The 178,526-nt window shown below is 36.2% G+C and carries 166 protein-coding genes, 1 rRNA gene, 1 pseudogene and 1 riboswitch; of the genes and pseudogenes, 57 read left to right on the top strand and 111 right to left on the bottom strand.

Annotated elements, in window-relative coordinates:
* Both BM012_RS19085 and BM012_RS19080 read right to left on the bottom strand, forming a co-directional pair.
* Positions 1-202, bottom strand: a 16S ribosomal RNA gene (locus BM012_RS19085); the annotation flags it as partial.
* 346 nt (positions 203-548) lie between these two features.
* Positions 549-1,415 carry a nucleotidyltransferase-like protein gene (locus tag BM012_RS19080; protein ID WP_061802486.1) on the bottom strand — a complete coding sequence of 289 codons (867 nt, stop codon included), beginning with the start codon at positions 1,413-1,415 and terminating at the stop codon, positions 549-551.
* 161 nt (positions 1,416-1,576) lie between these two features.
* Here BM012_RS19080 and BM012_RS19075 point away from each other — a divergent pair, with 161 nt between their 5' ends.
* Positions 1,577-1,933, top strand: coding sequence for a YgzB family protein (locus BM012_RS19075; RefSeq protein WP_061802485.1), 357 nt, complete (start codon positions 1,577-1,579; stop codon positions 1,931-1,933).
* A 13-nt stretch (positions 1,934-1,946) separates the two neighbouring features.
* On the opposite strand, the gene perR is transcribed toward BM012_RS19075, so the two are convergent.
* The 8 genes from perR to BM012_RS19035 form a co-directional block, all read right to left on the bottom strand.
* A complete protein-coding gene (gene perR, locus BM012_RS19070) occupies positions 1,947-2,402 on the bottom strand; it encodes a peroxide-responsive transcriptional repressor PerR (protein ID WP_019390631.1) in 456 nt (151 codons plus the stop codon).
* Between the two features lie 262 nt (positions 2,403-2,664).
* A complete protein-coding gene (locus BM012_RS19065) occupies positions 2,665-3,774 on the bottom strand; it encodes an aminopeptidase (protein ID WP_061802484.1) in 1,110 nt (369 codons plus the stop codon).
* Positions 3,775-3,866: 92 nt separating this feature from the next.
* Entirely contained in the window at positions 3,867-5,636 is a 1,770-nt protein-coding gene (locus tag BM012_RS19060) for a solute:sodium symporter family transporter (protein ID WP_061802483.1), read from the bottom strand.
* A gap of 28 nt (positions 5,637-5,664) precedes the next feature.
* Complete coding sequence (gene ssuD / locus BM012_RS19055; protein ID WP_061802482.1) at positions 5,665-6,795, bottom strand: FMNH2-dependent alkanesulfonate monooxygenase; 1,131 nt, start codon at positions 6,793-6,795, stop codon at positions 5,665-5,667.
* Positions 6,796-7,008: 213 nt separating this feature from the next.
* Positions 7,009-7,473 (bottom strand): thioredoxin-dependent thiol peroxidase, encoded by a 465-nt coding sequence (gene bcp, locus BM012_RS19050; RefSeq protein ID WP_061802481.1) that lies wholly within the window; start codon positions 7,471-7,473, stop codon positions 7,009-7,011.
* Between the two features lie 47 nt (positions 7,474-7,520).
* Positions 7,521-8,306 carry an ABC transporter permease gene (locus BM012_RS19045; protein ID WP_061802480.1) on the bottom strand — a complete coding sequence of 262 codons (786 nt, stop codon included), beginning with the start codon at positions 8,304-8,306 and terminating at the stop codon, positions 7,521-7,523.
* Positions 8,307-8,311: 5 nt separating this feature from the next.
* The gene (locus BM012_RS19040; protein WP_061802479.1) at positions 8,312-9,103 is read right to left on the bottom strand and encodes an ABC transporter permease; all 792 of its coding nucleotides are present in this window, start codon (positions 9,101-9,103) and stop codon (positions 8,312-8,314) included.
* Positions 9,096-10,109 carry an ABC transporter ATP-binding protein gene (locus tag BM012_RS19035; RefSeq protein ID WP_061802478.1) on the bottom strand — a complete coding sequence of 338 codons (1,014 nt, stop codon included), beginning with the start codon at positions 10,107-10,109 and terminating at the stop codon, positions 9,096-9,098. Before BM012_RS19035 ends, BM012_RS19040 begins: the two co-directional genes overlap by 8 nt.
* Before the next feature lie 154 nt (positions 10,110-10,263).
* Here BM012_RS19035 and BM012_RS19030 point away from each other — a divergent pair, with 154 nt between their 5' ends.
* Complete coding sequence (locus BM012_RS19030) at positions 10,264-11,550, top strand: glutamate-1-semialdehyde 2,1-aminomutase (RefSeq protein WP_061802477.1); 1,287 nt, start codon at positions 10,264-10,266, stop codon at positions 11,548-11,550.
* A 316-nt stretch (positions 11,551-11,866) separates the two neighbouring features.
* Positions 11,867-12,952 carry an FUSC family protein gene (locus BM012_RS19025; RefSeq protein WP_061802476.1) on the top strand — a complete coding sequence of 362 codons (1,086 nt, stop codon included), beginning with the start codon at positions 11,867-11,869 and terminating at the stop codon, positions 12,950-12,952.
* A gap of 29 nt (positions 12,953-12,981) precedes the next feature.
* Here the strand turns inward: BM012_RS19025 and nikC are convergent, their stop codons facing one another.
* From nikC to fabL, 10 genes are all read right to left on the bottom strand, one after another.
* Positions 12,982-13,881, bottom strand: coding sequence for a nickel transporter permease (gene nikC, locus BM012_RS19020; protein WP_061802475.1), 900 nt, complete (start codon positions 13,879-13,881; stop codon positions 12,982-12,984).
* A 14-nt stretch (positions 13,882-13,895) separates the two neighbouring features.
* A complete protein-coding gene (locus BM012_RS19015) occupies positions 13,896-14,903 on the bottom strand; it encodes an ABC transporter permease (RefSeq protein ID WP_061802474.1) in 1,008 nt (335 codons plus the stop codon).
* Between the two features lie 68 nt (positions 14,904-14,971).
* Positions 14,972-16,549 (bottom strand): ABC transporter substrate-binding protein, encoded by a 1,578-nt coding sequence (locus BM012_RS19010; RefSeq protein WP_061802473.1) that lies wholly within the window; start codon positions 16,547-16,549, stop codon positions 14,972-14,974.
* Between the two features lie 40 nt (positions 16,550-16,589).
* On the bottom strand, positions 16,590-17,558 hold the full coding sequence (locus BM012_RS19005) for an ABC transporter ATP-binding protein (RefSeq protein WP_061802472.1): 969 nt from the start codon (positions 17,556-17,558) through the stop codon (positions 16,590-16,592).
* Complete coding sequence (locus BM012_RS19000) at positions 17,533-18,543, bottom strand: ABC transporter ATP-binding protein (protein WP_061802471.1); 1,011 nt, start codon at positions 18,541-18,543, stop codon at positions 17,533-17,535. Before BM012_RS19000 ends, BM012_RS19005 begins: the two co-directional genes overlap by 26 nt.
* 148 nt (positions 18,544-18,691) lie before the next feature.
* Complete coding sequence (locus BM012_RS18995) at positions 18,692-20,434, bottom strand: ABC transporter ATP-binding protein (protein ID WP_061802470.1); 1,743 nt, start codon at positions 20,432-20,434, stop codon at positions 18,692-18,694.
* Positions 20,435-20,482: 48 nt separating this feature from the next.
* The gene (gene ntdP, locus BM012_RS18990; RefSeq protein ID WP_061802469.1) at positions 20,483-21,022 is read right to left on the bottom strand and encodes a nucleoside tri-diphosphate phosphatase; all 540 of its coding nucleotides are present in this window, start codon (positions 21,020-21,022) and stop codon (positions 20,483-20,485) included.
* A 225-nt stretch (positions 21,023-21,247) separates the two neighbouring features.
* A complete protein-coding gene (locus BM012_RS18985) occupies positions 21,248-21,511 on the bottom strand; it encodes a YgaB family protein (protein WP_040060651.1) in 264 nt (87 codons plus the stop codon).
* 183 nt (positions 21,512-21,694) lie between these two features.
* Complete coding sequence (locus BM012_RS18980) at positions 21,695-21,961, bottom strand: gamma-type small acid-soluble spore protein (protein ID WP_061802468.1); 267 nt, start codon at positions 21,959-21,961, stop codon at positions 21,695-21,697.
* Between the two features lie 69 nt (positions 21,962-22,030).
* Complete coding sequence (gene fabL, locus BM012_RS18975; protein ID WP_019390612.1) at positions 22,031-22,780, bottom strand: enoyl-[acyl-carrier-protein] reductase FabL; 750 nt, start codon at positions 22,778-22,780, stop codon at positions 22,031-22,033.
* Positions 22,781-22,932: 152 nt separating this feature from the next.
* Here fabL and BM012_RS18970 point away from each other — a divergent pair, with 152 nt between their 5' ends.
* Entirely contained in the window at positions 22,933-23,157 is a 225-nt protein-coding gene (locus tag BM012_RS18970; RefSeq protein WP_061802467.1) for a hypothetical protein, read from the top strand.
* 32 nt (positions 23,158-23,189) lie between these two features.
* On the opposite strand, the gene mutY is transcribed toward BM012_RS18970, so the two are convergent.
* On the bottom strand, positions 23,190-24,287 hold the full coding sequence (gene mutY / locus BM012_RS18965; RefSeq protein ID WP_061802466.1) for an A/G-specific adenine glycosylase: 1,098 nt from the start codon (positions 24,285-24,287) through the stop codon (positions 23,190-23,192).
* Positions 24,288-24,640: 353 nt separating this feature from the next.
* On the opposite strand from mutY, the gene BM012_RS18960 reads away from it, so the two are divergent.
* Positions 24,641-25,621 carry a metal-dependent hydrolase gene (locus BM012_RS18960; RefSeq protein ID WP_074842871.1) on the top strand — a complete coding sequence of 327 codons (981 nt, stop codon included), beginning with the start codon at positions 24,641-24,643 and terminating at the stop codon, positions 25,619-25,621.
* 24 nt (positions 25,622-25,645) lie between these two features.
* Here the strand turns inward: BM012_RS18960 and BM012_RS18955 are convergent, their stop codons facing one another.
* The gene (locus BM012_RS18955; protein WP_061802465.1) at positions 25,646-25,915 is read right to left on the bottom strand and encodes a YfhJ family protein; all 270 of its coding nucleotides are present in this window, start codon (positions 25,913-25,915) and stop codon (positions 25,646-25,648) included.
* 126 nt (positions 25,916-26,041) lie between these two features.
* Between BM012_RS18955 and BM012_RS18950 the strand changes: the two genes are divergently transcribed.
* Positions 26,042-26,200 carry a small, acid-soluble spore protein K gene (locus tag BM012_RS18950; RefSeq protein WP_061802464.1) on the top strand — a complete coding sequence of 53 codons (159 nt, stop codon included), beginning with the start codon at positions 26,042-26,044 and terminating at the stop codon, positions 26,198-26,200.
* Positions 26,201-26,233: 33 nt separating this feature from the next.
* Entirely contained in the window at positions 26,234-26,398 is a 165-nt protein-coding gene (locus BM012_RS18945; RefSeq protein ID WP_074842869.1) for a YpzG family protein, read from the top strand.
* Positions 26,399-26,444: 46 nt separating this feature from the next.
* Here BM012_RS18945 and BM012_RS18940 read toward each other — a convergent pair whose 3' ends face one another.
* The gene (locus BM012_RS18940; RefSeq protein WP_061802463.1) at positions 26,445-26,768 is read right to left on the bottom strand and encodes a YfhH family protein; all 324 of its coding nucleotides are present in this window, start codon (positions 26,766-26,768) and stop codon (positions 26,445-26,447) included.
* Between the two features lie 150 nt (positions 26,769-26,918).
* Positions 26,919-27,734 carry a recombination regulator RecX gene (gene recX, locus BM012_RS18935; protein WP_061802462.1) on the bottom strand — a complete coding sequence of 272 codons (816 nt, stop codon included), beginning with the start codon at positions 27,732-27,734 and terminating at the stop codon, positions 26,919-26,921.
* A gap of 54 nt (positions 27,735-27,788) precedes the next feature.
* Here recX and BM012_RS18930 point away from each other — a divergent pair, with 54 nt between their 5' ends.
* From BM012_RS18930 to BM012_RS18910, 5 genes are all read left to right on the top strand, one after another.
* Positions 27,789-28,691, top strand: a complete 903-nt coding sequence (locus BM012_RS18930; RefSeq protein WP_061802461.1) for a TIGR01777 family oxidoreductase — start codon at positions 27,789-27,791, stop codon at positions 28,689-28,691.
* 72 nt (positions 28,692-28,763) lie between these two features.
* Positions 28,764-29,891 (top strand): amidohydrolase, encoded by a 1,128-nt coding sequence (locus tag BM012_RS18925; RefSeq protein WP_061802460.1) that lies wholly within the window; start codon positions 28,764-28,766, stop codon positions 29,889-29,891.
* A gap of 308 nt (positions 29,892-30,199) precedes the next feature.
* The gene (locus BM012_RS18920) at positions 30,200-30,751 is read left to right on the top strand and encodes a GNAT family N-acetyltransferase (protein WP_061802459.1); all 552 of its coding nucleotides are present in this window, start codon (positions 30,200-30,202) and stop codon (positions 30,749-30,751) included.
* 168 nt (positions 30,752-30,919) lie between these two features.
* Entirely contained in the window at positions 30,920-31,048 is a 129-nt protein-coding gene (locus tag BM012_RS18915; RefSeq protein ID WP_074842868.1) for a YfhE family protein, read from the top strand.
* Positions 31,049-31,137: 89 nt separating this feature from the next.
* Positions 31,138-31,308: a YfhD family protein gene (locus tag BM012_RS18910; RefSeq protein WP_074842866.1), complete on the top strand. Its 171-nt coding sequence runs from the start codon at positions 31,138-31,140 to the stop codon at positions 31,306-31,308.
* Between the two features lie 229 nt (positions 31,309-31,537).
* On the opposite strand, the gene BM012_RS18905 is transcribed toward BM012_RS18910, so the two are convergent.
* The 6 genes from BM012_RS18905 to BM012_RS18880 form a co-directional block, all read right to left on the bottom strand.
* A complete protein-coding gene (locus BM012_RS18905) occupies positions 31,538-32,677 on the bottom strand; it encodes a DEAD/DEAH box helicase (RefSeq protein ID WP_061802458.1) in 1,140 nt (379 codons plus the stop codon).
* A gap of 286 nt (positions 32,678-32,963) precedes the next feature.
* The gene (locus BM012_RS18900) at positions 32,964-33,668 is read right to left on the bottom strand and encodes a hypothetical protein (RefSeq protein WP_061802457.1); all 705 of its coding nucleotides are present in this window, start codon (positions 33,666-33,668) and stop codon (positions 32,964-32,966) included.
* 95 nt (positions 33,669-33,763) lie between these two features.
* A complete protein-coding gene (gene rlmD / locus BM012_RS18895; protein ID WP_061802494.1) occupies positions 33,764-35,125 on the bottom strand; it encodes a 23S rRNA (uracil(1939)-C(5))-methyltransferase RlmD in 1,362 nt (453 codons plus the stop codon).
* Positions 35,126-35,189: 64 nt separating this feature from the next.
* Positions 35,190-36,053 carry a DNA-3-methyladenine glycosylase family protein gene (locus BM012_RS18890; protein WP_061802456.1) on the bottom strand — a complete coding sequence of 288 codons (864 nt, stop codon included), beginning with the start codon at positions 36,051-36,053 and terminating at the stop codon, positions 35,190-35,192.
* A 76-nt stretch (positions 36,054-36,129) separates the two neighbouring features.
* The gene (gene pdaA / locus BM012_RS18885; RefSeq protein WP_061802455.1) at positions 36,130-36,909 is read right to left on the bottom strand and encodes a delta-lactam-biosynthetic de-N-acetylase; all 780 of its coding nucleotides are present in this window, start codon (positions 36,907-36,909) and stop codon (positions 36,130-36,132) included.
* Between the two features lie 80 nt (positions 36,910-36,989).
* Positions 36,990-37,175 carry an SE1561 family protein gene (locus tag BM012_RS18880; protein WP_019390593.1) on the bottom strand — a complete coding sequence of 62 codons (186 nt, stop codon included), beginning with the start codon at positions 37,173-37,175 and terminating at the stop codon, positions 36,990-36,992.
* A gap of 152 nt (positions 37,176-37,327) precedes the next feature.
* Here BM012_RS18880 and yfkAB point away from each other — a divergent pair, with 152 nt between their 5' ends.
* Positions 37,328-38,446: a radical SAM/CxCxxxxC motif protein YfkAB gene (gene yfkAB, locus BM012_RS18875; protein ID WP_407719604.1), complete on the top strand. Its 1,119-nt coding sequence runs from the start codon at positions 37,328-37,330 to the stop codon at positions 38,444-38,446.
* Between the two features lie 27 nt (positions 38,447-38,473).
* On the opposite strand, the gene BM012_RS18870 is transcribed toward yfkAB, so the two are convergent.
* Both BM012_RS18870 and cax read right to left on the bottom strand, forming a co-directional pair.
* Positions 38,474-39,268, bottom strand: a complete 795-nt coding sequence (locus BM012_RS18870) for a YfkD famly protein (protein ID WP_061802453.1) — start codon at positions 39,266-39,268, stop codon at positions 38,474-38,476.
* Positions 39,269-39,350: 82 nt separating this feature from the next.
* Entirely contained in the window at positions 39,351-40,409 is a 1,059-nt protein-coding gene (gene cax, locus BM012_RS18865; protein ID WP_061802452.1) for a calcium/proton exchanger, read from the bottom strand.
* A 147-nt stretch (positions 40,410-40,556) separates the two neighbouring features.
* On the opposite strand from cax, the gene BM012_RS18860 reads away from it, so the two are divergent.
* Positions 40,557-40,967 (top strand): pyridoxamine 5'-phosphate oxidase family protein, encoded by a 411-nt coding sequence (locus tag BM012_RS18860; RefSeq protein WP_061802451.1) that lies wholly within the window; start codon positions 40,557-40,559, stop codon positions 40,965-40,967.
* A gap of 29 nt (positions 40,968-40,996) precedes the next feature.
* Here BM012_RS18860 and BM012_RS18855 read toward each other — a convergent pair whose 3' ends face one another.
* Positions 40,997-41,380 (bottom strand): OsmC family protein, encoded by a 384-nt coding sequence (locus BM012_RS18855; RefSeq protein WP_061802450.1) that lies wholly within the window; start codon positions 41,378-41,380, stop codon positions 40,997-40,999.
* A gap of 160 nt (positions 41,381-41,540) precedes the next feature.
* Here BM012_RS18855 and BM012_RS18850 point away from each other — a divergent pair, with 160 nt between their 5' ends.
* Positions 41,541-41,687: a BH0509 family protein gene (locus BM012_RS18850; RefSeq protein WP_019390587.1), complete on the top strand. Its 147-nt coding sequence runs from the start codon at positions 41,541-41,543 to the stop codon at positions 41,685-41,687.
* Between the two features lie 242 nt (positions 41,688-41,929).
* On the top strand, positions 41,930-43,804 hold the full coding sequence (locus tag BM012_RS18845; protein ID WP_235606102.1) for a heavy metal translocating P-type ATPase: 1,875 nt from the start codon (positions 41,930-41,932) through the stop codon (positions 43,802-43,804).
* A gap of 214 nt (positions 43,805-44,018) precedes the next feature.
* Here BM012_RS18845 and BM012_RS18840 read toward each other — a convergent pair whose 3' ends face one another.
* From BM012_RS18840 to BM012_RS18830, 3 genes are read right to left on the bottom strand one after another with little or no spacing between them, the layout of a single operon-like run.
* Positions 44,019-44,852 carry a YihY/virulence factor BrkB family protein gene (locus BM012_RS18840; protein WP_061802448.1) on the bottom strand — a complete coding sequence of 278 codons (834 nt, stop codon included), beginning with the start codon at positions 44,850-44,852 and terminating at the stop codon, positions 44,019-44,021.
* Between the two features lie 23 nt (positions 44,853-44,875).
* A complete protein-coding gene (locus BM012_RS18835) occupies positions 44,876-45,217 on the bottom strand; it encodes a hypothetical protein (RefSeq protein WP_061802447.1) in 342 nt (113 codons plus the stop codon).
* Positions 45,214-45,699 (bottom strand): low molecular weight protein-tyrosine-phosphatase, encoded by a 486-nt coding sequence (locus BM012_RS18830; protein ID WP_061802446.1) that lies wholly within the window; start codon positions 45,697-45,699, stop codon positions 45,214-45,216. Before BM012_RS18830 ends, BM012_RS18835 begins: the two co-directional genes overlap by 4 nt.
* A gap of 167 nt (positions 45,700-45,866) precedes the next feature.
* On the opposite strand from BM012_RS18830, the gene BM012_RS18825 reads away from it, so the two are divergent.
* A complete protein-coding gene (locus tag BM012_RS18825) occupies positions 45,867-46,088 on the top strand; it encodes a DUF1128 domain-containing protein (protein ID WP_019390581.1) in 222 nt (73 codons plus the stop codon).
* Between the two features lie 57 nt (positions 46,089-46,145).
* On the opposite strand, the gene BM012_RS18820 is transcribed toward BM012_RS18825, so the two are convergent.
* The 3 genes from BM012_RS18820 to hmpA all read right to left on the bottom strand — a co-directional run bounded on the left by BM012_RS18820 (position 46,146) and on the right by hmpA (position 48,889).
* Positions 46,146-46,793, bottom strand: coding sequence for a CAP domain-containing protein (locus BM012_RS18820; protein ID WP_061802445.1), 648 nt, complete (start codon positions 46,791-46,793; stop codon positions 46,146-46,148).
* A gap of 238 nt (positions 46,794-47,031) precedes the next feature.
* Complete coding sequence (locus BM012_RS18815) at positions 47,032-47,547, bottom strand: type 1 glutamine amidotransferase domain-containing protein (RefSeq protein ID WP_061802444.1); 516 nt, start codon at positions 47,545-47,547, stop codon at positions 47,032-47,034.
* Positions 47,548-47,686: 139 nt separating this feature from the next.
* Positions 47,687-48,889 (bottom strand): NO-inducible flavohemoprotein, encoded by a 1,203-nt coding sequence (gene hmpA / locus BM012_RS18810; protein WP_061802443.1) that lies wholly within the window; start codon positions 48,887-48,889, stop codon positions 47,687-47,689.
* A gap of 166 nt (positions 48,890-49,055) precedes the next feature.
* Here hmpA and BM012_RS18805 point away from each other — a divergent pair, with 166 nt between their 5' ends.
* The 5 genes from BM012_RS18805 (at position 49,056) to BM012_RS18785 (ending at position 53,351) form a co-directional block, all read left to right on the top strand.
* Positions 49,056-49,505: an Rrf2 family transcriptional regulator gene (locus tag BM012_RS18805; RefSeq protein ID WP_061802442.1), complete on the top strand. Its 450-nt coding sequence runs from the start codon at positions 49,056-49,058 to the stop codon at positions 49,503-49,505.
* Between the two features lie 150 nt (positions 49,506-49,655).
* Entirely contained in the window at positions 49,656-49,967 is a 312-nt protein-coding gene (locus tag BM012_RS18800) for a DUF3870 domain-containing protein (RefSeq protein ID WP_061802441.1), read from the top strand.
* 102 nt (positions 49,968-50,069) lie between these two features.
* Positions 50,070-51,236 carry a DUF819 family protein gene (locus BM012_RS18795; protein WP_061802440.1) on the top strand — a complete coding sequence of 389 codons (1,167 nt, stop codon included), beginning with the start codon at positions 50,070-50,072 and terminating at the stop codon, positions 51,234-51,236.
* A 15-nt stretch (positions 51,237-51,251) separates the two neighbouring features.
* On the top strand, positions 51,252-52,334 hold the full coding sequence (locus BM012_RS18790) for a dipeptide epimerase (RefSeq protein WP_061802439.1): 1,083 nt from the start codon (positions 51,252-51,254) through the stop codon (positions 52,332-52,334).
* Positions 52,335-52,352: 18 nt separating this feature from the next.
* Positions 52,353-53,351 (top strand): C40 family peptidase, encoded by a 999-nt coding sequence (locus BM012_RS18785; RefSeq protein WP_061802438.1) that lies wholly within the window; start codon positions 52,353-52,355, stop codon positions 53,349-53,351.
* A gap of 148 nt (positions 53,352-53,499) precedes the next feature.
* Here the strand turns inward: BM012_RS18785 and BM012_RS18780 are convergent, their stop codons facing one another.
* From BM012_RS18780 to BM012_RS18765, 4 genes are all read right to left on the bottom strand, one after another.
* The gene (locus BM012_RS18780) at positions 53,500-54,249 is read right to left on the bottom strand and encodes a PepSY domain-containing protein (RefSeq protein ID WP_061802437.1); all 750 of its coding nucleotides are present in this window, start codon (positions 54,247-54,249) and stop codon (positions 53,500-53,502) included.
* A gap of 143 nt (positions 54,250-54,392) precedes the next feature.
* The gene (locus BM012_RS18775) at positions 54,393-55,109 is read right to left on the bottom strand and encodes a PepSY domain-containing protein (RefSeq protein WP_061802436.1); all 717 of its coding nucleotides are present in this window, start codon (positions 55,107-55,109) and stop codon (positions 54,393-54,395) included.
* Positions 55,110-55,201: 92 nt separating this feature from the next.
* Positions 55,202-56,581: a HAMP domain-containing sensor histidine kinase gene (locus tag BM012_RS18770; RefSeq protein ID WP_061802435.1), complete on the bottom strand. Its 1,380-nt coding sequence runs from the start codon at positions 56,579-56,581 to the stop codon at positions 55,202-55,204.
* Positions 56,581-57,270 carry a response regulator transcription factor gene (locus tag BM012_RS18765; protein ID WP_061802434.1) on the bottom strand — a complete coding sequence of 230 codons (690 nt, stop codon included), beginning with the start codon at positions 57,268-57,270 and terminating at the stop codon, positions 56,581-56,583. The genes BM012_RS18770 and BM012_RS18765 overlap by 1 nt, the downstream gene beginning before the upstream one ends.
* 165 nt (positions 57,271-57,435) lie before the next feature.
* Here BM012_RS18765 and BM012_RS18760 point away from each other — a divergent pair, with 165 nt between their 5' ends.
* A complete protein-coding gene (locus BM012_RS18760; protein ID WP_061802433.1) occupies positions 57,436-57,708 on the top strand; it encodes an acylphosphatase in 273 nt (90 codons plus the stop codon).
* A 6-nt stretch (positions 57,709-57,714) separates the two neighbouring features.
* Here BM012_RS18760 and BM012_RS18755 read toward each other — a convergent pair whose 3' ends face one another.
* Positions 57,715-58,803 (bottom strand): nitric oxide synthase oxygenase, encoded by a 1,089-nt coding sequence (locus tag BM012_RS18755; protein WP_061802432.1) that lies wholly within the window; start codon positions 58,801-58,803, stop codon positions 57,715-57,717.
* Positions 58,804-59,018: 215 nt separating this feature from the next.
* On the opposite strand from BM012_RS18755, the gene BM012_RS26530 reads away from it, so the two are divergent.
* Positions 59,019-59,174 (top strand): hypothetical protein, encoded by a 156-nt coding sequence (locus BM012_RS26530; protein ID WP_161939273.1) that lies wholly within the window; start codon positions 59,019-59,021, stop codon positions 59,172-59,174.
* A 40-nt stretch (positions 59,175-59,214) separates the two neighbouring features.
* Here BM012_RS26530 and BM012_RS18750 read toward each other — a convergent pair whose 3' ends face one another.
* From BM012_RS18750 to BM012_RS18715, 8 genes are all read right to left on the bottom strand, one after another.
* Positions 59,215-60,300 (bottom strand): toxic anion resistance protein, encoded by a 1,086-nt coding sequence (locus BM012_RS18750; RefSeq protein WP_061802431.1) that lies wholly within the window; start codon positions 60,298-60,300, stop codon positions 59,215-59,217.
* 14 nt (positions 60,301-60,314) lie between these two features.
* Positions 60,315-61,919: a YceG family protein gene (locus BM012_RS18745; RefSeq protein WP_061802430.1), complete on the bottom strand. Its 1,605-nt coding sequence runs from the start codon at positions 61,917-61,919 to the stop codon at positions 60,315-60,317.
* A gap of 21 nt (positions 61,920-61,940) precedes the next feature.
* Positions 61,941-62,153, bottom strand: a complete 213-nt coding sequence (locus BM012_RS18740) for a helix-turn-helix domain-containing protein (protein ID WP_061802429.1) — start codon at positions 62,151-62,153, stop codon at positions 61,941-61,943.
* A 185-nt stretch (positions 62,154-62,338) separates the two neighbouring features.
* Positions 62,339-63,109, bottom strand: coding sequence for a TerC family protein (locus BM012_RS18735; protein ID WP_061802428.1), 771 nt, complete (start codon positions 63,107-63,109; stop codon positions 62,339-62,341).
* Between the two features lie 32 nt (positions 63,110-63,141).
* A complete protein-coding gene (locus tag BM012_RS18730) occupies positions 63,142-63,720 on the bottom strand; it encodes a TerD family protein (RefSeq protein WP_061802427.1) in 579 nt (192 codons plus the stop codon).
* 65 nt (positions 63,721-63,785) lie between these two features.
* The gene (locus BM012_RS18725) at positions 63,786-64,364 is read right to left on the bottom strand and encodes a TerD family protein (protein ID WP_061802426.1); all 579 of its coding nucleotides are present in this window, start codon (positions 64,362-64,364) and stop codon (positions 63,786-63,788) included.
* Positions 64,365-64,419: 55 nt separating this feature from the next.
* The gene (locus BM012_RS18720; protein WP_061802425.1) at positions 64,420-65,031 is read right to left on the bottom strand and encodes a TerD family protein; all 612 of its coding nucleotides are present in this window, start codon (positions 65,029-65,031) and stop codon (positions 64,420-64,422) included.
* Between the two features lie 265 nt (positions 65,032-65,296).
* Positions 65,297-66,481, bottom strand: a complete 1,185-nt coding sequence (locus tag BM012_RS18715; protein ID WP_082802474.1) for an aminotransferase class I/II-fold pyridoxal phosphate-dependent enzyme — start codon at positions 66,479-66,481, stop codon at positions 65,297-65,299.
* A gap of 409 nt (positions 66,482-66,890) precedes the next feature.
* Here BM012_RS18715 and BM012_RS18710 point away from each other — a divergent pair, with 409 nt between their 5' ends.
* The 6 genes from BM012_RS18710 (at position 66,891) to BM012_RS18685 (ending at position 73,535) form a co-directional block, all read left to right on the top strand.
* A complete protein-coding gene (locus BM012_RS18710) occupies positions 66,891-68,276 on the top strand; it encodes a 2-hydroxycarboxylate transporter family protein (protein WP_061802424.1) in 1,386 nt (461 codons plus the stop codon).
* Positions 68,277-68,432: 156 nt separating this feature from the next.
* On the top strand, positions 68,433-69,236 hold the full coding sequence (motA, locus tag BM012_RS18705; protein ID WP_061802423.1) for a flagellar motor stator protein MotA: 804 nt from the start codon (positions 68,433-68,435) through the stop codon (positions 69,234-69,236).
* A complete protein-coding gene (motB, locus tag BM012_RS18700) occupies positions 69,229-69,975 on the top strand; it encodes a flagellar motor protein MotB (protein ID WP_061802422.1) in 747 nt (248 codons plus the stop codon). Before motA ends, motB begins: the two co-directional genes overlap by 8 nt.
* 94 nt (positions 69,976-70,069) lie before the next feature.
* Positions 70,070-70,888, top strand: a complete 819-nt coding sequence (locus tag BM012_RS18695; RefSeq protein WP_061802421.1) for an alpha/beta fold hydrolase — start codon at positions 70,070-70,072, stop codon at positions 70,886-70,888.
* Between the two features lie 161 nt (positions 70,889-71,049).
* Positions 71,050-72,606, top strand: a complete 1,557-nt coding sequence (locus BM012_RS18690; protein ID WP_061802420.1) for an ABC-F family ATP-binding cassette domain-containing protein — start codon at positions 71,050-71,052, stop codon at positions 72,604-72,606.
* 140 nt (positions 72,607-72,746) lie between these two features.
* Positions 72,747-73,535, top strand: coding sequence for a zinc-dependent metalloprotease (locus BM012_RS18685; RefSeq protein WP_061802419.1), 789 nt, complete (start codon positions 72,747-72,749; stop codon positions 73,533-73,535).
* 41 nt (positions 73,536-73,576) lie between these two features.
* Here the strand turns inward: BM012_RS18685 and BM012_RS18680 are convergent, their stop codons facing one another.
* The 3 genes from BM012_RS18680 to nirB form a co-directional block, all read right to left on the bottom strand.
* Positions 73,577-74,314, bottom strand: coding sequence for a polysaccharide deacetylase family protein (locus BM012_RS18680; protein WP_061802418.1), 738 nt, complete (start codon positions 74,312-74,314; stop codon positions 73,577-73,579).
* A 185-nt stretch (positions 74,315-74,499) separates the two neighbouring features.
* On the bottom strand, positions 74,500-76,647 hold the full coding sequence (gene nasC / locus BM012_RS18675; protein ID WP_061802417.1) for an assimilatory nitrate reductase catalytic subunit NasC: 2,148 nt from the start codon (positions 76,645-76,647) through the stop codon (positions 74,500-74,502).
* Positions 76,648-76,673: 26 nt separating this feature from the next.
* The gene (nirB, locus tag BM012_RS18670) at positions 76,674-78,992 is read right to left on the bottom strand and encodes a nitrite reductase large subunit NirB (RefSeq protein ID WP_061802416.1); all 2,319 of its coding nucleotides are present in this window, start codon (positions 78,990-78,992) and stop codon (positions 76,674-76,676) included.
* Positions 78,993-79,200: 208 nt separating this feature from the next.
* On the opposite strand from nirB, the gene BM012_RS18665 reads away from it, so the two are divergent.
* Positions 79,201-82,569, top strand: a complete 3,369-nt coding sequence (locus BM012_RS18665) for a hypothetical protein (protein WP_061802415.1) — start codon at positions 79,201-79,203, stop codon at positions 82,567-82,569.
* Between the two features lie 163 nt (positions 82,570-82,732).
* Here BM012_RS18665 and BM012_RS18660 read toward each other — a convergent pair whose 3' ends face one another.
* The 6 genes from BM012_RS18660 to BM012_RS18635 all read right to left on the bottom strand — a co-directional run bounded on the left by BM012_RS18660 (position 82,733) and on the right by BM012_RS18635 (position 87,495).
* Entirely contained in the window at positions 82,733-83,020 is a 288-nt protein-coding gene (locus BM012_RS18660; protein ID WP_019390547.1) for an AbrB/MazE/SpoVT family DNA-binding domain-containing protein, read from the bottom strand.
* A 90-nt stretch (positions 83,021-83,110) separates the two neighbouring features.
* On the bottom strand, positions 83,111-84,559 hold the full coding sequence (locus BM012_RS18655) for a glycosyltransferase family 2 protein (protein ID WP_061802414.1): 1,449 nt from the start codon (positions 84,557-84,559) through the stop codon (positions 83,111-83,113).
* A 52-nt stretch (positions 84,560-84,611) separates the two neighbouring features.
* Positions 84,612-86,135, bottom strand: coding sequence for a glycosyltransferase family 2 protein (locus tag BM012_RS18650; RefSeq protein WP_061802413.1), 1,524 nt, complete (start codon positions 86,133-86,135; stop codon positions 84,612-84,614).
* The gene (locus BM012_RS18645; RefSeq protein ID WP_061802412.1) at positions 86,132-86,350 is read right to left on the bottom strand and encodes a hypothetical protein; all 219 of its coding nucleotides are present in this window, start codon (positions 86,348-86,350) and stop codon (positions 86,132-86,134) included. Before BM012_RS18645 ends, BM012_RS18650 begins: the two co-directional genes overlap by 4 nt.
* A gap of 19 nt (positions 86,351-86,369) precedes the next feature.
* Positions 86,370-86,717 carry a DUF2642 domain-containing protein gene (locus BM012_RS18640; RefSeq protein WP_061802411.1) on the bottom strand — a complete coding sequence of 116 codons (348 nt, stop codon included), beginning with the start codon at positions 86,715-86,717 and terminating at the stop codon, positions 86,370-86,372.
* Between the two features lie 196 nt (positions 86,718-86,913).
* Positions 86,914-87,495 (bottom strand): DNA-3-methyladenine glycosylase, encoded by a 582-nt coding sequence (locus tag BM012_RS18635; RefSeq protein WP_061802410.1) that lies wholly within the window; start codon positions 87,493-87,495, stop codon positions 86,914-86,916.
* Between the two features lie 275 nt (positions 87,496-87,770).
* Here BM012_RS18635 and BM012_RS18630 point away from each other — a divergent pair, with 275 nt between their 5' ends.
* Complete coding sequence (locus tag BM012_RS18630; RefSeq protein WP_372439898.1) at positions 87,771-88,598, top strand: undecaprenyl-diphosphate phosphatase; 828 nt, start codon at positions 87,771-87,773, stop codon at positions 88,596-88,598.
* A gap of 57 nt (positions 88,599-88,655) precedes the next feature.
* Here BM012_RS18630 and BM012_RS18625 read toward each other — a convergent pair whose 3' ends face one another.
* Positions 88,656-89,939 carry a glutamate/proton symporter GltT gene (locus BM012_RS18625; protein ID WP_061802409.1) on the bottom strand — a complete coding sequence of 428 codons (1,284 nt, stop codon included), beginning with the start codon at positions 89,937-89,939 and terminating at the stop codon, positions 88,656-88,658.
* Positions 89,940-90,161: 222 nt separating this feature from the next.
* On the opposite strand from BM012_RS18625, the gene BM012_RS18620 reads away from it, so the two are divergent.
* Genes BM012_RS18620 through BM012_RS18610 form a run of 3 tightly spaced genes read left to right on the top strand, consistent with a single transcriptional unit; the run spans position 90,162 to position 92,524 of the window.
* Positions 90,162-90,737, top strand: a complete 576-nt coding sequence (locus tag BM012_RS18620) for a tyrosine-type recombinase/integrase (RefSeq protein WP_061802408.1) — start codon at positions 90,162-90,164, stop codon at positions 90,735-90,737.
* 59 nt (positions 90,738-90,796) lie between these two features.
* Entirely contained in the window at positions 90,797-91,294 is a 498-nt protein-coding gene (locus BM012_RS18615; RefSeq protein WP_040060705.1) for a cation:proton antiporter regulatory subunit, read from the top strand.
* Between the two features lie 3 nt (positions 91,295-91,297).
* Positions 91,298-92,524 (top strand): cation:proton antiporter, encoded by a 1,227-nt coding sequence (locus tag BM012_RS18610; RefSeq protein ID WP_061802407.1) that lies wholly within the window; start codon positions 91,298-91,300, stop codon positions 92,522-92,524.
* 65 nt (positions 92,525-92,589) lie between these two features.
* Here the strand turns inward: BM012_RS18610 and BM012_RS18605 are convergent, their stop codons facing one another.
* From BM012_RS18605 to BM012_RS18565, 9 genes and pseudogenes are all read right to left on the bottom strand, one after another.
* Complete coding sequence (locus tag BM012_RS18605; RefSeq protein ID WP_061802406.1) at positions 92,590-93,603, bottom strand: zinc-binding alcohol dehydrogenase family protein; 1,014 nt, start codon at positions 93,601-93,603, stop codon at positions 92,590-92,592.
* 54 nt (positions 93,604-93,657) lie between these two features.
* Positions 93,658-94,932: an MFS transporter gene (locus BM012_RS18600; RefSeq protein WP_061802405.1), complete on the bottom strand. Its 1,275-nt coding sequence runs from the start codon at positions 94,930-94,932 to the stop codon at positions 93,658-93,660.
* Positions 94,933-95,049: 117 nt separating this feature from the next.
* Positions 95,050-96,048 carry a LacI family DNA-binding transcriptional regulator gene (locus BM012_RS18595; RefSeq protein WP_061802491.1) on the bottom strand — a complete coding sequence of 333 codons (999 nt, stop codon included), beginning with the start codon at positions 96,046-96,048 and terminating at the stop codon, positions 95,050-95,052.
* A gap of 45 nt (positions 96,049-96,093) precedes the next feature.
* Positions 96,094-96,264, bottom strand: a pseudogene (locus BM012_RS26165) (D-mannonate oxidoreductase); the annotation flags it as partial.
* A 50-nt stretch (positions 96,265-96,314) separates the two neighbouring features.
* Positions 96,315-97,337, bottom strand: a complete 1,023-nt coding sequence (locus BM012_RS18590) for a zinc-binding alcohol dehydrogenase family protein (RefSeq protein WP_061802404.1) — start codon at positions 97,335-97,337, stop codon at positions 96,315-96,317.
* 389 nt (positions 97,338-97,726) lie between these two features.
* Positions 97,727-99,196: an alanine/glycine:cation symporter family protein gene (locus tag BM012_RS18585; protein ID WP_061802403.1), complete on the bottom strand. Its 1,470-nt coding sequence runs from the start codon at positions 99,194-99,196 to the stop codon at positions 97,727-97,729.
* Positions 99,197-99,463: 267 nt separating this feature from the next.
* A complete protein-coding gene (locus BM012_RS18580) occupies positions 99,464-100,714 on the bottom strand; it encodes a 3D domain-containing protein (protein ID WP_061802402.1) in 1,251 nt (416 codons plus the stop codon).
* 518 nt (positions 100,715-101,232) lie between these two features.
* The gene (locus BM012_RS18570; RefSeq protein ID WP_061802400.1) at positions 101,233-102,723 is read right to left on the bottom strand and encodes an aldehyde dehydrogenase family protein; all 1,491 of its coding nucleotides are present in this window, start codon (positions 102,721-102,723) and stop codon (positions 101,233-101,235) included.
* 314 nt (positions 102,724-103,037) lie between these two features.
* Positions 103,038-104,480, bottom strand: coding sequence for a xylulokinase (locus BM012_RS18565; protein WP_061802399.1), 1,443 nt, complete (start codon positions 104,478-104,480; stop codon positions 103,038-103,040).
* A gap of 487 nt (positions 104,481-104,967) precedes the next feature.
* Between BM012_RS18565 and BM012_RS18560 the strand changes: the two genes are divergently transcribed.
* Positions 104,968-106,758, top strand: a complete 1,791-nt coding sequence (locus tag BM012_RS18560) for an ABC transporter ATP-binding protein (RefSeq protein WP_061802398.1) — start codon at positions 104,968-104,970, stop codon at positions 106,756-106,758.
* A 13-nt stretch (positions 106,759-106,771) separates the two neighbouring features.
* Here BM012_RS18560 and BM012_RS18555 read toward each other — a convergent pair whose 3' ends face one another.
* Both BM012_RS18555 and BM012_RS18545 read right to left on the bottom strand, forming a co-directional pair.
* Positions 106,772-107,941, bottom strand: a complete 1,170-nt coding sequence (locus tag BM012_RS18555; RefSeq protein ID WP_061802397.1) for an MFS transporter — start codon at positions 107,939-107,941, stop codon at positions 106,772-106,774.
* A gap of 122 nt (positions 107,942-108,063) precedes the next feature.
* A riboswitch (purine riboswitch) is annotated at positions 108,064-108,162 on the bottom strand.
* A 758-nt stretch (positions 108,163-108,920) separates the two neighbouring features.
* The gene (locus BM012_RS18545) at positions 108,921-109,349 is read right to left on the bottom strand and encodes a hypothetical protein (RefSeq protein WP_139210383.1); all 429 of its coding nucleotides are present in this window, start codon (positions 109,347-109,349) and stop codon (positions 108,921-108,923) included.
* 278 nt (positions 109,350-109,627) lie between these two features.
* Here BM012_RS18545 and BM012_RS18540 point away from each other — a divergent pair, with 278 nt between their 5' ends.
* The 5 genes from BM012_RS18540 (at position 109,628) to BM012_RS18520 (ending at position 113,380) form a co-directional block, all read left to right on the top strand.
* Positions 109,628-109,918, top strand: a complete 291-nt coding sequence (locus BM012_RS18540; protein WP_061802394.1) for a hypothetical protein — start codon at positions 109,628-109,630, stop codon at positions 109,916-109,918.
* Between the two features lie 25 nt (positions 109,919-109,943).
* Positions 109,944-111,041: a DUF456 domain-containing protein gene (locus BM012_RS18535; protein WP_061802393.1), complete on the top strand. Its 1,098-nt coding sequence runs from the start codon at positions 109,944-109,946 to the stop codon at positions 111,039-111,041.
* Between the two features lie 24 nt (positions 111,042-111,065).
* Entirely contained in the window at positions 111,066-111,893 is an 828-nt protein-coding gene (locus tag BM012_RS18530) for a hypothetical protein (protein ID WP_061802392.1), read from the top strand.
* A 114-nt stretch (positions 111,894-112,007) separates the two neighbouring features.
* Entirely contained in the window at positions 112,008-112,205 is a 198-nt protein-coding gene (locus BM012_RS18525) for a YwbE family protein (RefSeq protein WP_061802391.1), read from the top strand.
* Between the two features lie 320 nt (positions 112,206-112,525).
* A complete protein-coding gene (locus tag BM012_RS18520) occupies positions 112,526-113,380 on the top strand; it encodes a GRP family sugar transporter (RefSeq protein WP_061802390.1) in 855 nt (284 codons plus the stop codon).
* A gap of 41 nt (positions 113,381-113,421) precedes the next feature.
* On the opposite strand, the gene BM012_RS18515 is transcribed toward BM012_RS18520, so the two are convergent.
* Together BM012_RS18515 and nagE are read right to left on the bottom strand one after the other, a co-directional pair.
* Positions 113,422-114,399 (bottom strand): ring-cleaving dioxygenase, encoded by a 978-nt coding sequence (locus BM012_RS18515; protein WP_061802389.1) that lies wholly within the window; start codon positions 114,397-114,399, stop codon positions 113,422-113,424.
* Between the two features lie 239 nt (positions 114,400-114,638).
* Complete coding sequence (nagE, locus tag BM012_RS18510) at positions 114,639-116,534, bottom strand: N-acetylglucosamine-specific PTS transporter subunit IIBC (RefSeq protein WP_061802388.1); 1,896 nt, start codon at positions 116,532-116,534, stop codon at positions 114,639-114,641.
* Between the two features lie 266 nt (positions 116,535-116,800).
* On the opposite strand from nagE, the gene nagA reads away from it, so the two are divergent.
* The 4 genes from nagA to BM012_RS18490 all read left to right on the top strand — a co-directional run bounded on the left by nagA (position 116,801) and on the right by BM012_RS18490 (position 120,266).
* On the top strand, positions 116,801-117,994 hold the full coding sequence (gene nagA, locus BM012_RS18505) for an N-acetylglucosamine-6-phosphate deacetylase (protein ID WP_061802387.1): 1,194 nt from the start codon (positions 116,801-116,803) through the stop codon (positions 117,992-117,994).
* Positions 117,991-118,734: a glucosamine-6-phosphate deaminase gene (gene nagB, locus BM012_RS18500; protein WP_061802386.1), complete on the top strand. Its 744-nt coding sequence runs from the start codon at positions 117,991-117,993 to the stop codon at positions 118,732-118,734. The genes nagA and nagB overlap by 4 nt, the downstream gene beginning before the upstream one ends.
* A 64-nt stretch (positions 118,735-118,798) precedes the next feature.
* The gene (locus tag BM012_RS18495) at positions 118,799-119,521 is read left to right on the top strand and encodes a GntR family transcriptional regulator (protein ID WP_061802385.1); all 723 of its coding nucleotides are present in this window, start codon (positions 118,799-118,801) and stop codon (positions 119,519-119,521) included.
* A gap of 19 nt (positions 119,522-119,540) precedes the next feature.
* Positions 119,541-120,266: an SIS domain-containing protein gene (locus tag BM012_RS18490; protein ID WP_061802384.1), complete on the top strand. Its 726-nt coding sequence runs from the start codon at positions 119,541-119,543 to the stop codon at positions 120,264-120,266.
* A 133-nt stretch (positions 120,267-120,399) separates the two neighbouring features.
* Here the strand turns inward: BM012_RS18490 and BM012_RS18485 are convergent, their stop codons facing one another.
* The 8 genes from BM012_RS18485 to BM012_RS18450 all read right to left on the bottom strand — a co-directional run bounded on the left by BM012_RS18485 (position 120,400) and on the right by BM012_RS18450 (position 129,528).
* Complete coding sequence (locus tag BM012_RS18485) at positions 120,400-122,919, bottom strand: tetratricopeptide repeat protein (protein WP_061802383.1); 2,520 nt, start codon at positions 122,917-122,919, stop codon at positions 120,400-120,402.
* Between the two features lie 260 nt (positions 122,920-123,179).
* On the bottom strand, positions 123,180-123,410 hold the full coding sequence (locus BM012_RS18480) for an excisionase family DNA-binding protein (protein WP_061802382.1): 231 nt from the start codon (positions 123,408-123,410) through the stop codon (positions 123,180-123,182).
* Between the two features lie 83 nt (positions 123,411-123,493).
* The gene (locus BM012_RS18475) at positions 123,494-124,597 is read right to left on the bottom strand and encodes a 5-methyltetrahydropteroyltriglutamate--homocysteine S-methyltransferase (protein WP_061802381.1); all 1,104 of its coding nucleotides are present in this window, start codon (positions 124,595-124,597) and stop codon (positions 123,494-123,496) included.
* 163 nt (positions 124,598-124,760) lie between these two features.
* Entirely contained in the window at positions 124,761-125,396 is a 636-nt protein-coding gene (locus BM012_RS18470; RefSeq protein ID WP_040060743.1) for an FMN-dependent NADH-azoreductase, read from the bottom strand.
* Between the two features lie 516 nt (positions 125,397-125,912).
* Complete coding sequence (locus BM012_RS18465; RefSeq protein ID WP_082802472.1) at positions 125,913-127,208, bottom strand: hemolysin family protein; 1,296 nt, start codon at positions 127,206-127,208, stop codon at positions 125,913-125,915.
* A 44-nt stretch (positions 127,209-127,252) separates the two neighbouring features.
* Positions 127,253-127,939: a zinc metallopeptidase gene (locus BM012_RS18460; RefSeq protein WP_061802379.1), complete on the bottom strand. Its 687-nt coding sequence runs from the start codon at positions 127,937-127,939 to the stop codon at positions 127,253-127,255.
* Positions 127,940-127,961: 22 nt separating this feature from the next.
* Positions 127,962-128,372, bottom strand: a complete 411-nt coding sequence (locus tag BM012_RS18455; RefSeq protein ID WP_225985323.1) for a MerR family transcriptional regulator — start codon at positions 128,370-128,372, stop codon at positions 127,962-127,964.
* Between the two features lie 244 nt (positions 128,373-128,616).
* Entirely contained in the window at positions 128,617-129,528 is a 912-nt protein-coding gene (locus tag BM012_RS18450; RefSeq protein ID WP_061802378.1) for a glutamate biosynthesis transcriptional regulator GltC, read from the bottom strand.
* 145 nt (positions 129,529-129,673) lie between these two features.
* Between BM012_RS18450 and gdhA the strand changes: the two genes are divergently transcribed.
* The gene (gene gdhA, locus BM012_RS18445; RefSeq protein WP_061802377.1) at positions 129,674-131,056 is read left to right on the top strand and encodes an NADP-specific glutamate dehydrogenase; all 1,383 of its coding nucleotides are present in this window, start codon (positions 129,674-129,676) and stop codon (positions 131,054-131,056) included.
* Between the two features lie 456 nt (positions 131,057-131,512).
* Complete coding sequence (locus tag BM012_RS18440) at positions 131,513-132,310, top strand: DUF2935 domain-containing protein (RefSeq protein WP_061802376.1); 798 nt, start codon at positions 131,513-131,515, stop codon at positions 132,308-132,310.
* A 389-nt stretch (positions 132,311-132,699) separates the two neighbouring features.
* Here BM012_RS18440 and BM012_RS18435 read toward each other — a convergent pair whose 3' ends face one another.
* From BM012_RS18435 to BM012_RS18420, 4 genes are all read right to left on the bottom strand, one after another.
* The gene (locus BM012_RS18435) at positions 132,700-133,563 is read right to left on the bottom strand and encodes a sugar phosphate isomerase/epimerase family protein (RefSeq protein ID WP_061802375.1); all 864 of its coding nucleotides are present in this window, start codon (positions 133,561-133,563) and stop codon (positions 132,700-132,702) included.
* Positions 133,564-133,700: 137 nt separating this feature from the next.
* Positions 133,701-134,738 carry a bifunctional inositol 2-dehydrogenase/D-chiro-inositol 1-dehydrogenase gene (locus BM012_RS18430; protein WP_061802374.1) on the bottom strand — a complete coding sequence of 346 codons (1,038 nt, stop codon included), beginning with the start codon at positions 134,736-134,738 and terminating at the stop codon, positions 133,701-133,703.
* 137 nt (positions 134,739-134,875) lie between these two features.
* Positions 134,876-135,736 (bottom strand): 2-keto-myo-inositol isomerase, encoded by an 861-nt coding sequence (gene iolI / locus BM012_RS18425; RefSeq protein WP_061802373.1) that lies wholly within the window; start codon positions 135,734-135,736, stop codon positions 134,876-134,878.
* Between the two features lie 18 nt (positions 135,737-135,754).
* Complete coding sequence (locus BM012_RS18420) at positions 135,755-137,176, bottom strand: sugar porter family MFS transporter (protein WP_061802372.1); 1,422 nt, start codon at positions 137,174-137,176, stop codon at positions 135,755-135,757.
* Between the two features lie 434 nt (positions 137,177-137,610).
* Between BM012_RS18420 and BM012_RS18415 the strand changes: the two genes are divergently transcribed.
* Positions 137,611-138,441, top strand: a complete 831-nt coding sequence (locus BM012_RS18415; RefSeq protein WP_061802371.1) for an AraC family transcriptional regulator — start codon at positions 137,611-137,613, stop codon at positions 138,439-138,441.
* 333 nt (positions 138,442-138,774) lie between these two features.
* Here BM012_RS18415 and BM012_RS18410 read toward each other — a convergent pair whose 3' ends face one another.
* Positions 138,775-139,638 (bottom strand): MurR/RpiR family transcriptional regulator, encoded by an 864-nt coding sequence (locus BM012_RS18410; protein WP_061802370.1) that lies wholly within the window; start codon positions 139,636-139,638, stop codon positions 138,775-138,777.
* A gap of 180 nt (positions 139,639-139,818) precedes the next feature.
* Here BM012_RS18410 and BM012_RS18405 point away from each other — a divergent pair, with 180 nt between their 5' ends.
* Together BM012_RS18405 and BM012_RS18400 are read left to right on the top strand one after the other, a co-directional pair.
* Complete coding sequence (locus BM012_RS18405) at positions 139,819-140,838, top strand: Gfo/Idh/MocA family oxidoreductase (RefSeq protein WP_061802369.1); 1,020 nt, start codon at positions 139,819-139,821, stop codon at positions 140,836-140,838.
* A gap of 1 nt (position 140,839) precedes the next feature.
* Positions 140,840-141,829 carry a Gfo/Idh/MocA family protein gene (locus BM012_RS18400; protein WP_061802368.1) on the top strand — a complete coding sequence of 330 codons (990 nt, stop codon included), beginning with the start codon at positions 140,840-140,842 and terminating at the stop codon, positions 141,827-141,829.
* A 239-nt stretch (positions 141,830-142,068) separates the two neighbouring features.
* On the opposite strand, the gene BM012_RS18395 is transcribed toward BM012_RS18400, so the two are convergent.
* From BM012_RS18395 to BM012_RS18370, 5 genes are all read right to left on the bottom strand, one after another.
* The gene (locus BM012_RS18395; protein WP_061802367.1) at positions 142,069-143,073 is read right to left on the bottom strand and encodes a DUF3231 family protein; all 1,005 of its coding nucleotides are present in this window, start codon (positions 143,071-143,073) and stop codon (positions 142,069-142,071) included.
* Between the two features lie 524 nt (positions 143,074-143,597).
* Positions 143,598-144,335: a metallophosphoesterase family protein gene (locus BM012_RS18390; protein ID WP_061802488.1), complete on the bottom strand. Its 738-nt coding sequence runs from the start codon at positions 144,333-144,335 to the stop codon at positions 143,598-143,600.
* A 165-nt stretch (positions 144,336-144,500) separates the two neighbouring features.
* Positions 144,501-145,241 (bottom strand): gamma-glutamyl-gamma-aminobutyrate hydrolase family protein, encoded by a 741-nt coding sequence (locus BM012_RS18385; protein ID WP_061802366.1) that lies wholly within the window; start codon positions 145,239-145,241, stop codon positions 144,501-144,503.
* 707 nt (positions 145,242-145,948) lie between these two features.
* Positions 145,949-147,019 (bottom strand): HAMP domain-containing sensor histidine kinase, encoded by a 1,071-nt coding sequence (locus BM012_RS18375; protein ID WP_061802364.1) that lies wholly within the window; start codon positions 147,017-147,019, stop codon positions 145,949-145,951.
* Entirely contained in the window at positions 147,006-147,692 is a 687-nt protein-coding gene (locus BM012_RS18370) for a response regulator transcription factor (RefSeq protein WP_019390812.1), read from the bottom strand. The genes BM012_RS18375 and BM012_RS18370 overlap by 14 nt, the downstream gene beginning before the upstream one ends.
* Before the next feature lie 352 nt (positions 147,693-148,044).
* Here BM012_RS18370 and BM012_RS18365 point away from each other — a divergent pair, with 352 nt between their 5' ends.
* Positions 148,045-148,893 carry a C40 family peptidase gene (locus BM012_RS18365; protein ID WP_061802363.1) on the top strand — a complete coding sequence of 283 codons (849 nt, stop codon included), beginning with the start codon at positions 148,045-148,047 and terminating at the stop codon, positions 148,891-148,893.
* Between the two features lie 182 nt (positions 148,894-149,075).
* Here the strand turns inward: BM012_RS18365 and BM012_RS18360 are convergent, their stop codons facing one another.
* The 6 genes from BM012_RS18360 to BM012_RS18335 all read right to left on the bottom strand — a co-directional run bounded on the left by BM012_RS18360 (position 149,076) and on the right by BM012_RS18335 (position 154,648).
* Positions 149,076-149,948 (bottom strand): YitT family protein, encoded by an 873-nt coding sequence (locus BM012_RS18360; RefSeq protein ID WP_061802362.1) that lies wholly within the window; start codon positions 149,946-149,948, stop codon positions 149,076-149,078.
* A gap of 647 nt (positions 149,949-150,595) precedes the next feature.
* A complete protein-coding gene (gene galE / locus BM012_RS18355) occupies positions 150,596-151,612 on the bottom strand; it encodes a UDP-glucose 4-epimerase GalE (protein WP_061802361.1) in 1,017 nt (338 codons plus the stop codon).
* A gap of 253 nt (positions 151,613-151,865) precedes the next feature.
* Entirely contained in the window at positions 151,866-152,690 is an 825-nt protein-coding gene (gene nei, locus BM012_RS18350) for an endonuclease VIII (protein WP_061802360.1), read from the bottom strand.
* A 100-nt stretch (positions 152,691-152,790) separates the two neighbouring features.
* A complete protein-coding gene (locus BM012_RS18345; RefSeq protein ID WP_061802359.1) occupies positions 152,791-153,282 on the bottom strand; it encodes a hypothetical protein in 492 nt (163 codons plus the stop codon).
* Entirely contained in the window at positions 153,279-153,758 is a 480-nt protein-coding gene (locus tag BM012_RS18340) for a hypothetical protein (protein WP_061802358.1), read from the bottom strand. Before BM012_RS18340 ends, BM012_RS18345 begins: the two co-directional genes overlap by 4 nt.
* Positions 153,759-153,844: 86 nt before the next feature.
* Complete coding sequence (locus BM012_RS18335) at positions 153,845-154,648, bottom strand: YwqG family protein (RefSeq protein WP_404825462.1); 804 nt, start codon at positions 154,646-154,648, stop codon at positions 153,845-153,847.
* A gap of 348 nt (positions 154,649-154,996) precedes the next feature.
* Between BM012_RS18335 and BM012_RS18330 the strand changes: the two genes are divergently transcribed.
* The gene (locus tag BM012_RS18330; RefSeq protein ID WP_061802356.1) at positions 154,997-157,093 is read left to right on the top strand and encodes a sensor domain-containing protein; all 2,097 of its coding nucleotides are present in this window, start codon (positions 154,997-154,999) and stop codon (positions 157,091-157,093) included.
* Between the two features lie 26 nt (positions 157,094-157,119).
* On the opposite strand, the gene BM012_RS18325 is transcribed toward BM012_RS18330, so the two are convergent.
* The 10 genes from BM012_RS18325 to allC form a co-directional block, all read right to left on the bottom strand.
* Positions 157,120-157,476, bottom strand: coding sequence for a hypothetical protein (locus tag BM012_RS18325; protein ID WP_061802355.1), 357 nt, complete (start codon positions 157,474-157,476; stop codon positions 157,120-157,122).
* A 145-nt stretch (positions 157,477-157,621) separates the two neighbouring features.
* Positions 157,622-158,503, bottom strand: coding sequence for a helix-turn-helix transcriptional regulator (locus BM012_RS18320; protein ID WP_061802354.1), 882 nt, complete (start codon positions 158,501-158,503; stop codon positions 157,622-157,624).
* Between the two features lie 141 nt (positions 158,504-158,644).
* On the bottom strand, positions 158,645-159,931 hold the full coding sequence (locus tag BM012_RS18315; RefSeq protein WP_061802353.1) for an aspartate aminotransferase type Ic: 1,287 nt from the start codon (positions 159,929-159,931) through the stop codon (positions 158,645-158,647).
* Positions 159,932-160,111: 180 nt separating this feature from the next.
* The gene (locus tag BM012_RS18310) at positions 160,112-162,802 is read right to left on the bottom strand and encodes a right-handed parallel beta-helix repeat-containing protein (protein WP_061802352.1); all 2,691 of its coding nucleotides are present in this window, start codon (positions 162,800-162,802) and stop codon (positions 160,112-160,114) included.
* A gap of 420 nt (positions 162,803-163,222) precedes the next feature.
* Entirely contained in the window at positions 163,223-164,593 is a 1,371-nt protein-coding gene (locus BM012_RS18305; protein ID WP_061802351.1) for an allantoinase, read from the bottom strand.
* Positions 164,594-164,621: 28 nt separating this feature from the next.
* Complete coding sequence (locus BM012_RS18300; protein WP_061802350.1) at positions 164,622-165,497, bottom strand: fumarylacetoacetate hydrolase family protein; 876 nt, start codon at positions 165,495-165,497, stop codon at positions 164,622-164,624.
* Entirely contained in the window at positions 165,494-166,708 is a 1,215-nt protein-coding gene (locus BM012_RS18295; protein ID WP_061802349.1) for an amidase, read from the bottom strand. The genes BM012_RS18300 and BM012_RS18295 overlap by 4 nt, the downstream gene beginning before the upstream one ends.
* A 10-nt stretch (positions 166,709-166,718) precedes the next feature.
* Positions 166,719-168,062 carry a uracil/xanthine transporter gene (locus BM012_RS18290; protein ID WP_061802348.1) on the bottom strand — a complete coding sequence of 448 codons (1,344 nt, stop codon included), beginning with the start codon at positions 168,060-168,062 and terminating at the stop codon, positions 166,719-166,721.
* Between the two features lie 132 nt (positions 168,063-168,194).
* Entirely contained in the window at positions 168,195-169,466 is a 1,272-nt protein-coding gene (locus BM012_RS18285; protein ID WP_061802347.1) for a pyridoxal-phosphate-dependent aminotransferase family protein, read from the bottom strand.
* Between the two features lie 12 nt (positions 169,467-169,478).
* Complete coding sequence (gene allC, locus BM012_RS18280; protein WP_061802487.1) at positions 169,479-170,720, bottom strand: allantoate deiminase; 1,242 nt, start codon at positions 170,718-170,720, stop codon at positions 169,479-169,481.
* Between the two features lie 223 nt (positions 170,721-170,943).
* On the opposite strand from allC, the gene BM012_RS18275 reads away from it, so the two are divergent.
* Together BM012_RS18275 and BM012_RS18270 are read left to right on the top strand one after the other, a co-directional pair.
* Positions 170,944-172,572, top strand: coding sequence for a PucR family transcriptional regulator (locus tag BM012_RS18275; RefSeq protein ID WP_061802346.1), 1,629 nt, complete (start codon positions 170,944-170,946; stop codon positions 172,570-172,572).
* Positions 172,573-172,805: 233 nt separating this feature from the next.
* On the top strand, positions 172,806-174,194 hold the full coding sequence (locus BM012_RS18270; protein ID WP_061802345.1) for an NCS1 family transporter: 1,389 nt from the start codon (positions 172,806-172,808) through the stop codon (positions 174,192-174,194).
* 49 nt (positions 174,195-174,243) lie between these two features.
* Here the strand turns inward: BM012_RS18270 and BM012_RS18265 are convergent, their stop codons facing one another.
* Both BM012_RS18265 and BM012_RS18260 read right to left on the bottom strand, forming a co-directional pair.
* Positions 174,244-175,281, bottom strand: coding sequence for a polysaccharide pyruvyl transferase family protein (locus BM012_RS18265; RefSeq protein WP_061802344.1), 1,038 nt, complete (start codon positions 175,279-175,281; stop codon positions 174,244-174,246).
* Positions 175,282-175,425: 144 nt separating this feature from the next.
* Positions 175,426-176,781 (bottom strand): cation:dicarboxylate symporter family transporter, encoded by a 1,356-nt coding sequence (locus BM012_RS18260; protein ID WP_061802343.1) that lies wholly within the window; start codon positions 176,779-176,781, stop codon positions 175,426-175,428.
* Positions 176,782-177,112: 331 nt separating this feature from the next.
* Between BM012_RS18260 and BM012_RS18255 the strand changes: the two genes are divergently transcribed.
* The 3 genes from BM012_RS18255 to BM012_RS18245 all read left to right on the top strand — a co-directional run.
* Positions 177,113-177,430: a winged helix-turn-helix transcriptional regulator gene (locus BM012_RS18255; protein WP_061802342.1), complete on the top strand. Its 318-nt coding sequence runs from the start codon at positions 177,113-177,115 to the stop codon at positions 177,428-177,430.
* A gap of 102 nt (positions 177,431-177,532) precedes the next feature.
* Positions 177,533-178,168, top strand: coding sequence for an FMN-dependent NADH-azoreductase (locus tag BM012_RS18250; protein ID WP_061802341.1), 636 nt, complete (start codon positions 177,533-177,535; stop codon positions 178,166-178,168).
* A 120-nt stretch (positions 178,169-178,288) separates the two neighbouring features.
* A partial coding sequence (locus BM012_RS18245) for a helix-turn-helix domain-containing protein (protein ID WP_074842829.1) occupies positions 178,289-178,526 on the top strand: 238 nt, incomplete at its 3' end.

Below are 178,526 nucleotides of genomic sequence, written 5' to 3'. Positions count from 1 at the left end.
ATCCTCATGCGAAGATATGTGTTATCCGGTATTAGCTCCGGTTTCCCGGAGTTATCCCCGTCTCAAGGGCAGGTTGCCCACGTGTTACTCACCCGTCCGCCGCTAAGTTTTGAAAAGCAAGCTTTTCAAAACTCCGCTCGACTTGCATGTATTAGGCACGCCGCCAGCGTTCGTCCTGAGCCAGGATCAAACTCTCCATAGAAAGTTTGGTTTCATCTTTCGATGTCCATAGCTTTTTGTTTCTAATAAGAAACGTTGTTTTAAAAATAAAATAGAATTAACGTTGACGTATTTTGTTCAGTTTTCAAAGGTCAATCATTTCATTTATCGTTAACAGCGACTTTTACATCTTATCACTTATTTCAAAGTGTGTCAACAACTTTTTTTAAATAAATTTTAACTCGATTTCCGTTTTGTGCTACCGTAGCAGCGACAAGTAATACTATACCAAGATAAAAAAGAATCGTCAACAGTTATTTTCATTTTTTTATATCTTTTTAGAAATAAGGTAGGGTCTTCTTGCTGGATGCTAGAAGACCCTATCTATATTATCTTGTTGTATAGTATCTGTGATATATATTTTTCCCTTTTGTTTCTTCTTCATAAATAAAGACAAGCTCTTTCTCAACAAGGAAATCTAGTACAATTCCTAAGTCAATACTATAAGGCGCTATCTCTTCCTCTGTCATAAGCTGCTGAAATGTCCACGGTTCCTGTTTTTGCTTCATTACAGATAAAAGATGTTTTGAGCCTAAATCAATGCGCTGATTTAATAAAAACTCACTCGCTAAGAAAAGCAGTTCAAGACGTTTTTCAATTCCCTCTTTGCTTTCTACAAGCTCCTCGTACAATTTATAAACCTCAGGCTCAAGTTTCTTCACTTGACTCCATACCGTTACTTCTGGGTGAAATCCATGCTCTAGAACTGACAGACGAGCTAAATGATGCAAAGCGTGAACCATATGATTAAAGGAATCTAAATGATTACCGCTTGTAAAAAAAGCTTTTCCTTCTATAAACCGACGAATAAGCTTCGCGAACTCAATTCCTATTTTCTTATAGCGGTCATGGTAAGGAAATTCATCAAGCTGCTTTTTTAAAGTTTCTAAGTACTCATTTCGATCAAAAAGAATTTGCCCATTAAAAATCCAGTCTACAACTCGACGATTGCTGCCGTTTGTTAACCAATCATAAAGCTGTTCCTCTGTTACAGTATAAAGAGCAGCAGTTGTATCGTGACGATGATAGTGTTTAATAAAAAGCGGAACTTCAGCTTTTTTAACAATTACAACGAGCAATGCATCTTGATTATCTGTTACAGGTAAACTTGACTTACTCTTTTCAATAAGCAAAACCCCTAATGTATCACGATTACTTGCTCTTTCCTGATAAATTGGGCGCAGTATATCTTCCATATCATAATTCCTCCAACATTTAAATTCCGTTTCACTTTGAAGGGAACTTTGGTATTCTTCTTCTTTCGACAGCCATTGTCGAAATCCTCTTCTATTAGGCGATAATTCATGAGAAAAATGTGCCATTTCCTATGGTATGATAAGAAAAAGGGAGGGCTTTCATGGCTACTAAATATTCGAGTAAAATTAATAAAATTCGCACTTTCGCTTTAAGTCTTGTATTTATTGGTTTTATCGTTATGTATGCGGGGATTTTCTTTAGAGAATCAATGCTATTAATGACCCTTTTTATGCTTCTTGGTCTTTTATGTATTGTTGGCAGCACTGTTGTTTATTTTTGGATTGGAATGCTTTCTACTAAAGCCGTCCAAGTTGTATGCCCTGAATGCAAAAAGTATACAAAAGTATTAGGACGTGTAGACATGTGTATGTATTGTAGAGAGCCTCTTACACTTGATCCTGCCCTAGAAGGAAAAGAATTCAATGAGAAATATAATAGAAAGAAAAAAGAAAGCTGATCATTTCGTACGATCAGCTTTCGACTGTTTTTTTATCTTTTGCACATTCTGGACATGTTCCATATATCTCTAAACGATGATGACTAACTTCAAAATTCGTAATATGCGCAGCAAGCGCTTCTACTTCATTCAAAGCTGGGTAATGAAAATCAACAATTTTCCCACAATCATTACAAATAACATGATAATGCTGAGTTGTTACGTAATCAAATCGACTTGAAGAGTCGCCGTATGTTAATTCTTTAACGATTCCTGCTTCACGAAAAACGCGGAGATTGTTATAAACCGTTGCAACACTCATATTAGGAAACTTACCTTCTAATGCTTTGTAAATTTCATCTGCAGTAGGGTGAGACATAGAATTAATTAGGTACTCTAAAATCGCATGACGTTGCGGTGTAATCCGAACCCCAGTACCCTTAAGTACATCCAAAGCCTCTTTTAAATCGTCTGTTGTTGCCACCGCCATGCACCTCTCTTCTAAAAAAGTTCTTACTTTATAATGTTTATAATTAGTGTACATCTGCCAAGCTTGTTTTGTCAACTTCTGGCGTTTTGAAATCCATCGTTTCTCTTTCTATTTTATCCTACTTTTTCTTATTATACGACAAAAAAAGAGGCACAAAGCATTTCATGCTTTGTGCCTTCCACCATTATTTACCTGAGGAGGTATTCTTCATGTTTTTATTATATGAAGAAATCTCTCATTTGTTCATAGACAAATGCCGATTTTATAGAAGGTTTTCTCTATTTAATCCTTTTAATTCTTCTAATACAAATTCGCCATCTTTACGAATTAAAACATCATCAAAGTAAATCTCACCTCCGCCGTACTCAGGTCGCTGGATAAGAACCATATCCCAGTGAATTGCTGAACGGTTTCCATTGTCCGCTTCTTCGTAGGCTTCTCCTGGAGTAAAATGAAGACTTCCACCAATTTTCTCATCGAATAAAATATCTCCCATTGGCTCTTGAATAAGAGGATGAACGCCAATGGCGAATTCTCCAATATAACGAGATCCTTCGTCTGTATCTAAAATGTCATTCAGTTTCTCTGTTTTATCCGCTTCTGCTTTCACAATTTTTCCGTTTTCAAATGTAAGTGAGACATCTGTAAACGTTGTTCCACGGTATGGGCAAGGTGTATTGAATGTAATTGTTCCATTAACAGAGTCTTTGATAGGAGCTGTAAAGACTTCCCCATCTGGCACATTTGCTTCTCCAGCACACATAATTGCTTCTATTCCTTTAATTGAAAAAGATAGATCAGTCCCTTTGCCAACTAATCGTACTCTATCCGTTCTTTCCATTAACTCTTTTAAAGGTTTCATGGCTTCATACATCTTACTGTAGTCAATTGTACAAACATCAAGTAAATAATCTTCAAAGCGTGATGTGCTCATACCTGCTTTTTGAGCGAGCGCTTTTGTTGGATAATTTAAAAGCGTCCATCTTCTATTGTTTATGTAAAATTGTTGAACAGGCCTCATTACCTCTCCACGAATTCGATGTTTCTCAGAAGGTACTTCCGCTAATTCTGCATCGTTCTCTTCTCCAATAACAGCAATGACACAGTCCACATCTTTATATTTTTGCATTTCCCAAGCAGCACTTGTTTCAAGCTGTGTTTTTTCATATCCCATTGCAATATGTTTTGAAATCTCATCATCTAAAATATCCACATAAGGGTAAGCACCAGCTTTATAAATCTCATCAATTAATTCCAGAACAAGTGGGCGTGCAATAAGATGTGCTTTAATTAATACCCTCTCTCCTTCTTTCACCTTAATAGAATGATGTGTTAGCAAACTTGCTAATGTGCTAATGCGTGAATCTCTCATCTTAAACTCCCCCTTTACGTTTCCATATTAATGTAACATACTTAGAATCGCTTGAAAAAGAAAAGCCCTCTTAATGAGCAAGAGGGCGTTACTCATGAAGATATTGTTTTAGTAGAACTCGTCGTCTTCTCTATATAGGAGCCATATTTCTTGTTCCACTTTTTCACTGACAAAATCGCAATACTTATCGTTACAATTGATAACAAACCTAAACTCGGCCAAAAGTAAGGAGAAACATATCCCTGTTTATATGCTAGACCAATTGGTGAGAACACAAGATAAAAAGCGAACACAAATCCGATCAAAACAACAGAAGTAAATAAGGAGTATTTCCATGGTTTCATATCAACTTTAGGTTTTGGTGTGAACTTCCATGCTTCTTTCCTCGGTGATATTCGGCTTATAGCAAGCATTATCACAATCTCTGTAAAGAACAGGATGCCATAAACATGAATGTAATTAATATTAATAGGAATACCAAACAATTGATTCATTCCCCAAATCAACATGTAGTATGTGACAACATGAAAAATAATCACAACTTTCGCAGCTAAAGCAGGAACTTTTCGCGCAAAAATTCCAACAAGAACAACAGCAATGATCGGAATATTAAAGAAACCTGTAAAACGACGGATTAACTCCCAAAGACCGTCTGGAGCATACATTAACAAGGGGGCAATACAAAAGCTTGCAATTGCTAAAATACCGCTAAACCATTTGCTTAAATCTAAAAGCTTTCGATCGGACAAAGTTGGCTTTAATGGCTGAATAACATCTAGCGCAAACATTGTTGCTGCTGAGTTAATTAAGGCATTAAAGGTACTGAATACGGCACCGAGAAGTACAACAAGAAAGAATCCTTGTAAATACCAAGGTAGCGTATTAGCTACAAGTGTTGGAAAAGCAAGGTCAACGGATTGCAATCCACCTCCATACATATGAAAGGCAATAATTCCCGGGACCATCATGAATATAGGAACAAGCAGTTTAAAAAAGCCTGTATATAATACGCCTTTTTGTCCTTCTGCTAAATTGGCTGCACCAAGCGTACGCTGAATTGCATATTGATTTGTTCCCCAATAAAAAAGATTTGCCCAGATCATCCCGGTGAAAATCGTTAGAAACGGAACAGAGTCTGTACTTGATCCAACTGCATTAAGTTTTTCTGTATGATTTGTTGAAACAATACGAGCTCCCTCACCTATACTTCCATCTCCAAGCTGATAGAGACCAATAACCGGTATGAGTGTACATACAATAATAAGACCAACGCCAATAAATGTATCTGATACCGCGATAGCTTTCATTCCGCCAAATATCGCAAAAACAGCGCCAAACAGGCCAATAATCCATACCATAACCCAGATAGACTGCGTATATGAGATATCAAGTAGAGCGGGAACATCAAACATTTTCAATACGGCAAGAGCCCCGGAGTATAGAGTAGATGGAATTGTGACAAGCACATACCCAAGCATAAATAAAAGAACAACAAGGCGTCTTACTCCTTCATCATAGCGATCTCTCAGAAATTGAGGCAGCGTTGTAAAAGCTCCTCCAAGATAACGTGGAAGAAGAAGCAAAGCCATAATAACAATAGGAAAAACAGCTGTGACTTCCCATGCCATGTTCGTCATGTTTGTTCCATATGATTGACCGTTTAATCCAACCATTTGCTCTGCTGACAAGTTCGTTAAAATAAGAGCCCCAGCAATAAACCCTCCTGTCATTCCTCTACCAGCTAGAAAGTAACCTTCTGTAGTTGAATTTGATCCTTTTGTTTTCTTATACGTCCATATTCCTAAAAGGAGGACAAAAAATAGGCAAGACAATAAAGTAAATAACATATTTTGATTCTCCATATCTCCCCTGCTCCCTGTCGCTTAATTTTTATTTTTTAATAGGTTTTACGTCGTCAGCAATCATAACTCCAGGGGAAGCTGTGGCTTTTGTAGCTTGTTCTTCATGTTTTTCTAATTGTAGGTGTGGGAAAAGAAGTTCAGCTACACGGTACGATTCCTCTAAGTGTGGATAGCCTGACAAAATAAATGTATCAATCCCAGCTTCCTCGTATTCCTTCATACGCTCTGCCACTGTTTTAGCATCTCCAACAAGCGCTGTACCAGCACCAGCCCGGACAAGACCTACGCCACTCCAAAGGTTAGGACGAATTTCAAGGTCATTTCGATCTCCACTGTAAAGAGCAAGCATACGACGTTGTCCCTCTGAATCATGACGTCCCATTTCTTGGCGGGCTTTTTCAATAAGCTCCTCATCAACATATTGAATAAGTTCATTTGCTGATTTCCATGCTTCATCTGCTGTCTCACGCACAATCATATGAAGACGAATCCCAAACTTAACGGTTCTTCCTTGCTCCGCTGCTAGAGCTTTCACTTTTTCTACTTTTTCTCTCACATGTTCAACAGGCTCTCCCCAAGTTAAATAAACATCTGCAAACTTTGCAGCGATAGGAAGCGCTTTGCTTGATGATCCTCCAAAGTAAATCGGAGGATAAGGAGATTGAATAGGTGGATAAACAAGTCTACCTCCGTTAATTGTAATATGCTCTCCTGAAAAGTCTGATTTCCCGTCTCTCATTAAAGATGTCCAAATATGCAGAAACTCTCGTGTTAGTTCATATCGCTCTTCATGCTTCACTTGAAGCGCATCTCCAATTTGTTCAGAAGGATTTCCGCCTGACACAATGTTAATTAAAAGACGGCCGTTCGAAAATCGATCAAATGTCGCAGCCATTCGGGCTGCAACAGCTGGCGACATAAGGCCTGGTCTCAAAGCAACTAAAAATTTCATCCTAGATGTTTCACTGAGCAAGGAAGAGGCTGTTACCCATGCATCTTCACAAGATCTCCCTGTTGGCAGCAATGCTCCATGATAGCCAAGTGTATCAATAGCTCGTGCAAGCTGTTTCAAATAATCGAAGCTCGTCTCACGGCCACCTTTTGCTGTTCCTAAATAGCGACCGTCTCCTGATGTTGGAATGAACCAAAACACTTTCATCTCCCTATTTCCCCCCTACCTCTTTGTTTACAGAAAATAAGAAAGCCCATTCTTAATATGCAAAATGGATGCAGATGAAGAAGTGAGCTTTAGCATTGATGAAGATATATCCACTTATATTAACGAAATATTAACACTATTCAAACTATATATCAATTTCAAACTTGTTTAAAGAAAAATAAAAAACCGCTGATTCACAGCGGTTTTCATTTTTTATTGCTCTTTAATAAATTGAAGGGCTTCTTCAACATGGCCTGCAACACGGACTCTGCGCCATTCTTTTAAAAGCTCCCCATCTTTGTTAATAACAAACGTAGAGCGTTCAATTCCCATATATTCTTTACCAAAGTTTTTCTTTAACTTCCATACGTCATAAAGTTCAGCAACTTTATGTTCCTCATCTGCTAGAAGTAAAAATGGAAGATCATGCTTATCAATAAATTTCTGATGACGTGCAACTGGATCAGGACTAATACCTAAAATTACAGCATCAAGCTCTTTAAAACTTTCATGCTGATCACGGAAATCGCAAGCTTCTGTTGTGCATCCTGGAGTCATATCTTTTGGGTAAAAATAAAGAACAACGAATTTCCCTTCGAAATCAGAAAGCTTAACTTCTTCTCCAGTATTTGAAGGTAGTGAAAACTCAGGTGCTTTTTCTCCTAAATTTAATGTCATAAAAAAAGACCTCCTAAACTTATTTTTTATACTATAGCATACTTCGGTTAGTTTCCTGCTCCTCTATACCTTTTTACTCCTGTATTCCATAAAACAATAGACAAAATAAAGAAAGCTAAACCAACAACAGGCGTTAAAAACGAATACCAATACCATTCTTCTCGTTTTAAAAAGTATGCAGCGGGATAAACACCAACAAATGCAAACGGCAAAATCCATGTAAGTATGTAACGAATAACGTTGTTATAAATATCTACAGGATAACGCCCGTAGTTTCCAATATTATACATAGTTGGCATAATGGACGTTCTAGCATCAGACCAGAATCCAATTGTAGCTAATGAAATAAAGATACCTCCATAAACAAGAGCTCCCCCAATGACAAATAGCAGAAATATCAATGGATCATACCAATGAAACGGAAGATCAAGAAGCGATCCTGCATAAATCATAACCGCTAAACCTGTTACAGCTCCAAAGAGAGACTCAAGCTCAATGCGTTCTAATATAACTTGAAAAAGGCTATGAATAGGTCTTGTTAAAATCCGATCCATTTCTCCTTTTACAATGTATCGTTCATTGAAGTCCCAAATGTTGAAAAAGGTAGAGAAAATAGCAAATGGGACAAGGAAAAATCCGTATATAAAAATAATTTCATCTCTTGACCACCCATGTAAAAACTGTGTATGACCAAACACAACAAGAATAAATACTAAGTTAACGGCTTGAAACAGCAAATCAGATAAAATTTCAACGACCAAATCCGAGCGATATTGAAGCCTTGTTTTCATATATTGACCGATATATTGAAAAAATATTGAGAAGTAAAACATTTTCTCTACCCTCCTTGAATGACGAGACGCTTACGAGCGGCCCACCATATTAAAGAAATTGGAATTAATAAAACAACAGACCAAAGCGCTTGAAATAGCAATCCTTGATAAACGTCTGCTCCTTTGAATCCATTCGTGAAAATCATGCTCGGAATATAGCTAATCCCTTGAAAAGGCAAGTACCCCATAATATTTTGTGCCCATATAGGATAAAAGCTGATTGGTAAAAGTAATCCTGAAAATAAGTCGATAACAACTCGTTTCGCTCGAATTAATCCATCGTTGTTAAATAAAAAGAACGTAGTGATTCCAGTAAGCAAGTTAATTTGCATATTGATAAAAAAGCTAAATACGAGTGAAAGCAAGAAAAGGCCCCATGTTACTGGACTCGCTGAAAATTCAATTGGAAAGATAAAATAAACGATAATAAGACCTGGAATAGAAAAGAAGAAAAAACGAAAAAGACCTTCACCAAGCCCTTGCATTGTTTTCATACCAAGATAACTATATGGACGAATAAGTTCTACTGCTACTTTTCCTTCCTTAATCTCTGTTGCCATCTCGCGATCAATATTATTAAAATAGAAAGCTCTTGCCATCCATGAAACAGCTACATATGTTACCATCTGCGTAATCGATAATCCTTCAATATTTCCTTTTCCACCATAAATCGCAGACCAAAGAAAATAATAGGCCCCAATATTGATTCCATAAATTAAAATTCCACTATAGTAGTTTGTTCTGTAAGCAAGCATCATCAAAAAGCGGATGCGAATCATTTCAATATACTTATCCACTCACAACACCTTCTTCATAAATGTTGCGAATAATTTCTTCTGTAGAGATTTTTTCAATGCTCATATCTTGAATCCGGTATGCCCCAACTGTTCTACCAATGAGCTCTGACATAATATCTTGATCTGTACCAACATGGGCAACATATACGTCTGGGTGATCACCACTAAACCAAGATACATCAAGGTCTTTCGTTAGTTTAATTAAATCAGCATGAAGCGGTGGTATTGTAAATTGGAACGAAATTTGCTTTTGCTCGCCCCAATTTGTACGCAGCTTGTCTAGAAGACCATCATAAATGACTTTTCCTTCATCAAGCATAATAACGCGCTCACAAAGTGCCTCAATGTCAGCTAAATCATGAGTGGTAAGCAAAATCGTTGTTTTATGTTTTTCGTTAATTTCTTTAAGAAACTTACGAATCTTTAATTTTACAAGTACGTCCAATCCAATTGTTGGTTCATCTAGAAAGAGCAATGGTGGATTATGAATAAGTGCAGCTGCAAGCTCACAGCGCATACGTTGACCAAGGGAAAGCTTTCGGACTGGCTTGTCTAAAAGTGGTCCAATATCAAGTGTTTCAATAACATGGTTCATATGCTCGTTATAATCTTCGTCAGACACTTTGTATACTTTTTTCAAGAGACGAAAAGATTCCTGAACCGCAATGTCCCACCAAAGCTGCGAACGTTGCCCGAATACAACCCCAATCGTTTGAGCAAATTTCTCTCTTTCTTTATGTGGATTCATTCCATTTACACGCACATGTCCACTTGTTGGGGTTAAGATGCCTGTTAGCATTTTTATTGTTGTTGATTTCCCTGCGCCATTTTCTCCAATATAACCAACCATCTCTCCTTGCTTGATTGACATTGATACATTATCAACAGCAGGAACAATCTTATATTGCCGAGTAAAAAGATCACGAAAAGCTCCTTTTAATCCTGAACGGTTTGCGTATGCTTTAAATTCCTTACGCAATCCTTTTACTTCAATAATTTCCTTCATCTTCACTCCTCCATCTCTTTTTACTATTTACCATACGTTAGTGTAACCAATAAGACGCATCTACACAAATGGTAAGATTGCTTCCTCTAGTACATAAAGGCAAAAGTTTGCTAGAATAGAAAAAGAAACTTTAATGCTCTAGGAGGCATCATTTATGAGATTTACAAATTCTGAAAAATTACATAGCGAAGCGCTTGAACATATTGTAGGGGGCGTAAATAGTCCTTCTCGCTCATATAAAGGAGTTGGCGGCGGTACTCCCGTTGCTATGAAGCGCGGACAAGGAGCTTACTTTTGGGATGTTGATGACAATCAATACATTGACTACCTTGCAGCGTACGGACCGATTATAACAGGTCATGCACATCCTCATATTACAAAAGCTATTACAGAAGCTGCTGAAAATGGCGTTTTATATGGAACACCAACAGCACATGAAGTGAAATTTGCGAAAATGTTAAAAAATGCGATGCCGAATTTAGATAAAGTACGCTTCGTAAACTCTGGCACAGAAGCCGTAATGACGACAATTCGCGTTGCTCGTGCTTATACTGGACGTGACAAAATCATTAAATTTGCTGGCTGCTATCACGGTCACTCTGACCTTGTCCTTGTTGCAGCGGGTTCTGGTCCTTCAACACTTGGAACACCTGATTCTGCTGGAGTTCCAAAAAGTATTGCAAAAGAAGTTATTACCGTTCCATTTAACGATATTGAACCGTTTAAAGAAGCCCTTGCAAAATGGGGAGACGAAATCGCCGGTGTTCTCGTAGAACCAATTGTTGGGAACTTTGGAATTGTAGAACCAAAAGAAGGCTTCCTACAAGCTGTAAATGATCTTGCTCATGAAGCTGGAGCGCTTGTTATTTATGATGAGGTTATCACAGCATTCCGCTTTATGTATGGAGGAGCTCAAGATTTACTTGGAGTCAAACCAGACTTAACTGCTCTAGGGAAAATTATTGGAGGCGGACTTCCAATCGGGGCTTATGGCGGTCGTCAAGATATTATGGAAAAAGTAGCACCGCTTGGACCTGCTTATCAAGCAGGCACAATGGCAGGTAATCCAGCTTCTATCCTATCTGGAATTGCTTGTCTAGAAATACTGCAAGAAGAAGGCGTCTACGAACGTCTTGATCAATTAGGTGAGATGCTTGAAGAAGGAATTGCCGCGCACGCTAAAACATACAATGTTCCTATTACGATCAACCGTTTAAAAGGTGCTCTTACAGTGTACTTTACAAATGAAACTGTAGTGAACTATGAACAAGCCGAGAATACAGACGGAGAGATGTTTGCAAAATTCTTTAAGCTTATGCTAAATGAAGGCATTAATCTTGCTCCTTCTAAATATGAAGCATGGTTTTTAACAATAGCTCACACAGAAGAAGATATTACAAAAACGTTAATAGCAGTTGAAAAAGCTTTCAGTCAACTGTAAGTAAATAACCGAAAACACCTCTAGAAACCTTTCTAGAGGTGTTTTTTTATCATCGTCTAAAAATGGTGTTTTTTGTTGAAGATTTTCTCTTGATATCCTCTTCTAAACCTTGTATAGTAGGTTATTGTTTAGCAATTACTAAAAGAAAAAATTATTTTCTAAAAGCTATAGAGCGCTCCTTCTTCTCTATTTAGCAAGGAAATACTGACTGTTTATTAAAGATAATAAAAGTCAGACTTTCTTTTTTTACCAAATGATTTATAATGTGGTTTCAGAGAAAAACTTTATTACGAAGGGAATGTCATTAACTCTCACCATGAAACTTGGTGCTCGTATTTTCAAAACAGGAATTGCAATTACGCTTGCCTTATTTTTAGCAGAGCTTCTTGGGCTATCAGCGCCTGCATTTGCGGGAATTGCGGCTATTTTTGCAATTCAACCATCTATTTATCGCTCTTATTTAACGGTTTTAGACCAGCTTCAAGGAAACATTATCGGAGCTTTAGTAGCGGTTATCTTTTCTCTTACACTAGGGAATCATCCCGTTGTAATTGGATTGACGGCTATTCTAGTTATTACAATCAACTTGCGTCTAAAATCCCAAAATATTATTCCGCTTTCCCTAGTAACGGTTATTGCGATCATGGAAAGCACAACGATTGAATCAACAGATTATGCTTTGCTTAGATTTAGTACTGTCATGCTCGGAGTATTATCAGCCTTTATCGTAAATTTTATTTTTCTACCACCTAAATATGAGACAAAACTTTATTATAAGTTGACACACATAACAGAAGACATTATTAAATGGATTCGAATGACCTTAAGAGAAGCTTCCGCATATACACTGTTAAAAGAAGATATTGAAAAAATTGAGGATCGCCTTAAACAAACTGAACAAACATTTGATTTTTATAAAGAAGAACGAAAATACTCTAAGAAAAATGCTCATGTAAAATCTCGTAAACTTGTTCTATTTCGTCAAATGTTGCTTACAACAAAAAGGGCATTAACAACGCTACGTTTGCTGCATAGACTTGGCAATGATATTCATCATATGCCAGAGAAATTTCAAACAGTGTTAAAAGAGCAAACAGAGTACATTTTAAGCTACCATGAACAAACTCTTTTAAAATTCATTGGAAAAGTTCGTGCTCAGCAGCCGCATAAAGCGATTGATCCTTCTTGTACAGGGAAACGTGGACTTATTGATACATTTATGAAATATAAACTTCTTGAAGATGAAGATGAAAATAAAATGCTGTATAATCTTTTTCCCCTCATTTCTTCTATCATTGAATATGGAGAAGAAGTTGAACATCTTGATTTGCTTATCGATAGCTTTCAAAGCTATCATACAACAGAAAACTCTTTTGAGATTAGCGGTGAAGAAGAAAATTAAAAAGCACGTGTCAGCTGACACGTGCTTTTTTAGTTTTTCATTCTTGGGTCAAGTGCATCTCGCAATCCATCTCCAAGTAAATTGAACCCTAAAACAACAAGCATGATAGCTACTCCTGGAAAAATCATTGTCCAAGGAGCTTGCATTAAGTATTGCTTAGAATCCGCTAGCATCCTCCCCCATTCCGCATTCGGAGGCTGTGTCCCGAGTCCTAAAAAGCCAAGCGCGGCTGCCTCAATAATAGCTGTTGCAACTGCAAGCGTCCCTTGTACAATAATAGGCGTAATGCTATTTGGTAACACATGATGAAATAAAATGCGGTGATCTGACATACCAATCGCTTTCGCTGCTAAAATATATTCTTCTTCTTTAACACTTAACACTCTTGAACGAATTAACCTACCAAAGTTCGGGATATTAATGACAGCAATGGCAATTAACGCATTTTGTAAAGATGGACCAAGGACTGCTACAATTCCAATAGCTAATAAAATACTTGGAAAAGCAAGTAAAATATCAAATATCCGTGAGATGATAGCGTCTGCAATTCTCCCATAATAACCTGCTACAATCCCAAGAAAGCTCCCGATAATAATAGAACCCATTACAGAGAAAAAGCCAACCCAAAGTGATGTTTTTGCTCCATGCAATACGCGTGAAAATACGTCCCGCCCAAAATCGTCTGTTCCAAACCAATGCTCACTTGAAGGGGGCTGGAGTCGTTCTTGCAATTTTTGCTCATTTACCCCTTCAGGAGCAATAACAGGAGCAAATATCGCTAAGAGAATAAAAAATAGCACAATTGTGCCTCCTGCTAAAGCAAGTTTATTTTTCTTAAAACTGCGCCACCCTTCTCTAAAGACAGAAGATGTTTCTTCTACAATAGGAGGTTCAGGTGGTAAAAGGTTATTTTTCATTAATTCTGCCATTTGTTGCTCCTCCTTTACTTGTTATATTTAATCCTTGGATCAATAACTGTATACAATAAATCAACGATTAAATTTATACATACAAAGAGGAGAGCAATAATAAGAATTCCAGATTGAATCACAGGATAATCACGATATCCAATTGCTTCATAAATATAACGTCCAATTCCAGGCCAGCTAAAAATTGTTTCTGTTAAAATAGCTCCTCCAAGCAATACGCCGAACTGTAAACCAATTACCGTAAGAATCGGAATCACAGCATTTTTTAAAGAATGTCGATAAACCACCCAAAACATGCGGAGTCCTTTTGCTCTTGCAGTTCGAATAAAGTCAGAGCGCATAACTTCAAGCATACTTGAACGTGTAATACGAGCAATAATAGCCATCGGAATTGTTGCAAGCGCAACGCTCGGTAATGCTAAGTGTTTTATAACAACAGCAAATTGATCCCATTTCCCTTGAACAAGAGTATCAATTATGTATAACCCTGTTATGGAGTCAATTGGATTTCGAATATCTTCTCGACCTGCAGTAGGCAATATATCCCACTGAATTGCAAACAACCATTGTTCCATTAAACCAAGCCAAAAGATTGGCATTGATACGCCGATAAGAGCAAGAAGCATTGCACTATAATCAAACCAAGAATTTTGAAACCAAGCACTAATAATTCCTGCATTTACCCCAACGACAATAGCAATAATAATAGCAACAAGAGATAGCTCTAGCGTTGCCGTTAGATATGGCCAAAGCTCTTCACTAATAGGGTTTTTAGTCCGTAATGACTCTCCTAAATCACCTGTTAAAAGATTTCCGATATAGTGAAAATACTGGGTATACCATGGCTCATTTAAACCAAGCTCCTTCGTCAAGGAATCAATAGCTTCTTTGGTAGCAAGCTGTCCTAAAATAACTTGAGCAGGATTTCCTGGAATGGCTCGAATCATAAAAAAGACAATAAGAGATAGTCCAACTAGGACTGGAACAAGCATTAATAAACGTCGAATAATATACGTAATCACTTTACTTCTTCTCCTCCCTCTTAAATTTCAAAAAGGGAGTAAATAAATTTACTCCCTTTTTAAATTGTCTATTGTTTAATTTCAACTGTATCTAAACGATCTGATCCTGTTGGATGTGGAGCAAATCCTTCAATCGTCTTATTTCCTGCAAGAGCTGGTTTAGAATGTACAAGTGGAATCCATGGAGCATCATCTTTAATAATTTCTTGCGCTTTGTTGTATAGTTCATTGCGCTTTTCTTTATCAATTGTTGATTGTGCTTCAAGGAGCAGTTTATGGACCTCTGGATTCTTATAATACGTGTAGTTGTTGCTTCCGATTGCATCTTCATCAAGTAAAACGTAAAGGAAGTTATCTGCATCACCATTGTCTCCTGTCCAGCCTAGTAGAAAACTATCTGCTTCACCTAAGCGGGCTTTTTCTAAATACGTAGCCCATTCATACGTTTTAATATTGGCTTTTACCCCGATATCTGCAAAGTTAGATTGAACAGCTTCTGCAATTTTTTGACCATCTGGCATATATGGACGTGGCACAGGCATTGCCCATAGTTCCATCTCAAATCCATCTTCATATCCTGCTTCTTTTAATATTTCTTTTGCTTTTTTAGGATCATATGGATATGGGTCTAAATCTTTATTGTATCCTTCAACAACTGGAGGCATTGGGTTAGCTGCTACCTGTCCTTCTCCTGCATAAAATGTTTTAAGCAATGCTTCCTTATCAACTGCATAGTTCAAAGCCTGACGAACCTTTTTATCTTTTAACGGACCTCGAGTTGTTGTTAATCCAACATACGCTACGTTTAGAGACGGACGGAAAAATGTTTTTAAGTTAGGATCATTTTCGATAGATTCTACCTCACTGAAGTTTACTCCATCAATTAAATCTGCTTCCCCCGTTTTTAGCGCATTAAGACGAGATGAGTTTTCTGGAATAACCGTAAAAATCACCTCGTTTAATTTCGGACGTCCTTCGTTCCAGTAATCTTCGTTTTTTGTAACTGTAATTCGATCATTACGTTTCCACTCACCAAACTTAAATGCTCCTGTTCCAACAGGATGATCTCCAAACTTATCTCCTTGCTCTTTTAAAGCTTTTGGAGAGGCAATTGCAAATGGAGACATTGCTAAGTTTTTAAAGAATGGGGCAAGAGGACGCTTTAATTTAAATTCTACCGTGTACTCATCAGGGGTATTAATTTGCTCAATTACATCCCCAAATTGAGAATTGTAGTAGTAAAATTTCTCTTCATTTCCACTTTTCCATCTCTCAAAATTCACCTTTACAGCTTCTGAATTAAAGTCTGTACCGTCATGGAACTTAACACCTTCACGTAATTTAAGCGTATATGTTAATCCATCTTCAGATGTGCTCCACTCTGTTGCAAGACCTGGTTCAAGCTCTGTGTTCTGTTTTCCAAATAGAATTAACGTATCAAATATATTTTGAGTAACTTTAAATGACTCACCATCTGTCACAATCGCTGGGTCAAGAGAAACAGAATCACCACCGCGAGCAAATACAAGTGTGCTACCTTTCTCCCCATTTCCATCTGCTTTCTCTGAACTACTACACCCGGCAAGGGTCATCATAATTGCCAACGATAAGATGAATAACCCAAACGACCATTTCTTTCTCTTCATTTCCTTCACCTCGCATAATATTTTAAAAATTCTGTTATCTCTAATCATATAAATGACAGGCTACATAATGTTTTTCTTCTACTTCTCTAAAAATTGGACGCTTTTCTTTACAAATATCCATACATTTAGGACAGCGCGTATGAAAAGCACAGCCAACAGGGGCATTAGATGCGCTTGGTAAATCTCCATTTAAAATAACTTGCTCTTTTTTGGCTTCTGGATCTGGAACAGGAACAGCAGACAGCAATGCTTCTGTGTAAGGGTGAAAAGCTTTCTCATAAAGACGTTCACTTTCTGTAAGCTCTACAAGTTGACCTAAATACATCACTCCAACTCTGTCACTAATATGACGAACAACGCCAAGGTCGTGAGAAATAAAGATGTATGTAAGTCCAAATTCTTTTTGTAAATGCTCCATCAGATTTAACACTTGTGATTGAATAGAAACGTCGAGTGCTGAAACAGGTTCATCTGCAACAATAAGACGAGGGTTCGTCATTAGAGCTCTGGCAATTCCTATTCTTTGTCTTTGGCCACCGCTAAATTGGTGCGGATAGCGCTTGCTATGATATGCGCTAAGACCTACTATTTCAAGCATCTCTTGTACTTTTTTCTTTCGCTCTTTTTTTGAACCAATTCCATGAACAATAAGCGGTTCTTCTAAAATCTTTTCAATATTATGGCGGGGATTTAACGAAGCAAATGGATCTTGAAAAACCATTTGCATATCTCTTCTCAGTGAGCGAACAGCTTTTTTAGAGAGATTTGTTACCTCTTTTCCTTGAAAGGTAACACTGCCTTCTGTTGGCTCAATTAAGCGCAGCAATAATCTGCCCATCGTTGATTTCCCACATCCACTTTCTCCTACAATCCCAAGTGTTTCACCTTCATATACCTCAAATCTTAAATCATCAACTGCTTTTACATTGCCAACCTTTCTTCCTAATATTCCTTCTCTATTTAGAAAGTACTTTTTAAGACCATTAACTTGTAGCAATGCTTTGCTCATTTTCAACCCCCTCCTCTTCATGTAAGAAACAGCGTACTTTATGATAGTTTTTAAGATGATAAATAGGTGGGGTTTCGGTGAGACATCGCTCTGTTACAAATTCACACCGACTAGCAAAATGGCAACCTTGTTTAATAGATCCTGGCTTAGGAACATTACCAGGAATAGAATACAACCGATCTTTCTTTATTCTTTTATCAGGAACAGATTTAATGAGGCCTCTTGTGTATGGATGTTTTGGATTTTTAAAAAGGGTGAGAACGTCTGTTTCTTCAATAATTTTTCCCGCATACATAACCATGACCCGATCACACACTTCAGCAACAACTCCAAGGTCGTGAGTGATAAGCATAATTGCTGTATTTAATTCTTCATTTAATTCTTTCATTAATTGTAGAATTTGAGCTTGAATGGTTACATCAAGAGCTGTTGTCGGTTCATCTGCAATAAGTAATTTCGGATCACATAAAAGAGCCATCGCAATCATTACACGCTGTCTCATTCCTCCAGAAAGCTGATGTGGATAGTTTTTTATAAGCTCTTCAACTCGAGGAAGACCAACAAGCTTCAACATGTCCAAAACCCGCTCTTTCGCTTGCTTCTTACTCCATTTTCTATGTATGCGTATTGCTTCAGTGAGCTGTGAGCCAATTGTAAAAAGAGGGTTAAGGGACGTCATAGGCTCTTGAAAAATCATTGAAATGTCGTCTCCTCGTATTTCTCGCATTTGCTTTTCTGAGAGATTCATAAGGTTGATCTCATTGAACAGCATAGAATCTGCTTCAACAATACCTGGGGGCTCAGGGACAAGTTTCATAAGCGATAGAGATGTAATGCTTTTACCACAGCCTGATTCGCCTACTACTCCTAAAATCTCGCCTTTTTTTATATGAAACGTAATTCCATCAACTGCTGGCACCTGGCCATCTTCTGTTTTAAAAGAGATGCGCAAGTTCTGTACATCAATCACTTTTTCTGATTCCACAGCCTCACTCCTTATATGAAAATTTAGAAACCATCCTCAACTGTAATTTTCTGACTTATCAGAAAATTACAGTTGAGAAAATTATAATACAAAAGTTTTTAAGTAGGTGTAAAAAAATGTCGAAAACTTAAATAAGTTTTCGACATTTTTATCCATCTAGTTGTTGAACGCTAAAGAGACTATAGTAACTTCCTTTTTTATTCATTAGCTCCTCATGTGATCCTCTCTCTTTAATTTCTCCATTTTCTATAAGAACAATTTCATCTACATGTGTAATGGTAGATAATCTGTGAGCAACAATGAATGTCGTGCGATTTTTTGCTAACTTTTCAACAGCTTCTTGAATAATATGTTCACTTTCTAAATCAAGTGCAGAAGTTGCTTCGTCAAAAATAAGAATTGGTGGGTTTTTCAAAAATACGCGAGCAATCGCAATACGTTGTTTCTGACCTCCTGAAAGCTTGACACCTCGTTCTCCCACTTTTGTATCATATCCTTCAGGAAGTTCTAAAATGAAGTCATGAGCATTTGCTGCTTTAGCGGATTCGATAATTTCCTCTTCACTTGCTTCTGGGTTTCCAAAAGCAATGTTGGCACGAATAGAATCACTAAATAAAACATTGTCTTGCATGACAATTCCTATTTGGTCGCGCAAGCTTCGTACTTTGAAAGACCGAATGTCTTCTCCATCAATGCGCAATACCCCTTTACTTACGTCGTAAAAGCGAGGAATTAAACTAATAATTGTGGATTTTCCTCCTCCACTCATTCCAACAAATGCGGTTGATTTTCCACTTGGCACATCCAGAGAAATGTTATGAAGCACTTCTTCATCTTCATAAGAAAAAGAAACATTTTCAAAAGTTACTCTTCCTTTAATATTCTTACATTCTTTTGCATCTGGCTTATCTTCAATATCGTACTTTTCATCCATAAATTCAAAAACACGATCCATTGAAGCAATTGCTTGAGTTAAAGTTGTTGAAGCGTTGACAAGCCGGCGTAGCGGGCTATAGAGACGATCAATATATGTAACAAAGGCAACCATCGTTCCAACACTTAAGCCACCTTTTACAGCATAATAACCTGCATAACCAATTACTAATAAAGGGGCAAGGTCTGTTACTGTATTAATAACTGCAAATGTTTTGGCATTCCAACTTGTATGATCAACAGCTCGTTTTAAGAAATTACTGTTATGTTTATCGAATTCTTTTTCCTCATGTTCTTCAGCTGAAAAACTCCTGATAAGCGAGATTCCTTGCACCCTTTCGTGAAGATGACCTTGCACTTCTGCAAGAGCTTGAGATCTGACGCGTGTTAAATGACGCAGCCGGCCGTAAAAGTATTTAACAGTGAACGCATAAACTGGAAATAAGATAATTGATACAATAGTTAATTTCACATTCATTGTAAACATGATAGCAATCGCAATAAAAATAGTTGCTGTATCAAGCCAAACATTCATAAGTCCTGTAATAACAAAGGTTTTCGTTTGCTCCACATCATTGATTACTCTTGAAATCACTTCTCCAACCCTCGTATTGGCATAAAAACGCATGCTTAGACGTTGAATATGATCAAACAGCTTTCTCCGAATATCGTATAAAATTTTGTTAGCCACCCACTGTGCGTAATATTGACGATAATATTCAACAGGAGGACGAAGAAGTCCAAATATAACAAACATAAATCCCATTAAGTAAAAGAGTCTTGTTAATTTTTCACTGTCTGAAAGAGTATTCCCTCCTAAAATATTATCAACAACGTATTTTAAAATAAGCGGGATGATAAGAGGAAAAGAGAATTTAACAAGACCAATAATAATTGTGGCAATAATTTTCCATTTGTATGGTTTTACAAATACAAAGTATCTTTTTATGCTACTCAAACAAGGCCCCCCTCATATATAGAAAAAACCTGCCAGAAAGGGAACAGGTTAAATGCGTGGTCTTCGATATGTCAAATACCTTTCATACCACGTATCAATAAAGTCTGGTGCAAACGGTCCTTTTCTTTGTCGAATCCAGTTTTGTAAATTTTCTAGATTGTATTTTAAAATTCGATCAATGACAAGTGGATAATTCATCTTCTTCCGATGCTCTTCATATTCATCTTCATCAAGAATCGTATATGTCATATCGGGAAACACCTTAATATCTAAATCATAATCAATGTACTTTAATGCACCTTCTTCTAAAATGAATGGCGAGCTAATGTTGCAATAGTAGTAGATACCGTCTTCTCTAATCATGCCAATCACATTGAACCAATGCTGAGAATGAAAATAGCAAATCGCAGGTTCTCGTGTCACCCATTTCCGACCATCAGATTCTGTTACAACCGTCCTATCATTGCCACCAATCATAAGCGTTTGGGTACCTTTTAAAATCATCGTTTCATCCCAAATGCGATGGATATGGCCATCATGCTTATAGCTTTGGATTTCAATTGGCTCTCCTTCCACTGGTTGAATCATTTTTTCCCCTTCTTTCTATTTTAGAACTCTTCTCGTTTGTTTATGAATCTTTTATGTATTGCTTTGGAGTTCTCCCTTGTCCACTTTTCGTCTATCTTGTCTAATAACTACAATTATTCGTTCGTAACTACATAGGCTCTTTACCATTATAACTTTTTGGAGAACAAATTAAAACAAATGGGGGTGCCTAGAGCAAACAATTCACTCCAGACGCCCCCTTTTTTCCTATTTAAAAAGCGGTTCTTCTACCGCTTCTTTTTCATACGTTTCTATAATTGATGCAGTTTGGTTTTGAAACGTTGTCTGAATATCCTTCAGCTGTTGTTTCATTATTGAAATCTCTTCTTGCAAAGAATTTAATTTCGTTTCTTCTTGAAGTACTAAAAGCTCTCTTTCAATCTCTTGGCAACGTTCTATTTCTGATTGAATAAACAACAGCTCATCCATTGTCTTCATTTGTTTCACAACTAACTGATCAAATTTTTGCACGCGTTTCCCTCCACTTTATCATTAGTATGGGTAGATGCTTCACGTTCTGCGACTTACTTTACTAGTTAAATTCTTGATTAATATGCTTTTCCCTTTGCCGAGATATGTAAAGTTTAGACAAGTTTTGTCACAGAAAAAGACACTTCCTAACCGAATGAAGGAAGTGTCTTTTGAACTTACAAATTAGCTATTTTGGTTTTTGTTTTTGTTAGCTTGAGCATTTTGTTGTTTCACGTGTTGTACATCAGTCTCAGAAGCAAACTCAGTGCCAAATTGGCCTTGGTTAGCTTGAGCGTTTTTTGATTGAGCATTTTGTTGTTTCACATGTTGTACATCAGTCTCAGAAGCAAACTCAGTGCCAAATTGGCCTTGGTTAGCTTGAGCATTTTGTTGTTTTACATGTTGAACGTTAGTACCAGCTGTTGTTTGGTTTTGATTTTTCTTTGCCATTGTCTTTCACCTCCACAAAAATTAATATGTCCAGAAGGTGAAAGAACTATCCAAAATTATTTATTTTTTTTACACAAGCAGTGAACGACCACCATCAACAATAATTGTTTGTCCACAAATCATGCTTGCACCTTCAGATAAAAGGAACATAACTGTGTTTACGATGTCATCCATTTCAACCATACGTCCTGCAGGTGTATTTTCTCTTGCATCATTTAAAAGCTCTTCACGGTTTGGAAAATGCTTTAACGCTTCCGTATCCACAGCACCACCTGAAACTGTGTTAACTTGAATATTCTTCGGTGCAAGCTCAACAGCTAAGTAACGTGTTAAAGCTTCAACAGCTGCTTTTGAAACTCCAACTGTTGTGTAGTTCTCTAAGTAGCGCATAGAACCAAGCGAGCTAATTGTAACAATTTTACCTCCGCCCGTTTTTTCCATTCTTTTTGCCGCTTCTTGAGCACAGAATAAATAACCTTTGCTATTAATATCCATTGTCCAGTTCCAATGCGTTTCCTCAACTTCCATAATTGGACGAAGAACGCCTGATGCTGCATTGCTTACAAAAACGTCAAGACGGCCAAAAGTGTGATCAATTTCGGCAAACATTTCCTTAATTTTCTCCACTTTTCCAACGTTTGCTTTCACAACTAATGCACGCTGTCCAATGCTTTCAATTTCAGCGGCTAGTTCAAGGGCTGCGCTTTTGCTACGCGCATAGTTAACAACAATGTCATACCCTTCCTTTGCTAAACGTAATGCTGTAGCTCTGCCAATTCCACGACTACTTCCTGTTATTAAAGCTACTTTATTTTCCATCATGACACCTCATTTTAAATTCATTAATCGTCTTAATTTGCTATTTTATTGTAATGCTTACCGTGTATAAGACACAAGCATTGTTGTAAAAATAAAACGAGCACGCACAAGGCTCATAAATTTCACAACACGTGTATGGAGGGACGCCCATTATGTATGTTGGACGCGATATGACTGCTCTTTCGATGATAGGGAAAGAGGAGTGGAAAGACAGCGAGCTTGCTTACTTTCATCACTCTCTTCAACAAGTTATGCCCTATCTTAATAGTGAAGGACAAACGATTCATCGTCAAATTATGAATGAAATCCAAAATCGCGGTGGCCTTCATCGCAGAGAAGGCGACTATACGCATGGAACTGAAATAGTGTATGACTAATACTCCCCTATCCGAGAAAGCTCGGGTAGGGTTTAATCTTGTTGGCGTTCCTTAAATGCCTTCTTCATTTTCTGATGTGAAACAGGAAAAGCGTATTGCTCTGCTTCTTCCCATGTAAGAAGTTTGAGGGTTTCGCTCTCTTCTACTTTCCCTCTAATCTTTCCTTCATAGACTGTAATATGCCATGTAAGATGTGAAAAAACGTGACTAATTGTTGTAAAAGGCTGTCCTATTTCAGCTTCCACACCATATTTTTCTGTTAAGAATGATGTTAATTCCTCTTCCTTAGAAAGATCTTTCTGAATTTCAATATTTGGAAATTCCCATAAATTCGCAAGAAGTCCTTTACTTGATCTTTTATGAATAAGAACTTTCCCACTTTCATCTGTTAACACAGTTGCTGCAAGTTCCACAGCTTTTACAGTTTTCTTACTTGTCTTAACTGGCAATTCTTTTTGTGTGCCTTCTTCAAATGCCCTGCAATGTTCCTGAACAGGACACAGTAGACAGGCTGGAGACTTTGGTGTGCAAATAAGAGCGCCAAGTTCCATCAATCCTTGATTAAAAAAAGAGGGATTCTCATGCGAAATTATAGCATAAACAAGTTCATCAAAAAGCTTGCGTGTTTTTGGCTTCGCAATGTCTTCCCATACGAATAAAATACGGGAGAGAACACGCATTACGTTTCCATCAACAGCAGGTTCTGGTACCCCGTAGGCAATGCTTAAAATAGCTCCTGTTGTATATGGTCCAACTCCTCTTAGCTTAGACACTTCATCTTTTGTTTCAGGCACAATGCCACCATACTCGTCACGTACTTCCCTAACCGCATGCTGAAGATTACGCGCTCGCGAGTAATAGCCAAGCCCCTCCCATGCTTTTAATACGTCTTCTTCATCAGCATCAGCCAAATGTTCAATTGTTGGAAATTTACTTATAAAATTATTAAAATAAGGAATAACCGTATCAACCCTTGTTTGTTGAAGCATAATTTCAGACACCCACACTTTGTACGGATCTTTATCTTGGCGCCACGGTAAATCACGCTGCTCTGCTGTAAACCAACCAATCAAATCTTCTTGAAATTTTGCTATATTAAAATCCTTTACAATTTCTTTACTTTGTTTCATGTGCTATCCTCCGAGGTATTATGATAAATATGAATATAGGGATTCTTCATTTCTTCCTATTCCATTCTATTGTCTGTTTAATATAGATAATAAAAGCGTGCAATAATGACAATATTTTCTTCTATATAATGCTTCTTCTTGTTAAACACTATAGGTAACAAGCTTCCATAAGTTGTCACCTATACACCAAAGCTAAAATGAAACTTGATGAACAGAGTTCAAAAGCGTTATAATCCACATAATCCAATTTGCAATAAAGCAAATTGTTTAAATAACAACATGAATCACAAGAATTTAGCCTAACATATATTTGTTATGACCTGTTAGAACCGAACGATTAGGAGGTCTTTTTTTTGGATACTGGAACACATATTGTTATGGGAATTGCTTTAGGAGGATTAGCAACGCTAGATCCGACTGTTTCTTCTCATTTAGATACGAAAGAAGCTGTTATGATAGGAGCTATTGCAGGATCACTTATTCCTGATATTGATACGATATTGAAATTAAGAAACAACGCCAAATACATTCGGAACCATCGTGGAATTACTCACTCGATTCCTGCCGTCCTTCTATGGCCGCTTCTTATTACATTTATTTTGCATCTACTTTTTCGAGATGCCCACCTTTTTGATTTATGGATGTGGACATTTATAGGAGTCATTATTCACGTTTTTGTCGATATTTTCAACGCCTATGGAACGCAGGCATTTCGACCCTTTTCTCAAAAATGGGTAGCGCTTGGAATTATCAATACGTTTGATCCATACTTTTTCACTATCCATATCATTGGCATCATCATTTGGGCTATTGGTGGAAGTCCTGGTCCAACCTTTATTACAGTTTTTGGCGTTATTATCGTCTACTATTTTATCCGAATTGCGATAAATCTTAACTTGCGTCATAAAATAAAAAAACAACTTCCAAATGTAGAAAAGATCATTATTTCACCAACAATGCGTTTCAATCGTTGGCATCTCGCTATCATTGCTAAAAATCACTTTTATGTTGGAAATGCCACAAACGGAGAAATCAAAGTCCATGATGTTTTTGAACGGATGGAAGAACCTTCATCAGCTCTTATGGAAGCCGCAAAACAAGATGAAAACTTATCAGCATTCCTTTCATTCTCACCTGTATACAGGTTCGAGACTGCAGAGTATAGCGATCATATTGAAGTACGCTTTATTGATCTTCGTTATCGAAGCAAAGGATATTACCCGTTCGTAGCCGTTGTTCAGCTTGATTTTGATTTAAATATCATCTGTTCATATACAGGATGGATTTTTAGTGAAAAGAAACTCCGTAAAAAACTAGATTATTTACCAAACTAAAAAGAAGTGGGTTTCCACTTCTTTTTAATGTTTTAAATCATCTTTACTATCCATTAGTGCTTTGAATTTTGGATTGCTTGTTTTGAACTCGTGCAGCCTCGGTCCATAATGATTAATCCAGTTTGTTACAATCTGCTCTGTTAACTCCTGTCCTTTATACTCCCGACCTGCTTTAGCATATGTTGCTTCAAAGTCTTCCCATAAAAGCTCAATCCATGTCCGAGCTTTGGCATATGATAGGCTATCGTTCTTCTCTAACAGCATTGTTGTTAAACGCTCAAAAATATCTTCCATTTTCTCATTTCCTTTCTGTTCTAGGGCAATATCTGGTTACATATCACGCTAAGCTTATAGCATATACTAAACGTGCATAAGGATGTTCTTTATGCACGTTACTTCTAACAAGGGGGCGAACGCACGATGCGAAATAAAGCAAAAGGATTCCCAAATCAAAATAATAACAAATTTGAAGGTGAACCGCGAGCAAAAGCCGAATATGCGTCAAAACGAGCAGATGGAACAATTAATACGCATCCGGCTGAACGCATGCGTGCTTCTAGTGAACGCGCGGATTATTAATTCTAACGAAACCTAATTCTGGAGGTGCTCACAGTGGGAAAAAATAGACAAAATCGATTTTCAAATCAAGGCTATCAAAACCCATTTCAACAAGCATGGTCGAGTCCAAAACATGCGTCTTCACAAGTGAATGGCGAAACTCAACAAACTCAAGGATTAATTGTGTTAGAAAAACAAATGCGCAAACATCATTCATAACTCCCTGCGATAAAATGAACAAGCTAAAAGCATGTAAGACAAGCTCTTACATGCTTTCGCTTTGTTTCAAAAGAGAAATAGGCAGCGCTTCTTCTTTATGGGGTTCATCTATACGAACTCCCCATGCAAAAACGCCATTTAAATAATCAATTTTGAAGTAGCGGCCAGGATCTCCTTCAATTTCATAAACTTCCCCAGGTTTGAAATGATCAGGATTTAACAAATAGGCTTTGGCAAGAACCATCTTTCTCTCTAAAACAGCGTACTCATTCACAATCCCAAGTTGTTCCGCTTTCCGAGCTTTCTCACCAAGCTGACTAATTTCTTGTCTTAACTCATATTCTGTGTACTCACTATATCTTTTCTCCATCTTTTACCCCTTCTTCCCCTCTTGTTTATATGATTGTTTTAATAACATCATTACGTGGTAAAGGTTACAAAACCTTTTTTCCTATAAAATAGCTTTGAAGGCTTCTTTATTGTTTAAATTGTAGCAAAAGATCGCATAAATAACATATAGTTAGTCATTTTGCTCAGCTAAATGAGCAAGAAGCTTGTGTATTTGTTCAAGTGGAAAGCCTTTTTGATAAAGATGAGTTTTCATTTTCTGTCTGTATTGAAAATCATCGTATTTACGATAGCGTCGATGAGCTTTTTCACCTTGTTTTTTTAAGGCTTCCCACTGCTCGTCTTCATCTTTCTCAAGAGAGACTTCATGAAGTGCTTTTGTAATAAGAGCAAGATCGAATCCTTTTGTAAGCAGGGTTGTTTTAGCTTTTTGCTTCATCATCTTTTCAGACTGCTTCTGGCTTTTCTTTCTCGTTTTTTCAATCAGCTCAAGAGCATTTTCAAATTGAAGCTCTTCATCATATTCAAGAAGAGACTCTTCAATATCGGGACCTGTAATTCCTTTTTCAATCAGCTCTTGCTTTAAAAGCCCAGGACCCTTTGAGTTCGTTCGCATGTGCGTGCGAACGTAAGCTTTCGCAAATTCCAAATCGTTAAGATAACGATATTCAAGCAGTTTCTCAATTGCACGACGGATTGCGTCGTCACCCATTTCTTTTGTTTGCAAATACTGCTGAACTTCTTTTATGGAACGCATGCGGTATGATAAATAGTTAAGAGCTAAATTATGTGCCTTTTTAACATGATCTTCATATTGAATTTCAGCAATTTCGTCGTCTGTTAAGTTTTGCCCTTTTCTAATTGTAAAAGTTGTTAGTACATATTCATCAACGCTGAACGCATATTCTTCACCTTTTCCATAATCAAGAAAAACATTATAACGCTCAGCATTCTTCTTTTGCGTTGTGATTTTAGTAACAACAGGCATTTCGGTTCACCGCCTTTATTCATGTATTTTATCCCTTATGAAGGAGAGGATTTTATGAAAATTGCTATCGCTGGAGGAACAGGATTTGTCGGTTCTAAGCTTGCTGATAAGCTCATATCCGAACATCATGCTGTTTACATTTTAACACGAAATAAAGAAAAAGCTTCAACAACGCCTCACTTGCATTATGTTCCATGGCTCACAAAAGGAACAACTCCTGAGATTGAACTAGATGGTGTTGATGCTATTATAAATCTCGCTGGAACGTCCATTCAAAATAGATGGACAGCAAAAAATAAACGCGCCATTTTTGATAGTCGGGTTGCAGCGACGAAGTCTATTGTTCATATGATTCAAAAAATGAAAATGCCACCGAAAGTTCTAATAAATGGAAGTGCTGTTGGATATTATGGAACTTCTGAAACAGCCGTCTTTACAGAAGATTCTCCTTCACAAGGAGATGATTTTCTCGCAAAAACAGTAAAACAGTGGGAACATGAGGCTAAAAAGGCAGAGGAATATGGCGTAAGAACAGTTTTCACCCGTTTTGGCATTGTGCTAGGAAGTGACGGAGGTGCGTTTCCAATGATGAAAATGCCGTACAAAATGGGAGTTGGCGGAACGATTGGCACTGGAGAACAGTGGGTATCATGGGTGCATATTGAAGATGTTGTTAATATTCTTCAGTTTTGCATAAATGAAAACATTAGCGGTCCTGTTAATGTCACCTCCCCACAGCCAGTTCAAATGAAAACATTCGGAATGGAGCTTGGTACATCTCTAAACAGGCCTCACTGGTTAAAAGTACCAAGTCCAGCTATCAAAGGTGTACTAGGTGAAATGAGCATGCTCGTCTTAGAAGGCCAAAAAGCCTTGCCGAAGAAACTTGAAGAACACGGCTATGAGTTTTCGCATAAAGAAATAAGAGAAGTATTTAATACTCTAAAAGAAAGATAATCTTCTATATTTTAAAGGTTATTTTTTCTTCTATCATGGTAAAATAGGTAAAAAACTACAGGGGCTAAAACTATGAAGAAAATTCTGTTCAAAAATGCATCTGTTTTTCCAATTACAAGCGAGATGTTACCAAAAGGCGATGTGCTTGTTGTTGGCAATAAAATTGAAGATGTTAGACCAAGTATTGAGTTAACTGAAGAAATGGAAGTTATCGATTGTGAAGGATTGTTTCTTTTCCCAGGGTTTATTGATGTTCATACACATCTTGGTCTTTATGATGAAGGAACTGGTTGGGCGGGAAATGATGCGAACGAAACCATTGAACCCCTCACTCCTCACATCCGAGCATTTGACAGCGTTCATCCGCTTGATTCAGGGTTCGCTGATGCAATTGAATATGGCATTACAACCGTTCACGTTATGCCTGGAAGCATGAACGTAATAGGTGGTACAACATCTGTTATTAAAACAGGGGCCAAAAACATTACAGATTTACTTATGAAAGAAACAGCAGGTCTAAAAATTGCGCTTGGCGAAAATCCCAAACGTATTCATAGTCAAGGAAACAAAGACTCAATTACACGAATGGGAATCATGGGAATGTTGCGAGAAGCTTTCTATGAAGCAAAATATACAGATAACCCAGATAGCTTGCGCATCCAGCCACTTGTAAAGGCATTGAATCGTGAAATTCCTGTACGTATTCATGCACATAGAGCTGATGATATTTTGTCGGCTCTTCGCTTTGCTGATGAATTTGAACTTGATTTACGCATAGAACACTGTACCGAAGGGCATCTCATTACTTCTGCCTTAGGAGGACGAAATTTAAAAGTTTCCGTAGGCCCAACATTAACACGCCGTTCAAAAGTGGAACTCCGTAATAAGAGCTGGAAAACCTATAGTGCCTTAACAGAGCAAAATGTTGAAGTTTCTATTACAACAGACCATCCTTACACACCTGTTCAATATCTAAATATATGTGCCTCCCTTGCTGTTCGGGAAGGTTTAGATGAACAAAAAGCACTTGAAGGTATTACCATTTTCCCTGCTCGAAACTTAGGCATCGATAATAAAGTTGGCAGCATTGAAAAAGGAAAAGATGCAGATCTTGTTCTGTGGAATTATCACCCTTTCCATTACTTAGCAAAGCCTTTTTTAACAATGATTGGTGGAGAAATTTTCTTTAAAAAAAATTAACATTTTGCCTATTCCTTTTTACAAAAAACTTTAGTATTATATCTAAGAAGTTTTCATTTACGACCTTAAGATTTTGCTGAATATCTTCTTTTACAGCCTTAAAAAAGATGTTCATTTCTAATAAAAGTCGTCACTTTTTTTAGTCAATACTGTTTTCTGGAAATGGGAAGGCAAATGGTGCGCCACCAAGTTTTACTTGGTTCTAGTGGGTTCGATTCCCACCCCGAAATTTTTTTGAACTTATAAAAAAATTTCGAGGGTGGTTTTTTAGCATGCTATCTTTCTGCCCTCGCATGGAGGGGAATCCTATGTTAAAAAAACGTGATTTACATGATTGTCAAAATTTATATGAGCTTATGGTGCATCCAGAAGTCTTCCCTTTTGTGCGTCATAAACCGGCGTCCTATGATGAATTTATTTTCATAACAAAACAGCTTCTTGAAGCAGAAGAACAAGGAGAGCTTGTATCACGAACAATTACAGATGAATGGGGAGCTCCAATTGGCACCATTAATCTATTTGATATTGAAGACGGAGCAGGATTTCTCGGCACGTGGCTTGGTAAACCATATCATGGAAAAGGATATAACCAAGTAGCAAAAGATGCTTTCTTTGATGAACTATTCTATGAGCTTGGAATGGAGCGTATCTTTATGAAAATTCGAAAAAGCAACATCCGTTCCATTAAAGCAGCAGAAAAACTTCCGTACGTTATTAATGCAAATGAACTTTATAAAAGCTTATATGATGAAATTAATGAAAAAGAAGATACGTATCACCTTTTTGCTATTCCAAAAGATCTCTACACTCTTTATCGCTTACGTCAACAAGACGAAGAACAACAAGCAAAAGAGGCGTAAAAAGCAGTCAAATGACTGCTTTTTTGTTTAGAATAAATTCATAATAATACTAATGACAACAATTATCCCGATAATCATTAAAATGGTGCGAATCATCCTATCCTTCCTTTCGTTTAAAGAGATTGAAAATGGATAAACTAAAACTATAACAGTTTGGAGGGATCTTCTATGGCAGAAAAAAAGAAACACGATCGCTTATCAAGAAATACACTTTCAAGTTCACAGCAAGTAACATACTCACATGAATTTAAAATGGCCGATCGAGCAGGCGGTTTTACACCAAAACGCTCAAAATAATCTTATTTCTTCACACATATGTTGTCCTTTCTTAACGCAAACTATTTGTTGAAATGCACTATTTCTACGTTAAGAAAGGAGAATTTTTTATGAAAGATAAAGAACAAGAGAATTATTACAAAGAAAAATTAAAAATGCCAAAGCATGTAAAACCAGATGGTCATGATATTGAGTATTCCGATGAACTAGCTGATACAGAAGATTTAAAAGCAAAGGAACGCTCCATTGCTTCTCATAAGCGCCAGAAAAATCAACAGTAATTCTACTTATACACAATATAATCCACAATTTTCTTAAAATTGTGGATTATATTGTGTATTACTTGTTTTTGGAGCTTTTTATTGTGGACAAGAATGGGGACAAAAGTACCTTTTCCATCCACAAAACTGTGGATAATGTGTATAAAGTTGTTAATATTCAGACTTTATAAACTATTTTTAGTGGAATTTCTTGTGGATAACTAAAAAAGAAGCCCTCAAGGCTTCTTTTTTAGTTTGCATCTTCTACTTTTCCTCTTGAAAGTACTTTCTTAGTCAAGCTTACGTTCATCTCTTTTGCAAACTGCTTTAATGTTCTTTCTTCACGCTGTGTGACAATAGAAACGACTGTCCCTTCTTTTCCACCGCGTCCTGTCCGACCTGAGCGATGTGTATATTGAGTCACATCTTGTGGAAAATCAACATGAATCACGTGTGTTAAACCTTCTACATCTAATCCACGTGCAGCCACATCTGTTGCTAATAAAAGAGGAATGTCTCCCTTACGGAGCATTTTTAGAGCCGTTGCACGTTCTTCTTTTTTCGCTTCACTATGCAAAACACCCAGCGAAATGCCTTTATATTCTAACTTTTCAGCAGCAACAACAAGATTTCCGATATCACGTACAAACCCAAGTGCCTTCACTTTCTCAGCATGAAGAAACTTACGTAGCACATCAAGCTTTTCTCGTCCTTCACAAACAAAATAAATATGGTCTACTTTTGTTGCTGTAAGCTCATCACGCTCAATTTTAAAGACGTGTGGCTCTCCGCTCATCAAGTCATCTGCAAGCTGCTCTGAGTTTCCTGCTAACGTTGCTGAAAACAATAAGACTTGACGCTCACTTAGCGAAGATTTGATAATATCCTGAACAGTACTAATGTGCTCTGGAATAAGAAGTTGGTCACCTTCATCAATGACAATTGTCTTCACTTCATGCATCTTGAACTTCTTCATTTTAATTAGTTCATTAACACGACCAGGCGTTCCGAATGCAATATGTGGACGGTTTTTCTTCAACTTCTCAACTTGACGCTTTACGTTAGCTCCTCCAATAAATGAGCCAACTTTCACATCACTTCCTTTTGTCCACTTTTGCGCTTCTTCAAAAATTTGCATAACTAACTCTTGTGAGGAAGCAAGGACAACAGCTTGAATATGCGGCTTGCTTGGATCAATCTTCTCAATCAAAGGAAGTAGGTAAGCAAGTGTTTTTCCTGTTCCAGTTGGGGACTTTGCAATAACGTCTCCACCCTCTAGAATTGCAGGGATAGCCTTCTTTTGGATGCCTGTTGGTGCTTCAAATCCTGCTTCTTCCCACTTTTCTTGCAAAAACGGTTGAAATGATGATAAAAATTCTTGGTCTTTCATGAAATTCTCCTTTATTTACAATCTAAGTTTGTCATCTATTCGTAAATTTATTTCTTACTCTTTTCGTTCAGTGATAAGTCATGTAGTTTCTTAACCCTTTTCTATAGTAACAGGAGATATACAAAAGGGAAATAATCAACAGTCGTTTTCTTTCCTTTTTAGATGCGAGAATATGTAATAGGTTGTACGAAAAGAATGCTTTTTGCTCACTTCTACATACAGCAGAAAAAAGACGATAAAGGAAATAGGCTTAGGCAAAAATAAGCTTATTCCTCTATCTTTTGCTTTACGACCCGAAAATAGCAACTTGTTGATCTTGCAAGAAGAACGTTTGGTTTCTCCACTTTAGCGTATTTAATACATATCCTAAAGCATCTGCATTATAGCGCCCCGCAATTCGCTGATAAGCTAAAAGCTCATACACGCCATCTCGATCGAAGTCCACAGGATACAATCCACTAATTGGATTAACAAACCCACTAATGGGCTCTTTTAACGTTCCATCACTATTATATATCTCGTCTAAATATTGCTTATCTCTTGTCGAAATATCAATGATGTATTTTTGCTGATTTCGCTCGCTTATGACCTCTACTTTTTTATCATTTTTATACGTGACTTCATACTTATAGTAGTCATTATATACATTTGAATCAAAAATTAGCCGAGGTGTAAGGTTTACGAATGAATAGAGGTTATGATACATCATTCCACCGCTTCCCCCTGAATCAATGCTTACTAAAATATCAGCTATTTTATCTCCTGTAACATCTCCGATAAATAATGATGGACCATATCCCGCATCTTCTGTTAATGGAACGCTTACTACCTTTCCTGTTCTGCCATCTTTCACAACAAGACGAAGATGCTGAATAAATGGACTATCAGCCGTCCTCTCCCCGACTAACGAGATAGAATCTGACACCTTATCTCCTGTGACGTCTCCTGTTGTAAAGGCTACGGTGCTTAGATGTTGTCTGAAATAGTGCATAGTCTTCTCCTTTTCAAACCATTTTGTATCAGTATATGGGCGAAAAAGAGATATTGCGACTAAAAAAGGGAACAAGAAATATCTTATTCCCTTTGCTATTTCAAGCTCAGCGTCGTCACACTTTCGACGTGTGCTGTTTGAGGAAACATGTCCACAGGCTGAATGCGCTCTACTTTATAGAGTTTTGTTAAGATCTTAACATCTTTAGCAAGAGTTGATGGATTACATGAAACGTATACGACTTTTTTCGGCTTGACGTTTAAAATGGTTTTTAGAAGTTTTTCATCACACCCTGTGCGAGGTGGATCGACAACAACGACATCTGGTTTCCATCCTTCTTTTACCCATTTCGGCATCCAATATTCAGCTTTTCCAACTACATAATGAGCATTGTCATAGCCTTTTGCTTTGGCATTTTTATTAGCATCGACGATGGAATCTTCAATAACGTCCATGCCGCGGATTTCACCTGCTTCATCAGCAAGCCAAAGTCCAATCGTTCCGACACCACAGTAAGCATCCACAATTTTTTCTTTTCCTGTTAAACCAGCTTCTTTTTTCACTTCGTCATAAAGTTTAACAGTTTGCGTTGGATTCAACTGGAAGAAAGCACGAGCTGATAAGTCAAAAGACAAGTCGCCAAGTACTTCCTCAATTGTTTCTTTTCCGTCTAATGTAAATGTCTTATCTCCGAAAATAAGTGACGTTTTTTGGCCGTTCACATTTTGCATAATCGATTTCACTTCTGGAAGACGCTTTTTCACTTCTTGAATAAGGAGATCTTTTTTAGGAAGCTCTTCTTTAGATGTAATAAGAACAAGCTGTACTTCTCCTGTTGAAACTCCAATACGAGTCACTATTGTACGAACAAGCCCTTTACGTTTACGTTCATCATAAATCGAAATCTTCAAATCTTGAAGAATTTGTTTTACGTTGTTAATCACTTTCGTTGTTTCAGGACGCTGTACAATACATTCGTTAATATTAATAAGACGATGCGAATTTGCCCCGTAAAGACCTGCAATTACTTTTCCTTTTAAAAGTCCTACTTGGAATTGAGCTTTGTTGCGATACTTCCATGGCTCTTCCATTCCAATTGTTTGTTCAAGCTTTTTCTCTAAATTACGCACATTACCATGACGCTCAAATGCCTGAACAACAATGTCTCGTTTGGCTTTCAACTGCCCTTCATAGCTTAAATGCTGAAGCTGACAGCCGCCACATTTTTCATAAATTGGACATGGAGCTTTGACACGATCGTCGGACATTTTGCGAATGCGTTTCACACGTCCTTCGGCAAATTTATGTTTTACATTGGTAATTTCCGCGATAACTTCCTCGTTTGGAAGCGCCCCTGGAACAAATACAACTTGCTTTTTAAAATACCCAACACCTTCTCCATTAATGCCGAGTCTTTTGATTGTAAGCGGAACATGTTGTCCAACTTTTACTTTCATCTCAACCTTTTCTCTTTTCTGATTTGTCTTCAAAAGGTTGCACCTCCTTTAATGTTATTTATTTTTATTCAATGCTTTTCCATAAATACAAGCTTGCATAACTTAAATATGGAGCCCACCCCTCACTAAGTTCATCCATTTGTAAAAGGGTTGGTCGCTTTTCTAAGTTAAAAAGCTTAGCAACAGCGTTCTGTAAGCCAAGATCTGCTTTCGGAAATAAGTTTTCTCGTCCACATCCCGCCATTAAGAAATTTTGCGCTGTCCATGGACCAATACCGCGAATTTCAACTAAAGTTTTAACAACTTCTTCATCAGGAAGTTCTTGTAAAGATTCCAGAGACAAAGTTCCTGAAACAATCTCTTTAGAGACACCAAGAATATACTCTGCTTTACGCTCGCTTAATCCAATTTCGCGGAGTTCTTCAATGGAGCGAGCAACAATTTCTTCTGGCTCTGGGTAGACAAAAACTTCGTCTACCATTGTCCCGAATGTTCTTACGAAGCGAGCTGTTAAAAGATCAGCAACTTTCATACTCACTTGCTGATGAATAATATTTTTCACTAAACATCCATAAAGGTTAAATTCACAAACAAGCGGAGAGCCGCGAAACTTTTTAAAAAGTGGCGCTAGACTTGTTTCTTTAAAATGATCTTCTACTTCTTGTAAGTCTCGATCAAACTGAAAAATGCGTGAGAGCTCTTCCATAACTGCTTTTTCATCCAGAGAGTCTTCACTATAGATAACACACGAAGGCTCTTTGACAGTTCCAGTACTTTTTATATAAACAACAGTAGGGATATTATGAATCCGTAATGGTACTTTCATCCCTTTGTAGTCCTGATCAATGTTGTGTAAAGAATCAAGAGAAAGACGGGTAAAAACGTGGGTAAAATCATATGGGGGTTTTAATTTCTTTTCTATTATCATTTCCCTTCCCCTCCTTTTCGTTAACCTTATAATAGTAAACGAACTAGGGGCTAAAACGCAAATAGGAAAAGCCTGCTTAGTCAGCAGACTTCTCCTTTTGCTTTTCGTTTACTAAATGATCCAAAGATTTGAATTTATAGCCTTGCTTTTTCAAATCAATGATCGCACGCTCAAGTGCTTCAGCATTGTCTTTTGACACTGTATGAAGCAAAATAACAGCCCCTGGATGGATTTGTTCCATAATATTATCGTATGCATAACGCCATCCTTTTTGCTGATCTGTTTTCCAATCCACAAATGCAACAGACCAAAAAACTGTCGTATATCCTTCGTTACGAGCTACTTCTAAAACACGCTCACTAAAAACCCCTCTTGGTGGTCTTAAATAACGCATCTCTTTTTTTCCGGTCAGTTTTGTATATTCATCTTTTACACATTTAAGCTCTTTTTTTAATCGTTCATCACTTACTTGTGTAAAATCTGGATGATGCCAAGAATGATTTCCAACAATATGGCCTTCTTTCGCCATTCGCTTTACAAGTGAAGGCTCACTCTCTAGAAACTGACCTGTCACAAAAAACGTTGCTGTGACATTCTGTTTTTTCAAAACATCTAAAACGCCTGGTGTATATCCATTTTCATAACCGTTATCAAAAGTTAAATAGACATTTTTGTCTTTACCAACGTAAAAAGACTTTTGCCTTTTCAACATTTCTTCATACTGCTTTCCAACTTCAGGTTTCACATGATCTTTGTTTTTCGCAAATCCCCAGTTGTAAGGTGTGTTGGAAGAACTTGCTGAGATACTCATTGGCAATGCTAACATCATACATAGCACGAGAAGAAAATAACGCATCCCCTAGTCCCCTTTCAGTCATTTACTGTTAGTTTGGACTTTGAGTAAGCAAGTTCATGCACACCATTATTTGACTGCTTTTACTTCCAGTCTTTTTTAAACTGTTCACATTTTAGCTGAAGGTCGTCCATCATGCCAATAAGGCGGTCAATATCTTCAATGTCAGCATTTTCTGCCTCTAAAGAGTCCAGTACGTGCATAAACATATCAAGACGAGTTCTTAAATACTGAAGCTGTGCTTCCTTATCATGAATTGCATTGCCCATTTTCACACTCTCCCTTCACATTCTTAATGGTAGCGAATGATTTCAGCATTGACAACTAAAAGCGGATAATTCCATAATAATCGTTAGTGCCTTTTATTTAGTTTGATGAAATAATGTGAGAGACAGGTTCTCTTTTTAAAGGAGTTTTTATGATGAAACAAACGGTTTTAAAACCGATAACCCCCCAGTACGATCCGTGGGAAGCTTATTTAGATATCGAGGAGTTTGGTAAACCAACATTAACAAACGTCGAGTTTACAACAACTACTCTTTGTAATATGCGCTGTGAACACTGTGCTGTTGGTTACACATTACAACCGAAAGATGATCCAGCTCTTCCATTAGATTTGTTAATTCAGCGACTAGAGGAAATTCCTCATCTTCGTTCCATTAGTATTACAGGTGGAGAGCCAATGCTTTCTCTTTCATCTGTAAAAAATTACGTTGTACCGCTATTAAAGTATGCACGTGAGCGTGGCGTACGCACGCAAATTAATTCGAACTTAACGTTAGATTTATCTCGTTATGAGCTTATTATTCCGCATTTGGACGTTTTACACATTTCTCATAACTGGGGAACAATGGACGAGTTTGTTGAAGGCGGATTTGCAATGATGGAGCGCAAGCCAACGTATAAACAGCGTGCAAAATATTTTGAGAAAATGATTGAGAATAGCCGAGCACTTGCAAAAGCGGGTGTTATGGTTTCTGCGGAAACTATGTTAAACAAACGAACGCTACCATATATGAAAGACATTCACCATCAAATTGTTAACGAAATGCAGTGTGGCCGACACGAAGTTCACCCAATGTATCCTAGTGACTTTGCAAGCGCGCTTGAAACACTTTCTCTAAAAGACATGAGAAAAGCGATTCACGATTTGTTAGACATTCGAGATGAAAACGTATGGATGCTGTTTGGAACGCTTCCTTTTTATCCTTGTAGCTCCAATGAAGAAGATTTAGAACTTTTAAAACGTCTTCATAATGCTAAAAATGTCACTGTCCGAAACGATCCTGATGGCCGTTCACGACTGAACGTCAGCATTTTTTCTGGGGATATTATCGTCACAGATTTCGGCGATACGCCAGCACTTGGAAATATTCAGAACACAAAACTCCTAGATGCTTTCCAAACATGGCAGAATTCTAATATCTCAAAAGAAATAAGCTGTCACTGTCCAGCGGTGAAATGTCTTGGACCAAATATTTTAGTACGTGATTCTTATTACAAAGGTACAGATTTTACAAAGCTGTCTTCCAACCTATAAAAAAAGGTGCTCAACTGAGCACCTTTTTTATGAGACATGATACGTAAAAGATAAGTGATCTTGAACAGGAATCCAAGCTCCAATTCCTTGTGATGTGACATTCTTCACCACAATTGTTCGCTTCGTTCCCTTAATAACAAGATACACTTCCCCATATGTGACTTTCCCCTTCTCACTTACAGCGGGAACATATGAGTGAAGCTGAGCAAATTTCTTTGCTGGTACCATATATTCTCTTTCTTTCTTCGTTCCTGCCCCAACAACCGTCGTAAAAGCAAGCGGAAGCTTTGTTTTTTCTTGCGCTTTTAAAAGCATCATCTTTTTGACTTCATCCCCGTTTGGGATGTCAGCTGTTAATCCACCTTTAACTTGCTTTTGCTGTTCTTGTCTGTAGTACATCTTAGCAGGATTTTCAACTCCGCGGTTATCGTAACGGTTCGTATTAATATTCTGATACTCCCAGTTCGTATTTGTTTCATCTGACTGATAGTTCAGTGCCCATTCCCCTAAATAGACCGTTGCCTTGAAACCAAGTGAAAGAGGATTAGAAGAAATCGAAGACTCGTTTAACATGCGAATAAGGTCTGGACTTTGAATCTTAACATTTGAAGTTTCGATAAGCTCTTTTGTAAGCTCACTAGGCTGTAAAGAAGGAGAATCATGGTTTGAATTAGGATACGTGTTCTCTTTCCCAATGTTTAACGTAGCCTCTGGAATTTCAACGCCATTGCTTCCTTTTTTCTTTCCTTCAGCAGAAATTGAGGAAACTCCTCCAAATACAAGTAGAAAAATAAGAAAGCTTAACACTACTTTCCGAAGCATTCTAACACTCCTTTCAACAATAAGAAATTCCTTTGTTCGTAGTTTTTTCTTATCCCTATTTTTTTATCCGTAACATTCTTTCTTAAAATAAATAGAAACCAATTCCAATAATGACATATGCCCCCAATAACATAGCTCCTTCAAACCAATTCGTATCTCCATCGTTTGATACAATTACAGTTAAAAACACTGCAGAAAACATAGCGATGAGCTCGGGATAAGAAAAAACTAAAGGCATTGACTCTTGAAACAAGAGAGACAATAATACAAGCACTGGAGCTACAAACATGGCAACTTGAAGCGTTGAACCAATCGCAATTTCAACAGCAACGTCCATTCGATTTTTATAAGCCATAATAACAGCAGAAATATGTTCAGCTGCATTCCCTACAATAGCTACAATAATTACTCCAATGAACAGCTCGCTCCATCCAAAACTTTCTCCAACAATTTTAAATGTCTCCACAAGGCTTTCTGAAATATAAGCAACAGCAATTGTTGCTAATGCAAGGATCACAAACGCTCGTTTTGTTGTCCATTCTGCTGTTTCCTCTTCATGAGCAACGTTTTGCTCTTCTTGTGTATAAACGCCTCTATGTGTGACAAGACGAAACAAAAGAGCAGCAAGATAAAGAAAAATGAGGATGATAGAAGTCCCAATGCTAAGACTAATAGCATTTTGCTCTGACATGCCTTTTGAAAATACTTCTGGAATAACAAAAGCAACCATAACAGAGAAAACAAGCAATCCTGAATTGTGGCGCGCATCATAGACATTAAACGTCTGTCTTTTAAATTTCAGCCCCCCAACAAAAAAAGAAAGACCGCCAACGAGTAAAAGATTTCCTAACACAGATCCCGTCAACGACGCTAGTACTATTGTGACAAGTCCAGCTTTTAAAGAGAAAATTGAAATAATTAATTCAACCGCATTTCCAAATGTCGCATTTAAAAGCCCTCCAATTCGCGGGCCTGTTACAATTGCAAGGCTTTCTGTTGCCCTCCCCATATAGCTTGCTAGAGCAATAATTGTTAAACAATATACGCCAAACATAACAAGTGGAGAAAAATGTAGAAGATGACCAATAACAGAGAGTGGAACCCCAATAATTGTAATAATAAGAAAGACTTTATTGATCAAATAAACTGCCTCCCTTCATAGCTTTTTACTTCATATGTCTACGTTATTTTGAGCTAATCTTTCACTTATTATGAAGAAGATTTTAGGAAGTGTGTTTAAAACAGCGGAAACTAGGAAAATTAAAGACGAAAAGGAGGCTTATTTACGATGAGTGAAGCTTTGAAAGAACATGTATTGTCTATCCTAAACAATCACAAAGTAGGAACGCTAGCAACGATTCGGAACGATCAACCATTCTCTCGTTTTATGATGTTTTTTCATGAAGAGCTTGTGCTTTATACAGCAACAAACAAAGAAACTCATAAAGCAGAGGACATTGAGCAAAATCCCCATGTTCATATTCTGCTAAGAAAAGAAGATTCATGGAATAGTCCATATGTTGAAATTGAAGCAGAAGCAACAGTTGAAGAAACAAAAGCATTAAAAGAAAAATTTTGGAACGAACAGCTGAAGGAATGGATTGATAGTCCAGAAGATCCAAACTATCTTCTTCTTCAACTGACACCAAAAAAGATTTATTACTACGAAAAACCTGGAAGTAAAGCTCAAGTTTTATAAATAAAAAGGTGCTCATATTGAGCACCTTTTTATTTATGAATTGAGAAGCTTTCAGTAATGCCTATACTTCCTTGCACAGATTGAATCATCGGACATACTTTTTTAGATAATTGGATCACTTTTTTAACTTCTTCTTCTTTTAAGTCAGTACCTCTTAACAAATAATGAAGATGAACATGTTCAAGCCGTTTGATAAGACCAGTACTTCTCTTTTCCTTTGTTTCTATCTTCATATCTGTTATAACTATCCCTTTTCTTTCTAACGTAGAGAGTAAAACTTCTCCACTGCAAGAAGCAATTGATGCAATCATGAGTTCTGAGGGAGAAAACGTTCTTTTATTACTCCCTGATATATATAATCTGTTATATTCCTTTTCTGTACTAAAACACCCTTCACTTTTTAGTAATTCCATTTCTTCACCTCTTTTCTCCCTTATATCACGGCTGGCAGCTTCATACAATGAGCGGAAAAATATTTTTTTTTAAAAAAAGATACACATTTTTCTTTCACTGTTATATAATACAAGTAAGTAAAATAAACTGTATTAAAACAGAAAAGAGGAGATGGAGAATATGAGCAGACAAGAACGGAAAAATATGATCGAATTTATTTCAAGAGTAAGACCAGTAGATATGGAGCTTTTCATGTACATGACAGATGCTGATCTTGAGCAAGTTTATAACACAACTTATTTTTATCATGAAGAAATTGCAGAATAAAAACCTAAATTAAAATAATTATTAAGTTATAATATTTCCCTTTTAGTAAATAAGTGATATACTATAAAAAACAAAGTTAGAAACAAGAGATTTCCTATAGGTTTTATAGTCGGTGCTGCTATCACATGATAGCAGCACCACTGTGTTTTTTAAGGGAATGATTTTGATTCTAATTCTCAATTAGCTAAGGGGGAATGAAAATGGAAAGAGAAGCAGTTGTACAATCAGCACCACAACAGCCAATGAATGGGCGTCCATCTTTTCTAGTTTTACATGGAGAAATGACGGCTGCTATTGTGAGCGGAATTTTAATCGTGATCGGTTGGGTCTTGATGAATCAAGACTATAGTGAATTTGGAATTGGAAGTTTTATTTTAGCTTATGTAATTGGTGGATTTGCTAAAGCAAAAGAAGGAATTGAAGAAACAATCAAGGAAAAAGAGCTGAACGTAGAAATGCTCATGCTCCTTGCTGCAATTGGATCAGCTATTATCGGTTATTGGCTTGAAGGAGCTCTTCTTATTTTCATTTTTGCCTTAAGCGGAGCTCTTGAAACTTACACAATGAACAGAAGTGAACGAGAGCTAACCTCATTAATGGAACTTCAGCCAGAAGAAGCAACAGTTCTTTATGAAGGAAAAGAAAAAACAGTTTCTCTTCCTAACATAAAGAAAGGTGATATTCTGTTAATTAAACCAGGTGAGCGCGTACCACTTGACGGCACTATTTTAAGTGGTCAAACGTCCATTGACCAAGCTGCAATTACAGGTGAAGCCGTTCCTGTTTTCAAAGAGATTGGCAGTGAAGTATATGCAGGAACTGTTAATGTAAACGGAGCTGTTACAGTAGAGGTCACAAAGCCTGCCAAAGATACACTTTTTCAAAAAATCATTACACTTGTTCAGCAAGCCCAAAATGAAAAGTCTCCTTCACAGCTTTTTATTGAAAAATTTGAGTCTGTCTATGTGAAAGCAGTATTAATTATTGTAGCTCTTATGATGTTTTTACCTCATTTTCTTTTAGACTGGAGCTGGACAGAAACATTTTATCGCGCAATGATTTTGCTTGTTGTTGCATCTCCTTGTGCACTTGTAGCAGCTATTACACCTGCTTCCCTTTCCGCTATTTCCTACGGAGCTCGGCATGGAATTCTATTTAAAAGCGGTTTACATCTCGAACGATTAGCTCATCTTGAAGCAATTGCCTTTGATAAAACAGGCACGCTCACAAAAGGGACTCCAGCTGTCACAGACGTTGTAACAAGAGAAGCCGTATCAGAAGAAGAGTTCCTTTACATAGTTGCTTCTATTGAGCGCTACTCGCATCACCCGCTTGCACAGTCAATTGTGCAACATGTTCAATCGAAAATAACAAAGGAGCTAAAACAGCCAGAGCAACTTGAAGACGTACCTGGATTTGGTGTCATCGGCACTCTTAATAACCAAGAAATCAAAATTGGAAAAAGGGAATTTTTCGAAAAAGAGGCCCATGCATTTCGTCCTAATCTTTCGGAGAGTTTTGCGACAGAAGGAAAAACAGTTGTATATGCAAAAGATGATCAAGGGATTATTGGAATGATTGCTTTAAAAGACATAATTCGCCCAGAAGCAAAAGAGGCCATTTCTGTTTTAAACGAACTTGGTATTAAAACTGTTATGCTTACAGGTGACAGTGAAAAAACAGCCTCTGCTATTAGTAAAGAATGTTCTGTTGAAAACTATATCGCAGGCTGCTTACCAGAAGAAAAAGTAACACATGTAAAAGCTCTAAAACAAGAGCATGAAACTGTTGCAATGGTTGGAGACGGCATTAACGATGCCCCAGCTCTTGCTCATGCAAACATCGGAATTGCAATGGGAGAAGGAACAGATGTAGCGCTTGAAACAGCTGATATTGTTCTTATGAAAAATAATTTATCTAAAATTGCTCAAGCTGTTAAGTTGTCCAAAAAAATGAACGCTATCGTAAAACAAAATATCATCTTTTCCATTAGCATTATTGTACTGTTAATTTGCTCAAACTTTCTTCAATTTTTAGATCTTCCTCTTGGAGTAATCGGTCATGAAGGCAGTACAATTCTTGTTATCTTAAACGGATTACGACTTCTTAAAAACTAAAGAAAAAGCGCTCAGATGAGCGCTTTTTTATTTAATGGTAGCCATTTTGACCATTTTGACTGCCGCTTGTTTTACTTTTTGGAGATTGTTTTGAATTTTGTTTATTATGGCTTCCGCCTTTTTTTGTATGCTTGCTCATCGCTATCTCTCCTTTATAAGAACTTTCTCTTATAGTATAGGAAAGAGAGCACAAAACATTCATGACGAACATTGGTTAATCCTCTAGTTCTATCCTCTCCTGATAAATTCCGTTAACTTCTCCTCCAAGCACGAGAATGATACCTGATAAGTACAGCCAGATCATCAACACAATGACGCCTCCAAGGCTTCCGTACATAGCGCTATAATTACTAAAATTGTTCACATAGTACGAAAAAGCAAGAGAAGAAAAGGACCACCCTACTGTCGTGAAAATGGCCCCTGGTACTACTTGTGACAACCTTAGGCGTTTACTTGGAGCAAATAGGTATAAGAATGTAAAAACAATAAATAAAATGGCAATACTCACAACCCATCTAAGCATATTCCAAACGTCTAAAAATTCTTCTGAAGCTCCAAAAGAAGAGAAAAAGTAAATGCCGATCGCTTTTCCGAATACAGGAAGAAGCAATGCAATAACAATTACAAAAATCATTGCTATAGTAAGTAAGATAGCAATTGCTCTCGCAATAAGGAAAGAACGAGTTTCTTTTACATTATAGGCTCTGTTTAACGCTCTAATAATCGCGTTGATACCGTTAGAGGCAGACCAAACTGTCGCAATCGCCCCAAATGATAAGAGTGATGTATTTTGCTTACTCAATACGTTTTGAACGTTATGCTCAATTAAATAGAGTGATTCCTCAGGAGCAAATTGACGCACAAGAGAAAGCAAATCATCCCCTTGAAAAGGTAAAAAGGCAATAAGGGTGAACATGAAAATTAAAAATGGAAAAAGAGAGAGAAGCAGAAAATAAGCAAGTTCAGCGGATAAATTAAGCACTTCATCTCTATGAAACCGAAGAAACATCTCCTTGATAAATGGCTGATGTTTAACACTTTTTTTCATTTTTTCTCTCCTTCATTTTTGACTCATCGTTTCGGTTCTTCGCCTCTCCATTTCTCAATAACTTCTTTTGTATCATGAATAGCTTCTAACACAGGAGGAGTTGCTTCCTTTAGCTCATCCCACTTATTATTTAAATATGAAACATCATCTGCAAGCTTGTTGAAGAGATCTCTTGTGTCTTCATACACAATCTTCAGCTCTTCTGAGACTTCACGAGGGTTTTTAATTGCCCATGTTGTATAGCTTACGGCTTTTTTTCCTTTTTGAATCATATATTGGCGCGTCTCCCGATCAGCCATAGCTGCTCCTGCGCCAATTAAAGCTCCAAGCGCCATTTTCGTTAACACTCTTCCCCCTATGCTCATTGTATTTCCTCCTTTTTCAAATCTTTCAAAATAATCTCATCAAGTAGACGTGCACAACCTTCTTTTACAAGATCATATACTTCCTCAAAGTTTCCTGTAAAATACGGATCAGGAACATCATCAACTTTTCCTTGTGGTACAAAGTCCAATAAACGTCCAATATATCCTGTTTTATTGTATCGAGCTAGACGATGTAGATTCCCTATGTTCTCTGCATCCATCCCAATAATATAATCAAAATTCCCTAAGTCCTCTTCTTTCACTTGACGAGCTTTCATCCCTTCACTGCTTATGCTGTTTTGTTCTAAGATATGAAGAGTTCCTTTATGCGGAGATTTTCCAATATGATAATTACCTGTCCCAGCTGAGTCTATTTCTATGATATGTTGCAAATTCTTTTTTTTGACTAAATCTCGAAAAACCGCTTCCGCCATTGGGGAACGGCAAATGTTCCCTAAACAAACGAACAATACACGAATCATAAAATTCCTCCTTTATTGTTAACTTTACTCTATAATCCCATAGAACGCCCATGTTCTACAATATTTAATCCTCCTTCTTCTCTACTAGGAATTCAATCCTTTCTTCTTTTCTGTTCTCTTTCCATGTTACAATAAACAAAAGCTTTTAATACGAAAGGATGACAGGTGTGAATTTGCAAGAGAAATCAGCAGAGAATATTAAGTATATGGTTGAAAAGATCAGCCAGAAGTTAAACATTATGAATATGGGTGTTATGAAACCAGAGCAGTTTGACGAAGAATCTTATGAAGAACTTCGTGAAATTTATGAGATGGTTGAAGCCAAGCGTCAATTTAGCCCAAGTGAAATGCAAGCTATCGCTACAGAGCTCGGTACATTACGCAAATAAGTAGAACAAAAAAAACCTCTTACGCCTAGTATGCGTAAGAGGTTTTTTGTTCTATACTTATTTTCCGATAAACATTTGTGTCCAATATGGTGAACTACTATCTTCTACATAGCCAACACCCATATGAGTAAAGCTAGGATTTAGGATGTTTTTGCGGTGCCCATCACTGTTCATCCAAGCATTCATTACTTCTTCTGGTGTTTGTTGGCCTTTAGCAATGTTTTCTCCAGCTGATTTATATTCGATACCAAATTGCTTCATCATATCAAACGGTGAACCATATGTTGGAGAAGTATGATCAAAATAGCCTTTTTCTTTCATATCTTCTGATTTTTTAGTTGCAACATCGCTTAGTTCTTTATCTAATGTTACAGGTTTAAGACCCTGTTTCTCTCTCTCTTTATTTACAAGCTGAACAACCTGTTCTGCATATTGACTAGAATCAGATGAGTCTGCTTGATTTTCTGCAGCTTTTGTTTGTTTCTCTGTTGGTGCTGCTGTTTTTGTTTGTTTCTCTGGTGTTGGCGCTGCTGTTTTTGTCACATCACCGCTATTTACTGTACTGCTATCACAAGGTACTGTATAGCTGTACGTATGTTCTTTCACTTGTGAGTTTTGAACAGATGCTGCATCAGCCTGCCCTGTTGCACCGACAATACCTAATGACATCACACCTGCAACTGTTAATACATGAAGTTTCTTCATAAAAAAATACCTCCTATATTTTTGACCCCCTCACGTTCTTCATTGTGCAAAAAAACTAGTAAACTATCAACCTTTATAAGCTACCAATACTTTCTAAGAAAACATAAAAAAGAGCTAAACCCCTTGATATGAAAAGGGTTTAGCTCTTTTCCAGTTCGTCATGCTAATTTATTCCTTTTATAAGTTTTCTATAGTGAAAAGGACTTTTTTCAGCTTAAGAAAACCTCAATAAATTTTATTAAGATAATACTTTTAATGATTCTCTTGTAAATGCTGGGATATCATCAGGTGTTCTGCTTGTTACAAGTTGTTTTTGACAAACGACAACTTCTTTATCTTGGAATGATGCCCCTGCATTTTCAAGGTCTACTTGGATAGATTTGAATCCTGTTACGCCACGGTCTTTTAACGTTTTTGCTGTAATTAATAGTTGTGGACCGTGACAGATTGCTAGAACAGGTTTTTCATCATCCATAAATGATTTTGCAAAAGCTACGAAACGGTCGTCTGCTCTTAACATATCTGGTGAGAAACCACCAGGGATGAATAAAGCGTCGTATTGAGATGGATCTGCATCCTCAATACCTTGGTCAATTGTCACTGTCGCCTCTCCTTGCTTTCCTTTTACATCTTTGCCTTTTTCAGCGCCGATTACTGTTAACTCATGTCCTTCTTCTTTAAATGATTTAGCTGGATCTGTATACTCTACATCCTCGAAATAATCTGTTAGTACTACTGCAATTTTTTTACCCATAATAACTTCACTCCTAAATAAAATTGTTTTATGTCTATAATTAATCTACCCGCTAAGATTTCAATTAAACATGCCGTTTTATTCAACTCTCTCAATTTAAAAAACCAGCTCACAATGTGAGCTGGTTTTCATTTTTCTCTTATAGGACTGCTTGCTCTTGTTCAACATCGAGCATAAGTTTTGGGCCGAAAAATTCATAATGGATACAATCTGCTGGTACACCGTTTTTATACAAAGCACCTACAACTTGTTCCATAAATCCCTTTGGTCCACAAACATAATAGTGAGCATTTGGTTGTATGAGGTTATGGTTGATCCATTCTTCATTAATTCTTCCATTAAAATAATGTTCCCCACACGCTTCAGTTGGTTTGGAATAGAAATTATAGGCTTTAAACGAATGTTTATCCATAAGCTCTTGTACATGATCATAGAAAGGGTGTAAGTTTCGATTACATGAGCTTTGAACAAACGTCATATTTCCACTATACTTTTGGTCTACCAACGTTTCAAGCATACTCATTAGCGGTGTTACACCTACGCCACCACCAAGGAAAACAAGCGGCTCCCCATGATGCTCTTGTAAAACAAATTCACCCGCTGGTACGCTAATTTGAAGAAGGTCTCCAACCTGCACATCTTCATGAAGGTAGCATGATACTTTTCCTTCTTTCTTTACAGAAATGCGTAAGTACTGCTTGTTCGGAATGGATGAAACACTATATTGTCTTACATGTGTGTATTCTTCATTTGGAATATGTGCTTCAATACTGATGTACTGACCAGGTAAAAAAGCAGGAAGGGACTTCCCATCTTCTTTTTCTAGATAAAAGGATGTAACAAGCTCACTTTCTTGTTCTTTACGAACAACTTTAAATGGAGCAAATCCTTTCCATCCTTCTCCTTTTTCAGCTTCTTCGTACATTGTGTTTTCAACATCAATAAATGCTTTAGCAATTACACCATAAGCTTGTTCCCATGCTTGTAGTATTTCATCTGTTGCAGCGTCTCCAAGTACTTCTTTAATAGCTTTTAACAAGTACTCTCCAACGATTGGATAATGCTCTTTCTGTACACCCACGCTGCGATGTTTATGAGCAATTTGGACAACAGCAGCTGTAATATTTTCTAATTTGTCAATATTAACAGCAGCAGCATATACAGCCGTTGCTAAAGACCGAGGCTGCTCACCTGTCTTTTGATTTGTATGATTAAATACGTTCAACAATTGTGGATAGTCTTCAAAAAGACGTTTGTAAAAACATTTTGTAATCTCTTCTCCTCTTTCAGCAAGAATAGGAGCTGTACTTTTTACAATTTTAATAACAGATTCATTTAACATTATTCATCACACCTTCAGTGGGATTTTTTAACTTCAGATTGATTGTACATCGAAAAAGTATAAAAAGATATATATGAAATACATCTTTAAAATATTTGTCACATTTAGCTTTAAAAATTAAACATGCTATTATAGTAGATAAGAAAAAAAGGAAAGAGGCTGTTCCATGAGATTAACACAGTATACGGATTATTCTTTGCGCGTTCTCATTTATTTAGGGTTGCGTGATCAACATAAATTAAGCAACATTAAGGAAATTGCAGATTCTTATAATATCTCTAAAAATCATCTTATGAAGGTGACTCATCAACTTGGACAAATGGGTTTGATTAAAACGGTTCGAGGACGAAATGGGGGCATCGCTCTTAACAAAGCTCCGCAAGATATTAATATTGGAGACGTTGTAGCTCAAACGGAAGAAGACTTTCAGATTGTCGAATGCTTTCAGCAAAACAGCTGCTGTGCAATCTCCTCTGCCTGCAAATTAAAAGGTGTTTTAAGGGAAGCCTTAAAAGCTTTTTTAGCTGTTCTCAAGCAGTATACACTAGAAGATTTAATCCAAAACGAAGCAGAACTTTACTTTTTACTTCACACAGAAAAGGCAACGAAAAAATAAGTTGTCTTTTTTGTATATAAGTTATTTAAATATTGAGAATTTTCCCTCCTTATAATACAATAAGATTAAAGCTTGTCTCTTATTATGAGGTTTGTTTACTCTAAAAGTAAATTTCGCCCATAATATCCGCAGCGAGCAGGAGGAACTTTCGTGTTCAAAAACGATACTGTTTATATTATTGGAGATGCGAAAACATCTTCAAATAATCCGATTACGCAAAAATATAATGCTTTTTTTATCGCGCTTGTTGTAGAGCGCTCAACAGGGATGATTATAGATGCAGACTGTTCAGCTACCATTCCTCTTACGTCAGCTTTTGTTAAGTCAATTCTTGTTTATAAAAACATTCAAAACTATGAAGAACTATGTGCAGAAATCCAAAATCGTTATTTTGGATCTTCCCAAAAGGCATTAACAGTAGCGCTAAAAAATGCGCTCATTAAATATAATAGTTTAAAATAATTAGTGCTGCTTGATCTGTTTCGCGCAGATGAAATCCAGCCTTTAGAGGACGCTTTCTTCTAAAGGCTGGATTTTTTCATTTTACTTTAAGGAGGAGCTTTTATGATTGAAGATGGGTTTTTATACGTAAGCATTTTAATTGCCTTTACAGCTGTTGTTGCGCTTGCTGAAAGCAAAATCAAGAGTAAGTTTTTTAAATACGTGCCAGGCATTGTGCTGATTTATATCGGCTGTACTCTTATGCAAACATTTGGTCTGTTTGGCACGAGTGACTCAATGGACAGCACTTATAATTCCTTAAGAGGCGCTCTTCTACCTGCTATGCTAATGCTGATGCTTCTACACTGTGATTTACGGAAGCTGTTTAAACTTGGTCCAAAGATGTTGCTCACCTTCTTTGCAGCCTCTTTTAGTATTATCGCGGGATTTGCCATCACCTTTGCTCTTTTGCAAAGCTTTTATGCACCTGGCACCGATAAAGCGTTTGCAGCACTAAGCGGAAGCTGGACAGGTGGTTCTGCCAATATGGTGGTCCTTCAAGATATTCTAAACGTTCCCGAAGGTATTTTCGGCTACGCACTTATTATGGACACGATTAACTATTCCATTTGGGTGATGTTTATGTTTTGGCTTGTGCCTTTTGCAACAGTTTTTAATAAGTGGACAAAAACAGATACGAAGTATTTAGATCAAGTGACGGCAGAGCTTGCTGCTTCATCTGAAGAAAGCGAATCTAAAAATATCGGCTTTGTTGAAATGCTTGGGATGCTTGCGCTTGGACTTTTCGTAGCCGCGATTTCAACAGCAATCGGAAATAGGCTTCCAGAGCTTGGGGAAGCCGTAAATGGGACAACATGGACCATCATTATTGCCTCTTTTATAGGTGTTGTGCTTGCTATGACGAAAGTAGCAAAAATTCCTGGTTCAATGGAGTTATCAAAAGTGATGCTTTATATCGTCATTGCGCTTATTGCTTCACATGCAGACTTCTCACAGATTTTACAAGCACCTATCTACATTTTATCTGGTTTTATGATTCTGTTGTTTCATGCTTTAATCATGATTCTTCTGGCCAAAATTTTTAAACTTGATTTATTCACAATGGGCGTTGCTTCTCTTGCCAACGTAGGAGGAATTGCCTCTGCTCCTATTCTAGCGGGATCTTTTCATCGCTCATTAATTCCAATTGGCATCATTATGGCCATTATGGGCAGCTTTTTTGGTACGTATTTTGGCCTTATTACAAACTTTATACTTTCCAAACTATAAGAAAGGATGAACAAAATGAAAATAGAGACTATCTCTCTCCATACAAAAGTTATTCCCTTGAAAAAACCGTTTAAGACGGCTCTACGCACTGTAACATCAATTGAAAACGTGTTTGTCTTTTTGAAGCTTGAAAACGGCATAGTGGGAATAGGATCAGCAGCTCCTACTGTTGCTATCACAGGAGACAGCACTGAAGGAATCAAAGATATTATCAAAAATGTACTAGCTCCACTTTTAGTTAATAAAGACATTCACAATTTGAATTTTCTGCTAACTGCTATGCAAAATGCATGTATTGGGAATACAAGTGCTAAAGCAGCCGTTGAAATTGCCCTTTATGATAGCTACAGTAAGCTGTTGGGTCTTCCTTTGTATGCGTTACTCGGCGGAAAAAAGACTTTATTAGAAAACGATATGACTGTTAGCGTAGATTCTGCTGAAAGCATGGCAAATGAAGCAAAAAAGCTAGTTTCTAAAGGATTTTCTATCTTAAAGATTAAAGTGGGGAAAAACGGCGAAAAAGATATAGAACGAATTTTAGCAGTGCTTAAGGCTGTGGGTCCCTCTGTTTCTCTAAGAATTGATGCAAATCAAGGATGGACAGCAAAAGAAGCGGTCAAAATTATTCAATCACTTGAAAGACAGCAGGCAAACCTTAAACTTGTAGAGCAACCTGTTAATGCTTCTGACATTGAAGGGCTTAAGTTTGTCAAAGAGCACGTTTTCACTCCTATCATGGCTGATGAAAGTCTTTTTTCACCTCAAGATGCTATTTGCCTCCTTGAAAACAAGGCAGTTGATTTCTTGAATATTAAACTAATGAAAGCTGGAGGCATACGAAATGCTCTTACGATTGCCAGCATTGCCCAGTCTTATAATATTGAATGTATGGTTGGAAGTATGATGGAAGCTTCTATTAGCGTTGTTGCTGCTGCACATGTAGCAGCATCCCATCCTAACATTACGATGATTGACCTTGATGCTCCGCTTTGGTTGGAAGATTTAACTGTTGATCATCATATTCTGAAGGAGAAAATCATTTTATCAGAAGACAGCGGGATTGGGATTTCTCACAATTCTCTTTCCCTTTCTGTCTAATTTAAAGGAGGATTTGTTATGAAAAAAATGTGGTTTTTTATTTTATCTCTGTTATTTTTGTTTTCTTTTTCTTCTGTGACAAAAGCTAAGGAAATAAAAAGAGATGAAGCTTTTGTGAATGTTTCAGTAGCAACACTTTGGACAGAACCAAACATTTCAAGAAAACTTGATGCCCCTTCTACTTCAAATCCAGTTGATATGAAAAAGTGGACTGCAGCTATGAGCTATGACGAGAAGTTATGGCTTGTTGGGAATTTAGAAACACAAGCCCTCTATGGCTCAAAAGTAACCATCCTTGAAGAACAAAATGGTTGGGTCAAAGTAGCAGTACATGATCAGCCAACACCTAGAAATGAAAAAGGTTATCCTGGATGGATGCCTAAAGCTCAACTCTCTAAAAGCCCTTCCTTTTCCGTCTTAAAAGAAAAACGTCCATTTGCTTTAGTAACAGCAAACACTGCACCTCTTTTTAAAGATTTTGCCGAAAAGAAGAAAGGAATAGAAATCAGTTTTAATACAAGACTTCCTGTGCTTAAAGAGAAAAAAAATAAACTACTTGTATATACTCCAAACAGCGGAGCACAGTGGCTACGCAAATCTGACGCTTCTATTTACCAAACAGAGCAAGACATTCCAGAGCCAACTGCTGATGATTTAATTCGCTCTGGGAAACAGTTTTTAGGATTGCCATATCTTTGGGCAGGAATGTCTGGATATGGATTTGATTGTTCAGGCTTTACGTACACTCTTTATAAATCACATGGTATCACTATCCCTCGTGATTCCTCTGTCCAAGCAACACATGGAAATCCTGTGGAAAGAGAAGATCTTCAAAAAGGTGATCTTGTTTTCTTTGCATATGAAGAAGGCAAAGGACGTGTGCATCATGTTGGGATGTATATTGGAAATGGTGAGATGATTCATTCCCCTAATACGAGCACAACGGTGAAAATTGATAAAATTGAGACATCTGGATATGGAGGAGAATATGCAGGGGCAAGACGTTACTTACGTTAAAAAAAGGGAACCGAGTACAAGACTCGGTTCCCTTTTTTTCGATGTATTTCCCGTAAAATAATGCTAATTTATTTTATTATTCCACTTTATTCGACCTCTATTTAACTTATATACAACATTTTAGGCTATCTTGCAGCTCTCTTATAGATTAATCATCCCATTCTACTTCTAGCACATCACCATTTGTGGCAGAAACAGTTACTTCTGCTTCTCCTTTATTTGATTGAACCTCAATCTCATAAAGCGCTATACCATCATCTTCATCAAGTTCGATGCTCACAACTTCTCCATCAACTTCCTTTAAAGCAATACCTTCTGCTTTTTGTTCTGTAACTTTCACTTGAGATGATTTAATATTATCGTCATCGAGGTCGTCATCACGATCATCATCGTCATCTTTTTGAACGTGGAGCACATCACCTGTAACAGCATCAATTTTCACGTCCTGCTCTAATCCGTTGTGAGTTACTTCAACTTCATAAACTACTTTTGCTGTTCGGTCGTCATAATCTAAGTCAAGATCCGTCATTTCTCCAGATACTTTGCCTAAAGCAATTGTCTCAGCTTCTTGTGTCGTAATTTTAGCTTGCTCTTTTAGCAGATCATCATCATCTTTTAACACTTTACCTGTTTGCCCATTAATTTCAATGTCTTTTTCTCCATTTTGAGTTTGAACTTCTACTTCATAAACAACATATGAACCTTCTTGATCTTGATCAACGTCTATAACTTTTCCATCAACTTCTTTTAAAGCAATACTTTTTGCTTCATCTATGCTAATTTTAGCAGATTGCGTATTTTTATTTGCTTCTTCACTATTTGTTCCCATTGCATGTACTCCATAAGCTGCACTGCCAAATGCTATAGCACCTGCTAATACTGTTGCTTTGAATTTCATAACTTTCATCCTCCTATCGTTTTCTTACTTTTATATTACCCACGGAAAATGATAAGAAAAGGAAAAGAAAATGATAAACGTATGAGAAAACTATTTAATTTCCATGATGAAAGAAAAACCTTGCACAGTGTGTACAAGGTTTCTTAGTCATCTTTATCAAGTTCAAAACGAATAATTGTGCCAGTATAAGCATTAATGTAAACTTCAGCTTCTTGCCCGCTGCTGTCTTCAATCTCAATTTCATATTGTAAAAGACCATCTTCTTCTCCTAAATCTGTTTCTTTCACTTTTCCCTTAAACTTTGTAAGAGCAATTTCCTCTGCTTTCTTTTTATTAATAATTGAAGACTTTTCACTATCTTTTCCTTCTTGTTCTGTTTCGTTAGTTTCAAGCTTATACTCTTCCTTAGATAAAAGTTCTCCGTCCATTTTAGCAATTTTCATTTGCACTTTTTTTTCTTTTCCTGTTACTTCAATATCATAATAAGGATTCTTTTTATCCTCGTGAAGTTTAATATTTGAAATATCGCCTGTCGCTTGTTTCAAAGCAATATCTTTAATCTCTGTTTCAGTTAACGATGTTTTCCCGCTACTTTTAATTTGAACAAGATCTGTTACTTCTCCATCTTCACTATTAATAATAGCTTTATAAATTCCTGATTCGTTTTGAAATTGAGCAACATAGCTTTCACCAATATGTTCGACACTTTGGATTTTACCTCTATATTTTTCGGTAATAAGACCTCTTACATCATGCTGACTATAATATTTTTCATCTTTTGATGCAATCGTACGATAAGTACCAAATCCTAAAATGACAATAAGGAGTAAACTAAGAAGAACAATCAGACTTTTTCTCATATCTGTTCCTCCCTTCTTATCAAAAACTATAGCAAAACAAAATGAGAAAACAGTAAGAAAGAACTATAAATGATTGAAATACTGCAAGGATTTTATTTCCTTTTTACTCTTTTTTTGGGCGTATCTTGATTTATATGAAATGGAAGGGCAATTGTAAATGTTGACCCTTCTCCAGGCACACTCGTAAAGGTGAGCGTTCCTTTATGAGCTTCTACAATGTTTTTGGCAATAGCAAGACCTAGACCTGTTCCACCGCTTTTTCGGTTTCTTGCTTTATCTACTCTGTAGAAACGATCAAAAATAGATGCTTGATCTTCCTGCGGAATACCAATTCCATAATCTTGAACAGAAACTGTAACGCCATTTGGCTTCTTGTGAAGAGACACATCCAAGTGTTTCTCACTATACTTTAGGCCATTATCAAGTAAAATAATCAGAAGCTGTTTGAGCTTATTGCAATCGCCTACAATAGGCATATTCTCTTCCTCTTTATGAACCTTAATTGTCCTATTATAGGCATGCTCTAAGCGCTGTGAAAGTTCTGTAACAAGGTGAACAACATCCACTTCTTCTTCCTGAAGATCTCCTTGTTCATTGCTTTGAGCAAGCATAAGCATCTGTTCTGTCATCTCTTTCATTCTAACAGCTTCAGAATGAATAGCTTCAATCGATTCTTCCAGGACTTCAGGCTTTTTTGTCCCCCATCTCTTTAGGAGGCTTGCATAGCTTTCAATAACAGTTAGTGGTGTCTTTAATTCATGCGAAGCATCTGAAACAAACTGCTGCTGTTTCTCAAAGTTCCGCCTTAAAATGTCCATCATATTATTGAATGTTTTCCCCATAATGTATAACTCATCACGCGAAGATTTTGGTAATGAAAGTTTTTTAAATCGTCCATTCTTTTGAATTTCCTCCATCGTTTGCACAAGAGATTGGATAGGTGAAAGTACAATATTTCCTAAGGTCCGGCTCGCAAGAATAATTGGAATTAAAATTAAGAGTGACGTCCCAATCAAAACAAAGCGAAGAGCACTTAAATTTTCACTCATCTGTTTTAAGCTTGTTGTAATCTCTAAACTCACAATTGAACCATCTGTCCAAATCAAGGGATGATATACAACAGCAAACTTTTCTCCATTATATTCCCGTACAAATGCTTTTTCTCCATGCTGATACGTAACAGGTAGCTTCTGAAAATGAATTTCTTTTGTTAGAGTATTTGATACAAGCTTATTGTCTTCGTCAATCACGCGTATCATTCCATTTGGGGGCAAGTATGCTGTTAATAGCTGTTGAAGATTATCTTGAGGTTGAATTGTACCAACCATGTCTTTTGCTTGGGTTTGAAGACGTTCTAGTTCACTGTCTGTTGTCATTTTATTAAACAGCAAATAAACAGCACTATTTGCAAGCAACAGTAACGAGAGCAGCGTTACTGTTGTAAAAATATAAATTTTATACTTAATAGGCATTAAGCTTGCTCCTTTAGCGTATAGCCTACTCCTCTAACCGTATGGATAAGCGGTGTATCAAAAGGGTAGTCTACTTTTCTTCTTAAATAACGCACATATACATCAACAACATTTGTATCACCATAGTAGTCAAATCCCCACACATTTGTGAGAATTTGCTCTCTGTTTAAAACTTGCTGCTTGTTTCGAAGCAGATAGACAAGCAAATCAAATTCTCTTGGTGTTAATTCAATCGCTTCCCCGCGTCTAATCACATCTCTTGTTTTCTCATTAACCGTTAAATCCCCTGCTTGAAGCTGTTCCTCTTCTTCTTTTTGATATATTGCATTTGTTCTGAGACATGCGCGAATTCTTGCTAACAGTTCTTCAATTTGGAAAGGTTTTGTAATATAATCATTGGCTCCTTGATCAAGTCCGTTAACTTTATCTACAACAGAGTCACGAGCTGTAATTAATATAACAGGAGTATACGTATCCGTAGAACGAATCCTCCTCAGCACTTCCATTCCATTTAACTCTGGTAGCATAACATCAAGCAAAATAAGGTCCCAGTTGCCTTTTTGAAAGAGCTCTAACCCCTCTTTTCCGCTCGCAGCAATATCTGATTGATATCCTTCGTATTCTAATTCTAAGGAAATTACACGAGCAATTTTTTCTTCATCTTCAATGATTAAAATATTTTGAGTCATTTGTTCCTCCTTATTTCCCTAAAACTTCTATACCCATTTTAATTTTTGTGACTGTTTCTATAATTTGAAGTATAGCACAGGTCATTCTCTAAAAAACGCCTCTTGCCTTTTCAAATGTTTAATAAATTCGCATTTGTTAATATCAAATAAAAGGAGGTTAATAAAATGAAACATTATCATATTATTGTCCAAGGAAAAGTACAAGGGGTTGGATTCCGCTACTTCACAGCTCTTCAAGCAGGTGAATTTGATTTAGTTGGTTTTGTTAGAAATTCAGACGATGGAAGTGTTGAGATTGAAGTAGAAGGTGCTGAAGATCGGATAAAACACTTTATAGAGAAAGTAAAAGGTGGCTCTCCTTTCTCACGAGTGGACAAACTTTCTTACTCAGAGCAAAACCACCTTGCAAACTTTTCTTCTTTTAAAATTCATTATTAACGTTTTCTATCCTTTATATGGTCTTGTTTGATAGAAGTAGTTGGGCGTTAGCACTTTATTTTGATAAGGTTTATGAAAAATATGGGTTGTAGCAGGCGATAAAGGAGGAATAAGCCATGTCCAGTTCCCTGTTACATCTCGTCCTGCTTTTCGCTCTTTTTCTTCAAAAAGTCGGAACTGCTCTGCTGCCGTATGATGATCAACAATGCTCACTCCCTGCTTTTTAAAAGAAAACAACACAGCCTCATTAAGTTCGATTAAAGCTCTATCTTTCCAAAGTGTTGCATTCCGACTTGTATCTAGCCCTAGTATAGAAGCTACTTTTGGCAAAAGATTATACCGATCCGTATCAGCCAAATTTCTTGCTCCAATTTCTGTTCCCATATACCATCCATTAAAAGGTGCTGCTGTGTAGGAAAGCCCTCCAATTTCTAGTTGCATATCAGATACAATTGGCACCCCATACCATTTTACTTTGAGATCCTTAAACTGTTGAATTCGAGGATGTTCAATCATCACTTCCACAATAGCCGTTTTCGGAATTTCTCTCCAAACTGGTTTTCGTTCCCCAATGCTTACAACAAGAGGAAGAAGATCAAAATTTGTTCTTTCTCCTTTCCAACCTAGTCTCTCACAAACTTTTGTAAACGAAAGAGAAGCGGAGTCACCAATCAGCCCAAATTCTGTTTGATAGCCTGCATAGCGAATAAGCTGATGATTCCAAATCTGAACCTTTTCTTCCCCTTGCTCTTCTCTAAATATACTAATTGTAGGCCGAACTTTCCCTCCGTTTGTCGCATATTCAATATGCTCTATAAGGGAATCTAATACTTCTTCTTCTTTTCTTACGTGCCGCTTGTCACGAACTGTCAGCGAGGCCCAAAACAAACGCCCAATACAGCGATTGCTATTCCGCCAAGCCATCCGTGCACCATGTTCAAGCTCTTCAAACGTATGTTGATAACTGCCGTTTCTCTCTATCTGTTCGACAACTGCCGTTATTCTCTCTTCTTTTTCTTCCTCTGTTTTATGAAGTTCTGTATAACAGATTTCAATAAACTCTTTTGCCTGTTGGATAAGTTCTTCTGATGTCATGTAACCCCTCCTCTTTTCTCCTCCTTACACTCTAACATCTCTTTCTTATTAAATTATTCTCTAAAATTGAAAGAATCATGAACGTAAATAAAGAAATAATACTCGCTTTTCTTATTGACGATTAGTTGTTTTTAAAAGATAAACGTTTTGTGGCTTACTTTTTAAGGAAAAGAAAACATGATACGTGCATACATCTATAAAAAGGAGGAATGCTTATGCTAAATATGCTGCTTGCTACACTTGGGATTCTTGTCCTATTCTTTGCCGTGACAGCTATTTTTATCGTTCTGTTCCGTTCTTTAGTTGACTCTAGTCAATCTAAAAAAGTAGATGCTTTGCCATCCTCACACAACAAAGATGAAAGCATATAAAAAAGCCAGATCTTCCTAGAGGGAAGGTCTGGCTTCTTATTTACTTTCCATAGTTTTTCATCTTATCCTGAAGCTGCATAACGCGTTTTGTACCATCTTCACGAAGACGTTTGTTTTCCTCTTCAATCGCCTGCGTCTCTTCCATCCCTTTCCTAATGATGTTCCAAGATTCTTCAAGCGTCTCAATTTTCACGCTAGGCTGACCAGACATACGAGCAATTTCCGTACTTTGTGTTGAAATATTTTGAGCATTTTTTAAGATCATTTCATTTGTACGACGATCAAGCTCACTTAATGAATCCGCCACAAGCTTTTGGCGTTTTGCCGCCACAGCTTGAATGATACCATTTTTGAAGATTGGAATAGTTGTAATAAAGGCCGAGTTCACTTTACCAATCAGCTTTGTATTCCCCCGCTGAAGCATCCGAATTTGTGGCGCTGTTTGAACAGCAACGATACGTGCCATTTCTAAATCATAGATTCGTTCCTCAAGTGCTTGAATGCTGTTATTTAATGTATCAAGCTGCATTGATGCCATTTGGTTTCCGCCTGCTGCTTTTTTCTCTAACTCCGAGACCTCTGACTTAAGCTCATCCACTTTAAGTCCACCAGCAACAATATATTTTTCTAAATCTAAGTAGTATGCAATATTGTGTTGGTACATATCTTCTAACGTATTTGTTGTTTGCACCATCTTATCTTTGTAGCCTGAAATCTCTCCATGAATTTTATCAATTTCTTTTCCAAGTGTTTGATATTTAGCAAAAATCTTATCAATCATCTTTTCGCCACGTTTAAAAATTTTGCCTAAAAACCCTTTCTTTTCTTCAAAATCATTCTTATCGAATTTGTCCATTAATTTACCAAGCTGTTTTAGCATTGTACTTGAGTCATTCATCTCAGACGCTCGCATCATTGATAAGATTTGATCTGAAAACTGAGAAAGCTGCACAGCAGGCTCTTTCCCGAATTCTAATAAAGCCGTTTGATTTCTGTAATCAATACTTTGTGCAAGTTGCTGCACTTCTGGTTCTTTACGAAGCTCAAGCCTCGTTTCATCTGCTGTGACTTCTGTTAACTGATCAACAGGCTCTGTTGTTACTAATCCTGTATTTGAATTTGTCATGATAATCTTCCTTTCTACTTTTTCATAGATTTTAATACTTTACGAAAGATGGAAGGTTGCTTAAAATCTTGCCCAAACACCATTTCATCTAGCCAGTGTGTATCAAAGCATTCGCTATTAAGATAAAGCTCTAAATCATTATGACCTTGTGGATTATAAAGGAAAAGATCAAAGCCAAATTCATTTAAAAGAAGCAGAAGAGCTGCGTCTGAACGAGAAAGAACGCCATTTTTTTCATTACAATATAAGACAAGCTTTGGTATTTCTTGCGCATAATCAAACTTCTGCATCAATTCTAATACAAACGTTGGAATTGATGTAATTTGAGTAAAAAGATAAAGCTTAGCCTCTTCTTCTGTTTCTCCTTGTTTTGTAAGCCAATTTGTTGTTTTGCATGTATTAGCAATTGCCGTTGCTATCCCTTTTTGTAATCCTTCTGGCAAATGCTCATATTTCCACCAGTTGCTTCTTCTCATCTTCTCTTCGTCAAGCTCACCATCTCGGTTTAGGCAGTGTTGATAGTGATATTGATAGTTTGCTTGAATTTCTGTCGTGAACGGAAACGATTGGACAAGCGATGCTTCTTCATATTCTGTTAGGGTTTGAACACGATCCCAATATTCACGTTCACTATGCGATACTCCCATAATTTTAGCAAATAAATTTGGAATACGAACTTGTTCGTTCTGAACGGAAAAGTTCGGCCGAATAAATGCTCTCTCTTTTGCTAGAATAAATGTCTCATCATACGTTGTTTTAAGTGTGACAGCCGTTGGCACGTAATCACGAAATTGCCAAGGTTTATAAAGGGAAGAACCCTCATGATGAATCGTATGATGCATTTCTTGTGAAGCTTTGTAAGCAACTGTTCCCTTTCGCTCGGGTTCTTCTGTTGGAAAAGGTTTGATTTCCCCGTTAATTGGATGTTTCACAACATCTGTAAATATCTCTTTCTCATCTATTAACGAGAAATCATCTTCTCCGCCCGGATGGAAAATGATAATGTCAAAGCCAAGTAAAGCTAAATAATAGAAAAAATACACCTGACTTTTATTCATATCTCCATACCATACAATACAAGGTGGTTTCTCAAGAATAGAATATGTTTTTAACCATGAATCAAGATGATTCCAAGACCACTTCATTAAATCTAAAAAGACGCGCCTGAAGTCCTCATGTGCGAAACCATAGTGTTGATCAAAGTGTTTTAATACTTCCATAAAGGATAAACGAATATGACGATGAAAGAGCGGATTTTCATGTTTGGGGATAAGTTGTTCACCTTCTAAAAAAGCAACAAAGCGGTTAATGGATAATCCGTTCTCTCTCTGGTTAACCATATGGATTTTCTGGATTGCTTGGAACCTTTCTTGAGAAATAGTTTTATCTAGCTCCTCACTTAATATATGAACATCCTGTTTTTGAGCCAACTCATAAAGCTTAATATAATACTCTGTTTCATCATGAGTGATGCCAATAATGCGAGCGCCAATCGTGGAAAATGCAAGACCTTCTTCTTCACTATAACTAGGTCTCTCTTTTAGCGGCTTCTCTATTTGCCCCCCCCAGCTACCGGTTTGGAATGGATAGTGGGAAATATTCATTTTTTGCCCAACCATGCTTTCTCCTCCTTTCTGCTATCATTTGTTTTTAGGGTTTTTAGGGTGACCAAAAACTGCAACCATGCCAGAGCGAGTCACTGCATAGCAGTTCCCAAATTTCCGAATACTTCCTACCGGAAAATCTTGAACCCTTTTCCTTAATGTTGATGAGTTAATTCCCCATTCTTCACAAGCTTGTGCTGAACTTAAAATATGATTGCTGCTTAAATTAATTTTATTTAGTGTTATCATCTATCACAACATTCTTTCTATTACTAAAATAAAGTTGGCTTTTATTCATATGGATGTCCCTCCCAAATCATAAGAAACCTATCGTATAGTGTAGCTTGATTAAATAGATGCATTGAAAGACACCGCTTTCTTCAGTCATGAGTTACAAAAAGAAGGAGACATAAAGACTCCTTCTTTTTTATTACTTACTCGTCCTCTTTTGAAGCAGCAACTTCTTCCATGTGATGCTTTTTCTGATTTCGCTTATGAATAATAAATGTAATAACAAATGCTAAAATAACAATAATAAAGAATGCAGTATGCGGCAATTCATAATGGAATACGCTTGCGAACATTTTTAAAGCAATAATGGCAATTAATATAAAAGCAGTATGTTCTAATTCTGGAATACGATCCATTAGACGTAAGAAAAATCCGGCAACAGTACGCATCATAATAATCCCAAGAACTCCGCCTAATAAAAGAACCCAAACTTTCTCAGAAATTGCAAGGGCAGCTAAAATACTATCTACTGAAAAGGCAAGATCCATCAATTCAACAGCGATAACTGTTCCCCAGAAAACGCCAAATACACGTACTAAAAATCCTGGTTTCTTTGCTCCACCTTCATCATTTCCATTAAGGAAGAAATGCGAGATAACAAGCCAAGCAAGATAGGCGGCACCTAACACTTTAATCCACCAGAATTTAATAAGGAACATGCCTAGCCCAATGAATAAGAATCTAAAAAATACGGCTCCAAAAAGTCCGTAAGTTAATGCCTTTTTTTGCTTGTCTGCTGGCAACGGCTTTACCATTGTTGCTAATACAAGAGCATTATCTGCAGATAACAAACCTTCTAAAATAACAAGTGTACCAATTAACCCCCAAGAAACGGGATCTGTTAATACTTCAGCCCATGCATGCAAGTCAAAAGCTTGTGCATAGGTATGAAGCATTTTGTGTAAAATTTCCATATCTATTCCTCCTACTAGATGAAAAGCAGCTGTTATACCTCTAAGCCATAGTTACGGCAAAGAGCAGCTAAACCACCAGAAAACCCACTGCCAATGGCATTGAATTTCCAATCTCCATTATGACGATAAAGCTCACATACTACAACGGCTGTTTCGATGGAAAAATCTTCTCCTAAATCATAACGGATCAGTTCTTTCCCTGTTACTTCATCAACGAATCTAACAAAAGCATTTGAAACTTGTCCAAAGTTTTGGTTGCGGCTTTCGGCATCATGAATAGTAACAGTAATACCTACTCTGTGAATGTTTTCAGGAATTTTTGAAAAGTCAACGAAAAGTTGCTCATCATCTCCTGAGCCTTCTCCTGTCCGATTGTCTCCAGTATGCTCGACACCACCACTTGGATGTTTTAAATTGTTATAAAAAATAAAATCATGATCATTTTGACAGTTTCCTTTTTCATCAGCTAAAAAAGCAGATGCATCAAGGTCAAATCCAGCACCGCCATCGTATTGATTCAAATCCCAACCAAGTCCAATGATTCCTTTTACTAACCCAGGATTTGTTTTTGTTAAATCAATGCGCTGACCTTTTGATAATGAAATTGACATTGTTATTCCTCCTTTTTTATTCTGAGAAAAGCCGGTGCTGAATGAGCACCGACCAGTTGTTTTATTTACACATCTAAACCGTAGTCTTTAACAAGTGAAGCAAGCCCACCTTGGTAACCAGAACCAACAGCAGCGAATTTCCACTCTCCACCATGACGGTAAAGTTCACCAACTACAACAGCTGTCTCAATCGAGAAGTCTTCTCCTAAATCGTAGCGAATAAGTTCTTTATTAGACTGCTGATCTAGAATACGAACAAAGCTGTTTGAAACTTGTCCAAAGTTTTGGCTACGCGCTTCACCATCGTGAATCGTAATGACAAAAGCAATCTTTTCAATATTTGAAGGAACAGCCTGTAAATCAACAGCAACTTGTTCGTCGTCTCCGGATCCTTCTCCAGTTCGATTATCTCCTGTATGTTCAACAGCACCGCTTGAATGCTTTGGCTGATTATAGAAGATAAACTCTCCTTCAGATGGGCACTTTCCAGATGCATCTAATAGAAAGCAAGAACTATCTAGATCGAAGTCCTTTCCTCCATCATATTTATTTGTATCCCATCCTAAACCAACTGTAACTTTTGTTAATCCCGGATTTGTTTTTGTTAAGTCAATTTTTTGTCCCTTTGATAATGAAATAGCCATGATTTTTCTCTCCTTTTTATATGAAAGTAAACAAATAGCCTTTCTTCAATACATCTTAAGAATAACTACGAACAAGTTCTTGAAGGTTTGTATCTTTTGTTCCATCACCAATCGCACCAAACTTCCAGTCGCTACCATGACGATAGATTTCTGCTACAACAAGACTTGTCTTTCCGCTGTAATCATCACTTAGATTAAAGCGGAGAAGCTGTTCACCGTTATCTTGGTTTTGAACGCGAATATAAGCATTTTTGAGCATTCCAAAATCTTGTTTACGACGAACACAATCATAAATATTAACAACAAAAACAAGTTTGTTTATGTAAGATGGAATATCTTGCAAACTCACTAAAATTTGCTCGTCATCCCCAGCTCCCTCACCTGTTAAGTTGTCTCCACTGTGTGTTACACTTCCACATGAGCTTTTTAAGTTACCAAAATAGATAAGCTGCTCTTTTTTTGTAATTTTGTCATCTTGTAACATAAGAACTGAAGCATCACAATCAACGTTTGGAGCTTTATTTCCGCCTCCAAACAAAGAGCTTAAAAGCCCTCCGCCACCGCTCGATTGAACAGGATCCCATCCTAATCCAATTAAGATGTTGGAAAGTGTTGGATTTCCTTTTGTCAAATCAATACGCTGACCTTTTTGAAGCGTAATCGCCATTGGATTCCCTCCTTGTCATTTCAAAAATCACGTTAACGTGATTTCCTCACCTATTTATCGTATTATAGTTTACTAGTTTTATCAAATTGCTATACTCCAAACCCCTTAGATAAATAAGTCTTAATATGTAATACGAACAATATAGAAGAAGGTTTCGTTTTTTGTAGAAATTTGTTCTCTAATCATAAAAGTGACCAAGCTATCACAAGGGTGTCGCTTGGTCACTTCTTCTTTTTAAAAAACAGTAGAGCATTTTTAGTTTCTTCTATTGAATACGATCCAGTGCGTTTTTTAAATCCTTCCATATATCTTGCCATTCTTCAATTCCAACTGATAATCGAATCAGTCCATTTGTAATTCCCATTCGTTCGCGCTCTTTTAGTGGAATACCTGCATGGGTCATTGTAGCTGGATGTTGAATTAGTGTTTCAACATCTCCGAGGCTTACCGCGATTTTAATCCATGATAAAGCGTTAAGAAACGCTTGTGCTTCTTCTTTCCCTCCTTTAATCTCAAACGAAATAATCCCTCCGCCAAGACTCATTTGCTTCTTGGCAATTTTATAATGAGCATGATTAGGATCAAAAGGATAGTAAACATTTTCAATTGCTCTATGTTTACTTAGTCGGTTCATAAGTTTTTCAGCATTTAAACATTGCCTATCAAGACGCACACCAAGCGTTTTAATTCCTCGTAACAAGAGCCAAGCATCAAAAGGAGAAAGAATTCCACCCATATCTTTATGAACAGACTTTTTCATCTCTTTCATGCACTCTTCTCCACCTACAACAAGTCCTGCAACTACATCTCCATGTCCTCCTAAATATTTAGTAGCGCTATGAATGACAATATTACACCCCCATTCTAAAGGCCTTTGAATATATGGAGAACTAAATGTATTGTCGACAACAACGGGAATGTGGTGTGCTTTCGCAATACGAGCTATAAGCTCCAAATCAACAATTTCCATTGTAGGATTTATAGGAGTTTCAATAAAAATACAGGCTGTTTCAGGCCGAATAAGTCCTTCTATGCTTCGCTTCGTGTCCATTTGACAGAAGTCATAAGTAATATTGTATTTCTTTTTCATAAATTCCAGAAGCGTATACGTACATCCGTATATGCCACTTGAACATATAACATGATCACCTGCCTTCGTAAGAGAAGATAATACAGCGGAAACCGCTGCCATGCCGGAACCAAAAGAAAGACAAGAAAAACCACCTTCAAGCTCAGCTATCTTTCTCTCAAGAGCTGAAACAGTTGGGTTCCCTAGTCGGGAATACATATATCCTGCTTCTTCTCCAAGAAATCTTTTTTCACCTTGCTGGGCTGTTTCAAAGGAAAATGTAGAGGTTTGAAAAATGGGAAAAGATAAACTTTTCGTCTCTTCTTGCAATTGTTCAACATCGTGCACAAGCTTTGTGTTCATACGTTGTTTTCCTTTCACGAACCACCGCCTCCTCACAATGCTTTCTCTCTATATGTATATGCTCCTATTTTCAAAAATCTGTTTATCCTACTTTTTACACCATTACTATATTTATCATATCGTTTGTTATTTTATTTTCTTTAATTAAAAAATGTAAATTCACTTCCAAAATGTAAACCATTTCATTTTTTTGATAATTTAAACTAAATTTTACCTCTTTTTATGTTCATTCACTTTTATTCTATTTTAGAGAAGTAAAAAACTTATATTATCAAGGATTTTATTCTATTAGAATCAACAAAGTATTCCTCTACAACTTTTCTGAATTTGTAGCTTTTTAAATGATAAAAATCTATTTTTTTAGTTTCAAAACTTTTATAAATAGTTTAATAAAATGTTCAAACTATCGTCACAATATTAAAATGAAATTAACATTAAGCAAGGGGGTATTACGATGCAAAACGCTAGAGAAATGGAAACGGTTACTTTTTCACCAGATAATAATAATAAAAATTTCTTTCAAAAGCTTATGGATATTAAGGTAGGTCCACTTCCTTTACCGCTTTATGTTCTTTTTTCAGCTATCGTTATTGCGGCTGCAATTTACAATCAACTTCCGCCTGATATGATTGGTGGATTCGCAATTATTATGGTTGCTGGATTTCTTTTAGGGGATATTGGTATGAAAGTACCAATTTTGAAAAACATTGGTGGCCCTGCTATCATGTCATTGTTTATTCCATCACTATTCGTTTTCCTAGGTTGGATGAATGATTCTTCCATGGAAGCGGTTACAACATTAATGAAGACATCTAACTTCTTATATTTCTATATTTCCTGCCTTGTTGCTGGTAGTATTTTAGGAATGCACCGTCTTGTTCTTGTACAAGGATTCATGCGAATGGCTGTCCCACTTATTGTTGGAACGATTAGTGCAGTTGTTGTGGGTGTTTTAGTTGGTATGCTTTTTGGATATGATCCAGCACATACATTTTTCTTCATTGTTGTTCCAATTATTTCAGGGGGAATTGGAGAAGGTATCTTACCTCTTTCACTAGGATATTCACAAATTCTTGGAGAATCATCTGCTTCACTTGTATCACAGCTCATTCCAGCTGCCATTATTGGTAACGTGTGTGCTATCATCTGTGCTGGTTTTATGAAAAACCTTGGTGAGAAAAAGCCACATTTAAATGGACAAGGAATGCTTGTTAAAACAGGTAATGATGAAGAATTATTAAAAGCAATGAATGAAAAACGTAAAATTGACTTTTCTCTTATGGGCGCTGGTCTTTTAATTGCCTGTACATTCTTTATTACGGGTAGTCTTGTTCATGGTTTGTTGGATAAAGCATTTGGACTCAACGTACCAGGTCCAATCATCATGATCTTCGCGGCTGCACTCGTTAAAATATTTCAACTACTTCCAAAGAAAATGGAAGATGGAACATATAATCTATACAAATTCATTTCAACAAATCTTACATGGCCACTTATGGTTGGTTTAGGATTGCTTTATATTCCACTAGAAGATGTTGCTGCTGTTTTAACAGTTGGATATGTTGTTGTTTGCGCTTCTGTTGTATTAGCAATGGTTACTGCGGGATTCTTCGTTGGTAAACTGATGAAGATGTATCCTGTTGAATCTGCTATCGTAACAGGCTGTCACAGCGGCCTTGGCGGTACTGGAGATGTTGCTATCCTATCAGCTTCAAATCGTATGGGATTAATGCCTTTTGCGCAAATTTCTACTCGTATTGGCGGAGCAGCAACCGTTATTATTGCAACACTTTTACTTGGCATGTTTATGTAAACTTAAACTTAAAAACCCAGAAAGAGAAGCTCTCTTTCTGGGTTTTTATTTTTTCCTTTTCAAAGTATTAATATCTTCTAAAAATTGTCGATGAAAAGAGTAGAAGAGCACATCAACTGTAATCTTTAATAAATGTAATTAGGTGGCTAGCATACTATGGATAAAACTTCTTTCATTGGTTTAATTGTTGGAATCATTGCTGTTTTTGTTGGGATGATTTTAAAAGGTGTGAATGTAACGGTATTATTCAACATTCCTGCCTTGCTAATCATTGTGCTTGGAACCGTTGGAGCAGTAACAATTGCTTTTCCAACACAGGATATTAAAAAAGTGCCAAAGCTCTTTGGAATCTTATTTAAAGAAAATAATAGCTTAAATGTAGAAACACTTATTCCTCTTTTTGTAGAGCTTTCTTCTCTTGCACGAAGAGAAGGACTATTAGCTCTTGAAAGTAAAGTGGAAGAAATTGATGACCCATTTTTAAAGAACGGTTTAAATCTAGCTGTTGATGGCCAGCCGCATGACTTTATCCGCGACGTAATGACAGAAGAAATTGAAGCAATGGAAGATCGCCATCATACAGGTGCATCCATATTTACACAAGCTGGCACATATGCACCTACACTTGGTGTTTTAGGAGCTGTTGTTGGCCTTATTGCAGCTCTTGCTGATATGAGCGATATTGATAAACTTGGTCATGCTATTAGTGCTGCTTTCGTTGCTACACTATTTGGTATTTTTACAGGCTACGTACTATGGCACCCTTTTGCAAACAAATTAAAACGAAAATCTAAATATGAAGTAAATATCCGATACTTAATGATTGAAGGAGTTATGTCTATTGTAGAAGGACAAGCTCCAGCTGTAATTGAACGCAAGCTTGCTTCATTTTTGTCGATTAGTGAACGTGAGAAAGTATTAGCAAGAAGAGATAGTCAGCAAGGTGAAGCAGATGGCTAGGAAAAGAAAATCTAAAAACCATGATGACCATGTTGATGAATCGTGGCTCATTCCTTATGCAGATTTACTGACTCTTCTTTTAGCTCTTTTTGTTGTTTTATTTGCAAGTAGTAGCATAGATGCGGAGAAAATGAAGCAGTTCGCAAGCTCTTTTAATGAAGCATTTGATGGTGGAACAGGAGTATTAGACGAAACATCTTCTGTCCCCCCTGCTGTTTCTAATGATTCTCTGCCAAAAGGTGCCAATACTGAAGAAGGAAACAGTCCAAATGAAGAATTATCGGGGTTACAGCAGAAAGTAGATGAATATATAAGCAATTCTGGACTTCATGATAAGCTTCAAACAACTCTTTCAGACGATGGATTAAAAATCACAATTTTAAATGATGTATTTTTCACTTCTGGAAGTGCCGAAGTGCAACAAGCAAACTATAAAGTTGCACAAGATATTTCAAAGTTACTTGTCATCAATCCGCCAAAACAGATTGTAATTGCAGGCTATACTGATAATATTCCTATTTCAAATGCTAACTTTTCTTCTAACTGGGAGTTAAGCTCAATGCGCGCACTTAACTTTATGAAAGTGCTTCTTGAGAACAAAAAATTGAATCCCCAATGGTTTAGTGTGAGGGGTTATGGACAATATCATCCAATTGCATCAAATAATACATCTGAAGGTCGAGAAAAAAATCGTCGTGTAGAAATTTTAATTACCCCATCTTCAAAGCCAAGTGAATAATCATTTTTAAAACCTATTGTTAGCCATTGTTTTCCCTTCTGCCTTATAATAAAAGAAAATCCTATTTTTGGATTCTCTTTAAGGAGGAATAACAGTGGCTTTTTTTCATACAAAAGATGGTACTCGCCTTTATTACCGTACAAAAGGAACTGGCAAACCCATTGTATTAATTCATGGATGGTCAAATAGTCACGAAGCTTTCTTAATTCAAGAACAACAGCTCTGTGATGATTATCATGTTGTTACATATGATTTGCGAGGACATGGAAAGTCAGACAAACCTCAGCAAGGCTTATCTCTTCATACTTTTGCCAAAGATTTAAAAGAATTACTGGAGCATCTAGAATTAGAAGATGTCCTTCTTGTTGGATGGTCCATGGGTACTTCTGTTATCTTTGAGTATCTTCGCCATTTTAATCAAGAACATATCTCAAAGGTTTGTTTTGTTGATATGACACCTAAATTGCTAAATGATAAAACGTGGAAACTTGGTCTTTATCATGGCTCATTTACGGAAAAAGACAACTTTAATGCCCTCACAACTATTTTTGAAGATTGGCCTTCATATGCTAAAACATTTATAAAAGCTACAATTCCTTATTTAACAGAAGAACAAATTGAACAACTTTTCCATTTAAAAGAAGATAATCTTCCACATGTTATGGCAGCAATGTGGCTTTCAATGAGTGCAAACGACTATCGTGATGTTCTTCCTTCGATTACTGTTCCCTCCCTTATTATATATGGAACAAAAAGCACCCTTTACTCAGAAGACACTGCCCAATATATGGCGCAGCACATTAAACATTCCACTCTCCTTCCTTTTGAAGGGTGTACACACTTTCTAGTTGGAGAGCAGCCTCATCGTTTCACTGAAGCAATCAGAAACTTCGCAACTGAAAAATCTTCGTAAAAGAAGGTTTTTCTTTTTGCAAGAAGAAAAAAGAAGTTTTTCCTTTAAATATCCCTTTTAATTTCTCTTCTCCTCCAATAAGATGGACTAGAGAGAAAAACATTGTTAAGGTTTTAAAAGGTTAAACTTATTAAGAATAACAAGAAGAAAAGGTGTAAAACATGAGTATTTTAACAGTAAAAGACCTAAGTCACGGGTTTGGTGACAGAGCAATTTTTGATAATGTTTCATTTCGCCTTTTAAAAGGTGAGCACATTGGTTTGGTCGGTGCAAACGGAGAAGGCAAATCAACTTTCATGAATATTATTACAGGTCAGCTTGAACCTGATGCAGGAAAAGTAGAGTGGGCTAAAAAAGTGCGCGTCGGCTATTTAGATCAACATACGGTTTTAAAGCGTGGATTAACAATCCGTGATGTATTAAAAAGCGCTTTTCAATATCTGTTCGACCTAGAATCTGAGATGAACGGAATGTACGAGAAGATGGGTGATGTCACACCTGAAGAGCTAGAGAAAATGCTTGAAGAAGTAGGTGTCATTCAAGATACGTTAACAAACAATGATTTTTATGTAATCGATGCAAAGGTAGAAGAAATTGCCCGTGGATTAGGTTTAGAAGATATTGGGCTCGATCGGGATGTTCAAGATTTGAGCGGTGGACAACGTACAAAAGTTTTATTAGCTAAGCTACTGCTTGAAAAACCCGATATTCTACTACTTGATGAGCCAACAAACTATCTTGATGAACAGCATATCGAATGGCTAAAACGCTATTTATTGGACTATGAAAATGCATTTGTTCTTATCTCACACGACATTCCTTTCCTAAACAGCGTTGTTAACTTAATTTATCATATGGAAAATCAAGAGCTTAATCGCTATGTTGGCGATTATAATCATTTCCTAGAAGTATATGAAGTAAAGAAACAGCAACTTCAAGCAGCTTATAAGAAACAGCAACAAGAAATCTCTGATTTAAAGGACTTTGTTGCTCGTAATAAAGCACGTGTTTCAACGCGTAATATGGCTATGTCTCGTCAGAAAAAACTTGATAAGATGGATGTTATCGAACTGGCTGCTGAGAAACCAAAACCAGAATTTCGCTTTAAAGAGGGACGTACAGCAAACAAGGTTATTTTTGAAACAAAAGACCTTGTTATTGGATACGATGAACCCCTCTCAAAACCACTGAATCTTCGAATGGAACGAGGACAAAAAATCGCTTTATTTGGTGCTAATGGTATTGGGAAAACAACGCTTTTAAAAAGCATCTTAGGAGAAAATAAGCCCGTCTCAGGTGAGGTTGAGCGCGGAGATTACCTTGAAATTGGTTATTTTGAACAAGAAGTTAAAAACCCATCAAACCGTACTTGTATTGAAGAAATTTGGCAAGAGTTCCCTTCATTTACTCAATATGAAGTACGTGCAACGCTTGCCAAATGCGGGTTAACAACTAAACATATTGAAAGTAAAGTTGAAGTACTAAGCGGTGGAGAAAAAGCAAAAGTACGGCTATGTAAACTCATTAATCAAGAGACAAATGTACTTGTTCTAGATGAGCCAACAAACCATTTGGATGTTGAAGCAAAAGCTGAACTTAAACGTGCTATTAAAGACTACAAAGGAAGCGTTCTGCTTATTTGCCACGAACCTGAATTTTATGAAGACATTGTAACAGATAGCTGGAATTGTGAAAGCTGGACAACAAAAGTATTTTAAGATGGTATGCCAAGAAGGCATATCATCTTTTTTTGCAAAAACAATTTTAATATTATTTAATTATATGTATTTTTTCAAAGGAAAATGTCTCCTTTTGTCGAATAGTAGTATAGAAGTTTACTATATTAGGAGGACAACACGTGAAAAAATCTGCTTTCATTCTTTCCCTTATTCTTAGCGCAAGCTTTATTCCTTTTGGATTTGTTGATGCTCATGAGGAAACGAACACAGCCCCTCAATACATAAGAGACAAGCTTCCACAGCATCGTGAATTCACAAACTTAACAGAACACCCTAAAACTGAAAAAACAGTTAAAGCAAATGTTTTAAATAAAAATGGACAAATAATTGATCAAAAAGTATTTGAAAAAACAGCTGATTCGACAAATTCATCTTCAACAACTGATCAAGGTACACAAAAAGTAACAGTTCTTGCTGTCGCTGATGAAGAATATAAAGCAGCATATCCTGATTGGCAGAGCCGGATTCAATCTATCGTGGAAAAAGCGGACGATGCATTTAATCGAGATCATAATATTGATTTTGAAGTAAAAGGGTTAGGAGAATGGGGATCTTCAGGACAAAACAGTGAACAAATTCTTGCAGACCTTTCAAAAGACTGGGATGGTCAAGAATACGACTTTGTTATAGGATTTACTCGTGATGCTAATTTTGATGCAGGTGGAATTGGTTACGTTTATAACTCTGAACCTTTTGGAAGTGCGATAAGTGTGAATTTAGACCAAGGAACAGCTAATACAGCAAAAGCTACCCAACATGAACTTTCCCATAACTTTGGACTTGGTCATGATCCACAAGGAAGTGGGATCAAATGTATTATGAACTATGACTATGCTTATTCTGTAGACTATTGGGACCCTGAACATAACGAAACGATAGAAAAAAATAAAATTTGGTACGGAAACTAAACAAAAAAGCTTCTCTTTTTTAAAGAGAAGCTTTCTTAACGTTAAAAGGACGGAATTTTATCATGTCCTGTTTGTTGTAAAAGCTGAGAAACGGTTACAAACTTATATCCCTGCTTTTGAAGATGAGAAAGAATAATAGGCAACGCCTTTATTGTTTGAGTTCGATTTCCTCCTGCATCATGAAAAAGGACCACATCACCTGGCCTTACACCTGAAAGTACATTTTGAACAATTTTATCGACGCCAGGCTGCTGCCAATCTTTAGAGTCTTGATGCCATGACCACAAAATGACTCGATATCCTTCGTCAACTGCTGCATCAACTACGGTGTCATTATATAATCCACCAACAGGTCTAAAAAAAGTAGGACGTTGGTTTGTGATACTTGTAATTGTTTGATGAGCCTTTTGGATTTCTTCCTGGACTTCTTTGCTGCTCATTCCACTTAAACTATGATGGGTAAAAGTATGATTCTCGACCTCATGACCTGCTCCAACTTCTCTTCGGACAATACTTTTATAATTTTTTACTCTTGAACCGACTACGAAAAAAGTTGCTTTTGCATTATATTCTTCAAGAATAGAAAGGATTTCAGGGGTGTACACAGCATGAGGACCATCATCAAACGTAATAGCTACAATTTTTTTACGTGTTGGGATGTCCCAAATCACGTTACCTGTTTGTTCAAACTCTCTCCTTCCCTTTGCTGCATTGCTTTCGATTGGCTGTAATATTGATAAAAGGAAAATGCAGACTATACCCGTCAGTAATGTTCTCATACGATACACTCCTACATTCGTCATAATGATGTAGTATTTGCTGTTCTCTTCTTTTCTATACGAAGCCCTTTACTATGCATCGACATCTTTTCCAAAAAAACAACAAAAAGATATTTCCCCGAAAATATTGTCTCCTATTGTAGAAAATAAGAAAAGAGCGGGAACCTTTTCCTGCTCTTTTCTTTTTAATTTAATATAGGAGAATGAATTGGTGTAATCGTTACGGTTCCTAATTTAAAACCTGGAATCCGGCATATAGGATCAAGCTCTTCGGGGATGAGCATATTAACATTTTGATCTTCCCCCCAGTGAAAAGGTACAAACACCGTATCTTGGCGGATAGCTGTCGAAAATTTACTTCTTACAACAATTTCCCCACGTTCAGACCTCACTTTAACAAGCGTTTGGTCTTCGATTCCATAGTAGGCTGCTGTTGAAGGGTGAATTTCAATAAAGGACTCGAAATTCCGCGCTTCTAAAGCTGATGTTTTTCTTGTTTGCACACCTGTAAGATAGTGAGACATAATTCGTCCTGTTGTTAAATAAAGAGGATACTGTTCTGTTACTACTTCTTTTCTACTTTCCTTATGTCCGATAACTTTCATAACGGCTTTCTCATCGCTATTCATAAATTTATTCTCAAACAATCGAGCTGTCCCTCCATGCTCCTCTGATGGACAGGGCCAAAGAATCCCTTGTTTACTCTTTATTCGTTCATATGTGATGCCATAGTAATCAGCACTTCCCCCCTTGCTGGCAAGACGGAGTTCATCAAAAATCTCCTCAACATCAGAAAATGCAAAGTACTGTTCTTTTCCAAGCTCCCTCGCTATTCCACGTAGGATGGCCCAGTCATTCTTAGCTTCTCCTGGGGCTGGACGAGCACCTTCGCGAAGCATAACACGCCCTTCGAGATTTGTGAGCGTTCCTTTGTTTTCAAGATATGAGGTACAGGGTAAAATTACATCTGCAAGCTGAGCAGTTTCAGATACAAACATATCAACTGCAACTAAAAATTCTAAACTTTCAATGGCTTTTTTCACATAGTTGGCATTTGGATTCGAAACAATAGGATTTGATCCCATAAGAAGCATTCCTTTTATTTCACCCTCATGAATTTTCCCCATCATCTCGTAAGCAGATACCCCTTTATGAGGAAGCTCGCTTTCCTCTACCCCCCAAATGTTAGCAATGTATTTTCTATGTTCAATATTTTCAATTGAACGATACCCTGGAAGCTGATCTGCCTTTTGACCATGCTCTCTCCCACCTTGACCATTTCCTTGCCCTGTAATTGCTCCGTACCCTGCTCCTTTCTTTCCGAAATTTCCTGTTGCTAATAATAGATTCAAAAATCCTCTTACAGCATCGTGACCATCAATTTGCTGCTCAACACCACGAGCTGTGAAAAGCATGCTTGCATTTGCTTCTCCAAACTTCCTTCCAGCTTTTCTTATAAGGGAAAGATCAATTCCCGTTTCTTCTGCAATATGATCTAAACTTAACCTTTCCACATACTCTTTTACTTCTTGCCACCCTTTTACGCGATTGTTAATGAACGATTCATCAATCAAATCCTCTTCAATAAGAATTTTTAAGAGAGCGTTTGCTAATAGAGCATCTTTTCCTGGTTTTATCTTCAAATGAAGATGAGCTGTCTCTGTTGTAGCTGTACTGCGGGGATCAATTGCAATAATGTATGCTCCATTTTCTTTTGCTTCCTCGAAATATGGCATAATTGTTGGCTGACATTCTGCAATATTTGTGCCAACTAATATAATACATTCTGCTTCTTTAATTTCCGATATTTCATTCGTAAACCCACGGTCAATTCCTAAAGCTTCCTTAGCAGCAGAAGCAGCAGCTGCCATACAAAAGCGACCATTATAATCAATATATTTTGTTTGAAGGGCAACACGAGCAAACTTGCCCAGCAAATAAGAAGTCTCGTTTGTTAGAGAGCCTCCTCCGTACGCAGAAAGTGAGTCTTTTCCATACTTTTCTTTTAAGTTACGAAATTTTTCACCAATATACGTAAATGCTTGATTCCATGAAATCTTAACAAACTCTCCTCCAACTTTTAAAAGAGGTGATGTTATACGCTCGCTATGAAGAGCATGCTGATGAGCATTCATACCTTTAATACATATTCTCCCATGGGAAGTTGGGTTATCTTGAGCGATTGTCATATGCTTTGTTCTTGTTACGATAGATTGCTCAACAAGCTGCATCTTACACTGCATGCTACAATATGGACACTGTGCATCATATACTCTTTCTGACTGTACTTTTTCTTGCTTCTCCCGAAAGTACTTCAGCAACATTTCCGTCATATTCTAACCTCACTTTTTTCCTTAATTTATTGCTGTAAACTACTAGCTTTTCTGCTTTGGTCTTGGTGAAGTCTCTCACATAATAAATCTCTAAAGTTCTGTTCGAACAATACTTCTCGTATATGAACATCTGTTAATCTCTGCACCCATCCTCCGAATTCCTCTAGATAGCTTGCCGTTTCCCGGTAGTATTGAATAAGTGCTTTCATCATTTCAACACTTTCCTCATGATCTTTTGCAATAAAAAGCAAGTGTGACGAAGATTCATTTGGTATTTTAGTATACGTTTCAAAGCCTCTTTCTTCCCCAATAATAAGAATGTCTTGGCCACTTAGCTGATGTTCTTCATGAACACATGAAGAAAGTCCAATAGCTAAACGATTTGGCATTGTTAATCGTTCAAATGCTTGATCTAACTTATATGAAAGAGGAAAAATAGATTTTTGTTCGCACTCACACTCGTTCCGATATGAAGCTCTTTTAATTGTAACCATTGTTTGGTCTTGTGTTAAGATTGGTAGATGAAGAGAAGTTAAAATATCTCGAATATTCTCTCTTTTTATGCCATGCAATTCAATACGCTGTTCATGAGAGAAAGAAATGTTTGAGACGTTATACTTTTTAGCTATATCTAAGACATGCTGAAGGTCTTCAATGTTTGCTACTCCTCCATAAAATTGAGGAGTAAGTGAATATGTGCCGTCCTTTTGCAACTGTGGATAACCCGATTCACTCTTTTGTTGTTGCAACTCTGGATACATAATTTTTAAATAGTACTGCAATGCTTTTTGACATTTTAAACATCCTTTTTTATTACTCCATTTCAATTCTTGAACTATGCTTTCAAATGAAGTAAGTCTATGCTCTTGTATTTGTTGAATCACTTCATCTTCTGTTAGCGTCGTGCATTGACACATTGATTGCTTTACAACAAATTCTTCAAAATCGTCATTTTTAATATAAGAGAAAAGTTCTGTAAGAAGCGGTTTACAGCCTCCGCACGAGCTTGAAGCTTTTGTACAGCCTTTCACTTCCTCTATCGTTTGAAGATCTTTCTCTGTTACAGCTTCAATAATGGCTCCTTTTGTTACATTATTGCAATGACAAATCGTTTCTTCTTGAGCCATTGAACAAACTGCTGAACTTTCTCCACTACTTTGAAGCAAACTTAGTTTATCAATTTCTGAAACATCTTGCTTTTTAATCATCATTTCTAATAATCCTGGTCCCTCTTTTGTACTCCCAAATAACACAGCTCCAACTAAAATATCGTTTTTAAATACTAATTTCTTATAGATAGATTTAGTTTCATCTAGCACGCATACAGCTTGCGTTCCGTTAGCGTCCTCAAAGTCCCCAACAGAAAATAAATCTACTCCAGATATTTTTAATTGGGTAGATAAAATGGTTCCTTGATATCCTTTTCCCCCTTGCTGACAAATATGATCTGCGAGCACCCTGCCTTGTTCATAAAGAGGTTTTACAAGCCCATAAACAATACCATTGTGTTCACAGCACTCTCCTACAGCATAAATATCACAGTCTTCTGTTTGTAGATAATCATTTACAACAATTCCTCGATTTACTGTAAGTCCGCTCTCTCTTGCTACCTCAACATTTGGTTTTACCCCTGCAGCCATAACCACCAAATCTGCTTCAACTTTGCTTCCATCTGTGAAATGTATCTCTTCAACTCGTTGATTACCAACAATTTCGGCTGTGTTTTTCTCTAAAAGAAAGTTCATTCCTTGCCGCTCAAGCTCTTTTTTCAACATCTTAGCAGCAACCATATCAAGTTGTCGGTTCATCAGAGCATCTGCAAGATGAACAACATTAACTTTCATCCCTAAATTCATTAATCCTCTTGCAGCTTCCAATCCAAGTAGCCCACCTCCAATAACAATAGCTTTCTTATACTGCTCAGAGGCTCTTATTATTTCTTCGCAATCTTTAATTGTACGGAAAGATTTTACTCCTTCCATATCAGCCCCCGAAATAGGAAGAATAAAAGGTGATGATCCTGTAGCAATAATTAATTTATCGTAGGCAACAGTCCGACCTTGGTCTGTAAAAATTGTTTTTTCATTTCTATTAATCTTTGTAACGGTCTCTCCTGTAAAAAGCGTAATTCTATTCTCTTCATACCAAGACCGCTGATGAAGCATAATGTCTCCGATTGAGGTATCTCCTTGAAGGACTGTTGAAAGCAAAATACGATTGTAGTTTGTATACGGTTCAGATCCAAAAACAGTAATATCAAATAAATCACTTCGCTTCAGAATTTCTTCAATACATCTAATTCCAGCCATTCCGTTTCCAATCAAAACCAACTTTTCCCTTTGCATCTTTTACCCTCCAGCCTAAACGATTTATTTTTTATTATTTCATATGTGCTTGAAAATTGGATAAATGATGTTAAATATTCTCACATGTTCTTATAAAATCCCTTTATCTTACTTTTATTTTCATTTATCGGATAAAAAGGAAACTAATTAAATAACAGATTCGTCTATATACGGAGAAAACGTATTTTATGTTAAAGGAGGGGAACGTATGGAAAAATTGTCAGCTCAACAAAGAGAGAAAATCTTTGAAGAAGAACTACATACCTTAGAAACTAAAAACTATATCACATCTACACAACATGATGCAGTTCTTGCTTCTTACAAGCGCTATCAGGATGATGAAAAAGCTAAACAGGTTATAAAAATAGAAACAACTTCACAAATAGAAGAAAAAGAACCCGAAAAAGAAGAACTTATTGTGAAGGCCAAAGAACCGAAAACACCTGAGCAAATTCGCGAGCGCAATATTACAGCAATTCTTGTAACAGGTGTTATTCTCTTACTGTTTGGCGGACTTATTCTTGCTACAAGTAGTTGGGGGAGTTTGGGAGATGGCGCAAAGGTCTTCTTTATAAGCTTGATTGCTGTTGTATTTTTCGCCATGAGTGTTTTATCTTATAAACTAAAAATCTCGCAAACTGCTTTCGCTTTTCTAACTCTTGCTAGCTTGTTTATTCCAATAACCATTGTCTCAGCTGCTTATTATGAACTATTTGGTTCTTACTTTTCGCTATACGGGGAAGGTCGGTGGTTTTTAGGGTTACTAATAGGACTAGTACTTTTCTTTTTATACAAGAGAATCGCAGAACGCTTTCAGTCTAAAATATTTACTGTCTTATCTCTTATTATGTTTACAATGGCTATTATTACTGGACTGATTTATGTCACACCAAATGCTGAAAGTTTCTTTGTTGCTCTCGTTTTAGTCAACATTCTACTAACTTTTATGAGTAAAAAAATTAAAGAAAGAAAATCATTTGCTGTTTTTAAAGAAAATGCGAACTCTTTTCTTAAAATAAAAATTACAGCAGAAGCATTCGTTATTCTTTGTCTCTATCATCATTCTGCTTTATATGCAACTGCACTTTTGCTTCTTTCTATTCTCTTTCTGATGATGTTTTTAAAAGGATGGCATTTTCTATATCATATTGGATTTAGTTTATCTTTTGTTTGGGGATATGTTTTGTTCATAAACACGACAATTCTCACTGAAATTAATTCTATCGCTATTTCTATGCTACCGTTATTTTTTATTGTTCTTTACATTTTTTTAAAGAGAAACGCTGTTTTAGCTCGTAACTTTCAATACTCATTCGTTGGATTAACGCTTTCTGCTTTGTTTTACATTCATGTTAGCGAATTTTCTTTACAGCCGAGTGTTGAATATTTATGTTCACTTGCTTTGCTTACGTTACAGCAGTTTTTTGTCACACTTTATATGAAAAACAACCTGTTTTCGATTTCAACTTTAACACTCTTTGTTTTCTTTATTTTTAGAAGTACAGAAGGCTTAGGTTTATCACATCTAATGAAAGATTGGATAACTTTTTGCATCGCTGCTGCTCTTTACATTTGCTGCTTTTTATATAGTAAAAAGCAGTGGGAAGTATTTCAGCTCGGTGGAGTAATTGTTCCAGTATTAACAGGGCTTTTTGTATTATCTGATATGCTTGCAAGACTAGAGTGGGAAAGTCTTGTTGTCGCATTTATGTTGTTAACTCTAATCTTTTTCTTAACCTTCAAGAAAGAAAAGGATCGATCTCTTAGTCTATATGGAGTTCCGATTAGCCTTTTGCTTTCTCTCCTTTGCTTTCTGGGTATTGTGAACACAGACACGTATATGGAAAGTGTAGGAGCAAGTGGACATTTTGCACTTTGTGCACTTGTGATGGTGAGCATGGCTTTTATCATAAAGAAAGGAAATCTTAGTCCTTTTTTCAAACCATTTTTCATTGTTGCTCATAACTCATATGCTGTAGCCCTTTTCACTCTTTTATATGAAGGGTTTATATTACAAGATAGTACACCAACTTTAATTTTCCTTGGTGGCATTCTTCTTTATATGCTCACACTACGAACATTCAAATTACGCTATTTATGGCTTCCATTAACCCTTTCAAGTTTGTTCACTTATCTATCTCTGTTAAATATTTTCCAGTGGCAAACAGCTCAGTCATATGCAAGTTTTCTTCTAACAGGTGGCGTACTATTTTTAGCTCTCTCCTATGCGGTAAAAAAATATAGCACGTACGGTCACTTTGTTGTTTTTTGGATGAGTCATTGTGTAACATCTTTAAGTCTATTTTTCACCATACTTTTTGATGCGCTCACAACAATAGACAGCTATTTATATATACTACCCGTCATATGTTACGCCGTTAGTGCTTTCTACAGTGAAAAACTTTGGCAAAAATATTTATTCACATTTTTTGGCCTTTCAACTGTTTGTATAAGCTTGCTATCTGTTGTTGAGGAAATTAGTAATCCCGATTTCTACTATGCGCATGGATTTTCATTAACAGCCCTTCTAGCAGCTTTGCTATGGTTAAAAACAAAAGGGCCTTGGAAAGCTATTTTTGAGCATTATTGTTTTGGAATTTTGACGTTGTCTATTCTGGTTTATTTAGGAGAAACAGCTGGAGTTGTTGATTTTAAGAACTTTCTTGTTGTTGTTTCGCTTATTTCCTTTATGATTTATCTGTTGAATAAGAGACATCTCTATATACAAATCATTTTTCCTCTATTTTGTGGAACCGTATTTTATATGAGATTTATCTTCTCATCAACAGCAATAGTAGGTATGGCTGTAAGCCTTTTGCTTATCTTGCTTATGCTAATTTTCAATTACCGTTGGAAGGAAGAAGAGAAGATATCGATAAAAGTTCTTCCTTATCAGATGTTTGGATTTCTTTATATTATCGTCTTAAATGTAAGGATATTTTCAAGTCCTGAAAGCTTTTGGGCTCAGTTTCTAACAAGTATCTTTGTTCCTTTGTACATTTTTGCTTTATCAATACAATATAAGTTAACAAAGGTTGAAAAAGGGTACAGAGCGCTCATTATTGCTACGGCTTTCTATCCATATAGCGTTGTTTTGAATCATATTGATATACCAGCGCTTATTGAGCTTGAAGTATATGCTGTCCCAATCATCGTTATTTGGACATTTATATTCAGAATGCTTTTCCCTCCTAGTCACTCAATGGGATTAATTGAAATTGGTTCTGTTTGCATCTTCTTCCTTGTTCTTATTATAGACGCGCTGAACAGCAACACAGTAAATGATGCTATTTTGCTCGGGGCGTTAGCAGTCCTCTCAGCTATAATAGGATTTATTTTGAAATTTAAATCTTATTTCTTAGGCGGAATTGGAACTATCCTGTTAAATATCTATTTGCAAACCGATAGTTTGTGGGGAAATCTACCTTGGTGGCTTTATCTTATTCTAGGTGGAGGCTTCTTAATTACTGTTGCTAGTTTCTTCGAATGGCTTAAGCAAAAAGATCAAACAACATCACAAGAGATTTTAAAACGGAATAAAGATAGAATTAAAACCTGGTTCAAAAAGTGGTCATAAGTTGTATAAAAGAACTGAAAAAGGGCATGATAATAGTGTATTCCCCCTTTGTTAAATGGAAGTACTTCCGTAGTACTTCTATTTTTTTAACCTTCTTAATTACCTAGATAAAAGCCTTCATTTCTACCAATAGAAATGAAGGCTTTTACTGTCTATTTGATTTTTAAATTTGCTTTGTTCCAAACTTCTTTTCAATTTCGTTCATAAGAATATCCGCGCCTTCTTTGCTTAGTACAATTTTACCGTTTAATAGGCTCAAATTTTCACTGCTAACTTCTCCGGTAATCATGCATTCTTGATGTGCTCGGTATTTCTTTAGAATAATCTGTTCGTGATCCAGGTACATCTCTACTGGCTCTTTTGCTTCTAAATTTAGTACTCTTCTTAACTCTTTTGGAAGAACAATCCTTCCTAATTCATCAACTTTGCGCACCATACCCGTCGTTTTCATTTTTCTTCCCCCTTATCAGATTATAACTATCCGATACATCATTTATTTTACGCTATCCAAAAGCTTCTTTCACCTTTTCCACTAAAAAAATTATAGCTTTGCAAGATAATGAATGGCTTCAAAAAAATCACCCACAATAAGCTCTGTTGTAGGTGGATAACCTTGCTGAGCAAAATGTCCTCTTAGTCTTATTGCATTTAGTTTATGAACATCAACAGCATGAACAGCTTCTACTAAAAATCCTTCTTTCATTGCTTTGCATTGAGCAAGTGGTGGAACAGCTAAAGCACTATAGCTGATACTTTCCACTACCTTCTTACTCATCGCATGTGGAACAGCAACAAGAGAGCTTGTTTCCAGCTTTTTATGATCACAAGCTACATTTAGTGCATATTTCCAAAGAGGAACAGGGTGTGTTAGAGGATCAAGCTGCTTATTCAGTGCTACATCAATACCAGACTGAACAGCCTTAGCAAAGGGAAATAAGTCTTGAGCTGGAATTGTGAAATCACTATCTACAAATAATAAAATATCTCCTTGTGCGAGCGAAGCTCCCACTCCTCTTCCAACGTCATGGCCTAACCGGTGTTCAAAAAGAACAACTGTTGCTCCAAGACTTTTTGCATATTCCTCTGTCTCATCTGTTGATCCGTTGATTACAACAATAATTTCAAGGGGTTCGAGCTGTCTTGCCTGAGAGATAACACTTTTAATATACTTTGCTTCATTTTGAGCAGGAACAATAACAGACAACTGCTGGCCGCCATAAAGAGTAGAGCTCACTCCCCACCCCTTTTGAACATTATAGTTTTGTATTGCTAAAATCTCTCGATTTCTTCCAGCGTCCTTGTATCCCCCTCTTTTGTCTCGCAAGAGCTCTTTACTAATACTTTCTACATGTTCCTTTATTACCCTCTTTTCTGAACACGATATTTTATGAAAAAATCCATTATGATGAGAAGGACGAAATCTATTTAACGTCTTTGTATCTATTTCATGTCGGTGTTCAATTCTGCCCGCAACTTTCAACGTTTCTATAAAAGCTTCAACACTATAAGTACTCTTAATAAAATCACTTTTCACAAGAACTTCTTTCGTTAAAGCAAAAGGTGCTTTACAAAACGAACCTTTCCCACATTCTTTATGTCCTTTCCATTCTGCAACTATTTTTTTCCAAACTTCTGTTGAAGGATGTTCTTTAGGATTTTGGTTAACTGTCACATCACAGTTTTCAAAAAGAATAGAAGTGAGAAACTGTTGAAGTTCCGAAAAAGGGAGCGCAAAGTCAGCATCAAGAAAAAGCAATACATCTCCGTTTGCTTTTTTTGCTCCTTCAACTCGAGCTAAATGCTGACCAAGCTTCTCAGTATGTTCAATTACAATACATCCGTTCTCTTTCGCAATTTTACTAGAATGATCTGTACAACCGTTTGCAACGACAATAATTTCTAGTGGTTGAAAAAGTTTAATTCCTGTAATAACAGCTTTAAGTGTCTTCTCTTCATTAAAGACAGGGATAATAACAGAAAGTGATCTCATGTTTATCCTCCTATATTTTTCTATGCTGTTATTACTTTATTCAACTCTTGCCTTATGTGTTATCTAATCTTTCTAAAACATCTTGATTTCTTCCTCCATCTGTGAACCCCCCACGTTTATTCGTTTTCTGAATTAAGTGATGAAGAGCTTCAGCATGGTCTCCTAAAATTCGCTCTGTTGAAGATGGAAGATTATTGTTCACTTTCTTATGATCTTTTCGAATTCTATTTGTTGTAATAACATCTACTTCGTGAACTGCCTTAACGATAAATCCATGTTCAATTGCCAGAACTTGAGCAAGTGGTGGAACAATTAATGTTTCATAGCCAATTTTCTCAAAAACTTCGCGACGAATTGCATGAGGAATAGCTGTCATTGTGTTAATGGAAAGATCCTGTCTTTTGGCTGCAAGCATAAGAGCTTGCTTTGCTGCACTTATGCAATGAATAGGATGAAAGCGATCTAAAAAGCTGTCTAAATCATTTACGGCTACATGAACACCTTGTGCCCCTGCTTCCAAAAACGGGCGCAAGTCTTCTGCTTTAATAACAATATCTCCGTCTACAAATAAGCAAACTTCTCCATTACTATGCATAGCTCCGATAGCTCTTGGAACGTTATGACCTAGAGCGTAAGGGAAATCAAGAACAATCGCTCCCATGCTTCTCGCCTTTTTAATTGTCTCGCGATCAGCTCCATTCCCAATAACGATAATCTCTTCTACTCCAGCTTTTCTCACTTCTTCAATGACGCCCATAATCGTTTCTTTTTCTTCTCCAACTGGAATCACGGCACTATATTTTATCTTTTTTCTCCATCTACGAGCAAACTTTCCGTAATGATCTAAAACAGTACGCTTTCTTGGCCCATCTGTTAATCCGCCCCGCTTTCCTTTCTCATTGAGAAGATAAGAAATGGCCTCAATATGATCGCCAATAATTAGATTTGTAGAAGACGGAAGCCCATCTATAAGCGTTCGGTGCGTTGTCTTAATTTTATTTGTTGTAACAACGTCAACCGCAGCAGGCGCACTAATTTTCATTCCTGATAAAACGGCAATTGTTTGGGCAAGAGGTGGAACAGCTAAGTTCTTATAACCAATTCTCTCTGCTGCTTTCTTACTCATAGCATGAGGAATAGCTACAAGTGAATTCACGTGAAGATCTTCTCTCTTCAGCATGAAATTTAGCGCAAGCTTCCATACTGCTACAAAGTGCGCACGAATTTTACGGTGAAGCGTCCAGGACAAGTTGTTTAATGCAATGTCCTGGCCACTTTGAATTGCTTTAACAAAAGGACGCAGCTTTGTATGATGCATAGGAATGTCCCCATCAAGAAAAAGCAAAATATCACCTTTTGCTTCTTTTGCACCTACTGCTCTTCCAACATCAATACCTAACTTTTCCTCAAGAGAAATCACTCTACAGTTTAAATTTCGTGCAATTTCCTCTGTATTATCTGTTGATCCATTTGCAACAACAATGATTTCAAATGGATTTAACCCTTTTGCTTCCTTGATAACGTTCCCTATTGTATCTCCTTCATCACATGCGGGAATAATGATAGACAGCTTCATGCCATTTCACTCTGACTCTCAAATAATCGCACATATGTGATAACATCCAGACGGACTGTAACGTCTTCCGATGGAATATAAGGTGAATAGTTACTTGAAGTACGAATAACAGCAACGCTTTCACCTACAGACATTAATGTACCTGTTAAAATATCTACAGGTGTGATAATCTGCACAAGCGTTCCCACTGCTTCTCTTAATGCCTCATTAAACATATAGATAGCCTCCTCTCTATTAAGCTTGATAGATTGCAATAATACTATCAAAAGGTAATAAAATCGTAGTCTCTGAGCTTTCTTCGAGAACTAGATAGTCTTCTCCAACTAAAACAATCGTTCCGGTTAACATATTTACTGTTGTTGAAATGACCACTTCTTGATTCAAGTATTGTTCCGCAATCTCTTTAAAAGGAGATTCTTCACTTTCTTCTAAAATACTCAAAAGGTATTCTCTGAACTCGTCAGAAAATAGCACTTCTTCTACAGCTTCTTTTGTATGCTTTTCAATAAATTCACCAAAGGCATTTGAAAATAGGATATCTCTTATTCGTTTTACAACGGATTTGAAGCAAATAAACAACACAACATAACCTCCAATCAGTTCTATCCGTATTCTATGCAACAGGCTTATCCATGCTGCTTTAATAATATATACATTTGGATAAAATTCGTGAGGTAGAGGAGCCTATTTTGCGGCCTATTTCTAAAAAAATGGGGCATTAACTAGAAAAAAGAGAAGACTTCATAGAGCCCTCTCTTTTTATTTATATTATTGATGATTACCTTGATACAAATGGATTTCCCTCAATCCAAAAACGCCAAGGGTAATCTCTTGCTTCTCCGCTATTCTCAATTCCTATTCTTGGTCCCCTGCTAATTTGCTTTGGTAAGATACCCTTTTTAATATAAAGAGGTGATTTGCGAATATCGTGTCCATAATCATCCATTGTGATACCTAATGCTTTTGTAAGCTTTCCGGGTCCATTTGTAAGCTGCACTTCTTTTTTGACAGCTTGTCCTCTTCTTTCATACATCAGCGGGATACCTGAGGCAGGCTCTACAGCCCTTATGAGAACAGCCTCAGGTTTGCCTTCTTCAGCACTCACAATATTCACCAAACAATGTCTATGCATTGTGTATGTATACACATATCCCTGTTTTCCAAACATTACTTCCGTTCGCTTTGTACGTCTATTATTAAAACTGTGCGCAGCTTGATCTTCTGGTCCTTTATATGCCTCAGTTTCTACAATATAGCCGGAAGCAACGCCGTCCTCTGTTTCCTTTACAAGTAGACATCCTAGCAAAGATTGAGCAAGTTCGAGTGTTGGTTGTGTGAAAAATTCCGATTGAAAATCCATAGAGTGCCTTCCTTTCTATTTTTGTTTGCCCTTCATTTCTTTTCTGTGTTATGATACCCAAGATACTGCTAGGAAACACATGAGCTTATCTTTTTAAGAGAAAGGCACATTACATAGTTTACCAATTTAATAGCAGTTCTTTTAGCTAAACAAACGTTTATTTAACTCTTAATCTTTTCCAGTAGAAGAAAATGAGTATTCTTTTTCACCTTTTTGCAGTATATAATAAGAACGTTAAGTTAAGATTTTACTTTGTGTTAAGAGGAGATTTTAAAATGATTGATATGTTTGATTTACTGAAAGCTCTGATTCTTGGAATTGTGGAAGGTCTGACAGAATTTGCTCCTGTTTCTTCGACAGGCCATATGATTATCGTCGATGATTTATTGTTAAAATCAAAAGAGATTTTAACAGAACCTGTTGCAAATACGTTCAAAGTAGTCATTCAGCTCGGCTCTATTTTAGCTGTTGTTATTGTATTTAAGGATCGATTTATTGATTTGCTTGGTTTGAACCGCAAAAAACACTCCGCAAATGAAAATCGTCTAAAGCTAGGGCAAGTTATTGTAGGTCTACTCCCAGCTGCTGTACTCGGTCTTTTATTTGAAGACTTTATCGATGAGCATCTATTTTCTATTAACACCGTAATATATAGTCTTGTAGCAGGAGCTATTCTAATGATTATTGCGGATATTGTGAGCCGTAACAAACCGCAAATCAATACCATTGACAAAATAACGTACAAGCAGGCACTTGGCGTTGGTCTTTTCCAATGTATTGCTCTTTGGCCAGGGTTCTCTAGATCAGGTGCAACAATCTCAGGTGGGGTTTTACTAGGTATGTCTCACCGTGCTGCTGCTGACTTTACATTTATTATGGCTGTTCCTGTAATGGCTGGAGCAAGCTTTTTATCTCTCCTAAAGAACTGGCAGTACTTCTCAATGGACGTTCTTCCATTCTTTATTATCGGATTTATTAGTGCATTTGTTTTCGCACTAGTATCCATCCGCTTTTTCTTAAAATTAATTAACCGAATTAAATTACTTCCTTTTGCGATTTATCGAATCATAATTGCGATTATCATTTATATCGTATTTCTATAACAAAAAAAAGCCCGTACTCTTTTAAAAGAGTACGGGCCTTCTAATTTCAAGGAAATGTTAGTTAACATCTAATGGTGCTGGTTTTCTCTTCATAATTTCATTTGCTTTCTTACCGTCAAATTGACCTTGCCAATGAGACATAACCACAGCTGCAAGAGCATTTCCAACTAAGTTAACAACTGTTCTTGCCATATCCATAATACGGTCAACCCCTGCGATAAATGCTAAACCTTCAGCAGGCACACCAATTGAACCAAGCGTTGCTAGAAGTACAACGAATGATGTTCCAGGTACAGCAGCCATTCCTTTTGATGTTACCATCAATACAAGAACAAGTGTGATTTGATGCCAAATTGTTAAATCAATACCGTACACTTGAGCTAAGAAAAGAGCTGCAATAGATTGATAGAGAACAGAGCCGTCCAAGTTAAACGTATATCCAATTGGAATTACGAAAGAAACGATAGATTTTGGACAACCAATCTCCTCCATCTTTTTCATGATTCTTGGAAGTACTGTTTCTGAACTTGATGTACTGTAAGCAAGCAAAAGCTCGTCCTTTAAGTATGCAAGCATTCTGAAAATATTAACATTCGCAATTTTAGCGATAATTCCTAGTACAACAATTAGGAAGAAGATAAGCGCTGCGTAAACGAGAAGAATAAGTTTACCAAGTGACATTAACGAATCAAAACCAAACTTAGAAACTGTAACTCCAATAAGTGCAAATACCCCAAATGGAGCAAACTTCATAATCATATTTACGACATTAAACATTGCCTGTGCTGTTGCATCAAAAAATGCAATAACAGGCTTCCCTCTTTCACCAAGCTTAGAAATTCCTAGTGCAAAGAAAACAGTGAAGAAAATAATCGCAAGCATATCTCCTTCAGCTAGTGATTTGAACAAGTTTGTTGGCACGATATGCAAAAACGTTTCTGCAACAGACTTTTGACCTTCTTCTTCTGATGTTTCTACATATTGACCAATGTCTGTTTTCTGAGCAGACTCTATATCAACACCTTGTCCTGGCTGAAAGATATTTGCTAAAAATAGCCCAATGATAATTGCAAATGTTGTTACAATTTCAAAGTAAGCAATCGTTTTTACACCCAAAGTTCCAACTTTCTTACTGTCACCAGTTCCTGCAATTCCAACGATAAGACTTGCAACTACGATCGGAATTACAATCATTTTAATTAATCTTAAAAAGATATCTCCAATTGGTTGAAGATATGTTTCAACGTTAGGATTCCCGAACCAAATCGCACCAACTGCAATCCCTAGAATTAAACCAAGGAATATTTGCGAGGCTAGTCCGAACTTAAACTTCTTTTTCATAGGTGTCCTCCTTCATAGTGACAATTCGCTAAATAGTCACAACATTATAATCATACGTTAAGCATTATACATGTTTCTGACCAATTAATCTATGTAAAATTCTAACTAAATCAAAAATCGCACACGCTTACATTGTTAAAATCCCTTTATAAGCCTTATCATTTCATATCATACATAATTTATGTTAAAATAAATTATGTATGATATAACGAGGTGATAAAATTGCAGTTTGTTGAACCAATTCGCAGCAAAGAAAAAATCTTAGAAATAAAAGCTATTCTAAAAAAGAAGAATTTCAGAGATTATGTTTTATTCTCTCTTGGCATTAATTCTGGTTTAAAAATTCATGATTTATTAAATTTACAAATAAAAGATGTTTTAACAGAGGAAGGATTTGTCAAAGAGTATATTGATGTCCCATTTCATGGAGAAGATATACAACGTTTCCACATTAGTAGAATATGTAAAGCAGCCATTTCTGATTATCTACAAAATAGATCATATGACAGTTTAGATGAACCTCTTTTTGTTTCTAAGAAACAACACAAAGGAAAACAGCCCCTTCTAAGACAGCAAGCATACAAAATTATTAATGATGCTGCTCGTCTAGCTGGGTTAACCGAGCGAATTGGAACCCATACGCTAAGGAAAACTTTTGGATATCATGCTTATCAATCAGGTGTTCCTGTTGAACAAATTCAAAAAATGTTTCATCACAGTTCACCAAACGCTACGCTCCACTATATTGGAGTTGTACCACAGCAAAGGGATCATTCTTCAATTGACTTAAACTTATAAACATATAAAGCATAAGGACAGTCAATACTGAAGTTATCTATAAAGTTGGAGGGATTAAAATGGGTATTAAAGAATCAGATTTACCTGGTATTGGTCGAAAGTTTGAAATTCTCACAAAAGAAAATGAGAAGTTAACAATTATTGTTCATGATGATGGACGACGTGAAGTGTATCACTTTGATGAAGACGATCATGATGAAATTCTCTCAAGCATTACGTTAGAAGATAATGAAGCACGACAAATAGCCGCTATCTTAGGTGGAATGGTATACAAACCACAAGCTCTTGAGTCTATTGAAGTCGCTTTTGATGATTTAATTATTGAATGGTTTAAAGTCGAACCAGGTTCAAAAGCTGTTGGGAGAACACTTGGGGAATTAGACGTAAGACAAAATTATGGCGTTACGGTTATTGCCATCATTAAAAAAGATAAACAAAAGCTCACAAACCCTGGTGCGGACGCTGTTGTTGAAAGTCATGATCGCCTTGTTTTATCTGGAGAACGAAAAGAACTAAAAACACTAGAAACAAGCCTACTCTCAAAGGGGGATGGATAATTAATGGATCATCTGGTATTTGAAGTCGGCACCGCTTTACTGCTTGTTGCAATAGCGGCGCTTATTGCTAACAAAATTAAATTTTCAATCATCCCTTTCCTCATCATCTTAGGGATGCTTGTTGGACCTCATGCTCCGAAGATTGGAATTATTGACTTAAGGTTTATCGAAAGCTCTGAGATTATTTCGTTCTTTGGACGGATGGGAGTTCTATTCCTCCTCTTCTACCTTGGTCTAGAATTCTCAGTTGGAAAACTGATTAAATCAGGCCGTTCTATCGCGATTGGCGGCTCCATCTATATTGCGATTAACTTCAGTTTAGGTCTTGCATATGGTTTCATCGCAGACTTTCCACTTCTTGAAGTTCTCATCATTGCAGGAGTTATTACTATTTCTTCAAGTGCTATTGTTGCTAAAGTACTTGTCGATTTGAGACGTACCGCAAACTCCGAAACGGAACTTATCCTAGGCATTATCATGTTTGAAGACATTTTCCTTGCCGTATATTTATCCGTTATTTCTGGTCTTGTTTTAGGAGATTCTACTTCTATTACAGGTGCCTTAACCTCTATTCTTATTGCTCTTGGCTATATGCTATTGTTTTTCATCATTGCACGAAAAGCACCACCTCTATTAAACAAACTATTTAATATCCGTTCCAATGAAGTATTTATTATCGTCATTTTTGCTGTTCTCTTTTTTGTAGCAGGATTTTCTGAAACAATTCATGTGGCAGAAGCAATCGGCGCCCTTTTACTTGGTCTTGTATTTTCTGAGACGGAGCATTCCGAACGTATCGAGAAACTCGTTGTTCCATTTCGTGATTTCTTCGGTGCCCTCTTTTTCTTCAGCTTCGGTTTGAGTATTGATCCACTTTCATTAGGAGATGCCCTCTGGTTGTCACTTGGAGCTGTTCTTCTTACAATCTTAGGTAACTTTATTGCTGGAATGATTGCAGGAAGACGAGCAGGACTTTCTCATAAAGCCTCATCTAATATCGGATTAACCATTGTTTCTCGCGGCGAATTTTCGATTATTGTTGCAAACCTAGGGATCGCAGGCGGCTTATCTGCTACACTAAAACCATTTGCTGCGTTATATGTGCTTATCCTAGCTATTTTAGGACCTTTATTAACAAAAGAGTCCAAACATATTTTCAACTTCTTAAATAAGATCTTCAAATGGCAAAAACCAAAAGAGAAGAAGAAAAAAGAAAGAAGCCTTTCTTAAAAAACAAACAACCTTAGTGATGTTTCGCTAAGGTTGTTTACTTTATCACAATTTCCTTATTTAGATTATATTTCAATAACCGCTTTAATTACTCTTTCCTTTGGATTTAACCACTGTTGGAATGCCTTTGGCATCTCTTCAAAGCTCGTGCGGTGTGTAATATAAAGCTCTAAGTCTATCTTCTTACTTTTGAGCATTTCTATTACTTTATAAAAATCTTCTTTTGTAGCATTACGACTTCCTAGTAATGTTAGCTCTTTTTTATGAAATTCCGGATTAAAGAAAGTTAGATGTGATTTCACTAGTCCTACATAAACTAACTTGCCTCCATGGGCTGGATAATGAAAGGCTTCTTCCATCGAATTTACGTTACCTGTTGCATCAAATACAATGGTTGGCAAATCTTCATTCGTTAATGTTTGTAATGTTTCCAACGGGCTGTTGGCCCCGTTAATAGTATAATCAATATTTGCCCATTTTTTTGCAAAGTCTAACCGTTCATCACTAATATCCATTCCAATAACTGTCGCTCCTGACTCTTTTGCAAAAGCCATTACTCCTAATCCAATCGGTCCTGCCCCAATGACAAGCACTACATCCTCTTTTTGAACATGAGCTCGATTCACAGCGTGTGCACCAATGCTCAAAGGCTCTACCATTGCTGCTTCATCTAGAGACAAACCGCTTGTATCTAGGAGATGATCTAAGGGAACAGCGATAACCTCGCTCATCCCTCCATCAATATGAACTCCCATTACTCGCATATCTGTGCAACAGTTTGTTTTTCCTTTTCTACATGCAATACAGTGTCCACACTCTATATAAGGGATAATTGACACCTGATTTCCTTTGTGCAAATTAGAATGGCTCTCTGGTGCTTCGGCAATATAGCCAGAAAGCTCATGCCCGAGAACACGAGGATATGTGAAAAAAGGTTGATTTCCCTGATATGCATGAAGATCTGTTCCACATATGCCAACTCTCTTCACTTTCACCAATGCTTCTTTCTCTGTTCGGACGGGTATTTCTGTTTCAACAACTTTAAACTGATGTGGCTCTGTACATACAATTCTTTTCATCCCTGATTTCCTCCTTATAGATTTGTCTCGTCGGTCATGATTTGAACATTTATCCTACAATGGTTTGACAATTGGACGTACAAAGCGAATCACAGTAAGGGAAGCAAAAACAGCTAACCCTCCAGCAAGAAGAAAGGCTGACGTGTATGTTCCAGACGTATCAACAAGATATCCTGTTAAAGTTGGCCCAATAATTCCTGCCGTATTAGCAAGAAAATGCATAAACCCTCCAACAGAGCCAACGTTATCTTTATCAACAACATCATTAACAATCGCCCAATAAATAGCTCCTGTTAAATATAAGAAAAAGACTGATAAGGCAACAAGCGTTACGGCTCCAACTGTTGTGGTGACTAGACCTGCTACTCCAATACAAACAGCTGATAAGAACAAACATGTAACAAGAACAGCCTTACGCGAAAATAAAACACCTTTTTTAATAAACTTTTTGAAGAAGAAATCTGAAACAAATCCACCTAATGCTAATCCGATAAATCCCAGAACCCAAGGAATAACAGTAATAATACTCATATTTCCTACACTTAAACCACGCGCATCTACTAGATAAGTTGGAAACCAAGTTAGAAAGAAAAACAAAATATAGTTGTAGGAAAAAAACGCAAAAGCAGTAAATAAGATCGTTTTTTGCTTTAAGTAAAATGTAAGCTTTAGTTTCCTTTTTCCTACATTCTCTTTTTTATCTTCTTCATTTTCAGCAGAAACAGCAACTTGTTTTGAAAAAAGAGAAGCACTTCCTTCTGCTGATTGAGGTCTTTCCTTTACAAACTTCCACCATAAGAAAGCCCAAACAAGCCCGATAATCATAATAACAATGAATGATATTCTCCACCCGTACGATAAAGCGATAAAACCAACGATTGGTCCAGAAATGGCTCCTCCTAAAGGTGTACCGCTGTTTGTAAGTCCAATAACTGTTGCTCTATTGCTAGGGGGAAACCAGTTGTTGACCATCTTACTAATTGTTGCAGATAAAGGTCCCTCTCCCATTCCAAAAAGAATTCGAATAACAATCATACTTACAAAACCAACAGCTAATACGAGGGCTCCGCTAAACAATGACCAAACAATCATTGCCACAAACAGCGTAAGCTTAGCTCCATATTTATCTGAAGCAACTCCTCCAAGGAAGTTAAAAATAGCGTATCCAACAGAAAAGCTACTAAAAATGATTCCCATTTCAGTTGCAGAAAGAGATAAATCTTCTTGAATAAATGGTGCCGCAATAGAAAGTGCTGAACGATCCAAGTAATTAATAACCCCTGCCAAAAACAAAAAAACGATTACAATTCCTTTACCTTGTGAAAACATAAATGCCCCCCTTAAAGTTTGACTTTCAAGACCGGAAGCGGTTTTATTTAAAAAGAACTGAAAAATTTAACTAAATCGTTTTACTATTTTTGAAGAACACTCATTTGCAGACTATCTTTAACAAGAAGCTCTAATTACAAGTTCAGGCATCATACGGTAGATGCTGTTTTTTACTCTTTCTTTTTTTATTTGATAAAGAAGAAGTTCAGATGAAAATCTCCCCATCTCGACAGAAGGTTGTTTAATTGCTGTAATAGTTGGTGTATAAAAGCTTGCAAATGGAACATCATCTATACTAATAAGAGCTATGTCTTCTGGAATACGTAAATTTTGTTTCTTCACAAAACGCAATACTTCATGAAGAACAATATCATTTGCAGCTAATATTGCCTGAGGTGGTGTCTTTAATTGATACATTTGCGATAAAGAAGCTTGAATTTCCGCTTGTTCTGAGGTTCTAATATAGGAAGGATTTAGCGGTATTCCATGAGCTATAAGCGCTTCTTTGTATCCTTGTATTCTTTCTATACGTGGAGTAATGTTGCGGATAATAGAAGTTGTAATAATGGAAATGTTGGTATATCCCTTTTCAACAAAGTGATCAACAGCTAGTTTTGCAGCTAACTTGTTATCCAAAATGACTGTGGTGATATTAAGTTCTTCAATAGTTCGATCCATAAAAACAATTGGAAACTCATCTTCTTTCATTTTTTTATATAAGGCAAGATTATCTCCAGTTGGAAATATGATGATTCCATCTACTTGCTTGGCTCTGAGCATCTCAATGTAATTCTTTTCTTTTTCAGGATTGTCATCTGCATTGCACACAATAATATGAAACCCCTGCTCATAGTAATAATTTTCAATCGCTCGTATCACTTGGGTTGAGAAATTGTGAAGAATATTTGCGACGACAACTCCAATCGTAAAAGTTGCTTTTTGCTTTAGACTACGTGCAACAATATTAGGCTTGTAATCTAGAATACGGATAGATTCTTCAATGCGTTTACGTGTTTTCTCACTCATATATTCATAGCGTTTGTTTAGAAATTGTGAAATGGTACTTTTTGACACTTTTGCATGTCTCGCGACATCAGCAATTGTAATATTCTTCATAATCATCCTTCCCATCTTGTAAGATAGGTGAGTGGCAGGGTAAATTCACACTCCTGAGTATGCCATAAATCCACCATCAATAGGAACGGTTATCCCTGTTACAAATCTTGAATAGCTCTCATCAAGGAGCCAGAGCATTATGCCAAGTAAATCTTCAGGTTTTCCAAAACATTTCATTTTACTGCTGTTTGATTTAAAATCGCTATTTATAGAAAGCAAACATAATATTTAAAGCGCTTTCACTTTTCAAAACATAAACGTGTGGATTAGTCATTCAAGGTGATAACAGCTTTGCGTACTTGTTCTGGATGATTTTCGATAAAATCAAAAGCTTCTTGTACACGAGAGAATGGAAATTTATGAGTAATCAATCCATTATGTGAAAGCTTTCCTTCATTTAAATACTGAACAATAGTTGAAAACTGATTTGTTTGGAGTCTTGATCCTGTAATAGTAACTTCCTTTTTTGTGATGGGCAACTGAGGAATTGAAGATGGTCGTTCGTCAAATCCTAATACAACAATATTTCCTGCTTGAGAGACAACATCAACGGAAAGTTCAAATGTCGATGGCAAACAAACAGCGTCAATTACGATATTGACTCCTTCCCTATTTGTCCATTCCTTAACTCTTGTTCTAACATCCTCTCTACCCGCATGAACAACAGCATCTGCTCCACTTTCTTTTGCAAATTGAAGCCGTTCTTCATTAAGATCTGTCATCATGACAGACGCACCTTTCATTTTAGCTAACTTTAATATACAAATCCCAATAGGTCCAGCTCCTTGAATAAGAACAGAATCTCCCTTTTCAACATTCCCTCGCCATGTTGCCTGAGCTCCAATTGTGTAGGGTTCCGCTAGTACAATATCATCCCAACTTAAACTTTTGCTAACAAGATGAAGCTGTTTCTCGGAAAGAACAATATATTCCCTTAATCCCCCATCTTCATGAACACCAAAAACAGATAAATTGCTGCACACATTTGGCCTTCCTTTTCGACAAGCATAACAACTTCCACAATAGCTTATAGGTTCAATAACAACATGATCGCCTTTTTTAAGTTTATCCACCTCTTTCCCAACAGCTACAACTTCACCTGCTACTTCATGACCAACAACTCTTGGCAATGTCGCGAGTGGGTTTGTACCATGATAAATATGCATATCTGTTCCACAAATTCCTACACGCTTTACTTTTACAAGCACATCTGTTGGAGATTTCAGTTCCGCTTTCTCGACTTCTACCTCAACAAGACTATGGGCACCTTTTACCTGAATAGCTTTCATATCCCACCTCGAAGATTTAAGTTTATTCTCGTAATAAAGCTAAAGTTTCACATCTCTCTTCATGTAAATGAAGATTATAGTATGAAAGATACGATACTCTCTACACTTGGCTATATAAGAAAGTTATAGTTTTTCTAAAACGATTTAGTAAAACAAAAATGTAAGCGGGGACATTTGTTATTAAACCTTTTTCATACTATGCTTTATTAATCTTCATTCTAACTCTATGCTGCTCCTCAAATGACAATGTCTCTTTTTATCTCCTAACTCCTTCTTCTACTTTAAGACTCCTAAATCCTTCAACAAAAAAACTCAAAAGAGGATTCCTGCATTAGAATGTCCCTCTTTTGAGCTTTGATTTATCATTTTTGAATATATATCGTATATCCTTAATTTACTTTTGCTTTCTTTGGACTTTCTTCTATATATTCATATTCATCGACCCAATAATCAGCATTTTTAATATCGAGTGCACGCGGATCAAAAACTGGATCAATCCCTTGCTTCCGCTGTCTTTCATAATCTTTGAAAACTTTTAAGGCCGTCTTTGCTAAGATTAAGAGTGCAATCATATTTAACCAAACCATAACCCCTAAACCAATATCACCTAATGCCCATGCAAGACTCGCCGTCTTGATGGATCCGTAAAATGTAGCAGCAAGAAGAACTAACTTCAAAAGGAAAGAGAGCCATTTGTTATCTTTTCCTTTCAGAAGGTAAACAAGGTTTGTTTCAGCTATATAGTAATAAGCCATAATCGTTGTAAAAGCAAAAAATAAAAGTGAAATAGCTACGAACCCTGCTCCAAAACCTGGGAAATTCGTCTCAATTGCCGCTTGCGTATAAGCAGGACCAACTTCCACTCCAGGCATGTTGTTGACAATATACTCTCCTGATGGAGCTTGAGTGCTATATGTTCCAGTAAAAAGAATTGCAAAAGCTGTTGCTGAACAGACTAGAAGCGTGTCAACATAAATAGAGAAAGCTTGAACAAGTCCCTGTTTTGCTGGATGAGACACCTCGGCTGCCGCGGCCGCATGCGGTCCAGTTCCTTGTCCAGCTTCATTTGAATAAATCCCTCGCTTAATTCCCCATGTAATTGCCATTCCGACAATGGCTCCAAATGCTGAATCAAGTCCAAATGCGCTTTTAAAAATTAAAGCTATCACATTTGGTAACTCTTGAATATTTAGCACCACAATGATAAGAGAAACAAAAATATATCCTAAAGCCATAAAAGGTACTACATACTGCGCCACATTAACAATGCGTTTAACACCACCAAGAATGATAATAGCAAGCACAATAACAATTCCAATTCCTGAGATAACAGGTTTAATTCCAAAAGCATTTTCTAATCCAGCAGATATTGAATTAGATTGAATGCCAGGCATTAATAAACTCATTGCTAATATTGAGGCAATGGCAAAAATAACTCCATACCAACGCCATCCAATTCCCTTTTCAATATAATAAGCAGGGCCTCCTCGGTATTGCCCCCCCTGTTTAACTTTATACACTTGCCCTAATGCTGATTCCACAAAAGCTGTTGCAGCTCCAATAAAGGCAATGAGCCATATCCAAAAGACAGAGCCAGGTCCACCAAGAGCGATAGCCGTAGCAATTCCCGCTATATTTCCTGTGCCGACACGTCCTGATAGAGCTAGAGAAAGGGCTTGGAAAGACGAGACACCCGCTTCTGAACTTTTCCCTTTAAACATAAGAACAATCATTTCTTTAATAAGCCTTAATTGAAGGACTCTTGTAGCTAATGTAAAGAATAAACCAATCCCTAAACAAAGATAAAGCATTGGCATGCTCCATAACCAGCCACTTAAATTCGTTATAAAACCTCCCATTCCCATTCCCCCTTTTTTGATTATAAAAAAGAATTATGTAGTATATCCCTTATCCTATGTTACATAAATATACATTTCACCTAAATTGTAATAAAAGCTTACACTTTAATTCCCCATTGAAAGTCAAAGCTCCTCCTTTTTCCCTATTATATATTTGAATATTCTATCTTATTTATGTTTATTCTTTATATTTACTAGTTATAACGACCGAAAACACAAAAATAAAAGCAGCCTCACTTATATGAGACTGCTTGATATTATAATTTATTAATTTAAGATTTTCACTTTAATATTTTTACGACCCCAAGCTAGAGCTGCCGATTTTGATGGCTGTAAAACGTCAATAATATGACCTTTAATCGCGCCACCTGTATCTCCTGCAACAGCGACCCCGTATCCTTCTACCCAGACTTTAGAACCTAGTGGAATGACGTTTGGATCAACTGCGATAAGCTTCATGTTTGGATTTGTTTTAATATTGTATCCTGATGCAGTAAGTCCACCGTTTGCGTTTGTTTCCTCATAGCTATAAGCTGTTGCTTGTACATAAAGGACTTTCCCTGATTCAGGCTCGCTTCCTTTATCAGCTGTTTGAGCTGGCTTTTTAGCTTCAGGTGCTTTTTCTGCTTTAACAACTGGTTGTTGAGGCTCTTGCTCTTTTGCAACTTCTTGCTGTGCTACTGCTTTTGCCTCTTCTTCTTCAGCAGCTTTTTGTTCAGCCGCTTTCTTAGCTTCTGCCTCTTTCGCAGCAGCTGCTGCTTCTTGCTCTTTCTTTATGCTATCTTCAATTTTCTGCATTTGCGCTTCAAGACTTGATTGCTCTTTTTGTGATAAATCAAGATCTTTCACAATGTCGCCATACTTAGCTTGTAGATCTGTTAAAATTTCCTCACGCTTTGCTGAGTCTTCTTGAAGTGATGCTTGACTCTCTGATAAACTTTCTTGTTTCTCTTTTAATACTTTTTCTTGTTCATCAATTGTCTTTTTATCTTCTTCAATTTGTTTAAGATCATCTTTTTGCGCTTGTAAAATATCTTGATCTGCTTCTGCTAACGTTGTTGCTGCATTGTAGCGACCGAAGAAATCTCCGATGTTCTCAGAATCTAGCACACTCTTAACAACAACGTTCCCTTGATCACTCTGTTGAAGAGCAACAAGGCGTTTCTCCATGATATCTTTTCTAGCTAGCACTTTATCTTCAAGTTTAATAATTTCTTCTTTCTTTTTTTCGATTAAGGCTTCTGTGCTCTTAATCTCACTTGTAATCTCTTTTAACTCTTTTTCATTTTCGGAAATTGAATTATGTAAAGATTCCAATTCAGTCTTTATACTCTCGATGTCTCCATTTACAGATTGCTTTTCCTGCTCTTTTTCAGCTACTTGCTTTTTACTCTCTTCTAGCTTACTTTTTGCATCTTGTAATGAGTCTTCGTTTGTTTGCGCATGAGTAATGGCTGTGCCTGAAAAGCACATCATTCCTGTAAAGACGATAAGCATCGTACGCTTTATAAATGGCATACGTTTCTCCCCTTTCTTTTGCAAATATAGTTATAACACAAAAGTTGTCCCAATCATGTTACAAAAAAATTAAAAGAAAATGTCAATAATCGAAGAAATAGGAGGATTTGAGTAGGAAAAAAGAAAGATTCATTTTCTTCATCCGTTGCTATGAGAGGGGTAAACCATATTCCATTAAAAAAAGATTTTTTGTAACAAAACGTAATATTAAATCCATTTTAACCCATTTACTTCGCTTTTTTTCATTGAAAAATCTTTTGTTTTATATAAAAAAAGAGAAACAAAACGCTGTTTTTGGAATTTATTAATAGTTTCAAAGTATATTTACTAGTAAATAAATGAACCTGTTATCGAGTTATAATATAAAGAAATTTCACTTTCATATTTAAACGGAAATGAGAGGGAAAAGCGCTGCGTTTTTCTGCTATATTTTTAAACAAACGTTTATTTAAATGTCTTATATGCAAAAAAAAAAGACTAATTGAGGGATCCGCTCAATTAGCCTTATCTATTAATTATTAATCCATATTAATCCAAACAGCTTTAACCTCTGTATAGTTTTCAAGAGCATATGAGCCCATTTCTCGACCTATACCAGACTGCTTGTAGCCTCCAAACGGCACTGCTGCATCAAAAGCATTATAGCAGTTCACCCACACTGTTCCTGCTTTTAAGCGATTTGCAATATAGTGGGCGCTTTTTAAATCCTGAGTCCATACGCCTGCTGCAAGTCCGTATTCAGTATCGTTTGCCTTATCAATCAAATCATCAAGGGTATCGTACGGCATGGCAGCTACTACAGGTCCAAATATTTCTTCTTTAGCAATCGTCATACTATCGTCAACATTTGCAAATATTGTTGGTTCCATAAAGTACCCTTTTTCAAATGGCACTTTCCCTCCTGCTACAAGCTCTGCTCCTTGGCTTTTCCCTGATTCAATATACCTTTTTACCGTGTTATGCTGCTCAGATGAAACAAGTGGTCCCATCTCGGTTTCTTGATCAAGGCCTATTCCAACTTTAATATTTTTAGCAGTTGAAGCTAAGTCAGCAACAACATTGTCATACTGCTTCTTTTGAATATATAATCTCGAACCTGCTGAGCAGACCTGTCCTTGGTTAAACATGATGCCGTTGAGAGCACCAGGCAGCGCTTTTGTAAGATCCGCATCAGGGAGGATTATATTCGGTGACTTTCCTCCAAGCTCTAGCGTAACTTTCTTAAGCGTCTCAGAGGCTTGTCTCATAATTGCCTTACCAACAGAGGTAGACCCTGTAAAGGCAATTTTATCTATTTTCTTATGGTTCACAAGCGGAGCCCCTGCTGTTTCTCCGTATCCAGGTACAATATTGACGACTCCTTTTGGAAAACCCGCTTCCTCAATTAATTCCGCTAAATAGAGAGCTGATAGCGGCGTTTGCTCAGCAGGTTTCAGCACAACTGTACAACCTGTAGCAAGTGCTGCTCCAAGTTTCCAAGCTGCCATTAACAGCGGAAAATTCCATGGAATAATCTGACCGACTACCCCCAGTGGTTCGTGCTTTGTATAAGTAAAGAAGTTTCCTTGACTTGGTATGGTCTGCCCCATTATTTTGGTCGACCAACCTGCATAATATCGGAAATGCTCAATGGTAAGTGGCAGGTCGGCTGCAATCAATTCACGCATTGGCTTTCCGTTATCGAGAGATTCTAGCTCTGCTAGTTCTTGTTTATTTTCTTCAATGAGATCTGCCAACTTATAAATAAGACGACTTCTCTCAGCAGTTCCCATCCTTGACCACGGGCCATTATCAAATGCGTCCCGTGCAGCTTCGACTGCTCGATTAATATCTTCTTCTTCAGCTTCCGCAACCCGTGCGAGCATTTCACCTGTAGCGGGGTTTACGGTCTCAAATGTTTTTCCATTTGCTGATTCTATAAAACTACCATTAATATATAGTTTTTTTGTACCTTCTAAAAATTTTTCTACTTTCTCGCTTAGTTTTACTCCTGTACCGTTGATCATCATTATTCCCCACTCCCCTGTTCTAATCTTTATTTATGTCAGCAGCATTGTTCCAATTCTGTTGCCACTACTTGCAACATGCTGAGACTCTTGATAAAACAAATTTTTAGATTTTGAATTTTAGGTGAGTTTGTTTTAATCTTGGTGAATGAAAATGTTGAAATGGTGAGAAGAATTCCTATTAAATGCTTGTTGTAAAAAAATTTCTTGAGGTTGTAAACAGAAAAATAACTTCCTCTATCATTCTACCATCTCGTAAAGAATATTCAAATAATTTAATGCTCTAAATGACAATTTTTCATCGACAAAAATAGCCTCTATTTTCTTTCAACATATTTTATATATCGCTTATATTGTTCTATATGATACTCCCTTTTGGACACATCAGGTTTAAAATGTACGTGTTTCTTCTTATTAATATAGTCTCTTACGAAATGGTTGTAAGATTGCGACCATCCTAAGGCAATGAAAGCCGGAGCCAAAGCGCCGTAAGCTGTCAAAACGTGGCTGTTTTTCGGGACATTAATTTGTCTCCCAAGTACATCTGCTAAACATTGACAAAGCACAGTGCTTCTAGAAGTTCCTCCAATAATCGTAATATCTCCTTCGTTAGGAGACAGAAGTTCATCACAAATTTGTTTAATAGAATAACAAAGTCCCTCAACAATAGCACGAGTAAAGTCTTCCTTTGTTGTTCTCGCTGTAATAGAAATAAATGCTCCCCCTTCTTCTCGATCTCGTTCTCCATAAAGGTAAGGAAGGAACAACACATCCCCCTTTTTACTTAGCGATTCCTTCACCATTCTTTCAAACCCTTCGTAGTCTTCATTATCTGTAAAAGTTTGAACTCCCCATTCATAAATATTCCCACCATTTAAAAGTGGAATAACAGCAATTAAAAGGTGTTTTGGCAAATGTGCTAATTTAAAAGCTGAAGGATGAGAAACAAATCTTTTAGCAGGAATTGCAACCCAACCTGTTGTTCCTAAATGTAAATAGCCTTGTCCTTCTGCTACAGCTCCTGCTCCAATTGTGCTTGCTCCAGCATCACCAGATCCGCATAGTACAGGAATCCCCGCTTGTAGTCCTGTTATTTCAGCAGCATTAGCTGAAAGCCGTCCTGCCTTTTCCTCTGATTGTAAAATCTCCGGCAATTTCTCAATATCAATTCCCATGGGGACAATTATATCCTCTTCCCATATTCTTTTGTTTAGATTCATCATTCCAGTTGTTGCTCCTGTAATAGGATCTGTTACAAAACGACTTGTGAGTTTATAGATAATATAATCTTTTGCACTAAAAACAAATGATTGTGCACTATGATACACATCTATATCCTTGTTTTTAAGCCATAATAGTTTTGCAAAAGGAGTAGAGGACCTTACACGATTTCCTATTGTTTCTCCTATGTACTTATAGAAATGATTAATATATTTCGCTTCTTCTTTTGCTCGCGTATCTGAATATAAGATAGCACGTTCACACTTGTTGTTATATGAAATGGGAATAACATTTTCCATTTGTCCACTTAATGTTATAGCTTTCACATCATATAAATTGATGCTTTCCTCTCTCTTCCAACATGCAACAATTTCTATGATTCCTTCCCACCAGCTCTCAGGATTTTGTTCTTTCTCTCCGTTTTCCCCATATATCATTTTTAGAGGTGTTGAACCTTCTAGAAGGATTTCTCCATATTGGTTCACCATAATTCCTTTAATTTCTGTTGTCCCAATATCAAACGAAATAATATAATCCATACTTTCCTCCATTGACTAAATATAGATTTCTATTCTTTCTCTCTATCATATACTACTTTCCTAAATGTCTATCATTCAATTTGATTTTAAATATAAGGCTTTTGGATTAAATTACCATAAACTTTTTTAAGCAAAACAAGGTCTACAGACTCGTTTTTTCCATAATATACAAATTATTATAGAAAAAGGTGTATAGTGAGTGTATAGTGATAGACGTAACGAATATAACCTTATATTGGTTTATATTCAAAATTTATACATTAGGAGGTGTGATGACATGAACCTTGATATTCTAAACAATCTTTTAAGCCAACTTATCAACATCGGTAATGGTAGCGTTAATAATGGCAATGGTAATGTTTAATCTTTTGATTAATGGAACACTACATAACGTGCTCCATAAAAGGGCGTTTCTCTTCCTGAGAAACGCTTTTTCACTAGCTATTCTTTCATTTATATAATGATTACATATATAGGAGATAAAAGAATGTTGAAAAAACAAACTGATGGAGACTTGTTTTCATTTATTTATCTTATTAAGGAAACGAATCCATCTAAATCAAAGCTAAGCTGTGCTATCTTAATGAGTACAATAATGACAATCGTAGGTTTGTTCATTCCTTTGTTTACAAAAAAACTTGTGGATCATTTCTCTATACATTCATTCAATCAAAATACAATCATGATTTTGGTTAGTGCTTTTCTCGCTCAAGCTATAGCAGGCGGTCTCTCTATTTACTTGCTTAATTATGTGGGCCAAGAAGTAGTAGCAAACATGAGAGAGCAATTATTGGCTAAGTTTCTTCACTTTCCTATCGCTTACTTCGACAATCATCAAACAGGAGAAATGACAAGTCGTATTATCAATGATACAGCAATTGTTAAAAACTTGATTTCTAATCATTTGACAAGCTTTGCTACAGGAGTTATCTCTATCACAGGATCAATTGTTATTTTACTTATAATAGACTGGAAGATGACAATGATCATGCTTTGTGCCGTTCCTCTTTCACTCTGTATTCTTCTTCCACTTGGAAAAAAGATGGTTCGAGTTTCTAGAGGCACACAAGATGAAACAGCTCAGTTTTCTGCAAGAGTTACGCAAGTTCTATCGGAAATTCGTCTTGTTAAATCATCAAATGCTGAACCTCTTGAATACAGAAATGGAATAAAAGGGATTCAAAACCTTTTTCAGCTCGGCGTCAAGGAAGGAAAAATACAAGCCTTTACCTCCCCATTAATTTCATTAATTATGATGGCTCTCCTTGTTGTTATTATTGGATATGGGGGAATGCGTGTTTCTTCTGGAGCTCTATCAGCTGGAGAATTAGTTGCCTTTATTCTATATCTTATCCAAATTATTATGCCAATGGCTCAATTCTCTACCTTTTTCACTCAGCTCCAAAAAGCAAAAGGAGCAACAGAAAGAATCATTAATGCTCTACATTCTAAAGAAGAAGACCATCAATCAGGTACTACTCTAAATAAAGCTACTAAGTCGCTTATTATTAAAGACTTAACATTTGCTTATGAAGAAAATAAACCAGTCTTACAACAGCTAAATTTCACAGCAGATGGGGGGAAAATAACAGCAATTGTAGGCCCAAGTGGCGGCGGAAAAACGACATTCTTTTCTCTTTTAGAACGTTATTACAGGCCATCACACGGAGAAATAAGGCTTGGTGATCTTTCCATTTGTTCATTCTCCTTGTCTTCATGGAGAAGTCAAATCGGCTATGTTTCTCAAGAAAGCCCTCTAATCTCTGGAACGATACGAGAAAATATTTGCTATGGTCTTCAAGGTAACGTTTCAGAAGAAGAGTTGCATCATGCTGCTAAGTTAGCATATGCTCATCAATTTATTCTCCAGTTTCCAAACGGATATGAAACAGAAGTTGGAGAGCGCGGTATTAAACTATCTGGTGGACAAAGGCAGCGAATTGGAATTGCAAGAGCTTTACTCAGAAACCCTCACATTCTTATGCTTGATGAAGCAACATCAAGCCTTGATAGTAAATCAGAAATTTATGTACAAAAAGCACTAAAAAACTTAATGCATGGTCGGACTACGCTCGTCATTGCACATCGCCTCTCTACAGTAATAGACGCTGATAAAATTTTATTTATGGAAAATGGCAGAATTACAGGACAAGGCACACATGATGAATTACTGGCTTCTCATGATTTATACAGAGAATTTGCCGTTGAACAACTCCAATTGTCTAAACATCATCCAACTGAAAGCCTATATATAGAAAAAACCAGCCCCGTATTGTAAGGGCTGGCTTTTCTTATTTTTGCACTTCTGTTCTATTTATTTGAGCAGGTTTTATTAAAGAAAATATGGCACATAACATGGCTATAACTACGATACATCCACCGATCGTTGCTGTATGAGCTACTGAACCCGTTTTCTCCATCACAGCTCCCCCAACAGCAGAGCCTAAGGAAATACCAACTTGCAGTGCCGAGTTATTAAAACTTTGCTGAATATCAGATGTAACAGGGTCAATTTGAATAAGATAACTTTGCTGAGGTGGTGAAAGACTCCAACTTAAGGCTCCCCATACCATCATCACAATTAAAAAGATTGGAATGGAAAACGTTGTATACGGAAGCACAAATAGCATAAGGGCAAAAGCACCAATGACAATTAAAATACTTTTAGGAGCGCCAATTTTATCCGAGAGCGTCCCTCCTAGACCTCCACCAAACACAGCAGCAATGCCAAATAGGAAATAACAAAGGCTGATCCACTGCTGATTTAACTTTAAAACTTCTTCTAGAAAAGGAGTAAAGTATGCATAAATTGTATAGTGACCAGCTAACATAAACAGTGTAGCAAGGTGGGCTCCAATAATCTTTCCACTTTTAAGCGATTTGATTTGTTTGCTAATCGGAACTATTTTATCAACTGGAATGCGTTCTAAGAAAATCGAAATTAAAACAATAGACAAAATCGAAAGAAACGCAATACCTAGAAAAACAGTCCGCCATCCAAAAGCATTTGTCACAAGAATGCCAATTGGCACACCTAAAACAAGAGAAGAACTAATCCCCATATAAATAACCCCTACAGCTTTTGCTCTATGAGTAGGTGCAACAATTTTAGGCGCAATTGTTAAAGATAGCACAACAATTAATGCTGTACTCCCTGCTGTAATAATCCTTGCAATGATAATAAACGAAAAGGCTGAACTAAAAAACGTCATTAAATTTCCGATAAAAAAGACAAAAAGAGCAATAAGATACAAACGTTTTCGCTCAATACTAGCTGTAATTGATAAAAGTACTGGACCAGCTACAGCATATACAAGCGCAAAAATTGTAATAAGCTGACCTGCTGTACCAACTGATATGTTCAAGTCATCTGCCATAATTGGTAAGATCCCACCGACGATAAGTTCTACTAATCCGACTGAAATAGTAGAAGCAGCAAGGATCCAAACTTTTAGATTCATTTGAATTCCTCCTTTTTCTGTCGTCACTTTCACTCTTGTATAAGATCAAGAACTTTATCGGCACTTTAATATGCGCCCTCTTTCATTTCGGTGCCAAGACAAAAAAAATCCTGATTACAAAAATGAAAGTGACATTTGTTGTAATCAGGATTTATCGGTTCCTGGTAGAGACCCTCAAACCATATTATTGAGGTTATACACACAGATTAATTATTCTATTTGATTTAATAATATAGCGTATCTTTTAGGATTTTTCAACTATCTTTGGAGTTATTTGTACTTCCAATCTTTATTGAAAGCTTATTATACTTAATATTTGTTCAAAAAAAGTTTTGTGGTGAAATCATACAAATTATCCATACCCCAATACCTACAAATAATACACAAATTAAACTTCTTAAAAAGACGATATAGCGTTTGTATTTTATGTAATTCAAAGCCGCTTTTCCTTTCTGTTATGGAATGTCCTGAAAGGTTTTACGGCTTATCTATCTTTAAAATATATAGACTAAGTTAATAAGATAATATAAGAGTGATACAAAAGGTTGTATTTTTTGTAACCAGAATGTATCACCTTTCATACATTTTCATTATTATATTTCTCTTAATATGCTTTCCCTATCATATTACCTAACTCTATTGACAAAATACTAATAATAAAAAGAAAAAAAATTAAGCATAGCATTAATAGCTTAGCAAGTATTATAGGTAGAGAGTGTATTTTACTACTTAGATAATAAGTAGGACCGAAATATAAATTCCCTATAAAAGTACCTATTAAAAATATGTCCCCATCTACCATACATTCATATATTCGTTTTGAATGAGTATGATTGATGAGCAGCAACAAACTATAAAAAGTATTAATAATAATACCAAGAATAGTAAATGATACGATGAATTCTAATATCATACCTCTCTCTCCTTTTTACATATGTAAAGCCTCCACTGTAGAACAGAATATTAACTCCTATATATTTTACTGGTCTTGCTTATATTGCTTCATCCGTGCCTTTACTATATCTAAGGCATCTGCCTGCTGATCTAATGTTAAAAGATAATGTGTTGGAATCTCAATGACCTTTCCATCTCTCATCTTAAAGCGAAACCCCGATATTCCTCCTGGGAGCCGTTTTACATGAATCGTCAAGTCTAAAATCTTTTCTATATCTCTAATCGCAAACTTTCTATCTTTATAATAGATAAATTGCTTGTCAATGGAACAAAGAACAGAAGAAGATTTAACTAGAAAATAAAAGAAAATAACAAGATGCTGTCCAAAAAATAAAAAGGCAACGATAATAACAACAATGGATGTAAGTTGTTCAAAGAAGCCAAATCTCGGAATAGAAAATATTAACCAAACAGCAAATGCTACAAATGGAATGCAACCTAATAATTTCATCAATACTATGGAACGCCTATACTGAATATACTCCATTAAAAAAATTCCTTCCTTCTCATCACATGTTTTTTGTTGATTTATTCAAATTTTATATTCATAAAGTATAAACCATAATTTATACCAATTAAAATTCCCATCTTAATATAAGATATAACAGATATAAAATGTAGACATTTTTTCCTATTTTCCTTTGTTTTTACATATTTCTCTATATTAATTTTATAATTAATGCTATTTTTTTGTTATAGATAAAAAGAACGATTTTCGAGGTGATATAACTCATGAATTTACTTTCTTTAAATCCCGAAGAATTAGAGAACGCTGCAAGTATATTAAAAAAAGAGGCTTCCTCATTACAAAACTTAAGACAAGATTTTAAAACTCTTTTTGATCAAGAGCATAGTTGGAAAACATCATCAAGAAAAGAATTTAATGAAACTGCTCTAACCTTTCTTAAGACAATTGACACTAAAGTTGATGAAGTAAATGAGAAAAGTACGTATTTAAAAAATCTAGCAGAACAGGCACGTCTTGCTCAAGCAAAAGAGAAGCTTAAACAAGAACAAACTTAAATTTATAAAGAAAGGACTAAGCAACATGTCTACAATTGAAATTAACCCTGATGTAGTAAAACAGCTCGCCTCAAAAATCTCTTCTATAGGAGCAGAAGTTTCGTCTGTAGACCAAAGAGTAAACAGCTGTTTGAAAGGAATCAAAGGCGTTTCTTTATCCGTTTCTTTTAATTCTATTAATAACGGCATTAACTCTCTACATGGTATTGCAAGTGAAACAGCAAGTACCATGGCTACACAAGATAATATTATTGCCTCCCTTCTTAATCTCCCTTCTGTAGGGAGTCAATATTTTGATATTAAAGGTAATATAGATAAAATCCTAATTACGGGTCATACTTTAACAGCCCTTACATTACTTGGCACAAAATCTATTAATATAAAGATGCATAATCCTCGCACAAAGGTTGCAAGTATTAGCACAGCAAAGTGGGTTCAAGGAAAAGGAAAAGCATCAATTTTTCGTAATTTCGCTCAACGTACTACAGCTTTTATGAAAAAAGAGCATACAAATCCAGCTATTAAATTTTTGAAAAATAAGACTGGATTAAATAAATATAAAACATTTAATGGTTGGATTAAATACAATTTTATGGGTATTGGTGATAATCATACTGTAGTAGGAATGAAAAAATTGACAAAATCTGTTTCTAAAAAGATTTTTCCTATTAATGTTGCTGCCAATGTTTTAGAAGAAGTTGTTAAAACATCTGATAAAATAACAAAAGGAACCTTTAAACCTTCAGATGGGGTTACATCCGTTTCTAATGTTGCTATCAAATCAGGAGCTGCTTATGCAGGTTCTATTGCTGGCGGAACAGTAGGTGCTGCACTTTTAGGCCCGCCAGGAGCGGTAGCAGGTGCTTTTGTTGGTGGTTATCTTGGTACTTTAGCAGGTGATTGGGTCGCTGGTAAGGCTGAAGATTTTATTAAAAACCATTCTAAAACTATTAATAAAGCTGTTAATGATACAATTTCTAAAGCTTCAGATGCTATTCATAAAGGTAAAGAGGAAATCTCCAAAGCAATGGACAAAGGCAAAAAAGAAGTCTCCAAAACCATCGACAAAGGCAAGGAGCTCTTCAGCCAAGGCTCTAAGTGGGCCTCAGGATTACTCCATTAACGGATATAAAGTGAGGTATTAAATATGAATCAACAACCAAAGATTAGTTTAAGTACAGAAGAACTTGCGCTATCCCTTGTCTTATGTGGATGTGATGAAGTTGCAGCAGGCGTTCTAAAATCTGGACTTGGGGAAAAATCTGAAAGTGACTTACAAATTGTGTTCGAAACCGCATCACATAGCCTGCTTTCAAAAGAACTTCTGCTCGGCATTAATGAAGAAAACTTAGCGGAATCTCTTCACCCTGTTTTCAAACAAATGATGGACCTTTTCGTTCAATCAACCAAGATGATTCGTTGTAATAAAGAAGCAAATGGAGCTGAGGAAGTTTTAATGCTCCATCGCCTGCCTGGTGATGAAAGTCTGAAGCATGAAGTAAAACATGATGTCGTTCACGAATTTTCCATTTTAAAAGAAAATGAAATTCAGCCTGCAATTACTTCCTTTTTGAAAGTACTTGCATGGGGTGAGATAGAAACTGCTTACATTCCCCTAACAGAAGAACTTTTTAATAGACTTGTTGAAGAGACCAAGACAGAGGATGAGCTAGCCTCGCTTTGTGAATCTTTCCATATTCATCAACATCAAGAAATGTTGAAAATATTCCTCTCAGATTTTAACGATTATGGTCGTCGTTTTGCTAACATTTCAGAATCGTTAATTTCTCTAAAAGACTATTCACAAATTCAAGAAGCTCATCTCATTCTACCTATTCATAAACGGCTTTGGGTTGTATACAACGAAAATGAAGATGTAAATGAACAACCATCTCTTGTTTTAAAAAGGATGAATCAAGATCAATGGATTGACCATGTTGAACATCTTTTACAAAAAGGAAAACTCTCACTTTAGAGTTTTCCTTTTTATATAAGCTTGCTTTTCCTTTACTTTGAAAGATATACTGTTGAAATGGTTATCTATTAATCAAACGTTTGTTTAAAAGTAAAAAGTGGAGGTTTTTCACATATGAATGGGCAATCTCGAGCAAATATCCAGCCAGGCCTTTTAGTTAAAATTGTACTAAAAAAGGATCAGCGCACTGGAAAGTTAACAGAAGGTATTGTAAAAGATATTTTAACCAATTCTAGCTTTCATCCTCATGGAATTAAGGTAAGACTAGAAGACGGACAAGTTGGGCGAGTACAGGAAATTATCAAAAAGTAATTTCCTGTACTCTTCTTTTACTGATAAAAAGCTTCTTTCATATTATTTTATATAAAGACATCTTAAAAGTTTGGCATAAGAGAAATGACAAAACTTAAGAATATTTTTCTTCTTAAACTTTTATTAAAGAAAGAGATGGTAGCGTTAACATCTAATATCCGCCTTAAAGGTAGGCGTGAAAAGGGAAAAATGCAGGTTTCAGAAATATAGACAAGCTTGTTGACTCGTGTTATTATCATTGTTATGTAAATTTTTTAGGTTACTTTACACAACTATGAAAGCCTAAGCAAAACTAAATAAAGAGAGGAGCTTTCATCAAGATGGACATCCTGTTAGCTCTTATCCCTGCTTTGTGTTGGGGGAGCTTAGTTCTATTTAACGTTAAACTAGGTGGTGGACCTTATAGTCAAACACTTGGTACTACACTAGGGGCGTTAATTTTTTCTGCGGTTATTTTCCTCTTTGTCCAACCAGAAATCGATACAAAGATTTTTGTAATCGGAGTCATTTCAGGTCTATTCTGGACACTTGGTCAAAGAAACCAACTTAAAAGTATTGAACATATGGGCGTATCTAAAACAATGCCAATTTCAACAGGAATGCAGTTAGTTTCAACTGCACTATTTGGTATGATTGTCTTTGGAGAATGGTCAACTGCTGTAAGCATCTTATTTGGTTGCCTTGCTCTTGTATGTATTATTGTCGGAATTGTATTAACTTCATTAAAAGACAATACAGTAGAAGAGAAGCCTGGAGAACTAAAAAAAGGAATTGGGATTTTAATAGTTTCAACGATTGGTTATTTAGTATATGTTGTAATTGCTCAGTTAACTGGAGTTGACGGTTGGTCTGCGCTATTCCCTCAAGCTATCGGGATGGTAATTGGTGGCGTGCTGCTTACATATAAACATAAACCATTTAATAAATATGCCTTAAAGAACATCATTCCTGGTGTTGTTTGGGCAGTTGGGAACTTATTTTTATTCCTCTCACAGCCAAAAGTTGGCGTTGCGACGAGTTTTTCTCTTTCACAAATGGGAATTATCATTTCAACATTCGGTGGAATCTTAATTCTTGGGGAAAAGAAAACAAAGCGTCAAATGATTGGAATTGTGATTGGGAGTGCGTTAATTATTATTGGCGCCGTATTCCTTGGACTTGCAAAAGCAAGCTAATAAAAAGGAGGCGTATATCGCCTCTTTTTTATTTATTGAAATTATCCTTCTTTCCGAAATTCTAACGGGCGAAGGTTTCTCTCAATCTCCTCTCTTTTCGGTTCTAAAAACGGAGGAAGTGAAAGTCGTTCACCTAATGTTTCTACTGATTCATCCTGAGCAAATCCTGGCGTATCTGTAGATAGTTCAAATAATATATTATTTGGTTCTCTAAAATAAAGAGCTCTAAAATAAAATCGATCTACTTTTCCAGAATTCACAAAACCAGCTTGATCAATGCGTTTTGCCCACTCGTTATATTCTTGTTCATTTGGAACCCGAAATGCTACATGATGAACGCCACCTCTTCCTAAACGCTCCCTTGGTAAATCAGGTCTTGTTGCAACATGTACTTCAGCTCCTGCTCCCCCTTCTCCTGTTGCATATACTTCAACATCTGGATGATCTCCATCAAGGGATGGATAAGAACCTACATAATAAAAACCTAATAACCTTTTTAACACTCGCACTGTTGGTTTTGCATCTGCAACAGTTAACGTAACAGCGCCAAGACCGAGAATACCATGCTCTTTTGGAACATCACTTCCATCCCATGCTTCCCCTGGAACTACCCCTTTTTCATTGTTATCTGCAACAAGAATGAGCTTTGTTCCTTCAAAATCTTCAAAAGCTAGTGTATCACGTCTAGCTCTTTTTTTAATTTCCTCATAATGAACACCTAATTTTTCAAAACGCTTAGCCCAATAATAGAGCGAATCAGTACTCGCTACTCTTAGAGACGTTGAGGAAATACTGCTTGCTCCTTTATGTGTTCTACCAAGATGAGGAATGTCAAAGAACGTTAATTCAGTTCCAGGGTTTCCCTTAGCATCTCCATAGAATAAATGATAAGACTCTGTATTATCTTGATTGACCGTCTTTTTAATAAGACGCATTCCAAGAATTCTCGTATAGAAAAGATAATTTTTTTCTGCTTTTCCCGTTAAAATTGAAACATGATGTAACCCTGTTAAGTTCATCTTCTTCCACTCCTCTTTAGTTAAGATGATCTATTTCATTTAATATAAAATTATATCTCAAAATAAAATATCTTTAATTCAAGATAATTGTAAATCATTTTAGGAAGAAAAGTCAATTATTATCATATCAGCATATACTTTATTCAGTTTGATTAACCTTATAAAAATGAAAAAAAGGCATAAACCTTTATTTTCTTTTAAAGGTTTATGCCTCTTGTCCTTAATATTGAGTGGATGGTTTAAAACTTAATAACATCAGGAGTACCTTGTTTCTGATAACCAGACTTATTAAGTTTTACTTCTTTACCCTCTGATAAGTTTGTGAAGATAATTGGCGTTGTAATAGAAGGTGCATGTTTTTTTACATACTCTAAATCAATTTCTAACAGCGGTGTTTCTTTCGTTATATGCTGTCCTTCCTGAACAAGCGCTTTAAATCCTTCCCCATTTAACTTTACTGTATCCAAACCAACATGAATGAGTATTTCTAATCCATTGTTCGCTTTTAAACCAATAGCATGCTTCGTTGGAAAGATGCTCATTACCTCTCCTTCTATCGGAGAAACTAGTGTATTACTAACTGGGTCAATAGCAAACCCATCCCCCATCATTTTAGAAGAAAATACTTCATCTTCTACTTCACCAAGAGGTTTTACAGTTCCTTCAAATGGCAGAACAAACTCAACCTGTGTTGTGTCAGCTGTGTCTACTTCGGAACGTTCTTGTTCATTTTCTTTAGAGACATTGATCGTTGCTGCTCCAGATTCAACTAATTGTTTCATTGCATCAGCAACAAATTCAACATCTGTACCTACGATAACTTGTACATTTGTTTTTCCTAATTTCATTAAACCTCGAGCTCCGTGGCGCTTTAGGTTAGACTCATTAATTTTGGATGTGTCTGCAACTTGCAAACGTAAACGTGTTGCACAGTTATCAATAGTCGTTAAGTTTTCTTTTCCACCTAAATCTTTAATAAAATAAGATGCCATATCTACATATTTATCGCCTGTTGTTGAATCAGAATCTACAGTTTCCTCTATTTCTTCATCTTCTTCACGACCTGGTGTTTGGATATTTAACGCTTTGATTAAGGTATAGAATATAACAAAGTAAATAATAGCATAAATAACGCCGATTCCCGCTAACAATAACGGCTTTTGAGCGATACCAAAGTTCAAGAAGTAATCAATTGCTCCTGCTGAAAAGCCAAAGCCGTGATGAATACCTAACATCACAGCAACTGCCATTGAGATTCCTGTTAGGATAGCATGAAGTACATATAAGAGCGGTGCTATAAACATAAATAAAAATTCTATTGGTTCTGTGATTCCTGTTAAAAAGGAAGTAAGAGCTAATCCAGCTAACATACCTGTAACTGCTTTTCTTTTTTCTTTCTTCGCAGCTGCAATCATTGCAAGAGCTGCTGCTGGTAAACCAAACATCATAACTGGGAAGAAACCTGTCATGAATGGCCCTGCTGTAGGATCCCCTGCGAAGAAGCGATTAATATCCCCAGTTGCTCCATTATACTCTCCAAATACAAACCAAACTAAACTGTTTAATACATGGTGCAGTCCAACTGGAAGTAATAAACGATTTAGAAGTCCATATACTCCAGCCCCTAGTGCTCCAGCTCCTGTAATCCAATTACCAATATTATTGATTAACTCTTGAACTGGAGGCCATACTACTCCAAAAATAGCTGCAAGTACTAACATTACTACTGACGTAATAATAGGAACAAAACGCTTTCCTGCAAAAAAACCAAGCCATTCTGGAAGTTTAATATTTGAAAAACGATTATATAATAAACCAGCTGTAATCCCTGAGATAATTCCACCTAAAACATCCATATCTATCTCTTTATCAATAGCAGCTGTTCCATTTGTTAATACAAAGTAACCAACAACCCCAGCAAGTGCAGCTGCACCACTACCATCTTTAGATAACCCAACGGCAATACCAAGGGTGAACAATAATGCTAAGTTGGCAAAGATAGCATCCCCAGCCTGTGACATAAAGGGAATGTCTAGTAGATCATCCTGACCCAAACGAAGTAACAAAGCTGCAGCTGGTAATACTGCAATTGGTAACATTAAGGCTTTACCAATACGTTGTAGAAAATTCAACATGTTTTTATCTCCTTTTAAAGCGTTTTCTTTGCCTCATACTACCACAATCAATATATAGTTGTCTATACCAAATAAAATGTTAAATCTTATATTAATGGGGTTATTTGGATATTAAATAGTGGGATTTTTTTGTTAAAACTTATAGTGGTATAGACAACTATATACATATGGTATATACTAGATACAAATGGTAAAACATAATGAACGTGTTACTTATCCATCTACTTATTACTTATTACTTTTTACTTCTATAAAGGAGATTATGTATGATACAAAATCAAAATATCGTTCTTTCCAATTTAATTATTTATAGCGATCTTGGGAAAATTCAAAATGGATATATTCGTATTTCGAGTGGAAAAATCAAAGATATCGGATCAATCTCAGACTATAAAACAGAACCAAATGATCAAGTCATTAAATATTCTTCATCTTATAAACTAGTGCCTGGTGCTATTGATATTCATATACATGGAGTAGCAAACGCTGATGCAATGGATGCAACTCAAGAATCATTAAAAACAATGGCTACTACTCTTCCAAAAGAAGGAACAACAAGCTTTTTAGCTACGACAATGACGCAATCAAATGAAGCTATTGAACAAGCTCTAACAAATGCAGGGAATTTTATTAATAATCAAACGGTTGATGAACAGGCTGAAATAGTGGGTATTCATTTAGAAGGTCCTTTTATTTCTCCAAAACGAGCAGGTGCTCAGCCACCTACTTATATTAAAGATCCCGACTTGTCTTTATTCAAACAATGGCAGGAAAATGCAGGGGGGCATATTAAATTAGTTACACTTGCTCCTGAACAACCGGGTGGATTAGAAATGGTCACTTATTTAAAAAGTCAGAATGTCGTTGCTTCTATTGGTCACTCAGATGCAACATATGATCAAATTGATGAAGCTATTCAAACAGGTCTCTCTCATGTAACACATTTATATAACGGAATGCGTGGACTGCATCATCGGGAGCCAGGGGTTCTAGGGGCTGCTTACTTGCGCAAAGAACTGTTTGTTGAATTAATCACAGATGGCATTCATTGTCGACCTGAGATGGTAAAACTTGCTTACGATCAAATTACAAGTGATCGGATGATTTTAATCACCGACTCTCTTCGTGCCAAATGGCTTAAAAACGGAACGTACGACTTAGGTGGGCAACCCGTTAACGTTGATGATACAACTGCGACTCTTGCAGATGGAACGCTTGCTGGAAGTATTTTAAAGATGAATGATGCGATTAAAAATACAATAAACTACACAAATTGTTCACTAGAAGACATCGTGAAAATGACATCCGTCAATCCAGCCAAACAACTTAATATTTTCGATCGAAAAGGAAGCATAGCTGTTGGAAAAGATGCTGATATTGTTATATTAAATGAAAACTTAGACGTAGAAATGACATTTTGCCGAGGAACATTAGCTTATAAAAAGGAGCATACAAAATGAATATTATTCAAGTAAAAAACTATGATGAAATGAGCAGCAAAGCAGCAGATATTTTAATAAAGAAAGTTCATGAAAAAAAGAATGTAAAACTGGGTCTTGCAACTGGAGGAACACCAACGGGTTTATATAAAACATTAATTGAAGATTATAAGAAAAATGGAACTTCTTACAAAGATGTAACTTCTTTTAATTTAGATGAATATATCGGTTTAGAAAAAGAAGATCCAAATAGCTACTACTACTACATGGTCGATTCATTGTTTAAACACATTGATATCGAGCATACTTATTTACCTAATGGCCTAGCTCCTAATATTGAGAGAGAATGCAAACGTTATGATCAGTTAATCGCAGAACATGGTGGCATTGATTTGCAAATTCTTGGCATCGGCGAAAATGGTCACATCGGATTTAATGAGCCTGGTACCTCTTTTAATGCACCTACTCATGTTGTTACGCTAGAGGAATCAACACGCCAAGCAAATGCTCGTTATTTTAATTCAATTGATGATGTACCGACACACGCTATTACAATGGGAATTGAAACAATCATGAAAAGTAAAGAAATCTTATTACTTGTTTCAGGGGAAAAAAAAGCTGAAGCGATGAATAAATTACTTCAAGAGGACATCACTGAAGATTTTCCAGCATCTATTTTGAAAAAGCATAATTGTGTTACAATAATTGCAGATCAACAAGCTTTGTCCGGTGTATTACACCTACAAAACATTTCAAATTAAAATTGAACTTAGGACAAGTAGGTATTTCACTACTTGTTTTAAGAGAATAAAGGAGAGAAATCTAGTGATTGATAAAAACTCACCTCTTCCGATTTATTATCAAATCGAAGAACAAATAAAAAAACAAATAGAAAATGGTGAGTTACAGCAAAATGATGCTCTTCCTTCTGAACGTGAGTTTGCTGAACGTTTCCAAATTAGCCGAATGACTGTACGCCAAGCCATTAATAATTTAGTTAACGAAGGCTACTTATATCGTCAAAAGGGGCGCGGTACCTTTGTGTTAGGAAAGAAATTAGAACAGCAGCTCGTTGGTTTAACTAGCTTTACAGAAGACATGAAAGCACGAGGAATGACTCCTAGTAGTAAATTATTGACATTCACTATTGTTCCATGTACTGATAAGATTGCGGAACAACTTGAGATTTCTAAATATTCACCTGTCTATGAAATTAAACGAATTCGCTTAGCTGACGATATTCCAATGGCTTTAGAAACAGTCTATATGTCAGCAAATTTGGTTAAAGGTTTAACTGAAAGCATTGTTAATGAATCTCTTTATCAATATATCGAACAACATATTCATCTTAAAATTGGATATGCGACCCAAACTTTAGAGTCTTCCATATCTTCTGATCTTGAAATTGAACATTTAGGTGTTTCAAAGTTTTCACCTATTTTATTTATTCAACGAAATACGTATCTAGAAGATAGTACTCCTCTTGAAATTGTAAAGTCATCATATCGAGCTGACCGTTATAAATTCACTTTTACAATGACTAGATAATAAATATAAGGAGTTATCTATGAACAATCAATATATAGAGGAAATAAAAGCTCTACTTTATAAGGTAGAAAAACAAGAAAAAACGATTATAGAGGACGTAGCAACCCAAATCGTAAATAGTATTACTTCACAAGGGATTATTCATTTATTTGGTTGTGGTCATTCACATATGTTAACAGAAGAACTATTTTATCGGTCTGGTGGGTTAGCTCCCATTCATCCTATTTTTATAGAGGAATTAATGCTTCACAAAGGAGCGTCTCGTTCTTCACAGTTAGAAAGACAAAATAAGTATGCTCATACATTTATGAAAGAACAAGATATCCGTCCAGGAGATATATGTATCGTTGTCTCAACCTCTGGCGTTAATCCAGTTCCTATTGATGTAGCTCTTCTAGCAAAAGAAAAAGGGGCATATGTTATTGGTCTAACTTCCCCCACTTATGCAAAAAGCCGTCCTTCTCGTCATGAAAGTGGACATTATCTACATGACGTTGTGGATGTTGTTTTAGATAACTATATTCCCAAAGGTGATGTACTTCTAAATAAAAACGATATTACATTTGGTTCAGGATCTACTGTTATTGGCGCTATTATCCTTAATACTTTATTCTCTGAAGTGATTGAGAAAATGCTTCAAGCCGGACTAAACCCACCTATTTTTCAAAGTGGAAATATGGAAGGAGCAGATAACCATAATAAGCATTTAATTGCTAAATATAAAGAAAGAATTCCGTTTCTCTAATCTACACATATTCGTTTTTATCCCTAATGACTCCTTCTATAATCTTGATTGTTACACTATCTCACTCATTAATGTATCAGTTTGGACTATCTTTAAGAAAAAAAGGCACCGCTCACTCGCGGTGCCTTTTTCCTTAATTATCTTCTACTAAAATCTCGCTATAATCTACTTCCTCTTTCGCTTCAATCATTACTTCATACTGACGAACACGAATTTCGAACAATTGAATTGGATTATAATATTCTCCAGGGTTTTCTTTCATATCTTTTAGCGTTAAACGGTTGTTCTCAAGTGAGACCTCTGTTCCATCTTTAAGCATTGTAAGCTCTTCAAATGGCTGTGAGAAAAATGTTTCTACATCAAGCTTAAGTGAATTCTCAAGAGAATTAAATTGTGCAAAAAGACGATTTGTGACCATTTGAGCTGCTTCTTCATAATCTTGACTATCAACATTTTTCTTATACTGATTGTACATTGTTTTCTGAGAAGCTAAAGCACCAATCAATTTCCCAGCGCGCTGGAACATAAGCTGCGTAAATTTAGATTGAAGAAAAATATTTTGTTCTTCAATTGGCATTCTTACCGTTAATCGTCTAATATCACGACGCCAGTCATCTAAAATCTTAAAGTCTCCTTTAAGCTCTACTTTTTCTCCAACAAAGCGATTATTAAATTCTACTGCAAGATCGTCAAAGCTTTCTTGACTTTGGACAAGCTCTTCACGTGAAAGAGAAAGCCATTGTTGAAGAGCATGCTGAAGATCTGTTAATACTTTTGTCCATTGAACTTCAATTACTTTATTCATTTTATCATTTACTTCTTTATGAATATTGGCAAAGTCACTATCCTCTGTAATGATATCTGTACATTCTCGAAGTAATTTTGGCAGACTATTTTCAAAGTTGTCTTTGATCTCATCTTTTAACTTGGCATATGTCTCTGTAACATATCGAGATTTTTTCTTCTCTAGCTCACGTAAAAATTCGATGTCACTTCCAAGCTTTTCAATCTTTTGTTCTTCTGTATTGATAAGATCTTGTAAATAAAGCTCTTCTTCAAGACGTCTTTTTCCAAGATCATGGAGCGTGATTCGCATGAAAGAGAGCAGCTTATGAATGCGACGCTTCTCAGTTCCATCAATAATTTCAAAGAAATTCGCTTGAATAAATGATGTTAAGTTTTCATCTCCACCTACACTAATTAAAGCATCTTGGAAATCCATACGTAACCGGCTTTCAATATCGCCATGTGCATCCATTCCTTTAATAAGGAAATGAACAGGCATGGACTGCTCAAGCTTTCTTAATTCTTCACGTTCGTCTTCACTAAACGCGTATGTTGGATGAATAATAAAGAGTAATGAATCTCCTAGTGGTGCCCATTTATCAAGAGATTGTCTTAATTTCTTTTCTCGATAAGCACTAGAGCCATCAACAACCATCCATGTTCTTTCATCTTCTTCTCTTGAGAAAGTATGAAGTGTCTTAACAGTTGTTTCTTCATCATTTTCTGGGTCAATCATAAGAAGATGATGAACGTTCTTATTTAAAAGACTCGCAACTGACGGATCTAGTTCAATATTGCGCTGTTCTGCCCACGACATCATCGACTCTACGATGTTGAGGCTATATGATAGCCCATCAATATCGCTGTCTGAGTTAAATAAAGTGCTTTCTGCTTTTTGAACAGATTCCTCCATAATAGTCGATGGAAACTGCTCATTCCATGTCCAAATGGCTGCAGCTGGGAACAATGATTTAGCATCTCTTGTTATTTTCAACCAATTTTCCAATGTTGTTGGAATGAAATCATGAAGAACTTGTAAATCGTATGATCCACTAATTAAATATAAATAAGATTCTTCATATAGAGATGAAATTTCTTGCCAATACTCATAAAGACCAATATCAACATTAAGAAAAATATCATTGATTGTTTTAATCCATTCTAGATAAATCTCTTCGTTTTTATAGCTTTCCCATAATGCAGAAACAAGTTTTTTAAAGTGCATCTGATCTGTCTTATAAAATGTGATAAGCACTTGATAAAAATAATCGGGTGAGAAGATCGTTGTATATTGATTTTTGGCATATTTAATAACCGTTGCAAACCAAAAAAGATCTTCAGTTCGAATAGATTCACTAACCGCAAGCTCTGTTGCGCTTTTCCAATCTTCTTGGCGTTCATAAAACTTACGCGCTAATTCTGTTATTCCTGGATAAGCTGGGTTCACTTCAACAGCTTCTTTAATCACTTCATATGCTCTTTCAATATTATCTTGATCAATATAAAGAGAAAAAAGCTGTAAGGAAACTTCAGCTGTTAAAATAGGATCATCTACTTTCAAAGAAAGATAGATTTCCTCAGCATCTGATAGTCTGCCTGTCTTGTAGTAGGTGTCTCCAATATTCTTTTTCGCCCATGGTTCGAGTTCGCTATTAATGTTCTCCCATTTAAAAATAGCCGTTTCGAAATCTTGACTATGATAATAAACTTCTCCTTGAGCAAAGCGAATATCCGATAAATCGTAGGATTCCTTCTCCTGTTCTGCAACTGCTGCTTCGCCAAGGACTTCTATGGGATGGCGATTTTCATTGTCATTTATAAAATGTTTGTAATATGTCTTTTGGATCAAGCGATCTTCTAGTGTCATATTCGTCTATCCTCCAAAATCTATCAAAAAATAAGATTTATAGCTTTGTAATACCCTGTGTTAAGGTATCTTTTCTTTCATTGTAACAGAATTTTATGAAAAGCAGGTTTCATTTCTTTGTCATTTTAACGATAAGAAAAGATACAAAAGAAGCTATTTTATGTTGAATCCTATTTTAGGGTTAAGGATTCAAATTGTCTACCTTTTATCGTTCGCTAGCAGAAAACCCTTCCGTATTTTATACGAAAGGGTTTTTTTAATTAGTCTTCGTCTTTCACATCAATGTCTTCAGGTAACGGCTCATTCATAAGATCTTCAACAAGCTGCTTATATTTTTCAAGTTGCTCTAAATGTGTGTTAAACTGCTCTTTATTAATGAGAAACTGCTCGCCATCATGAATCGCCCGAATCTGCTTATGGTGGATGAGGTTTTCAACTTGTGCAGCTGGAATTTCTAGAAATTCAGCTGCTTCTTCTACTGTTAAGTACATCCTCTATCTCCCTCCTCTCTCATTTATCTATTTTATGGAAAAACCACCTTCTACAAAGTAAAAGGTGGTGCAAAAGATGTTTCTTATTTGAAAACGTCATTCGCAATATTAATTACGTGACGAATTTTATCCCATTGCTGCTCTTCTGTCAAAATATTTCCCTCTTCTGTTGAAGCAAATCCACATTGAGGACTTAAACAAATTTGATCAAGACCCACGTACTGTGCTGCTTCTTGCAAACGTCCTTTCACTTTTTCAGGATCCTCAAGCTCACCAAATTTAGATGTGATTAGTCCTAAAACAAGTTGTAAATCATCACGTTTTACATGTTTTAATGGTTCAAATCCTCCTGAACGTGCATCATCAAATTCAAGGAAAAGTCCATCAACCTTCAATTCTCCGAAGATGTATTCTGAAGCGTTATCATATCCACCGCTTGCTACATATGTTGATCTAAAGTTTCCACGGCAAATATGCATTGTAATAACCATGTCTTCCGGTTTATTCTCAATTGACTCATTAATAGCTCTTGTAAACAGTTTAGCAAGCTCTTTTGGTTCATAGCCACGCTGTTCAATTTGCTCTTGTCCTTGTTCAGAGAAGAAAACAGCCCATGCTGTATCATCCAGCTGTAAATAGCGGCACCCTGCATCATAAAAAGCTTGAATTGCTTTTTGATATGCTTTGATTACATCATCAAAAAAGGCATTTTGATCACTATATACTTCTTCTGAAATGTTCCCTCTAAAGAAAAGCATATTTGGACTTGGAATTGTAAACTTCGCAACATGATCACCAGCAAGGTTATGTAAGAACTTGTAATCCTCAATCATTGGATGTCCATCAAAATCTACTTTATCAATAACTTTAATTCCATGAGCTTTTGTCTGAATTCCATTGAATTGAATACCTTGCTCTGTCTCATAAAGGTCAACACCTACAAGCTCAGATAGGAAGTCAAAGTGCCACCAAGCACGTCTAAATTCACCATCTGTTACCGCCTGTAACCCAACTTCTTTTTGTTTTTGAACAAGACGCGTAATTTCCTCATCCTCGATAGCTCTCAGTTGTGCTGCTGTAATTTCACCATTTTGTTTCTGTAAACGAGCTTCTTTCAATCGTTTCGGACGTAAGAAACTTCCAACATGATCTGCTTTAAATGGTCCTTTAACTGTTGTTGTTGTCAATTGAGTGCATCCCCTTTTTTAAAATATTGTTTCTATTATAACGAAAAAGAAGCTCAGACTACAGAAATTTTTTTAATGATTTGTTTTTTCTAATTATTTTTAATGTAAAGTAAATATTTTTACATAAAAAAATAGCGGAGAATAATCTCCGCCATTTTTTCTATTAGAAGCTTTTTGCTAGTTCTTTTGCACGAGCAATACCGTCTTCTTTAATTTGTTCTGCTTTATTTGGTTCTGCATTATGCCCTTCAATGAATAAACCATCAAATGATGGAACACCAAAGAAGTTCATCATAATGCCAATATAACGATGACCCATTTCTAAATCCGCTGCTGGGCCTTCAGAATAGTAGCCACCACGCGCTTGGATATGAAGGGCTTTTTTGTCTGTTAGTAAGCCAACAGGACCTTGCTCTGTATATTTGAATGATTTCCCTGCCACAGCTACAGAATCTAAGTATGCTTTCATCACTGGTGGGAATGAGAAGTTCCATAGTGGTGTAACAAATACATATTTATCAGCTGAAATGAACTGTTCGTTTAGCTCTGCAAGACGAGCTACTTTACTTTGCTCTTCTTTAGAAAGTTGATCAAATTCACTTCCTGATTGAAGTTTGCCCCATCCGCTGAAAATGTCAGCATCAATGTGTGGAATGTTTTCTTTATACAAGTCAATATGAACAATTTCATCACTTGGATTTTGCTCTTTATAAGCCGTCACAAATGCTTGACCTGCCGCCATGCTGTAAGACGTTTTTTCATCATGTGGATGTGCTGTAATATACAATACTTTTGCCATAATTTTTCGCTCCTTTTTATTAAATCCCTTTATATAATGACCTTGATAATGGCTACTTATACAGAGTATAAGCTGTTATTATAGATGTCTATTTTAGTGAGCCATATAATTTATTATCATCATTATGTGTTCATTATATGTCCTTAATATCTTTAAGTCAATTATTTTTAATTCAAGATAATTTATTTAAAGATATATCCATAAGAAACTTACCCTTTCTTGCAGGTTATACAAGAAAATATGCTTTTTATCTTTAGAAAAGTAATCCAAGTTACTTTTTTAGAATAAACTTTGCAATTTTCTTCTCTATTGTCTTTCTTTATTCATTAAGCAAGCTGTTCCGCTATACAAGCAAAGTTGATTACTACGTTTTTTGTAATCCATTGGAAAAAGAACGTAGTAATCGCTTTTTTACAGCTCTTGCGAGAAAACTGAATCATTCCATTGAAGAAAATATAAGTGAGAAAGCTTAAAAAAAGAGAACTATCTTGTCATAGTTCTCTTTTTCTTTTCTATTTAGCTTTTAAATACATCTACAAAAGAGATGTGATGACCTTCAACTTCTCGAATTTTAAACGTATATCCTTCAAATTGAATTTCGGCACCTTTTTCAGCTTCAAAGTTTTGTGTAAGGAACCATCCTCCAATTGTATCAACTTCATCGTATTCTAAGTTTAGATTCAGTAAATTGTTTACATCACTAATCAGAACTTTGGAATTCAGAATATAGTGATCATCTGCTATTTTTCGTACTTCAGGTATTTCTTCTTCATCAAATTCATCTCTAATTTCTCCGACGATTTCTTCGACAATATCTTCAATTGTTACTAATCCCGAAGTACCGCCATATTCATCAATAAGAATAGCCATATGCATACGTTCTTTCTGCATCTTAATCATTAATGCATGAATAGGAATTGTCTCAATCACTTGAATGACGGGATTAATAAAGTCGCTAAGATTTGCTTTTTCATTATCTTCACATAGTGTAGACGTTAATACTTCTTTAATGTTAATAACGCCTACGATATTGTCTTTATCTCCATTTACAATCGGATAACGAGTGAATTTTTCTACTTTTAAAGTCTCCATTGTCTCTTTAAGAGAATCATCAATCGATAATGTAACCATCTCTGTTCTAGGAACCATAATTTCTTTAGCAATTCTCTCATCAAATTCAAAAATATTATTTACATATTTCAATTCATTTTTATTGATTTCACCACTTTTATAGCTTTCTGAAAGCAATAAGCGCAGTTCTTCTTCAGAGTGAGCCATTTCATGTTCAGAAGCTGGTTTTAAACCAAACAATCCAACAATTACTCGTGCTGATCCATTTAGTAACCAAATAAATGGGAACATGATGCGGTAGAACAAGATAATTGGTTTGGCAAGAGTTAACGTAATCAACTCTGCTTTTTGAATTGCGACTGTCTTAGGAGCTAGTTCTCCAATAACAACGTGGAGATAGGTCATAAGAGCAAAAGCAATACCAAAAGATAGAATTGTAGTTGTAGCTTCATTAAGATTTAATGCTTCAAATAAAGGATGCAATACACGTTCAATGGTTGGTTCTCCTAACCAACCTAGCCCCATTGCTGTAACAGTAATTCCTAACTGACAGGCTGAAAGGTATTCATCAAGGTGAGTCGTAACTTTCTTAGCCGCAATGGCTCCCCTTTTCCCTTCAGCAACAAGCTGATCAATTTTCGACGTCCTGACTTTAACGATTGCAAATTCTGTTGCTACGAAAAATGCTGTAAGTCCAATTAAAATAGCAACGAGTATAAAATTAACAGTAATGTTATCCAAATTAAAACCTTACGAATGTAAGGTTTACACCTCCTAAATAATTGTTATTCTTCTTCTTGACCTTGGAAAAAAATCATTACAAATTTCGCCAATTCAAAAACCGCCATTAATGTTGCAGCAACATATGTAAGAGCTGCTGCATTCAATACTTTCTTTACTCCACGTTCTTCATCACTATAAAGAATTCCTTGACTTAACATTAAGTTTCTTGCTCTTTTACTCGCATCAAATTCGACGGGCAATGTAATCAATTGAAATGCTACTGCAGCAGAGAAGAATAAAATTCCTACTCCGATTAACGAAAGCTGCTGTAAAAGCATTCCTCCTAAAAACATAAATGGAGCGATACCTGAAGCTAAGTTTGCTAGCGGAAAAATCTTATGTCTTACTACAAGAGCCTTGTATGACTGTTGATGTTGAATAGCGTGCCCTACTTCGTGAGAAGCTACAGAAACAGACGCAATAGAACATCCGTAATATACTTCTTCTGATAATCTGATTACTCGATTCATTGGATCATAATGATCAGATAGCTTTCCAGGTACAACTTCTATTGAAACATCATGTAATCCATTATCATCTAAAATTTTACGTGCCACTTCTGCACCTGACATTCTTGTCTTAGTTGATACTTCAGCCCATTTATTAAAATTACCTTTCACTCTAAATTGAGCCCAAATCGAGATGCCCAATGCAATAAAAATAAAAATATCCATAGGATGGAAAAGCATTTAAATGTATCCCCTCTATCTTTTAATGTAGCAATAACAAGAGTGATTGAATCAAAGAAAAACTTTCTTTAGATAACCCTTTTTTCAACAAGTCTCGAGCATCTTTATCACCTTTTTGATCCAACACTTGGTTTAGTTCTTTTTCTAAACCTTTCATTTTCAATCTCAGTTCTAATATATCGATTTCCTCGGCTTCTTTCTCTTGAAGAGATTTTTTTATCTCTTCTAAAGTCTGATTTCTCTTTTTACATTTTTCAATGTATTCGATTTTCTCAATACATGAGCGATCATAGAAACGATAATTAGAAGGAGAACGTTCTGCTTCTAACAAACCCATATTTGTATAATAATCAATGGTTCTCTTTGTGAGCCCTGTTAGCTTAGCAAGCTCACCGATTTTTAGTTTCTCAGCCCCAATTGAGACACCCCCCAAACTGTCACGTTATGGTTTGATATCAATCATATGATTTAACCTTTTCTTTAACAACTGTTTTCATCATATGTTCACAAATATTTCATAAAGAAGAAGCCTGTCCAAGAAAAAAGGTCCAGATTCTTTGTGAGCCAAGCAATCTGCACCATCTTAATTTTTTTGAACTTTTATATTAGGTACATGAAAAGGACACGTTGTGTATATCTAAAAATAAAAAACTAGATCTAGGAATAATTCTCTTTCTTTACTCTCTAAACTCATTTAACCTTTCGTAAGTTTCAAGCAGAAAATCATAAAACAAAGATTCAGTTGGCAGTAGTTTGCGTTGTGTTGGGTAAATAACGCCGACTGTTCTCGTGAGATTCGCATCTGATATTGGAATCATAACGGTAGACCGAGGTGTATTATCTATCAGTGTCATCTCTGGCATTAATGCTACACCTAGCCCTGCAGAGACTAATCCTTTTAATGCATCAATATCTTTCCCTTCAAATGCAATTTGTGGTGAAAATCCTGCATCATTACATCCTTCAACAACTTGTTTGCGAAATATAAACTCTTCAGGAAGGACACAGAATGGGTCATCTTTTAACTCCCTTAATCTAATTGACTTTCGATCAGATAACGGATGATGAATAGGAATGAGAGCAACTATATTTTCTGTGAATAAAGTAGCCCCTTTAATTTTCTTCTCTTTTTCCTGGTCAGGCATTGGTGCAATCATGGCCAAATTAAATTCACCAGTTATAACACCATCTATTAGATCATAATAAAGGGCATTACTCATTTGAAATTTAGCTTCTGGGTACCGAGTGCGAAAAGAAGAAATGATCGATGGTAATGTATGAGCAGCCATACTAATTGGGAACGCAATTCGAACGATTCCTCTTTCAGGATTTAAATGTTCTTCTACTTCTCTCTTTGCATCCTCCATCATATTCCATACCTGTTTCATCCGTTCAAAAAAAATTTTACCTAAAGGAGTTAACTTCACCCTTCTTCCCTCACGTATAAAAAGTTTGACACCTAATTCATTTTCTAAATTAAAAATTTGTCTGCTAACAGAGGATTGAGCAACATGTAAGATATCTGCTGCTTCTGTTACATGTTCCCTCTTTGCAACCTCTAGGAAATATTGAATTTGCCTTGTCTCCATTGTTAGTCACTCCATCTTAATGCGTTTAACGCATTGATTTCATCGGAAATTAGTATTGAAACTATTAATTATAAAATTATAGAATGAAAACACATTTAAGAAAAGAAATTTTCCCAATTTTAAAATATTTAGGGGTTGAACATTTATGAAAGTAATGGAAACAGGAGAAGAGAATCAAACAAGGATTGTGAAAGACTTTGTGAATCGTTTATTCAACAGTGTACAAATACACAATCCAAATGAATGGGAGTTTCAACAGGCTGTTAAAGAAGTACTTGATTCTTTAATACCTGTTTTGGAGAAAAATCCACTATATATTAACCAAGCCGTACTAGAAAGAATGATTGAACCTGAGCGAATGATTACTTTTAGAGTTCCATGGGTGGATGATAAAGGGAACGTAAAAGTAAATCGTGGATATCGCGTTCAATTTAGTAGTGCTATTGGGCCTTATAAAGGTGGGCTAAGATTTCACCCTTCTGTTAATGCAAGCATTATAAAATTCCTCGGCTTTGAACAAATCTTCAAAAACTCATTAACAGGCCAGCCAATAGGCGGTGGAAAAGGCGGTTCTGACTTTGATCCAAAAGGTAAATCTGATCTAGAGATTATGCGCTTTTGTCAGAGCTTTATGACAGAACTTAGTAGACATATTGGTCCAGATGTTGATGTTCCCGCTGGAGATATAGGAGTAGGAGCTAAAGAGATTGGTTATATGTTCGGGCAGTATAAAAAAATAAAAGGGGCTTATGAAGCAGGTGTCCTAACAGGAAAAGGTATTGGTTATGGAGGAAGCTTAGGCCGAAAAGAAGCAACAGGATATGGGACGGTATATTTTGTAGAGGAAATGCTTAAAGATCAAGGATTAGGTTTTAAAGACAGTACAGTTGTTGTATCTGGCTCAGGAAATGTTTCCATTTATGCAATGGAAAAGGCAATACAGTTTGGCGCAAAAGTAGTAGCATGCAGCGATTCAAGCGGATATATTTACGATCAAAATGGAATTAATTTAGATACTGTTAAACAATTAAAAGAAGTAAAAAATGCAAGAATTTCTGAATATATTAAAGAACATCAGGATGCTATATATCAGGAAGGATGTTCAGGTATTTGGACAATTCCATGTGATATTGCCTTACCATGTGCAACACAAAATGAGTTAAGTCAAGAAGCAGCAACAATGTTAGTTTCAAATGGAGTTAAGGCCGTTGGTGAAGGAGCAAACATGCCTTCTACCCAAGAAGCCGTCAATACTTTTATCGCTCATAATGTTTTATTTGCTCCAGCCAAAGCAGCAAATGCAGGCGGGGTCGCAGTCTCTGCACTAGAAATGGCACAAAACAGTTCAAGACTAGCTTGGACACTAGAAGAAGTAGATATGAAATTACAAGGCATCATGAAAGATATTTACAGTAAGAGTATGAAAGCCTCAAAAGATTATGATGCACCAGGAAACCTTGTTGTTGGTGCTAATATTGCCGGATTCTTAAAAGTTGCTGAGGCAATGATCGACCAAGGAATTATATAAAAGATACGACCTATGTATAATTATAAGCAAAAAACGATACAGTACTATACAATAACGAAAGGTCACTAATTAGTGGCCTTTTGTTATTGTAAGTTAAAAAGATTGTTGAAGTATGTATTTAATACAAAAGAAAGGTTTATTGTTTGAATAAAGTGCTAAATAGATGATCCAATGAAAAGTTAATATGTTTTTTTGTAAGAGAGACTTTCCTTTAGAAATTGATAGATATAAGAGAAGAAGATTATGAAGACATCATATTTTCCTCAAATCAAGATTTCTATATTCATGACCTATCTATCATATACACTAAAAAAATAAACTAGGGAAAAAAGGCCTTTAAATATGAGATAAGAATAATAAAATATCTTTCAACACCTTGAGAAAGGCATGTATATCTTCCCTCAAACCTGAATAGTATGAAAATGAATTTGATTTTCAGTATTAGGGGGAATAAGGATGGTTAATGGATTTGTAGAGAAATCTTTAGATGAAATTCGTTTTTGGTCAAGAATCATGAAGGAGCATTCTTTATTTCTTAGGTTAGGTTTTAGAGCAGAAGATACTCAATTAATTCAAGAAGCAAACCAATTTTATCATCTATTTGAACAAATAGAACAAAGAGCATATTCATTTACGAATCAAATAGATCCTATACAAATGAAAAGGTTCAATTCAGAAGTTCAACAAGCAGCAACAGGAATATTTGCTTTTAAAAGAAAAATCTTAGGTTTAATCTTAAATTGTCAAATGCCAGGCGCAAACAACTTTCCTCTTTTAGTTGATCATATTAGCAGAGAAGCTAACTATTTTAGAAAACGATTAATTGAGCTAAATGAAGGAAAATTAAAGCCTCTTGCTGATGCTATCATTAAAGAAAATGTATTCTTTCTAAGAATTATGGCTGATCATGCCAAATTTATAGGCCATCTCCTTGATCCTTCAGAAAGAAAACTAGTAGATATGGCCAGAAATTTCAGTAATGACTTTGATCAGTTAGTTTTTCAAGCCAAAGATTTAGAATCTATGAAACCACAGTCCCAAACCGTTCCCCTTCTTGATCAATTTCTTGATGAAAACCGAGTTTCCGTAACCTCTCTTCGTGATTTCAAGAAAACTGCGAGAGAGCTCATTGAAGAGTGCAGAATTAAAAGTATTATCCATCCACTTCTAGCAGATCATACTTTTCGTGAAGCTGAAAGATTTCTACATATTATTGATATGTTTGAAGCAAAATTAAAAAAGCAAAATAGTTGAAGTTCTCTATCAGAGTAGTCAAAGTCCAATATAGAACAGCTATTACAAGATGTAGTGCCTCTATATTAAGAAGACTAATTTTTTGATTCTACTATATATACAATTTGTCACCTATATTGGCTAATAGTAATAAATAAAAGATAATTTTATTCACTACTTGAGAATAACGTCCATGTTCTTTGAATACATCAAATAAAGATATAAAGGTTAATCCTACATTTTTAAGTAATTCAAATCTTTTCATAAAACTCCATTCTTCTTTTGGATAACAAAATACGGTTCGTTCTTAATCAAAAAGGCACTTTCTCCTTAGTAAGGAGAAAGTGCCTTTTTACTTTTGCTAATTTACTATTACATATTTAAAACTTAAAAACTACCCATAAAAGAAATTAAATATGTAATCCTTCTCTAATCGATTTCAACGTAAGTTCATTTGACCATTCAGGACGGTCAGGGTAAGCAAATACGGCATTTGTTACAATTCCATCAAATTTCATTTCTCTTAGTTTTCGATATAAGGCCTCAAAATTGATTTCTCCTTCACCAGGATTTAAATGCTGATGAATGGTTACATTTGCATCTGGTGGATTGACGATATAGCGTAATCCAAATGCTGCTTTATGATTCAGAGTATCGGCAATCAGAACATGTGCAAGCAAGTCACCTGCTTCATCAAGATGTTGCTCAACATCACCAATACCATCATCATAGAAGAAAGCATGAGGGACAGAATAAACAAGCTTAATCCAGTCTTTATCTAAAGCTCGAATCATACGAATAGCTTCTGTATTTAACTCAATAAAGTCATTCGGATGAGATTGAAGATTTAAGTTAATTCCTTCTCTTTCAAAAACAGGCATAAGTTCTTCCATTGATTTTACAAAAGCAGCTTCACTTTCAACAGGACGACTTTTGTCTCCACTAAATTCACTGTTCATTAGATCCACACCTAATTCAGATGTGATTTCGATGCATCTCTTCCAGTTCCGAACCGCCGCTTGGCGCTCTTCCTCATTTGGAGAAGACCATTGTTGAACAGGCAGAACAGATGAGATTTTAACACCCGCATCACTGCAATAGCGTTTTAAATCTTTGATTAACGCCTTGTCCACTTTTGGATACTCATAAAACCAAATAAAATCTTTACGTGGAGATAATTCTACATATTCATATCCTAATCTTGCAACCGTATCAATCGTATCTTTTAAATTTGTATTGTCACGATAATGTGATGGATCATAAGCTAAACGCAATGTAAATTTCCCCTTTCCCTTATAAGCTCAAAGCATACTCATGTACACTATGGCTTTATTCATGTTTTTTACTATCAAACTATTTTGCTATAAACGCTTATTTATTCTAAATATAGTAGCAGTTGTACTTCCTACTATTAGATTTTTTCTACAACAATTAAATTTTTATTATAAAATTCAGGGCGTTCCTCTAAAGAAATTGGCACAATATTTCCTGACTCTTTCGCTTCTAAACAAGCATCTGAAGTAACAGCAGCAACGTAACCGTCCCAAGCTGTTGGCCCATTTACTTCTCCTTTAAGCGTTGAATTAATCCAATCTTGAAGTTCTGTATCGTAAGAATCAATGAAACGGTCTTTCCAATCTACTAAGATTTCTGTAGACAACTTTGCTTCACTTCTTAAAACAACGCTTGAAGGTTCAGGTAAATTTGCGATGCCTGTTTCCCCTACAACTTGACATTGAATATCATATCCGTACTGGCAGTTCACAAAAATCTCAGCATTAATTCGGATACCTTGTTTTGTTTCTAATAAAACGATGAGTGGATCTTGCAGGTGTTCTAATGCATTACTTGTTTTTCTAGGGGCAACGATTTGAACAGATACATAATCGTCATTTAGTAACCAACGCAATACATCAATTTCATGAATAAATGTATCAACGATTGCCATATCTCCTGTATATGTGTCAGGAACTGTAGGGTTTCTATGTGCGCAGTGAACAATTAATGGTTCTCCAATTTTTCCACTTTCAATTACATTTTTTAATGCACGATATCCTGTATCGTAACGACGCATATAGCCAACTTGTACTAAAGATTTACCTGTAGCAATCTCTGCTTCCACAATTTTCTTACAACCTTCAGCAGTAATAGCAAGAGGTTTTTCACAAAAGACTGGTTTTCCAACTTCAATAGCTGCTAATACAAACTCTTCATGTGTAGGTCCCCAAGAAGTAACTACAATCGCCTCTACATCATCTGCCTTAATCAATTCATGGCCATCGTCATAAATTTTTGCATCAAGGTTTTGAGTTTCTACAATTGCCTTTGCTTGTTCTTTATTAACATCAGTAACAGCAACGATCTTCCCACCTGATAATTTGTTTGTAATTCTTCGAATGTGATCTTGTCCAATTGCTCCTGTACCAATAACCCCTATTTTTAAAACCATTCTATATGGCCTCCTTTAGTTTCATAGCTATTTAATAAACCCTCTAAAAAATCCTAAAAATATATTTCTTGGTTCTTAAAAGCTCCAGAAACAGGAGCTTTTAAGCCTGAAGTTGTTGGGAAATCGGATTCTCTATCCTATAAAGAAAATGATTCTTTTCCTTCATAACTGTAATGTTTTGAGACAGCCTTAATCGTTGTATCTTTTGCTGTCTTAATTGCTTGTTCAGCATCTAATTTATAATATTCAGGGCGGAATAATTCCACAGATACGGCATCATCATAGCCCTTCTCTTTTAAGATGGAGAAGATGCCATCTAAATCAATAGCCCCTAATCCAGGCCAAACTCTATCTTCATCTGTTAAGAAACCAATAGGAAAATCTTCTGTATCATCAATGTGAACAATAAAGATTTTATTAATGTCTGCTTTTCTGAAGTCTTCTAAGTTTGATCCCATTGCATGGAAGTGAAAGCAATCAAACACTAATCCTACGTTGTCACGATTAACTGTTTGCACAATATCATAAGCTTGATCAAATGTATTTACTGTACATTGCGGATGACCGACAAATTCGACTGCTATTTTAACGCCAAATGGCTCAGCCATTTTTGATAGTTCATTTAATACTTTTACACAACTATCTTTAATTTCATCTTTTAATATTTTTTGTTCTGTTACTAATGGAACAGCTACAATGTACTGAGCACCGATCTTTTGAGCTGTTTCCAACATACCTTTAAATTCCTCAATAATCCTCTTATACTCTTCTTCAGTTCGATTATTGAAAAATACTAACGCATTAAGAGCTAATGGTTTAATATGATTTGTCTTAAAAAAGGTTGCTAAATCATCGATTGAATGGTTCTCCAAGTATTCCGGTAATTTATCCATTGTGCGAATTTCAATATAATCGTATCCATGCTTATTGCAGTACTCTAAGTCTTTCATAAGATTAGAATTTTCTAATGTTGTTGCTTCGTTAAAACATAATTTCATGTTAATCCTCTCCATTTCCTATCCGATTGTTTTATTGTTATTTAAGACTTTGGAACTTCCACCGCTATAGCTACGGAAGCTTTGTTCTAACTGTTCAAGTGTAAGCCCTTTCGTTTCTGGCAAACATTTTGCAACAAACGTTATGGCTCCTATTCCTAAAACTACAAAAACAAAGAATGTTGAAGATAAACCAATACTGTCTAGTAATACTGGGAATGTTAATCCGACAAGGAAGTTAACTCCCCACAAACAAAATACAGTAACGCCCATCCCTAATCCCCTTAACCTTAAAGGAAATATTTCTGAAAGCATAAGCCATGTTACAGGAGAGATGGCTCCTTGCTGGAATGCAAGAAACGTAATTGTTAATGCTAAAACAATATATGGAAGAATTTCTGAACCCTCGAGTGTAATAGAGAATATCGCAATAAGTAACAATGTTACTGTTGTACCGGCTAGACCAGTTATAAGCATCGGCCTGCGTCCTACTTTGCCAAGTAACCAAATTCCTACAAATGTAGCTACAACAGATACAATTCCATTTCCAATGTTCCCAATAAGAGCTGCCTCGGTTTGGAAACCCGCATCTTGCAAAATTTTAGTACCGTAATACATAATCGAGTTCACGCCTGTAATTTGTTGCACAACAGCAATCCCAATTCCAAGAAAAACTACTCGGCGCACCCATGGCACTGTTAAATCTTTAAACGTTGCTTTATCCATTTTTGATTCTTGAACGTAAGCGTTCTCAATTTCTTGCAATTCAGAATTTGCTTGTTTCTTTTCGCGTATTTTCTGAAGAACTTGCAAAGCATCTTCTTTCTTTCCTTTTGATACGAGCCAACGTGGACTCTCAGGTACTTTAAGCATACCGAAGAATAGAAAAAGAGCCGGAATTGCAGCAATAGGTAACATATAGCGCCAAACATGTGGGTGCTCTCCTAGCACATTTCCGATAACTGCATTAAAAGTAAAAGCTAAAAGTTGTCCTGTCACAATCATCAATTCATTTTGAGTAACCATTTTCCCGCGACTTTCAGCAGGAGACATCTCAGCTAAATATGTTGGTACTGTTACAGATGCTCCCCCTACAGCAAGTCCTAGCAAGAAACGAAAAATAACCATAATTATAGCGTTTGGAGATAAAGCACACCCAATTGTAGAGACAAAAAATAATACTGCTAGATATAAAATCGTTTTACGACGTCCATTATAATCTGATAATCTACCACCAAATACAGCTCCAAATGCGGCTCCAAAGAGGAGAGCACTTGTTACAAGACCTTGTGTAAAAGAGTTAAGGTTTAACTGATCAGCTCTCGACATGTATGGTAATGCTCCATTGATAACCCCTGTATCATATCCAAAAAGGAGTCCACCAAATGTAGAGATCAGGATAATTGTGCGCAAAAATGAATGTTGCTTCCCTTGTTTATCCATGATAATTCTCCTTAAGTATTAAGTTACCTTGATCAACTTAGCTTGTAATAAAACTTCTGCGTTTTATTACAACCCAATAAATGAAATCGATTTCAAATTTCAGTCTTTTTATCCTCACTTTCAATCGTTTTTTACGGTGTGTGAGATAAGTGACAGATAACAAGCAGACTAAAAGCGCTTTCAATTTCTATAAAAGTTTAGAATTCTGTGCGCCTGTTTCATCCCTCTTTCATTACCTAAACCGTCTCTCATTTCTATATTTTTATCCCCTTGTGTATAATTATTGCTGTTATAAACTCATTCTATTAAACTGTGAATAAAAGGTCATTAAAGAAAATTGCTCACTTCTTTAGAAAAATTGCTATTCTCTTTAACATTATTGCTTTTTTCTTCTTTATTTAATAATATTGCTAATAATAAGGGGGGGAATTCATATGGGAGAAAAAGGAGTTTTAGCAAATTCGAAAGCGTTCTTTCATACACCAAGCAAGTTTGCTAAGAAAGCGCTTTATCATATTACAAATGCAGGCTCTTATTATTGTTCAGATGCTTATGAAACGAAAAGAAATACATTTGGTGAGCATTTATTCCTGTATGTAAAAAAAGGGAAAATGAAAGTTCACTACAGAAACCAAGAATTCATAGCAACAGAGAATATGTTTATCTTTCTTGACTGTCAGAAACCTCATTTGTATGCAGCACTAGAAGATACCGAATTTGAATTTCTTCATTTTACGGGAAACTCAAGTGAAGACTATTTTGAACTTCTTTTTAATCGAAACGGATGTGTCTATTCACTTGATAACAACTGGAATATAAAAAGTTGTATGAATCACATTCTAACAATGATGGAAAAAAACAAAGTAGATGAACATGCAGCTTCAATTATTGTCCAAAAGATTCTGTGTGAATTAAATGAAATCTCTAACCAGGCAACGCAATCTGTAGAAGAAATTGTGCAAAAAGCTATTCTTTACATTGAAAATCATTATAGTGAAGATATCAATTTAGACGATATAGCAAAACACGTTCAATTAAGCCCTTATCATTTTTCTAGAGTCTTCAAAAAACATATGAATGCTTCACCCTATCAATACTTAATTAACTACCGAATTAATAATGCAAAAAACTTACTATATAATACGAATTTATCCGTCAAGGAAATAGCGTTCACCTGCGGTTTTAATAGTGTCTCTTATTTTGTCACAACATTCAAAAAACACAGCGACTTATCGCCAAGAAGATTTAGAGAGCTTCAGTTTTAAATAGAAAATGAAATGATTCTGTAGAGAAGGTATACGCTCTCTGTTTCTGAATAAATTATTGCCTTCTCTATTTCTGTTTCTTTAAACATTTATATAAAGCCTTTCTACTATATGGACTTCAACATTTGTTCGAGAAGACACTTAAGAACCCTACTCATCTCGATAAGAAACTCCATTAATTATTCTCTTTCTATTAAATGTCGTAGTGAATAATATATATTTTCCTTTACATAAAACATATTCGAGGAAGTAAAAAAGCACAAACCCGTTGATTGACAATGGATTTGTGCTTTTTTACTTCTCATAGCTATATTTTTAAGAATTAAATGTATTCTATATATCATTCAGCACATCATCGGCGTGTAACTGCTCCAAGAATTCTATTGAATTTCTTCTGTTTTTCAGATAGTCGATTTTATAGATACAGGAGTAAATGACGTTTAACACATATTCAAAGGCAATTTGGGAAGAAAATGTGCCAATCTTAGCGAACTTCACTTCATCATTAGGAACCTGTATAAAAATCGTACTAAGTTTTGCTAAATCATTTTGAGTAGTTGAGGAGATCGTTATAAAAGGTATGTTTTTATTTAAGAAATGTTGTGCAGCTTTCATATAACTAGATGACTTTCCATGATAGGTTAAGAAAATAGCGCAATCACGTTTCGTAAGATTAACAGTATGATGAGCCCATTCAGATAGTTCAGTAGCAATTATCGGATATTTATTAATTTTGATTAATTTATTTTGAAAACTTTTCGCTCGGATTTGTGAATCACCTGAGGCATATATAAAAATTCTTTCGGATTGATATAGCAATTGAGCAGTTTGTGATAGCAAGTTATCATCCATAAACGAAAAGTTTTTTTCGATCGTCTCCTTCATTAATTCTGCAATATCTTTTGCCACTTGAAGTGAAGATGCCTCAAGACTAAACGGATAGTTAGAATCCACATTGAGAATATCCGCGGTTTGTTGGAATTCTTGGGCTAGTTTTATAATGAACTCTTTAAAGCCAGTTAAGCCGAGTTTATGTGTTAAGCGATTAACCGCTGAATGCGAGGTATACGTAACTTTAGCAAGCTCTTGAATATTTAAGCGAAGCATACTTTCCCTATGTATCAAAATATAAGAAGCAATGCTTTTCTCATTTGGTGTAAAGTTATGCATTTCTGATAATTGCATCAGTATTTTCAACAGGTTCACCCCAGTTTAGTTAAAATAACGATAAGTAAGACTATAAAATAAACATTTTGTTCAAAAATAAAACTTAATGTACATCATAAAGTGATCCAATGTACCAATGTGGTTGTAAAGCCTTTACGGCAAGCTTTCTTCTTCTATAATAAATGAAAAGAAGCTTAAGGAGGAGTTAGAATGCTAACCATAGGATACATTGGAAATGGTAAAAGTACAAACCGTTATCATCTTCCTTTTTCATTGAATAGAGATTATTTGAAAGTGAAAACGATATATGCTCGTAACCTAGACAAAAAAGAGTGGGAGAGAGTCCCTGATGTTCTGTACACAGACGATATCACTACCTTAATGAATGATGAGGAGATTGGGTTAATTGTAGTGTGTACACATACCGAGTCCCATTATCATTTCGCAAAAATGGCGCTTGATCATGGGAAACATGTGCTTGTTGAGAAACCTTTCATGTTAACGAAAGACGAAGCAGTGTCCATCTTTCAATATGCTAATGAGAAAAATCTCGTGATTCAATGCTATCAGAACAGACGATATGACTCAGATTTTCTTACAACAAAGAAAGTTATCCAGTCTGGAAAACTTGGAGATTTGCTAGAGGTGGAAATGAATTATGATTATTACCGACCACACACACCAAACGCCACTGACCATTTTTCAAAATATAACAGCTTTTTATATGGACATGGCGTTCATACGATTGACCAAGCTCTATCCTATTTTGGGAAGCCAGAAAGCATTCATTACGATGTTCGTCAATTATTGGGGTCAGGAAGAATGAATGATTACTTTGATTTAGACTTTTATTATTCTTCACTCAAAGTATCGATTAAATCAAGCTTTTTCCGTTTAAAAGGACGTCCAAGTTTTGTTGTGTATGGGAAAAAGGCTGTGTTCATGAAGGAAACGGAAGATCGTCAGGAAGAGCATCTTAAATTATTTTATCATCCAAAAGACCATGACAATTTTGGCGTTGATTCTCCTGATCATTATGGCATTCTAACGTACTTGGATGATGACGGCCACTACCATGAGGAGAAAGTAGTCTCTGAAAAAGGTGATTATGCTCGAGTGTACGATGATATTTATCAGGCAATTGTACATGGCAAAGAAAAAGTAGTCAAAGACGAAGAAACAATAGCTGTTATGGAGATACTTGAAAATGGAATAGAGGGGTGCAGCTGAGATGAAATTAGGGATTGTTGGGGCCGGAAAGATTGTTGAGGATTTATTGAGCTTTATTCATGACATCCCTACGATTACATTAAAGGCAATCAGTTCAAAACCTAGTCACAGAGAAAAATTGCTGTCTCTCCAAAAGAAATATGGATTCAGCCATACTTATTCCCATTATGGTAAAATGCTTGAAAATGATGATGTAGATACAATCTACATTGGGCTTCCCAATCATCTTCATTATTCATATGCCAAAGAAGCTTTATTAAGTGGAAAGCACGTGATTTGTGAAAAACCATTCACTTCTACTCTACAAGAACTTCTTGAACTTAAAGAGATTTCTCAGCAAAAAGAATTGGTTTTAGTGGAAGCTATTACGAATCAATACATGAAAAACTATTTATCTATGAAAAAGTACTTGCCTAAACTTGGAGATATCAAAATAGTGGAGTGTAATTATTCTCAATATTCATCGAGATATGAGGCTTTCAAAGCAGGAGAAATTCATCCGGCCTTTAACCCTGAAACGTCCGGTGGAGCCTTAATGGATATTAATTTATATAACATTCATCTTGTTGTTGGTTTCTTTGGAAGTCCTAAAAAGGTGGAGTATTGGGCGAATATCGAAAGGGATATTGATACATCAGGTATATTGCTGATGGATTACGGTGATTTCAAGTGTGTCTGTATAGGATCCAAAGATAGTACAGCTCCCAATGCAATGAATATTCAAGGGAATAAAGGCTACATACACATGGCACATTCAACAAATAACATAAAATGCTTTGATTATGTCCTCAATAAGCAAGCACCTATTCAAGTAGACCTCTCAGACCATTGGCATCGAATGTATGACGAGTTTATTGAATTTGAACGTATTATTAAAGAACGCGATTTGGAGAAGGTTACAAATATGCTAGAACATAGCGAGAAAGTCATGAATGTCCTCGAAAAGGCTAAACAATCGGCAAATCTTGTATTTAGCCCTGATAAATATTAATTTTAACTTAAAACTTAACTATTGATGTGGATTTGAGTCAATAATTCACCTACAAAAAGACAGAGTTTCCTTGGAATAGAAACTCTGTCTTACTTTATAATACCTAATTTTTCAGTTCACATAACACGAATTCTACGTATCAAAACAAAGGGATCTTCAGGTTTAGGGATTATAAAGTATTTACTTCTTAAAGTATAGATGGAATAATTCACCTCATTAATAAGGTGATATGTTGCCAATCATCCTTTTGTCAATTGATTTCGATCTTCAATCTGGGGAGGCTCTTCCATCCAGCCGTGCTGAATCATAATTTTACCGCCCTCTTTTGCAAAGTTGTAAATATCTTTTCCAAGTTGTAACATCTTTACTGGTAAATCACTACGCAAACTAAATGCGCCTCCTATTGCATTGCTACCGAGTCCAAATGTGCTTAACAAACTGGTCGTATACATCATCAATTTATCAGAAAAAGGGGGAACTGTTGAAGTTGTTGCTTTTCCAGCATGTGTTGCAGGCGGTTCAATATAACTATGTCGTAATACATCGCCTAACTCTGTTTCAATTTTCTTTGATAATTCCATCCCTTTAACAAAGTATTTTCGTACCTTTTGCTCATTTGCTACTTGAGCAAATCCAATCATTAATTGCATTCCTACAAGGTTCGTATCAACGGCATGTTGAATAAGAGAAACTTCTATCGTATTAAGAGATCTTTTTTCACTTACCCACTTCAGACCATCCATATAATTTGTATCTTTCACAAAATGAACTTCCTTTGGCATGGAGACGTATGGAGGTCGAGAAATGACGCCTGCGTCCATTAACAAGTGAGTTGACTGATCATACAGCTCTTGAGCTTCTGAAGTTAAACGTTTAAAAAACTGTCGTATATCATTACGATAGGACATATTCGAATAAAGGGCAAAAAGACCAGTCTCTATTTGAGACATCAATCGAAAATACATAAGGTCAAACATAAAGTCATATAGTTTAGGGGCTTCTGTATTCACATCGTTCTCAGTAAACCCAGTAGGAATAGCTGCTCCTTCAGCTTGGAAAACAGTTTTAATAAAATCTAAGCTTTTAACTGCTCGATCATAGTGAAGTTGAAGTAATTGTTGCTCATTTTCATTATATTTAAGAAAGTAATCTAAAAACCTCAGGATCATCGTTTTTTCCTGGTAAGTCATCCATAACGTTGCTAGTTCCGTTGATGTAATGGGTGGATGTTGTGAACTGCTCATTCTGACTCCTCCTGAAAATTAAATTTCTTATTCAATATAAATAATTTACATGCTAAGAGATATACACCGATTTGTATGAGCAAACTAAGGATGTTTACCTATATGTAGATTTCTTTTGTATATATAAGGAGAAGTGTAAAGAACAACCCAAATACGGAATTGCGCATCAAAGGCTTTATATAACATCTCTAAACTTCTTCTATTCTTAATTTGTTATTACTTTCTACTTATGGGTCTTACTTTATACACCCTTATCCTGAACGATTTTTAGCATATTCACGATTATAGGCAGTCCACAACGGTTTCCACATAAAAACAACTTTTTAAAACGAACTAACAACAACATGTAAAATTAATTTTTAGTGTTTAGGCCTTTATTAGCTTTAATGACAACTTTACTTCAAACAATTCTCATTACCATAATGGCGTTTATCGGAATGTAAAGAAAAAAGTCTTTAAATTAGGGCTTTTCCTTTATTCATTTTCAAAGTATAAGCTAGGAATTTCTTGGCTAAATCTAAAGATTACACTCTTCCAAATTTTAAAGCATGGGCCCAATCTGGACGCTCATTAGTTTCTGCTATATGAGCTGCTTTCTCCCAATCATAAAATACATTAATATGTTCAACTATCCACTGATTAGATATCTCCTCTATAATTGTATAATTAGCATATGGAGACCCTGACTCCATTTTATGAGGCACTGGTAAATCATCTTCATAAGCAGGAAGCCCCACACTGCCAGGGTTTATAACCAATTTCCCATTTGGTAAATAAACGGTCCTAGGAATGTGACTATGGCCACAAAATATAATATTTTGTTCAACCTCTTCAAGAGCTCGCATTATTTCTTCTGAATTTTTTAAGACTCCACCTACTTCTGTCATTTCTTCTAGTAAATAGACTTGATCAGAAGAGGGTATACCATGACAGAATAGAATATCATCTATAGAGATGCTATTTGGAAGATGTTCCAGCCAATCAAGAGCTTCTTTTGTTAGAGTTTTTTTCACATAATGTATAGTGGAACCTGCTCCTGCCTTTGATGGCTCTAGTATAATTCGATCGCAATTCCCCATGATATGAGCTATATTATGTTCCATTAATAAGTGAAACGTTTTTAGAGGATTTAATGGACCATATAAACTGTCTCCTAAATTAACTACTGCATCAATATTTCGACGTGAAATATCCAGCAGGACAGCTTCCAATGTGACATTATTTCCATGAATATCTGACAGAACAGCTATCTTCTTTTTCAACGAATACACCAACCTTCCTTATAATTCCATTCTAACAAAGGTTTTTTGTTTAACACACCCTGTATACGAATAATAGAGATTATCATATTTTATACACAATAAAAAAGAGTAGCGCTATCACATCCGCTACTCTTTCTAATTCCATTTCTTATACCCACAGCTTTCTTAGGCTTCTACTTTATCCTTTTTTCTACATTCATTCACAAGCTCTTCAAATAAATTAGCCATAAGCTGATTTTCACTTGCCATCTCTTCCGGATGCCATTGTACCCCTAAGAGAAGTGGGTCTTGTTCTTTCCCTTCGACTCCCTCAATCACACCGTCAGAAGCACGAGCAACAACTTTTAAATTTGAGGCTACCTCACCAATTGCCTGATGATGCATACTATTTACCCGAACTTTAGAGTTGTTCTCCATAATTTTATACAGCCTACTTCCTTCTTCAACTTCTATTTCATGGGTAGCTTGCGGTCTTGCGGCTTCTTGATAATGTTTGATTGCATCTTCATCATTCTTTTCAATATCTTGAATGATATCACCGCCTAACGCAGCATTAAGCACCGCTATCCCTCTGCAAATTGCAAGAATTGGTTTCTTTTCTTTGCGTGCATACTCTATTAAACCCATCTCTGTCTTATCTCGATTTTCATTGACTTTTCCAAGCTCTGGATCAGGTTCATGATTGTATGATTGAGGATCAACGTCTTCTCCTCCACTCAGAAGAATACCATCACATAACGATGCCCATTCTTCCTCCATCTCCTTGTCTCCTATCGGGATGATTATCGGAAGTCCCCCTGCATCAATCACTGCACTCACATATTTCTGATGCAAATGAACACTCGGAAGACCATTATGAATTGTAACCGAACTTGAAATACCAATAACAGGTCTAGATTTCCTCATCTCATTTTATCTCCTTTCATGGTTAGTTAGCTTTGTTTAAATGTACCCTCAGGCTTAAGAAATAAAACAGAGAAACACTTTACAATCTCTTCTGAAGATAAGCCTCTTAAGATCACTCAGCAAAACATTAGATCTAATCTTAACGATTTTCTTTATGCATGCTGCCCTACAAGTGATAAAGCATATAGATTTTCCAGGATTCTGGCTACTTAATGAGATGATCCGTTTTTTAATTCGTTGCATTTTTGTAATGATCATTATTAATATCGTTTTTAAACGAAATTAATAACCCACCATTCTAAAGAATGATGGGTCTTCTCGGATTGCTGTTAGATTCACAAAGCATGGAATTATCTTAACCTTTTTTAGAAGAAGTATAAATTATAAATAAGAAAAAAGTGCTATTCCTAAACAAAAAAGTATTTTCTCGAAACTTAATGTTTCGATATGAAATAAAGCTTCTATTCCTTTAAACAAAGCTACAAAGATGATATAGATTGTAATAACACTAAGTGTAAAAAACCTTACCCATCTTGGAATTCTTAACCACCTTTTTAGAATCTTAGCCTCCAGCTTGTTCAACTTTCTTTATCCACCGTAAGAGATACAAATTCTATACTGTCCGTTTTGATAGCCTCACTAGGAGAAAACACATATAAAAAAGTTCCTTCTTAACTCCATATTCTCTATTAGTTATAAGAAATAGATTAGTGTCCTTCTTTTTCAATTGGAATAGTGAACCAAAAAGTATGAAAACCACTTCTACTATAAAATCCTATCTCTCCACCTAACTGATGTACAATTTCTTTTGCAATAGATAGCCCAAGCCCAAATCCGCCTGTTTCTCGATTTCTTGAATTTTCCACTCTAAAAAAATGATCAAATAATTGCTTTTCGGCTTCTTTTGGAATAGGCATTCCTTGATTTGAAATTGAAATAACATAATTGTCTCGATAAGATTTTCCCTTTACAATTACCTTTTTACCAATATTGTATCTTACAACATTATCAAATATATGTGAGACTACAGTATGTAACGCATTTGAGTCACAGTATAAAGTAGCTGATTCCACTTGTATTACACGTTCAATATCCCTTTTATTCATTTCGGTTTGAAATGGCTCTATACTTGATTGAAGGGCTTTCCCTGATTCAATCCAATAGCGATCTATGTTCTTTCTGCCGCTTTCCCATTGATGCAGTTCTTGTATTTTATTCACAAGATGTGTTAATTGAAAGCATTCCTTCTTTAAAATAGAGTAAACTTGTTCATTTGGTACAAAAACACCTTCTTCAAGGCCTTCGAGATAGCCTGTTAGGGTTGTGAGCGGTGTTCGTAACTCATGACCAAGATCAACCATCATTTGATTTTTCTGTTTATGCAAATGACTCACTTGATTGGTTATTTCGTTTAGTTTATTCGCTATCTGTCCTATTTCATCTTTTAAATGAGTAGGAAAAGGTGAATCTTTCGTTTTATCCAATTCCTTTGTAGTATGTGATAGTTGATTGAGAGGATTAAGAATCTTTTTGGCGAAAAATAAATGAATGAGTATAGCTAGAATTAGAGTTAATAAACCAGCGTCAAAAAGATCCTCTCCTATACTTTTTCGAAATTGTTGAGCATGAAGACTTGAACTAGCATATTCATTAAACTTACGACATGCTAGTTCTTTAACAGAAAAACCAATGATTCCAATGACCAATCCTGTTACTCCTATATTTAAAGCAACCCACTTTCGAATCATCTTTTCTCGAATCTGATTAATAAGCCACAAACCTGTATCCAACTCCTCTCACTGTTTCAATCAAGTTCCCCTTCTCCGCTCCAAGCTTCTCCCGTATTTTGCTAATATGAACATCAACCGTTCGATAGCTCACAAATTTCTCTTGTGTGGAATACAGCTCATTTAAAATTTGTTCACGCGAAAGAATTTGATCCGGATTTCTCATGAGATAATAGAGGAGTTGAAATTCATGATGAGTTAAATCGATAACCTCTGTGTTGACCTTAACTTCAAATTTATTCGGTTTTAAGGTGATCCCTTGATAGGTAATCTTATTACATCGATTCTCCGTACGTCGGAGCACTGTTTCAACTCTTGCGACTAACTCTTTGGCACTAAATGGCTTCACAACGTAATCATCCGCACCCATCTGCAATCCCCGAATTCTCTCATCTTCTGCTGCCTTTGCTGTAACCATAATTAACGGGACGTTACTTTGCATATCTTTACGAATCCACCTACAAATAGACTCTCCACTTTCCCCTGGCAACATTAAATCTAGGATTACAAAACAGGGATCGATTTCTAAAAACATTTTCCTTGCTTCTTCACCACTTTGGGCTCCCCAAACATCATATCCATGAAAAACTAGATAATGTTTAATAATCTCTAAAATGTTAGGGTCATCTTCAACAATTAAAATTGATTGTCCTCGTATACTCATATAACCCCTCTTACCTAATATTTTTTGTTCTAGTGTTCGAATTCTATCAATCTTACTAGCTTATATCTTATAATATCTTATCATTTATACAAAATTTCAAGAACTTTCACAGAGATGGTTGAGGAGCTTTTACTGCTAATTATCGATTTCATTTTCCAAATAATTCTTTTTTCCTACATAATATCTAATCATTTAGTACCCTTTTTCTTTTTAATTCGACAACTTTATCAAATCTTAACAATTCATACTTACAATAGAAAATTGTGAGATAGAATCATATAAAAACCATATAATCTTCCATTTTTTATATGATTAAAAGACAAAATTATAATTTAGGATAGGGGTTTTAATCTTGAAATCAAATCGTACGATGCGCAAATATGTTATTTCATCAGCTTTAGTTACATCACTAGCGCTAACACCAATGTTAAGTGAAAATGCTTTTGCTTTTGCTAAGTCACATCCTGAGGAGCAAACAAACACAACTGTAGCAAAACCACAGACTACTACACCGAGTACTACACCGACTAGTACATCACTTATTCGTAAAGGAGCTTCTGGACAGCAGGTTAGAGATCTTCAAACAAAATTAAATAGTCAAGGCTATTATAAATACAACATTGATGGCATTTTCGGATCTATCACAGAACAAGCTGTAAGACAGTTTCAAGCTGCTCATAATCTTTCAGTTGACGGCATTGTAGGACCTCGTACAGCTAAGGCTCTATCATTGGCACCAACTAGTTCTGTAGCAGGTTCTAATACAAGTACAAATACATCTACAAATACAAATACAACAACTGCTCCTGCACAAAATAACCAATCTGTATCAAGTACACGAGCAGCTGTTGTTGCTGCCGCAAAAAGCGTAGTTGGAACACCTTATGTATGGGGTGGCACAACAACGCAAGGCCTTGATAGCAGTGGTTTCATAAACTATGTATTTGATCAAGTTGGTATCGACTTATCAAGAACGCATCGTGACATGTGGAAAAATAACGGTGTACATGTTAGTTCACCACAAGTAGGAGACGTTGTCTTCTTCGAGGGTACTTACAATGTACAAGGAGCTTCTCATAGTGCCGTTTATCTTGGTAACAACGTGATGATTCACGCAGGAGATGGTGGAGTTGAATATGCTCGTCTTGACAATCCATACTGGCAAAAACACTACATTGGTGCTAAATCATTTATTAACTAATAGATAGCTAGAATAGCACAAGGCTAAAGACTGACATCCTTATAGTTAGTAGAAAAGGGAGATATTTTCATGTCCCCTTTTTACTACCTCTTTAAAATTTTAGTTACCTAAATAAAAAGCTGGATATCTTCTAGATATCCAGCTTTTTAACATTGAAGCAACCAAGCTTATATGTAAGTTTTTTAATGAATATTATTTTTCTTAAAGTTACCGCCTTTTACTTCTGCTACATCATAAACTGTAACAAAAGCATTCTCATCAATTTCATTAATAATTTCTTTCATTTTGCTTTCTTCTAAACGGTTAATAATACAAGTAATCTCTTTGAAATTTTCATTTGAATAGCCGCCTTGAGCTTGCTTATATGTTGCGCCACGCCCTAAGCGATCACGAATTGTTTCAACCATTAATTCAGGGTGAACGGTAATAATTTTGAACGTCTTAGAACCGCTTAATCCTTCTTCAACAATGTGAATCACTTTAGAAGCAATAAAGTAAGCAATTGCAGAAAGAATAGCGCCTTGAAGTCCAAATACAGTAGAGACAATGATAAAAACAAACAAGTTTAGGAATAAAATAAGATCACTTGTTCCAAAAGGTAATTTTCTAGAGAGCAGCACTGCTAACATATCAATGCCATCAAGCGCACCACCGTTTCTTAGGGCTAGTCCCATTCCAAAACCAATGATAATACCACCAACAACCGTTACTAATAACGTATCACCATCTATAATAGTTGGTACATGATGCATAAGGCTTGTTCCTGCTGCTAATGAAGCAATTCCAATAACCGAATAAATTGCAAAACTCTTTCCAATTTGTTTATATCCTAAAAATACAAACGGAATATTCAAGATAGCAATTAACAGTCCAAGCGGCAGTCCGATTAATTCTGAGCCAACGATACTAATCCCTGTAACACCACCGTCTGATACGTTGTTGGGTATTAAAACTGCTTCTAAACCGTATGCTGTGATAAAAGCACCGATAATGATTAATAGTACGCGTGAAGTTGTTCTAAGTTTCCTAGGCCTTCTCTTTATGATTTTGCTCATGTTAATGTCCTCGTTTCAAACTATTTTCTTCTATTTTTGTCTACTTTTTTAGTGTTCATGCTATGATCTTGCTAACCGCTTATCCTCCTTTTTATAATACTTCATTATATTAGTATCTCACCTTTTCAAAAAACTAGAAGCCCGTTTGGAACTATACGGTTTACTTGAAAATGACGAAGAACTATCACTTATATAAACTTTTCAGGATCTTTACATAAGAACCTACACTTTCACAGCTTGACCACACATAAGGAACTCGTTCACTATAAAGTTGGTCGCTATGAGGAACCCTACTTAGCACCCCATATTCCTACTGTACGAGAGAGGATTAGAGATGGATTTTTGCCCAAATCCCATTTCTATTTTATCTTCCATAATCATCCTCCACTTTATTCCATATATAATAACCTTAACACTTTTCCCCTTATGAAATAAAGGATTTAGAATTATGTAGAACTTTACAAATCGGATAAGACCACCTATAGAAGCTAATTATCGTATTTGGAATTTAAAGTAGAAATTGCGTATAATACCTATTTAAGAGAGAGAAAGAGTGCTTTAGCTAAGAATAGGCTCTACACTTCCTTATTTTTTCTAATCAACAAAAATCCCCCTCTTTATAAAGAAGGGGATGTTTTGATTTAAGATTATGAAAGACGATAGCCGTCTTTATTTTGTGACTGCCATTTCCAAGAATCGCGACACATATCTTCCAAACCGCGAGTTGCTTTCCAGTTTAACTCTTTATATGCTTTTGTTGGATCTGCAAAGCATGTTGCAATATCTCCAGGACGGCGTGGTGAAAATTGATAAGGCACTTCTTTACCTGACACCTTCTCAAATGCTTTGACCATTTCAAGGACGCTGTAACCTGTTCCTGTACCAACATTATAAGCATGAACACCTTTGTCTTTATTTGTTTTATGAAGAGCTTTGACGTGGGCATCTGCAAGGTCTACAACATGAATATAATCACGTACACCTGTGCCATCTTTTGTTGGATAGTCATTACCAAAGATACTTAGTTTCTCAAGGCGACCAATCGCAACTTGCGCAACATAAGGCATAAGGTTATTTGGAATTCCTTTTGGATCTTCACCAATTTGTCCGCTTTCATGAGCACCAAATGGGTTAAAATAGCGAAGCAGCACAACACTCCACTCAGGATCTGCATTTGCAATATCTCCTAAAACCTGCTCAAGCATAAGCTTTGTTTGACCATAAGGATTTGTTGCTGAAAGCGGGAAATCTTCTGTAATTGGAGACTTTTCAGGCACTCCATATACTGTTGCAGAAGAACTAAATACAATGTTTTTCACATTATACTTCTGCATTGCTTCACAAAGAATAAAGGTTCCTGTCAAGTTGTTGTGATAATAGTGAAGTGGAATAGCAACTGATTCTCCAACAGCTTTTAATCCAGCAAAATGAATAACAGCTGTAAAGTTATTTTCTTCAAATACCTTTTCTACGCCCTCTTTATCTAACAAATCAACATTATAAAACGGAAAATCTTTACCTGTAATCTCTTTCACTCTTGTTAAAGCTTCTTCTGAACTATTTGATAAGTTATCTAGTACTGCGATATCATGACCACTATTTAATAATTCAACACAAGTGTGGCTACCGATATACCCTGCTCCGCCTGTTACTAAAATTGTCATCGTAATCCCTCCTAATTAATATGTAAAACGATGCCTCTCTGTAATTTGAATTTTACCTTAACATTTTCTTTTTGACAAAGAAAATTCTACCTCTTCTCTCCCTTCCTCTGTATTAATATCTTGTATATTCTAAAAGGAACTTTTTGTTACTTTCAATTCGATTCAAAAGTAATAGTATATTAACAAAATAAATTAAAAATGAAGATGATATTTATGACGAATAAACAAAACAGCCATCACTGATGGCTGTTTTTTAATTTTCTTTTTGACATGTCGGACAATAGTAAAGCCTTCTTGAGCCCGCAATTATTTTCACAATATCTGTTCCATCTATCCTGCATGCCTCTCCTTCTCTATCAAATACCCAATGACGATAAGAAGACCTTTTTCCCCCTTGTTTCTTTAACTTTTCAACAAGCTGCAAATCATTCGTAATCCCTCTTGTTTCATAGGACTGTATCATAAGTTTTTTAACCCCATGTGCTGCTTGCCGAAGTTCCTCGTCCGTACATTCTATCGGCCGCTTATTCGGATGTATACCTGCTACAAAAAGAATTTCACTTCTTAAGTAGTTGCCAACTCCTCCAATAAACCCTTGATCAAGTAGTAGAGATGACCATCTTCTTCCTTTAAATTCTTTTTGGAGAAAACGCTCTTTCAAATATTGTTCTGTTACATTCTCACTTAATATATCTGGACCGACTCGTGAAACAAAAGGATGAAGAGGTACTTCTTCATCTCTTAAAACTTCGATATCTGAAGCACTATATAAAAGAGCTGAATACTTCTCATTATGTAGAGCTAATCGAAGCTGTCGATTTGTTTTAGGATAGCTATAAGCTGCCCTTATATACCATTTTCCATAAAGCTGATTATGAGAATAAATCGTGTAACCATTATCAAATCTAATAAGCATGGCTTTTCCTTTTGTATCTACTCGTTTCACCCTTGCTCCTTGCAGTAGCTCTTCATAGTGTTTAAGCTGTAGGAAAGCAAACCACACTTCTCCTATATTATAAGCTGTGAGTGCATTTTGAACTTTATCTGCTGCAATTCTTATTTCAGGTCCCTCAGGCATCTCTATACTCCTCCGTCTTTTATATGGCTATTCCCTTATTATCTCTCTATCTAAAACTCAACAAAGCAAAAAAGCCCCATTAGGATCAGAATGCGGCTTCTTATACTTCACTTGAATGTTCTTTTTGTTTCACGTACTGATAATATAGTCCTGTTACAGTTTGAATTAATATAAAAACAGCAAATGAATATGAAAGGGTAAAACCGTTTTTAAAATGGATGATGTCTAACTTATTAAACATCCAGTTCGCAAAAACCCCTATAAAACTCCATGCTGTCACATAATAACCAAATGCTTTCTTTGTAATGCCAAACACTTCATAGAAATTCATGAATAAATAGCCAAAAGGCGCGAACATAACATAATAAAAGAAATCAAACAGTTCATATGAGCTAGAATCATTTACAGTATAAAAGTCAAAGATTCCTCCTCCAATTGTGAATTCAACTAGAAAGCCAGCTGCTGTCCCCCACATCAAACTTAAAATTGTCATATGTTTTGATAACCGTTTCGGAAGGAAAAAGAGAAGCGCATAAATAGCAATGAGCATGACGCATATACTAATTTCATTTTTACTCCACTGTCCTATCATCGTAAAAGTTCCCTCTTTTCCTTTCGTATTAGGTTGCGAAAGCCTTTATGAAGAATGAAAGTAATAAGAAGCAACCCAAGAATATATAAAGCTTCATAAAAGAGGTTCCACTGCTTGTACTGATAAATATTCAGCATATTAGAGAATTTCCGAAGTAAAAGAGTAAAGATAAGAAAAATAAAACTTGTAAGCATAATAGCTCGAGGTGTGATGTTTCTATAAAAGTAATTGAATACTATAACAAAGAACATCGGAATAATAAGGCTACGTTCTAAGAGAAAGCCTACATAAGGTGCTGTCTTTTCTGTAACATCAACAAGCTTGAGTTCTTCATTTATAATCCATGTCGCATTAATGTTAATAATAAGAACAAGCAAATAAACAAAGGTATTTTCTACAACGCTAAGACTCTTTCTCATCGTAACGAACAGTGTTATAACGAGGAAAGATAAAAACACAAAAGATGAAAGCCCCATAAGACACCTCCTTCTTGTATTTATTTGTTTCTTTAGGAAAAAATATTCGTAAGACAAAAGAAAAAACCCCCTCTTAAAAAGGTGTTTTAATAGCAGTCCCAGTTATACATGACATTTGAGAAGTCTCTCTTTTCTAAATCCTCTTTTCTAATAAAAAAATTACATACGCCGCTATCTCCCCACATAATATCGAGCTCTGTATCTGTATCAATTTGAAGAAGCAAAATGTTGTGTTCTCTATATTTTTGCTCATATGCTCTTGGATCTTCTTGTGTAAAGAAAGGATAGCCTCCTATTTTACTTCCCGTTACTTCTGTATTTTCTGCATATAGCTCCCAAAGCTCTACCCCATCCTCTATTTCTTCATATAAGTCAAAGGATAGCTCTTCTACCCGATAATCACGTTCTGAGACAGGCTCAATATCTGGCGTAAAAGAAAGGCTCGCTTCATGTAGTAAAGGAAAAGATGTTGTATCAACACCATCAAGATAGCTAAAATCTGTCACCATATTTTCAAGGTTTTCTGACACATGTTCATGATAAAGAATTCGAAACTGAGCTTGATCTGTTTCATCTTCAAAGTTTGCTCCAAACAAATCATCAGTACTATCAATATAAAATTGAAGAATCCCTTTTGTCGGGAATCCTGGCATTTGTGGCACATCTTCAAAATTAATTTGAGCAGCTAATGTAAGATATGTACCATCCTTTCCTTTTGGATGTTCTATCTCTTTTGGCAAGTATGGCTTTCCTCTAAATTTACTTTGCCAAAAAGACGTTATCGCTTTCTTTCCTTCTATTCGAACAACAGGCTTTATTGTATTTTCAATCTCCTTGCGATTAGATTCTAACAATTGGGGAAGTTTTATTTTATTATTCATAGAAAACATCCTTTCTTTAGGTATAATGGAAAATGTTGATAAAAAATTAGAAGTTTCAAAGAAACAGAACTTTCCTCTTTTTTGTTAAAATATTTAGTTATATTAAACAAACCTTCACTTTTTTACTTTTTCAAAAATATTTTATACTATTTAAAAGAGGCGACCTAGATTCTATCATCTTTAACATTTCCTAGCTAATAATGTAAATATAATCTTTTTATTGTTTTATTTACAAGGTTAAATTCTTTTATTCTACACGCTGTCCTCTTCCTTACTCATCAATTTGAAGAATTAATTAATGATATATGATGAGAAAGTATAGAAGCTGAAATATATAAACGTAAGGAGCAATGGAAATTGAAGCAAGCTGGACGTTTCATAGCGAAGACTAGCCGAAATCCTATTAAGATAGAAGATACTAAAACAAATCTCGATTACTGTATTTTATGTAAGATGGATGGGACAGGCCGAATTACGTATGTAAATGAAGAGTTTTGCTCTATTTCTAAGTTCACAAAAGCAGAACTTATTGGCCAAACATACGACATTATCTATTCTGGTTACTATCCTCGTTCATATTATCAAGATATTCTTGAAACTTTAAAGGGAGGAGGCATTTGGAAGGGTCAAATGAAGAACAAAGCGAAAGACAGCTCTTATTACTGGGTTGATACCATTGCCGTCCCTTTCTTTGATGAAAATAATCATTTAACTGAAATTGTTTCACTTGAACATAATATAACGGAGCAAAGAACAATGGAAAAATCATTAGATTATACACTAAACGAACTTTCTGCTAAAAATGCAGAATTAAAAAGTATGAAGTATGCCCTTGATCAATCTTCTATCGTTGGCATTACAGATGCTAAAGGAACTATTACATATGTTAATGATACCTTTTGTAAAATATCTAAATATAGTCGCGAAGAGCTTATTGGAAAAAACCACAACATCTTAAATTCCCATTACCATCCTAGAGAGTTTTTTGTAGACATGTGGAGAACGATTACTCAGAAAAAAGTATGGAAAGGTGAAATAAAGAACAAAGCAAAAGATGGCTCTTATTATTGGGTCGATACGACAATTGTGCCTTTTCTAAATGGACAAGGAAAACCATATGAATATGTTTCTATTCGAACGGATATTACCCCTCAGAAAAAAGCCCAAGAAGAAATCTATCACCTTGCCTACTATGATCTTTTAACAGGGATACTAAATCGAAATGGTCTATATAAATCCCTTGAAAAGCTTTTGAAAAATGCAGATGAAGAAGTAGCTTTTTTATTTTTAGACTTGGATCGTTTTAAGTCTGTAAACGATACGTTCGGTCACAAAACAGGAGATGAACTGCTTCGGGCTGTTGCTGAGCGAATGAGTAAGCTTGTTGAACGTGATCATATTATTTCTCGCTACGCTGGAGATGAATTTATTATTGTGTTGAGAAAGAGCTCACAAGAAGAAGCTGTTGAAATCGCTCAAAAAATTATTAACAGTTTTTCTATACCTTTCATACTAAGTGATGAAGAGATTTATACAACTTTTTCAATTGGTATTAGCTTATATCCAAGCGATGGAGCATCTAAAGAAACGGTCATTAAAAATGCAGACAATGCGCTGTACCTTGCTAAGAAGAAGGGAAAAAACAACTATCAATTGTTCACAAACAAGCTAAAAGAACAAAACAAACGTAAATCAATGCTGGAAAAGGATTTACGAAAGGCAATCAAAGGTGAAGAACTTCACCTTAACTACCAACCACAGTTTGATTTAGAAACTAAAAAGATTGTGGGACTAGAAGCTTTGCTGCGATGGAACCATCCAACATACGGACCTATTTCTCCTGGAGAATTTATTCCATTAGCAGAAGAGACTAATTTAATTCTCCCCCTTGGAAAATGGGTACTTGAGCAAGCGTGCCAACAAAATAAAAAATGGCAAGATGAAGGATATGAACCATTTCGTATTGCCGTAAATGTATCTGTTAAGCAATTGCAGCAGTTTGACTTTGTCTCTTCTGTGAGTCAAATCCTACAAAAAACAGGACTTAACCCAAAGTACTTGGAGCTTGAAATTACAGAAAGTATTCTTCAAGACTTAGCATGTCTAAAACACTCTATTAAAAAGCTCCGAGCTCTAGGTGTTTCAATTGCCATTGATGATTTTGGGACAGGATATTCCTCGTTAAGCGTCTTATATCAACTTCCTATTAACAGCTTAAAGATTGACCAATCTTTTGTCAGGAATTTAAATTCTACAAATCGAACCTCAGCTATTATCAAAACAATCATTGATATGGGTCGCAATCTCGATTTTTATGTTGTTGCAGAAGGAATTGAATATGAAGATCAAGCTTCATTTCTCTGTAAAAACCACTGTCATATTGGTCAAGGCTACTATTTTAGTCATCCTTTATCATCTCATGAAGTTCAAAAGATGCTTGTTAAGAGGCATTAAAAAAGAGCTGTCACTACAGCTCTTTTTTACATTGTAAGTAAGAAAAACTTGGTTTCTCCTAGATGCTTTTTATTATGTAGTTGTATTTTATCTGTGTAATCGATCCACTTGCAATTCTTTATTTTTTGATCAAGCTTATTATTAATTTCGTCTTCAATTTCCTTCATTATGAGTGTAAATTCATCTAAGCTCATTCCAAATAATTTAGCTCCTTGTTCATAAGGCGCTTCTTCAACGAGTGAAAATAGAAATTGTTCTTTTGTCTCACACTTTGCTGCAAGCTGGTCTTCCATGCTTTCAATATATTGATACATCATTCTCTTTTGCTGAGGCAAACACGCAATAATTCCTTTTGCAAGAAGTTGCAAACCTTTTTCGTTCACTATCATCACCTCTTATCTAGAAATAGATATAAATCGTAACCGTTACGTTTTATATTATACACATTTCTATTCTTAAAAGAAATATATATGCGCTTTTCCTCGCTATATACATAGAAAAGCTGCTTAAGATGCAGCTTTTCTATCTTTACAGTTCAAATGTTAAATTTACTGGCTCCTCGGGAATATACTCTCCAATACTTGCAGCCGTCACTGGTACGGTTTTATCAACAACTTCAAAAGCAAGGCTGTCTACCCATGCTTTTCCTTCTCCAGCAAGCATCATTCCAAAGGCAATCCCAATACTGCTCTCTGGAACATCAAGCACAACCTCATACTGATTCCAGTTTGTTGTTCCTTTGACAGAACGATTTTCCATATTATCAAAATTTAATGTTTCCCCATTCTCCCCATCCACTCGCATCCAAAGCATTGCACCATTATTGACATTTTCCGTTTTCAAGAATCCTGAAAAACGTACTCGTTCCCCCCTATATTTGTTTGCTTTAAACGTTTGTCCCATTGTTGCGAACCCAACATTACTTCCTTCTTCTCCTGTAATATAACCTGATGCTTTTCCCTCATGAACTTGCTTATAATCGACTCCCATATCATAATATTGAAGATGTGTCCCTGCTGGCATCCATCCTTTTGGTAAGTTGTAATCCATTCTCTTTTCCTCCCTTTTCATCATTAACTTCCGAGCATACTTTCGATATTTTCCAGGACTCATTCCATACATTTTTTGAAATGCTCGTGTAAAAGCCTCCTGTGAAGAAAAACAATATTTAAGAGCAATATCTAAGATGCGCTCTTCCTCCCTCATCAAGTCACTTGCGGCATACGTCATCTTTCGTTTCTTTATATAGGTGCTAACGCTCATGCCTACAATCCGTTGAAAGATACGATGAAAGTGAAAAGGGGAATATTTTAGCTCTTTTACGATATTATCTGAGAGGTGCTCGTTCATAATATTATCTTCAATATATTGAATAATGTTGTGGACTTCTTTTACATATTCTTCGTGCATATCCCCCCTCCTTTCTATCCATAATTTAACACATCAATTTTCAATATTTTTGATATTTTTTGCGATATCAAACAAAAAAAAGCTCTTTTGTTTTCCTTTTACAACAGGAAGACAAAAGAGCTTCTTATAAAACATCTATTTTTATTTCTGTGCTAAAAGCTTTTCAACGCTCACAATCTGAACGCAAAGGCAGAAGATTTCAATTGCTTTTGATAGTTCCTCAAGGGATGGGAATGTTGGAGCAAGACGAATATTGCGGTCTTTTGGATCTTTGCCGTACGGATATGTTGCACCAGCTCCTGTTAATTTCACACCCGCTTCAGCAGCTAGTTGAACAGTCTTCTTAGCGCATCCTTCTAATGTATTCAAGCTAATAAAATAACCACCATTAGGCTCTTTCCATGAAGCAATGCCTTTATCACCAAGTTCTTCATTTAACAGTTGAAGCACTCTATCAAACTTTGGCTTAATAATGCTTGCATGTTTCTCCATGTGTGCTTTTAGATTGTCTGTATTCTTAAAGAACTTTACATGACGAAGCTGATTAATTTTATCAGGACCAATTGTTTGAACAAACATTTGTTTACGGAAGAAATCCAAGTTATTTTCACTTGCTGCCATCATGGCAACACCAGAACCCGGGAATGTTACCTTTGATGTTGAACTAAACATAATCACACGGTCAGGGTTTCCTGCTTCTTCGCAAGCTGTGAAAATATTTTTAAGTTCATCAGGAGTATCTGTTAGATGATGAATTGCATATGCGTTATCCCAGAAAAGTCTAAAGTCTCTTGCTTTTGTTTTCATGTTTGCAAGTCTTTCAACAACTTCATTTGAATACGTAATACCATCAGGGTTACTATATTTTGGCACGCACCACATGCCTTTAATCGTTTCATCTTCTCCGACAAGCTTTTCAACTTGGTCCATGTCTGGTCCATCTTCTAACATATCGATTACAATCATTTCGATATTGAATAGCTCACAAATAGCAAAATGACGGTCATATCCTGGACTTGGGCATAGGAATTTTACAGTCGGGAATTTAATCCAAGGAACTTCACTTCCATATACACCGTGAAACATAGCTCTTGAAACTGTATCATGCATCATTGTTAGACTTGAGTTTCCACCAATGATCACATTTTTAGGATTTACTTCAAGAATATTTGCAAAAAATTCTTTCGCCTCAGGAATTCCTTCAAGGCCTCCGTAGTTACGTGTATCAACACCATCCGCTGTTTTTAAGCTGCTATTAGATGTTACAGTATCAAGCATTTCTAAAGAAAGATCAAGCTGTTCAGTACAAGGCTTTCCTCTAGACATATCTAGATTTAGATTTTGGCTTTTGTACTCTTCATATTTTTCTTTCAACTCTGTTTGTAATGCTTCTAATTCAGAAACTGTTAAACTATTAAAGTTACTCAAGCTGATTGCCTCCTGTTTTGTGGTCTTCTATTAAGTTCACCTTTGTACACTAATATACTATCAGATAATTTGCATTTTGTTTTATATAATCCTGTTTTTTTCAAGTTGAATACTTATATTTTTTCTCTATTTAGAATAATCGCCCACATTTAAGTTAGTTATTTCCAAGTAATACTTAAATCACTCTTCTTCCCTACATACTGATTGAAGATCAAGAAAGGTCACAACTTTTTCACTTGGTGGTCCGTGTTCTTCACACAACGATTTTGCTAGACGACAATCTACGTTTTTCATAGCTTTTTCTCCAATATACCGAGCAAAAGTTGCATTTTCAAAGTAGGGATTACGATTCTCATATTTTTGAATGTAATAAGAAAGCAGAAAGTTATAAGCAGTTGCATCAATGGTATATCCTTTTTTGTATAGAAATCTCTCGCTAATCTCCATAAGCTCAAAAGGAGTATATTCTTGAAAATGAAGATGCCTAGAAAAGAGACTATTCCAACGGGGATTTAGGAAGAGAAATTTCTTTACTTCTTCTTCAGATCCCGCCATAATCACCATAAATTCCCCTTCCTTATCTTTTATTTCTCTTAAAAGAACTTGGAGAGCTTCAAGACCAAGATTGTTCCGTGTCTTTTTATGTTCAAAGGAAGATACTTCGTCAATGAGAAGAATCCCGCCCATTGCTTCATTTATTTTCTTCTTCGTTTTTTCAACTGTTGTATCAATAGATAAGCCAACAAGCTCTTCTCCGCTCACCTTTACAATGTGTCCTCTTTCTAATACAGCCATTGTTTTATAAAGGTTCCCAAGCAGCCTGGCTATCGTATTTTTGCCTGTCCCAGGATTTCCATATAAAACAGTATGCTCAGCCTTTAATTTAGCGTCTGGTCCGAACCTCTGAATATAATGAATTATTCTTTTAATTTGTTCTTTTACGTTATTCATACCAATTAAATTGTCCAGCTCATTTAAAACCTTTTCGAATTTAAGAGATGTTAACTCACTTTTCTCACCTATAATTTTTGTCTTGCTATCTTCTGAGATAAGAATGTTATCCTTTTCATTTGAATAAAGATGGCAATTCTCAATTGTTCCGCTTCCTTTCTCTGTTGCCCATATCCCCCAGTTTTTAGCATGATGAATATCACAGCTCCGAATAAGAGGATTTCCTTCACTCATAATCTTGACATTCTGATAACCGTTATGATGAATTCGACAGTTTTCAATGAATCCTAAGCCACCTTCTTTTACCCACACACCGTTCTGTTCAGCTTCATAAAGATGACAACCTTCAATAACAGGATTTGCTTTATCTGCAATAGCAACATTTGAGAAGCGATGACGATAAATTTCACAGTCCATGAAAATTCCGAGTCCACTTTCTGTCACCCATACTCCATGCTGCTTGCCTTCATAAATTCTGCAGTTTTTAAAAATAGGATTTCCACCTTGGGCAGCACCTGCATTTGTATACATATGTCCATAAATATGGCAGCCTTCAATAATTCCGAGCCCTTTTTCTTCCACCCATACTCCACTTTCTTTCCCATTATAAATATGGCAGCTCCTTATAACAGGATCTCCTTCTGTCACAATCTTTACGTTTGCAAAGCTATTATTGTAAATATAACTTTTTTCGATTACACCTCTCCCTTTCTCTTTAATCCATATACCATTTTGAGCTCCATCGTAGATGTAAGAAGCTCTTATAATAGGACTTCCTTCATGAGTAATACCAACGTTAGAATATGTATTACTATAAATTTTACAGTTTTCTATCGTTCCGTAACCTTTTAATGAGACCCATATACCACTTTGCATACTTCTATAAATAGTGCATCCTTCAATAGATGGATCTCCTTCATGTGAAATGTCGATGTTAGAAGCCCTATTATTATAAATTTCACTATTTGAAAAAGATCCTTCTCCTTTTTTAGAGACCCACACGCCACAGCTTTCACCATCATAGATTTTGCAGCTCATTATCATTGGATTTCCGCTATTTGTAACGCCTACGTTTGGGTATTTATTGCGATAAATCTCACAGTCCTGCAACGTTCCTTTTCCACCCTCTGTTACCCAAATCCCATTTTGACTGCTTTCGTAAATATGACATTTCCGAACAACTGGATTCCCTTCATGAACTATACAAACGTTTGAATAGGTGTTTCCGTATATTGCACAGTCGTCAATAATTCCTCTTCCTCTTTCTGTAATCCATATGCCACTTTCTCTTCCACTATAGATTTTGCAGCTTTTTATTAAAGGATCTCCCTCACTCCCAATCCACACATTTGCAAAATCATTGTGATAGATCTCACAGTCTTCGATAATGCCCGATGCTTTCTTATCAATTAAAAGTCCGTTTTCTTTATTTGCATAGATTTTCCCTCGAATGATAATGGGAGTTGCCTCCTCTGTAACAAAAATGCCAATTCCTTGGACATCATGTATCAAACAGTTATTAATAATGGGAGCTGTATGCTTATTATAGATTCGTATGCCTCCTCCAACGTCAGAACGTACAATACAATCTTTAATATGAATCGATCCTGTTGGAATTTCAATTGCATAATAGTCATTAAGATTATCGTATTTTCCCCTTTGATGGATTGTTATCCCTTTAATAGTAGCAAGCTCTGTTTGTACAATAATTGGTGACTCCTTCTCACTGTAAATCAACACTTCTTGTGGTAATCCTTTCCCAATAATTTCTACGTTACGATCAATAATTAAACTCTCGCGGTACATTCCAGGCTCTACTAGGATTTTCGCTCCATGTTCAGCATTTTTTAGCGCTTCTCCAATTGTCTTATATTTTGAAAATATCTTCTGTGAAACGGTTAACGTCTTCCTATTAAACATCTCTCACCCATCCGTCCTTTTGTTCTGGATTTACTCATATTCTATCATGGTAAACAAATAACAAACACCTTTTATTTTCAAATAAATTCCAATTTTCTCACCAGGAAACCTAAAGTACCAAAAGGATTCTGCTTCCTATAATGTTACATGTAACTTTTTGAGATAGTAAAAAGGGATTCTTTTTAAGAATCCCTTTTATATGAATATATGCTTTACGCTTTTCTTCTATTACCTTTTAGCAAGATGATAGCCAATATAACCGAGAACAACTTAGATGAATTTATTCAAGATAAACTAGTCTTAATGTTTTTAGGTAACTTACTTTATCTCACTCTGCTCCTTAGTTGAGAACTATAAAAAATTCGAATTAGAGCAAAAAACTCCATATGCTACTAAAAGCATAGGAGTTTTAAAAGACTATTAAACATACAGACGGTTTTGGGGTTTCAGCCACTTTTGGTCTGCTTGTTTGTCTATTTCCCCATCTTTGAACACAAGTTTTCCTCTATTCATAGTTCCTACTACTTTACATGGAAACGTGTGACCTATATATAAGCTTTCTTTATGCTTAGCATAATAGTTTTCTGCCGTCACGGTATATGATTCGTCTAATGTAACAAAAGCAAAATCTGCATCTGCTCCTTTAGTAATATGCCCTTTTCGATCGGAGATTCCAAACCGTTCGGCAGGATTTGAAGCAGTCCACTTTGCTACTTTTTCAAATGGAATATTGTGTGCTAAAGAAAGCTCAATAGAAGCGAGAAGAGAAAACTGCCCACCACTAATTCCGCCCCATGCTTCAAAGAGGTTATGAACATTAGGATCTTTTAAGTCATATGGACATGGTGAATGATCGGATGAAATCATATCAAATCGATCGCTCTTCAAAAGCTCGATAAGCTTTTGTCTTTCGCTATCTTCTCTTAAAGGCGGTGCACATTTTGCAACAGCTCCAAGCTCTCTTAAGTGTCCATGATGAAACAATAAATAGTGGGGACACGTTTCAACAGTAATGTTCATTCCCTTTTCCTTTGCTTCTTGGATCTTTTCCATTGCTTTTGCTGAACTAATATGAACAAAATGAAGAGGACAATTTGTAAGCTCTGCATAATAGATAGCGCGTTCTACTGCCTCAACTTCCGCTGTAATTGGACGAGTTTCTAAGTAGTCATCAGCACTATATTTTCCTTCGTTCTCTTTTTCTTTTTTCAACCAGTTTGTCATACTTGCACTCTCAGAATGAAGAGCAAGTACTTTTCCGAGGCGAGCAATCTGTTTCATTCCATCTAGCAGTGTCATATCATCAACCGCTTCAAACTCTTTGTTACCTGTTGTAGAAAGAAAGGCTTTAAACCCAATTACACCTGATTCTGCAAGAGGCTTTAAATCTCCTTCATTTCCAGGAACAAGTCCTCCCCACAGACCAAAATCTACAACAGACTTCTCGTTTCCTATCCTTGCCTTTTCGTCTAATGCGTCTTTATTTACAGTAGAGGGAATGCCATTTAGAGGCATATCGAAATAAGTTGTGCACCCTCCAGCAGCCATCATCATGGAACCTGTATGAAATCCTTCCCAATGTTCCCTTCCAGGCTCGCTGAAATGTACATGAACATCAATCATTCCTGGAAAAATATATTGATGTTCTGCATTCCATTCTTGTTCTCCTTGATGGTGGAGATTTTTTTCAATCGCAGCAACTTTCCCGTCTTTAACCCCAATATCTGTTTTAACAACACCTGTTGAGAGAACAACGTTTCCATTTCGAATTACAACATCATACAAGCTCATAAACTTCTCTCCTTCTCTAGCTTCTTATTTATTTTGCAAGTAACAAACCCGCTCGTACATCATTTTTCAACGGTGCCAATTCTGTAACTCGACATTCTACAACATCTTTCTCATTAATAAGGACAGAACCTGGTGTTCCTGTCAAAATTATATCGCCAGGATTAAGCGTCATGATACTTGAAAAGAACTCAAGAAGCCAAAGTGGCTCGTACATCATATTTGAGACTGTGTTGCTATATCGAACTTCTCCATTTAACACCGTTTCTACTTTAATTTCACGAAGAGAGGAAAACTCATCCAAAGTCACAAGGGAGTTCCCAATGCTACAAAATGTATCAAAGCTTTTAGAACGTTGCAGATAGCGAGGATTTTTCCCATGAATATCTTTTGCTGTAACATCTAATGCTGTTGTGAAACCCGCAATAAACTCCTTTGCATCTTCTTGTTTTACATTTTTGCATTGTTTTCCGATTACAATGGCAAGCTCTCCTTCTGCTGTCACTTCTTTTGATTGAACAGGAAGTAAAATAGATTGATTTGGACCAACAAGGGTAGAGCTTGGTTTTGTAAACATCACGGGCTCTTCTTCCGGAAGGTTACCAGAAAGCTCAATTGCTTTTTCTACGTAGTTCATTCCAACACCTAAAACAGTACTAGGATTTTTACAAAGGGCGATTTCAATCGCTTCTTCTTTTATAGAAGGAAAAGCGCTTAGCTTTTGTTTTCCTTCTGTTTTATACCATGTGCAAAGCTCGCTGAATTGTCCTTCTCTTAGTAAAAAAACGAAGTCTTCTTCAAAGCACGTACCTTCCATTTCATTAATAGTCTCAATAGAAACAAAACGATTGTCATGAGTGAGGGCTATTGTTTCTTTTCCGTCTATACTTAAAGTAGCTAATTTCATACATTTTCACCTCTTTTGCTCGTTACGAAGCTTTGGTCTATTTTTCTTAGAAAGCGCTGAGACCAGCGTAATAGTTTCAAGTCTTGATTTCTATTTGCAATAAGAGATAACCCAACAGGTATCCCGTTCACTTCAACAACTGGAAGCGTCACTTGTGGGAGACGAGCTAAACCAGCAATACACGATAAGCTCATTGTTTTCGCTCTATACTTTTCAGCTGCTTCTCCTTGAAGATTAAGGAGAGGTGCTCCACCAGGGGCTGTTGGGATTACAAGTATTCCATCTTCTCCAAGTAGATGTGTAAGCTCGTTTGTTATTTTCTCTCTTAGCTTATAAGCATCTTCATTTTGTTCTTTTTTTAATGTACTTGTCCAACTGAATCGTTCAGAGATTCCTGGCCCAAAGGTTGGATTTTCTTTCTTAATCCATTGCTCATGCTCTTTCCAAATTTCGATGCCTTGAATTGTTCTAAAGACACTTGACCACTCTGCTAAACCTTCTTGTGAAATTCTTTGCCATCTGCTGTTTTCACTTTCCTCTTCTAACAACTTTAAAAAGGGAGAAAAAGCAGCTTTTGTTTCTCCCTCAAGGAGTTCCCATGCCTCTTCTGCAAACTCAATGTTTGTAAAATCTCCGTCTTCTTTCAATTGAGGAAGCAGCACACGTCCAATCTTAAGCAATAAGTCAATGCTATTTGCCATCCATCCTACAGTGTCATAGCTTTTAGCAAGTGGAATAACCCCTTCTATCGGCACAGCTCCATGTGTTGGTCTGAACCCATAAATACCACAATAAGAAGACGGAATGCGGACAGACCCTCCAGTATCGGTTCCTAGAGAAAAATCAACTGTTTGAGCCGCAACAGAAACAGCTGATCCACTTGAAGAACCTCCAGGAATGCGATCTGGAGCTTTCGGGTTAATAGGTGTACCATAATGGAAATTCTCACCGTTTAAACTGTACATCAATTCATCTGTATGAGTGGTTCCACTCAGCTTTGCACCTTGATTAAGCAACATGTCAATTGCCACTGCATTTCTTTTAGATTCCTCATGTGTACGAAGCCATGTAGGATTTCCTGCACTGCTTTGATAATGCTGAATGGCAAAGACATCTTTCACAGAAAAAACCAAGCCATCCAAGCTACCTTTCCCTGTTGGGGCAATTGCTACATTCTGATTAAAAAAAGCATTCCATTGATCTTTTATCATAAGCTCCTCCTCATTCTCCTTTATATCTTCTCTCTTCTTCTACTGAAGCTTCTTTTTTTATATTTCGTTTTGAAAGTTTTATATTTTCTAATAAAAGAGATAATAAAATTCCCACGAGTAAACCATTGCTAGCAAGCGGTCTTAAAATACTTGGCACTGTTTCAAAATAAGAAGCAGGAAACGTCATTAAACCTATACCAATAAACAAAGGAATGCTTAATCGATACACATTTTCTGGCGTAAACGTGATTGTAATAAAATAGTTAAAAGAAGAATGGAGCAACCGTAAATACGTCACAAGCAAAACGGCACTACCTACACTAAGAGGAAGCTTAGCCATCATGTTTCCTACGTATGGAACGGCCCCCATCAAAGTAAACAGTGCTCCCCCAATCAGAAAAGGAAGTCGTTCAACAATCTTTGTTTGCTGAAGGAATCCAATAGAAGAGACATATGGTGCGAAAGGAACTAAGCCAAATAATCCAGAACAAATGCCTAACACGCCGCTAATTGTAAATGAGCCCCTATACTCTCCATTTGTCGACTCTTTTTTATAAATTTCATCGGTTCCTTTTAGAGCTCCGAATGTGTTGGATGTATTGATGAGGCCTGCAATAACAGCCGTTAAAATAATGCCAATATCAAAACTAGGAGAACCAAGCGGAAAAAGTTTTATACTTACTCCTTCTGAAACCTCCACAGCCGCTTTCTCCCCAAATAAAAGATTAAATGAAATCCACCCAACAATAATGCCAATAAGTAAGGAATATTTAGCAAAGGAAGGGCGGGCCTTTATACTAAAGATAATTACAAAAGCAACAACAGCTACTGACAATAAAAGAACTGGTACATCGATATGTGCTTCTCCGTCGCCTTTGCCAAATGGAATACCTAGCATTCCTTGAAGGAACATTGTATTGAGACGGCAAGCTAATAAAAAAAGAAAAACAGCCATAACACCATTGTTAAATAAACGGGACAAATACCCTGATAGGCCGCTTAACCCAATAACAATTGTAATAATTCCTGAAATGATGATTCCAACACTTAAACTTCCTCCAATAGTTGCTAGAGACATACCGCTCTCAGCAGCTCCATAACAAAGGCTTAAAATAACTCCCCACCATAACCCTGATTGTCCTTCCATAATCGAACGCTTATGTCCTAGAAAAGCTTGTAAAATACAAGCTAGACCCGTAAACAAAAAGGAACATTGAACTAATGAAACAAGCGTTTCATGGGAAAGCTGAAAAGCTGCTCCAACTGTAATCGGAATAACAACTGTGTTGGTAAAAATAAAAAAGAGCCATTGCAAACCTGCAAGCCACCCTTTTATACTAAGAAACTCTCTCATAAACTCACCTTCTATATGTGTAAGGAATGGGATCTATTTGTCTATTTTTCTCTTTATCTGTATCGGCTATAGTGCGCAAAAAGATTCCGGAGCCTCCGGAATCTTTTTCTAAAAATCACATCAGCATCTTCTTTACTTTATTACTGTGCTCTCTTTTCCATTCTCTTTTTCTTGAAAGCTTCCTGCTTCATACACATCTAGCGCTGCTTGAAGTCCTCTGCCAACTTGAATTTTTGCTCCATTACGAATAAGGGATGCTTCGAGCGCTGATAAAACAAATAAAATATTTTCTTTGCGGCAGCTGTAGCCCATTGCTCCAATTCTCCAAATCTTGCCGTGTAGCGGCCCAAACGAACTAGCAATTTCAATTCCGAATTGTTCAAGAAGCATTGTTCTCACTTTTTCGCCATCAACGCCTTCTGGGATGTTTACACATGTTACCATCGGCAATTTTTGATCTCCTTCATTAAATAAGGTTAAGCCCATTGCTTTAATTCCTTCAATAAGTGCTCTCTCATGGAAACGGTGACGTGAGAACCTTTCTTTTAAACCCTCTTGAAGAACAATGCGCACTCCTTCACGCAAAGCATATAGCATCGATGTTGCTTCTGTATGGTGATTAAGACGACGTGGTCCCCAGTAATCTTGAAGCTGGCTTAAGTCAAAATAATTGCTTCGAATCGGATGCTGAACATTGACGCGATCCTGATCTGTTGCAACACCTTTTTCAACTTTTTTACGACGAGCAAGAATTTCTTCAACTCGCTCATTGTAAGTAATAGGAGCCATTCCTGACGGTACAGAAAGACACTTTTGTGTTCCGCCAATAACAGCATCAAGCTGCCACTCATCAACTTTAACTTCTGTTCCACCAATTGTTGCAACAGCATCTACGATTGTTAACACGCCAAGCTTTCGACAAGCAGGACCAACTTTATCTAACGGCTGCATACATCCTGTTGACGTTTCACCATGAACAACAGCAAGCACTTTAGGTTTCACTCGTTTTACTTCATTAATGATCTCTTCTTGATCAAATACTGTGCCCCACTCACATTCCATCAAATGAATGTCTGCTCCGTTGCGCTCAGCAATTTCTGTTAAAAGGTGACCAAATCTACCGAATATCGGAATTAAAACTTTATCACCAGGTTCTAAAACACTGCATAACACAGCCTCAAGTCCTGATCTAGATGTTCCATCAATTGGAAATGCCCACTTATTTTTCGTTTGGAATACTCCTCGAAGCATTTCCATTGTTTCGTTCATCATCGTTGTAAAAGCAGGATCAAATTGCCCAAGGATTGGGTTGCTCATTGCACGTAGAACTCTTGGATCAACTTCTACAGGACCTGGTGTCATAATTGTTCGTAAAGGTGAATTTATTTCTTGGAAACTTACCATCCTTTTTCCTCCTTAATAGGCTAACTTGTGCAATATTTTGATTAAAAGATTTATTCCCTTTTCTAAATCTTCTGTTTTAGTAAATTCGTGCGGTGAATGACTTATTCCTTTATGACTTGGAACGAACAAAAGCGAGGTTGGGATGAATTGTCCGAAAACCTGCGAATCATGTCCAGCTCCACTAGTCATTTCTTTAAATGAAGTGCCTTCTGTTTGAAGGATTGTTGTTGAAAGTTCGTTAAGCTTTTCACACATTTTAATAGGCTGCTCATCCATCCACTTGTGGATGTCTAATGATGTGCCTCTTTCTCTTGCTAGACCTTCAAAGCTTTCAAATGCCTCCTGACAGAATGATTGAATAATGTCACTATCACTATGACGAATATCAATACTGAATGTTACCTTATTCGGGATAACATTTGGTATATTTGGCTCAACAATCATTTGCCCAACTGTTACAACAAGATCAGCAGGCATTCTTTTCGACTTCTCCATTAGTACTTGAATAAGTGCTGAAGCCGTGTTCATTGCATCCTTGCGCCACTTCATTGGTGTTGTTCCAGCATGGTTGCTTTCACCGTTGACTGTTACATTGTATCGGCGCTGTCCAACAATATGAGACACAACGCCAATAGATTTGTTTTCTCGTTCCAGCACTTCCCCTTGCTCAATATGCAACTCAATAAAACAATCAAAATGAGCAGTTCCTGGGTGCTGATACTTTCCCTTCCCAAACCCTGACTTTTCCATCGCTTCTATAAATGTAGTACCTTCTTGATCTTTTAACAAATAAACGTCATCAAACGATCTTAATCCTGTCATACTTCCTGACCCCCAGTAGGTCATTGGAAATCGACTTCCTTCTTCCTCACATAGTGAAACAACTTCAATTGTTTTTTTCGGACGACCATAGTGTTCATGTAAATATTTGAGCGCGAGAACTCCTGCAATAATTCCGTATGCCCCGTCATATTTTCCTCCATTTACGACCGTATCAATATGAGAGCCTGTAAGAATTGCACGACCTTCTTTTTGGCTACCTTCTAGCCTTCCAAAGAGGTTTCCAGCATCATCATAGTAAGCATGTAAAGAAGCCTCCTCCATTCGTGCTTTGAGCGCTTCCTGAGCAAGTTTCCAACTCTCAGAATAAAGAAGTCGTGTCACTCCGCCGCTTTTACTTCCTCCAAATGAAGCTAGCCATTCCACCATCTCAGCTGTTTGCTGTACTAGTGTGAGCTTTTTCTTTTCTTCCATTACCAAGCATATCCCTCCTTTCTCACAAAAAATCTTGCTTATATTCTATTCGTTACTTTTCCTAACATTGTTTGTAATATATATATTGATTTTAAAATAGATACCTGCTAAAATCATTGACATAATTGTAGAATATTCAGTCATTTCTTTATGCATATTAACTAAAATCTTATCTTTCTTGTACTTAATTTTTAAATATCCTACAAAAGGAGAACTGAGTTTTATGAAATTAAGCGAATTGCTAGAGTTATCAGTATTTGAAGGCACGATTATACGAGCTGGAGAGAAGAACATAGATTATGAGGTAAACACTGTTAATATGATGGATGCCCCTGATATTATCCATTTTCTCAAAAAAGATGAACTTCTTATTACAACGGCTTTTCATTTTAAGGATGACCTTCACTCTCTTATTACACTCATTCAGGAGATGAAAAAGAAAGGTTGCTCAGGCTTAGGAATTAAAACAAAGCGTTTCCTACAAGAAATTCCACTACAAGCCATTGAATTAGCTCAACAGCTTAACTTTCCGCTTTTGGAACTTCCTATGCATACTTCATTAGGGGATATTGTTCATAAGTCTCTAAATTATATACTCGACATTCGCACAACTGAACTCCGAAATGCAATGATGACGCACCAGCAGTTTACAAATCAAATTATGAATGGACAAAACGTACATAAAATTTTGCAAAGTTTATCATCACTCATTCATTTTCAAGTTGTTTTACTAAATCACCATTTACAACCTATTACAAATTCAAACCATGATTCTTCTATCTATGAAAAATTAGAAACTATTTTAGTTGAGAACGATATTTTTCAACAAACGCCTTTCACTTTTTCACTTCTTGATCCAGATAAAATTACGCTAACTCTTTTCCCCGTCCATACACACAAGCAGTACAGCTACTTATGTGTTTTTGGGGAGATCCATCCAACAGATCGTTCTACTGTTCTTACAATTGAGCAAGCTATTAATGTTATAGCTTTTGAGCTAATGAAAGAAAATGCCTTAAAACAAAACGAACGCCGTCTTCACAACGAGTTTTTTAACAATTTTATTAATGGAAGCTTTACAACATCACAAGAAATCCTTAGTCGAGGAAAAGAATTCGGATTAGAAAATGAGCAACGCTACGTTTGCGCAGTAGGGAAAACAATTGAACGTCATAAAGAAACTTCATTTTCACAACACAGACAAGATTATGAGCTTATTTATGACACAATTGAAGCCGAATTACAGCGCTTTTCTCAGACCGTTCATTTTTTCACAGTAAACGGAGCTTATGTTTTACTTTTTCCTTTAAAGAGCAAACAAGTTCAGATGGATCCGTTTATTCTCGATTTGCTGAGGAAACTTCAAGTTAAGGTCTCAACCCGTTTCAAGAAAGACCTTTGTTTTGGCCTTAGCAACTATGCTCAACAGCTTTTACATGTTCCTATTTCATACAAAGAAGCAAATGACACATTATATTATGGACAGCTATCAGGACAAGAAGGCTTTATTGAGACATACCAACCGAAAGAAGTTCCTGAAATTTTGCGCATGGTTCCATATGAGCAATTAAAAAAGTTCTACAGTGATACATTTCAGCCTTTTTTTGATGGAGCGAAAAAAGATCATGACGTCTTACTCCACACCCTTTCTGTTTATTTGGAAACTCATTGTCAACTTTCTGAAACAGCAAAGCGTTTATATGTACACAGAAACACTGTGATTTATCGCCTTGAAAAATGTGAAGAACTTATAGGAAGAAGCTTGAAGGAGCCTGACGAAACACTCCGTTTGCGTCTCGCCTTTCGAATTAAAGCATTGATTCAAGGGCAAGGAGAAAGCATTCATGTATAGACACTATAATATGTACAGCCAAACATTCTAGTAAGAGATGTTTGGCTTTTTCACGCTTTCTTTTCTACTAAAATAATTTGTCATATTGCACAAAACATTTTCAGAAAATTCACAAATATGTCAATGACATCTCTTTTTTCATCTTATAAACTTTATACATGTCAATTTTCTTAACGTCTAAAGTCAAAATAATTAACTACATAGAGAACTTTATGAAAAGGAGCTGAATAATAGTGTCTACAAATTTAGCAAATCCAGTCGTAGAAGAACAAAGCACAAAAGACACCCTGAAGATTGATGAGTCACTTCTTCCGAAAAAGGAACGATCTGTTAGTCCTCTATCTTACATGTTCATGTGGATTGGTGATGGAGTGAATCTTGGTAATATGACGCTTGGTGCAAGCTTAGTTGTAGCAGGAACAGCAACGCTCAACATCTTCCAAACGTTTGTGGCAGCAGCTATTGCAATTGGGATTATCTCCACCTTTTTTGCTTTGAACGATCGATTCGGCTATAAAACAGGCATTCCTTATGTCATGCAGCTTCGAATGTCATTTGGAGTAAAAGGTTCCATCATTTCTTCTCTCTTGAGAGGAATTCCAGCTATTATTTGGTACGGGTTTCAAAGCTGGATTGGTGGTACTGCACTCAATGAAATTGTAAAAGCCCTAACAGGAGGATCTGTTGATAATGTTGTAGTATGTTTTATTGCTCTACAACTTCTACAAATTGTTCTCTCTCTTTACGGATTTCATGCCATTAAATGGGTTGAAACACTCGCCTCTATTGTCATTATGCTTGCTCTCCTCTATGTATTTAGTATTCTTCTCACTTCTTACAAAGATGTGATTACAGAAAAGTGGGTTCATACAGAAGGAACCTGGGGACTTCCATTTTTCGCTTTTATTATGGTTTTTCTCGGTAACTATGCGGCAATTTTCTTAAGCGCTGGTGACTACTCCCGAGAGTTAAAAACAGGTATAAGCAATAAGAAACGTGGTTTGTTATATTTCTCTCCTATTACTATTGCTTATGGTTTTGTTCTAACAATTGGCGTTATGCTTGCTTCAGCAACGGGTATTTCAAATCCAGTCAAAGCTTTTGCCGTTGTTGTAGACAATCCTTATATTACTGTTGGGGTATCTGCTTTTATTGTTATTGGAGCTGTAGCAGTTAATATGGTTGCAAATATTGTTCCACCAACATACGTGATTACTTTGGTAACGAAAATGAAGTATAAAGCAGCTGTTATTGTAACTGGATTGCTTGCACTTTGTTCATTCCCATGGGTTCTTGTTCAAGATTCTTCTGCAAACGGACTCAATCTGTTTGTTCTCATCTACTCAGCATTCCTGGGTCCTATCGTTTCTATTCTTTTAGTTGAGTATTATATATTAAGAAAACAAAAAGTAAATGTTGATGATTTATATAAAAAAGACGGACCATTCTCAGGTGTTAATCCGTGTGCTTTAATTGCAATGCTAGCAGGAGCTTTAGCAGCTTTCGTAGAAATTGATCTCGGATGGATTATCGGTGTTGTTGTCGGAGGCGTTTCATACCTTCTTCTTATGAAGTTCACCTTCAAAAATTCCAAATTCAAAAAAGGAACAATTTTTGAGTAAATTAAAAAGCGTGAGGAATTCTTTCCTCACGCTTTCTTATGGAGCTTTTTTATTTTTTAAAATAGTCACGTAAAGGCCTAAAATCTTGTTTTAAGTCAATGTCATTTGGCTCTGCTTGGAGCAGACGATCAATCATTTCTTCGAGTTTATTAATGTCTTTTTGATCTGTATACTCAATAAAGTTCAACGCTTCAAGCCAGTCTCGATAAGAGTGTTTTGCTTTTCCATAGCTGTTACCAAATACAACACAAGGTGTTTTTGTAATGATGGAGAAGATCATCGCATGCAGACGATCTGTAACAATTAACTCACTTGAACCAATGCGATTTAACATCTTCATAAACTGATCTTCTCGGTCCTTGTAATCAATAACATCCATATCGTGTAGCACTGTATCTGTACGCTCAGTACGTTTCCCTTTTTCCTGTTCTACCCACTCTCTTAACTCAGAAATAAACTTCTCTTCTGTTACCTTTTCTTTATCTTCTCTTAGAATAAAGAGAACTCCTTCTCGCTCAAGCTCTTGAGGCTCAATATCTAACGATAATACCATATCAGGTGTATACATCACTTCAGAATCAAATGTATCTTTCACATATTCAAGTGTCTGCTGTTCTCTCGTTCCAATTGTTAAATGACGATTTTGATGATAAGCATCTTGGGTTTTCTTTTTCTCCTTATCTCCTTCCTCTGTTTCTTCAAAGTAAACAGATTGAGCAAAGGAGAGCGTCTTGTAATCTTTGAAAGTTGAAATTACTTTTCTTCGATCTTCCTCAATATCGAGATACAAGTTCCCAAGATTTCCGCCGCCTGTAAAACAAACAATGTCATCTTCACTAATAATCTCTTTTACAATTTGAATTCCTTCATCTGTTGCATAGTCCATAATTTCAATATACTCATAGTAAGGATAGTGATTTCTTATAAATTTCTCTTCTGCATAGGCAATTGCTTGGTCTCCTATATTTGTATAACTTGGAGAACCAAAGAGAAAGACTTTTCGTTTATTGTTTGTAAAAGCTTCTGGGCTCACATTTGGTCCAATCCCTTTTGGTAATTCTTTATTTAGAATGGTTTGTTTACTCATTGTTATGGTCCTCCTTCATTTTTCTAGGTTTAAGTTGATAACTTTCCTATACCCTTGAAGAAAATAAAATATGCCTCTGTACACTCACCAAATTTATCCAAACGAAAAAAGATGCCTTTTTTTAGAGGCACCTTTTTTCGTTATTTATGATACAGTTTTGCTAGATGTTGTGACTTCATCAAAATTCTCTTCTATCTCAACATTCTTTGGTTCGTACACAAGTTCACCTTCAAGCATTGCTCGTGCCTGTTCTTTATCAAGCAACTTCTCCCAGCTTGAGATAATAAACGTAGCTACAGCATAACCAATAATATTAACTGTTGTTCGATAGTTTCCCATAAAACGATCTGGCGCTAACATCAGGGCAACAGCGGCAACTGGGATAGATCCCATCGCAGCGGCTGTTGCGGAAAGGGCAACAAAAGCAGATCCCGGAATTCCAGCCATTCCTTTAGAAGTTAAAAGTAAGATCCCTAACATAAGTAGCTGCTCTCCAAGACTTAAATCAACTCCTGTTGCTTGAGCTAAAAAGACAAGGGCGATAGATAAGTAAATTGAAGCCCCATCCAAATTAAAAGAGTAACCTGTTGGGACAACTAAGCCAACTACAGCCTTATTACATCCTGCTTGTTCAAATTTATCCATCAATTGTGGCATAACGGCTTCTGTTGATCCTGTCGCAAAAGCAAGTAAAATCTCTTCTTTTATATATACAATGATTTTCCACAAACTGAGTCCAATCGTTATCCGAACAATAACAGCTAATACTAGAATGAATAAAAAACAAGCAACTGTCATCGCAACAAACAGTTTCCCGAATGAAGCAAGTGTCCCGATCCCGTATTGACTTACCGCAAATGCCATTGCACTAAAGGTTGCTAGCGCTGTTAGTTTAATAATATAACTCATAATTTTGAAGAGAACGTTGTTTACTTTTTCTAGTACATCAAGCAAAACTTCTGACGTTCTTCCCCCAATATGCACAAGAGCGATTCCAAACAAACATGAAATTAATAGAACCTGAAGCATAGAGTTATTCGCAAAAGCTCCAATAGCACTATCTGGAATCATATTCAGAAAAAACTCACCTTCACTTGGAAGATCTGAACCGTTTGTTTTCTCTTCCACAGTTGCTGTACTTAATGTTGAAGGATCTACATTCATTGTTGAACCAGGATTCATCATGTTTGCTACAACAACCCCAATAATTAAAGCAAACGTTGTAACAACTTCAAAGTAGAGAAGTGTCTTCCCTCCGATTCTTCCAACGGTTTTGATGTTGCCTACTTTAGCAATCCCAACAACAACTACCCCAAAAATGAGTGGTGCAATAATCATTTTAATAAGCTTAATAAATCCCTCTCCAACTGGTTGAAGAGCATTCCCAACGCTTGGCCACAAGTACCCAACAACTGTTCCTAAAATAATAGCAACCACAATTTGAAAGAAAATCCCTTTATAAAAAGGTTCTTTTTTTACCTCTCCCTTAGTTTCCCCCATTATATTTCCCCTTCCCCCTACACTATTAATAATCGAATATTCCGATAAATAACTTTACGTTACATCTCATGTTATATTAATTAACATTGTAATATAGAAGAAAGAGAACGTCATTGTACTTATTAACTAAAAGTTTTATTCTTCTTTGGAACATTTATGAAAACTTTAAAATGAGATTTGAACGGATTATTTTTCATTCCTTTCTAATCGTTTTTACTGTTATGAAACTTTACCAATTACCTCATACTAAAAAAATCTATTTCATTCGGTTTTTTGTTACAATAAGTACATAAGTAATCCTTTGTCGAATTCAGGTAAGGAGGCTAAACGAGTGACAGAGAATAGAGAATTGCATCCAAAGGTAGAGAAGAGCTTTGAATTAATTGGGAAAAGATGGACAGGTCTTATTATTTATGTTCTAATGAGTGGTCCTAAACGATTTAGTGAATTAAGCGAAACGATTCCAGACTTAAGTCGACGTATGTTAACAGAGCGAATTAAAGAGCTTGAAGAGCATGGAGTTGTTGTTCGCAACGTAATTCCAGATCGCCCTATTCGTTCAGAGTATTCCCTAACTCAAAAAGGAACTGAATTAGGAAAAATTCTTGGTCCTATTAGTCAATGGGCTGAGAGCTGGGTTAAAGATTAAAAAAGAAGAAGTAGAAAACATTCTCTGTTCGCGGAAGGAAATCCCCCACGAGCCAGATTGAACATCATTGCGTATGATCGCAAGGAAAGGTAGGAAAAATGTATGGCAAATGTTTTATATATTACGGCACATCCTTTACAAGCAGATGCATCGCTTAGCATGGCAGTTGGTCAAGAATTTATTGAAACATATAAGAAAGAAAATCCATGTGATGAAGTGGTTCATTTAGATTTATATAAAGCGGATATTCCCTATTTAGATGCTGACGTTTTTAGCGGTTGGGAAAAGCTTCGAGCTGGTAACTCATTTGAGAAACTAGAGAAAAATGAAAGATTAAAGGTTGGAAGACTAGCTGAGTTAGGCGGCCAGTTTCTATTAGCAGATAAATATGTGTTTGTAACACCAATGTGGAATTTCTCTATTCCAGCAATTATGAAAACATATATCGATGCAATTGCCGTTTCAGGCAAAACATTTAAATATACACGAGACGGAGCTAAAGGGCTTCTAAAAGGAAAGAAAGCTGTACATATTCAAGCACGCGGAGGCATCTATTCTGAAGGTCCTGATGTTCATAAGGAGATGGGACATCGCTATCTTGAAGTAATGATGGATTTCTTTGGGATTGAGTCGTTTGAAACAATTGCCATTGAAGGACAAATGATCCACCCTGAAATAACGGATAAGATAAAAACAAAAGCTATTGGTCAAGCTAAAGATTTAGCACATCACTTTTAAATAAAAAAATCCCCTTTAGGCATTTCTGGACTGACCCCATGAAGTGAGACAAATAAAAAACACCTTTTCGTTAAAGATCGGATACAAATGACCGAACTATAACGTGGAGGTGTTTTTTCTATGGGAACAAGAGTAAGTTATCCAGTAGAAGTGAAAATGAAGGCGATTGAAATGAGGTTAGCAGGCGTGCCTGTAAAAGAAGTCATGGAAACCTTACAGATTCGGAATCGTACCCAACTGAAAACCTGGATGAGATGGTATAAGAATGGAGAGATGAAGCGACTAGAACAGCCTGTTGGAAAACAATATACTTATGGGAAAGGACCGCATTCTCAAGATGCATTCGCTAAATTAGAAG

Origin of the sequence: Priestia endophytica DSM 13796 (genome assembly GCF_900115845.1) — a bacterium.
GTDB classification, from domain to species: Bacteria; Bacillota; Bacilli; order Bacillales; family Bacillaceae_H; genus Bacillus_I; species Bacillus_I endophytica.
Note: the sequence above shows the minus strand (reverse complement) of the source record. Positions and strands in the feature narration are given on the sequence as shown.

Excerpts from the sequence above, each read along its gene's own strand:
- BM012_RS18520 (WP_061802390.1), top strand. The coding sequence starts at position 112,526 with ATGGACATCCTGTTAGCTCTTATCCCTGCTTTGTGTTGGGGGAGCTTA.
- BM012_RS18260 (WP_061802343.1), bottom strand. The coding sequence starts at position 176,781 with ATGGGGGAAACTAAGGGAGAGGTAAAAAAAGAACCTTTTTATAAAGGG.
- nagA (WP_061802387.1), top strand. The coding sequence starts at position 116,801 with ATGATACAAAATCAAAATATCGTTCTTTCCAATTTAATTATTTATAGC.
- BM012_RS18530 (WP_061802392.1), top strand. The coding sequence starts at position 111,066 with ATGAATCAACAACCAAAGATTAGTTTAAGTACAGAAGAACTTGCGCTA.
- BM012_RS18690 (WP_061802420.1), top strand. The coding sequence starts at position 71,050 with ATGAGTATTTTAACAGTAAAAGACCTAAGTCACGGGTTTGGTGACAGA.
- BM012_RS18680 (WP_061802418.1), bottom strand. The coding sequence starts at position 74,314 with ATGAGAACATTACTGACGGGTATAGTCTGCATTTTCCTTTTATCAATA.
- BM012_RS18770 (WP_061802435.1), bottom strand. The coding sequence starts at position 56,581 with ATGCCTATTAAGTATAAAATTTATATTTTTACAACAGTAACGCTGCTC.
- BM012_RS18815 (WP_061802444.1), bottom strand. The coding sequence starts at position 47,547 with ATGGGTAAAAAAATTGCAGTAGTACTAACAGATTATTTCGAGGATGTA.
- BM012_RS19045 (WP_061802480.1), bottom strand. The coding sequence starts at position 8,306 with ATGTTTTACTTCTCAATATTTTTTCAATATATCGGTCAATATATGAAA.
- BM012_RS18595 (WP_061802491.1), bottom strand. The coding sequence starts at position 96,048 with ATGAAGAATATTACAATTGCTGATGTCGCGAGACATGCAAAAGTGTCA.
- BM012_RS18250 (WP_061802341.1), top strand. The coding sequence starts at position 177,533 with ATGGCAAATGTTTTATATATTACGGCACATCCTTTACAAGCAGATGCA.
- BM012_RS18840 (WP_061802448.1), bottom strand. The coding sequence starts at position 44,852 with ATGAAAAAAAGTGTTAAACATCAGCCATTTATCAAGGAGATGTTTCTT.
- BM012_RS18430 (WP_061802374.1), bottom strand. The coding sequence starts at position 134,738 with ATGGTTTTAAAAATAGGGGTTATTGGTACAGGAGCAATTGGACAAGAT.
- BM012_RS19035 (WP_061802478.1), bottom strand. The coding sequence starts at position 10,109 with ATGAAGGAAATTATTGAAGTAAAAGGATTGCGTAAGGAATTTAAAGCA.
- BM012_RS18265 (WP_061802344.1), bottom strand. The coding sequence starts at position 175,281 with ATGAGTAAACAAACCATTCTAAATAAAGAATTACCAAAAGGGATTGGA.
- BM012_RS18845 (WP_235606102.1), top strand. The coding sequence starts at position 41,930 with ATGAATGGGCGTCCATCTTTTCTAGTTTTACATGGAGAAATGACGGCT.
- BM012_RS18755 (WP_061802432.1), bottom strand. The coding sequence starts at position 58,803 with ATGACATCAGAAGAACTTATCCAACAGGCAAAAGAGTTTATTGAAATC.
- nei (WP_061802360.1), bottom strand. The coding sequence starts at position 152,690 with ATGCCTGAGGGACCTGAAATAAGAATTGCAGCAGATAAAGTTCAAAAT.
- BM012_RS18600 (WP_061802405.1), bottom strand. The coding sequence starts at position 94,932 with ATGTTTTCACAAGGTAAAGGAATTGTAATCGTTTTTTTGTTTTTGGCA.
- nagB (WP_061802386.1), top strand. The coding sequence starts at position 117,991 with ATGAATATTATTCAAGTAAAAAACTATGATGAAATGAGCAGCAAAGCA.
- BM012_RS18360 (WP_061802362.1), bottom strand. The coding sequence starts at position 149,948 with ATGAGCAAAATCATAAAGAGAAGGCCTAGGAAACTTAGAACAACTTCA.
- BM012_RS18955 (WP_061802465.1), bottom strand. The coding sequence starts at position 25,915 with ATGGAAGATATTTTTGAGCGTTTAACAACAATGCTGTTAGAGAAGAAC.
- mutY (WP_061802466.1), bottom strand. The coding sequence starts at position 24,287 with ATGAAACAAAGTAAAGAAATTGTAAAGGATTTTAATATAGCAAAATTT.
- BM012_RS18340 (WP_061802358.1), bottom strand. The coding sequence starts at position 153,758 with ATGGGGCTTTCATCTTTTGTGTTTTTATCTTTCCTCGTTATAACACTG.
- BM012_RS18880 (WP_019390593.1), bottom strand. The coding sequence starts at position 37,175 with ATGGGCAATGCAATTCATGATAAGGAAGCACAGCTTCAGTATTTAAGA.
- BM012_RS18795 (WP_061802440.1), top strand. The coding sequence starts at position 50,070 with ATGATTGAAGATGGGTTTTTATACGTAAGCATTTTAATTGCCTTTACA.
- yfkAB (WP_407719604.1), top strand. The coding sequence starts at position 37,328 with ATGAAACAAACGGTTTTAAAACCGATAACCCCCCAGTACGATCCGTGG.
- BM012_RS18635 (WP_061802410.1), bottom strand. The coding sequence starts at position 87,495 with ATGGATTTTCAATCGGAATTTTTCACACAACCAACACTCGAACTTGCT.
- BM012_RS18415 (WP_061802371.1), top strand. The coding sequence starts at position 137,611 with ATGGGAGAAAAAGGAGTTTTAGCAAATTCGAAAGCGTTCTTTCATACA.
- BM012_RS18345 (WP_061802359.1), bottom strand. The coding sequence starts at position 153,282 with ATGATAGGACAGTGGAGTAAAAATGAAATTAGTATATGCGTCATGCTC.
- BM012_RS18730 (WP_061802427.1), bottom strand. The coding sequence starts at position 63,720 with ATGTCAATTTCATTATCAAAAGGTCAGCGCATTGATTTAACAAAAACA.
- fabL (WP_019390612.1), bottom strand. The coding sequence starts at position 22,780 with ATGGAAAATAAAGTAGCTTTAATAACAGGAAGTAGTCGTGGAATTGGC.
- galE (WP_061802361.1), bottom strand. The coding sequence starts at position 151,612 with ATGACAATTTTAGTAACAGGCGGAGCAGGGTATATCGGTAGCCACACT.
- BM012_RS18830 (WP_061802446.1), bottom strand. The coding sequence starts at position 45,699 with ATGATTCGTGTATTGTTCGTTTGTTTAGGGAACATTTGCCGTTCCCCA.
- iolI (WP_061802373.1), bottom strand. The coding sequence starts at position 135,736 with ATGAAATTATGTTTTAACGAAGCAACAACATTAGAAAATTCTAATCTT.
- BM012_RS18555 (WP_061802397.1), bottom strand. The coding sequence starts at position 107,941 with ATGAATCTAAAAGTTTGGATCCTTGCTGCTTCTACTATTTCAGTCGGA.
- BM012_RS18630 (WP_372439898.1), top strand. The coding sequence starts at position 87,771 with ATGATTGATATGTTTGATTTACTGAAAGCTCTGATTCTTGGAATTGTG.
- BM012_RS18615 (WP_040060705.1), top strand. The coding sequence starts at position 90,797 with ATGGGTATTAAAGAATCAGATTTACCTGGTATTGGTCGAAAGTTTGAA.
- BM012_RS19075 (WP_061802485.1), top strand. The coding sequence starts at position 1,577 with ATGGCTACTAAATATTCGAGTAAAATTAATAAAATTCGCACTTTCGCT.
- BM012_RS18980 (WP_061802468.1), bottom strand. The coding sequence starts at position 21,961 with ATGGCAAAGAAAAATCAAAACCAAACAACAGCTGGTACTAACGTTCAA.
- BM012_RS18855 (WP_061802450.1), bottom strand. The coding sequence starts at position 41,380 with ATGGAATTACTAAAAAGTGAAGGGTGTTTTAGTACAGAAAAGGAATAT.
- BM012_RS18290 (WP_061802348.1), bottom strand. The coding sequence starts at position 168,062 with ATGAGAGAGTTTCTTAGTATAAAAGGGTGGCTTGCAGGTTTGCAATGG.
- BM012_RS18320 (WP_061802354.1), bottom strand. The coding sequence starts at position 158,503 with ATGCACGAAGAATATGTAAAAGAAGTCCACAACATTATTCAATATATT.
- hmpA (WP_061802443.1), bottom strand. The coding sequence starts at position 48,889 with ATGTTAAATGAATCTGTTATTAAAATTGTAAAAAGTACAGCTCCTATT.
- BM012_RS18890 (WP_061802456.1), bottom strand. The coding sequence starts at position 36,053 with ATGATAATAGAAAAGAAATTAAAACCCCCATATGATTTTACCCACGTT.
- BM012_RS18745 (WP_061802430.1), bottom strand. The coding sequence starts at position 61,919 with ATGGTTGGGCAAAAAATGAATATTTCCCACTATCCATTCCAAACCGGT.
- recX (WP_061802462.1), bottom strand. The coding sequence starts at position 27,734 with ATGCCTGTTGTTACTAAAATCACAACGCAAAAGAAGAATGCTGAGCGT.
- BM012_RS26530 (WP_161939273.1), top strand. The coding sequence starts at position 59,019 with ATGCTAAATATGCTGCTTGCTACACTTGGGATTCTTGTCCTATTCTTT.
- BM012_RS18580 (WP_061802402.1), bottom strand. The coding sequence starts at position 100,714 with ATGCCATTTATAAAGCGTACGATGCTTATCGTCTTTACAGGAATGATG.
- BM012_RS18785 (WP_061802438.1), top strand. The coding sequence starts at position 52,353 with ATGAAAAAAATGTGGTTTTTTATTTTATCTCTGTTATTTTTGTTTTCT.
- BM012_RS18625 (WP_061802409.1), bottom strand. The coding sequence starts at position 89,939 with ATGAAAAAGAAGTTTAAGTTCGGACTAGCCTCGCAAATATTCCTTGGT.
- BM012_RS19025 (WP_061802476.1), top strand. The coding sequence starts at position 11,867 with ATGAAACTTGGTGCTCGTATTTTCAAAACAGGAATTGCAATTACGCTT.
- BM012_RS18395 (WP_061802367.1), bottom strand. The coding sequence starts at position 143,073 with ATGAGCAGTTCACAACATCCACCCATTACATCAACGGAACTAGCAACG.
- BM012_RS18310 (WP_061802352.1), bottom strand. The coding sequence starts at position 162,802 with ATGTTTAATAGGAAGACGTTAACCGTTTCACAGAAGATATTTTCAAAA.
- BM012_RS18655 (WP_061802414.1), bottom strand. The coding sequence starts at position 84,559 with ATGAGATCACTTTCTGTTATTATCCCTGTCTTTAATGAAGAGAAGACA.
- BM012_RS18300 (WP_061802350.1), bottom strand. The coding sequence starts at position 165,497 with ATGAAATTAGCTACTTTAAGTATAGACGGAAAAGAAACAATAGCCCTC.
- BM012_RS18450 (WP_061802378.1), bottom strand. The coding sequence starts at position 129,528 with ATGGAGACAAGGCAAATTCAATATTTCCTAGAGGTTGCAAAGAGGGAA.
- BM012_RS19010 (WP_061802473.1), bottom strand. The coding sequence starts at position 16,549 with ATGAAGAGAAAGAAATGGTCGTTTGGGTTATTCATCTTATCGTTGGCA.
- BM012_RS18775 (WP_061802436.1), bottom strand. The coding sequence starts at position 55,109 with ATGAGAAAAAGTCTGATTGTTCTTCTTAGTTTACTCCTTATTGTCATT.
- BM012_RS18645 (WP_061802412.1), bottom strand. The coding sequence starts at position 86,350 with ATGTTTAATGAGGCATTAAGAGAAGCAGTGGGAACGCTTGTGCAGATT.
- BM012_RS18305 (WP_061802351.1), bottom strand. The coding sequence starts at position 164,593 with ATGAGCTTGTATGATGTTGTAATTCGAAATGGAAACGTTGTTCTCTCA.
- BM012_RS18820 (WP_061802445.1), bottom strand. The coding sequence starts at position 46,793 with ATGAAGAAACTTCATGTATTAACAGTTGCAGGTGTGATGTCATTAGGT.
- BM012_RS18850 (WP_019390587.1), top strand. The coding sequence starts at position 41,541 with ATGAGCAGACAAGAACGGAAAAATATGATCGAATTTATTTCAAGAGTA.
- BM012_RS18295 (WP_061802349.1), bottom strand. The coding sequence starts at position 166,708 with ATGATAAAAGATCAATGGAATGCTTTTTTTAATCAGAATGTAGCAATT.
- BM012_RS19005 (WP_061802472.1), bottom strand. The coding sequence starts at position 17,558 with ATGAGCAAAGCATTGCTACAAGTTAATGGTCTTAAAAAGTACTTTCTA.
- BM012_RS18540 (WP_061802394.1), top strand. The coding sequence starts at position 109,628 with ATGAATTTACTTTCTTTAAATCCCGAAGAATTAGAGAACGCTGCAAGT.
- BM012_RS18485 (WP_061802383.1), bottom strand. The coding sequence starts at position 122,919 with ATGACACTAGAAGATCGCTTGATCCAAAAGACATATTACAAACATTTT.
- BM012_RS18460 (WP_061802379.1), bottom strand. The coding sequence starts at position 127,939 with ATGCTTTTCCATCCTATGGATATTTTTATTTTTATTGCATTGGGCATC.
- BM012_RS18780 (WP_061802437.1), bottom strand. The coding sequence starts at position 54,249 with ATGAAATTCAAAGCAACAGTATTAGCAGGTGCTATAGCATTTGGCAGT.
- BM012_RS18440 (WP_061802376.1), top strand. The coding sequence starts at position 131,513 with ATGGTTAATGGATTTGTAGAGAAATCTTTAGATGAAATTCGTTTTTGG.
- allC (WP_061802487.1), bottom strand. The coding sequence starts at position 170,720 with ATGGAAGAAAAGAAAAAGCTCACACTAGTACAGCAAACAGCTGAGATG.
- ssuD (WP_061802482.1), bottom strand. The coding sequence starts at position 6,795 with ATGAAAGTGTTTTGGTTCATTCCAACATCAGGAGACGGTCGCTATTTA.
- BM012_RS18665 (WP_061802415.1), top strand. The coding sequence starts at position 79,201 with ATGGAAAAATTGTCAGCTCAACAAAGAGAGAAAATCTTTGAAGAAGAA.
- BM012_RS18925 (WP_061802460.1), top strand. The coding sequence starts at position 28,764 with ATGAAGAAAATTCTGTTCAAAAATGCATCTGTTTTTCCAATTACAAGC.
- BM012_RS18605 (WP_061802406.1), bottom strand. The coding sequence starts at position 93,603 with ATGAAAAGAATTGTATGTACAGAGCCACATCAGTTTAAAGTTGTTGAA.
- BM012_RS19060 (WP_061802483.1), bottom strand. The coding sequence starts at position 5,636 with ATGGAGAATCAAAATATGTTATTTACTTTATTGTCTTGCCTATTTTTT.
- BM012_RS18920 (WP_061802459.1), top strand. The coding sequence starts at position 30,200 with ATGTTAAAAAAACGTGATTTACATGATTGTCAAAATTTATATGAGCTT.
- BM012_RS18805 (WP_061802442.1), top strand. The coding sequence starts at position 49,056 with ATGAGATTAACACAGTATACGGATTATTCTTTGCGCGTTCTCATTTAT.
- perR (WP_019390631.1), bottom strand. The coding sequence starts at position 2,402 with ATGGCGGTGGCAACAACAGACGATTTAAAAGAGGCTTTGGATGTACTT.
- rlmD (WP_061802494.1), bottom strand. The coding sequence starts at position 35,125 with ATGAAAGTAAAAGTTGGACAACATGTTCCGCTTACAATCAAAAGACTC.
- BM012_RS18835 (WP_061802447.1), bottom strand. The coding sequence starts at position 45,217 with ATGAGCATAGGGGGAAGAGTGTTAACGAAAATGGCGCTTGGAGCTTTA.
- BM012_RS18565 (WP_061802399.1), bottom strand. The coding sequence starts at position 104,480 with ATGGATTATATTATTTCGTTTGATATTGGGACAACAGAAATTAAAGGA.
- BM012_RS18525 (WP_061802391.1), top strand. The coding sequence starts at position 112,008 with ATGAATGGGCAATCTCGAGCAAATATCCAGCCAGGCCTTTTAGTTAAA.
- BM012_RS18275 (WP_061802346.1), top strand. The coding sequence starts at position 170,944 with ATGAAATTAAGCGAATTGCTAGAGTTATCAGTATTTGAAGGCACGATT.
- BM012_RS18660 (WP_019390547.1), bottom strand. The coding sequence starts at position 83,020 with ATGAAAACGACGGGTATGGTGCGCAAAGTTGATGAATTAGGAAGGATT.
- BM012_RS18420 (WP_061802372.1), bottom strand. The coding sequence starts at position 137,176 with ATGGATAAACAAGGGAAGCAACATTCATTTTTGCGCACAATTATCCTG.
- BM012_RS18400 (WP_061802368.1), top strand. The coding sequence starts at position 140,840 with ATGAAATTAGGGATTGTTGGGGCCGGAAAGATTGTTGAGGATTTATTG.
- pdaA (WP_061802455.1), bottom strand. The coding sequence starts at position 36,909 with ATGCGTTATTTTCTTCTCGTGCTATGTATGATGTTAGCATTGCCAATG.
- motA (WP_061802423.1), top strand. The coding sequence starts at position 68,433 with ATGGATAAAACTTCTTTCATTGGTTTAATTGTTGGAATCATTGCTGTT.
- BM012_RS18585 (WP_061802403.1), bottom strand. The coding sequence starts at position 99,196 with ATGGGAGGTTTTATAACGAATTTAAGTGGCTGGTTATGGAGCATGCCA.
- BM012_RS18470 (WP_040060743.1), bottom strand. The coding sequence starts at position 125,396 with ATGGCAAAAGTATTGTATATTACAGCACATCCACATGATGAAAAAACG.
- BM012_RS18720 (WP_061802425.1), bottom strand. The coding sequence starts at position 65,031 with ATGGCGATTACGCTTCAAAAAGGTCAGCGTATTGATTTGACAAAAGGA.
- BM012_RS18480 (WP_061802382.1), bottom strand. The coding sequence starts at position 123,410 with ATGTACTTAACAGTAGAAGAAGCAGCTGAATTTCTAGAAATTCCAGCT.
- BM012_RS18915 (WP_074842868.1), top strand. The coding sequence starts at position 30,920 with ATGGCAGAAAAAAAGAAACACGATCGCTTATCAAGAAATACACTTTCA.
- BM012_RS18370 (WP_019390812.1), bottom strand. The coding sequence starts at position 147,692 with ATGAGTATACGAGGACAATCAATTTTAATTGTTGAAGATGACCCTAAC.
- BM012_RS18405 (WP_061802369.1), top strand. The coding sequence starts at position 139,819 with ATGCTAACCATAGGATACATTGGAAATGGTAAAAGTACAAACCGTTAT.
- nikC (WP_061802475.1), bottom strand. The coding sequence starts at position 13,881 with ATGGCAGAATTAATGAAAAATAACCTTTTACCACCTGAACCTCCTATT.
- BM012_RS19030 (WP_061802477.1), top strand. The coding sequence starts at position 10,264 with ATGAGATTTACAAATTCTGAAAAATTACATAGCGAAGCGCTTGAACAT.
- BM012_RS18650 (WP_061802413.1), bottom strand. The coding sequence starts at position 86,135 with ATGAAGCTGTCTATCATTATTCCCGCATGTGATGAAGGAGATACAATA.
- BM012_RS18905 (WP_061802458.1), bottom strand. The coding sequence starts at position 32,677 with ATGAAAGACCAAGAATTTTTATCATCATTTCAACCGTTTTTGCAAGAA.
- BM012_RS18285 (WP_061802347.1), bottom strand. The coding sequence starts at position 169,466 with ATGGTAAGTTTCCAAGAAATAAATTCACCTTTACGAACAATTATGACA.
- BM012_RS18535 (WP_061802393.1), top strand. The coding sequence starts at position 109,944 with ATGTCTACAATTGAAATTAACCCTGATGTAGTAAAACAGCTCGCCTCA.
- bcp (WP_061802481.1), bottom strand. The coding sequence starts at position 7,473 with ATGACATTAAATTTAGGAGAAAAAGCACCTGAGTTTTCACTACCTTCA.
- BM012_RS18765 (WP_061802434.1), bottom strand. The coding sequence starts at position 57,270 with ATGACTCAAAATATTTTAATCATTGAAGATGAAGAAAAAATTGCTCGT.
- BM012_RS18570 (WP_061802400.1), bottom strand. The coding sequence starts at position 102,723 with ATGATGATCAACGGTACAGGAGTAAAACTAAGCGAGAAAGTAGAAAAA.
- BM012_RS18735 (WP_061802428.1), bottom strand. The coding sequence starts at position 63,109 with ATGGAAATTTTACACAAAATGCTTCATACCTATGCACAAGCTTTTGAC.
- nasC (WP_061802417.1), bottom strand. The coding sequence starts at position 76,647 with ATGACGGAAATGTTGCTGAAGTACTTTCGGGAGAAGCAAGAAAAAGTA.
- BM012_RS18385 (WP_061802366.1), bottom strand. The coding sequence starts at position 145,241 with ATGAGGAAATCTAGACCTGTTATTGGTATTTCAAGTTCGGTTACAATT.
- BM012_RS19065 (WP_061802484.1), bottom strand. The coding sequence starts at position 3,774 with ATGAGAGATTCACGCATTAGCACATTAGCAAGTTTGCTAACACATCAT.
- BM012_RS18590 (WP_061802404.1), bottom strand. The coding sequence starts at position 97,337 with ATGAAAGCTATTCAGGTAAAAGGTGCCCATAGTCTTGTTGAGGTAGAA.
- BM012_RS18860 (WP_061802451.1), top strand. The coding sequence starts at position 40,557 with ATGAGTGAAGCTTTGAAAGAACATGTATTGTCTATCCTAAACAATCAC.
- BM012_RS18910 (WP_074842866.1), top strand. The coding sequence starts at position 31,138 with ATGAAAGATAAAGAACAAGAGAATTATTACAAAGAAAAATTAAAAATG.
- motB (WP_061802422.1), top strand. The coding sequence starts at position 69,229 with ATGGCTAGGAAAAGAAAATCTAAAAACCATGATGACCATGTTGATGAA.
- BM012_RS18790 (WP_061802439.1), top strand. The coding sequence starts at position 51,252 with ATGAAAATAGAGACTATCTCTCTCCATACAAAAGTTATTCCCTTGAAA.
- gdhA (WP_061802377.1), top strand. The coding sequence starts at position 129,674 with ATGAAAGTAATGGAAACAGGAGAAGAGAATCAAACAAGGATTGTGAAA.
- BM012_RS18970 (WP_061802467.1), top strand. The coding sequence starts at position 22,933 with ATGTATGTTGGACGCGATATGACTGCTCTTTCGATGATAGGGAAAGAG.
- BM012_RS18610 (WP_061802407.1), top strand. The coding sequence starts at position 91,298 with ATGGATCATCTGGTATTTGAAGTCGGCACCGCTTTACTGCTTGTTGCA.
- BM012_RS19080 (WP_061802486.1), bottom strand. The coding sequence starts at position 1,415 with ATGGAAGATATACTGCGCCCAATTTATCAGGAAAGAGCAAGTAATCGT.
- BM012_RS18940 (WP_061802463.1), bottom strand. The coding sequence starts at position 26,768 with ATGGAGAAAAGATATAGTGAGTACACAGAATATGAGTTAAGACAAGAA.
- nirB (WP_061802416.1), bottom strand. The coding sequence starts at position 78,992 with ATGCAAAGGGAAAAGTTGGTTTTGATTGGAAACGGAATGGCTGGAATT.
- BM012_RS18750 (WP_061802431.1), bottom strand. The coding sequence starts at position 60,300 with ATGACAAATTCAAATACAGGATTAGTAACAACAGAGCCTGTTGATCAG.
- BM012_RS18335 (WP_404825462.1), bottom strand. The coding sequence starts at position 154,648 with ATGTTTTCTATGAATAATAAAATAAAACTTCCCCAATTGTTAGAATCT.
- BM012_RS18515 (WP_061802389.1), bottom strand. The coding sequence starts at position 114,399 with ATGAACTTAACAGGGTTACATCATGTTTCAATTTTAACGGGAAAAGCA.
- BM012_RS18490 (WP_061802384.1), top strand. The coding sequence starts at position 119,541 with ATGAACAATCAATATATAGAGGAAATAAAAGCTCTACTTTATAAGGTA.
- BM012_RS18740 (WP_061802429.1), bottom strand. The coding sequence starts at position 62,153 with ATGATAACACTAAATAAAATTAATTTAAGCAGCAATCATATTTTAAGT.
- ntdP (WP_061802469.1), bottom strand. The coding sequence starts at position 21,022 with ATGATTCAACCAGTGGAAGGAGAGCCAATTGAAATCCAAAGCTATAAG.
- BM012_RS18560 (WP_061802398.1), top strand. The coding sequence starts at position 104,968 with ATGTTGAAAAAACAAACTGATGGAGACTTGTTTTCATTTATTTATCTT.
- BM012_RS18870 (WP_061802453.1), bottom strand. The coding sequence starts at position 39,268 with ATGCTTCGGAAAGTAGTGTTAAGCTTTCTTATTTTTCTACTTGTATTT.
- BM012_RS18725 (WP_061802426.1), bottom strand. The coding sequence starts at position 64,364 with ATGGCTATTTCATTATCAAAGGGACAAAAAATTGACTTAACAAAAACA.
- BM012_RS18930 (WP_061802461.1), top strand. The coding sequence starts at position 27,789 with ATGAAAATTGCTATCGCTGGAGGAACAGGATTTGTCGGTTCTAAGCTT.
- nagE (WP_061802388.1), bottom strand. The coding sequence starts at position 116,534 with ATGTTGAATTTTCTACAACGTATTGGTAAAGCCTTAATGTTACCAATT.
- BM012_RS18760 (WP_061802433.1), top strand. The coding sequence starts at position 57,436 with ATGAAACATTATCATATTATTGTCCAAGGAAAAGTACAAGGGGTTGGA.
- BM012_RS18900 (WP_061802457.1), bottom strand. The coding sequence starts at position 33,668 with ATGCACTATTTCAGACAACATCTAAGCACCGTAGCCTTTACAACAGGA.
- BM012_RS18950 (WP_061802464.1), top strand. The coding sequence starts at position 26,042 with ATGCGAAATAAAGCAAAAGGATTCCCAAATCAAAATAATAACAAATTT.